The following is a 230,686-nucleotide window of genomic DNA, read 5'->3' as shown; positions in this document are numbered from 1 at the left end:
CCACACGTCCTTATGGTTTTATTGTGAAGCCTTTTAGGGAAAGAGACCTCCTGGTAACGCTACAGATAGCGGGTTACCACCAGCAGTATGGCATAGAATCGTCTATACGTAAGGAACAATTGTTTCAAAAACAAATTAGCCGGCTGATGGACGATTCCGGTACGTGGGACGAGCGGCTGTTTAAGATAGGCAAAGCCGTACAGCCACTGGTACCTTTTGACCTTATGGTGGCCATTTACCGTACCGCAAACGAAAGTGAAGACATTGTATTGGGCTTTTTGCGGGTGGGTTTTAGCGAGTATCAAAAAATTACCGTGGAAGACCTGCAAAACCTTTCTAACCTAAAGATAAGCGAAATCAAAAAGCTTCAGGTAAATACGGTGGTAGATGCAAGGGTATCGCTTTATGCCGGGGCAGATTTTCAAAAAGTAACTCAGGCGCCCACTATGAAAAAGCTTATTGCTGATTATCTTGGCATGCGTGCTAACCTTACCCTGCCCATACCGCTGTCAATAAATAAAAACGACCGCTATTTCTTTTCGTTTTTCAGCAGGAAGGCACAGGGTTTTAACGAGGCGCATTTTGAGGTATGCAAAAGGTTGCAGCAGCCCCTTATATATATGGTGGAAAACATCCTGATGAAGGATAAGAATTATGTACAAAAAATAATTCCCAAGCCGACACTTAAAACCACCTCTATGCCCGGTTTTGAGGGTATTATAGGGAAGAGCCCGTTGCTGGTGGAAATATTTGACCATATTGCCCAGGTAGCACCGGGAGATACTACAGTGCTGGTAACCGGTGAAAGCGGCACCGGCAAAGAGCGTATAGCAAGCAGTATACACAACCTCTCAGGCAAAAAAGGGCCGCTCATTAAGGTAAATTGTGCCTCGCTGCCCTCAAACCTTATTGAAACCGAATTGTTTGGGCATGAAAAAGGCGCTTTTACGGGGGCTACAGACCGCAGGGTGGGCCGTTTTGAGCTGGCCGATAAAGGCACGCTGTTCCTGGATGAGATTGGCGAAATGCCTTTAGACATGCAGGTGAAGCTGCTGCGAGTGCTACAGGAAAAAGAAATAGAACGCATTGGGGGCAGCAAACCCATAAAAGTAGATGTGCGTATTGTAGCTGCCACTAACCGCAACCTGGAAAAAGAAGTGGCAGAGGGCAGGTTCAGGCTGGATTTGTATTACAGGCTCAATGTATTCCCTATACACCTCCCCGCCCTTAGGGACAGAAAGGAGGACATAACATTGCTGGCAAAACACTTTATTGATGCGTGTAATGCCAGGACAGGCAAAAGTGTAACAGGACTCTCGACGGAGGCACGTAACAGTTTGTTAGCGTACAACTGGCCGGGAAACATCCGCGAACTTGAAAATTTTATTGAGCGTGGCGTATTGCTTGCCAAAGGGCCAGTTATAGAAACTATAGCTTTACCCCAGCACCATGAACCATTAGCAGGAGGTGAAAGCCAAAAATTAAAAACCATTGAAGAAAATGAAAGGACCCATATAGTTGCCGTATTAAAACAATGCGGTGGGCGCATAAGGGGGGCTAACGGTGCTGCGGTAATTTTGGGTGTACCTCCAACTACGCTGGCTTCTAAAATGCAAAAGCTTGGAATAAAAAGGAGACATATTTAATGTTGTGAAAAGGCAAACAATACTTTATCTGTGGTAAAAACCTTTTTTGTGAAGGACGGTTTTTAAATAGCTTGAATCAGAATTAATTATTTACTTTGGGTCATAAAGGATGCATACTCAGGATGGGCCTAGACATTACCCGACCTTATGCAGTTAAATTATCGGTATTTTAAAACCCTGCTAATGATAGCGGTTTATAATATTTGAGGTCAAAAATGCAGAAACTAAAAGGTAGTAATGAAGTAATTATTGACATAAGTGAACTTGCTTCAGGTATTTATTTTTTAAGGGCAGGGGCAAGGCAATTACATTTATAAAGAAATAGTTTTTTTTAGGGTATGGGGAGTGACAAGTTGACTAGTCTGACCAGTCATTGTAAATAATAATCATAAATTGAAAGACCGATAAGCTAACAGTAACTTATCGGTCTTATTTATTGCAGATCTAATTGATGTTTAAAACACTATTCTTTTGTTCACCGTGCCCTTTTCGGTATTTATTTCTACAATAAGAACCTGGTTTTCAGCTTGTAGGTCTTCTATGTCTGTTTTGACAGTATTAATGTTGTTTCTATGGTACAGCATTCTGCCACGTGTATCATAAATAACTACGTCGTTCATGCTAACCAATCCTGTATCGATATGTATTGAATTTTCAGTTCTATATACAATAACACTTTCACTATTAAGTTCAGTCTCTTGTATCTTAAGTGTTTGATTTGTATACTGGATTTCAAATCTTGAATTAAACGTACCACTCTCAGATGTAAAAGTATAGTCATCTTCTTTAAGGTCATAAACCTGATTTATGAAATTATCTTTAAGATAAATGCTCTGATCCTGATTAAACAATCCTTCAAAATGGTCTAAAGATATTGTATATTGTCCTGTTGCATTAGCAATATAACCCATAGAAACTACATCATTTATTGTAAATGACGGTCTTGCCTGTACTGCAAGATTTACTTCTGAAGCTATTGAATACAGAGTTGTTTCACTATTGCCGAATATCTGCCCGTCATAACCATAGTCAATTCCGGCAGTGGCTGAATTTAAATATGCCACAGCCGTTTGGCTAAATGCTCCACTTGAATTGGTAAGGTTTAGCCAAAAACGCGAAGGCTGAGATTGTGCCGACGTACGCAAGAAAGGCTGTAAACCATTTTGAGGAGCCGGGCGTCGCATAGAGTTTGTAAAAGTGATCTGTGTGTACTCTGCCAAATCATTAGTTTTTACAATAAAACCCTGTCCCTGAGATATTAGCCAGTTTTCGCTGTCTCCTGTATAAAACCCTGCCTGTTCTGAACCGCCATATAGAGAGCCATTGGCTGTAAAAGCTGCAAGGGTTAATGTAGCATAAGAGGATTGTATGGTATTATTGCGTTTTCTCCAAAAGTAGAGACCTGACTGAGTATCTATTACATAACTGTTATAATCGAAAAAGTCATTAAGGTTTAGAGGAGACGGATACGGATTACCTATTGCCGTGTAGCGATCTCCCTGTGTAGATGCAGGCGTTGTAATGTATCCATTATTGGCTACACCAGTAAAGTTACCGGTAAATGTTATAGGTGCAGTTCCTTCATTATAGCCGGGTGTATTGTTACTGTTAGGCATGCGTATAAGGTAGCTTTTTGCTGTTGCAAAATCTGTAGCTGTATCGGCATACCAGTATTGCTCTATATAAGCACCTTCTCCGTTATTAAGTGTTGGGTCAAAACCATAACCATATTGATAAAAACGTCCTGTAGCCGTTAGGGGAGAAAACTCAAGCAGGTTTTGCCCGGCAACAGGAGATGACCACAATGTATAATCAAGTCTGTACAGTGGATTGCTGTTTTTTTGAATGGTTATATTTCCGGAATTATCATTAAAATTGTCTGCTTGTAATAAAGCCGCATTGTCCTGAAAAACAAGAGAAGCCTCTTCTGCAACTGTTACACTGCCCTTTATAGAAAATGTATAACCGGGTGTTACAATAACATTACCACTGTTAACAGTTAAGGAGCACGCTGTTATTGTGCCATGTAAAGAGGTATTATAATTACCGTTAATTTCTACCGCATAGCTAACACAATCTGGTATTCCATTGCTCCATTCTGTTCCATTCCAGGAAGTTGTGGTAATGCATTCCTGTGGCCCTCTAACAAGCACTTCTCTTATTGTTGTGCACGAAGTGGTAACATCTGTAACGGTAACCCTATGGTATCCCGGTGACAGATTTGTGGCTGTAGCCTCTGTAATACCAGACGGTTGCCATAAATAAGTATATTCGCCCGTTCCGTTAATAACATTAGCTGTAACACTTGCCGGTTGTTGACAGGTGGCCGCTGTTTGAGTTATTTGAACTTGAGTTATAACAGGTTCATTAATAATAAAATCTTTCGTAATACTGCACAAATTCCTATCAGTAATAGTTACGGTGAATTCACCTGCATAAATACCTGTAACTGTAGCCTCATTACCGCCATAAGGATACCAGGAATAGGTATATGGGCCTGTGCCGCCCGAGGCTTCCACAGTGGCACTTCCTGAAAAACCATTACTACAGCTGGGATCTGTTTGAGATGTTGTAGCAGTTAAAGGTTCGGGGTTTGTCAGGGTGAAATATTTGGTTATGCTACAGCCGTTGCCATCTGTAATAATTACGCTATAATCTCCGGCTGTAAGACCATATGCTAAATAAGCATTACCTCCATAGGGCAGCCACTCATACCTGTACCCGCCAGATCCGCCACTTGGATTAACACTTAATACGCCCATACCATTATAACAGTTTATATTATATTGATCCTGAGTGGCTGTCAATGGTTCCGGTTCGGTAATAGTATAATGTTCTGTAATGTTACAGCCGTCAGTATTACTAATTGTAACACTATATGTGCCTGGGTATAATCCTGAAATTGATGAAGTGGTTTGCCCTGTAGACCACAAATAAGTATATGTATCATTGCTATCTACAGGTTCTAAACTTATACTGCCTGTTTCGCCATGGCAAAGAATATTAGAATGATTTACAGATACTTCTATTGCCGGTGGCTGCTCTATATAGAGGTAAACAACATGACTACAGTTTTTTAAATCTGTTACTGTAACGCTGTAATGCCCACCTGTCAGGTTATTTGCGGTAGGATCATTTCCTCCATAGGGCAGCCACGAATAAGTGTAAGGTGGTGTGCCACCAATTGGGGTTACTGTTGCACTACCTGTAGAATCGCCATGACATGTGGTAATATTGGTTTGTGTTGTAGTGGCTGTTAAAAGTTCAGGCTGTGTTATTCTTACAGTTATATTTCCGGTGCAATTGTTGGCATCGGTTATTATAACATTATAGGTTCCTGCTGCAAGGTTATATGCCCTGTCGCTATTACCTCCATAGGGTAACCAATTGTATGTATAAGGAGGTGTGCCGCCGGAGGGCCATAGAATAGCATTAGCATCGTCCCCTCCGTAGCAACTCACATTATTTTGACCAATAGCAGCTACTATTAAAGAAGATTGGGTAATTCTAAATGTTTTGACGATCGAACAGTTATTAGCATCCCGTATTGTAACGCTATAATTCCCAAATCTTAGATGGGTTGCTGTTGCAGTGTTGTGTCCTGAACTCCACTGATAGGTATAGGGAGCTGTCCCACCTGTTGGGGTTACTGTCGCACTACCGGTATTACCATCATAACAGTTAACATTTGTTTGTGATGTAGTTGCAGTTAAGGGTGCTAACGGCTGTGTTATGGTAACAATTTTAGTAACAGTGCAATTTTTAGCATCGGTTACAGTAACAGTATGATCTCCTGCTAAAAGGTTATTTGCTGTTGCGGTGCTGCTGCCTGTAGACAACCATGAGTAGGTATAAGGCGGGGTGCCCCCGGTTGGGGTTACTGTTGCACTGCCTGTATTGGAACCATAACAGTTTATGTTGGTTTGTGTAGTAGTTGCCGTCAAAGGCTCTGGTTGTGTAATGGTAAAAGTCTCAGTTAGTATACATCCTTTTGAATCGGTGATGTTAATAGTATAATTTCCGGCAGCTTTGTTGGTTATAGTTGTTCCTGTTTCTCCTGTAGACCAGGAATAACTGTAGGGAGGTGTGCCCCCGGATGTTGATACTACAATGCTACCTGTAGAATTTCCATTGCAATCAACATGTGTCTGATTGTTAGTTGCTGTTAAAGCATCAGGTTGCGTTAGATTAAAAGATCGTGTTAACACACATCCTTTTGAATCGGTGATGTTAATAGTATAGTTTCCGGCAGGTTTGTTACTTAGAGTTGTTCCTGTTTCTCCCGTAGACCACAAATAACTATAAGGAGGCGTGCCCCCGGATGCCGATACAACGATACTGCCTGTAGAATTGCCATTGCAATTAATATTTGTTTGGCTGTCAGTGGCTGTTAAAACATCGGGTTGTGTTATAATAAAGGTTGCAGTGTTTGAATTTCCGCAGGCATTGGTAACAGTGCAGGTCCATGTACCGGGTGTAAGCCCTGTGGCTGTAGGGGTGCCATCTCCGGCAGGATTGCCCGGTGCCCAGTTATAGCTCAGAGTGCCGTTAGCTGTCGGTCTAACAGTGGCGGAACCGTTATTTGCACCATTACATGTTACATTTGTTTGAGATGTGGCTGTAAAAGCTACAGGAGCACAGGTGTATGTTACAGCATCTACAGATAAATATCCAATGCCCATATCTGTAGATATTACATAACTGTCTATAACTTTATTGCTGTTATCCTGCCCGCCTAAATTAGACATATCAAAAAATGTGAAACCATTATTAAAACTGGCAGACGGGTTAAATGGATTGCTGCGTGATGCCGTAAATACAGTTTGCATACCCAGTTTACCCGTAATGGTAAGAGTACCTACCGGCGAAAGGTTTAAACCAGATGTAGATACATATATCCATAAACTCTTTAAATTAATAGCCGCACCGTTTGCAGCACTTATAGTGAATGTTACTCCTCTGGAACTGGATGTGTAATTAGAATTATCGAGATATTTATTATCTCTTGAAGTACCGGTCCAGCCTGTATGAGGGAAACTGCCCTGAACGTAAAAGTAACTTTGCTGCGATGTTACATTAAAAGTAATACCGCCCTCAGAAAATGTTGTACTATTATTAGGCTCGTTATCAAAGGTCTCGGTAATTGTCTGAGATTTAACAAACTGGCTGCCAAACAATAGCACCAGTAGTAAAAAGTAATGTTTTTTCATTTTGTTTCATTTAGTACTGTTGACAGCCAATAGTTATGCTTTAAAACCCTGCAAATTTTGTTTAACTGCTAATAGTATTAGACTGATTAGCGTATGGTCATTTTTTGCCCTGTTATCCGCGTGGCGGGAATAATCCTTCACAGCAAATAATATATCTCATACCTATAAAAGGCTGACGAAGGTCTATAGCTGTTGGAGTGGCTTCTCCTGCAGTATCAACAGATATCATTTTGGTATTCGTTACATCTGCTGCAGCTTTATTGTACAGACTTGAATTTGTTAATGTACGCCCGTCCATATATGTAGGCATACCAATAACAGAGTCGGCTTCCGGTTTCCCTGAATCTGCGTTGACGGAGCTAAGACTAATTTTTGCACCGTGGCTGTGAGATGGTATGTGTTTCATGCTAAGAGCTAAGGTTTCTGCGCCTCCCGCTACTCCTTGTACATAATTACTTCCGCCTGGCTGCGCACCAAGTCCAACAGGTATCCTTCCTCTTAGGTCGGGTAATGCAAAAGTGCTCATGCCATCGCCTCCGTAGGTATTTTGTATTACCATATATAATTTATCGGCAGTGTGTATTTGAAGGATCTGCCCATTACATTCTGCCCAGCCGTTAGGAATAAAAGGGCCTGCAAAAATTTTGATCATTCCAATGTATTCTTCCATGATATAAAAGGTTTTAATGGTTGTGAAGCAAAGCTATACTGCTGGTACTGTTTAAATACAGGTGTAAACACCTGATTTTTTTTATCATTCATTTAACAAATTTGCTACCTTTATAAACCATAAAACCAAACACGATTATGTCAGACTTAAATGCAGATTTTTCGATCAGCCTCACCACAGCGCGCGAGTATGCCACGAAGTGGAGAAAAGAAAACAGCGGCTATGACCGCCACAACAAACTACACGCATTTTTAATACCTAAAGACAACCTCGAAGCATTACTTAAAGAAGATATAGATGCAGTAAGGGCCTATTTAGGTGTGGATGAAAATGGGGTGGAAAAACTTATGATAGTTGGCACTAAATGGAGTCCGGCAACAGAAACACAGGATGATAAACTGCCGTTACTGGGTACTAAATTAGAAGGCAAAATTTATGATTTTACTTTGCCTTGTCCAAGATTTTGTGGTCATAAAAGCGCTCTTAACGAACTTGATATAGAGATCTAATACTTTTAAAATAGTATGGCTGCATGGACGAAGTCATAGTAATTATATCAAATATTGGTTTAGCAATACTTGTTGTAAATACTTTAGTCTATTTTACAGGCTTTACTCAAAACAGTAAAGCCTATAAATTTTTATGTCTGTATCTTTTGTGCAGCAGTATTGTTCAGATTATCATGTTTATAATGGCATATAGCGGTTATAACAACCTTTTTTTGTCAGGATATCATCTATTTACTCAGTTTATTTTACTTAGCTGTTTTTTTTACAGTCTGTTTAAACCGTTAAGTAAAATAAAAAGCATTACTGTAAAATATGTAAGCATAATAGTAACAACAGGGCTTATTGTTCAGTATTTTTTTGATCCGGAGTTGTATTATAATTTTAACCCGACAGGTTTTTTAATAACATCTTTACTGTTAATAACATATGCCGTTTTGTATATTTATGAACTGCTAACACAAAAGTTATTGTTCAATTTTGTAACTATAGGTGCCTTTATTTACCTTACAAGCAGCTGTGTTATTTTTACTTCTTCAACATCTATGGTATCACTAAGTCAGGAAATGTTTTCATTGATCTGGCAAATTAATGCTGTATTGTTTATAATCTATCAACTACTCATTTTTTGGGAATGGAAACAGCACTTTTTACCGAAGAAAATAAAATAGGGCTACTAATAGTTAGCGGTATTTTTATAATGTTCTTTATGGGCATTGTACTGTTGCTCTTTTTTTACTTTTCTAAAAAGAAGATCATAGAAAAAGAACTCGAAAAAAAAGAGGCGCAGTTGCAGCACAGTAAAGACCTTATTAATGCAACACTTACCACTCAGGAAAAGGAACGCAAACGCATAGCCCAGGATCTGCATGATGACATAAGCTCAAAACTTAACATAGTTGCTTTAAATTGCCATTTGCTTTCGATGAGAGATCTTACGAAAGAAAAAGAAGAAGAACTTACCGGAACTATTGTAAACCTTTCCGGAAAGGTATTAGAAAATTCAAGGCGCATTGCCCATAACCTTTTTCCTCCGGTGTTCGATAAATTTGGTCTAAATGCAGCTATCGAAGAACTTTGTAAAGAATATAATGTTTTGCAAAACGTAACCGTAAAATATCAGAATAATGCAACGTTCGATGGTCTACACAAAGAAAGTCAAATGCACATCTTCAGGATATTACAGGAACTAATCAATAACTCTGTACGGCATGGCAAAGCATCGCACATTTCTATTACATTTAATAACCAAAACGGGACTACCTGTTTTTATAAAGATAATGGGCATGGTTTTGACGTTGAACATGCAGAAAGTAAAAAGGGACTTGGAATGAAAAATATAGAAAGCCGCATTAATTTTATTAATGGCACTATAGCGGTGACTTCTAAAATTAATGAGGGTACAAGTATAATTTTTAGTTTTTAAAATGATGCCTGTAAGAATAATTTTAGCCGATGATGAGCACCTTTTCAGGAGTGGAATATCTTTCATACTTCAAAGGGAGCAGGACATTAACGTGGTTTTTGAAGCGTCAGATGGACAGGAAGTTATAGATTACATTAGAAAAAATCCTGATAGTGCAGATATTGTGATAATGGATTTAAAAATGCCCGGACTAAATGGGGTAGAAGCCACCAAAGTTATTTATGATGAGTTTCCTGAACTTAAAATTATAGCCCTGACAAGCTATGATACCAAACTTTTTATTGCAAACATGATCAATATTGGCGCAGCGGCTTATTTAGTAAAAACAACAACCCCTCAGGATTTGCTTTTTACTATACGTCAGGTGGCTGCAAAAGGATTTTATTATAGCGAAACTGTTTTAGGAACCATTAAAGAAAATATAGGGGTCATAAAAGAGTCTAAATTTAGTTTTGAAAGTGAGGACCTCACTAACAGAGAACGCGAAATAATAAGGCTTATATGCCTGCAGTATAATACTAAAGAAATTGCCGATATGCTTTTTATAAATTATCGTACTGTTGAAGGGCACCGAAATAACCTGATGCTAAAAACACAATCACGAAACATGGCCGGATTGGTACTATATTCGCTTAAAAAAGATATCATTACACTTAATGATCTGATGAAATAATTTTTATTATGATTTAATGAGGGCGAGGTAAGGCTTAATAAAAAAAGGCACAGTAAAAATACCATGCCTTATCATATCTAATATAAAGTCAATTATTTAGATAAACCGTATAATCCACTCAAAACAAGCAGTGTAATAAAAAATGCAACGCTTATTTGTATGTATTTTATAATTGTATCTTTTCTGTTAAAAGAATTGTAATGCATGTATCTTCTTTGATGTAATGCCACTAATTGAGAGTTGTCTGCGCCTGCTGTTCTTACCTTTTTCATAGTCTTTCTTATTTATTAGTGTAAATATAATAATGTGTTTTGCAAAGATCGATGCTCTTTAACAAAAGCTTAAACAAATATAATATTTTTGAATTTTAAAATCAATTAAAATGTTAAAAAAATAAAATAAAAATTTAAATTTTAACTTTTATGTTGATTTTTTATTTATCGTTGAAACCTTTGTGTTGAATTAAAACAGAATAATTGACTGTTTTTTAATGTTTGTGTTTTAAATTTGCATTTTTATTAAAATTTATGGAAAACACAGCCACAGCTGCAACCCAGCAAAACACAAACACTCAAAAAACAGTATATTCTATATTATTTTCTATTGCCTTTGCCCATTTACTTAACGATCTTTTACAGGCGGTAATTCCGGCGGCATATCCAATATTAAAAGACAATTATAATCTTACTTTTACTCAGGTAGGGCTTATAACTTTTTCTTATCAAATGGCGGCATCGCTTTTGCAGCCTTTTGTAGGTTTCTATACCGATAAAAATCCGAAGCCTTATTCGCAAATAATCGGTATGATATTTACTTTAGCCGGGATTGTGCTTTTGTCTTATGCCGGTAGTTTCCCTGTTATACTTTTATCGGTAATACTTGTAGGTATAGGTTCATCTATTTTCCATCCTGAGTCGTCGAGGGTATCGTTTTTAGCATCCGGGGGTAAGCGTGGTTTAGCGCAGTCTATTTTTCAGATAGGCGGAAACACCGGTACAGCCATTGGACCATTATTAATTGCCTGGATAGTTGTGCCGCATGGTCAGGAATACATAGTTTGGTTTGCCGCTATTGCAGTATTAGCCATGGCAGTATTGTGGCGCATAGCCCAATGGTATCAAAGCCATTTAAACCTTACTGCAAAAAAGAAACCTGTAATAGTAATGCCCGATCTTTCTCCGGCACGTGTGGTGGTTACAGTAATTATTTTACTAATATTAATTTTCTCAAAATACTTTTATATAGCCAGTTTATCCAGCTATTTTACTTTTTACCTCATCGAAAAGTTTAATGTAACAGTACAGGATGCACAGTTTTACCTGTTTATTTTTTTGGCATCGGTAGCCTTAGGAACACTCCTTGGAGGGCCGCTTGGCGATAAATTTGGACGTAAGTATGTAATATGGTTCTCGGTTCTTGGTGTAGCTCCGTTTGCATTGTTGTTGCCTTATTCAAACCTGTTCTGGACAAGCGTACTTTCTGTAATTATTGGGCTTTTATTAGCTTCCGCATTTCCTGCCATATTAGTATATGCACAGGAACTGTTGCCTAAAAAATTAGGTATGGTCTCAGGATTGTTCTACGGTTTCGCTTTTGGTATGGGTGGTTTGGGTTCTGCTGTCTTAGGAAATATTGCCGATGCCGAAGGTATAGTATATGTATATAATATTTGTGCCTACCTGCCGCTTATTGGCGTAATTGCTATGTTTTTGCCTAATTTAAAAAAGAATACGTCTAAATAAGTGTAAGGTTTTGTAATTTTTTTCTTTAAATTTACGGAACAATCAAACAACTATACTCTTATGTGGATCTTTGACAGTTCTATAAACAAAAAAATGAACAGCACCGCGCTGTTGCTTGTGCGCGTTGTTGCTGGGGCTTTTATGTTAACCCATGGTATTCAGAAATACCATTTATTAATGCAGGGAGGCCCTATAAAATTTGCCGATCCGGTTGGAATAGGGGAGGCACCATCTTTAGTTCTGGCCATATTTGCAGAGCTTGTATGTTCGGCATTACTTATAATTGGTTTTGCTACACGCTTAATTACCGTACCGCTTATCATAACAATGTTCGTTGCCGTTTTTGTAGTGCACACTGCCGACGGATTTGAGGCACAGGAACTGGGTGGTTTGTACTTGCTGATTTATGTTTTACTGTTTATAACAGGAAGCGGTAAATATTCTATTGATGGTATTATTACCAGAAAGAAAAGAAGAAGATATTAATCTTAGTTTTTAATAATTATATTGTTAAATACACTTCCGTCATTAGACGTGGCCTTTAAAACATAGCTTCCTTTTTGTTGCACCATTTCTAAATTAACTTTGGTCGTGCCATTATGTGTATAAAATGCAGGTTTGCCTATACTTCTTCCTGTCAGGTCATAAACTTCTACAGATGAAATTACTGATTGTGATAATGATGTAATGGTTACTGTACTTGTAAAAGGATTCGGATATAACTTTAAAGCCTTGTTTTTAATTGTATTTATATCCATCGTTGCAGGTTTCAATCTAATGAGAGCAAATCCGCTCGGGTAAAAAGTATCCCAGTAAATGCCGGTACTGTGCCCGCCTATTAATACCGTGCCGTCATTCTCTGTTATCAATGCCTGAGATACATCGTCAGAATACATATCTCCGGGAAAATCAAAAGTATATTCGGTATTATTATTAAAAGTTATATCGGCAAATCCTTCCTCTGTCATTTTTGACAGATTAAAGTCTCTTGGGCAGGAACTGTCGGAAGCACTTGGGCAGGCATGAGCACCTGTAACAAATATTCCATTATTGGTTACTTTAAAGTTGGCATTATAATAACTAACATTATTAAAGGCCAATTGATCCTCATCGATCCCGTATTTAGCAATCCTGCTGCCCTGATCGAATACCGATGCCGAATAAAAATAGTTTACATACAGGCTGTTGTTTATCAGGTCAACATTTTTAAGCGTATTGGTCATGCCTGTATTTAACTCGGTCAGCCTTATTCCATCAGTACCATAACTGTTTAGTGGCGTTCCATTTGCATCTATCAATACGGTCAACAGTTTTTGATGGCGAATATTGGTTATCGGCTCAAAATAAGTATCAGTACCTACAAGTAAAAAGTTATTGTTGCCGTAGGTTTTAATAAAACTGCCGTTGCTAAAATTGTTTATCGCAACTTCTTTAAACCCATTATTATCAAAAGTAGCATCCAATTGACCCGTAGCATCAATTTTAAAATAAATAAGTCTTATGCTGTTGGTTACTTCGCCATCATAGCGTGTGCCAATGCAAAATAAATTTCCGTTTTGGTCAGTAACAAAATCGTTAATAATTTCCTGAGCTTCAAAATTTGCTATGGCAAAATTGTTTGTCCCAAACGAGGTGTCGAAATTTCCGGTATGGTCTATTTTACAAATAAATCCATCCTCGCGGCCTTCTTCCCGATCTTGTCGTGTTCCAAAGACATAAAAGTAACTTTCAAAATGTTTAAATCCCGAAATGGTGTAATTATAAGCACTGTTATCTAAAGTAATAATGCCATTATTGCCAAACTCTGTAGCTAGGCTGCCATCATAATTTAGTTTTACCATATTATTGTCAGAAATAAAATAATAGCTGTTATCAACTAGCAGTGCATCGGTAGGATAAAAGGAAACATCGTTGTGAATTATGGATCCATCTATTCCAAAACTATCATCGGGTTCATAAATTTGGCAAAATGAGTTTGTTGTACAAAATAATACAAGCATAAGTAATGTTCTTTTCATAAGCTTATCAGATTATTTGTAGCTGTATTACAGTGTGTTTATTTTATCTTTTACAAACAATTGTATCTCTTCAAAAAAGGCTGTAAACTCTGATTCAAAAACATCGTAATATTCTTTCAGTTCTTTAACCGAATGCCGCATGTTAGATGCGTTTTTTGTTCGCTGATCCATTTGTGTCAGGGTTCGGGCAATCCCCTCGACCCCGGCATACGTAACCAGCCAGTTGTGTTGGGTCATGTGGGGTATCATGCCTTTGCTGCGTTCGGGCAAAATATCATAGTTATCATAAAGCAATTTATAAAATGCAGCAGCAAAGTCCTGTAGCGGTATATTTGAATAACGAGACCAATTTTTAGCCAAAAAATGATCGTAAAAAATATCCATTATAACCCCGGCATAATGGTGATAATTGGCATGCAATCTCTTTGTGCCCTGCCTGAATATAGGGTGGGCATCGGTATAACTGTCTATGGCGCGATGCAAGACAATGCCTTTTTGCACTCCAATAGGAAAATCGTGCGGTTTGCCATGAATGCCATCGGCAACGAAATTGCCTATTTTCAATTGGTCGTCATCTCCGGAAAGGTATATATGTGCTAAAAAATTCATGCCCTAAAATAAGCATTAGTTTTTAAAGTAGCAAAAACACACAAAAGCAAAAGCTGCATCCGGGGTACAGATGCAGCTTTACTAAATTTATATAAACAAATAGATTAAAGCAGGTTTAAAAACTTAAGGCCAAACACCACACCATGGGTTGCAAAACCGCTACCCTGATAAGCACGAACATAATCTACCCTAAAAAACCTGAACTTGCCGAAGCCCACATTGTCAAAACCTGCGCTAAATTCCTGATAAGGTTTGTTGTTGGGAGTACCCAAAGCATGGTAGCCCACAACAAGATTCCATTGCAAAAGATTTAGCACTGGTATTTTATTCATAATATAACCCTTGAAATTATGCTCTGCATGCAGTTCTAAATAAGAGTCGTTGGTACTATTGGTATAATAAGGCATAAGGTTAAACACATTTAGATAGGCATTACTGGTGCCCACATGGGTTTGGTTGCCATTAAAATGTTTATAGTCTACAAACGATATACCATCGGCATTAAAAAATTTGCCGCCTTTTAGGTTAATGCCAAAATCTCCTTTATTTCCAAGGGTTACATCATATGTGGCACGGGCAGCAATAAAGTCATATTCATAATTCTTTTCACTTCCGGCAAAAGCCTTTTCATATTGAAATGATAGTACTGGATAGCTACCGCTGCTAACATTCATTTTACCATCGGGGCGGGTAATATATTTCTGCCCGAATTTTATAGTGCCAATAATACCTCCTTTTGCAAGATTGTGGGTTGCAAAGGCAGGCAGTGCATCGCTCTCCGGCACCAGCGGATTGTTAGAAGTATAGGCATCTTTATCATCTTTTATGAATACCCAGTCGGCATTATTAAACAAGGCTTTTCTGCGGGAATATTCGGCATATCCTACCATGCTTAACCCTGTAAATACTTCCTGACCGTACTGTGCCCTAATAAATGTTTTATCATATAACTTCATGTAGTTGTCTTTAAAAAACAATGTGCTGACAGAGTTTATAAAGGGAGTTATAGGTTCGGCTGTATTAAACTGGCTAACTGCACTACCACCCGTTAAAAGTATGTAAGCATAATTTCTACGGTTAAAACGGTGGCTGATTGTGCCTGTAACCCTCAGGCGGTCTTCGGCTACACCATAGTTAAACTTTGAGCCTATATAAGTTGATTTTCCTGTTTCCTCATCATATTTGTTATACGATAGTCCTGTGTTTAAACTCCATCCCTGTACGGTATTATAACTTAAACCGATAATGTTTAATAGGCCATCATAAGTAAAAGACGACTTTTTAAATGAATTGCGGTAGCTGTATCCTGTTAAAACGTCTAGTATTTTAAATCGGTTATTCTTTTTATCTACAGAGTCTAAGTAGGTTTTAGAAGTATGCAGGGTTTGTATGCTGTCTTTTTTAATATAGTCGGCATTTTCCTCATTAGTCAGCGGAATAGGGCGCATAGTGTTCCAGTAAACAGTATCTTTTTTATTAGAACCCTCTTCTACAAAAACAACCTCTTTTCCAAAGGTTTTTTTATCAAAACGGTCATGAAAAATATAGTTACTGTACACGTGTGTAAATGTTCCGGTAAACCCAATGCCAAACATTCCTGCTTTAAAATCAAATATCTGCGAGTTCTTTGCCCATATCCTGCTTTCGCTGTTGTAGCTAAAGTTTTGTTTCAGGTTCATGTTTTCCATTACAGGCAACTGTACCCTATATCCTTTAATGTCAACATCTATGGCATATATTGCCCAACTGCCGTCTACAATATAAATATAACCCTCAAAAACAGGCTCTTTATCGCGACGCGGTATTAGCTTAATTTTGTTTATTTGGTTGTTGTTCTCATCAAAAAAAGTCCCCTCAAGTTTAAATTTGTAGTAATTAAAGGCATTGTTAGCCAGGGGCGATATCATATTGATGTTGTATTCTACATAGTTGTTGTAGAAATTATAAAAGGTACCCAATGCAGTGTTATAGCTAAAGCCCCTGTCGTTACCACTTATTTTAGAGGCAACAATGCGCTCTTTAATATTGTCGGGCTGCTCAAAAGTTATTTTACTCACTGTTTCGCTCAGGTATATAATCCCGCTTCCGGTACTGTCTACCATACCGTCGGGTATTTCTACCTTTACACCCATGATTTTTTTAGGAACGTCTTTAACCCTAAACAATCCTTTAGAATAAAAATCGGCTTCAAAACGGCCTATTTTTTCGGAGTTCTCTTTTTTATGTGCTATTGCCTGGCGTATAACTGCATAAGCGGGATCCTCGGCATTAGAGATAATCACTTCATTAAGCTCATAATTTTCGTCGTCAAGCTTTACATCAAGTAAATATGGAAATGAATTTACGGTTACAGGCACTTTTTTGGTCTTGAATCCAATAGATTGAAAGACAATAATATACTTTCCTGTGTTTTTTACATTAAGCTCATAATTGCCCTGCTCGTTCGCTGTGGTGTTATTATAAGTGTTCTCTATACTTATGCTTACAAAAGGAATTCCTTCGGCGGTGTCAGATGTTACTTTTCCTTTAATTTGTGCCTGTGTGGCAAGCCCTGAAAGAACAAAAAGAGCCATTAAAAATTTGTGCATGTACAATAGTTTTGGTGAATGTTGGTTATTGGGTTTTATATATGAGACGATTTATAATTTAAAATAGTTGCATGGACATGGACTTTTTTTAGATATGTTCAGCATTTTATAAAAATACATGTTAATTATATAGTTTGTAGCATATGGCTTGAAATTGTTACACTGATACCGTATTTTTGCGGAATGAAAAATAACCTCCATTTTTTAATATCAAATTATTAGCAAACAATAATGGAGAACCTGCAAACCACCACCAACGCACATTCTGCAGCATTAAAAACCACTCTTACAGGCATATTGGTTAGCCTGCTTCTTGCCGTTATTAAGGCATTGGGCGGTATTTTTGGAAATTCATATGCGCTTATTGCCGATGCCATAGAGAGCACTACTGATGTTGTAACTTCGGGCTTGCTGTATGTTGGGCTAAAATGGTCGTCTAAACCGGCCGATAAAGAGCACCCTTATGGGCATGGCAAAGCCGAAGCACTTATTGCACTGGGCATTGCTTTAGCATTGGTACTTGCTGCCATAATAATAGGGGTAGAGAGCATACACAACATCAGGACACCACATAAATCGCCCAAAGCATTTACCCTTATAATACTTGGAGGTGTAATTATAACCAAAGAACTTTTATACCGCTACGTTTTAAAAACTGGTAATGAAATAAACAGCGGTGCGGTAAAAGCAGATGCCTTTCATCATCGCAGTGATGCAATAACGTCTGCTGCTGCTTTTATTGGTATTAGTATTGGTCTTTGGGGTGGAGCCGGATATGAAGTAGCTGACGATTGGGCTGCACTGCTTGCAGGTGCCGTGATTATTATAAATGCTTATCTTATTGCAAGGCCTGCCATAGGTGAACTTCTTGATGAAGAGCTTGAACCACAGCTTAACGAACAGGTTAAAAAACTGGCTGCTGAAGTGCCTGGAGTGGAGTATATAGAAAAATGTTATATTAGAAAAATGGGACTGCAAAGCCACGCCGATATGCACGTGTGGGTTAATAAAAACCTAACGGTAGAGCAGGGGCACACAATAGCCCATGCGGTACAGGATCATATACAAGAACATTTGCCACAGTTTGCTTACGTGCACATACACGTAGAGCCCGCAGGAACTATTCATTAAACCTAAATTTTTACTGTTGTTAGTATAAATTTGAGTTTATCCCCTTTCTTTTTGTGTTTTACCCCCTCTAAAGTTTAAACTAAACTGCTTTTCTTTGCAAATCTGTATGTATTACTATATCGTTTAAGTAAGCGTAGAGAATAAAAAAGAAAATATCACACAAGTTTACTATTAATGGGTTATTCAAAATTTTTAGTGTTTTTAACCGCAATCATTTGCATTAAAGGTTTAACTGGCTGTTCATCACTTAAAGTCAACCAGTCTGAAGTAGGGCAGGGTTGGAGCGGAAATTCGGTCAATACAGTAATTTTTAGAAATAGTGCCATAACTACGCATAAAAATGTACAGTTTACGGCTTATTATGATAATGACGGTTATATGATTCTTGCCAAAAGGCAGCATGGTCAAAAAGTCTGGCAAGTTGCCAAAACCCAATATAAAGGCAATATTAAAGATGCACATAACGATATTAGTATTGCAGTAGATGTGTCAGGTTATCTCCACGTAAGTTGGGATCATCATGATACCCGTTTGCGTTATGCAAGAGGCACAGAACCTTTGGGCCTGATTTTAGATGATGAGCAAAGCATGGTTGGCGATAATGAGCTTAAAGTTACGTATCCGGAGTTTCATAACCTGCCCAGAGGAAGGCTTCTTTTTTGCTATCGCTCAGGGGCCTCAGGTAGAGGAAACATGGTTATAAACAGTTATGATGTGGCTACCCAAAAATGGACACGCCTGCAGGATAATCTGCTAAATGGAGAAAATGTAAGAAGTGCCTACTGGCAAATGTGTATAGATGCCAACAGTAACATTCATTTATCCTGGGTGTGGCGCGAAAGCTGGGATGTAGCAGATAATCACGATATATGCTATGCAATATCTAAAGATGGTGGGGTAAGCTGGGAAAGATCCAATGGAGATAAGTATAATTTACCCATAACTATGGCTACCGCCGAGATAGCCTGGGAGATACCTAAAAACAGCAGTCTTATAAACCAAACGTCCATGACGGTCGATGCAGATAATAACCCATACATAGCCAATTACTGGAACGATAGAGATAAACCACAATATAAGGTTGTGTATTTGAAAGAAGGCAAGTGGAATTTGAAGGATACTGATTTCAGGCAGGGTTCATTTTCACTTGGAGGTGGTGGTACTAAAAGTATTCCTATATCACGTCCTGAAATTCTGATCAATAAAAGCACATTGTATCTATTGTATCGCGACTCCGAAAGGGATAATAAAATTACACTTGCTTCTACCAACATTAATAAAAATAACTGGGAGCTCTTAGACCTCACAAACCAATCGGTAGGGCAATGGGAACCCAATTACGATAAAGAATGGTGGGCGCAACAAAAGCAATTGCATATTTTCTCCCAAAAAGTAACTCAGGTAGATGGCGAGGGTGTAAAAGATGTTTTGCCCGAACCTGTAACTGTTATTGAAGCTAAAAACCTGCCAAAGCAGTAAAATCAGTTCAATATTATTTTTGAGGGCGAAGTAACGTTCTTAAGCCCTTACGGTGTTTTTTAATACTTTTAATTGCATGAGCAGATGGATATTGCCTGTTCTTAGTGATGTTGTTGAATATTAAGGCAGCTATAAGCAAAATAACAGCACCGCTCAATACAGGCGATAGTACATACATATAGCCTAAAGCCTTTGTTTGTGCCGATCCGGTAACGGCAATAAGTGCCGTTGCACCTCCCGGAGGATGCAGTGTTTTGGTAATCTGCATAAAAATTATCGATAATGATACTGCCAATGGTGCAGCTACCCAAATCAGATCGGGTAATAATTTTTGAATGCTTACTCCAATGATTGCCGATAGTACATGTCCTCCAATTAAATTGCGTGGCTGTGCCAATGGGCTGTATATCACTCCGTAAACCAATACGCACGATGCCCCGAAAGATCCTATAAGCAATACATAATCTTCCGGAGGAAAAACTTTATATTGCAGGTATGCAATGGTTCCCAATCCAATAAATGAGCCAACAAACGCCCAAAAGTGTTCTTTAACATCGACTAAAGTCTCTTTATACAATACATATTTGGCGTGGCGGTAGCTTCGTTTTATTCTTTTAACAGGCATGGTCTATTTTTTTGCAAAGCTATATACTGTGTACGGAAAAACATACTGCGCAGTGTATTTAGCTACAAATGAAACAACGATTAACGGTACAAATAATGTATAATTATTTGTAAGTCCGCACACTAAAAACAGCGCAGTAAGCGGTGCATGTATGCTTGCGCTTAGCATAGCTGCCATTCCTGCCACCATAAAGTTTAGAGGTATTACACCTGCATCAAAAAAGGTGTTCAGTAAAATAGCTACAAACAACCCTAAAAAGGCACCTAAAAAAATGCCGGGGGCAAAAACGCCGCCATCGCCACCCGCACCTAAAGTAACCGATGTTATTATGGGTTTAAGCAGTAATATGCCTATAAGTGTAAAAGCAATATATGGTGTTAATACCATTTTATTGGCGCTGATAATACTTTCTTTAATAGCATGATAACCTTCGCCATACAGTTGTGGCAGCAATAAAACCATAATACTTATAGACACAGCACCCACAAGTATTTTATATTGGGCAGAAGTAAATTTTAAAAACTGTTTTTTAAAGAATAGCACACTCTTTGTAAGATATAAAGAATTTAAGCCTGCAATAATGCCCAATAAAACAAACCATGGTAGGGCATAAACATTCCAGTGTGTTATATTAACGCCAAACAAAGGAGCTTCATCAAGTATTAAAACAAAGCCAAACGCTATGCCTGCTGCTGTAAGGTTACAAATAATTTGCTCTTTATGAAGTTTTTTCGACACTACTTCATAAGCAAAAAACAATCCGGCAAGCGGTGTGTTAAACAATGCGGTGATTCCTCCAACAACTCCGGCACAAATAAGTTCGGTCCTGTATTTTTGAAGAAAGCTTTTTTCAGATGTTACAGACCCTATTGTTGCAGTAGCCACAACGGTAGAAACTTCTACACCGGTGCTTCCGCCAAAAATTACAGTAAGCAAGCCATTTATAAAGTGTGATGGCACTTTATATGCAGGTAGCCTGTTTCCGTTAGCATCAGTAGCATCAAAAACTTCTTTAATGCCTTTGTTTTCTTTCTTCTTAAAAAGATATTGACGTAAAATATAAATCAGCGATAAACCAAAAGCAGGGAAAACAATAATCCATACCGAATTAGCTATAGCCCTGCTGTATAGTATTTCTTCATAATGTTCTGTAAGGTGTTTTAGACTAATGCCAAGCAAGGCTGCTAAAAATCCAATTACTAAAGATGCAGCTATGAGTTTTGTATAATAAAGTTTAAAATATTGATTTATAGGGTAAGTAGACATTGTAAAGTGATATATCTACAAAATTAAGATATAGACATAAAAAATGAGCTATTAATAGATTGTTTAACTCAATTGCTGGAAGGTATTCACGATTCGTCTCTAAAATTCGTCAATTCAGTAACCTTTTTTATGAAACCATGGCTGTGTGCTGCAACTTTGCTTCAACAAAACCAATAAGCCATGAAAACTATTTTTACTTTCCTTATATTATTAACTGCTTTTTTTGCAAAGGCGCAAACTACTGTCAGTGGAGTTGTAACTGATGGTAAAGGACGCCCACTGCCCGCGGCAAATATTTACATAGATGGCACTTATGACGGGGCCACAACAGAGCCTGATGGCAGCTTTAGCTTTACAACAGCTACAACCGGAGCACAGGTATTAGTAATAACATTTCTTGGTTTTGATGATACAAGAGAAAACATAACCGTTGAGGACTATAAAGCCAAAACATTTAAGCTTCGCGAAAGTGTAAACACGCTCGACGCGGTTGTAATTTCTGCCGGAAGCTTTAATGCCGGAGACAATACTAAAGTTACGGCCCTAAAACCGCTCGACATTGTTACCACAGCAGGATCGGCAGGCAATATAATTGCTGCGCTGCAAACATTGCCGGGAACACAAACAGTGGGAGAGAGTGGTCGCTTATTTGTTCGGGGTGGAGAATCGGACGAGACACAAACTTTTGTAGATGGTATCCGTGTTGCTCAACCGTATAATGCCACGGCTAACAACATTCCTACACGTGGTCGGTTTTCGCCATTTTTGTTTAAAGGGATGACATTTTCTACAGGTGGATATTCGGCTGAGTTTGGCGAAGCCTTATCAAGTGTGTTGTTACTGAACACTATAGAAGAACCCGATCAGGAACAGACAGAAATAGCGTTGATGACGGTTGGCCTTGGCCTTGGAAACACCCAAAAATGGAATAAAAGTTCGCTTAGTGTTAATGCGGCTTATACTAACCTGCAGCCTTATCAGTGGCTTGTGCCACAAGACGTAAGCTGGAACAAACCCTATCAGTCTTTGGCAGGCGAAAGCGTGTACCGTTATAAGTTTACCAATGGTATGCTTAAAGTGTATGCCGCTTTTGACCATGCTGATTTTAGTATCAATCAAAAAGATATTAATGAACCGGAGCCAATGCGGGTTGATATTAAAAATGATAACTTGTATATAAATACTTCATACAAAGGCAATTTTGGTACACAATGGTATATACTTACAGGTATTGCTTACGGATACAGCCACAACAGTATTGCTCTTGGCCCGGACGATGTTAGCAATGGAGAACACAGCAGCCACCTTAAATTAAAACTTACCAAAGGTTTTAGCAGCAGGGTAAAGTTAAGCTTTGGAGCCGATTATTTTTTAACCGACTTTAATGAAGACTATAGCGAGCCAACAGGTTTTAATTACAACAGCGGTTATGTAAATAATATTGGTGCTGCTTATGCCGAAACAGATATTATGTTTTCTAAAAACCTTGCCTTTAAAGCCGGACTTAGAAGTTCATATTCTGAGATTGTAGGGAAAGCATCCATAGAGCCACGCGTGGCACTGGCCTATAAGGCAGGAAAAAAAGGACAATTCTCATTGGCATACGGCGATTTTTATCAAACACCGAAACAGGACTATCTAAAATATTTTAAAGAGTTTGATTTTGAAAAAAACACCCATTATATTTTTAACTATATGTACAACGGCGATGGCAAAACTTTTAGGGCTGAGCTGTATTACAAAGCCTATGACGATCTTGTAAAATACAACACACAGTTGCCGGAATACAACAGCCAGTATAATAACAAAGGCTATGGCTATGCTCAGGGTATCGACATTTTTTGGAGAGATAACAAAACGGTAAAAAATGTAGACTACTGGGTATCTTATTCTTATATAGACAGCCACAGAGATTACAAAAATTACGAAAAGTCGGTAACGCCAAGCTACATTGCCAACCACAATTTTTCTATAGTAACCAAGTACTGGATAAACGATTTGCGTTCTCAGCTTGGTGTAACTTACAGCTATAACTCAGGCCGCCCTTACGATAATCCTAATGAAAATGCTTTTATGGCGAGCCACACCAAAAGCTATAACAACCTTAGCCTTAGCTGGGCCTACCTGTTGTCTCAGCAAAAAATACTTTACTTCTCGGTTTCAAATGTAATTGGCAGCGATAATATTTTTGGATACACTTATGCTAACAACCCCGGTGCCGACGGACAATTTGCACGTCAGGCCATAACGCAGCCCGCAAGCCGTTTCTTTTTTGTTGGCTTCTTCTGGACCATTAGCGATGATAAAAAATCAAACCAATTGGAGAATTTGTAAAAGTTGTTTAGAGATGAAAAAGGCCGAAGATTACGGTAGAGACCTCCAGAGTTTAAATGTTTTAAAGTAAATTTATAGCAAGTAAAAACTGATTTTAGTTATTGATGGCAAGCCCATTTTAAAGATGACACTGAAAGAAACTTTTTTATCACTAATAAGTTATTACAATACCGATAATACATTGGCAGAAAAATTTTGACAGGAAATTGAAATGGCTTATAGCGCAAAAAAACGGCATTACCATAGCCTAATGCATCTACAAAACATGTGTTATGAGTTGCAAATTGTTAAACCCTTGATTGCTGACCACGATACTGTAATGTTTGCCTTGTTTTACCACGATATAGTTTATAAAGCCACAGCAAAAAACAATGAAGAAAAAAGTGCAGAGAAAGCAATTGAAGTATTAAATTTTTTGAATTATCCGGAAGAAAAAAAGCTTTTGTGTGCACAGCATATATTAGCTACAAAAAGCCATGACACCAGCAGCAATGCTGATACAAATTTTTTGCTTGATGCCGATATGTCTATACCGGGCAAACCATGGCCTGAATATGAGGCTTATTTTAAGGCAGTATGTAAAGAGTATGCTATTTATCCCGATTTCTTGTACAATCCGGGCAGGAGAAAAGTATTACATTATTTCTTAAGCATGGATGCAATTTATAAAACACCTGAATTTAAAGACAGGTATGAAAAAGTTGCCAGGACTAATATAGAAAAGGAGTTATTGCTATATCATTAAATAAAGCAGATGTCTGTATAAACAAAGGCCGAAGATTACTATAATCTTCGGCCTTTGTTATTTTTGTAAACAGACGTTTATTTAAGCTGGTTTACTGTTTTTCTTATAGCAGTAAGGTTTTCCATTAGCCCTTCAAAATATTTAAGATCAAGCATGTTGGCACCATCGCTCTTTGCATTGGCAGGATCAAAGTGGGTTTCAATAAAAATTCCGTCAACGCCTGTCGCAATTCCTGCGCGAGCAATGGTTTCTATCATATCCGGCCTTCCGCCTGTAACACCTGCCACCTGGTTTGGCTGCTGTAATGAGTGTGTAACATCTAACACAGTAGTGGCAAACTGTTTCATTGTAGGAATGCCCCTAAAATCTACTATCATATCCTGATAACCAAACATAGTTCCCCTGTCAGTAACCATTACATTCTCATTGTTGCTGTCAAGCACCTTCTGCACAGCATGTTTCATGCTTTCAGGGCTCATAAACTGGCCTTTTTTAAGGTTTACGGTTCTACCTGTTTGGGCAGCGGCCACAACAAGATCTGTTTGCCTAACAAGAAAAGCCGGTATTTGTAATACATCTACATATTGTGCGGCCATGGCAGCATCTTCGTTGGTATGTATATCGGTAACGGTAGGTATGCCAAAGGTTTCCGATACTTTTCTTAAAATCTTAAGCGCTTTTTCGTCGCCAATACCGCTAAAGCTGTCAATACGCGAGCGGTTAGCTTTTTTAAAAGAGCCTTTAAAAACATATGGAATCTGTAACCTGTCGGTAACCGAAACAATTTTTTCGGCAATTTTTAGTGCCATCTCTTCGCCTTCAATGGCGCATGGGCCAGACAGTAAAAAGAAGTTTCCACTGTCTGTATTTTTAATTTGGGGTATATTCTGTAAATTCATTGTTGTTGTTTAAAAATCTGTGCAAAGATACAGATAAAAAATGTATGGTTTATGTTTACGGTTTGGCAGTCAATAACACTACTTTGTAACTGGTGCCTATTTTCTGAACTACTACAATTCGATATAAAAGCTATATTTTACGTATTCCAAAACCTTTAGGGGCAAGTACCTGTCCTTTTTCGTATAGATTTATATAAATGCGTTTTGGTTCGGTTAAACCTTCCCATGTAATTTCATAGATATCTAACACACCGGCACCCATGTCATTCTTTTTAGAAGGAAAAGGGCAACAGGTGTCTACCTTATTATAGCTTAGTTTTTCTCCGTTAGGTCCGGATAATGCCCCAAAATACCGTTTTACATTAACTTCGGCACTTTGTATGGGTAAAAAGCCCAGGTTTACAGGATAATCCTGATCGTAACCATACTTTTTATCGTTACTTATCTCAGTAATTATAAATGTTTTTTCTTTAGATAAAGCAGGTATAACTGCCGTATCGTCGATGTTCTTTATAGTGTTTCGGGTACTTATGCAGGAAGTGGTCAGCAGGGCAATTATGCTGAAAGAAAGCAGTATCTTTTTCATTACAGGCAGTTGGTTTTTATACCAAAGTTAACCATTTTTTTATGAATTGTAAATGATTTGAAGGGAGTTTAGTTAATGTAATTAATAGCTTATAAATATATTTCAGATTTTTATCAAAAAACATATATTTGCGCACCATTTTAAAAGAAGTTCGGGATGTAGCGCAGCCTGGTAGCGTACTAGCATGGGGTGCTAGGGGTCGCTGGTTCGAATCCAGTCATCCCGACAACTTATAGAAAAACCACCTGAGAGATTTGGTGGTTTTTTGTTTTATACAGCTGTATCTATATTAAATATGTGAGAATACAGCAGTAGCTTTAATGCAAACTCAATAAAGTAGTTATCAGTTAAATGACTGCCTGAATTCTAAGGGTGAAAGCTTTGTCTTTGTCTTAAACAGTTTGCTGAAGGACTGCGAGTGCTCAAAGCCCAGTTCAAAGGCAATTTCGCTTACGGTTAGGTTGGTGGTAGACAATTTCTCTTTTGCTTTTTCTATTAGTTTTAAATGAATATACTGCTGTGCATTTTGCCCAATAAGGGAACGTAGCAAATCACTTAGGTAACCCGTCGATAAGTTGAGTTGTTCCGAAAGAAACTGCACGGTAGGCAGCCCTTGGTCCAGTGCTTTTCGGCTACTAAAGTATTCGTCTAAAATAGATTCCGTTTTTTGAAGCACATCACTATTTACTCCTTTTCGGGTTATGAACTGGCGCTTGTAGAAACGGTTAACATAACTTAGCAATAATTCAATTTGAGATATTATTACTTCCTGGCTAAACTCATCAACGCGGCTGTTGAGTTCTTGCTCCATAATTTTAAATACCGAAAGTATAATTTCCCTCTCTTGGCTTGATAGGTGTAAAGCCTCGTTGACCGAATATGAAAAATAATTGTACTGCCTTATTTTAGTTGCCAAAGGATGGCCCAACAAAAAATCAGGGTGGATAAGCAGTAGATACGCATACGTGTTTCTGTTATATTCTGTTGTGCCAACCAATTGATTTGGGGCTATAAACAGCATACTGCCATCATCATAATCGTAGTAATCCTGCCCATATTTTAGTCTTCCGCTATTTTGAGTAATAAAGGTTATCTTATAGAAATCCACCACATCATAAATTGGTGCCATATCTGTATTAAACGGATTGCTTTCGTGGAAATGAACTAAACTTATGAGCGGATGCTGGGGCTTAGGTAAACCAAAGGCCTCATGGCTTTCTGATATAGAACGGAACCGTACTAAGCTTCTCTTTTTCATTATTCAAAACTAATAAAAAACCATGGCGATATTTACATTTGCCATGGTTTTGTTGTTTTAGATTACCATGGAAGTATGTTGTCTGTTCCTGCAAAATCAGCAGGCCCGGTAAAGCTTCCATTAGGAAGATCTTCAGATAATGCTACGCGTATAGGTTCTAAAGAGCCATACTCAACGGTATCTGTCCCCTGAAAATTGTTAAGTGCTGTGGCGGTAAAGCCTGGGCTTACTAAGTGAACTTTAATGTTGCTATTTTCCAATTCTATTGCAAGTGACAGGAAAACCCCGTTAAGAGCTGTTTTTGATGCTCCATATACTGCATCAAATGCCACACGGTAGGGGTTATTCGGATTTGCATTAGCAGTAAGTGAACCCAAAGCACTTGAAACGGTTACTATACGTGCATCTGTAGTATTTCTCAACAGTGGTAAGAATGCCTGTGTTACGGCGAGTGTACCAAATACATTGGTATCCCAAACGGCACGCATTTCCTGTATTACGGCTACACTCGGTTTTTGGGCTCCTAATACCTCTTCCATTGTGCGTCCTGGCTTTCCGGCATTGGAAACAGCGGCATTATTGACCAACAACGTAAGGTATCCAAATTCTGTCTGGATTTTTGTAACTGCTGCTGCAATAGAATCGCTGTTTGTAATATCCAGTTGAATGGCTTTGGCGTTGCTGCCGATTTCAGAAACAGCAGTCTCTCCCCTTTTTAGGTCTCTTGAGCCTACATAAACTATATAATTATTTTCGGCAAGAGCCCTGGCAATTTGAAACCCTACACCTGTGTTAGCACCAGTGACAAGTGCTATTTTTGTTTGATTTGTGTGCATATTTTTTATCTTAAAGGAATTAATATGGCAAAATTCAGTCTTAAGAATATTGTTTTTGTAGTCAAATCGGGAATTAATGTAGCTTAAACGGGGGGATATTTGCCAATTCCTTTATATCCTTTATAAACATTTCATAAATAGTTCGGTAGGGGCGAATGCAATACTTAAAAATCCTTTAAATACTAGTAGTTTACGAGCTTTTATTTTAATTAACCCAACAATAAAAATTATTATTTATAGAAATTTTTTAAGTAAAACTTTTACTTAGGTTTCGGCTACTTTTTATGAAAGGATAGATATTGTTTTATAAGCCTTATGAGATAATGCCAAGCCTAAATCAGCCCAATATAGTTATACAATGGTTTAATTTTTTTATTTTCGCCTCACCTTCAACAAAAATTTTCCGGCTTTATGCGTTTATTAACCAAGGCTATACTATTTATTTTTTTTAGTTGTTTTCCCTGCTATGGGCAGCTCACCAACCTGAAATTTGAAAACTATGATACAGCCAACGGCATATCAAGCAGCACCTGCCTTGAAATTTTTCAGGATAAAGAAGGTTTTTTGTGGTTTGGTACTATAGACGGACTCAATAAATTTGACGGTTATGATTTTGAGATCTTCAGGCCATCCTTAACAGACCGCAATGCAATAAGCAACAACCGTATTAACGTTATTACCGAAGACAACCGCGGTCGTTTGTGGATTGGCACCGGTAGCGGACTTAATATTTATGATAAACAGCAGCAGCGGTTTTATAAGGTTAGTTTTTCTGCGGACAAAAGCTACAGGGAAATTATCAACTGCCTGCTTTTTAGCAAGCAGGATAATTCGTTGTATATAGGCACTAAAAACGGGCTCATAAAATTAAGGCTTAATGGTAGTTTGGCTGAAATTGCTCAGCACCCGGATTTCGAACGTTTCCGTAAATCTGCGAAAGACAAATCTACAGACAACGAGAACATTACAAATATTGTAAAAGACAATAGTGATAGTATATGGTTTGTTACCGATGGCGGTTATCTTAATTGCTTTGATATATCTAAAAAAAATATATCAAAATACGCAATCGATATAGAGGGAGGCGGTTTTTTAGGACATCTTCCAAAACAGCTTTTAATTGACGGGGAGGGTAACCTGCTTATTGGCAACGACCTTTCACGTATGTATGTATTTGATACTCAAAAACACATTTCAACAAAAATATCCTGTACCTCTAAGAGTATGCCGGTTTTCCATATTCTGAAAGATAAAAATGGTATTATATGGGCTTCTACCGATGGTTATGGTATTTATTTGCTGGACAGTAAGGGTAGTGTAATACAGCATATACAACATGATAACGACGACCCATTTTCGCTGCCTAACAATCAACCCAGTAAGATATTGCAGGACAAAGATGGGATTTACTGGATAGCAAGTTATAATAAAGGCGTTAATAAATTGGCCATTTCTAAATCGGTATTTGGCCATTACTATTATAAATATGGAGAATCCTCGGGCCTTAGCACAAAAATTGCACAGGCAGTAACCCAAACCCGCGACGGCAAAATATGGATAGGTACAGATGGTGGGGGGCTTAACCTTTTTGACGAAAAAAATAAGCGTTTTAGTTATTTCAGGGCAACACCGGGTAGCAGTACCTCGCTAAGTTCTGACAAGATTTTATATCTTAAAGAAGGACAAAATAATACACTTTACATTGGTACCTGGGACAGGGGCCTTACCGAGTTTAATACTGTTAGCCATATAAGCACTGCTTATAAGCACGACCCTAACAATCCATATTCGTTGGGGCAAAACACAGTTTGGTGTATTGAAAATGATAAGCAGGGCAGGGTTTGGCTGGGTACATCAAGTGCTGGTTTAAACCTGTTCGATCCTAAAACCAAACGCTTTTACAGCTATAAAAATATCCCCGGAAACTCTAACAGCCTTACCAATAATTTTGTCTTTTCGCTTTATGCCGATAGTAAAAACAGGCTCTTTATAGGTACAGCCCAAGGCATTTGCTATACCGTGTTGACTAAAGATACTGCTATGCCACCTAAGTTGGTGTTTAAACCTTTGGAGGTTAAAAATATTAGCGAGAACAGGGTTAATTTTATAACAGAAGACCAGCTGCATAATATATGGATAGGTACCGATGTGGGATTGTATGAACTATATCCGGATCTTAAGTTTAAAAAAGCTTTTTCTGTTGCTAACGGCCTGCCTAATAATTTTATAGTAGGTATACAGGAAGATAACCAGCACCGCATTTGGATTACCTCTAAAAGTGGCCTGTCTGTGCTGGAAGCTAATGGAAAAATTACCAATTTTAATATACATGATGGTTTACAGGGTACTGAATACCAAAGTAAATCTATTTTTAAAACCATCGACGGGCGTATTATTGCCGGGGGTATAAATGGTTTTAATATTTTTAATCCGGCAGATATAAAACAGGAAAGTATAAAGCTAAAACCTTATCTCACAGAACTAAGACTTTTTAATAAGAAAGTTAATGCAGGAGATACCATTAACAACCGGATAATATTGCAACAGGCTATATCTGCATTAAAAGCGATAGAGCTTAAATATAATGAAGGATACCTGAATATTGGGTTTGTAGCACTTAATTACAATAATCAGGAACGTGTACAGTATGCTTATAGAATGCTGGGACTTCATGAAAATTTTATTGAGCCGGGAAGTGAGCGTATGGCAACTTACAGCAGCCTGCCACCCGGCAATTATACTTTTGAAGTATTGGCGTCTGAAGATGGCAATTGGGCAAAGGCTGGCAAAACAGCATTGCAGCTTACAATATTGCCGCCACCCTGGAAAACATGGTGGGCATATACCCTTTACGGCATAATTGTAATAGCAGGTTTATGGTTTGGTATGCGTTATTATACGCGTAAGGTTCAGGAAGAAAAAGAACACGAACTGGACCAAATGAAACTCCGTTTTTTTATCAATGTATCTCATGAGTTTCGCACACCGCTAACACTCATACTTAACCCTGTAGATCGCATATTGTCCTCTTATAACGATCCTGAACAGGTAAAAAACGCCGCACAGCTCATACAACGAAGCAGCAGGCGCCTGCTTTATTTGGTTAACCAATTGTTGGATTTCAGGAAAGTAGACCTTGGGGAAGCTGCGTTAGAACTGCAACGTGTAAATGTTGAGAAATTTACCAAAGATATTTTTAAGCTTTTTGAAGACCTTGCTAAAACAAAGGGGCTTAACGTTGTATTTACCAGCACAATTAAAAATCGCGTAGGGTTATTAGATCCTGATAAACTCGAAAAAATACTTACTAATCTATTGTCTAATGCTATAAAGTTTACACCCTCCGGTGGTACGGTAACCGTAACTCTTGAGGTAGTTGAAGAAAACCGTAACAGCGTTGTATTGAAGGCTAAAGATGCAGGAGGCTTTGTAAAAATAACGGTGTCTGATACGGGTATTGGTTTTAAACAGGAACATCTTAAAGATGTGTTCAGGCGGTTTTTTCATGCAGACGCGGGCATGGCAGGAACGGGTATAGGTCTTAATTATACAAAAGCACTGGTAGAGCTGCATAAAGGAAAAATCAGTGTTAGTAGTACAGAAGGACTTGGCAGTACCTTTACAATATTGTTACCGCTTAACCTTAAACCATCTAAAAAGGCTGCAGGTGTAACTGATGTTTTGGATTATGCAATAGATACTAATCCAATAAAATCTGTTGAATATGAAATAGCGATATCTAATGAAGAAAAATCGCAGGCAGGTGATGATGAACTGCCAACATCTGAAACGAATAGGCCGGTGGTAGTTATAGTAGAAGACAATAAGGAGCTACGCACACACTTAAAGAACGAATTGGCCGGGCAGTTTAAGGTTAAGGAAGCCTCAAACGGATTGTTGGGGCTCGAAATGATAAAAAAATATTATCCTGATATTGTAATCAGCGATGTGATGATGCCGCAAATGGACGGCTTTGAAATGTGCAGGCAGCTAAAGAACACACTTGAAGTAAGTCATATCCCTGTAATTCTGCTTACAGCAAGAAGTCTGGAAGAAGACAGGATTGAAGGCTATGATACGGGAGCAGACGAGTATTTGCCAAAACCTTTTAATATAAACGTGCTAAAGGCAAGGATTAATAACCTGCTTGAAGCCCGCAAAAGGTCGAGGGAACGGTTTGTAAACCTTGGTGGTGTTATGCCTGCCACTAAAGTAAGCACTAATACTGTTGATGAGATTTTTCTGGACAAGGCCACAAAGGTAGTACTGGATAATATTACCAATGTAGATTTTAGCCTTGAAGATGTAATAGGCGAAATGGGAATGGGCAGGTCGCAATTTTACCGCAAGATAAATGCCATGACCGGGCAAAATCCAAGCAATTTTATACGTACCATAAAACTGAAGCACGCCGCCGAGCTCCTGCTTACAAAACAACACTCTGTAAAAGAAATAACCCACATGTGTGGTTTCAACTCGTCTGCTTATTTTACTAAAACGTTTAAGGAGCTTTTTGGTAAAACCCCAACGCAATATATTGACGAGGCTGGGGGCGAGAGCACCTAAACGTATTTACTTTGGATAAAATGTTATAAATACAGGTTAAAATGGGCTATAAATTATGGTTATTGGGCTATAATTTATAGCCGTTTTTTTTCAAAATTTATAACATTGTGTACTGATATTATGCGCATTAATAAAATTATCGGTGTTTTATTTTTAAATGTAAAAAAAATACAAAGTAAATATTGTAATAATACAATATGTGAGCTTAAAACGAACCTAATACCCTAACAACAACCCAAAAAAGATGTATAAATTTAGTTTTAACCCAAATTATAAACCCTACAATAAATGAAAGTAAACCTTTACTTAACTATTGGTAAAAAATCATATGCGCGTAAGGGCTATACCCTGGCAATGGTTTTTTTTATTTCCTGTTTCGCTAAAACGTTTGCGGAAATAAAAGGTAATACTAACCTGCATTTTTCTGTCCAGCAGCAAACAATTACAGGCACAGTTATATCGGCCGAAGATGGCCTGGGTATTCCCGGAATATCGGTATTGATAAAAGGCAGTAACATATCTGCGGTTACCGATATAGATGGTAAATATACCATCAGCATTCCCTCATCAGATGCTGTTTTAGTTTTTACAGGCATTGGCCTCCAAAATCAGGAAATTACAGTTGGAACCCAAACCTCTGTAAACGTTACTATGAAATCTGCCGACACTACACTGGAAGAAGTTGTAATTGTGGGCTATGGTCAGCAAAAGAAAGTAACCTCTACCGGTTCTATTGAAACGGTAACAGTAAAGGCATTTCAGGACAGGGCAGTAACAAATCCTGCACTTGCATTGCAGGGCCAAACACCCGGGCTTGTAGTAACCCGCACCTCTTCGAGACCCGGACGCGAAAACATAGCCATGCAGATACGCGGCGCAACATCCGTAAACGGAGGAACTCCATTATTAGTAATAGACGGTGTTCCTGCCATTAATTTTGAAGCGTTTTACAACATGAACCCGGACGATATACAGTCGGTAACTGTACTAAAAGACGGTTCGGCGGCTATATATGGTTCGCGTGCTGCAAACGGGGTTATACTTGTAATGACTAAAAAAGGCGCAGCAGGAAAAATGACGGTAGACCTTACCAGTACACTGCGCATTAATACCCTTGGTATAAAACCTCCTATGCCCAATATGCAACAATATGGCACAGTGTGGCTTGAGGCGGCTAACCAGGACCCGGTACCCAATTACTGGAACTGGCAAACAAGAGAGAATCTTGAGTTGATGCAATCCGGTTATCAGGGCATTTACACCACTGCAGCGTGGGGAGACCTTTATATAGGCAATGCATCGCGCTTTGACGAAATGTTTGGCACATCCTACAGCAACATGCAAACTGCAAGCCTTTCGGGCAGTTCGGAAAAGACGAACTACAGGCTGTCTTATGGTTTTTCTGAAGACGTGGGCGGCCTTAAAACCGCATACGACGGCAAAAAACAGCATAACATACGCCTAAACTACGATTTTAATGTAACCAACTGGCTAAAGCTGGAAACAAACATGTCTTACCTTAAGTATGATATTTCAAGCCCGTCTACGGGTCTCGATGCATCGTCTGTAGTGTTAGACCCGCCGTTCTTCCCATCGCGCAACCCATACGGGCAGTGGTATGCCAACTTTAATATTGCAGGAAACCGCAATGCCGTAGCCGCTACTGTTGATGGCGGGCGCGATGAAACTATGGTAGACCAGGTAAAAGTGTATATAGGAGCAACCCTTAATTTTACGAAAGACCTGAGTTTTAAAGTTACCAGTTCTTACAACAAAGACTTCAACAACTATCAGATGTACCAGATTACGGTACCGCAATATACCTGGTTTGGCGACCTGTCTCAGGAAAAGGTAAATGCGCAAAGCTCTATACGCGAGCAAAGCAGGTACATCATTTATCAAAACTATGGTGGTTTCCTAAACTATGTAAAATCATTTGGTAACCACAATGTAACCGGTATGGCAGGTTTAACGGCAGAACTTAGCCAGGATAAAAACCTGTATGGTTACCGCAGGGGCTTTCAGGACCTTGGTGTGTATGACTTAAATCTTGGCTCGGTGTCAGAGCTTGTAGAAGCTAAGGGTGGTGCAGGCAACTGGGGGCTTTATTCTTATGTAGGCCGTTTTACTTACGATTATAAAAACAAATACCTGTTTCAGGCAGCGGGCAGGCGCGATGGTTCGTCAAGATTCGACAAAGGTTATAAATGGTCAAACTTTGGCAGCCTTGAAGGCGGCTGGGTGGTAAGCAATGAAGAGTTTATGAAAAACATCAAGCCCATCAGCCTTTTAAAACTGCGCTACACCTATGGCGAAACCGGTAGCCAGGTGGGTATTGGGAATAATGAATACGTATCGCAAATTGGCAACGGCTCTGCATTATTTGGCACAACACCTGCTTTCCAGAATACAGTGTTTGTTAACGGTATTACTACTAACGAGCGTGTTTGGGAGCGTGTTGTTAAAAAAACCTACGGCTTTGATTTTGGATTATTTGACGGAAAGCTATATGGTTATTACGACTACTTTACCACAAGAAACACTAATATGTTTGTAAACGTGCAGTATCCGGATGTACTTGGAGGCACAGCCCCGCGCACAAATGCCGGCCAGTTAGACGTAAGGGGCTGGGAGGTAAGCATTGGCTATCGCGGCGAGGTAGGTAAGTTTAAATACAATGTTAGTGCAAACATGAGCGATACCCGAAACAAAATTACGTCTATGAAAAACTCTAACGCTTACCTTCCGGGGCTTAACAGTACTATAGAGCATTATCCTATTCGCTCTTATTTTATGTACGAAACCGCAGGTTTCTTTCAAAACCAGCAGCAGGTAGACGAATATTATGCGCTGTATGGCGGGCAGGGCGACCTTGCTGGGCTTACCACCGACCAAAACAGGCTGCGCCCCGGCGATGTAATTAAAGTAGACACTAATGGCGATGGCGTTATTAGCCCGTTAGACGTGGTTTATAAAGGCGATTCTGCACCACACTATGTGTACGGCCTTAACCTTAACGGGCAGTATGGCAATTTTGATGTTACCGCGTTCTTTCAGGGCGTATTGGAGCAGGATATACAGCGCACAGGCTACCTTGCTTATCCTTTTGCTACCCTTTATACAAACCAGACGGCAGCTTACATTGGCAAGACATGGACAGAAGAAAACCCTAATGCAAGCTATCCACGTATGACAGCTAACTTAGACAGGGCAAAATGGAACTGGGCCAACAACGATTTTGCATTGCAGGACAACCGCTACATAAGGCTTAAGTCGCTTGTGGTGGGTTACACCCTTACCGACCTGAAGGTGGCAGATTACTCGATACCTAAATTCAGGCTGTACTTCTCGGGCAACGACCTGTTTGAATTTACCAAAATCAAAGACGGCTACGACCCTGAGTTTGGCGAAAGCTCTAACACTATCTATCCGTTTACCAGAACCTGGTCTTTAGGCCTTAACGTTACCTTCTAATAAAAAGACTATGAAAAAAATATCGATATCAATTTTCCTTTCGGCATTTATGCTGGTGTCGTGCCAGGACGATTTTTTGGACCTGGACCCGCAGGATGCCATTACTGAGGCGGCCTACTTTAAAACGCCTGCGCATTTTGAGGCCGCATCTAACGACTTTTATAATAAAATGATAAGCTGGAGGCCGGTAAAGGGCAGTAGTATTTATGATTTTATGGACTTTGGTTCAGACCTTATTTCGCTTCCGCAGCCTTACGGCAGGGGAGTGGTTACCGTGCCAAGTACTGACATTTACTGGAGAAACGCTTACGAATACATACGTGCCAACAACATACTGCTGGAAAAAGCAGCAGAGTACAGCGGCAGCCAGGCCGAGATTGCAGAGTATGTTGCCGCAGCAAAGTTTTTCAGGGCGTGGCACCACTTTTTCCTGCTTAAGCGTTATGGCGGTGTTCCGGTAGTTACTACGGTTGTAGATATAAATTCGCAGGTACTGTATGGACCGCGAAACAGCAGGTATGAGGTTATGGCGCAGATACTTCAGGATTTGAATGAAGCAATACCAAATTTGCCTATTGAACAGAATATTGGAACTTCCGATAAAGGCCACGTTAGCAAATGGGCTGCAGAGGCGTTTAAGGCCCGTGTATTGCTTTATGAAGCTACCTGGGAAAAATATGTAGGCACCTCTACCGATGGCGATGGTACAACAGCGGGCGCAGGTACTGCGGGTGCAGGTAATAATATACAGGCCTACCTTCAGGAAGCCGTAACGCTTGCCAAAGATGTTATGGACAACGGCGGTTATGAACTGTGGAATTATAACAACGTGCTTAATAACAGGAGTATGTATTACCTGTTTAACCTTGAAGACAGCGGCTCTAACCCTGCAAGCCTTGATAAAAGCAGCAACAAAGAGTTTATACTTGCAAGCAAATACGATTACAACCTGTATCAGGGTGGGGTAAACCTGAGCCACACCGTTGGCACGCGTTTGGCACCCAGCAGGAAGTTTATGGATATGTTCCTTTCTATAGACGGGTTGCCCATAGCACAGTCGCCTTTATTTTTAGGATATGCCAACACGCCCGATGAATACCAGAACCGCGATTACAGGCTGCTGTCTTACTTTGCTAATACTGCTACAGATGCCGCACCTGCCAACGGTCAGGTTACACTAAGGGGATCCGGTGCCGACAGTGGTTCGGGCTACGGCAACAGGAAATTTGCCGCTTACCGCTACGGAAGCTACCGAGCAGCAAATACAGAGTCGGCCGATTACCCGCAGATAAGGCTTGCCGAGGTTTACCTTATTTATGCCGAGGCTTTATACGAGTTGAATAACGGCATTACCGATGCTCAACTGGCAGAATCTGTAAACAGGATAAAGGTAAGGGCAGGTCTTCCGGCTTTAACCAATGCATTTGCCACAACCAACAACCTCAATATACTTCAGGAAATAAGGCGCGAGCGTGCTGTAGAGCTTTTTGGCGAAAACACCCGCTTCGACGACCTTAAACGTTGGGGTATTGCCGAAACAGAATTGAATGCCCCGGTTTACGGTTCTGTAATAGAGGGCAGTGTATATCAAAACAACACCGCGCTTTACACGCCAGGAAATTATCCTTACGGGCAGGCACCCGTAGCCACAGGAGACGGCACGCTTAGTGCACTGCTGCTCGACCCTGCATCTAACAGAAACTTTGCGCGCCAGCATTACCTTATGCCTATTCCGCTTGCGCAGATACAGCTTAATAACAACCTTAGGCAAAATCCGGGTTACTAACTACTAACAGCGTTTATATGAAAAATACTAAACTATACAGCATATTGGCAGTTTGCCTGCTTATGCTTGCTGCGGCCTTACAATTTTCATGCAGCGATATGGAAACGGAATATGAGGGCGAACCCCTTGTAAAATATCCTGAAATTACGGTAACAGGTTTTAGCCCCCAGGCGGGGCCGCCAAGTGCAGCGGTTACCATTACAGGTACAAACTTTGGTCAATACAGTGCTGCCGCAAAAATATTTTTTAACGGCATACCTGCAACCGATATTGTGAGCTACAGCGATACGCAAATTGTGGTTAGGGCACCCGAGGGGGCAACCACCGGGCCAATAACGGTAAAGGTGTGGACGCATACTGTGGTTACTCCGGATAATTTTACCTACCTGCCCGGTGCAGCAATAACAGCCATAACTCCGGCAGAGGGTATGCCAGGCGACCATATTTTTATACAGGGTTCTAATTTTGGTACAGAGGTCAGCAACATAGCGGTACAATTCCCTGAAGGGGTGGCTGCCGAAGTGGTTAGCGTTACCGATACCGAGATTGAAGTAATAGTGCCGACAGGCGGTGTAACGGGCAACATTACAGCCGATATAGGCCTGCAAACCATTACCGGGCCACAGTTTTTGTATCTCGATGCGTATCCTCCGGGCAAATACCTGTTTGAGTTTGATGACCCGACAGATGTGCAGTGGATTACCGTACAAAACTCTGCCTATACAATTCGCGATGGAAAATTAGTAGTAACGTTTGATGCTGCCCAGTTTAACGGTACTGCCAAGCGCAGGGCTGATTTACAGTATATAATTAACGGCGCACTGCTTGGGCAGGCAAAAGACCCATGGGTGTACACCAGCGATTTTCCTATACTGGCCATTAAATTTACGAAGCCCGCTACCGGAAATATGATACTGGATATGAACGGTGGTGCATTCCCTACAAACAGCCAGAACAATACCTATGCTGCTCAAAACGTGTATTACTATGATATGAGCACACGAATTACCGACCCTACAGTATCTAAAACCACTTTTCAGTTCAAGATTGCCGATATAACCTCTCCCGAAACAGGATATGAAGTTGAATGGATAGGAACATTCAGGTCGGTAGCAGAAATGGAAGAATTTATGAATTAAGAGCATTATGAAAAAAAATAAAATATATACGCTTGTAGCGGCAGTTGTAACCCTGTCTATTAGCTGCACATTTGATTATGGCGAGCCCAAACAGGTACAAAATACGGGTAATGCAACAGTGGTGCCGGTTACAGTACCTGCTAATAAAGTATTTACACACCCGGGGCTGCTGCATACCGAGAGTGATTTCAGCAGGATGAAAACAAATGTGGAGGCCGGAAACCAGCCGTGGCTTTCGGGGTGGCAAAAACTTATAGATAACAGCCATTCTTCTGCAAATTATACCATGCAGGGGCCGGTGGTAAACCTTATCAGGGGAGGTAATTCTACCGAGGTGCCGTTGCCCGATAACTATTCAACCGCGTTTAACGATGCCGCTGGTGCCTACCAAAATGCCATTGTCTGGAAAGTTACGGGCAATGCAGCCAATGCCAACAAAGCCATACAGATATTAAATGCATGGGCGGCAACGTGTACATCAATCATTGGTAATTCTAACAAGGCACTGGGCGCAGGGCTGTATGGTTACCAGTTTGCCAATGCCGCCGAGATTATGAGAGGCTATTCCGGCTGGGCAGCTGCTGATTTTAATACGTTTAAGCAATGGATGAGAAATGTGTGGTATCCTGTAAGCAAAGATTTTATAGATACCCATTACAATACCTGCATATCGCACTACTGGGCTAACTGGGATTTGTGCAACATAGCCAGCATTATGTCTATAGCAGTACTTACAGATGATGTGCCTATGTACACCTTTGCCATAGACTATCTTATGACTGGCAATGGCAACGGGCAGCTGCTTAAAACGATAAACCATATCCATGCAAAATCAGGTAATGATGATATCGACCTTGGCCAGATACAGGAAAGCGGACGCGACCAGGGGCATGCATTGCTGTGTATGGGGCTTATGGGCACTATAGCACAAATGGCAGGAAACCAAGGCGAGGATATTTGGGGATATAACGACAATATGATTTTAAAAGGTGCCGAATATCTTGCAAAGTACAACTATGCCCGCCTGGATGTGCCTTTTACATCTTATACAAATTGTGCTAATGTTACACATGCCACAGTTGCAAATGATGCCTCAAGGGGCAATATAAGACCTATATGGGAACGTATCCGCAGCCACTATGTAACCAAACAAAGAAAGGCTGCACGCTATACTGTAATGGCTGCCGATATGCATAGTGCCGAGGGCGGTGGCGGAGACTATGGCCCCAACAGCGGCGGTTTTGACGACTTGGGCTTTGGTACTTTGCTGTACACACAGTAGTACCGGCAGTATTTATTGTATTAAACTAAAGTTGTGGCCCTTTAAAGCCTTTTTTGGACGATGATTTACATCAAATGGGTGTAAATTTATGCAGGGCCACAACTATTTTTTATAACATTGAAAACCTTTTCGTAAACAAAATTTAAAAAGTAATAATGAGATTAAGAATAAAGGCACTATTGCTGTTCTTCCTGTTTGTTTCAGGCATAAACAGTTTTGCCCAGCAGTTTAATGAGCATATAGTATCGCCCGATAAGAATATAACGTGCAACGTATACCGCAATGCCGGTGCGGGTATTTTTTATACCGTAAGCTATAAAGGCAAACCCGTTGTGGTAGCCTCAGAACTCAACATACAGTTAGATAACCACTGGAGCGAATGGACACTGGCAATAAAAAACAAACCGGGTAAAGACTGGATGCAGGACCTGCAGTTAAAAAATGCAGTGCGCACAACAAAAGATACCACCTGGGCACCGCTTTATGGCGAGCGCAAACTTATAAAAGACCACTACAACAATCTCACCCTGCAATTTGAACAGAAAGCCAGTTCGAACTACAGGATGAACATTGAAATAAGGGTTTATAATGAGGGTATTGCGCTGCGCTATTATTTTCCGGATAACCCCACGGGTATCTATTACAGGATAACGGCCGATAATACAGAATTTTCTTTTCCCGAAGGTACACAGGCATGGTTTGAGCCATGGGCACAGGGGGCTTTTACAAAGCTGCCTCTAAAAAACTGGCCATCGGAAAGTGAAGGCCCGCTTACGTTGGAGCTTCCTAACGGTTTATATGCCGCCGTTGCAGAAGCACAGCGTGTAGATTTTGTAAAAACGCGTTTTACGCTTGCATCAAAACCCAATACCATTAAAACGCTTTTGTATGAAAGTGTAGACAAAGTGCCTTATTTTGGAACACCATGGAGGGTAGTAATGATTGGCGAACAGCCGGGTAAACTGATAGAGAACAACTTTATCTTTCAGAACCTTAACGACCCCGCGAAGCTTACTGATGTTTCTTACATAAAACCCGGAAAGATTGTGCGCGACCTGACGCTGACCGAAAAAGGCGCTAAGGAGTGGATAGATTTTGCCGCAGCCCACAACCTGCAATACGTGCTTTTTGACTGGAAATGGTATGGCCCTGCCTTTACTTTTGACAGCGATGCCGGTAAGGTTGCCATAGACCTCGACTTGCCCGAAGTAATACGCTATGGTAAAGAAAAAGGCGTGGGCATTTGGCTGTATGTAAACCAGCAGGCACTGTTAAAACAGGATTTTGAGATATTCCCTATCTATAAAAAATGGGGCATAGCCGGTGTAAAATATGGGTTTGTAGAAGTGGGTTCGCACCGCTGGACTACGTGGCTACACGAATCGGTGCAGCGTGCCGCAAATAACGGGCTTATGGTAAATATACACGATGAGTTCAGGCTTACCGGCGAGGAGCGCACCTGGCCTAACATGCTTACAGTAGAGGGAATTCGCGGCAACGAAGAAATGCCCGATGCTACCCACAACGTTACACTGCCCTTTACACGCGGCCTTGCCGGAGCGGGTGACTATACCATTTGCTATTATACCAACCGCATAAAAACCACCCATACCCACCAGCTGGCGCTTGGCGTGGTTATGTACAGTCCGCTGCAAACGCTGTATTGGTACGACAAAGCATCGGACTATAAAAATGAACCTGAGATTGAATTTTTCGACAAGCTGCCTACCGTATGGGATGATACCAAAGTATTGCAGGGTAGAGCGGGCGAATATATTGTTACCGCCCGTAAAAAAGGTAACGACTGGTTTGTGGGCGTTATGACTAACAACAGCGCACGTGAAGTAGAAATTACATTCGACTTTTTAGACAAAGGAAAAACCTACAGCCTTTCGGCTTATGAGGATGATGATACTGTGGCAACCAAAACAAAGGTAAAAGTAACCCGTGATAAGGTGAAACAGGGTAAAAAACGCACTGTTAAGCTTAAAGCATCGGGTGGGGCTGCGTTTTGGATTAGCCCCACGAAATAAGTAATTATAAATTTGGTTAGTTTGATTAATCGGTAGCTGCCTGCGTTTGCCTTTTGGCAGCTGCCTTAATCAACAGAAGAAATTATGAAATTAAGAACACTACTGTACATACCACTATTTTTTATAAGCCTTTGCAGCTATGGGCAGCCTTTGCCCGTGCCACAAAACATAGGCACACAACACCCGCGCATTTTTGGTAAAGATATGTCGCTTCGGGAGGTAAAGCAGCTTTGCAGTACTGAACCGTGGGCTGCCGAAATTGTAGCTAAGACAAAAAAGAATACCGATAAATATCTGGAGTATTATAAAAAAGACAGTACTTGGCTGCTGTCGCGCCTGCAAATGTATTGGAAAACCAAATCTACAAAAGTATTTATAAACGGCGGTGTTTATGACCATGCCGAAGGCGAGGCTCCGGTGCCTACCGTGCGTTTTCCCGGTACTCGCGACCACCGAACCGACTATATTTTTCCGAAACTGGAAGATGTAAAACCCTATATGGACGACCCGCGTGGCCTCTTTGCAGAGCATCGTAACAACAAAGGACAGGGCGAATGGGTAAGCATTTCTAAAACAGGCAAAATTGTAGAATCGCTAAACAGGCAGATTATGGGCATTGCCCGCGATGCCGCTTTTATGTACTGGTACACCGGAGATGTAAAGTATGCCGAAATGGCTTATGGCGTGCTCGATACCTATCTTAAAGGGCTTTACTATCGCGAAGTGCCGCAGGACATTAGCCGTGGGCACAGCAATACCATTGCAGGCTACACCTCGTTTGAAGTAATACAGGAACATATTATTAACGATGTGACACAATGCTACGACTTTTTACACGGATATATCAGTAAAAACCATCAGGAGAGTTTAGGGCTGTATGCTGATACGTTCAGGAAATGGGCTGACCTTATTATAAAAAATGGCGTAAGCTTTAATAACTGGAATTTGTTAGAAGCTGCCCATATTTCTAAGATAGCACTGGTGCTTGAAAATAACTCGGCTTATAAAAACGACAGGGGGGCACAGTATTACCTTGACCGGATAATGAACCAAAATTCGGTAAGGCAATGGAGCATGCGCAAGCTTATGGATTATGGCTACGACCCTGATAACGCCATTTGGAACGAAAGCCCCGGCTATTCATTAAACGTACTGAACGATTTTATGGAGTTTGCAGCGTTTTACGACCATAATTTTAATATTGATTTGCTTAAAGACCTGCCGGTACTTACCAAAGCGGCGAAAGCTACGGCACAGTACCTTTATCCTAACAAATATATGGTGGCCTTTGGCGACGGGCATTACAGCAAACTGCGCCCCGAGCCTGTAAAATACCTTATTCACAACGCCCAAAAATACGGCAAAAAAGAGGATGAGGTTTATTTTACCAGAATGCTTAAAACATTGTATGATGTTGATGTGCAGTCCGGTTCAGTAAAAGGCACGACCCTTAAAGATTTGTTTGAGCATCAGGCATTGGTGTTGCAGGACACGGTTAAGCCTGCTGCGGTAGCCGATTTTACTTCGCCGTTGTTTTACTCGCCCCGTGTGAGCTGGCTGGTACAGCGCCGGGGTGACGAAAAAAACGGGCTGATGATAAGCCAAATAGGCTCTTACGGCAACCACATGCACAGCAACGGCATAGCTATGGAACTGTATGGCAAAGGGCTGCCTTTAGCCCCTGAAATGGGGCATGGGTCGAGTTATTTTTCTATAGAGTATGCCGAATATTATACCCAGTTTCCGGCGCATAATACCGTAGTTGTAAACGGAAAGTCGAAATATCCTGAAATGAAAAGCAACCATGCTTTTACAAAGGAGGCTGCCTATCCTGAGAGTGGGATGAACAGGGGCACAATGCCCGGCTATACGTTTTCTGACCTTACATTCCCGGAGCCGGAAACCAACTCAAACCAAAGGCGTGTAATGGGTATTGTGCAAACTGCGGGCGGTGGATATTATGTAGATGTTTTCCGTTCGGCACAAAACGATGGCAACAATTTCAAAAACGAATATTTTTACCACAACCTGGGGCAAAAGCTGGAGCTTTTCGACAAAGACAATACACCGCTAAAACTTACCGATACCGATGCGCTTGCCTTTGCCGATGGCGGCCTCTCGGCTTACGATTATATGTGGGATAAAAAATCGGTTGCATTTGGCAGCGATTTTAAAGGACGTTTCAGCCTCGACCTTAAAGAGAGGTCAGTCAACATGAATTTTTGGTTTAAGGGCGAAGAGGGGCGTGAATTGTTTTCCGTGCTTTCGCCAAAGTCTACCGCGTTCAGGCATGGCCCATTGCCGGAAGAACTTAATGAACTGCCCATACCTACCTTAATAGTACAGCAAACCGGTGAGGCATGGAAACGTCCGTTTGTGGCGGTTTATGAACCTGCCGAAAACGGTAAAAGCGATATTGCTACGGTAGATTATTTTGGTAAAGAAGAACAGGCAGGCATATACGTTACCGCTGCATCAGGCCGTGAGGATTTTATTTTTACAGCTACAACAGGGCAGGAGTTTAGTAACAAGGGTATGACAGTGACAGGCACTTATGGTATAATCACTAAAGAGGGTAATGCCACTACACTGTTTTTAGGGAACGGCACTGCAATTTCAAACGGAGTCTATACTATAACAATGGTTTCAAATGGCAGTGCAGGTTTAAAACTGTCCAGTAATGAAACCTTTTATACAGGCAGTGCGGCAGCAACCCTATTGGTAAAAGTACCGCAAAAGCCAAAGGCGGCAACACTTACCGATGCAGCAGGGACGGTGCACAAAGGTAAATACGACAGAAAGAAAAAAGAAGTGCAGTTTAACCTGCCTGCGCTAACCTACCAGCAGGTAAAAATATATATACAGTAAACATGAAATTATTATATGCTATTTGTGGGGCTGCTGCTTTCTGCCTTGCTTCGTGCGGCAGTAAAGAGACCGATACATTGACTGTTGAGGTAAAGAACAGCCTTGACTTTGACAGGACAGAGATTGTAACGCTAAAGCGAAACGACATTGCGGCTTTGCTTAAAACAGGCAGGGAAGAAGACATCCGAATAAAAAACAGTACATCAACAGCATACCTGCCACTACAGTGGATTGATTATGATAAGGACGGCAGGAGCGATGAGTTGCTTTTTCAGGCTACGGTAAAGGCCGGAAAAATAACTACATACAGCATTGTTACAGATGCTGAAACAGCACAGCCTAAAAGCAAAATCACAACCTACTCGCGCTTTGTGCCCGAACGTACTGACGATTACACCTGGGAGAACGATAAGGTTGCCTTTAGGGTATATGGCCCTACAGGTCAAAAGGAAGCCCTTGCCGGTGTGGCAGGCAGCACGCTTTCCAGCGGGGTAGACATCTGGCTTAAGCGAACCGATAAACCCATTATAAACAAGTGGTATGCAGAGCATGCAAAGGCTGCAGGATATTATCATACAGACCATGGTGAGGGATACGACCCATATCATGTGGGCAACAGCAGGGGCACAGGAGGCTCGGGCATTTGGGATAAGGACAGCCTGTATGTATCTGAAAATTATGTTAGTTATAAAACCATTGCTGAAGGTCCGTTGCGCACGGTGTTTGAACTGGAGTATGCCGCCTGGGGCCCTTATGGAACTACAGAGACCAAACGCGTATCGCTTGATTTGGGTTCTCATTTTTCAAAATTTGAAGTAACGGTTGGTTCAGAAAAACCATTGCCAAATTATACCGTTGGCATTACGCTGCAGGATAATAAAGGAATAGCCGAAGTAAATACAAAACAGGGGTGGTACCGCCATTGGGAGCAGATAGATGATGCTTTTGTGGGCGAGGGGCTGGTTATGGCACAATCGCAAACTGATAGCGCTTTTGTAAGGAAATCAGATGTTAAAGACCAGAGCAACCTGCTTGTAGTTAACAAGCCTGCTGATAAAATAGTGTATTACGCCGGTTTTGCATGGCAAAAAAGCGGTGCTGTAAAAACAGTAAGCGATTGGGACAAAATGCTGCAAAGGCAGGCACAAACAGTTGCCAACCCATTACAGGTAACCGTAAAATAACAGTGTGTGAATAAGTATTGTATTTATATATGGCTTTTGGTTGCGGGTTTCGTTCTCTGGGGATGTAAAACTTCACGGATTGATGAGAAGCCTGTTGCACAAAACTATATATCTGAGGTTTGGGTGGCAGATAATGGCAACGGTACCTATACCAACCCGGTGCTGTATGCTGATTATTCAGACCCGGATGTAATTCGCGTAGGCGAAGATTTTTATATGACGGCCAGCAGCTTTAACTGCACTCCCGGTTTGCCCATACTGCATTCTAAAGATTTGGTAAACTGGCAGATAATAAGCTACGCGCTCGACAGGCAGATGCCGGAAGAAGTGTTTGCCAAACCGCAACACAGCAAAGGCGTGTGGGCACCATCGTTACGATACCATAACAAGCGCTTTTATATTTATTGGGGCGACCCTGATTTTGGGGTGTATGTAATAACAGCCAATGCGATAACCGGCCCGTGGACTAAGCCATTGCTGATATTGGAAGGCAAAGGCATTATAGACCCAAGCCCTTTGTGGGATGGCGATAAGGCCTATCTTATACATGCCTGGGCAGGCAGCAGGGCGGGGGTAAACAGCCTGCTTACAATGCACACGATGAACCCTGAGGGAACAAAAATATTGGATGAAGGAAAAAATGTTTTTGACGGGCATGATGCCAATCACACCCTTGAAGGGCCTAAGCTGTATAAAAAAGATGGTTACTATTACATTTTTGCCCCTGCCGGAGGGGTAGAAACAGGCTGGCAGCTGGCTATGAGGTCTAAAAATATTTATGGGCCTTATGAGCATAAAGTGGTATTAGAGCAGGGCACTACAAAAATAAACGGCCCGCACCAAGGGGCTTGGGTAGACGCGCCTGACGGAAAAAATTGGTTCCTGCATTTTCAGGATCAGGGCGTCTATGGGCGTGTGCTGCACCTGCAACCTATGGAATGGCGCGATGGCTGGCCTGTAATGGGTAAAGATTTTGACGGCAATGGTATAGGCGAGCCTATAGCCTCATGGCAAAAACCTGTTGCTACAAATACTGTTTACACCCCACAGGAAAGTGATGATTTTAATAACGGGGTGCCCGGGCTGCAATGGCAGTGGTATGCCAACCCATCGGTAAAATGGAGTGCGCAAATACCGGGTACCGATTACCTGCGGCTGTTTGCCGTAAGCAAAAACGGACTGCCCAATCTTTGGGATGTACCCAATTTGCTGCTGCAAAAGCTGCCTGCACCTGATTTTACAGTAACAACTAAAGTGAAACTTGCAACCGAATGGGAAACGCCGGGCAAAACCGCAGGGCTAATTATGATGGGGCAGTCTTATGCTTATGTGGGTATAACCTATACTGATGGAAAGTATAAATTAAATCAGGTAGTGTGTGAAGATGCCATAAAAGGCAGCGCCGAAAAAGTATTGTTTGAAGAAACGCTGAATTCTAATGAGGTTTATTTGAGGATGCAGGTAAAATCGCCTGACGGTACATGCCTGTTTAGTTACAGTACCGATGGTGTACATTTTACACCTTCGGGCAAGGCTTTTAAAGCACAAAAAGACTTATGGATAAGCGCCAAGATGGGAATATTCTGCGTAAGCGAAAGTAATGTAAGATTAGGCGGCTATGCCGATTTTGACTGGTTTAAAGTAACAAAGTAATGAAGAAACTGCTATATATATTGCTGTTTGCAGCTCACGGATTGTGTGCGCAAAATGCGGTATGGCAGTGGAGCATACCCGTAACACCTGTAATTTCTACGGAAACCGGGGCAGCCCCACAGGCATTTTTATGGATACCTGAAAATTGCAGGCAGGTTAGGGGAGTGGTTATAGGGCAGCACAACATGAGCGAGGAAGGTATATTGGAGCATGCCTACTTCAGGAAAAAAATGGCTGAGGCAGGCCTTGCCGAAATTTGGGTTACGCCCGGTTTTGCCATGGTGTACAACCATGAAAAAGACAGTGCCGTGTTTGATTATATGCTAAAGGAATTTGCCAATGTTTCCGGTTATAAGGAGCTTGAGTACGCACCGATAGTACCCATAGGCCATTCGGCATATGCCAGCTATCCTTGGAATTTTGCTGCGTTTAACAACAGCCGCACACTGGCGATAATTTCGGTTCATGGCGATTCGCCCCAAACCAACCTTACCGGAAGCGGCAAACCTAACCCCGACTGGGAGCAGCGTGATATTGACGGCATACCTGCACTTTTTATTATGGGCGAGTATGAGTGGTGGGAAGACCGCATTGCACCCGGGTTTAATTATGTAAAAAAACATCCGGGAAGTGCCATTACTTTTTTTGCCGATGCCGGGCATGGGCATTTTGACAGCTCTGATATTCTTGTTAAATACATAGCTGATTATATAGTTAAGGCTGCAAAATGGAGGCTTACCGGAAAGAATGATAATGACGGGCGGCCTTTACTCAAAAAGATACTGCCACAGCAGGGCTGGCTTGGAGATCGTTGGCATAAAGACAGTTTGCCAAAAGCGATTCCGGCAAAATATAAAGATTATAAAGGCAACAGGGATGCAGCTTCCTGGTTTTTTGATAAAAACCATGCTGAAGAAACGGAAAAATATTATGCCGTGGCTGCGGGTAAACTCCCTCAATATATAGGGTTTACGCAACAGGGCAAAGTGCTGAAACCTGTAAAAACCCATGCCAACTATAAGTTAGACTTTAAGCCTTTAGGTGACGGTGTGAGCTTTGCGGTAAGTGCTTTTTTTTCGGATTCGACAAAAGTGCAGGCGGTAGAAAAACATGCAAAAACAAAGCTTGTAACAGACAGGATTTGCGGGCCGATAAAAAAGATTAACAATACCCTGTTCAGGATAGACTTTTACAGGATGGGGTTTAAGAACCCTAAGCGCAGCAATGATATATGGCTGCTGGCTCATAATGAAGGGGATGAAAATTACAAGAGTGCCGTGCAGCAGTTAAACCTGCAATTTCCGGTGCGCAATGTACAGGGAGAAGCACAGCAAATCAGCTTTCCTGAAATACATGATGTACAGGATACACATAAACCATTGAGCCTTACAGCTACGGCTTCATCGGGCTTGCCGGTTTATTATTACGTTAACGAAGGTCCGGCTTATGTAGAGGATAATATTTTACTTTTTAGTAAGGTTCCGCCGAAAGCTAAATACCCAATCAAGGTTACCGTGGTTGCCTGGCAGTATGGGGTGGCCGGAAAATGGCAGTCGGCAACACCTGTTCAACAAACTTTTACATTACAAAATAGATGAATATAAACACTACTATAAAAACACTTTTATTCGCTGCGCTTTTGCCTTTAGGCGTTGTTGCCCAATCGCATTATCCGGGGCAGCACAAAGGTCAGATAAAAATTGACGATACAAAAAAAGCAGCCGTTCTGGGTTTCGACCTGCAGGATGTAAAGCTGCTGGACAGCCCCTTTAGGGATAACATGATGAGGGAGAGCAAATGGATACTTTCTATAAAAACAGAAAGCCTGCTGCACAGTTTCCGTAATAATGCCGGGGTGTTTTCCGGTAAGGAGGGAGGCTATTTTGTTACCCCAAAACTGGGTGGCTGGGAATCACTGGATAGTGATGTGCGTGGGCATACTACCGGGCATGTGCTTTCGGGGCTTGCGTTGCTGTATGCCTCAACCGGAGATGAACGCTATAAAGTTAAAGCCGATTCGCTTGTAAACGGTCTTGCCGATGTGCAGAAAGCCCTTAACCAAAACGGATACCTGAGTGCCTTCCCCCAAAACCTTATCGACAGGGCTGTTGAAAGGCAAAGTGTGTGGGCGCCGTGGTACACGCTGCATAAATTGTATTCCGGCCTTACCGACCAGTATTTGTATTGCAACAATGCCAAAGCTCTGGAAATTGCAAACGGTATGGTAAATTGGGCTTACGATAAAATGAAAGCACTGACAACTCAGCAGCGGGAGAACATGCTGAAGAATGAGTTTGGCGGTATGAACGATTCGTTTTATACACTATATGAAATAACAGGAAACGAAAAGGCAAAATATCTGGCGGAGTTTTTTTACCATGCAGAGGTATTAAAACCACTTGCAGAAAAGCAGGATATACTAAAAGGTAAACACGCCAATACTTACATACCCAAGCTTATAGGCTTAGTGCGCGATTATGAAATTGGCGGGCAGGCAGAACACCTTGAAACTTCCGACTTTTTTTGGCAAACGGTTGTAAACCACCACAGTTTTGCTACGGGCAGCAACAGCGACAAGGAAAAGTTTTTTGGCCCCGATAATATTGCAGGACATTTAAGCGGCTACACGGCCGAGTCGTGCAATGTGTACAACATGCTTAAGCTTACCAGGCATTTATTTTCGATGAACCCTAAGGCGGCTTATGCTGATTATTATGAGCGTGCCCTTTACAACCACATATTGGGGCAGCAAAACCCTGAAGACGGCATGGTTGCTTATTTTTTACCCATGATGCCCGGGGCGCATAAGGTTTACAGCACACCTAACGATTCGTTTTGGTGCTGTGTGGGTACGGGTTTTGAAAATCAGGCTAAGTATAATGAGTTTATTTATGCGCATTCGCAAAACAGCCTGTATATAAACCTGTTTATCCCTTCGGTTTTGTCATGGAAAGAGAATGGTTTTGAATTTAAGCAGGAAACAACTTTCCCTAAAGAAAGTAATACAAAATTTACGGTTACAGCATCGGCAGGCAAAGAAATGACCATACATTTTCGCTATCCGGCATGGGCTACTGCAGGTGCAACACTCAGGGTAAACGGCAAAAAACAAAAGTTTGCTAATACTCCCGGAAGTTATATTGCTGTTAAACGGGTTTGGAAAAAAGGAGATGTAGCAGAGCTTGATTTGCCTATGCCGTTTAAAGTAACCCCAACGCCCGACAATAAAAATATAGTTGCTGTTACTTACGGGCCTGTTGTACTGGCAGGGCTGGCAGGCACTGAAGGCATGAATGCCCCGGCACCGTATAGCGACCCTAAGAAATATAACGATTATTATACTTACGATTATAATGTTCCGGCTGGTTTTAGCAATAAACTGGCTGTTGATGCAAAGGCACTTTTTAAAGCCCTAAAACGGGAACCCGGCACGCTGAATTTCAGCATTGATAATACAAACTGGAAACTAATGCCCATAAGCAGTGTGCACAGCCAGCGGTACACTATGTATTGGGAACTCACAAAATAATATAGTACAAATGAATACAAAGAAGAAAATTATTGCCGCAACACTTACAACGCTTGCATTGATAGGTTGTGGCAGGAAAGCTGTTGCCGATAATGTTTCGGGTTTTAATCCTGACACGCAGTTGGAATACTGTGAAAAGCAGGCTGACAAGACCCTTAAAGTAATTCCGGAAACTGACAGCCTGCCCCGTAGCATTATCCCCGGCACGGACAGGTGGAGGTACACCGATTATAAAGACTGGACCAGCGGTTTCTGGCCCGGTACATTATGGTATATGTATGAGTTTACAAAGGATAAGGAGTTTGAGACAGCTGCAGACCATTATACAAAATACCTTACGCCATTATCGCTTTCCCCAGCTACCGATCACGACCTTGGTTTTCAGGTAATGTGCAGTTTTGGCAATGGCTACAGGCTTACTAAGAACCCCGAATATAAAAAAGTATTGCTGCGCACTGCTGATACCCTTGCCACGCTTTTTAACCCAAAGGTGGGAACGATACTGAGCTGGCCGCGCGAAGTACCTAACATGGAGTGGCCCCAGCACAACACCATTATGGATAATATGATAAACCTTGAACTGCTGTTTTGGGCATCTAAAAACGGAGGGCGCAAAAACCTTTATGATATGGCGGTGAGCCATGCCGATGTAACGATGAAAAACCATTTTCGTCCTGATTATACATCCTATCATGTGGTAGTGTATGACAGGGAAACCGGAAAAAAGATTAAAGGGGTTACCCATCAGGGATATAACGACGGCAGCATGTGGGCGCGCGGTCAGGCATGGGCTATTTATGGCTATACCATGGTGTACCGCGAAACGCACGACCCTAAATTTCTGGACTTTGCGCACAAAGTAACCCGTGTGTATTTAGACAGGCTGCCCAAAGACAGCATACCTTACTGGGATTTTAATGCCCCCGATATTCCTAATGCGCCCCGAGATGCATCAGCAGCGGCTGTAGTGGCATCGGCATTGATAGAACTGGCCGATTTTACTACAGATGCCGCTCTATGCAAAGAATACCGCACCAAGGCAGAAGCCATGCTTAAAGAGCTTTCGGCACATTACCAGAGCCATGAGTCTAACTCGGCTTTTTTACTGCACTCCACAGGCCATAAACCTGCGGGTGGCGAAATAGATACAGCCATAAATTATGCCGATTATTATTATGCTGAAGCCTTGCTAAGGTTAAAAAAGCTTAAGGAAGAAACTTCAAACAAAATTGTACAACGATAGGCGATTACACATGAAAACAACATTATCTGAATATAAAAAATATGCTTTTACACTTTTATTGTGCTGTGTAACCCTTCTAGGCTTTGCCCAAAAAACTAAAGATGCGGTAGTGGCATACCCTGCTCCCGATGGGGTAACGCTTAATCCCGATTTTACTGTAAAAGTGCGCAGTAAGGGGCAGGAATGGAAAACAGTACCTGTTTATGCCATAAAATTAATGAAAGTAGAAGACCTTAGTTACAAGCCGCAGGTGGCCTCTATGGCATACTTTGATTTTTCGGGGGTGTGCGAGGTAGCGGTTACTGCAACAAAGAGTGTAGAAACAGCCAGGATACGCCCTCTTTCTTACAATATCCCTTTTACAAAAGAGGGAGACAATACTATTGTTTTTCAGCTTGATAAGCCCTCGAATTTATCGGTAGAGGTAAACGGGGATATTTTCCATAACCTGCATTTGTTTGCAAACCCTGTGCATGAAGTGCCAAAAAAGAAAAAGACCGATAAGAATTTTGTGTATTTCGGTCCCGGTGTACATGTACTGCCGGGCGGTAAGCTGGATGTTAAGAGTAACCAACAGGTATATATAGCCGGTGGTGCTTTTATAAAAGGACAGATAAATATAGACCATGCAGAAAATGTAAAGGTGTACGGCAGTGGTATTATAGACCAGGACGTAAGGCTTGGAATCAGGGTTGCCTTTTCTAAGACTGTTGAGATAGAAGGTGTGTTTGCCTCCCAATGCCTTGTAGGCGGCTCTGACGGGGTAAAAATAACCAACGTAAAAGCCATCAGTTATTTTAACTGGGGCGACGGCATGAACATAATGGCGGCCAACAACGTTACGTACGACAGGGTTTTCAACCGAAATTCAGATGACTGCACCACTGTTTATGCCACGCGCAAAGAGTTTAGCGGCGGCTGCAAAAACATACTTATGAAAAATTCTACACTTTGGGCCGATGTGGCACACCCTATAATGATAGGCGTTCATGGCAGTACACCTAACCAGGATGTGATTGAGAATGTTACTTACAGCAACCTTGATATTTTAGACCACCAGGAAGTACAGATAGACTATCAGGGATGCATGGCTATAGATGCCGGCGACAGCAACCTGATAAAGAATATAACTTTTGAAGACATACGGGTTGAAGATTTCAGGCGCGGGCAACTGGTTAATATCAGGGTTTTTTACAACCAAAAGTACTGTACATCGCCGGGCAAAGGGGTAGAAAACATCTTCTTTAAAAACATCAGCTATAATGGCAGCAATGCTAATATGTCGGTTATTGCCGGATATGACGAAAACAGGAAAGTAAAAAATGTGGTTTTTGAAAACCTTAAAATAAACGGGAAGCTTATTTATGATGATATGCCCGGCAAACCCAAGTGGTTTAAAACCGGAGATATTGCCAACATATTTGTGGGCGAACACACAGAAGGTATTGTATTTAAGAAAACCGAATAACAATCTAAACACTCCCGAAAGGGCTTAAAATAAATGAAAAGTAAATTATTATATTATTCGATAGTGGTAGCCATAGCCGGATTTTTATTTGGTTTTGATACCGTAGTGATTTCAGGCGCAAACCTGCCCATAAAAGAATTGTGGCACACCTCAGAGTGGTTTCATGGCACTTTTATTATGTCTATGGCGTTGTGGGGCACGGTAGCCGGGGCGCTTGTTGCGGGTTACCCTACCGATAAATACGGCCGTAAAAACACGCTTATATTTATTGGTTTCCTATACCTTATCTCGGCACTTGGCTGTGCCTTCGCGCCGGAGCCTTATACATTTTCATTCTTCAGGTTTGTAGGCGGGCTTGGCGTAGGCATCTCTTCTATAGCGGCGCCAACCTATATATCAGAAATATCCTCAGCCAAAAACAGGGGCACACTGGGCACGCTGTACCAGTTTAATATTGTTTTCGGCATTGTGGTGGCCTACCTTTCTAACTTTTTACTTAAAGGTGTGGGCGGTGCCGACGACTGGCGTTATATGATGGGAGCCGTAGCGGTACCGTCTGTGGCTTATATAGTGCTGATGTTTGGAGTGCCCGAAAGTCCGCGCTGGTTGTTTAGCCATAAAAAAGACGAACAAAAAGCCCTTGATGTATTAAAGAAAACGGCAACAGAACACGATGCCCTTGCTACCCTTGAAGACATCAAAACCGATTTTTTGGCAAACGTTCAAAATACCGACGGGCTTTTTTCAAAACGCTATAAATTTCCGCTTATACTGGCTTTTTTAATAGCTACATTCAACCAGCTTTCAGGTATTAACTTTATACTGTATTATGCCCCTGAGATATTGGAAAAAGCAGGTTTTGCTTCCTCAGAATCGTTACTAAGTTCTATAGCTATCGGTATTGTAAACCTGATTTTCACTTTCCTGGGTATGTATTTAATAGACAGGGCAGGGCGCAGGCAGTTAATGTATTGGGGTTCTTACGGATACATTGTAAGCCTTTTTATGGTTGCATACGGATTTTATTCGGGTGCTTCTGCGGCGTTTAACCTTTCGTTTATTTTGCTTTTTATAGCATCCCATGCCATAGGGCAGGGAGCAGTAATCTGGGTGTTTATTTCAGAGATATTCCCTAATAAGGTTCGTGCCGGTGGGCAGGCCTTTGGCAGCAGCGTGCACTGGGTTTTTGCGGCACTGGTTACGCTTTTTGGTGCGGTGCTTATTAATGCATTCGAGCCATGGCAGGTATTTGGGCTGTTTGGTTTCCTTATGATACTGCAATTGCTGTTTGTATTTAAAATGATGCCGGAAACCAAAGGCAAATCACTTGAAGAACTTGAGAACGAACTTACCCATAAAGGCTGAAACAATGGATTTATTTAACCTTAACGGGAAAACGGCTGTGCTTACGGGCGCAACACACGGACTGGGTATGGCAATGGCCGAAGGTCTGGCAAAGGCAGGTGCAGCTTTGATTATAACAAGCAGCAGCAAAAACAGCCTTGAACCTGCACTTGATTATTACACAAGCAAAGGATATAAAGCACACGGTTATGTATTTGATGTAACCGATGAGGCTGCCGCAGCACAAAATGTGGCACTTATGGAAGAGGAGCATGGCCCGATTGACATACTTGTAAACAATGCCGGAATTATAAAGCGTGTAAAAGCGCTGGATATGGAGGTAGAGGATTTCCGTAAGGTAATTGATGTAGACTTGGTTGGCGTATTTATAATGAGTAAGCTGCTTGGAAAGGGTATGGTACAAAGGCGTTGCGGCAAGATTATTAACATATGCTCTATGATGAGCGAACTGGGCCGCGATAATGTAAGCGCCTATGCGTCGGCAAAAGGGGGGCTGAAAATGCTTACCAAAAACCTGGCGACTGAATGGGGGCTATATAACGTACAGGTAAATGGCATAGGCCCGGGTTATTTTGCAACTTCGCAAACCGAACCAATCCGTGTAGACGGGCACCCGTTTAATGATTTTATAATAAGCCGTACCCCGGCAGGCAGGTGGGGTAATCCTGAAGACCTTGCAGGTGCCGCTGTATTTTTATCGTCTAAAGCAAGCGATTTTGTAAACGGGCAGATAATTTATGTAGATGGTGGCATTCTGGCTACCATTGGCAAACCTTCTGACGAGTAATGGAGAAAACAGTTTAAAATATACAGCCAAGGCTTCGACCGGCTTAGCCTGGCTGTATATGTTGCTTTTCTTTTTACGGCTTCAGGCTCATACTTTTTAAATACCGGTGGTTATATTATTTGCGTAAGGTCCTGTATCTGCCACTTGCGCAGAGCTTCGGGGTCAAAGCTGCTGTCGTTTCCGCTTTCGGTGTTTGGTGCTGTCCTGGGCAATAATTCATAGTCAAATATTTTAATTGTAATTAAATCCATAAAAAATCAGTAAATTTATGTAAATACCTTAAAATAAAGACAATATAAATCCTTTGTCTGGCAAATTATTTAGACTTCATATCTAATCGAATACCATCTTATTTCGTAGGATTGAGTATCATTGCTTCCTTAGCTTAAATATTAAATCACACTCTTCATAAATTTTATTTTTATCTTCAGAATTCAACCCACCATACATTTCACCTACGTAATAATATTTAAAGACTTTATTTTCGGCTTTAATTAGTATAAGATTATAATAACAATCATAACAATTACCACAATCTTTAATATATGACTTATTCCTTGCTATTTGAGGTGCAAAAAATACATCATTTACAATTATATTTTTGGGCCGGCTTTTGTTGGATAACTCAGTAAATCTATACCCATTATTTTTAAATTCATCCCATTTATATACAGTAAAATCACCCGTACCACTCTTACCGAATAAATAAATTATTTGATGTAAATCTTTATTAACTTCGAAATCAGATAGAATTGATTTGACTAACGTATTATTTGGAAAAATTTCCATTACAGAAAACTCAGCCTCCGTTAGTTTACATTGTTTAATGTTTATTTTATTTTGAAAATTAAAATCCTTACTGTCTGATATTTTGTAAGCAAAAAATAAAGAAATTAACAGTAAATGATTAATTCTTATATTAAGATTTCTTTTTTTTATAGTAATCATATCCTGGCCTTATTAAATCTATAGTTACATTTATTGGAGTGATTCCTTCTGTAAAAACCTCTTCTATATGTAGGAATATCTTTATATTGTTTTCTTAAAGGAATTTTAGTACCACTTGGATCAATTTCTGCTCGTATAATATTCTCGATATGGGATGCTTCAATTTCCTCAGTTACCCTTATTTGTCCTGCTTTAATTAGTTGCTTGTTAGAATCATCTGGATCTGACATATTAGGTTTGAGTTGTTCCTCAACTAAGCCTTGATCAAATCTATAAGCATGGCCTTCTTCATGTCCGATGCCTACAATATTTGCACCAAGATATTGCCCTTCAACGGTTTTGTCTGTCAATTTAATATAAATATCAGTACCTCCGCCACATTCTTTTGTATAACTGTGTTTGGGTACAGTGCTATAGATAATATTTCCGTTTTCATCCTTTTCGTTTAAATGTATTGTATGAACATTTTCTGAAGTTACTAATGCATTCCAATTTTTATTTGCCTCTTCCGAACGTCGATTCAATTTACGTTGTCGACGTTCAAATTGTCTCCTTAATCTTCTGTTTTCTCTTTCGCTTTTATTTGGATCGTTTACATATTCAACAATCATCCCCGTTGGATCCAAAAGATTAACTGGATTCTGTACACAATAAGCATATGGGTATGCTCTCGCCAAAGGGCAAGTTAATAAAAAACTGGTAGGGTTGCCCCGCTGCATCTGTTAAATAAGTGCATTCGGTTTAGTCATATGGTAATAATGTGGCAACATTATTATTCGGTTTCTAAAAATGTATATTGCTATTATTTTAAACTTTAAAATTCTTACCTGCGTTTGAGTACTTTGTAAGAATTAAACGGTTTCCAATTTAAAAAATGAACCCGTCCAGACTTTTTTGATTTAAGCGAAAAAGTGAGGCTGAGTTCAATAAAAAATCGCCCGGAAATTTCCCCCCTCCGGACGATTTTACAAAAATGGAAAAATACACTATCTTATATTAAAACAAGATCTTTTTAGATACCATTGTACCATTGGCAGTGGTTATTTGCACTATAAGCATTTGCTCTTGTACCTGTAAGTTGGATATAGCAGTCTTAACAGCGTTTATTGCATCTTTTCGGTACAGAAGCCTGCCACGTGTATCATAAATTGCAACACTTTTCATGATTTCATTTCCTGAATTTATGGCAATAGCATTTTTATCTTTATAAATAATCACGTTATTGGCTGTAAATTGAGGTTGGCCATTACTGAGTGTTTGTGTGGTATATACAACCTCAAACCTCTCATTAAAAGCACCTGCCTCACTGGTAAAGGTATAAGAGGTATCAAGGTTGTTAACAGTCCCTAAAAGGTTATCTTTTATGTAAATATCCTGTCCCTGTTCAAATAACCCTTCAACGCGATCCAAGGCAATAGTAAACGTACCTGCTGTTGTAGCGGTAAACCCTATAGGCACCACATCGCTAACCTCAAATGGTGGTCTTGCCTGTATGCTAAGGTTGGTTTGTGCAGCAAGAGAATATAATGACACACTGCTGCCATCGTTAAGCTGTAGCCCATCATATCCATAATCCAGATCTAAAGTGGCGTCATCCATATATACTATAGCGGCCTGGCTAAAACCATCCTGCTCATTAGCAATATTCAACCAAAACCTTGATGTGGTTGTTTGCGCTGTTCTAAAAAATCCAATATTAGCAGTAGCTGGCCTGCGCATGCTGTTTGAAAAGGTTATGTTCGTGGCTGTTGGGTTTTGTTTGGTCCTTACAATAAATCCTTGTGCCGGAGCTATAAGCCAGTTTGCATTACTACCGGTAAAATAGGAACTTAGGTCGATATTGCCGCCCCCGGCTATATTAGCTGTATAAGCAGCCAGCGTTAGTGAGGCGTAAGATGATACCAACGAATTATTTCTTTTCCTCCAAAAATAGATAGCTGAATTATTTTCGATAACTCCACTATTCTGATTGTAAAAATCTGCTACACTTATAGGAGAAGGGTAGGGGTTACCTACAGCAGTATAACGGTCAGCTTCTAAAGATGCTGCCCTCGCCACATTTCCATTATGCGCTACACCTGTAAAGATACCCTCATAACTGTAAGCTGCTGTGCCTGCATTATATCCCGGCACAGCCGTATTGCCGTTAGGCATTCGCACAAGGTAACCTTTTGCAATATCAAAGCTTGTCGTTTCGGGATTTACAATCCAATATTGTTCTAAACTTCTATTCAATGCAGGATCAAAGCCATAACCATACTCGTAAAAGCGACTGGTATTGGTTTGCGGAGAAAAAGCAAGAAGATTTTGGTTTGCAACCGGACTCGACCATAATGTATAATCCAGCCTGTAAAGCGGGTTGCTGTTTTTCTTATATATTATGTTACCGTTGTTTTGTACATTGTCTGTTTGAACCAATGCTGCGTTGTTGTTAAAAGTAAGGGTTGCATTATTATTTACCGTTACCGTACCTTTTATAGTGAATGTATGCCCTGAGTTTACAACTACATTACCACCGTTTACTGTAAGCGAGCATGCTGTGATGTTTCCTGTAGAGGTATAGTTGCCATTAATAACCGCTGTATATCGGTTAGAAGTTGGCGTGTCGTTGTTCCAGGAGCTGCCGTTCCATGTGGTGGTTATAGTACAATCTACGGATCCCTGATATTCATAAGCTCCCATGTCTATAATGCCTCCGGTGGCATATCCATATACCCGAGAGTTGCCTGCAAGATCTAATGTGGCAGAGCCAAGCCCTGCAAAATAATCGTTATTACCCGCATTAATGGCAGAGCTTGATGCCTGCAGCCTGTAATCTCCGCCTGCACTTAAACCCGGAGCAAGCGGTGCCACAAACATTGGATTTATATCGCCGCTGATGTTGCCGTTCTCGGTGCTGTTAACCCCCTGAACAAGACTGTTGTAATAAGTAGGTATGGAATTATCATTATAAATACCATAGTAATTATTAGATACAATAGAGTAATTAGTGTATATGATGCTATTTCTGATAACCGGTGCAGCGTTTGAATTGTGTATACCTGCGCTATTATTAGACCTGTTACCGCTTATAGTAACATTTATTAAAATAGGAGAAGAAGATGAATTGTAGATTGCGCCGCCATACCAACCAGAATTGCCACTTATGGTTACATTTACAAGTGTTGGAGAGGAATTATTATAATTACACATTCCACCTCCGTAACCACCACTGTCATTGCCAATAATTTTCACATTCGAAATCATGGGTGAAGAATAGTTGTCATTAAAAATGCCTGCACCGGAACCTGGACCGGATTCATTATGTGTAATGATTAAATTTTTAAGCATCGGTGACGAATAATTGTTATTTATTCCCGGCCCCCTGGAATAATTCTTGCCTGATGTGATTGTAAATCCATCTATTAGAGCTGTATTATTGAGAGGTGTTTCCACAGAGAAATCATTATTTATTACCCTACGATCGTTATTACCACTCAACACTGTAACGTTAGTGTTCCAGTTGCGTTGTGCTAATAATGTTTCCGTACCATTAAAACCGCCATATATAGCTACATTGTTTTTCATAACAAGTCCATTACCTGCGGTGTAGTGTGTGCCTGCCGCTACCCATACCTGCTCTACGCCAGTAGCATTTACCATAGCCTGTAAATCGCTGCTGGCATTTGCCCAACTGGTACCATCGCCGGTGCCTGTTGCTGTTGTTTTTACATAGTGTATAGGGTAAATTATAGTTACTGTTACCGCAATGCGGGCACTCTCGCAGCCATTTACCGTTTGAGTTGCATAATAAGTGCCAGTTGTAAGGGCAGCATTATTATCCAGTGGCGCACCACCGGACAATGAGTTATACCATTGTATGCCTTGCCCTGTAGCGCTAAGGTTATCTACACTTGCAGGTTCACTTAACGTTTGTGCCGAGGCCACCGGTGCTGCCGGTATCGGGTTTACGGTAATATTAACTGCCCTTCTGGTACTTTCGCAGCCGTTCACTGTTTGGCTTACAAACAATATAAAATTCCAAGGCTCAGCATTACCTGTAAAAACTGCATAAGGCCCTAATGGAGATCCTCCGGTAGCAGAAAAATACCATTTTAGATTGTTGCCATTTGCTGAAAGATCTACTGTCCTAAACCCATTGCAAAACGTTTGTGCCTCTGCCGTGGGGGCTTCCGGTATGGGGTTTATGGTAATACTTACTGCTGTCCTTGTGCTTTCGCAGTTATCTACGGTTTGCGAGGCATAATAAGTGCCTGTGGCAAGGGTAGCAGTTGTTGCAAGTACATTACCCCCTGTTGAGTGAGAGTACCATTTAATCTCAGTACCATTGGCAGTAAGATTAGCTACGATAGCACTGCCGCAAAATACCTGTGCTGTGGCAGTTGGCGATGTTACCGGCGTTGCCTGATATTCATAGGCACCAATGTCTACCGCACTTCCATAAATCCTTTGATTACCGTTAAGGTCTGTAGTTATATCTGTAACATAACTGTTATTTCCCATATTAATTAGTGGGCTGCAGGCGGTAAGCCTATAATCACCCCCGGTACTCACCCCCGGTGCAAGAGGAGCTACAAACATTGGGTCTGTATTACCGCTTATATTGCCGTTTTCTGTACTGGTAAGTCCTTGCACTAAGCTATGGCTGATAGCAATAGCAGCTAATGGACTGGCGTTATATAAACCGTCACTATTGTTATAAACAATGGTATTTCGGATTATAATGTTGGAAGTAAAATTAATCATTCCCCCGCCATGGGTCGCTGTGTTACCACTTATAGTTACATTACTAAATATTGGTGAAGAAGAAGACTGATTATTTATTCCGCCTCCCTCTCGTGCTGTATTCCCGCTTATGGTTACATTGGTAAGGACTGGCGAAGAATATCCCACGTTAAGCATACCACCACCTAATTGTGCTGTATTTCCGCTTATAGTTACATTGGTAAGGGTTGGAGATGCATAATTATTAAGTATCCCGCCGCCGCCGCTGCTGATATTTCCATTACTTAAGGTAAAACCATTCAGTACCGCAGTATTGTTAAGCGGGGAACTGCTAATAAAACTGTTATATACTACACCATGCTGGTTGTTGCCGCTCAATGTAGTAACATTAGTTACCCAGTTACGCTGTGCCAGTTGGTTTTCCGTACCCGCAAAGCCACCGTATATGGCTACATTGTTTTTCATCACAAGACCACTGCCTGTGGTGTAGTGTGTGCCTGCCGCTACCCATACCTGCTGTACGCCTGTTGCATTTACCATAGCCTGCAAATTGCTACTGGCATTAGCCCAACTGGTACCGTCGCCTGCACCGGTGGCCCTTGATTTTACATACCTTGTATTTATTAATGTTACCTGTACTGCTGTACTGGCGCTCTCGCATCCATTTACCGTTTGGGTGGCATAATAGACGCCCGCTGTAAGGGTAGTATTATTAGCCAAAGGAGTACCACCGGACGATGTGTTATACCACTGTATGTTTTGCCCTGTAGCACTAAGGGTGGCCACGGTTGCAGGTGTGTTTAAGGTTTGTATTGATGGTGCCGTTGGCGCTGCGGGTAATGGGTTTATGGTAACATTTATGGCTGTCCTGGCACTCTCACAGCCATCTGTTGTCTGGGTTGCATAATACGTGCCTGTAGCGAGGGCTGTGGTTGTTGCCAGCACTGCACCCCCTGTAGCCTGAGAGTACCATTTAATGTTGCTCCCGCCGGCAGCAAGGTTTACTACGGTAGCATTACCGCAAAATGCCTGTGGGCTGGCAGCTGTTGGCAGGGCCACCCCTGGCGTTGCCTGATATTCATAGGCGCCCATATCGGGTGTGGTGCCGTAATTGCGCGGGTTGCCTGCCAGGTCGGTAGCCACATTGGTAACATAGCTGCTGCTGCCCCTATTTATAACCGGGCTGCAGGGTGAAAGCCTGTAATCGCCACCAGTGTTTAAGCCGAAGGCCATTGCAGATACAAACATAGGGTTTACACTGCCGCTCAGGTTGCCGTTTGCAGTATCGGTAAGGCCCTGCACAAGACTGTTGGTCATGGTGTAGTTTCCGCCAATACCGTTTTGGTTGCCGTACACAATAGTGTTTTGCAGGGTCATGCCTGCTGTAGAGTCAGTGTTTTGTATGGCGAAGTTCCTGTTTCCTGCCAATGTAACATTTATAAGTGTGGAGGAAGAATCAACCCCATTACGGATACCACCACCTGTCGTAGCCGAATTTCCAGATATCAACACATTGGTAAGTACAGGGTTTGAATTGGAATTATTAAAAATGCCGCCGCCGCTTGAGCCGCTATTCCCTTTTATGATTACATTGGTTAATAATGGCGAAGAATAGCCGTTGTATATGGCACCCCCGCCGCCGGTAGCTGTATTACCACTAAAAATCAGGTTTCTTAATGTGGGGTGGGCAACATAGTTATACATACCTGCGCCATTGTCTGCACTGGCTGCGGTAATAGTAAAGCCGTCCAGCACGGCACTGTTTGTAAGCGGGTTCCCGGTACCAAAGGAATTGTAAAACACCCGGCGCTCGTTATTGCCGCTCAGTGTGGTAACGTTAGTGTTCCAGTTGCGCTGTGCCAAGGCTGTCTCGGTGCCTGCAAACCCGCCATAAATGGCAACGTTGTTCTTCATCACGAAGCCGTTGCCTGTACTGAGATACGTGCCTGCCGCTACCCATACCTGCTGTACTCCTGTAGCATTTACCATAACCTGTAGGTTGGCACTGGCATTGGCCCAGCTGCTGCCATCGGCAAGGCCGCTTGCCGTGGGCTTTACGAACCGTATGGAAGTGTCATAATACTCGTATGCACCTAAATCTACAGCCGTGTTAGATATCCTTGGGCTGTTGTCCAAATCTGTGTTAATGCCCGAAGGTATATGGCTATTGTTGCCTGCATTAATTGCCGGGCTTCCGGGCTGTAGCCTGTAGTTGCCACCGTTATTTATCCCAGGTGTTAGTGGAGCTACAAATATTGGGTTTATATTGCCGCTTATATTACCGTTTGCGGTATCGGTATATCCTTGAACTAAGCTATTACTGATAGTAGGCGTAGAGGTATTGTTTTCTACACCGTTACTGTTATTATATACAATTGTATTTCGGATTACAGGATTGGAAGCAACGTTATAAATCCCACCACCTAAATTGGCAGTGTTGCCGGCTATGGTTACATTAGTAAGGATTGGAGACGAATTATGAGTGTTATACATTCCGCCGCCAGATTGTGCAGTGTTTCCACTTATGGTTACATTGGTAATATTCGGGGAAGAGTTCATATAATTATACAATCCACCACCAACTTGGTGTGCTGTGTTTCCGGTTATTGTCAGATTACTTAGCGTAGGAGAGGCATATTCATTATAAATACCGCCTCCATAAGCTGTAGCTCCCCCAGTAATAGTAAAACCATCCAGCAGCGCAGTACTGTTTAGGGGAGAATCAGCATAAAAGCTGTTGTATATGGCACATCTCACGTTATTACCACTCAATATAGTTGCATTTGTTAACCAGTTGCGTTGTGCTAACTGGTTTTCCGTACCTGCGAAGCCCCCGTATATGGCGACATTGTTTTTCATCCGGAAATTGTTATGACCGCTAATGTAAGTACCTGCCGCTACCCATACCTGCTGTACGCCTGTGGCGTCTATCATTGCCTGAAGGTTACTGCTGGCATTTGCCCAGCTTGTACCGTTGCCTGTGCCGCTGGCAGTGGGTTTTACATAGCGTATGGTTTGTGCATTCATGCCGTAGGCAAACAGCATCAGCGCAAACCATAAAAGTTTCATCGTGCTTTTTTGTGCTTTTGTTGTCATTTTCGTTTTTGGTTTTGTATAGTGTATGAAGTGATTTTTAATAAAGAGATACTGCTTAATTTTTTGTTAATAAAACAGTACAATTTTAAAGGTTTGCGCGCTGTTGCTATGGTAAATTCCAGTCAAAAAATGGTAAAATCCGCGCATTTTAAAGTTTTTTTTGGGGATAGTACTAACTCAAAATGCATTGGTTTATAGTTTTTTACATTTTTTAAAATATTGTATCAAAAATTTTATGGTAATTTTTTTTGAACGTTATTTGCACTAATCAAATAATAAATAAAAGCAACTTGTACGTCGATCATTTTTATCTTCGGATGTGTTTTTTCAGTGCCATTAAACTACTGCTCTTTTTGGTCAGTGCTATTGCCGTGGCTCAGGAAAGCAATCTGAAGTTTAGAAAGCTGTCTATAAACGACGGGTTATCGCAAAGCTTTATATCAGATATTGTACAGGACAAAAATGGCTTCATATGGACAGGTACTAAAGATGGCCTTAATCGATATGACGGTTACATTTTTAAAGTATATAAAAATGTTCCTGCAGATAAGAATACCATTAGCGAAAACCACATTTCGTGCCTGCATACCGATGCTAATGGCAAACTGTGGGCAGGTACTGTGAACAATGGGCTTAATTTATATAATGAAACTACCGATGGTTTTATAAGGATACGTTTTGATAGCAACAACTTTAGCGGAAAAATAAGTTGCATAACCAGTAAAGATAATCGGCTTTGGGTGGGCTTTGCCGATGGTAAGATAGTTTGCTTTAACGCCACTGCTAACTTAAATACAGCAATAAAACCTGAAATAGTTATAAATAGCATACCTTCTAAAAATGGAATTTTGCCTGTGCCTGATGCTCTTATACAAGATAGCCGAAACCGACTATGGATTGCTACGGCTACCGGTATATGGCAGGCCAATCTTACCAATAAAATACCCCAAATTGCCCAGCCAAAATATCCGGTATATGTTACCACCTTTGCCGCAGGGCAAAAAAGGGCAACACTGCGCGATGAGAGCCTTAATCCTGTAAATATTCAGGCGATGGCTTTTGAGGCCGATAAAAATGGTGACATCTGGATCGTTACCGAATATGGACCGATACGTTTTGACGAAAAAAAGAATACGTTTAATTTATATAAGCTTTGGGAAAATAAAGACTCCTGGGAAAACCGCACCCATTCGCTTACCCTAAAAACTACCGGTAATAAAAAAGAGTTGTGGGTAGGACTGTCTAACGGTATTGGCATAATAGACCTTAAAACCGACAGGTTTAAAATATATGAAAGTAAAGACTATGCCGGGCTTGTAAAAGGAAAAGTTTACTCGGTTTTTGTAGAGAGAGGAGGGTCGGTATGGTTTGGCAGCAACGGCGATGGCATATCTGTATATTCACCTGCATTGTCGTTGTTTAACAATGCCCTTCCGGCATCTCCTGTGCTTGAAGAACTACCATCGTTAAGGAGCATACATTCGCTCGGCTTTGTCGAAGTAGATAAAACCACAAAACATTTATGGGCAAGTTCTTATATAAAATTCCTTACATCAACAGCTACACCAAAAAGTAAACGCAAAGGGGAGTGGCAAACGGCAGAAAACCTTTTAATATGCTACAATTTTTGCCAGGATTGGCAAGGTACTGTATGGATGACTGGCTATAAAGGTTTTGCTGGCTATAACCCAAGATCAGGACAACTCAAATACTTAAACCCAAACATAACTTATCCTGGTTTTGTGCTTGCCGATGCAGTGCGTAAAAAAATATGGTGTTCTACTAACCGGAGCCTTATTTTATTTGATCCGCAAACTAAAACGATTGATGAGTTTGTTTATCCATTTGCATCAAAGAGTAATACCGAAACCTACAAAAGACATTCCTACACCACAATATGTGAAGACCCGGACGGCACTTTATGGATAGGCACTCCCAAAGGACTGCTGCATTTTGATCCGCTAAAAAAAACATACACTAAACAGTTGGCACATAGCGAGCAAAATTCAAAGAGCTTAAATGCAAACGAAATAAAATGTTTGCTTAACGATCCTGCCGATACCAACATACTATGGATAGGTACTGCCGGTGGTGGCCTCAATAAATATGATAAAGCAAAGAACGCATTTGTAAATTATACTGAAAAAGACGGATTATCTAACAACACAGTTTACGGAATATTAGCTGACAAGGCTGGAAACCTTTGGATGAGTACTAACAAAGGTATTTCTGTATTTAATACCTTAAAAGGTAGTTTTCGTAATTATGATGTAGACAATGGTCTGCAGAGTAATGAATTTAATACAGGAGCTTATTACCAAAGCCCGGATGGAGAAATGTTTTTTGGCGGTATAAACGGTTTTAATCGTTTTTATCCGGAAGAAATATTTGCCCCGCATTACAGTCCGCCTGCAAATATAGTTTCTATTACTTCTTTAGCAGGAAATAATAGTTCAATATTGCCCAAGAATAATACCATAGAGTTACCCTACGATCAAAACAGTATAAGCATATCGCTGGCTGCACTGGATTATTCTAATCAGGATAAAAACCGATATGCCTATCGTATATTGGAGCTTAATGATAATTGGATCAGTACCGGAACTCAAAGAAATATTACTCTTACAGGTCTCGCCCCCGGAACTTATACTTTCCAGGCAAAAACTACTGATGCCTATGGCGAATGGGGCAATAATATTGCAAGTGTTGCCATACATATATTGCCGCCATGGTGGCAAACAGTTTGGGCGAAGCTTGTTTATCTATTGATCATTGCCGGTATTATATATTTTGCATGGAAAAGACAGATGTTGAGACAAAAGGAAAAAGAACGCCTGAAACAACAGCAGCGCGAAGCAGAAAACCTTGCCGAACTGGACGCTTTAAAAAACCGTTTCCTGACTAACATAACCCATGAGTTTCGTACGCCATTAACGCTTATTAAAGGACAGGTAGAAATGATGCGCGGCTCAGGTTTGGAAAACAACTATCGCAGGCTTGATGAGATAGAAAAAAGCAGTGTCAGGCTATTAGAACTCATTAACCAGTTACTCGATCTTTCTAAGCTTGAAAGTGGTGCTTATGAACTGGTGTACAAGCATGGCGACCTTTATGAAGAAATACTGCACCTGAGTAATATGTTTGAGGCTATAGCTTCCCAAAAAAACATAACACTTACAACGTATGTATCTGAAAATGCTAAAGCACTGCTGCCGTTAAGTAATTATGCTTATTCACAGGAAGCGGTAATTACAATTGTATCTAACCTGCTGTCTAATGCATGTAAATTTACTCCCATAGGAGGCAATATAAATGTGCAGGCAGATATTGATGAAGATGAGGTTATTATATCGGTAACAGATTCAGGACCTGGTATCGACAAAGACCACCTTCCAAAAATATTTGATCGTTTTTATCAGGTAGAAACCTCTTCAAAGCGCAGTTTTGAAGGTTCGGGTGTAGGGCTTGCACTTGTAAAAGAGCTTACCACCCTGCATAATGGTAAGATATCGGCACAAAGTACAGTAGGGGTGGGTACAACTTTTACTGCCTCTATTCGCCTTAGATATGATATTGAAAGCTTTACTACATCCAGAGAGGCAGCGAAAATCACAACGACTTCCGAAGAATATAATAGCATTATTGAAATCTCTGGCAGTAACGATCCTGATAATGATTTGCCATTGATATTGGTCGTTGAAGATAATCCTTCGCTGAGGTTGTTTATTTGTGAAAGCCTTGGCATTGGTTACCGTACTGTTCAGGCTGAAAACGGATGTGAAGGCCTTTTGCTTGCGGCTAAACTTATACCCGATCTTATTATAACAGATATAATGATGCCGGAAATGGATGGGTTTGAGTTTTGCGGAAAAATAAAAGATGATATTCTTACCTGCCATATACCTGTTGTTATGCTTACTGCAAAATCATCGGGAGACAGCAGAGTGACTGGCCTGGAAGCCGGTGCAGATGATTATCTGGTAAAGCCTTTTTCTGTTAAAGAGCTGCGTGCTCGGGTTCAGAACCTTATACGCCTGCGCAATATACTCAGGGAAAAATTCAGCACAGATATACTTAAAAAACCTGAAGTAGCAACACTGAACCAAAAAGATACGGCGTTTTTAAACCAATTGCTGGCGATTGTAGAGCATAACCTCTCTGATACTTCTTTTGGAGTAGAACAGCTTGCATTTCTTTCCGGTATGAGCGGTTCACAGCTAAACCGTAAGCTTAAAGCATTAAGCGGGCAAAGTACACTCAAGTTTATTAAAAATATCCGTTTGCAAAAGGCACTCGCACTACTTAGGGAGGGTTCGGATAATATTACAGGTGTAGCCTATTCAACAGGATTTGACTCGCCCGGATATTTTACAAAAGTATTTAAAGAACATTTTGGGGTGCTACCGTCTGAAAAGGAAAAAGTAGAATCTATTAAGATATTATAACACTGGTTAAGGCTCTGTTTCTAAACAAACACATTCCGAATTTAAAATAGCGTTACGATATAATATGTTGCAGGTATTGCTCTACGCTTTCGTAACCATTGGGCTGAAGTTTTTTCTTTAGCCTCATTTTGCAGGCTCTTACGCTTTGCGGTGAAATACCCAATATGCTTCCCATATCATTACCATTTAACTGTAGCCTCATAAGCACCAAAATGCGTACTTCTGCCTCGGTAACGGCAATTCCGCTGTGCTTGATCCTTCTGAAAAAATCCGGATAAATAGCCTTAAAACGACCTTTGAACTTGTCCCAGCCGTCATCGGTAAATATTTTTTGTTCAAGCAGTTCGTTTACATCATAATCCGTCTTGGCAGGATCTTTAACGGGCTCCTGCAATTTGTTTATTATGTTGTTTTTATGGGTAAGGTCTATAATATAAGTTTTAAGTTCTTCTTCTTTTACCTGTATGAGTTGCAACGAGTTTTGAAGTTGCATTTCCAATTGTTTTTTCCTGAACCTGATGATGGAAAGGTATCTGTAAATAAAGAATGCAGAAATAAGCAGTACAATTATAACGCTTACTGCGGTTAGCAATAAGCGGTTGTTGGCGATTTCTTTTTCATTCTGTAGATTTTTTATACGCAGGTTCTTGACCTCAATGCCCAGGTTAGCCTGGTATTGTGAGAGCAGATTGCTTTGGTTGGCCTCCATAACTTCTTTTTCTACATCATAATGCTTTTTAAAGTAATATAATGCAGAATCCTGTACATTAAAAAGATCATAATTACGGGAAAGTTCCCGCAGGCCCTCGCTTATGCGAACTTTGCTTTTTACCTTATAACTTAGTTTCAGGCATTTGTGTCCGGCTAATAAAGCTTTCTCTTTGTTGCCTTGTTTGGCATATACAGTACTCAGATTTTGGTAGGCCGTTGCCATTCCTTCGGTATAGTTTATTTTTTTGCACTCTTCCAAAGACAGCAGGTAATATTTTAAAGCCGGGTCAAATGCACCCGAAAATCGGTATATCTGCCCTTGGTTATTGTAAGCAATAGCGAGGTCGCGCGGTTCTCCAAGTTCCCTGAAAATATCAATAGCTTCGTTATTTTGTGCAAATGCTGCTTTAAAGTCGCGCTGTTCTTTAAGTATCAGTGCACGGTTTGTATGGGTCAGGCCTAAAAGCCTTTTCATACCGATTTTTTCAGCAATTGCAGCGGCTTCTGTATAGCACTCCATTGCGGCAGTATTGTTCTCCAAACGCCAGTGTACAAGCCCCAGATTATTGAGGAGTGTTGCGGTCTCTTTTTCATCACCAGATGCTTTTACCTTTTCATAGGCTCGGGTAAAATAGTTCAGGGCTTCCTGATAGTTACCCATGCGCCACTGTTCATTGCCCAGGTTGGTTAGGGTAGCCGAGTCGTCCCGTACAGGCGGATTTTTTTGCATAGCCGTATCATTACTGCTTTTATTGCAGGATACAACCAACAATAAAAAACACAGTATGATCAGCTCTCTTACTTTGTTTTTATTCAGCATGTCCAAATTTAAATTTTATAAGTCATAAAAATACAAAAAGGCTCCGCTTTTATGAACGGAGCCTTTGTTTGCCTGATTGAAGAGATTATTTTATTACCATTTTGCGGGCCTGTTTCAAACCGTTAGATTCTATTTGGTAAAAATATATGCCGGGTGCCAGGCCTTTAGATTCAAATGTTATGGTGTTTGTACCGGGAGCATAATTCTCATTAGCAATTTCCCTTATAAACCTGCCTTGTGTATTATACAGTTTTAGTACTGCTTTACCGCCGTTAATTAACGTAAAAGGTATTGTGGTATTTTCGCTTACTGGGTTAGGATAGTTTTGTCCCAATACATTTGTTGCTGTTCCAGGGTTTAGTATAACAGGAATTCCAAGTGTGCCGTCATGCTCGGTTTCAAAAAAATAAGTACCTTCATAAAAAGCCTGGTTTCCTGCACTGCCTGCCAGCAATAGCCTGTCGTCTGTGTGCGGAACCAATCTTTTTCCATAAAACTCTGCATATTCAGGGCCTACAAAAAATTCCTCACTACTGTCTGCACCATTTGCATCAACCGTTACAAGGGATGCAATAGGGAAGGGGCTATTGAAAATTTTGTGCGGGAATGGGTCAATAATTACCTGATCCATAATGTAGCACACATCAGATCCGTCAATATGGAAATCATTATAATAACGCATGCTTTCTGAAGCAAAGTCCCAAAGCAGGTTTCCATCTGCGCTGTATTTTACAAGCGCGTTGTGTATTTCACCGTCATCAGCAAGGCTATAACCTACAACGGCAATATCTCCGTTGCTAAAAGGCTTAACCGTATATGAGCGTTCATTTTTATTGTCCTGACCAAAGGTATTGCTCCACAGTGCCTCGCCTGATGCACTTATTTTTGCGGTTATAATGTCTTCATAATAAGTGTTGATGTTTTGTGTATAACCGTTTATATAAATGCTGTTGTCAGTTGCTATATAAAGGTCGGTACCCGAAGAAGATTCCCCTTCAACAATTACGGGCGTAATCCATCCGGGCGAACCATCTGCATTAAATTGTACCGCTGTTAGATTAACCTCCCTTGCCATGAAGTTGCCACTGCCGTGAGCACCGGTTAGTATTAAGCGGCCATTGCTGTCAACTTTTCCTGCACTTATCTGATAGATGTTATTGCCGCTTATGCCCGGCATATATGTTTTCCATGCTTCAGAGCCATCTGAATTAAGCTTAATGCCAAGGAAAGAAGCACTTTGACTATCTTCAGTCTCATAGGCAGTTCCACCAAGATATACAGAACCGTCTGCTTGTGGTTCCACAACATATACTGACGGGTTATAAAGTTGTGTTTCGACCGACCAAAGCTGGGTGCCTTCAGGAGAAAGTTTTATAACTTTTAATTGTGGCGGATACTCTTCAAAGCCGGGTAAAAGGCATACATAAGCATTACCATCGGCATCAGTACGGCCTATAATACCCTCAGCAGCATTACCATTTGCAGCATTATACACTACATTCCATGCAATGTTACCGTCAGCGTTATGTTTTACAATAAAGTAATTAGAAGTAAGCATTCCATTGCTAAACTGATAGTATGATCCGGTAGAAAACGTGTTGCCGTTACCATCGGCAAACGAATTTAGCATTGAAGCACTGGGTGAGCCAAGATTGCTGTATATAGCACTCCATTGAGTTGCGGGAGCGACATTGCCAAATGCTGATTTAACTGTTTCAAAAACAGCTCCGTTTGCACTATAAAAAGAGTTGACTGAGAAGTAAACATTACCTGTATTATCTATACCTGCTCCGGCCATATTGCCCATGCTTGCAGTACCATCGGCAGTAGATATTACAAAGGCGGCCTGACCTGAAAGGTTACCCTCCGGCGAATATTTATAGGCACGTGCGGCAACATCCTGCTGCCATTCTTCTGCACCCGGAGTCATACCGTTTGCCGATACTATAATGTTATCATCATTATCAAAAGATAGTGTAGCATTAGTCGTTTCAATAAGATTTGTTGTTTCTTCGACCCAGTTTTGTGTACCATCTGTATTATAAGATATCAATACCGTACCGTCATCGGCAAAACCGCCAAGATGGCTTCCTGCCACATACAATGTATTATTTCTAAGGGCAATTTTCCAACCTAAGGTTATTTCTGTTCCGCTTTTGTAGGTTTCCACCCATTGCTGCACACCTTCAGAATTGTATTTAATGGTACCTATACGGTTAAGGAAAGTGTCAAAAGTTCCGGTAACATAAATGTTGCCATCGGCATCTGTAATAATGGCGCGAGGCACAGAGTTGGTTACATCGGTAATGTTATCCGGATCATTACTTTCATAATTATAAGCCTGTTCCCATAATTTTGTACCCTCCGGGTTATATTTTACGGTGTGGTAGTTGAGCCAACCGTCTGCGTTAGGACTGTATCCGGTAACAATTACATTATCGGTAGCATCTACGGCAACGGCCATAGCCTCGCTCCAGGTTTCGCCTCCTGTCGGATTTTCAGTATGATGCCACTGCTCTACGCCATTGCTGTTGTATTTAAGCGTAAGATAGTCTACTGAGTTGCCCGACCATGCAATACCCGTAATGTAAACGCTGCCATCTGCACCTGTTACCATAGCATTAGGAATTTCAATACCTTCATTTCCATTATCAAATGTGTTGTCCCAGATCATGACGCCGCCTGGTGAATATTTGATAACACGGATATCCATATCGTTACCGTTCCATTTAAGTCCTGAAACTATGATATTGCCCGAATTATCAAAAGCTATTTGCATGCCATACTCAACTGCATATATGGTTGCCTGTTCGCGTTTTTGCCACAATATTTGCCCATTGGCGTCTACTTTCATGGTAAAAAAATCTCCCGAAGGCTGGCTTTCGTTAGTGCTGCCACCCGTAATGTAGGTGTTGCCCTCACCATCTGTAATAGAAGCATAGGGCACATTGTTGCCTTTATAGGCTTCTCCTCCGTAAAATTCATAATCATTAGAGAGGGTAGTATGTTGAGCATTGTGTTTAATGCCCATTTGATCCAGCATTTTTTGCTGCGGGTTGATGACTGGAGAATTGCTGTAATTGGGTTTAAAGACCTTCCATTTCATTAATGAAGAAACAGCCCCTGTGGTTTTAGAAACCTCATAGCCATTTTGAGCTGTTAGGGCAGGAGGTTGTGAATGGACTGCCATTGGTAATGCTGCAGCCAGTAAACCAAAGATGTGTTTGGTAATAAATTTCATATTAATACAATTTAATTGGTATACGTAAATTTACTATTGCACACTGTATTTACAGTATCTTTTGTGTTGACATTGGTGTAGACAAATATCATTTTAGAGTGTAATAATTAAAAAGTGTGTAGTATATATGTGCAGATATATGTATAGGTTGTAAGAATCTCAAAATGATGTCGATTTTTTCGATAAGGATTTATAGATGATGTTTTCATAAAGAAGCAATTCATTTGCATTGAAAAAATCTTAACATAATTTAATATCTTTTTGATTATTCTCAAAATGATTTTGCTTTGAGGTGTTTCTGTAAGATAAATTATAAAACAGCAGCCGTAATTTGTTTTATGTTAATAGGTTGCGGTATTTTTTTACTTTTATGATTGCAAACACTTCCCTTATGAAACTCTTTTTAAAATATCTGTTGCTATATATAATTGTTGGGAGCGGATGGCTCAATGCCGGAGAAATATCTTTTAAGGAAGGTATTAGTTCAGCAGGATCAGACAATGTTACTGAGCTTTTGAAAAAAGCTGAAGAATTTATGCAGAAACCAGGATTTTCGAAATCTGATATTGTTAAGGCGTTAAATAATATTCAGATGGCTGAATCCATTTCTGCTTCGACAAAAAATGATATCGATCTTGCCCGGTGTTATATACATTATATAGAAGCATATTGTAAGGCAGATAGGAAGAATTTGGCAATGGACTATTTTGATAAAGGATTGTCTATTTTAAAGACCCAAAAACCTAATGAGATTTTTGGCGATCTATACCTAACATTAGCATTTTACTATTATGACAACGAAACAGATTATGATAAAAAAGCAAGCAATATAAATAAAGGCATTGATGCATTTAAGAGGGCAAAAAAATGGGTTAGGGTTGGAGAAACCTATCATATGCTTGGTGCAGAGCATAGGTATATGAGTCGTTCTAAAGATGCCATAGAGGCACTTAAAAAGTCTATCTACTTTTATAAAAAAGCAGGATATAAGCAATTACAAAAAGTTTATGATGAGTTGGGAGACCAGTACACACACCTTCATAGAGATCATGAAGGACTGCAATATGGACTGGCAGCTGTAAAACTTGCCGAACAATTTAAAGACACCCTGCTTTTGCCTACTGTCTATACAAGTATGGGGCTAAAATATTTTAATATAAAAGAGCCTCAAACCGCTTTGTATTATTTTGAAAAGGGAATGCCTTATGCGATAAAGAATAGAGATACCATCAATATTTATTATTTACTGAGCAATTCAGCAGCTGCTCTTCAACAGCTTAAACAATATGACAAAGCATTGCAGAAACTTGATGAACTGGCAGAATATAAGGTGCCGGATGCCAATCTTAACCTTATAAACCGTTCTATGTATACATCGATTTATCTTGGAAAAAAAGAGAATAAACGTGCACTAAAAAACGCGAAAGAGATATTAAATGAAATGAACAGTATGGAAGGCCATATTGAAAACTATCGTTATGTGTATAAGGAATATATAGATGCCTGTTATGCCAATAAAATGTATACAGAAGCACGTAATTATGTAGAGAAATATAAAAAGGTGCCCGAAGAAATAACACTCAATGAACTTATTTTTATTTATCACTGGCAGTTTAAGTTAGATTCTATAGAGGGAAATCCTGTTGGTGCACTAAAAAATTATCAGGCATTTATTAAGGTTAAAGATGATATGTATAACGCCACAAAAAGCGGACAGTTTGCAGCCATGGCGGTTAAATATGAAAGTGAGAAAAAAGATAATGATATTAAACTACTTGCTAATGAAACCAAGCTTCAAAAGCAAAAAATAATACAGGCAGGCTTAGAAAGAAATTATGCCATAGCCGGAATAATTTTTATAATACTTATAGCCTCAGTTATTTTTATTGCATACCGAAATAAACTTATATTAACTAAGAAACTTCGTGTAAAACAGTTACAGATTACACACAAAAATAAAAAGCTTAGTAGGCTGGTAACCGAGAAAGAGTGGCTGCTAAAAGAAATTCATCACAGGGTAAAAAACAATTTGCAAATTGTAATGAGCCTTTTAAACAGTCAGAGCGTTTATCTTAAAGAAGAATCGGCTAGGGTTGCTATAGAAAGCAGTCAGAGGCGTGTTCACTCCATGGCGCTTATTCATCAAAAATTATATCAGGCCGATACACTCTCGGCAGTTGCTATGGATGGTTATATAAGAGAGCTGGTAATTTTTTTAAAAGACAGCTTTGATAACGGCTCCATACATTTTGAGATCGATGTGGATGATGCCGAATTTGAAGTTTCTCAGGCGGTTTCGGTAGGGCTCATACTCAATGAGGCTATTACTAATTGTATTAAGTATGCTTTTAATAAAAAAGATATGCCCGTAATAGACATATCTCTTAAAAAGGCTGATGATGAGTTTTATGAACTTATAATAAGAGATAACGGTAAAGGTTTACCGGAAAATTTCGATATTATGAAGGTTAATTCTCTGGGAATGAAATTAATCAAAGGCCTTTCAGGAGACCTGGGCGGTTCTTTTGAAATTTTTAATGATAATGGCACCGTTATAAAAGTATGTTTTACAAAAATATATCTTAACGCTTATGCGTAGATAATCAAAAATCCCTAAAATCAAAAATGATTTCAGGGATATAAAATTTAATTTAAAGATCAATGCGCGTGCCCGCCGCCGCCGGCATTTTTAATTAAGTGGCTCTGTATATAATATGCCCCTTTAAGCACAATTTTTGCATTTTTTTGCAAAGGTTCTACAACTGTTATTTGTGTGTATCCCAATTGCGATGTGCCCGTTTTTACTTCTATGCGCTTAAAATTATATATAGTGCCTTCATTTTCATGGCTATCAGTGTCGTTTTGAGAGTGTCCTTCGGTCTCATCATGGGCATCTTTGTGTTTATCATGCCCTTCATCCAAAATAAAAATATATTCTCTGCCGTCAGCTTTTACAACAGCTTCATTAGGTAATGCCTGCACAGCGTTGGCACCCACATCTATCAGTGCATTAACATACATGCCGGATATAAGACTGGAACCGGGATTCTCTATATCAGCATGTACGGCAACCGACTTAGTTTCGTTTTCGAATGACTGACTGATATTGAATACCTTTCCTTTAATTTCCTTGTTATCCTGATTGGTAAGCACAAAGCGTATGGTTTGTCCCGGTTTTACCTTACCCAGATCTTTCTCATAGACCAAAAGATCGACATGCAGCTTAGAATTATCCACTATGCTTAAAAGTGGTTTGCCAACTTCGGCATTGCTGCCAATTTTAATATTAACATTGGTTATATAGCCTGAGATCGGTGCAATAACAGGCATTGAAGCCGTAGCCGAACTACTGTTCAAATTCAGTAATGACAATTGCTTGCCTAACGATGCAAAACGGGCTTTTTCAGCTTCATAATCGGCCTTGGTGCGTTGGAAAACCTTTTTAGAATTTACGTTTTCCTCACTTAGTGTCTTTTGTCTTTCGTATTCCTGTTTCAGAAATTCGAGGTTGCTGTTGGATGTAGCATAAGCTTCCTGAAGTTTAGCAAATTCCGGGCTTTCTACTACTGCAAGCACCTGGCCTTTAGTAACACGTTGCCCCTCTATGACATTTATTTTTGACACAACCCCGGTTAAATGAACCGATACGTCTGCCTGATTTTGAGGAGGCAGTTCGGTATAGCCGTTTGCATTGATCACTTCGCTAAGGTTCTTTTTGGAAAATGTTCCCAGCTCAATAGCCGAAGCCTTAAATTGCGCTTCATTCAGTTCTACTTCTTTACTAATAGTGCTATGCTCATTTTTCTCACCGCCTGTTTTGTGTTCTGCACCATGATCATGAACTTCTTCCTTTTGCGTATTACTCAGTATATAATACTCCACCAAAATTACTGTTGCAAGGCCAAAGATGATATAAAATAAGGTTTTAAATTGTATGTTTTTCATTGCTGTATATTATTGATTAAGCAGGTATTGCAGGTTAATGGCAGCCTGATTGTAATTATTGATAGCATTGATATAATTGATACGAATGGCAAGCGAGGTTTCCAGTCCCTGTACATATTCTACGTAGCTAATATCTCCGTTTTGGTAGGCTTTTGTTGCATTACCCGAAATGGTATTGGCATTAGGCAATGCCGTATCGGTATAATATTGCAGCATGGCCGCATAGGTTTCCAACTGTTTTAGCTGTTGTTCATAGCTGCTATTAAGCTGTGCCTTGAGATAATCGGCGTTGGCCTTTTGCAGTTGGATATTGGTATTGGCAGCTTTTACCCTCGCAGCCGACGCATTCCAAAATAGTGGAATGTTGATACCGATTGAAAATCCCTGGAAGCGCAGTGCATTGTTGTAATAGGTACTTACACCATTCCATTCCTGGCTGCCTGTAAGCGATTGTATAAAATAGCCTGCTGATATATCCGGCAGTAATAATGAACGTTCGGTTTTCTTTTCAGCTACAGCCACATTGACTTGTTGTTGCGCCAATTGAAGCGTAGCATTTTGTGATACTTGTGTACTGTCCTGTTCGCTTATAAATGTATTTGGACTGAACTCCGTTTCGGCTGCAATAAAATCTCCGTCGAGTTTTAAAAGGGTTTTCAGTTTTGATTTCTCAACAATGATGAGTGCCTCGTTCTGTTTTATTTGCTGCTGTAGTTCCAACTGTTTAACTTTAGCTGTTACGTTTTCCAGCGATCCGGTTTCCCCGGTTTGAAATTTTAGCTCTGCCGCACGTACAAACTTTAGCATCAGGCTGTTTTGCTCGCCCAAAACTTTATTGAGCTGTGTATAATAAAGCATGGCATTCCAGCTTTGCCTGATCTCGAAGATGATATCCTGTTTTGTTTGCCCAAGGCGTAGTTCACCTACCTTTACATTTTCATTGAGCAGGCTTCTGCGTGCACCATACCGAAACGGGCTGAAGGTTTGCGATACACTGAAGTTCTTGTCCTGTGCATGGCTGTTTATTTGCCCAAACGTACCGTTGATTTCCGTTTTTGGGGAGTCAAATGCTGTACTGCGCAATTGTTGCTGTCGCGAAACTTCAAGGCCGGAAGCCTGTACAGCCCCGTTGTTTCTAAGCCCGGTTGCGATGGCTTCATGCAATGTAAGGGGAAGGGGCTGTTGTTGTGAGAAACCTGCAAATGGCAGCAGTAAAAGTAATATTACCGCCAGTTTTAAACCTTTTGTAGTATCGTTATTTCCTTTAAAGCCCTTCTCAAAAAAGTAATATAATATGGGTAACACCACAAGGGTTAAAAGTGTAGCCGTTACCAGCCCGCCTATAACCACAGTGGCAAGGGGCTTTTGTACCTCGGCACCTGCGCCACCACTTAATGCCATAGGCAAAAAGCCCAGTGACGCCACAGAGGCAGTCAGCAATACCGGCCTTAACCTTACTTTTGTTCCTTCCCTTATGCGTTCATAAATATCGGTTATACCTTCTGTTTTCAGTTCATTGAAGTAAGCAATCAGTACGATACCGTTCAGTACCGCCACACCAAAGAGCGCAATAAACCCAACACCCGCCGAGATGCTAAACGGCATGCCGCGCATCCAGAGGGCAAAAACCCCACCAATAGCCGAAAGCGGTATCGCGGTAAAAATCAGTACCGATTGTTTTATAGATTTAAATGTAAAGTACAACAGTATAAAAATTAACCCCAGCGCTACAGGTACTGCTACCATAAGCCGGCTGTTGGCCTGTTGCAGGTTTTCAAACTGGCCGCCATATGTAACATAATATCCCGCAGGGAGCTTGAGGTTTTTATCCAGTTTTGCCTGTATGTCTTTTACCACGCTTTGTACATCGCGCTCGCGTACGTTAAAGCCTACCACAATGCGGCGGTGCCCATCTTCTCGGCTAATCTGCATAGGCCCGTCTTCAAATTTTATATCGGCTACTTGCTCCAAAGGTATTTGGTTGCCTGAAGGCAGGGTAACATACAGCGATTTAAGATTATTGATATCCTGTCTTTTATCTTGTACAAGACGTACCACGAGGTCAAAACGTTTCTCGCCTTCATATACCGTCCCCGCGGCTTCACCGGCAAAACCCATACGCACCACACGGTTAAGATCTCCCACATTAAGGCCGTACAGGGCAAGCTTGTCTTTATCGTATTTCACGGTAATTTGCGGTAAACCGGCAACACGTTCGGGGCGTGCATCGGTAATGCCTTTAATGTCCTGTATTTGCTCCATTATCTCATCTCCGGCACTTACAAGCCTGTCAATATCCTCACCAAATATCTTAATGGCTACATCGCTGCGTATCCCTGTCATTAGTTCATTCATGCGCATTTGAACCGGTTGTGAAAACTCGGTAGTAGCACCCGGTATTTCTTCCAGTGCTTTTTCCATTTTAGCCATTAGCTCTTCCTTGGTTTTGGCTGAAGTCCACTCATTTCTGTTTTTCATAATAATGATCATATCACCCGCTTCCATGGGCATTGGGTCGGTAGGTATCTCGGCACTGCCAATTTTAGTTACGATCATCTTAATCTCAGGAAACCTGCTGCGCAGTATCTGCTCTGCCTTGGTGGTGGCCTCTATTTCCTGCGAAAGTGAACTTCCTGACGAAATGATAAGATGCGTGGCGATATCACCTTCATCAAGCGTAGGGATAAACTCCCCGCCAAGTGAATTGAACAGAATAAGTGCCACGGCAAATAATGTTACTGAAACGCCTATAATAATGCCTTTTACTTTTAGTGCACCGTCTAACAACGGCCTGTATACACGATATACCGTAGCAATAATTTTATCGCTGAAATTAGGCGTATGTCCGGTAGATTTACTCAGCACCAGCGAACTCATCATCGGTACGTAGGTAAGCGATAATATAAAAGCACCTAAAATGGCAAACGAAACGGTTTGTGCCATAGGGCCAAACATTTTGCCTTCGGTACCGGTAAGTGCTAATATGGGCAGGTACACGATAAGGATGATGATCTCGCCAAAAGCTGCGCTGCTTCTTATTTTTGAAGATGCCTCATAGACTTCCTCATTCATGTTATCCTTAGTAAGTTTACCCTTTTTCATGGTCTCAAGCCGATGAATGATTGCCTCAACAATAATTACAGCCCCGTCTACAATAATACCGAAGTCAATAGCCCCAAGGCTCATGAGATTACCGCTGACATTGAATAAATTCATCATACAGATAGCAAACAGTAACGCCAAGGGTATTACCGAAGCCACGACAAGACCCGCACGCCAATTGCCTAAAAGCAGCACCAGTATGAATACTACAATAAGCGCACCCTCTATCAGGTTTTTTTTAACCGTACCTATGGCATGATCCACTAATTTTGTACGATCGAGAAAGGGTTCTATGGATACACCCTCAGGCAGTGATTTTTTGATTTGTTCTATTTTTTCTTTTACACGGCCTACAACCTGCCCGCTATTTTCGCCTTTAAGCATCATTACCATTCCGGTAACTTCTTCGCCTTTGCCGTCTTTGGTTGTAGCACCATAACGGATGCTGCTGCCCAACTGTACTTTGGCAACATCACGAACCAATACGGGGATACCGTTCTGGTTTTTAATAACAATTTTATTAATATCCTCAATGCTGTTTACCATACCTATTCCCCTGATAAAATAAGCATAAGGCTTTTTATCGATATATGCGCCTCCGGTATTTTCATTATTAGTCTCAAGTGCGGCAAATATCTCGGCTGTAGTGGTATTCATACTCTTGAGCCTGTCCGGGTTTACTGCAATTTCATATTGTTTTAATGCACCACCCAGTGTATTAACTTCAGCTACGCCGCGAGTACCTACCAGTTGCGGCCTGATGATCCAGTCCTGTATGGTTCGGAGCTGCATGGCATCATATTTTTTTTCGTACCCTTTTTGAGGGTATACAACATATTGGTAAATTTCACCAAGCCCGGTGCTTATGGGGGCCATTTCGGGCGAACCAAGATTTTTTGGAATAACATTTTCCGCTTCTTTAAGACGTTCTGATATCTGTGCCCTTGCCCAGTATATATCGGCATCTTCTTCAAATACTACGGTTACAACGCTAAGTCCGAAACGGCTTACAGAACGCAGCTCTACAACTTTCGGGATGGGTTTTACCGCCATCTCAATAGGGTAGGTTATGAATTGCTCTACATCCTGTGTGGCAAGCGTTGGTGAAGTGGTAATGATCTGTACCTGATTGTTTGTAATATCTGGCAGCGCATCGATGGGGAGGTGGGAAAGCGAATAGCCTCCTGTTAGTATTAATGCCAAAGTGAACAGCCCAATAATAAACTTATTATTGATACTGAAATGAATTATTTTGTCTAACATTGATTATAAATTAATATAATGGATTGAATAATGCATGGATAAAGTATGCCCATGCAGGAACAGCCGGTTGCTAACCGGCGCAAATCATTATACTAATTGAGGGGGCTGCTAGATGGAGGCATGAAAATCGGATTGTACCGATTGGTAGAAGTTGGATATTTGTGTGTTATAATAATCCGGCACATACAAATTGTATTCTGTCAAAGGCTGTATTACCACTGCAGCAATACAACTTCCACATACACAAAAAGGAGTACAGACTTCAAAATCATCATGATGTTCTGTTGAACCCTGTGTAATTTCGGCAGATTGGTTTTTGTTATGTGTATTGTGCGCATCAGTACATGGCAATACCATTAATATCAGCAGGTATGCCGATATTAAAGTAGTGAGTATTTGCCTGATATTATGCATTGGTGTAAAAGTAATAAATTTACAGTAACTGTATATTGGAGAGGCAGGATATTTTATTTCATACTGACAAACTGGTAACCATTTTGCAATATGTATAGTTTTTGTTTTAATTTTAAGCCTTGATTAAGTATAGCAAATTTAAAATGCTTTTACTTTTACCACAACCAATTAAGTTAAACTAAAAAATATACAAATTATTATTTGATAATCAGTATTTTAAAAATAAGGAATGATTAGAGGCGTTAAAAGGAGGATGTTGTTTTATACTGTGGTTGTTTTGTTGGCATTCTGCATAAGAGTAGCTGCACAAAGCCAAAAAGACATAGACAGCCTACTGATAAAATCGGAGAGCCTTGTATATTATGAGCCTTCTAAAGCCTTAGTTTTAAACGATTTTATTTTTAAAGAGGCCAAATCTGTACCTACCCGTACAGATGCACTGTTGCTACAGGCAGAAGCATTTGAGACACAATTAAAATACTATGAGGCATTACAAAAAATAATTGAAGCTAAAGACTTTAATTATGAACTGGATTGCAATTATTGCGATGCAAATATTTACATTCACCTTAGTGATATTTTTCGGAATATTAACATGCCTGAGCAGGCTGACGAGGCTTTGCAACGTGCTTTAGATTTACAGTCTGAAGAAAATGTTGCCGGATCTGTGCGCCTCAAGATCTTGCTTTTGCTGGCACAGGCAGACAGGAGTAAAATAAGCAATACAGAAAAGCTCGTTTTTTTGAAACAGGCCCATGTGATTTTTGATAAAAATAAAAACAGCCTTCATCCGGGATTAAAACATAAAATAGATTATTTAATAGCATCAACTTACCTAAAGAATGGGCAGCCTGAGCTGGCCAAAGAACGATTTGAAAAATTAATAGCTGATGTATCTTTGTCCGGTTCTGTTGATATTTATACTGTTTTGTCGGAAAGGCAATTGGGTGAAATTTATTTTAAAGAGGGGGCACTTGATAAGGCAGTTGACCTGCTTACTAAAAATATTGATCATAAAAATTTTTCTCCAAACATTTTTTTAAGGAATTATGAAGTTTTAGCCGAAATATATTCTATCAAAAAAAATGTCCCACTTTTTGCCCACTACAGGGAACTTTACATTGCAAAATTAAATAACCAGACACAACAGGAGCAAACCGCAAAAGTTCTTGCCATAAGCTTTTATGAAAGCAGTAAACAAAAAGAAAGTACTGATGAGAAAGCGGCTTTTAAAATAAAATTTATGGTAATGACCTGTCTGTTTACAGCGATACTTTTAGGGCTTTATATATATTATCTGATCCTAAAGAAAAAGCAAAAAAGCCACAGCCAGTTTTTACACCAGAAAAAACAATTTGAAGAAACTATTGAGAGCATGAAAACGCATTATATGGAGGAAAATACTCCTGTGCCCTTTGCTATTTCTGAAAAAGCGGAGCTTGCAATACTTGATAAACTTACTGTCTTTGAAAAGTCTGAATTGTTTACAGATCAGGAACTTTCGTTAAAATCGCTTGCAAAACATTTAGATACAAACACCAAATATCTTTCGGAGATCATTAACAGTCAAAAAAATAAAAATTTTAAGACCTATATTAATGAATTGAGGATAAACTATATTGTAAATAAGTTGCAGCTATATCCTGAATACCGCCAGTACAAAACAAGTCATCTTGCCAATGTGGCCGGATTTACTTCAAGAAGCTCTTTTACGGTTGTTTTTAAATCGTTAACAGGTTCTTCGCCATCAGTTTTTATAGCTTCATTACAGGATAATCAACAATAGTAATTACAAATGAAAAAGTTATACTCTTGTTCCCCAGACTTTTTTAAACCATTTGTAATTATGGTTTTACTTTTTCCTGTCTTTACACTAAATGCTCAGGAAAGAAAAAAGATTGACAGCATACTCAATGCAGTAAACTTAGTAGCCTATGAAAACCCGGACAAAGCAATTAAAACGGTAACTGATCTACAGGCACATAACAATCTCAATACACACCAGCAAATATTATCGTTGCTAACTATTGGAGGTGCTTATTCTGTAAAAAATCATAACCAGAAAGCTATTGATTATGCATTGCAGGCTTACAGTTTGGCAAATGCTCAAAATGAGGATAATGAACGGGTACGTACCCTGGTATTTGTTGGCAATCAATACTACATTTTGAAAATGCATGATAAAGTTAACCATTACCTTGATATAGCTGAGCAAATTATAGGCAGTAAAATTGATAAAGATTCAATACATTTTATTAAAGGCAATGTTTATTTCATTAAAGCGGTTAATTATAAAGATAAATTAGATTGTGAGGTTGCGATAAATTATTTTGATAAATCTATTTCAGAATACACAAAAGCAATAAATAAGAATTCTAATAGTATTAATCTTACAATTGCCCTTATTCAAAAAGGACTATGTCTCACTGATCTATATCAATTGGATAAAGCAAGGGATGTGCTTAACACTGCACATGATCTATCCCTAAAAAATGGATATAAAGAAAATAGGTTTTATGCAGATATTGCCCTCGCAAAAACCCATTATTCTGAAAATAATTTTAAAGAGTCTAATGCTATATTATTCAATATAGAAAAAGAGGTAGAAGAATACCATAGTTTAACGTTACAAAATGAGTTCTATTCTGCCTTAGCAGATAATTTTCTGAAGTTAAAAGATTATGATAAATACGGTATTTATAGCACAATATTTTTAAAACAGAAAAGAGAGATTGATAGTTTAGAGGTTAATTCTTTTCGCCACCTTATCAACGAAATATCTACCGATATGAAAGATGCACGCGAAAATGAAACCCGAAACGAAAATATTTACTTTATAATTGCGATCGTTACATTTTTGTCCTTAGCTGCTTTTTTAGTTTTTAAACTTTTAAGAGTTACTAAATCTTTACGTAATAGTAAGATTTAGTATCGGTGAACAGGTTTACTTTTTCTGAATTTATCTAATACATTTGTTAAATACCTGAATAATAATGTTCGATAACAGTGAATTTCACGATTATCGAACAAGCTTTAGTTTTTTTGTTTGTTAAAAAAGTATAGGTTTGACCAATAGTATTTAGTGTAGCACAACACATAAATATCTATAGGATTAGTTTTTTTCACTTTCAAATAACTATTATGGTACACAATTACACACAATTTTTAACCGGCCTCCGTTCATGGCGAACAAAGCGTGATGGCAGTAATACCCCTGTGCGGAGTGCTACTGATTTTTACAGTAAGCCAATGGCATTAATGGCTTGGTTGATTATGTTAGGCATGCTGCCTGCTTTTTCTCAAACATGCACTGCCCCATCCGGAGTTGGGGCAACTTTAGTTACTACTACCTCAGCCAATATTAGCTGGACAGCTGTAGAAGGTTCATCAGGATATGAATATGCAATTACGGCTACGCAGGTACCTCCTGCCGAGGGTACGGCTACTACAGAGACGTCCGTAAGCAATATTATTACTACAGCAAATGCTACAAACTATTTGCATGTAAGGAATAACTGTTCCGGCACCTTTAGTTCATGGAGTTCTTATTCGTTTTTTTCAGGATACTGCGTGCCAACAAGGTCTTACACCGGATTTAATGTTAACAGCTTTGCTACTACAGAAGGATATACAAACATTACCAATAATACGGTTCAAAACATTGCTTATACAGATAACTCAGCTTCCATGTCGGTTAGCCAGTCTGCCGGAGGAAGCTTTTCCTATAGCATAAACGTTCCAAGCAATACGAGGGTAGAATTTTGGGTAGACTGGAACAACGACCTCGATTTTACAGATGCTGGAGAACAGGTAGCATCGCATACTGTTTATGGCAGCAGTGCAACTATCTATACTGGGGCTATAACTATACCAACTGGTACTGCAAACGGCACTTACAGGCTTAGACTACGCTCAAGATGGTATAATGAGGTTATAAGCCCATGTGCAAACTATACTTATGGAGGAGCACAGGATTATAGCTTAAATGTTACCGATCCTCCTGCCTGTATGGCACCGGCAGGGCTTACTGCAACAATGACAAGTTTAACGGCTGCAACAATTGGTTGGTCGGCTGTGGCTAATGCCGGTAATGGTTATGAATATTTTATAAGCACGCTGCCTACGCCTCCGGCAAATGGTACAGTAACTACTGACAGTACTGTTGCAGGTGTTGCCATTACTCCAGATACTGTAAATTATTTGCATGTAAGGGCAAATTGTGGTACCGATGGATACAGCACATGGGTAACAACATCATTTTACGGAGGTTATTGTTTACCTACCAGTACAGATGCTTATTATTACAATAATATAATCAGTTTTGGTACATCTGCCGGATACACCAATATATTAAATGTTCCTTCGCAAACCACTGCTTATGCCAATTATACCGCAGGTCCGGCTGTGAGTCAGTCGGCAGGTGAAAGTTTTTCTTATAGTCTTGTTGTTGCCGGATATACGCTTGCAGAAATTTGGGTAGACTGGAACAACGACATGGTTTTTGATGAGGTTACTGAGCGTGTTGCTGCACATACAACTTCGGGTACTGCAAACACAACTTTTACAGGTACTATAACAATACCCGAAGACACTCCGCTGGGTAGCTATAGGATAAGGGTTCGCTCGCGCGGTAGTTTTTATCCTACTGTAAATCCATGTGGCAATTATACTGCAGGTATGGCTCAGGATTATAATATAAACGTTACAACACCACCAACCTGCCGTGCTCCAGAAGATGCTACCGGCACAGCAGTGGCTGCAAATACGGCTAATCTTAGCTGGACGCTACCTACTACAGGAGCGCCTTCAAACGGTTATGAATATGCTGTTACAACCTCCGTAACGCCGCCTGCACAGGCAACCGGAACTACTACCGAAACATCTGTTACAGGTTATACAGGTATTGAAGATAATATTTTTTATTACCTTCACGTAAGAGCCAATTGTGGTACTGAGTACAGTACATGGACAACATCTCCGCGTTTTAGGTACATCCCCGGAGACACCTGCGATATTGCCATTAGCCTTGATGGAGCAACAAGTCCTGTAAGTGGTACAACAGTGGGGGCTACCAATAACTATACACCATCGTGCAATGCCACCGGTACAGGAGCAGATATATACTATTCTGTAACAGTAGGTAACGGTTATACTTTAGTGATTGGTCAAACCGTTAATGATTATGATTCTGTACATTCTGTATTTTACGGCAGTTGTGATGCGCCGATAGCTATAAACTGTACCAACGATCCTGATACGGCTCAATTGACGTGGATAAATAATACAGGAGCAACCCAAACTGTATATTGGGTACAGGACGGAGCGGGTACTGGTACAACAAATGCAGGTTCTTATACTATAGCATGGACATTGACTGAGCCGCCTGTATGTAATGTACCTTTGGCACTTACTGCTGTTTTAAATAATGACTCTTCGGTTAATGTAAGCTGGTCATTGCCCACTACAAGTGCACCAACTGGCTATGAGTATGCCGTAACAACATCGGCTACGCCACCGGAGACAGGTACATCAACAACTGAACTTTTTGTAAACGATGTTGTAAGTACTCCAAACCAGTATAATTATTTGCATGTAAGGTCTAATTGTGGTACCGATGGATATGGAGAGTGGGTAACACTTAGTTTTTATTCGGGTCACTGCATACCTGTATCAAGCTATCTTGGTTATGCTATATATGGTTTTAGTACAACTGTTGGCTTTACTAACATTGCAAATACAACGGCACAAACTACAGCCTATGTTAATAATTTTGATACTATGGCTGTAAGCCAGGAGCAAGGTGGCAGTTTCAATTATTCGGCTGTTGTACAATCTTACTCAGTATTGGATGTTTACGTAGACTGGAACAACGATCTTGATTTTGACGATGAAGGCGAGCTGATAAGAAGCCACACAAACATAGGAACCGTAAATACTACCTATACAGGAACCGTACAAATACCTGCCATAATTGCCCCCGGCAATTACAGGATGAGGCTGCGCACTCGTGGTACATCTAATGTGGTTAGTGCCTGTACACCAAACAGCAACGGTATGGCACAGGATTATAAAATTGAAATTACTACTACAACCCCTACATGCTATGTGCCAATAAATTTAAGAGGTGCAGGTGTAGCATCTCAAACAGTAAATCTTATTTGGGAAGCTCAAAACAGGGGTACAGCACCTGTGGGCTATGAATATTCTGTATCTACATCGGCAATACCACCGGCATCGGGTACCGCTACGACGGATACATTTGTTACCGGATACACTGATATTCTGGATAATACCTATTATTACCTGCATGTAAGGACCAATTGTGGCGATGGCGATTACAGCCAATGGTCTACTTCTTTGCCATTTAGATATTTTATGGCAGATAATTGCGATAGCGCTGTAGATCTTGCAACGCAGACAAGCCCATATACACACACCACTGTAGGTGCAAATGCTGATTATAATTTTAGCTGTGCAGGAGGAAATACTTCTCCGGACCTAATCTATTACATAGATGTTCCTAACGGTTATACGCTTAATATTGGACAATCATCTAACGACTATGATTCTGAAAATTATGTTGCTTACGGTAATATTTGTCCTGGTGAAAATTACATAAATTGTTTTGATGACGACCTTCAGCAGGTAGAATGGGAAAACCTTACAGGGAATACACAAAGGGTTTACTGGATACAGGATGGAAGTTATAATCAGGTAAACGTTGGTAACTTTACCCTGGTATGGACGTTAACACCTCCTGCGCTTTGTGATGTGCCAAGGGAATTAAATGTTAGCCTTACATCGCTAACCTCGGCAAACATTAGCTGGATAGCACCAAATACAGGTTTACCTTCTGGTTATGAATATGCTGTATCAACATCAGAAACAGCTCCTGAAAGCGGTACATTTACAGCTCTTCTTAATGCAGTAGACGTTGCCATAACTGCAAATGAAACCAATTATCTCTATGTGCGTTCAGCTTGCGAGGATGAAAATTACAGTACTTGGGTTAGCTATAGCTTTTATGCAGGCTACTGTGTACCAACAAATACAAATTCTCAAGACTACTACATAAGCAGTATAACCACTACAGGTGCAGATGTTAACTTTACTAATGAATCAGGCTTTAGTGAATATACAGATTATACAGAAGATTTTTCTGTAACAACATATCCAGGAGCTTCGTTTGCAATTAGTGCCACACATCCTGAAGGATCATATTCTTATGCGGTATGGATAGACTGGAACGGTAACTTTTATTTTGAAGACAGCGAAAGAATATTTGTAACATCTCTTTTGTCATCGCCGGCAAGTCTTGGCAGTATTAGTGTGCCTCTAACTGTGCAATTAGGTACATACAGAATGAGAATAAGAAATTCTGCTACTGCTTTTCCTGCAATAACGGCTTGTGGTAATATGAGTAATGGTGAAGCAGAAGATTATACAATAAATATTGTTGCTGCGCCTTCGTGTTTCCCTCCATATGCACCTTCAATTGAGCCGATAGATAATACTACTGCAGAGTTAAGATGGTCTCCACCCGTATTAGGAGGGTTGCCTCAGGGCTATGAATATGTATTTAGTACTTCTGCGACTGAGCCTACCGGAAACGGTACAGCAACTACAACATTCTTTATAGGTGATGCACCTTACAACGCTGCACAATCTCATTATCTTTTTGTTCGAACAGTATGTGGTGATGGTGATTATAGTGAATGGGTAAGTACTTCTGTCTTAGATATAAATTCTCCCGAAATCCTTGCTAAAAGCATAATTGTATACAAGCAGGATAACATTGTAAATATTACATCTTCCAATGCTTTAATTAGAGATGTAACCGTATATGACATTCGCGGAAGGAAGCTTTATAATGAATCGAATATCAATAACAGTAAAGCTGTTATTAATAGTATGCAATTGCAACAACAGGTACTCATTGTAGAAATAAATACCGAAAAAGGTAAAATAAGCAAAAGAATAGTTTACTAATTAAGTAGTGTTACTGTTTGTGTAAAGTTTCCGTTGCGCCTTTGTGCAACGGAAGCTTTTTAAATACTAAGAAAGATTGTAATAATTCTTAGCTTAAAAAAATCAACTATTTTATATAAAAAGTCCTGAAAATCAGTAATGATATTCAGGACTTTTATTTTGTTTAAGTTTTTGTATTATTCTTTTACTATTCGTTGCTGAATAACACCCTGATTGGTGGTCACTTTTATCAAATAAGTTCCGCTGCTCAGCAAACTTGTGTCAACACTGGTTTTGTTACCGTTAATGCTTTTTACCAATTGCCCCGCCAGGTTATAAATAGAAATATTTTGTAGCATGGCAGAATTTGTAAGAGATATATTCAATTCATTCTTTACAGGATTTGGATATAATGCAGATCTTGAATTGGTAATGTTTTGATTTGTATCTAACATCGACTGGTCATATTCTGTTTTTATGTAATAAAGGTTTGTAGTACTTCCTTTAGTAATGGTATTTATGCCTGCCGGAACTGAAGGTATTGTAACTATCCCTGCCGATGCTGTGTAAGAAACATTATTAAGCTTAATAGTTCCGCTAAAAGTTGGGTCCAATACCAAAGTTAAAGTAGATTCGGTTGTTGTTGTGTACCTTATATTTGTAGCACTTTCAATTTTTAAACGGGCAGTAAGGGTAAGGCCGTCATAGGTTGCCGATCCGGGATTAGAATTCATATTGGCAGACGTAAAGGTGTAAAAATTACTTGACAGACCTGATGCGGTAAAGTTGTGTATCTGGTTGCCTGTAGAAGTGCCTCCAATTGTTATAGTTCCCGTTCCTGTTGCTGGGTTTCCTGATGTTCCGGTAGTTGTAATTGTAAAACTAACATTTGCCGTTGGCGTGCCCGATACCGTTACGGTTTTTGCAGCGGTGTTTTTAACATAAGTTATTCCTGAAGCAGGAAGCCCGGTAACAGTTGCATCTGTCGCTGTGCCGCCCCATGTAAATACCATATTACTAATAGCGGTATTGGCAGCAACGGCCTGAGTGTTGTTGGTTGGAATAGTAAGGGTTTGTGAGCCTCCCGATGATCCTGATTCACCCTGTATAGAAACAATACCCGATGTATATGAAGATAGAAGAGACATCAATCCTGTATTTACAGCATAAGATGGATCGTCTACAGTATTATTAAAAGTCCAGCTTATATCGCCTCCCGAAACACGTCCTGAATATAATATGGCTTTATCTCTGCCTGCCTCGGGTGTATCTATTGCTAAACTGCTGATATATAATGCCGAATTAGTGTCGAAATTATTATATGCATTACCGCCCTGCCTTGATGTAATGCTGCTGCTAATGGTTTGGCTTCTTGTAGTGGTTACTATAGCATCAAACTGAACAGGATAATTTGTGGCATCATAGGCTACAAAACGGGTTTGGCCTATCATGTAGTTGTTAAAGGCTTTAATAGTACCTCCGTCTTCGCTCGAAAATGTTCCCTGCGCACCATTGTAAATGTCTGTTCCCTGCATTGAGGTAAGCATTGGATATTTACAGTTACGGAAATAGTTGCCTTCCATAAATACTGACGATCCTTCGGTAGAGCCTGCGCCATATTTAGAGTTACCGTCATAATAATTATTGTAAACGTGCGCCGAATAAAAGCGTACACGCGGATGGCGTGAATCAGAATGGTCATACCAGTTGTGGTGATAGGTTATGTAAAGCCCTGTTGTTGTATTTTCACTCAAACCTAAAAGGTTGCATTTTCCGCTGTCCCAAAAGTGATTGTATGAAAATGTTATATAGGTAGATTTTTTACAGTCTAAAGCACCGTCTCCTTTGGCCTGGTCGGCATCGCCACCCGGGGCTCCATAAAACATATCGCAGTTGTGTACCCATATGTGGTCGTTATCCTGTTGTAGGCCAACATTGTCTCCTTCACTGGCATTGGTTAACATAAAACCAAGATTACGTATTTCTATGTTAGTTCCCTTTTTTATACGGATTCCCCATCCGTTCACTACTGCATCAGATCCTATGCCTTCAACAGTTATAGTAGCAAGCGGGTTGTTGTCGTTTTCTATCACGGCATCACCATTTAACAGTGTAGAAGGATCTGTAACGTTTCCTATTAGCCTTATGGCCAATGGGCGGTTGTCGCGTCCTCTTTTGTAGCCGTCTAGAATGGCCTGTAAGCCTACACATGGGTTAGAGTTAGCACCTGTAACCGTTAACGAAACTGTATTTTTAGTGTTTTGGGTAACATATATTACCACTGCATTACTTTTTAAAGTACCGTCAAGGTTATAAGCTCCGGGAACATTTCCTCCCTCATGGGCAAAACCGTTTCTGTCGTGTGACAAAACTGTTACTGATCCCGATACAGTCGCAGTACCTTCAACGTTAGCAGTTACAGGCGCAACTTTAACGGTATAAGTTCCGGCTGCAAGCCCCGGAATATCGGCGCGATAATAGCTTCCATAGTTCCTGATAAGCTGGTTATCAATAAGGCGATCCGTAAATCCGCCACCAGTATAATAAACCCTGTAACTGTCGGCTCCCGAAACAGGATTCCATTTTACATAGGCAGATTCTAACCACCCCGTTGACTGGGTAATTGTTACAGTTTGCGCCCATAATTGCATGGAGACAAACATAAATGAAAGACAAAATAAGATTTTTTTCATTGTTAGTAATTTAAAGGTTATAAAATGTTAGGATAGGTATGTGTAACATGTAATCGATTACACAAAATTAAAATTATTTCTTTACAACCAAATTATTTTTTTAAAAAAATTACATTATACTAAAATATATAGCTTTAAAATTACACTTAGTATATTTTTATTGGTAATTATTTTTTAAATTGAAAATTATATATACATTTGTGTAATCGATTGCTTTGTTAAAATTTGTTAACTAATCCAAGATGCCTTATTTTATTGACAGATCAAGATACTTGTACATTAATTAGTTACAAAATGTTTTCCTTTTTCCCTTATTTTTTATTTCTGACCGAATCCTTACTAACCAAATAAAAATTTAATTTATGAAGAAAATTACATCGATCTTTAGTGAATTTTCGAATTCAGCAAAAAACGTTTCTTTATTGATTTTGCTTCTTGCGGGCTACTCAGGGCATGCTCAGGTAGCATTGCCACATTATGACGGACTTGATTATACTGTTGGAGAATCTTTACCTGCCCAAACTGCCGGAGGTTGGATACTAAATCAGTCGTCTTCATCTGATATGCTTATTACTGAAGGAAGTTTAAGCTATAGTGGTCTTGCTGCCTCTACCGGAAATAAGGTGGCTTTCTCGGGTGGAGGAGAAGATGCTATTAAAACATTTACTCAAACCACTTCGGGAACAGTTTATTATTCTTACATACTGAATGTTACCGATGTTTCGAGTGCAACGGGTTATTTTGCAGGTTTATTGCCAAATTCTGTGGCCACTGTAAGTGCTGCCCCTGGCTCAGGGTCTATAGCGGCGACGGTTTGGGTAAAGCCATCTGCCAATACAGGCTTTTTTAATATTGGCTTTTCTGCAAGGGCAAACCAGACAACCGTAGGTACATCTGCAACAAACCTGCAATACAGCAGTACAGATCTTCCGTTAAATACTCCGGTACTTATAGTAGTTTCTTACCAAATGGTTTCGGGTAGCGGTAATGATGTTTGTAACCTCTGGGTTAATCCTGTGCCCGGTATAGCTGAACCGACTTATACATTTACGGCAACACCAACTACTGATATTGCTGATGTTAGCGGCTTTTTTATTAAACAAAATGGTAACAGTTCTACACCGGGAGTTGAGATGGATGAACTAAGGTTTGGATTGACGTGGGATGACGTTACACCTGCAGCACCTGCGGGTGTGGTTACACCAACACTTGTAGCAGATATTACTGATAACAACGTTGATAATGATATTGATATAACATTTACTGATGATGCAGTATGGAGAGCAGCGGTTACCGAAGTTAAAATTGGTGCTGAGGTTCTTACAAGCGGTACGGATTATGATCTTACAGAGGGCAGCTTAAAACTGAAACCTTCCGGTTTGAATATTTTATTAACTGTTTCAGGATCTAAAGAAGTTACTGTTGTTGCTGCAGGATATGACGATGCTGTGTTAACCCAACAGATAAATGCAGGTGCACCTAACAGCAATTCATCGGTATCAATTAGCGCTCCTTTGGCTTTAGGAGCAACAAGTACTGTTACTTGTGTGGCAAGAGACCAGTACAACAACCTGGTTAGCGGATATACATTTAAGTATTTTATTATTGTGGTTAATGTAGGTTTGATTACAATTGAATCTTATCTTATAGACGGCACGGCGCAAACGGCAAATGCCAATAATATAGCCGTAACTGCTTTGACCGATGAGAATGGTATTGCTACATTTACTGTAACCCTGCCGGAAGTAATGGATGGAGGAGACGGTATTATATTACAGCCACAGTTAAATGATGGTGTTACAAACATAAGTGCAGCATTTATTTATTTTCAGTTATCATCCCAAACCATTACTTTTAATGCACTTGCTCCTGTAACCTATGGTGCTCCTGATTTTAGTCTCGAGGCAACAGCATCATCATTACTCCCGGTTACCTATACTAGCAGTGACCCATTGGTGGCCACGGTAGATGCAAATGGTTTGGTTACCATTGTTGGGGTAGGTACTACCACAATAACAGCTTCTCAGGGAGGTAACTTGCTGTTTAGCCCTGCTGTTAGCGTAAGTCAGGATCTGGTGGTTAACTGTGCTGCATCAGGTGCTGTAATTTCGGGGAGTACCACACTATGTTCAGGCGAAGGAGCTAATTTACAGATAGCTATATCTGCCTTACAAGAGCAAGCCTATACAGTAGTTTACAGCGATGGGACAGAAAATCATACTGTTACAAACTACACCAGCGGTACTGTTATTCCGGTAACGCCAACGGCAACAACCACCTATTCTTTAGTTTCTGTTGTAGGATCAAATCCAAATATATGTGAGGCTATACATGCTGGTTCGGCTATTGTAACGGTAAATGTTACTCCGGCTCCAACAGGTATTTCTCCACAGGTGTTCACCACCAACGACCCTGTTTTTATAAATAATATTGATGTTACCGGAACAGAAGTAATTTGGTATGCTTCTTTAGAAAACGCCCTGGCAGGAACAGGGGCGTTAGATCCTTTTTCTGAAGTGATTACCGAAAACACCTATTATGCAATGCAGACCGTAGACGGATGTAGAAGTTTAGAGCCCCTTGCAGTAACAGTGCAGGTGGTGTTGTCTAAAGACAAATACGCTATGAGTAATTTGAAATACTATCCTAATCCGGTTGCAGGTGTTTTAAATATTTCTTATTCTGAAATTATAACCAAAGTTGAGGTGTTCAATTCGTTAGGTCAGCAGGTTGTAGTTATGCAGCCAAATGCTCTAAATCCGGTAATAGACCTATCAAAACTTCCGTCTGCAAATTATTATGCAGTAGTGGAAAGTAATGGGACTAAGAAAATAATACAATTAGTTAAAATGTAATAGTGTAAGTTTTTTTGTGAATTTTGGGGAGAGAAAGCCGCGTCATTAATTTGAGGCGGCTTTTTTATGATTTATACATAACGTACTGTAATATTTACCCTCTCTTTTTGCGGAATTATAAATTAATATTTATGTTTGTGTAATCGATTGCGTAATTGGTATTCTGCAATAAATCTTAACATGAAAAAAATCTTTTTGCTTTATTTTCTTACTATAGCAATGGCCGTATTTTCACAGGTGCAGACAGATACTTCCTATACTGCTTATTCGGCCTATCAAAAAGATGTAAAAAAATATCCTTTTATTAAAATAGCTGTAAAGCCAAAAAGCCAACAAATTCAGCAACTTAATGATGCAGTTTATAAAAGTATTAATGGACGCCAACTCCATTATGATGCCTTTTTTAAACAATCCAAAAAAGCTTTACCTGCAATAATACTAATTCACGGTGGAGGATGGAAATCGGGTAATAAGACACAAATGCATTTGCTTGCCCAACAAATTGCTTTACAGGGATATGCCTGTTTTTGCGTAGGATACAGGTTGTCAGATGAAGCTAAATATCCGGCGGGTGTATTCGATATAAAGTCGGCAATTAAATATATAAAAGACAACGCATCTCAATATAATGCTGATCCCAATAAGGTGGCGGTTTTAGGTTGTTCCTCGGGCGGACAAATGGCGGCATTAGTAGGTACAACTAACGGTAATGTAAGCTTTGAAGATCAGGACGCTTCAAAACAGAATGCTAATGTTCAGGCTATTATAGATATGGATGGCATTTTGGCCTTCCATCATCCTGAATCCGAAGAAGCCAAGGCAGCGGGGTTGTGGCTTAACGGCTCGTATGAGGAAAATCCGGAGGCATGGCAGCAGGCTTCGGCATTAACACATACGGGTAAAAATACACCGCCCATTTTGTTTATAAATAGTAATAAACCGCGTTTTCATGCCGGGCGCGATGATATGATAGCTATACTGGACGAATACAAAATTTACAGCCAGGTTAAAACTTTTGATGATGCACCGCATTCGTTTTGGTTTTACGACCCATGGTTTGATGATATTGTAAATTATTCAGTAACATTTTTAGATAAAGTTTTTAATTACAACAAGAAATAATGAAGGTAAAAAATAAAGTAGTCAATACTATAATGGTCTGTCTGTTTTTTGTGACTGCAACCATGCAGGCACAGAAAGATGATGGCAAAGTAAATTCAAAATGGTCAGAGAAAAAGGCCGCTTCTATAATGAAACGCTATCCTCAAGCCTGGCAGATTGATGGGGTAGATAAACCTAAATGGGAATATAAACCCACATTTGTTCTCGTGGCATTTAACGATTTGTATAAGCAAACAAAAAATGTAAAATATTACAATTATATAAAAGAGTATTTAGACACTTTTGTAGACAGTACAGGTGCTATCTCCCAATACAATCTCAGCGATTATAATATAGATTACGTTAGTCCGGGCAGGTTACTTTTCGATCTGTATAAAAGCACCAAAGATGCCCGCTATTTAAAAGCCATGCAACTTTTAAAAAGCCAGATAGATGGGCAGCCAAGAACTCCATCGGGAGGATTTTGGCACAAAAAAATATATCCTGACCAAATGTGGCTTGACGGTATTTATATGCACGCGCCTTTTTACACAAAATATACCATAGCATTTGAGAATGGTAAAGGCCTGGACGATATAGCCAAACAATTTGAATTGCTGCACGATCACGCATTCGACCCTAAAACAGGTTTGCCCTATCATGCATGGGATGAAAGTAAACAAATTGGCTGGGCGAATAAAGAAACCGGAACATCTCCTACAATATGGGCAAGGGGCATAGGTTGGTATATACTGGCATTGACCGATGTTTTGGATGATTTCCCTAAAGACCATCCAAAATATAAACAATTGATAAGCTACTTAAATGAGGTTGCAACTGCTCTCGAAAAACAACAGGACAAATCAGGGTTGTGGTATCAGATAACCGATAAAGCTGCAACAGATGGCAACTACCTTGAAGCATCGGGCTCTGCAATGTTTAGCTATGCTTTAGCAAAAGGAGTAAATAATGGTTACCTGCCAAAGCGCTTTAAAAAAACGGCAAACAAGGCTTTTGATGGAATCCTCAAAAATTTAATTACTACCGATCCAAATGGCGAGGTACATTTAAGCGAGATAAGTGCCAGTATTGGCTTGGGAGGTAAACCTTTTAGAGATGGTTCAAATGCCTATTATGCCAACGCTAAAAAAAGCATTGATAACTCTATTGGGGTTGGTGCATTTATTATGGCGGCCATAGAGTTGAAAAGATAAAAAAATACAGGAATGGATATTTTTAAAAATATACTAAGCAGTTGTATTCTTTTTTTTGCGCTATGGAGTAGTGTAGCTGCCCAGGAAAAACCTAAAGATAGTTTTTATAAAACCGTGGCTCAGGATGGCACGGGAGATTATACCTCAATTCAGGATGCGGTTAATAACTCAAAAGCATTTCCATATGAGCGAATAACCATTTTTGTTAAGAATGGCGTGTACCATGAAAAAGTGAAAATTCATGAGTGGAACCCTAATATATCCTTAGTAGGCGAGAGTAAAGAAAAAACAGTTATAACCTTCGACGATTATTTTAAAAAAATAAATACAGGACCTAACAGCACATTTTATACTTCAACAATTTTAGTAGAAGGCGATGGATTTATTGCGCAAAACCTTACTGTAGAAAATGCCGCCGGAGAGGTGGGGCAGGCCATTGCCCTGTCTATACACGCCAACGAAGTGGCTATAATCAATTGCAATATTCTGGGCAATCAGGATACTTTGTATGCCAGTGGAAACGGATTTAAAAACTACCTGAAAGACTGCTTTATTCAGGGTACTACCGATTTTATTTTTGGCAGTGCCACGGTTTTTTTTGAGGGCTGTACGTTGCACAGTCTTAGAGACTCATATATTACAGCAGCATCTACACCTAAAGGAGTTAACCATGGTTTTGTGTTTAATAATTGCCGCCTTACTGCCGAAAAAAATGCTACTCAGGTTTACCTTGGCAGGCCTTGGCGTTTTTATGCTAAAACGGTATTTATTAATTGTGAAATGGGCAGCGACATAAAACCTGAAGGCTGGCACAACTGGTCTAAGCCTGAGGCTGAGAAAGAGAGCTTTTATGCCGAATATAATTGCTCGGGTGCAGGCTATCAGCCCAAAGCAAGGGTAGGGTGGTCGCATCAGTTAAAAGCATCTCAGGCTAAAAAATATACCCGCGAGAATTGTTTGGGGCAACCGTTCGCCACATTTGTAAAACAATTTGATTTGTCGGTTAAATAAATCGTATAAGCATGAAAAACATTATGTGTATTTTTCTTCTACTTTCGGTAAATTGTTTTGCACAAGATGCTTTATTTCCGGCAGATTCTGCTGAGGCAATTGTGAAAAGGATCAGGTTGCCGAAAATTCCTGACTTTAAAGTTAACGTAACCAAATTGGGTGCTAAAGGAGATTCTGTAAGCAATGCTAAGCCTGCTTTTGATAAGGCAATAGCACAATGTAAAAAGAAAAACGGCGGAACCATAATAGTGCCTAAAGGAGTTTATACGTTAAACGGCCCGCTTCTCTTTGCGAGTAATATAAACCTGCATTTAGAAAAAGGGGCAAAAATTCGGTTTGCCGATAACCCCGATTTTTATTTGCCTATGGTGTTAACCAGTTGGGAAGGCACTATGCTTTATAATTACAGCCCACTAATATATGCTAACAGCTGTACCAATATAGCTATTACAGGCGAAGGTATTATAGATGGTGAAGGTGGCAGGATATGGAACAGTTACAAAAGCAAAGAAGGCCCTGATAAAAAGCTGAGCCGCGAAATGAACCACAACAAAACCCCGATTGAAGACAGAAAATTTGGCAAAGGACATTTTTTAAGGCCGCAGCTCATACAGTTTTTAAACTGTAAAAATATTTTGATTGAAAATGTAACCATACAGGATTCCCCGTTTTGGTGCATACATTTATTAAAATCAGAAAGTATAACCGTAAGAGGACTAAAATATAGTGCTTTTAATGCCAATAATGATGGGGTAGACCCCGAGTATTGCAAAGATGTACTGATCGAGAATATAGACTTTAATAATGCCGACGATAATATTGCCATAAAAGCAGGCAGAGATCATGAGGGTAGGGCAAATGCTTCAACGCCAAGCCAGGATATTGTTATACAGAATTGCAGGTTTAAAGGGCTTCATGGTGTGGTGATGGGCAGCGAGATGTCGGCCGGGATAAAGAATGTGTATATTATTAATTGCAAAACTGTGGGTTATTTAAAACGCGGCATTTATTTTAAAACCAATGCTGATAGGGGAGGCTACATTAAAAATATTTATATCAACAATATACAGTTGGATGAGGTGGAAGATTGTATTTATATAACAGCCAATTATCAGGGCGAGGGTTCCAGTTTTCCATCTGATGTGCATGATATTGCAATATCTGATGTTAGCTGTAATACCGCCAAAGAAACAGCTATTATTATACAGGGATATGAGCAAAAAAAGGTTCGTAATATAAGTTTAAAGAATATCGAAGTAAAAACGGCTAAAAACGGCATGACGGTTTTAAATACAGAGAATGTAACCGTAGATAATGTAATTATTGGCCGTAAAGCTACGGTGCCGACTGCTGTTAGTAATTCGGTTAAGCATTAAATATGGTCAAAGTTTTGGTATCGTTATGTAAATTTTAATATCGTACCTGTACATATAAAATATTATAATATTGATACAGGTACGAGTTAAAGTATTAGTAATTTAAAATTATGGGTTTAACCATTCTCGGTCAGGACGAGTTATTAGGCGAGCATCAATATATGCTAAATCCATTGTGAGAATTGTAGTTGCTCTATAAATGTTCCTTTCAGTATCTTTATCTACTACTAAAGCTACATCTGCTTGATTATCGTCTGTAAGATTTAAAGGCAGAAGCAATTGCATTTTCCCTTCATACCAATGAGGTATTGCTACTTTGTAGTTTCTTTGGACTTTGGATTTTAGTGATTCTATAGAACCATTTAAAGCCGTCATAGCTAATCTTCTATTTGCTTGTAAAACGGCAGGTAGTCTATCTTTATTTTGATCTATAATATGCTCGGTATTAATTTCTATATTTAATTTTGTGTCGAAAACTAAATCTGATGGATTTGTAATGTAAGTTGCTAAATCAGGCAGAGGCTTATATGGATTTAGTTTGGTGGAATATGAATCAGCAAATGTATAGAGAGTCCATGTCGGTACTTTATATTTAGCAGCTTCTTTATTTTTAAAAAATAGCGCAAAGATATCTTTTTCATCTTTAGTTTGTAATCCGGTATTGAAGCATGCTTTGTCTCCATCCGCAGAATAAGATATAAGGTTTAATTCCTGAGTTCGTAAGAAAGTGTAATTTAAATAGTTTGTTAATATAGGAAACTGCTGTTTATACTTAGTTTTGAATTCAGGACGGTTGAAATGCCAATCTTCATCTTTTGTCAATCTTACTAAATGTTCATATGGAGATTCCCATGTTTCACCATTTGCTCCATCATAAGGAAAATGAGCAAAAATTTCTTTATGTGATTGATCCGGATACCTTTTAGTTAAGGAATTATATTTAGTCATATTTAAAATGGTTAAAATTTTCTATAAATCTAAAGTTATATTTCCTACAAAAAATAAGGTTTCCCTCATCTCAAATAAATTTTCTTAACATCGTTTTCGTGAAATGTTATTTTACTACATTTGAGTACTAAAGATTATTCAAAAATCACTATGGATTTCGATAGAAAACAATTAACAAACGGGCAATTACTCGATTTATATAGAAAATTATTAAAACCACGCCTTATTGAGGAAAAGATGCTTATTCTTATCCGTCAGGGCAAAGTTTCCAAATGGTTTAGTGGTATAGGGCAGGAGGCAATCTCGGTTGGGGTTACTGCCGTATTGCAACCCGACGAATATATTTTACCCATGCACCGCAACCTAGGGGTGTTTACTGGTAGGGATATTCCGTTGTATCGCCTGTTCAGTCAATGGCAGGGTAAAGCCAATGGTTTTACAAAGGGGCGCGACAGGTCGTTCCATTTTGGCACACAGGAGTTCAAAATCATAGGTATGATATCGCACCTTGGCCCGCAGCTTGGCGTTGCCGACGGTATTGCACTTGCCCATAAACTTCGTAATGAGGGTAAGGTAACAGCAGTTTTTACAGGAGAAGGGGCTACCAGTGAAGGGGATTTTCATGAGGCGCTTAATATTGCGGCTGTTTGGGAACTGCCTGTACTGTTTATTGTCGAGAATAACGGCTATGGACTGAGCACGCCAACAAACGAACAATACCGCTGCGAGAATATTGCCGATAAGGGCATAGGCTATGGTATGGAAGCGCATATTATAGACGGCAATAACATACTGGAAGTGTACACCAAACTGGACGAACTGGTGGCATCTATGCGTGAGAATCCGCGCCCGGTATTGTTGGAGTTTAAAACCTTCAGGATGAGGGGACATGAAGAGGCAAGTGGCACTAAATATGTTCCTCAGGAGCTTATGGATGCCTGGGCGGTTAAAGATCCCGTTGAGAACTACCGAAATTATCTTAAAGCCAATTTTGTACTTACAGATGATTATGATGATAAGCTTCGTGCCGAGCTTAAAAAAGAAATAGATGAACATTATCAACAGGCTTCTGCCGAGCCTGCAATTGTTGCCAGTCTTGGCGAAGAGCTAAACGACGTTTATAAGCCTTATGCGTTTGAAGAGGTTAAGCCTGATGGAGCAACCGAAAATATCAGGATGATTGATGCTATTGCTCAGGGACTTAAACAGTCTATGCAGCGTCATGAAAACCTTGTTATTATGGGGCAGGACATTGCCGAATATGGCGGCGCTTTTAAAATTACTGATGGTTTTGTGGCTGAATTTGGAAAAGGCCGAGTGAGGAATACACCAATATGTGAGTCGGCAGTAGTGTCGGCTGGTATGGGGCTTTCTATCAATGCTTATAAGTCGGTTATAGAAATGCAGTTTGCCGACTTTGTGTCGACCGGTTTTAATCCTATAGTGAATTATCTTGCTAAAGTGCATTACCGTTGGCAGGAAAATGCCGATGTTGTGGTGCGTATGCCTTGCGGGGCGGGGGTACAGGCGGGGCCTTTTCACAGCCAGACCAACGAAGCGTGGTTTACCAAAACTCCGGGACTTAAGGTAGTCTATCCTGCATTTCCGTATGATGCCAAAGGACTACTGGCAACGGCCATAAACGACCCGAACCCTGTTATGTTCTTTGAGCATAAGGCATTGTACAGGAGTGCCTATCAGGATGTACCTACAGATTATTACACACTGCCGTTTGGCAAAGCTTCATTACTTAAGGAAGGCAACGATGTTACAATAATATCGTTTGGTGCAGGGGTGCACTGGGCTTTAGAAACCTTGGATAAAAATCCTGACATTAAAGCCGACCTGCTTGATCTGCATACACTTCAGCCATTAGATACGGAGGCAATTTTTGAATCGGTTAAAAAAACGGGTAAAGCTATTATTTTACAGGAGGATACTTTATTTGGAGGAGTGGCCAGCGATATTGCAGCCATGATCATGGAGCAGTGTTTTGAATATCTTGATGGGCCGGTAAAACGTGTGGGAAGCCTTGAGAGTGCCATACCGTTTACTAAAGCACTCGAAGATCAGTATTTACCAAAACAGCGTTTTGAAACAGCCTTACGCGAACTGACAGCATATTAAAGCAACAAAAAACCGCATTGTTCAAACAATGCGGTTTTTTTATATGCTGTAAAGAAAGGTTTATTAACCTAAAACTTCTTTAACTTTTTTACCAATTTCAGCAGGAGAGTCTACAACGTGAACGCCATTCTCTCTCATGATGCGCTTTTTAGCTTCGGCTGTATCGTCAGCACCACCAACAATTGCACCTGCGTGACCCATTGTACGGCCTTTAGGAGCAGTTTCTCCAGCGATGAAGCCAATAACCGGCTTACGGTTACCGTCAGCTTTAATCCAACGTGCTGCATCAGCTTCAAGCTGACCACCTATTTCACCTATCATAATGATAGCTTCAGTTTCAGGATCGTTCATTAAAAGCTCTACCGCCTCTTTAGTAGTAGTACCAATAATTGGGTCACCACCAATACCAATAGCCGTAGTAATACCTAAACCTTGTTTTACAACCTGATCGGCAGCTTCATAAGTAAGAGTACCTGATTTAGAAACGATACCTACAGTACCTTTTTTGAAAACAAAGCCCGGCATGATGCCAACTTTAGCCTCGCCCGGAGTAATAACACCAGGACAGTTAGGGCCAACAAGACGACAGTCTTTACCTTTTATGTAATCATAAGCTTTAATCATATCTGCCACAGGAATACCTTCAGTAATAGCAATAATTACTTTAATACCTGCATCGGCAGCTTCCATAATTGCATCAGCAGCAAAGGCTGGCGGAACGAAAATGATAGAAGTATCGGCACCTGCAACATCAACAGCATCTTTAACTGTGTTAAATACAGGGCGGTCAAGGTGTGTAGAACCACCTTTACCAGGTGTAACACCACCTACAACGTTTGTACCATATTCGATCATTTGGGTAGCATGGAAAGTTCCTTCGCTTCCTGTGAAACCCTGCACAATTATTTTGGAATCTTTATTAACTAAAACACTCATGATATATTTTTTTATAAATTTTTTATTTGCGTTACAAAAATAGGGTTTTAAGTAATACCACTAACCCTTTTTTTCAATTTTGTATATCAATTTTGCAGAATTTTCTGCATAATAACAATAGCTTAATCTTCGTGGCTCACTACATACCCTTTGTACATAAGGCCGTCTTTTAATTCCCAAAATGCTACCGAATGGAACAATACTTTTTCTTCATACGGGCTTTCAGGAGTGGTAATATAATTGGTATACCTTACAGCTACCTGATTACCTTCTTCTATACAGTGGCTTATTTCTAACCTCAAGGAAAGATAATTTTTTTGGGACTGTTTTGCGAAAACAATGATTTCGTTACTGTCTATTTCGATAAAACCGCGCACGCTGTGCCACTGTATGTACATATCCCTATGTACATAGCGACTGATCTCTTCCGGATGGAGGAGTGCATTGTAATATGCAAGCACAGTTTCTTTAGGTGTCATACCCGCAGGATTTTATTTTAGTTTTTCGAACAGTTCCGGAATACGTTTTGTATTGGCCATTTGTTTTAATGCCTCTCTCGATTCCTGTGCAGGAGATCCAAAATATACTTTACCGCCTTCTAATGATTTTGATACGCCAGTTTGGGCTAGTATTACAGCTTTAGTACCAATGGTTATGGCACTTGTAACGCCTACCTGACCCCACATAGTAACTTCATCTTCAACAACTACGCATCCGGCAATACCGGTTTGAGAGGCAATAAGGCATTTTTTGCCAATAACAGTGTCATGGCCAATATGCACCTGATTATCTATCTTAGTGCCTTCGCCTATGGTTGTATCTCCGGTTACACCTTTGTCTATAGTACAGGCGGAACCTATTCCTACGTTATCTTTAATAATTACACGACCGCCCGATAAAAGCTGGTCGAAACCTTCGGGACGCTTTTTGTAATAAAAAGCATCGCCACCTATCACAGTACCCGAGTGTATAATTACGTTATTGCCTATAACAGTATTGTCATAAATAGCCACGTTGGCATGTATAAGGCAATTTGTGCCTATAGTAACATTATTGCCAACAAAAGTATTAGGTTGTATAACCGTGCCTTCTCCTACAACGGCTGTTGGCGCTACAGTTGCCCCGGCAGCCTGAAAAGGGCGGAAATGCTTGGTAAGTTTATTAAAATCCCTGAAAGGATCGTCTGATATCAAAAGGGCTTTGCCCTCCGGGCATTCAACCTCTTTGTTTATAAGTATTATGGTGGCAGCACTTTGAAGGGCTTTGTCATAATACTTTGGGTGGTCTACAAATACAATATCTCCGGATTCAACAACATGAATTTCGTTCATGCCATGTACAGGATAGTTGTCGTCGCCCACATAAGTACTCCCTATAATGGCGGCTATTTCTTTAAGCGGATAAACCTTTGGGAATTTCATCTGATAATGTGTAAATTATTTAATCTAAAAATGTAACAATTCTAAGCCGATGTATCTGTTGGTAAGAATTGTTACATTTTCAAATTAATCAATTGACTAATTAATTACTCTTTAACACGCTCAAGGTAAGAACCTGTTGCTGTATCAATTTTAATTTTATCGCCTTCGTTAATAAATAACGGAACGTTTACTGATGCTCCTGTTTCTACTTTTGCAGGTTTGGTTGCATTAGTAGCAGTGTTGCCTTTAACACCAGGCTCTGCATAAGTAACTTCAAGAACAACAGATGCAGGCATATCTACAGAAAGTGGAGCTTCAGTCTCTGCATTGATGATAACCATTACATTTTCGCCTTCTTTTAAAAGATCCGGAGCATCAAGAATATCTTTAGCAAGGGTAATTTGCTCATAGGTTTCTGCATGCATAAAGTTAAACTGGTCTCCCTCTGCATATAAAAACTGGAATTTATGTGTTTCAACACGAACATCGTCAATTTTATGACCTGCAGAAAAAGTATTATCAAGAACTTTACCTGTAGTAAGGCTTTTCAGTTTTGTACGAACAAACGCAGGTCCTTTACCAGGTTTAACGTGAAGGAACTCTATGATTTTATATATATCATGGTTAAATTTAATGCATAAACCATTTCTGATATCTGATGTACTTGCCATTTTAAGCTATTTTATTTTAATTGTTTTTCTTGTTTGTTTGATGATATGGAAATTTGGTTATTCGTTAAATGAAAATACTTAAAGGATTAACCAAATATTAGCCTGAATTATACGTTACCTCCGCTATAGCCTTTCATAACACCTCTCGAAGAGTTACGTATTGCCATAATAATTTCATCACGCTCCGGAGTGGCTTCCATTTCGGCCTCGACAATTTCAAGAGCTTGAGAAACGTTATAATTCTTTTGGTACAAAATTCGGTAAATGTTTTGTATTTCAGTAATTTTTTCTGAAGAAAAACCACGTCTTCTTAATCCTACAGAGTTGATACCCACGTAGCTAAGCGGCTCACGGGCTGCTTTTACATAAGGAGGAACGTCTTTTCTTACAAGCGATCCACCCGTAACAAACGCATGATTACCAATAGTAGAGAATTGGTGTACGGCAACCATACCTGCAAGCACTACATAATCACCTACAGTAATGTGGCCTGCAAGGTTTGTATTGTTACTAAATATGCAGTAGTTGCCCACAAAACAATCGTGTGCAATGTGAGAGTAAGCCATAACAAGACAGTTCCTGCCAATAACGGTTTTCATCCTGTCTGATGTACCACGGTTAATGGTAACACACTCCCTAATGGTAGTATTGTCGCCAATTTCGGCAGTAGTTTCTTCTCCCTGATATTTTAAGTCCTGTGGCGGAGCAGATATTACAGCTCCCGGAAATATATTACAGTTTTTACCTATGCGTGCTCCTTCCATAATTGTTACGTTAGAGCCTATCCATGTGCCTTCGCCAATAACCACATTGTTGTGGATGGTTGTAAAAGGTTCGATTACCACATTTTTGGCAATCTTGGCACCCGGATGTACATATGCTAAGGGTTGATTCATACCTTAAAGTATTCGTTTAGTTTGTAGATTTTGCAATTTGCGCCATTAGTTCGGCTTCTGCAACCAGTTTTCCGTTTGCATAGGCATTTGCCTGCATGTGGCATATACCGCGGCGTATAGGCGAAATAAGGTCGCATTTAAACACCAGCGTATCGCCTGGTAATACTTTATGTTTAAACTTAACATTGTCTATTTTCATAAAGTAAGTAAGATAGTTTTCAGGATCCGGTACGGTACTCAGAATAAGAATACCGCCCGTTTGTGCCATAGCTTCTACTATAAGAACACCCGGCATTACAGGAGCGCCCGGAAAGTGACCCACGAAAAAATTCTCGTTCATGGTAACGTTCTTAAGACCCACCACGTGGCTTTCGCTCATTTCAAGAATGCGGTCTACCAATAAAAATGGCGGACGGTGCGGCAGCATGCTCATAATTTTATGGATGTCCATCAATGGCTCCTTGTGCAGGTCATAAACCGGCACGGCATTGCGCTGCTCTATTTTTATTATTTTAGACAGTTTTTTAGCAAACTGTGTGTTTACAAAATGTCCGGGTTTGTTGGCTATAACTTTACCTTTAATGCGTGTACCTATAAGTGCAAGGTCGCCAATAACGTCAAGCAGTTTGTGGCGTGCTGCCTCATTAGGGTAGTGCAGCGTAAGGTTGTCTAATATACCGTTTGGTTTTACAGTAATACTGTCTTTTCCAAAGGCAACTTTTAGCCTTTCCATTGTTTCTTCAGATATTTCTTTATCTACATAAACAATAGCATTATTTAGGTCGCCGCCTTTTATAAGGCCATTTTCCAGCAAAGTTTCAAGTTCGTGTAAAAAGCTGAAAGTTCTTGAATCAGAAATCTCTGCTTTAAAATCTGCCATGCTTTTAAGGGTAGCATTTTGGGTGCCTAATACTTTAGTTCCAAAATCTACCATGGCTGTAACCTGATAATCATCTGCAGGCATTACAATAATTTCGCTGCCTGTAGACTCGTCCGTATAAGATATAACTTCTTTTACAACATATACTTTACGTTCGGCATCCTGTTCTTCGATACCTACGCTTTCAATTGCCTCAACAAAATATTTTGAAGAGCCATCCATAATTGGCGGTTCAGATGCATCAAGCTCAATAATAACATTGTCTACATCGCAGCCTACAAAAGCTGCAAGTACATGCTCTGATGTTTGAATTTTTACGCCTTTCTTTTCAAGGTTAGTGCCTCTTTGAGTATTTACTACATAAGTGGCATCGGCCTCTATAACGGGTTGGCCTTCTAAATCTACCCTTACAAAAGTGTATCCATTATTAACCGGTGCGGGCTTAAAAGTCATTGTTACTTCTTTCCCGGTGTGCAGCCCAACGCCCTTTAACGATATTTCGCTTTTGATGGTGGTTTGTTTAACCATTATATGTTGTTTTAATTTACTTCCTTATTACGTTTTTTAAGATCTTCAATATCTGATACTATTTTAGGCAGGTTCCTGAAATGAACATACGATTTGTTGAAATCAGAATAACCTAAAGCCGGGCTTCCCTGTATGGCTTCGCCATCAGGTATGTTTTTACCCACACCGCTTTGTGCCTGTATGCGCACATTGTTGCCAATGGTTATATGGCCAACAATGCCCACCTGACCACCAATAATACAGTTTTTGCCAATTTTTGTAGATCCGGCAACACCGGTTTGCGATGCTATAACTGTATTTTCGCCAATAACCACATTATGGGCAATTTGTATCTGGTTGTCAAGCTTAACGCCTTTTTTAATAATGGTAGAACCTAATGTAGCCCTGTCTATAGTAGTACATGAACCTATGTCTACATTATCTTCTATGATAACGTTGCCTATTTGCGGAACTTTATTATAAACGCCCTCTTCATTAGGAACATATCCAAATCCATCAGAACCTACAATAGCTCCTGAGTGAATGGTACATCCTGACCCAATTTCGGTTTCAGAATATATACGAACCCCAGCAAACAATATGGTATTGTCTCCAATGATTACATTATCTCCAACAAAGCTGTTAGGGTATATTTTTACGTTGCTGCCTATTTTTACATTCTTGCCGATGTAGCAAAAGCTGCCCAAATAAAGGTTATCACCATAGGTGGCACCTTCAGAAAGTACTGACGGTTGCTCTATGCCCGATTTCATTAACTTTACCTGATTGTAATATTCCAATAATTTGGAGAATGATTTATAGGCATCATCTACCTTTATAAGTGTGGTAGTAATACTTGCTTCAGGCTCAAAAGTTTTATTAACTATTGTAATACTTGCCTGGGTGCTGTATATGTATGAATTGTATTTTGGGTTAGCCAAAAAAGTAAGAGACCCATCGGTACCTTCTTCTATCTTGGCGAGCTTATAAACCTCTATTTGAGGGTTACCTACAACTTCGCCTTCAAGTATTCCCGCTATTTGTTCTGCTGTAAATTTCATCCCGACAAAAATATAAAATTAAATTAAATAGCTGCTTTTTCCAAAAGTACTTTTGGAAAGCAAAGGTAATACTTGGTTACTTCTTTAGATAATGCCTTTAAATTCAGTTGGTCAGATGCATCTACAACATCTTCTATAGTGCGGTCTTTTTTTAGTATATGTATGGGTTCGCCCTGCTTGTTGTAGGCTTGGTTCTTTATTTTACCTCTAAATACAAAATATTCTGCTTCTTTTTCCGTTATGCCCTGCTTTTGAATAATGTTACGCCTTAGTGCAGAAACCTCTTCTTTGGATACTTTTTCGGCCTGCATCCTTATTTTGGGCAAATCACGGTTTATGATCATTTTGCTGAGTTCGCTTAAAACGAAATCATCGTTAAATTGCCACGATTTTATAGCACTGATAATATCAAAATCATCAAGATAGGAAAAGGTTTTTAATACTTCATCATTAAAATCATCTGCCTCTATTTTATTTTTAAGAAAGAATTGTAGTGGCTCACTTGCCGGAAGTATTTTGTTATTGTGTGTAAGCTCTTTGGCTCTTTTTAATATGCGTGTAAGTACAAGTTCTGCGGCAACACTGGTTTTGTGTAGATAGGCCTGCCAATACATAAGTCTTCGGGCAACTAAAAATTTTTCTACTGAGTAGATGCCTTTTTCTTCTATTACCAGCATATCGTCTTTTACATTGAACATTTGTATCAAACGTTCACTGTTAATATTACCTTCGGCTACACCACTATAAAAGCTGTCGCGTTTAAGGTAGTCCATCCTGTCCATGTCAAGCTGGCTTGATATAAGCTGAAGCATAAACTTGCGGTGGTAATTACCTTTAAATATTTGTATAGCAAGCGAAAGCCTGCCGTCAAAAGTTTTATTGAGGCTATCCATAAACAGGATAGATATGTTTTCATGACTTATATTCTCGACTATACTGTGCTCCATGGCATGAGAAAATGGGCCATGCCCAATATCGTGTAACAGTATAGCGATGCAAAGCGCATTTTCTTCTTCTTCAGATATTTCTACACCTTTAAATTTAAGTACCTGTATGGTTTTCTGCATGATGTGCATACAACCCAAAGCATGATGAAAACGGGTATGGTGAGCACCCGGATATACCAAATAAGAAAGCCCCATTTGAGATATTCGCCTGAGCCTTTGGAAATAAGGGTGCTGAATAAGGTCGTAAACCAGCGGATTTGTTATAGAGATAAACCCATAAATAGGGTCGTTTAATATTTTAAGCTTATTGATTTCGCTCACAGTCTCGCAAATTTTTAACAAATATAGTAAAACCTGTGGGTTTGCACGGCACAAACGTTTTAATCAGGTCAATATTATGATTTCAATTAAACCTTTTCCTGCAAAACTTTAATCTCATCTCTTAGTTTAGCGGCTTGTATAAAGTCCAGTTCCTTGGCTGCTTTTTCCATAATCTTGCGCTTTTCACGAATAAGCTTCTCGATATCCCCTTTGGCCATATATGTAGTATCGGGTTCGGCAGCCATTTTAGGTGTATGTTCCAGTTTATAAGCGTTGCTTTTGCCCAGGGTATTTTTTTCAATTTTCTTGCTAAGCCCCATAGGCACTTTATTGTGCAGGGTGTTATATTCTATTTGTTTGGTGCGTCTGTAATTAGTTTCGTCTATGGTGCGTTGCATACTATCGGTAATTTTATCGGCATACATAATGGCCTTACCATTTACGTTACGGGCTGCACGGCCTACAGTTTGGGTAAGCGAGCGGTTGCTGCGCAAAAAGCCTTCTTTATCGGCATCAAGTATGGCTACAAGAGACACCTCCGGTAAATCTAAACCTTCCCTTAGCAGGTTAACACCAATCAGAACGTCAAATAAACCCTTGCGCAAGTCCTGCATTATTTCAACACGTTCCAGAGTATCTACTTCACTATGTATGTAACGGCAACGAATAGATACTTTGTCCAGATATTTTGCCAGTTCTTCAGCCATACGCTTGGTAAGAGTAGTAACAAGCACACGCTCGTCTACTTCTACACGCTGGTGAATTTCTTCAATAAGGTCGTCTATCTGGTTAAGGCTTGGGCGAATTTCTATAATAGGGTCAAGTAACCCTGTAGGTCGGATAATTTGCTCGGTATACACACCACCTGATTTTTGAAGCTCATAATCGGCAGGGGTTGCACTAACATATACCACCTGGTTTTGCATCGACTCAAATTCTTCAAATTTAAGCGGACGGTTATCCATTGCAGCCGGTAGTCTAAAGCCATACTCTACAAGATTTTCTTTTCTTGAACGGTCACCACCATACATGGCGTGTACCTGGCTTACGGTAACGTGGCTTTCATCTATTACCATTAAAAAATCTTCAGGAAAATAATCAATAAGGCAGAACGGACGTGTACCTGGCAGTCTGCGGTCTAGATAGCGCGAATAGTTTTCTATACCGCTGCAATAACCTAACTCCCTAATCATCTCGAGGTCAAAGTTGGTGCGCTCTTCAAGGCGTTTGGCTTCTAAATGCTTGCCTATTTCTTTAAAATAATCCACTTGTTTTACAAGATCCTGCTGTATTTCCCAAATAGCACCGTTAAGTACGTCCGGACTGGTAACGAACATGTTGGCAGGATAAATATTGAGCCTGTTATAACGCTCTATAACCTTAGAAGTTTTTTTGTCAAAAGCCTCAATTTCTTCAATTTCATCACCAAAGAAATGGATACGGAAAGGTTCGTCTCCATAGCTTGGGAAAATTTCTACCGTATCTCCTTTTATACGAAAATTGCCAGGATTAAAATCCATCTCAGTACGCGAGTATAGGCTTTGTACTAACTGATGCAACAGCTTGGTTCTTGATATTTGCTGCCCATTATGTAACGATACTACGTTTTTTTGAAACTCAACAGGGTTACCAATACCATAAAGACAGGATACAGATGCTACCACTATAATATCCCTTCGGCCTGATAGGAGGGAAGAGGTGGTATGTAAACGCATCTTTTCCAGTTCCTCGTTTATTGAGAGGTCTTTTTCAATATAAGTACCGCTTACGGGTATATAAGCTTCCGGCTGGTAATAGTCGTAGTATGATACAAAATATTCTACGGCATTTTCAGGAAAAAATTGCTTGAACTCGCTGTATAGCTGTGCGGCTAATGTTTTGTTATGTGCCAGTACAAGCGTAGGTTTTTCTACATTGGCAATAACATTAGCCATGGTAAATGTTTTACCCGAACCAGTTACACCCAAAAGGGTTTGAAAGGGCTCGCCGCTTTCAATACCTGCTGTTAACTGTTTTATGGCCTCGGGCTGATCGCCGGTAGGCTTATAATCCGATACTACCTTAAATTTCATTTTATCCTTCTTTCTTATCTGATTACTAAATCTTCGGGGTTTTGGCGGTTGTCTCTAAGTATATGTACAATTATATTCTCATTAGTAACTTCATAATATAATGTATAGTCATTAATTATTAGTGCTCTAATATTTATGAAGTTTGTTTTTATACCTATCTCAGGATTTTTATTGAGTGCAGATAACTGTTTCTGAAACCTGTTATACAATTTTAAAGAATAAGCTTTACTTTTATTACGCTCAGTAAAGTACTCAAGTATTGAAAAAAGTTTTCTCTCTGCAAATGGTGACCATATTATTTCTCTAACCATTGCCTTATTTCCTGATCCAGAACTAAATTAGTTTTAAATAAGCCCGCTTCAACTTCTTTTTGCGAAGCTTCAATCTCTCTTTTTTGTGCATCGCTCAAAATGATCGTAGGTGCAGCCTTAAGGTCAAGAATAGTCTTTAGAGCTGCAAGCAGCGACCTGTCTTCAATTTGAGAAACCTGTGCCATTACTATATTCCTGAGTTCTAGAGTATCCATAGCAAATAATTTTTACGAAGTTACAAAAAATAAAAATAAGAGGTTTAACAGGATCAATAACTATGCCCTGATTTAGCGTTATTAGTCTGATTTTTTTGAAGTATTCCGTTCTTTCAAAACAGCTTCAATATCTTCAAGTTTCATGCCTTTTGCCCTTAACAGTATTAAAAAGTGGTATAGCAAATCAGCTGCTTCGCCTTTAAACAAATCATCGTTATTGTCTTTGGCCTCTATAACCAGTTCCACGGCTTCTTCACCTACTTTCTGTGCCATTTTGTTTATGCCGCGCTTAAAGAGCTCGTTAGTGTACGATTTTTCGCTGTTGTTGCTAATGCGTTCATCAATAGTTTTTTCAAGCAGGTATAAAAAACCTTTGGCATTTTCTTCTTTAAAGCAGGTTTCGCTACCGGTGTGGCAGGTAGGCCCTGTGGGATTTACTTTTATAAGCAGCGTATCGTTATCGCAGTCTGCAAGTATTTCTTTTACATACAGATAATTGCCCGATGTTTCTCCTTTTGTCCATAGCTCATTGCGGCTGCGGCTGTAAAACGTAACCAGTCCATCGGCTTGGGTTTTGGCGAAAGCGTCTTCGTTCATATAGCCTAACATCAATACCTTAAGGCTTGTATGGTCCTGTATTACCACGGGCAGGAGCCCGTTGCCTTTATCAAAATCTAATTTCATCGCACTGCAATTTTTTCGTTCTTTAAATAGTCTTTTAGTTGTTGTATGCCTATTTCGCCATAGTGGAAAACACTCGCAGCCAGTGCCGCCGTAGCCTTGGTTTGTATAAAAACATCTTTAAAATGACCCATGCTGCCTGCACCGCCCGATGCTATTACCGGAATATTTACCGCATTAGAAACCTGTGATGTTATATCAAGAGCAAAGCCGTTTTTTGTACCGTCATTGTGCATAGAAGTAAGCAGTATTTCGCCCGCTCCAAGCGCTTCAGCCTGCTTAGCCCACGCAATGGTGTTGAGGCCTGTTGCCAAAGTACCACCGCTTATAAAAACTTCGGGGCTGCCATTTACCATTTTAGTATCTATAGCCACAACCACAGCCTGTGTACCCAACGTGTTGGCAATATCGGCAATCAGTTGTGGGTTGCGTACTGCCGATGAATTCAGGCTTACCTTGTCTGCACCGCAGCGTATAAGCCTTTCGGCATCTTCAACGGAGTTAATACCACCACCCACAGTAAAAGGGATGTTTATTTGTGATGCTATTTTTTCGACCAAATCAGCCAGTGTTTTCCTATTTTCCTGCGTGGCGGTAATATCAAGGAATACCAGTTCATCAGCTCCGGCAAGAGTATATTGTGCTGCCATTTCTACCGCATCTCCGGCATCCCTGAGTTCAACAAAGTTAATACCCTTTACAACCCGCCCGTTTTTTATATCAAAGCAGGGAATGATTCGTTTTTTTAGCATAATTCACTCAGTTGTTTTAAGGTTATACGTCCTTCATAAATGGCTTTGCCAATAATCACGCCCTCGCAGCCCAATTGCCGCACTTGCAAAACATCCTCAATATTTGATATCCCTCCGCTGGCAATCAGGTTTACATTTATCTTGCTCAAAATCTCTGAATACAATTCGTTGGATGTTCCCTCCAGCATACCATCTTTAGAAATATCAGTACAGATTACATTTGTAACACCCCTGTTTTTATATGCTGCAATAAAATCTATTATATCAATATTGGTATTGTCTGTCCATCCTTGTATTGCTATTTTATTATTCATACAATCAGCACCCAAAATAATCTTATCTGAACTATAAGTTTCAATCCATTTATAAACTGTTTCAGGATTTTTTACCGCTATGCTGCCTGCTGTAATTTGGCTGGCACCGCTATCAAAAGCCAGTTTTAAATCGTTGTCAGTTTTTACACCGCCTCCAAAATCTATCTTTAAATTGGTTTGCGCCGCTATGGCATTTAAAACTTTATGGTTTACAATGTGTCCTGATTTTGCGCCATCAAGGTCTACCACGTGCAGGTATTTAATCCCGGCATCTTCAAACTCTTTGGCCACCTCTACAGGGTTGCTGTTATATATTTTTTGGGTGCTGTAATCGCCTTTGGTAAGGCGCACGCACTTTCCGTCTATAATATCTATGGCAGGTATAATCCTCATAAGGCTAAAAAGTTTTTAAGTATCTGTTCGCCCACAGTACCCGATTTTTCGGTGTGGAACTGCACCGCATAAAAATTGTCTTTTTGCAAAGCAGCACTAAAAGGCAGTATATAATCGCATAGAGCAATAGTGTAAGGGCATTTTTCTGCATAATAGCTGTGCACAAAATACACATCATCTTTTATTGAAATACCATCAAATAACGGACTGTTTACAGTGCTAAAATTATTCCAACCCATGTGTGGCACAATACCCGTAGGCGGAAACTTTTTAACCAATACGTCAAAAATGCCAAGGCTCAGCGTTGCACCTTCTTCCGAGGAGGTGCACATTAACTGCAACCCAAGACAAATTCCTAAAACAGGCTGTTTGAGGTTTTTAATCACCCTATCTAACCCTTTTTGTTTAAGGTAGTGCATAGCCGAAGCCGCTTCGCCGACACCAGGGAAAATCACCTTATCTGCCTGTTGTAAAAAGAGTGCATCATCGGTTACCATACATTCATAGCCAAGCCGCTTTACAGCATTTTCAACCGATTTGGTGTTACCTGCATTGTATTTAAGTATCGCTATCATAGTGTTCCTTTTGTGCTGGGTATGGCGTAATTATCTGTTTGCTTTATCGCCATTTTTATGGCTTTGGCAAAGGCTTTAAATATGCTTTCTATTTTGTGGTGCTCGTTGGCGCCCTCTGCCTTTATATTCAGGTTGCATTTGGCGTTATCGCTAAATGATTTAAAAAAGTGCAGGAACATCTCAGTAGGCATTTCGCCAATTTTTTCGCGCTTAAACTCTGCATCCCAAACCAACCATGGCCTGCCGCCAAAATCTATGGCTACCTGCGCCAGGCAGTCGTCCATTGGCAGTAAAAAGCCGTAGCGCTCTATGCCTTTTTTGCTGCCTAAAGCTTTCAGGAAAGCATCGCCAAGGGCAAGGGCGGTGTCTTCTATGGTGTGATGCTCGTCTATTTCAAGGTCGCCCTGCACTTTGATTTCCAAATCAATATTTCCGTGGCGCGAAAGCTGGTCCAGCATGTGGTCAAAAAAGCCTAAGCCAGTGTTTATATTGCTTTTGCCGCTGCCGTTTAGATTTACAGTAACTTCAATATTGGTTTCATTCGTCTTGCGGATAACCGTCCCTGTTCTTGGCACAACTTTCAGGAACTTGTAAATTTCGTTCCAGTTTTGGGTAACTAAATCAGCTTCGGCACGGTCACTACCCATATAGACCGACTTAGCGCCCAGATTTTTAGCCAGTTGCACATCGGTAAGGCGGTCGCCGATGACATACGAGTTGGCCAAATCATAACCGCCTTTTAAATAATGGGTAAGCAGGTCAGTACCGGGCTTGCGGGTGGGCAGGTTTTCGTGTTCAAAGCTTTTATCGATTACAATTTCAGAAAAAGTAATACCCTCGTTTTTAAATGCCTGAAATATTTTATTTTGCGCAGGCCAAAAGGTATCTTCAGGAAAAGAATCAGTACCAAGCCCATCCTGGTTGGTTACCATAACCAACTCATAATCCAACTCGGTTACAATTTTATTCAGATTACTGAATACCCCCGGATAGAACTCCAGTTTTTCGAGACTGTCTAACTGAAGGTCAATGGGCGGCTCTATAACCAGTGTGCCGTCGCGGTCTATAAAAAGTACTTTTTTCATAATTGTATGTTTTTAAAAGCACTAAGCAAGGCTTCGTTTTCCTGTGGTGTGCCAATGGTTATGCGCAGGCAATCAGCCACTACTTTACTTCTGTTTCTTAGTATTATATTTTTGTTTATTAATTGATTGTAGGCTTTATCTGCATCTTTTACTTTAATTAAAATAAAATTGGCATCGGTAGGGTATACTTTTGTGATGATGCTTATATCCGCAAAAGCATTAAGCATTTTTTCTTTTTCTGAAAGTATGGTTGCAAGTTGATTTTGATAAATCTCAAGATCATCAAGTGCATTCAGGGCCGCTTGTTGGTTGGGGCTACTCATGTTATACGGCGGCTTTACTTTATTTAGGTAGATAATAATTTCTGTAGAGGCAAAGGCTATTCCCATGCGTGCTGCTGCCAGCCCCCAGGCTTTGCTGAGCGTTTGCAGGACTATCAGGTTAGGGTAGTTATCTAATTTGGCTGAAAGGGAGTTGCTGCCCGCAAAGTCTATATAAGCTTCATCAACCACCACTACGCCATTAAAGTTTTCGAGAATGTATTCTATGTTGTTGATAATGTTCCCTGTTGGGTTGTTGGGCGAACAGATAAAAATAAGCTTTACATCGGTATCTTTCAGATATGTTTTACAGCTTTTAGTATCAATCTGAAAATCGCTGTTAAGGGGCAGCTTAATCAACTCTACATTGTTTATGGCTGCCGAAACCTCATACATGCCATAGGTAGGCACAAACGTAAGTGCTTTGTCTTTACCCGGTTCACAGAAAATACGGTAGCAAAGGTCGATAATCTCATCGCTGCCGTTGCCCAAAAATATATTTTCGGCAGGAACGTTTTTAACCTCGCTAAGTTTTTGTTTTACAGACTTCTGTAATGGGTCGGGGTATCGGTTCAGGCTGCCAAAAGGGTTTTCATTGGCATCAAGAAATATGCCTTCGCTGCCCTTAAATTCATCTCTTGCGGAGGAGTATGGTTCAAGCGTAAGGATATTGGGACGGATAATTTTAGTGAGGTTAAACATTGGCAAGGCTTTTTAAACGTATGGTTACGGCATTTTTGTGGGCATCGAGCTGTTCGGCGTCTGCCATCAGTTCTATGGCGGGACCGATGTTTTGCAGGCCTTTTTCACTGATTTTCTGGAACGTTATTTTCTTTACAAAACTGTCTAACGATACCCCGCTGAAGTTCTTTGCGAAGCCGTTAGTTGGTAACGTATGGTTAGTACCGCTGGCATAATCGCCTGCGCTTTCGCAGCTGTAATTGCCTAAAAATACAGAGCCTGCATTGGTTATACTGTTAATGTAAGTCTCTGCTTTTTCAGATGCAATGATAAGGTGTTCAGGAGCATATGAATTGCTGAAATTAATACATCCGTCCGTATCTTTTAAAAGTATAGCCTTGCTGTTGGCAAGACATTCTTTTACAATATTCTTTCTACTAAGCTTTTCGGCTTGAATCGCTATCGCGTTACAAACTGAATTAATAACAGTCTCATTATCTGATAGTAAAACAACCTGACTGTCGGCACCATGTTCTGCCTGCGAAAGCAGGTCGGCAGCTACAAATTCAGGATTACAGGTAGCATCGGCAATAACCAGTACTTCGCTGGGGCCGGCAGGCAGGTCGGTTGCCACATTATAGTTTTGGGCATACTGCTTGGCAGCAGCCACATACTGGTTGCCCGGGCCGAATATTTTATACACTTTTGGTATAGTTACCGTGCCTATTGCCATAGCAGCCACTGATTGTATACCGCCAATTTTGTATATGGCTGTAACTCCCACCAAGTTTGCAGCACACAGTATGGCGGGGTTTACGTTGCCGTCAGCATCAGGTGGGGTACACATAATAATTTCTTTACAGCCTGCAATCTGCGCCGGTATGCCCAGCATCAAAACTGTTGAGAACAGCGGTGCCGAACCTCCGGGTATATATATCCCAATTTTTTCTATGGCACGGCTTTCGCGCCAGCATTCAACGCCTACGGTGGTTTCTATGACCTGCGGGTTTTCCTTTTGCGCAGCGTGAAATTTCTCTATGTTGCCTTTTGCGAGTTGTATGGCCTGTTTAAGTTCTTCAGGTACTAAGCCTATAGCGGTATTTATCTCGCTTTCCGAAACTTTAAAATTGTCAATAACGGCGCCATCAAACAGTGAGGTGTATTTTTTTATTGCAAAATCACCGTTAAGCTTTACATCGTCAAATATTTGCTTTACCAAGTCCATCAAATCAGGTGCGGGCAAAACAGGCCTTTGGCAAAGGCTTTCCCATGTTTCGGGCTGCGGATATTTTATTTTTTGTATCATGGCCTTACAGTATCATTTTTTCTACGTTAATAACGAGTATGCCTTCGGCACCCAGTTTTTTAAGCTGATCTATTATGTCCCAAAACTGGTCTTCTTTTACTACCGAGTGTATGCTGCTCCAGCCTGTTTCTTTCAAAGGCAATATGGTAGGGCTTTTCATGCCCGGCAGTATGGCAGCTATTTTATCTACAGATTCGTTTGGGGCATTTAGCAGTATGTACTTATTTTCGGCAGCATTACGAACCGACTGTATCCTGAACAGCAGGCGTTCTAAAATATCCTGTTTTTCGGCATCAAGGGCTTTGTTGCTTATTAACACCGCTTCGCTTTTAGTAACCACTTCGACTTCTTTAAGACCGTTGATTTGCAGGGTACTGCCGGTGCTCACAATATCAAAAATACCGTCAGCAAGTCCAATGCCCGGGGCAATTTCTACGCTTCCGCCTATGGTTTCAATTTCTACATTTAGGTTATTTTCTTTAAAGAATTTATCTAAAATAACCGGATAGCTTGTGGCAATTTTTTTGTTATTAAAGTAGTCAAGTCCTTTGTAGTCAACATCTTTGGGTATGGCAAGCGACAGCCTGCAATTGGCAAACCCCAGTTTGTTTACGGTAAGTACATCTTTGTCTTTTTCCCAAACTTCGTTCTCGCCCAGTATGCCAATATCGGCAACGCCCTGTTCTACGTATTGCGGAATATCATCATCCCTTAAAAAAAGTATTTCGATAGGAAAGTTAGACGATACCGTTTTTAGCTTGCGATCGCCGTTAGAGATCTTAATGCCGCATTCGCTTAAAAGCTGTAGTGATTTTTCGCTTAGCCGTCCGTTTTTTTGTACGGCAATCTTTAATTTATTCATTGTTTTAAGGTTAAAGCCTGAATAAAAAAAGTGGGGTAGTGGTGGCGCGCTATCAACAAAAAACCCGACTGATTTTACTCAGACGGGTTTCGAAAAATATTGTTTGGTTGCTACAAATCATTTCCTACTCGCGTGTGAGCCAGTGCGTGAAATGATGATGATGTAGCTGATTGAATGTCATTTTTATTAAATTGTATCGATTTGGATACAGGGCAAATATATAAAACAAAAAATAGAAACAGTACTATATTTTATTTTTTTTCGGTTTTTGCGATGAAATGAGTACCTTCATTTGGTATTTAATGACTAAATATTTTATTAAATGGGCACTGAATTATTACAGAAGTTAGGCTGTAACTATCCCGTAATACAAGCACCTATGTTTGGAGTTACTACACCTCAAATGGTTGCTGCTGCAGGCATGGCCGGATGTTTAGGATCGGCGGCATTGGGAGACATAGGGTATGAAAAAACAGTTCAGATACTGAGAGACTGTAAAAAAATATGCAGGGAACCTTTTGCAGCAAATATTTTTGTAAATCATATTCCTCCAATTACAGAAGACTTGAGAACTAGATATAATGTTACCAAAAATATTCTGTACAATTTGGCAGAAGAGCTCAAAATTGAAGTAGACCTACCCGAAATAGATAGCACAAAGCCAGCGGGATATACAGAACAGATAGATGCCGTAATTGCAGAGGGTATAAAAGTATTGAGCTTTACTTTTGGAAACCTCGACACGGTATCAGTAAATAAACTAAAAAGCAATCGTGTTGTTTTAATTGGTACCTGTACAAGTGAGCAGGAAGCACAACAGTTGTTAGATGCCGATATCGATATTATTTGTGTGCAAGGCATTGAAGCAGGTGGGCATCGAGGTTCGTTTACGGATGAAAACATGCCCAAAATAGGAGGGATCTCGTTGTTGCAGAACATCAGAGAAATGACAACCAGACCCGTTGTTTATGCCGGAGGTATTGCGAGCAGAAAAGCTATTGAAGCAGTTAAACTTTTGGGGGCCGACGGGTTTCAGGTGGGTACGGTACTTATATGCTCCGAAGAAAGTGCCCTGACCACAGCCGAAAAGCAATGGCTTGCCTCTATTGATGAGGCTGATATTATACTCACAAAAAGTTTTTCGGGGCGTTATGCAAGAGGGGTTAAAAACGCATTCATAGACCTTTTTGAGAATTCTGATTATATTTTGCCTTACCCGTACCAAAACAAACTTACGGGGCCATTTAGAAGTGCAGCAAGGAAAGCAGGCATTACAGAATATGTTAACCTATGGACGGGACAAACCTTTCGTAATCTCAGTTTTGAATCGACAGAGAAAATACTTAGAAACTTAGTTGGGTAATCAAGGATACAGATGAACTTTACAATATAAAGATGCGATCGTTATTCTTTAATAACCATTAAAGAGGCTTTAAAACCAGTGGCAAGATTCCATTGGTTGCCGGAAATCATGTTTTCCTTGTCGTCATATACCCTGAATTCAGCAGTGTTTGGTCCTGATGTTCCTTGATTTAATGCCTCAAAATCTAATTTATTAAAACCTTCGTCCAGTGTTATTTGTACACCTTTAAAACTGTTTGTCAGATAAATTTCGTCAACAATAATACGATCGTTCACCATTATTTTTATCCTGTCTCCGTCTTCTGCACCAAAATCACGTGCCATTACCTGCATAAATTTAGATTTCGTGCGTATCTCTCCAAAAGACTGGTTGCCCCTGTATGCCTTATTCGATTCTCCTTCAGGTTTTACCGTTGTCCGATCGGCATATTCGTTAGTCCGATTTACAAACTCACTGGTTTGGTTCATACTAAAATTAGGCTTTTTTTCTCCAATAGTAATAGGGGTATAATTAAAAGACTTTTTAGTATCAGGCTTAGGTGCAAAAGGGCTGTCCGGGCTTATAGAGGTCGACGATGGTTTAACCGTAGTGTCGGGTTTTACTGTGCTTGTCCTTGGTATTGCAATACCTCCCATTGAGCCATTATCTCCCTGTGCCCACAATGAGTTTGCGGCAAGTAGCAATAAGGTCAAAAAGAGTATGTTTTTCATAAAGCCTGTTTGGAGTAAACAAAGTAACAAAAATTTTGCCAATATTTTTTTAGATCGTAGCATTCGTGAGGTTAACAGGGAATCTTATAGGGTAAAAGCATCAATATTATGCTTAAAGTAGATATATAACATGGCTATAAACTATATTTGTAAAGCACATACCTAATTATTCCTGTTTTTTACAAATGAAAATTAATATCATACGCTTTTTAGCTTTTACATCGTTATTTTTTGTGGCAACTTCCTGCAAAGTAGGCCGATTTGTTTACTATAACTTCCCAAACATTACAGACCATAAAATATTTCCTGCCCGAACAGCTGAAGCTTCGGAAGAAAAACACCACTTTCTGACCACAGATAAGCCAAAAGTACCTAAAAGTTTTACTGTTGGAGGCAAAGAAACACAGTTTGAATACTATCTTGAAAAAAATAATTCGGTGGCGTTTATGATCATTAAAAATGATACCATACAGTATGAAAAATATTTTAATGGTTATAATGAAGAGTCTGTTGTTGCTTCGTTTTCAATGGCAAAATCGGTAACTTCATTACTTGTAGGATGTGCGCTCGATGATGGTATTATCCGGTCGGTAGAAGAACCGATAGTTAATTATGTACCTGAGTTTGCTGATAAGCCCGGTTTTGAAAAGATAACGATTAAAAACCTGCTGCAAATGACCAGCGGTATTAAATGCAGTGAAAATTATTACAGCCCTTTTAGCGATGCGGCAACTTACTATTATGGTACGGATGTACGCAAGTTTATATTTAAGCGAGAGCTTGAACATAAGCCAGGAACATATCATATTTACAGCAGTGGCGACACCCAAATACTGGGGCTTGTACTGGAAAGAGCACTGAAAGGAAAAAGTATAACTGCTTATCTTGAAGAAAAAGTGTGGAAACCTATGGGTATGGAGTATGATGCTACATGGAGCATAGATAATAAAGACAATGGGCTCGAAAAAACATTTTGCTGCCTTAATGCCCGTGCCCGTGATTTTGCCCGTTTAGGGAGTCTGTATCTTCATAAAGGAAACTGGAATGGCAGGCAGATTGTGAGTAAAGAATGGGTTGAAGTATCTACAACTCCTGATTTGATAGAGGGAGGCGTTATAAATTACAAATATCAGTGGTGGTTGCAGGCCGACGGCAGCTATTTGGCGAAAGGAACTTTGGGGCAATACATTTATGTGAACCCTGCAAAAAAACTTATTATAGTGCGCCTGGGTGAAAACTACGGAAATGCAGACTGGCTAAGAATATTTGAATCTTTGGCCGCTAATTATTAAATTATTTGTGTCGGCTTGAGCGGCTTCCTTCTGCATTCCAATCGGTGGTGCTGTCTCTACGGTCTCTGAAATCGGGGCGTACAACCTGTCCCAATTTGTTATAATGTACATTGTTGTTTACATTATCGTTAGTGCTTGTGGTAGCATGCGGTGTCTTTTTATCTGTGTTCATAACATTACATTTTGACTAAATTACTAATCGTTTAAGAATGTGATGTTAAATTTAGGATAAATATCTTTTAATAATATGCTTTTCAGGGTGTTTTTGTAAAGTAAAATCTTGAATTAGAGATTTATGATAAGATCTCTTCAATATTTTTCTTAATATTCTCAGCTATTTTTTCTAAAGGCAGGTCGTTAGCATCTGTTCCAAAAGGGTCTTCTATTTCCTCTGCAATAAGTTCTAAACTTGCCAGCACATAAAAAACAAATACTACTACAGGAATTACATAATAGCCCAGTTGAAACACATAACCAAAAGGCAGTGTCATTACATACATAAAAATAAACTTTTTTATGAAGGCACTATACGAGTAAGGTATAGGAGTATTTTTAATACGCTCGCAGGCACCGCATACCTCTGTAAAGCTCAATACTTCTGTATTAAGTATTATAAGTTGGTCACCTGTAATTTTGCCGTTTTTATAGAGGTCATTAAGGTTAGAGATCATAGACTTTGCTAAACGATTAGGTTGGTGTTTGTAATGCGGATGGGCAAGTAGGGTATCATCAAACAGTTCATGGCTAATATCGGCATCTTTAAGATGTTGGTTTAAAACAGATGCGTAAGCAGGAATGAGCTTTCTAAAAGCAGCTTTATCTTTTTCATCGGTAAGCATTGCCGATAGTTTCAGGGCAAAGTTGCGGCTGTTATTAACCAAAGAGCCCCACATACGGCGACCTTCCCACCAGCGGTCGTAAGCAGTGTTAGTTCTAAAAACCAACAGCATAGAAATAACAAAACCAAGCATAGTGTGCATTAAAGATATGTTTTTTACATAGCTGGTTTCCGGCAATTTAAAATATTCTTTTTCAAGATAGGCCACACCCCAGCAATAAATGGCAATTGCTGCCATTACAGGTAATAACTTGCGGAAAGTATCTCCTTTATGAAATTGAAAGATAAGCGAAAACCACTCTTTAGGGTTGTAAGACCTCATAAAACTGAATATAAATAGCAAATCAAAATTAATTTATTTTTCTTATCGTCATTAAGTAATAATCTTAATAATTATGTTGTTTGATTTTAGTATATTCGCCCGTATCTAATATAGTTATGTTAAAAAAGTTTATAGATCAGGAGTCGGGCAGGGTGGTAGAGCGCAGTGTGATGAACTCTATTACAATAGATTGTGTTGTTTTTGGCTTTGATAAAGGCAGCCTTGAAGTACTTTTAGTGCAACATGCCGATGGTATTAGCAAAGGACAATGGGGTCTGCCGGGAGGATGGATAAAAGAAACCGAAGGTATAGACGATGCAGCGCAAAGACTGCTTGCCAACCTTACAGGAGTAGATCATATTTTTTTGGAACAGCTTAAAGCCTTTGGACAGCCTAAACGTTTTCCGCTGGCAAGGGTAATCACTATTGGTTATTATGCTCTTGTTAAAAGAGAAGATTATAATGTAATTGCAGGTTTTACTGCATCTGATGCCAAGTGGTATAAAATTGCCGATGTACCTAAACTAATTTACGACCATAACGAAATATTAGACTATAGCCTGGAAACACTACGTAACAAGGTGCGCCAGGCACCTATTGGATTTAATCTTTTACCTCAAAAATTTACATTGTTAGAACTCATGCAACTTTACGAAGAAATTTTAGGTATAACCATGGACAAATCTAATTTTAGGCGTAAGTTTTTAAGAATGAAACTGCTTTTGCCTTTACAGGAAAAACAGACTGATGTTTGGCATCGCGCAGCGCAGCTGTATGAATTTGACCAGAATATTTATGAAAACCTGACAAAAAAAGGTTTTACATTTGAGTTTTAAAACACTTGGCTTAATTTAACTTTTTGAAAAATCACACTAAAGTGACTTTTCAAAATCATCGTCCAGCAAATTAGTAAAAGCATTTTTAATACTACCATTGCTGTTAAGAATAATAGTGCGCTTTATTTTGGTTATTACCCACTTTTCGCGAAGCTCATCAAAGTTAGTGCTACGAAGCTCTAATACATTTTCTGTTTTGTATTTAGTTAAAGTGCTTTTCCATTCGGCATCGCTGTCAACATTTATGGCAATAAAATCAACATTGGGATATTTTTGTTTTAGTTCGCTTATCTTTTCATAAGCATGCTCTGTATGGGCACGGGCACAGCTTGTCCAAAAAAATAGAACAGTTTCTTCTTTAATATCCTTTAAGTTAAAAGTTTTTCCCGTACTATCAACCAAGGGTATAGAAGGCAAGTCACTGCCGGGTTTGAGATTTTTTATGGCCTCACCGATTTTTCGGATTTCGTTATCGGCATTTTTATCGCTTGAAAGTTGCATGTAGCGATCCAAAAACTTTTGGTTGTTAGCCATGTTTTGGTCTTCTAAAAGATAGTTAAATGCAAGTGCATTAAGTACTTCGTTTTTAACGGCTTTGTTTTTAAATACAGAATCGGCAATGTCAAGTTTAGAAATATTATCCCTGAAAGAACTCTCCTCGGCCATACCGTCTTTATAATAACGTGTAATAGCCATGTTATTTATCATTGCAGTCAAATAGCGCAGGTAGGGCGAATATCCTACCAAATTATCATCATTGAGGTTTATGTCTCTCCTGAAACTGTAGAAATCTTTAGGTAGTTTTTCTGTCACATCTATACCGGAACGACGTCCGTGTATGTATGGGTAATATTCTTTTTTAGAAAAGTAGTTTAGCATTAACCTCAGTTTTGCATAGGCATCAAAACCATTACTCCACTGTATATCTTTTTTGTTCTTTTCATAAAATGCTTTACGTAAAGCATAAGACGAATCGATGGTTTTAATAAACTTTTCAGGATCATAATTATATATCCCATACGATTTTTCCCTGTCGGCATCATGAGCCATGAACAGCTCCATCATAAAGTTGTTCTTACGTTCGCCACGGCCTGTAAATACTATAGATCGGTCAAAATCATCAGTATTTATGGTAACCATCAGGCTGTCGTTTCGGTCAAAATAAACATACTGGTATTCGGGCTCGTGCTTAAAACTGTATAGTCCCGGGGTAAGCGAATCAAATTTTATAAAAAAACGGTTGTTTTTGTCAAGGGGCAAAGTGTCAATAACCTTATTGCCTTTACTAAACAGTACATACCTTACATGTGGGTTAGCTACCTGACCGCCAAAATAGGCACTATAATCTTCTTTTTTGCTGCATGAACACAGCATTAATAAAAGCGTAAGTGTAAAACCGGTTTTGAGTGAGTAATACATTAAGGTAATTTAAGGTGCAAAGGCAAAAATATTTTTATTCTTTGGTTGTTGTTGTTAAAACCGCGTTAAAATAAGCTTAACAATGCTAATATAAATGCAAACTAAATAACTCGTTTAATTTTTATACTTTTGCAAAAAACTTAACAATGCTATCAGTTTCAAATTTATCGGTGCAATTCGGTAAACGAATTTTATTCGACGAAGTTAATACTACTTTCACGCAGGGCAACTGCTATGGTATAATAGGTGCCAATGGTGCCGGAAAATCTACTTTCTTAAAAATTATTGCAGGAGATGTAGATCCTACATCAGGTCACGTACATCTGGAACCGGGTAAGCGTATGAGTGTTCTTAACCAGAACCATAATATGTTTGACGAAAATACAGTTCTTGAAACCGTAATGATGGGGAACAAAACCCTGTTTGCCGTTAAAAAAGAAATGGATGAGATATACCTTAAACCAGACTTTAGTGATAAAGATTCGGACAGGGTAGGTGAGTTGCAGGTTATTTTTGAAGAAATGAACGGCTGGAATGCCGACTCTGATGCGGCTGCGTTACTATCAAGCCTTGGTATTGGCGAAGAGCATCATTATACACTAATGGGAGACCTTGACGGTAAGCTAAAAGTAAGGGTGCTATTGGCACAGGCTTTATTTGGCAACCCGGATGTGCTTATTATGGATGAGCCTACCAACGACCTGGATTTTGAAACCATTAGTTGGTTAGAGAATTTCCTTGCAAATTATGAAAATACTGTAATTGTAGTATCGCACGACAGGCACTTTTTAGACGCGGTATGTACACATATATCAGATATCGATTTTGGTAAAGTAAACCAATACAGCGGTAACTATACATTTTGGTATGAGAGTAGCCAGCTTGCCGCAAGGCAGCGTGCCCAGCAAAACAAAAAGGCTGAGGAAAAGAAAAAAGAGCTACAGGAATTTATTATGCGTTTTAGTGCAAACGTGGCTAAGTCTAAACAGGCTACAAGCCGTAAAAAAATGCTTGAAAAACTTAAGGTTGACGATATTAAACCTTCAAGCCGCAGATATCCTGCCATTATTTTTGACCAGGAACGTGAGGCCGGAGACCAGATACTTAATGTAAAAGACCTAAGTGCATCTATAGATGGTGAAATACTGTTTAAAAATGTAGACCTTAACATGGCTAAGGGCGACAAGGTTGTTGTTTTCTCTAAAGACAGCCGTGCTACTACAGCTTTCTACCAAATTATAAACGGTAACCAAATGCAGGACAGTGGTACTTTTGAGTGGGGTATAACTACAATACAAAGCTACCTTCCGGCAGATAATCATGAGTTTTTTGAGAATGATCTTACGTTGGTAGACTGGCTTCGCCAATGGGCTACAACAGAAGAGGAGCGCGATGAAGTATATCTTCGTGGCTTTTTAGGCAAGATGATATTTAGTGGCGAAGAAGCGCTTAAAACCGGAAGAGTACTTTCGGGAGGTGAAAAAGTGCGTTGTATGCTTAGCCGCATGATGATGCTTCGCGCTAACGTGCTTATGCTTGATGAACCTACCAACCACCTTGACCTTGAAAGTATTACTGCTTTTAATAACTCGCTTAAAAACTTTAAAGGATCGGTATTATTTACAACGCACGACCACGAGTTTGCACAAACTGTTGCAAACCGTGTGCTTGAAATTACGCCAAAAGGTGTTATAGACCGCTACATGACGTTTGATGATTATCTTGACGACGAAAAAATACAGGAGCTTAGAAAGAAAATGTATGCTTAATAAAGTTGCATAGAAACTTAGCTGCTTAGATATTAAAGAAGTCCTGTGAGTATAATACTTACAGGATTTTTTGCATTATGTATCTTCAGGTATATTTGTTCATACATTTTTCAATGTATCTTTACCCTGTAATGGAAAACATTTTTACCGACGAATATTTTATGCGTAAAGCCCTGCAGGAGGCACAAGTTGCTTTTGATAAGGGCGAAATACCTGTGGGTGCACTTGTGGTGGTTAATGATAAAGTTATTGCACGTACCCACAACCTTACAGAATTACTGCACGATGTTACCGCACATGCCGAAATGCAGGCTATAACCAGTGCCGCTAACTTTTTGGGCGGAAAATATCTTACCGGGTGTACGCTCTATGTTACACTCGAGCCTTGCCAGATGTGCGCAGGCGCGTTGTATTGGAGTCAGGTAAGTAAAGTAGTTTTTGGAGCGTCTGATGAGCAGCGCGGCTATCGTGCTATGGGTGGAAAGCTACACCCTAAAACTACCGTGGTTACAGGTATTCTTGCCGATGAATGCTCTATTTTAGTAAAAGATTTTTTTAAGCAACGAAGGGGCTAATATTCAGCTATTAGCACTCTTAAAAAATGTCTGTAAATATTTATATATAACTTCACAATATTTGCAGCATATTGTTAGTTATAGCAAAAAATACAGCCTCTTTTTTAACATAAAAGACGTTGGATTACAGCTGAAATAGCGACTGTAATTCTGGTAAAATAAAATGTTAAAAAAAGTTTCAGGCCTGTACATTTTAAAAAACAAACCGTATTTTTAGAGTAACAAGCTGTTCTTAACCAATAACCAAACCTGCCACGGCCTTATGAAATCTACAAAACTGATACTGTTTTTAACAGCTATCACACTGCTGCTGCATTCCTGCAACAAAAAATCTGCAAAAGATTTTGATTCTAATCCTGAATTATATCGTGATTTTATTACCAGCTATTCATCCGGTTTTGTATCTGCTAAAGCCGATGTTATGGTTGGGCTTGCGTTCACAAAAAAAGAGTGGCAACCCAATCAGGAACTCGAAAGCAATTATTTCAGCATTTCGCCTTCGGCAGAAGGAAAAGTACTCTTTTTGCCCGATAATAAAATAGCATTCCGTCCTGCTAAAGGCGGACTTAAACAGGATACCGAATATCAGGTAACGCTGCATCTCTCTAAATTTATTAAAGTACCTGACAGCCTGAGCGATTTTAATTTTACCGTCAGGACTTTTAAACAGGATTTTACCATAGTAACACACGACTTACAGTCGTATAGCCGTGACTTGCAATATGTCAACGCATTATTGCGTGCCAGCGACGTTATGGATCTTGCCACGGCAAAAAAGCTGGTAACCGTTACTCACAACGGTAAAAAGCTTCCATTGCGCTTTGAAGGTAATAGTCCTGCATCAGGAGAGTTTCATTTTATAATAGACAGTATTCAGCGTCAGGTTCAGGATACTAAGCTGAGCATAAACTGGAATGGAAAACCATATGATATTGATACTGAGGGGGCAGATGAATACCTGATTCCCGGTAAGGATAACTTTAAGGTGCTTAGCGTTCAGCCTGCTGAGGGCGACAACCAGACACTGCTTATTAATTTTTCCGATCCTGTGCGTAAAGACCAGAATTTTAGTGGTTTGGTGTCGGTAGGCAACCTGCAAAATCTAAAATATACTGCTAACGGCAATCTTTTAAAAGTGTTTTTTGCCGATCCGCTTAATGGGAGTTATTTAACCGAAGTTTTTCAGGGTATTGAAAGCACTGAAGGTTTTAAGACAAGAGAAACCTATAGCGAAAACATATCTTTTGAGCAGCTAAAACCCGAGATACGTTTTATTAAAAGCGGTACGATACTGCCGGCATCAAGCAATCTTAAAATAAACTTTGAGGCCGTAAACCTTAGTGCTGTAGATGTAAAAGTGTATCGTATTTTTGAGAACAACGTTATGCAATTCCTTCAGGAAAACGAGCTAAGCAGCCGTTACGGACTTCGCAATGTTTCGCTGCCTGTGGCTAAAACCAAGCTGGTGCTTAACACCAACAAAATGACAAATTATGCCAAATGGAATGCTTTTGCACTCGATCTGTCTAAAATAATTAAGCCCGAACCGGGTGCTATTTATCATATTAAGCTTTCTATGCGCCCTTCATATTCTATCTATAAATGCGATGATAACGCAACTCTTAAAAAAGCAGACGAAAGCGAAGAGGAGGCAGAAGAAGAACCCGAATATGACTACAGCGAATATGATGAAGACTATGGCTACTATCATGACGATTATGATTGGCAGGAGCGCGAAAACCCATGCACTACTTCTTATTACTACAACCGTGAGGTACAAACCAATGTACTTGCCAGCGATTTAGGCGTTATTGCTAAAAAAGGCGAAGACAATAGCTTTTTATTTGCTGTTACCAGCATAACAACCACCCAGCCTATAGAAACTGCAACTGTGGAGTTGTACAATCTGCAAAGGCAAAAACTGGTATCAGGAACTACCAATGGTGAGGGTATAGTAACACTGTCGTCAGATAAAAAGCCGTTTTTTGCCATTGTTAAAAAAGGCAGTAACACTACTTATGTAAAACTTTATGAAGGCAATGCGCAATCAGTCAGTAATTTTGATGTAGATGGTGCCAAGCTGCAAAAAGGACTTAAGGGCTACATATATGGTGAACGAGGTGTTTGGCGTCCGGGTGATACGTTATATCTCGGTTTTATATTAAATGATAAAGCAGCTAAACTGCCGTCTTCGCATCCTATAAAACTACGTGTTAACGATCCGCAGGGCAAAACCGTTTTTACGGCCGTGCAAAGCTACAATCAAAAGAACCATTTTAAGTTTGTTGTATCTACACAGCAAAGTGCTGCTACAGGAAATTGGGAGGCGAGGATATCTATTGGAGGGGCACACTTTTATAAGAGCCTTAAAATAGAGACCATTAAACCCAATCGACTTAAAATAAAGAATGGTTTTGAGGGCAAAACGCTTTCGGCAAATGCCAAAACTACAGGTAATGTAAATGTTACCTGGCTGCATGGTGCTATTGCAAAGGGACTCAAGATAGAAATGCAGGCAAAGTTCATAAAACAAAAAACCGATTTTAAAGGCTACCTAAATTATATTTTTGACGATCCTGCCCAAAATTTCAGTACGGAAGAAGTTAATATTTTTAGTGGTGTTACCGATGATAACGGTAATGCAACCGTAACTTTAGAACCTAAACTAAAAAGCCGGGCACCAGGATTATTAAAGGCCGCCATTATTACTAAAGCTTATGAAAAAGGAGGCGATTTTAGTACCGATGTTATACAGGCAAACTATTCTCCTTATGATACTTATGTAGGGGTAAAATTGCCGCAGGGCAACCGCTATGGCATGCTCGAAACAGGCAAAAGCAACCGTATAGATGTAGCCACCGTAAATGAGGCAGGTAAACCTAAAGGCAATCGCAGGCTCGATGTAAAAGTATATACCGTTGAGTGGCGTTGGTGGTGGGATGCGAGCCACGATAATGTATCGTCTTACAGTAATGCGGTTTCCAATACGCCGTTTTACAGCCAGACTATTCTAACCGATGCCAATGGCAAGGCCAGTTTTAACTTTAGTACAGGTGAAGACCAGTGGGGCAACTACCTTATTCGCGTTACTGATACCGAAAGTGGACATTCAGCCGGATCTACCGTGCTGATAGACTACCCTTATTGGAGTGGACGCACCCGTAGCAATAATGGTGAAGAAGCAAAAATGCTGATGTTTAGTACTGATAAAGAAAAATATAATGTTGGCGAGAATGTACAGGTCGCCTTCCCGTCAAGCGAAGGGGGCAGGGCATTAATATCGTTAGAAAGCGGTAGTAAAGTAGTAAAATCGCTTTGGGCACCAACTACAAAAGGCGAAACAAAGGTAACCATACCTGTAACCGCCAATATGGCTCCCAATGTATATGTGCACATAACGTTGCTTCAACCGCATGCTAATACATTAAACGATTCGCCAATTCGTCTTTATGGTATAGTACCTATTGAGGTGGTAGACAAAAACACTATACTGCAACCACAAATAAGCATGCCTGCCACACTTAAGCCCGAACAAAAAGCAACCATAAAGGTTAGTGAAAAAACAGGCAAAGCCATGACTTACACGCTTGCTATTGTAGATGACGGTTTGCTTGACCTTACGCGTTTTAAAACCCCTAATGCATGGGATAGTTTTTATGCCAAAGAGGCGCTGGGTGTAAAAACATGGGATATATATGATGATGTTATAGGTGCCTATGGAGGACAAATAAATCAAATATTCAGCATTGGTGGTGATGCCGACCTTGGTGGCGGTCAGGCAAAAAAAGCTAACCGCTTTAAGCCAGTGGTAATGTATATGGGACCATACACTATTGGTAAAGGAGAAACGCGCATACATAACATTAAACTGCCACAGTATGTAGGTTCAGTGCGTACTATGGTTGTGGCAGCCAATGCAGATGCAAGTGCCTATGGCATGGCCGAGAAAACCACACCTGTGCGCAGCCCACTAATGCTTTTAGCATCACTGCCTCGAAAAGTTACGCCTAAAGAAAAGGTAACGCTGCCTGTAACGCTGTTTGCTATGGAAAACAGTATTAAAAATGTAACCCTGCAGGTAAAAACCAACAATGCCTTTAGGGTAATAGGTCCTTCTGTACAAACCGTAAGCTTTGCAAGACCGGAGGAAAAAGTGGCTTATTTTGACCTTGAAGTAAATGATCTTACCGGTATTGGTAAGGTAACTGTAACCGCTACAAGTGGTAAAGATAAAGCAAGCTACGATGTAGAGCTCGATGTGATGAACCCTAACCCTGTAACGCAAAACTATAAAGAAGTGGTATTGGAACCAAGTAAACAGACTACTATAAATTGGAGTTCATTTGGTGTAAAAGGTACAAATAAGGCAAGGCTTGAAGTATCATCATTGCCATCGATAGATTTTAACCGCAGGCTTGATTACCTTATACAATATCCGCATGGGTGTGTGGAACAAACTACCTCATCGGTGTTTCCGCAATTATACCTTGCAGATATTGCCGATGTAGATGCCGCGCGCAAAACCAAAATACAGCGCAATATTACTGCCGCCATACAAAGGTTGGGGCAGTTTCAGGTAGCGTCGGGCGGGTTTTCTTACTGGCCGGGTCAGCCTGAACCCGATGATTGGGGTTCAAGCTATGCAGGTCATTTTCTGATTGAGGCTGAGAAAAAGGGGTATGCGCTGCCGTCAAATGCTAAAAAACAGTGGTTAAGCTATCAGCAGAAAAATGCGCGCGCATGGCGATATTTTAAAGAGTATCGAAATGATTTTGCTCAGGCTTATCGTCTTTACACGTTGGCACTTGCCGGAAGCCCTGACCTTTCGTCGATGAACAGATTGCGCGAAACATCGGGTATAAGTAATGAGAGCAGGCTGCGCCTTGCTGCCGCCTATGCATTGGCAGGTCAGAAAGCAGTGGGGCAGGAGTTGTTAAGCCAAAGTACACTTGATGATATCGGCAATGGCTATGACTATTATTACTACGGCTCACCCGACCGTAACAGGGCTATGGCTTTGGAAACACTGGTTATACTTGGTCAAAAGGCAAAAGCATTTGCTGAGGCCACAAAGCTTGCTAAAGCAATGTCCTCTAACCAATGGATGAGTACCCAAACAACTGCTTACAGCCTGTATGCCATGAGTAAATTTGCAAAAGCAAACGGTAGCAAGGGTATTGATGTTAGCTATACTGAAAAGGGCAAAACGCAATCAGTTAAAACCAATAAAGCTTTTGCCGACAGGCCATTGCAGTCTGCTGGTAATAATTCGGTTATAATTAAGAATAATCAGCAGGGCACGTTATATATTAAAGTAGCTTACAGTGGTGTGTTACCTGTAGGGCAGGAACTGGCTGAAGAGCGAGGGCTTTCAACATCTATTGTATTTAAGGATAGGGGTGGTAAAATTATTGATGCATCGGCACTGGCGCAGGGCACTGAGTTTGTAGCTGAGGTTATGGTGAGTAATAGTGAAGGGGAGTATGTGGAGAATGTTGCACTCACGCAAATTATACCATCGGGTTGGGAAATTGTGAACACACGTTTTACTGACTTTGGCAGCTTTGCAGAGAACAATGTTGATTATACAGATATTCGTGATGACAGAACGAATTTTTATTTCTCACTAAAATCAAGGGAAACCAAGGTTTTCAGGATATTGCTGAATGCCAGTTATCCGGGTAGCTACTATTTACCCGGAGTACAGTGCGAGGCTATGTATGACAATTCGTTTTTGGCAAGAACCAAAGGCCAGTGGGTTAAAGTAGTGAGATAAGCTAACACTTTATCATATAAACAAAACCTCGTAAAAATATTTTTTACGAGGTTTCTTATTATAAGCGGTTAGTAACAATCAGTTAATACCTGACCGTTGTCTTTATAGTATGAAAGGCTTTTATTATTTTGTTCCTGGCAAATTGTATCGAGCGTAATTTCAACGTCCTGCTGCATTACTAATGAACCGCAAATCATAATAACCCCTCCTTTTTTTAGTATTGCCGCAAAAAAAGCAGCATCATTATAGATCAGGTCCATTACATAGCATAGGTTTGCCTCACGCGAAAAGGCAATATGAAAACTTTCAAGCTGTTTTTTTTGGGTTTGTTGTGCTGCAAATTCCCTGTGGTGCAGAGTTGTTTCTGTTTCCCGACGGAAACCACAATACAAATGTGTTTCAGTCTTTTTAGAGTTTTGTGCTATCATGCCTAAAAATGGTGCTACTCCCGTTCCGTTAGCGATCATTATGACTGCCGATGCCTTTTTAGGGAAATGGAATGCTTTATTCCGTATAATGCGTGCCTTAATGGTTAATCCTGCTGTAAGATTATATAAATATCCCGATCCTAAACCGCCTTCATATAATTTTACAACAAGTTGTATGTTTCCATTTACCTTGCCAATAGAATACAGACGTTCGCGATTATCGTTTGCCGGATATATAGCTAGTAGATCACCCGAGGTAAATTTGGTTCTTGCACCTGTGCGAATGGTAATAGTAAAAGTTTGGTCTGTGGCATTTACTAAGGTTTTATCTAAAACCATTATTTTTTCTAAATCAGCTGGTTTTTCCTTATACAATGCAGGAGTGGTGGCAAGAGATATCTGCGTTCTTTCTCCCCATTTTTTTGCCCAGTCTGCAAATTGAGTGGCTGATTTATCGTCTACCGTATGCAGGTTTAAAAAGTGTTTAGCCCAAGGCTGTGCAATTAGAAGCCTTTCGACTTCTTTGGCATACCCGCAAAAATCGGCATAAGCCTGAGATCCAAATCCAACTACTGATATATTTACAGTTTGCTCCTGTGGATATTTGGCTAACAGAGCTGCAAACTTAGTAGCATTGGAAGGTGCATCGCCTAAACCATGAGTAGAAGTAAGTACAATTATATGTTGTGCTTTTGGATAAATATTGTACTCATTAAGCTGCGTAATGTGGCTGGTTTCATTGTTAGATAATAGCTGCTTGTGTATGGCATTGGCGAAACCTAAAGTACTGCCGTTTTCTGATCCTACCAATAATATATATTTACTGTGTATGGCTTTATGCCTGTTCTTTAATTTTACTGCCCTGCGCTTTAAAGTCATTTTAAAGCCGGAATAAATAAAATACAGTATATTAACCGATGCTATTGCTAATATAATTGCCCATAAAATATTTGTGCGGCCTGTATGCAGATCGAGGCTTAAATTTGCAAGCAGTAGGGTAGAGGGATGCTTAACCTCACTAAGAATTTCTCCGTTAAACTGATTTACAACAATTTCACGTTCTTTTAGTTTTAAAGTATAGTATTCTTCCGGATCATCGGCAAACGGGAATTCAATTTTTTCGACATCAGTTAAAAACGTTTTTTGAAATATACTAAATCCTGCTATGTCTTTTTGAACAGGTGAATTCTCCAGATTTTCGGTATTTATTTTATGATTTACCTTGTGCTCAGGAAAAAGTTTAAACCTCTCTAAAGATAAATAGGTGCCGCTTACGGCGATGATAAGTATAGGGATAAGTAAAATCCTGCCTGCCACAACGTGGTAATACTGGGCAAAATAGTCTTTTATAACTTTAGAAAAAAACCGTTTAAGCCCACGCTGCCGTTGAATGACAAGTGCCATTCCTGATAAAGCTATCAGGATAAGTAAAAACGAATTGATGCCTATTATGATTCTTCCGGTTTCATGAAGAAATAGCGAACGATGCAACGACGTTATCCATTGTATAAATTCGCTTTTTTTTATAGGCTCACCCAGTATTTTGCCCGTTGCAGGGTCTATGTATGCATTAACATCGTTACCGTCGTTGTCAAGCCCCTGTAATGTAACAAACTGGTTTTGGTCTATGCTTATTTCAGTAATTTCAGGATATTGTTTGCGCAAAACAGGGAGTGTTTGTGCAAGTGTAATATCATCAAAATTATGCACCCGGTATGGCGGTATTTTTTGGTTTATTGCATCTATTGCAAGTATAGTACCTGTAGTTGATGCCAGTGCTAAAAATAAAAAAGAAAATACCGCCAGTGCCAAATGTGCATAGCGCCAAACAGAGAGCGTCATTTATTGTTTGCTATTGAATTTTGCTGAATCTTACGTATCTGATATAGCCTTTACCTTCGGCCTTTTCTGCAAGGGCTTCGGTTGTTAAAGGTATTTCTACGTCGTCAACATGATATTTCTGGTCTTCGACTGCAGTTTCAAAACGCAGTTTATAACCTTTATTTAGCTTATTGTCTTCTATTTCCATGGTGGTAACACTGCGGTCTCCACCTGTAACAGATGCGCCTGTTTTAGCACTTATGTTTGGCCTTTTAGAATATACTTTGTACCATTCTTTAAGAGTGTTGTACCATTTTTTATCATCGCCCATTACATAAAGCGTTTTTTCATATTCGCCTTTTGGGTTTATGATAGATACAACAACATAGGCACCTTCGCCCACATAGTTAGACATTTGCAGCATGCATTTGTATTTAGTCGATTGTGCAGATGCGCTGAAGGTAAAACAGCTTAAAAGCACTACTGCTAGACAAGATCTCAATAATAACTTCATAATGTTATTTTAAAAAATCAATAGATATATTATTTTTTGTAATAAACTCGTTTTCTTTAGCCAGCATGTAAGCTGTTTCGTCAAACTCAGTTTTAATATCTTTTTTTGCACCTATAGAAAGCAGGTATTTTAGTGTGGCATCATCTTTAGATACCATTGCAGCTTTGTGCAGGGCAGTTATGCCCTCTTTGTTTTTTGCATTAACATCTATATTAAGTGCAGCCAGTTTTTTTACAAGGTCAAGATCGCTCTTAACTATAGCCACATGATATAAGGTACTTCCATCTTTTTGTGCTGTGGCAAAGTTAAGTCCTTTCTCCTGTAGTAATTTTATTTTTGCGCCAAAGTCATCACCTGCTTGAGCTCCCGGCCTTGGAGCCCTGTAATTTTGTACTAAATGATAGGCAAGGTTGTAGCCATCTTTGTCTTTAACGTTAACGTCGGCACCATTTTTAATTAATAAGGCCACCACATCCGCAGAGCCGTTTTTTACAGCTGCCGTAAGAGCCGATTCTCCTTTTGCATTTACGGCATTGATGTTTTTTACTTTAGGCAACAATATTTCTAACGCTTCTGTATCCCTGCCACCTGAAGCATTAATTAATGCAGTATTACCATCGTTATCTGCCTTATTTACATCTACACCTTTATTTATAAAATAATTTATTATTTCAGATTGTTTTTGCTTGCGTACTAACGAGTGAAGTACGGTTTCTCCATCTTTACTTACTACAGTTGGTTTAATTTTAAGGTCGTCTACAAGATACTTAAATACCTCTATTGTATTAGCCCCGCGGCGTGTGCCCTGTGCCGCAAAAATTAAAGCATTGTCGTTATATTTTACACCTTTGGTAAGTAATGTTTTCAGTAATGCTACATTACCTGTTCTTGCAGCATAGTTAAACGCTGTATTTCCATCGTTGTCAACATCTTTAAGCGATAATCCTTTTGTTGCAAAGTAGTTTGCAAGAGTAAGGTCTTTATCATTAGGTATTGCTATAAGCAAAAGGTTTACTCCATCTTTATATTTCTTTTTAGGATCTAAACCTGCTTTAAAAAAAGTATCATATATAGCAGTATTGGTTTGCCCATTGTTTGCAGCAAAAACTGCCGGGGTAGTATCGTGGCTGTCGTTAAGGTTAATGTCAGCACCCTTAGCTATAAGATAATTTACAATCTCAACATTACCTTTATTTGCAGCCCAGTGTAAATATATACGTGCGTCGTGAGTAAGCTTTTTTACGCCATTGCCGGGAAGGTCTATAAGGTATTTTATTGTAGCTTCGGGAGCATCGTTGTTTATTGCCATTGTAGTGGCATCAAACATCATTGGGTTAAATTCGGTTGCGCTGTTGCCCTTTGCAACTTCTGCTTTAACAGCCGCCACATCCGGATTTGTTTTCCAGAATGACTGGTCTAACAAAGTGTTTTTTTGCTGTGCGATGGCAGAAAGACCAACAAATGCACAAACTGTAAACAAGATTTTTTTCATTGCTATGAGGTGTAGTTATTTTTAATAAGTTTAAATAAGGGTAAAATTACAGGTTTTGTTTTAATAATCTTCATTAGAATTGTCTAATAAACAAAAATCTCTATCTTTTGCTTTGATCATAAAACCTAAATGAATTTTTTAAGCAAAGCAATAAAGAATATTTACTGCTTTGCTTATTTATGGAATACTTAATAAGACAGCCTTGCCAGCGCAGATACTCCGTCGGCCTGAATAACCAATCCGGCTTTTGCTGTAGCTGTTACAGGATCTATAACGTATACTGTTGGTTGTGCGCTGTCTGTAGTTACAGGGAAATACATTTTGCCGTTGTAAGCAAATGGCCATCCTGTACCAACAATATTTGCTTTAGCCGGGAAACCTGTTGTAACCCATTTAAAATCTTTGCTTCCCATTTTTACAACAGCATATTGTGTTGCGGCACTGCTAACATTAATGGTTTCATATTGCTCGTTGTAAAACTCTATAAGGAATGAGTCATCTGCAATATGCCATACTTTGCGAAAACGGTATCCGCCTGATGCAGTTTCAAGATCCCAATAGTATGAATCGAAATCTGTGCCACCTGCAGGTATGCGAATAACACCTGCATTTTTTGTTGAAGTGTTATCATAAGCACCAGAGAAAACATATACATTATCGGAAGCGTCCCTGTCAATTTGCGAATAGTAAGCAGAGCGGTAACGTCCGGCAGAGTAGCTGATACGATCGTCCTGGAAAGAACGCACTACATTAAAATCACGGTCTAATTCAAAAACCCAGCATTCATCAGGATTACCTACAGTTGCAGTAGTACTGCCTCCTGTGCCCGATGTTACACCATGAGAGAAAACACCTGCGGTAAGAAATGTTCCGTTACCCCTGTCTACAATGCCAGAGATTGTTGCATTTTCCTGTACACCGTCATAAGTTATACCTCCGTTAAGCCCTTCTGTGTGCAGGTATTTTGTAGTTACAGCGTTGCCGTTTTCCTGATCTATTAAATATGCAATTACTCCTGTAGAATTGTCCTGCAGGGTTTGCCCGCTACGTGCAGCTACAATATAATTTCCAAAAGAGCCCCATGTGCCATAACCTTTTTCTAACTGAAATTCGTTCCCCGTTTTACTTAAAACGCCATCGGCATTTATATTATAAGACATTCCTATAGACGGGTCGCCCTGGCGGTACTGCATAGCTGTTACAGAGCGTGTACCGTTGCTTACAAATGCAGTAAAGGCGTAAGGTTCTTCTATAGCACCGGCATTACCCACAATAGAAGCTGTACCTGATTCCAGGTCTTCTACAGAGAGCATGTATGTAAAATCTCCCTGTGTGGCTGCAACAAAATAATTTCCTTTTGTAGATGCACCGCTGCTGTTGCTGTCATCACTGCATCCTGTTGCTGTTAAAAAGGCGATTGCCAATGCTAATACTACTGAGTATTTCTTTTTTCTCATTTTAAATTATAATTAAAGGTTATTGTTATTTTTTGTTTTGCTTGTACATAATGAAGTAGCGCAGCTTGACCGAAAAATTCCTGCCCGGTTTTTGAAGCGCATAGTTATCATACAGTAATTCGTTGGTAATATTCCTGGCTTCAAAAGCTATGTTGTATTTTCCGTTTGCGGCAGCAAAGGTTACATTAAGGTCATGCGATAGTTGTTGGTCTATACTTAACTTATTGTTTGCAGTTGCAAGGTTTTCCCAGTTGAGAAAAAATTCGCCTACAAAATTTAGAGAATATCCGGCGGTTAGCACATTGCCTTTACCCCATATATTGTGCAGATAGTAGGCAGCATCTGCATTGCCAAAAAAGTAAGGCACATTAGGGATCCTTATATTATAGGTAGGACTTTCGCGAATTCCTGATGTTGAGGCATAATAACGCTCTTTGTCACGCAGGTTTTGGTAGGTAACATTACCGCCTACAGTAAACCTGTTTTTATAATAATAGCGTAGTTCGGCATCAACACCAATATTACGCACCGTTCCGTGGTTCATAGAGCCGCCAGTACCGTTACGTTGTTCTACTACACGACGAATGTAGTCCTGTGTATCGCGGTAATAGGCATTTACATCGGCGTAAACCGAATGGTTTTGGTTAAGTTGTTTGTTAAGCGTGGCTCCTAAATTGTAGTTCATAGAATTTTCGGCCTTTATAGATGCATTTCCTGTTTCCAGTACTTCATCCCCAAAAAGCTCTGTATCTGTAGGCAATCGATAGGCTTTTTCTATTGATGCTTTTACCTGTACGTCTTTAAAGAAATATGTAGTGGCAAGACCATAACCTGTTGTACCATAGGTTTCTTTTATCTCTGTATAAGAAGGATGCCCTTCATCTCCGGTATTTATGGGACCAATCACTTTCTGATGGTAATTTTTAGCAAACAGGTCGAGATTCCATCTGTTATTATAGCGGTAGCAGTAGGAGATTCCCAATACATTTTTTTGACTTACCCGGCGCATATTATCATAAGTTGCACCCAGTTCGGCAGATGTTACTGCCATTTCATTTTTTCGTTCATAGCCACTTATCACATCATTTATGGATACCGAATGGCTATCGTTAATGCGATAATTTAAATTTGCAGTAGATGAATAGTTATTATTATAAAAATCTGATAATGTACCGTTAGCGCTTTCACCTGCTGAACCAGTTACCCTATAATCTCCAAACCAGTTGTACTGCCTGTTTATGGTATCGTTATTATGGTTTTTATTGCGATTGTAATTAGCTGTTAAACGAAAATTAAGCCCTTTGGTAAATATGTTTCTTTTCTCGTAGTTTAAAGAGGGCATTACTGTGGTGGAGGTCCTGAACTTTTTTCCATATACTATCATCATCATATTGGCAGTCTGGATATCGGCATATTCCTGTCCAAAAGTGGCTCCTATCAAAAAGCGGTCTGCCCACCATTTGTTTACGAATCCCATTTTTATTATAGAAGTCTCATTATGATAGGTGTCATGAAAACGCTCGGCCCATTTATTCCTAATACTGTAAGTACCATCGTTTACATTTAGAATACGGTCTACAAATACTTTATAATTGTTATCGGAATAATTTTGGAAAGCATTGAACTGAACTGTGAACCCTGATTTACCGGTATATCCGAAGTTAATATTGGTTTTATGGGTATTGAAAGAACCATAAGAATAAGACATGTCCAGATAGGTATTAGCACTTTGGTTTGTTACAATGTTTATTGCCCCACCCAGCGCATCTGCCCCAAACTCTACAGGCACCACACCTTTGTAGACTTCTATACGATCGGCAATACCTACGGGTATGTTATTAAGCTGAAAAGCAGAACCAAACCCCTGCATAGGCACACCGTCCATAAACAATTTAATGTGCCTGCCTGTAAAACCGTTTAGGGATATAGACATGTCAGATCCTACACCACCCGTTTCACGTATTTTTACACCAGATGCTTTATCGAGTAAATGCGCAAGGTCTAAAGTGGTATTATATTGCGATTTTGCATCTAAGGCTACCACATTATATGGTGTTTCGCGCACCTGTTGCAGTGCCGATTTTCCCTTTATTTCTAACTCATCTAATTCTGTGGCGGCCTTTAATGTAAGTGTTATGTTTAGTTCTTTGCGTTCGTTTTCTTTTATTGTAACCGTTTCGGCCTTTTTGTCAAAACCCATTCCGCTAAACTGTATTGTATGCTTTCCTGGCTTTACATTCAGGCGATACTTACCGTTAACATCCGTTTCAGTAATACTATTTGTATTGTCTACAGTTACTGTAATACCGGGTATAGTCTCTCCGTTGGCCGATTTTGCCATACCATATATTACTGTATTTTTATGTTGGGCATTAAAAGTTATGGTAAATAATAAAAGTAAAAAGGTGTAGCGTAATTGGTGTTTCATTGGGTTTAAAGGCTGTATTTACTGTATTTTACTCAAAGTGTAAAAATCAAGCAATGTTTTATTTAATTAGACTTATTATAAATAACTTTGCGCAAAAGTATTGTTGACTGCAGTAGCACAATAATGAAAATGGTATTAAAAGTAACAGTATTGGTATTATGTATATACGGTCTAAACTTAGAGAGGAGAACGAAACCTTATATGAAATATCTGTACCCGATGAGGGCAGGAATGAATCTGAAATAGATTTCAGGGAAATCTTCTATCATAAAAAGGACGGGATTTTATTAAAAGGGCGCATTTTTAGCACAGATGGTTTTATATTGATAGAGACATGTTTTAATAATCTGGACGATTATACTGAATTGTTAAGAAAAAGAGGCGAATATGTACAGATGTCTTTATTGCTTACGGGCAGTGTGGCAACTTTTAAAAAGCAATATAAAAAGGTAAGAGACTTACCCAAAGGCATTTTACAATTGGTTTTTAGGGGAGACACAGATGTTGCAATGGAGATGCCCCGCAGCAAAGAGCCCATGAGATATATAAGGATATTTTTAGCCAGGCCCTATTACTTATCGATCATGAAAACTGAAAAGTGGGCACCATCGTCATTATTTTATCAAAATGTAAGCGAAGGCAGCTATATACATTTTGGCAGGAACCTTATACCTATTAGCCATGCGCTGCTGCAAACCATTTTAGATATATTGGATAATAACTATCAGGGCATTTTAAAAAAATATTACACAGAGCTTAAACTTAGAGATCTGTTGCTGCAACTTTTCATTTGTAATACTTCGGGGACCAATATACCTGCCATAAACGACAAAACGAGTATTGGTTTGGAAACGGCAAAGGCCTACTTGGTTTTGCACTACAATAATCCTCCAACCATCAAACAGCTTTCCCGCATTGTATCTTTAAACGAACTGAAGCTCAAAACCGGTTTCAAAGAAAAATTTGGAAGCACCATACATGAGTTCATTATAGGTTTAAGAATGCAAAGCGCAAAAAAAATGCTGGCAAACAGCAACCCCGTTAACGAAGTATCGGCTCAGTTGGGCTACAAAAGCGTTTCTCATTTTATTACAAGCTTCAAGAAGTTTTATGGGGTAACGCCAAAACAGTTTATGGTAAAAGATGTTTTAAGCAAGCTACAGTCAAATATCCTATACTTTTTTCTGAGTTTTTACTTAAATACTTTAGATGAAAATATGATAATCCTACTGGAGTGGTAAACTCTCCGCACAAGGGCATATTATCTAAATGCATTAACATTGTTTTAACTTAATACAAATGTTATATATTTGGTATTGGTTAAAAACAATGGCGCTAAATGCACTTTTTTGATAATTTATATAAAAAGATTATTGTAACCTGCTTATTGCTGATAGGTACAACTTTCTATGCCCAGCAAGTAACTGTAAAACAGTGTGATTCTATAATAAGGCAAGGGGTTTTAAAAACAGAAGAAAAGAAGTATTTGCGGGCATTGGAACTCTTAACCGAGGCGCAGGCAATTGCATCTAAAAATAAATGGGGACACCAAATGTATGGTTCTACCGTAAATTTGGGTAATTGCTATGTAGCAATGATGGATTATGGCGAGGGTTTAAAATATTATTTGGAAGCCTACAATATTGCTATAAAATTTAAATATAAGAACCTTGAAATAGGTGCCATTAACAATATTGCTATTTTTTACAGCCGCGAAGGTGAATTTAAAAAGGCATACGATTACTTTAAAAGAGCCTATGACATAAGCAAAGAACAGAAAGATTCAACCAATATTGGCATTTATACGCTAAATCTTGGTATGATACTTGGCGAAATGAAAAAATATAAAGAGGCACACGCCTATTTTAAAGAAGCACTTAAATATGCCAATAATAACCCACGTCTTGTCTTAGGAGTCAATGCCGGTCTTGCCGAAACAGAAATGGATATGGGCTACACACAAAAGGCTAAAAATTTCTCCTTATCTCTTTTAGACCAGATACCCGATAAAGTCGGCAACGATGCTGCTATATCTTTACAACTTAATGTAGCCAAAGGTTTTTTACTCGAAAAAAACTATCCGCAGGCCGAAAAGTATGCTCTGATGGGACTTAAAAACAGTGCCGAACTTAGCAGGAAACAAAAAATATATACGTTCCTTTCAAAAATTTATGCGCAGAACAAAGATTTTGATAAGGCATTGCAATATAAAGATTCGGTTTTTGCTGTACAGCAGGAACTAAATAATATAAAGAACGGCCGTGTTTATGAGAACAACCGTGTAAAGTTCGAAATTCAGGATTATAAAAATCAGATAGCCATTAAAAATGCTACAATAGCAAAAGACCGCAAAGTATATTTTGCTGTTGTAATATGCATTACCCTTATATTGTTATTGATAATATTTATTTTCAGGACTATATCTATGAGGCATAAGCAAAAAAAGCTTATTGCCGAAAACAGTCAGCAGGTAATGGCATTAAGGTTGGCAAAGCAGGAAAGCGAAGCATTGCAACAGGAAAAGTTATTTCAGCAAAAGCAGCACGAAATAATTTTAGAAAAAGAACTGCTTAAAAATGAAATAGAGCATAAGAACAGGAAACTGTCGTCTCAGGCACTGTACACCTCGGGCAAATATCAAATGATAGAAGACGTTGTTAAATTGCTTAATGACATACCCGAAATTGCACAGCTTCCTGTCGTAAAAAAACACATTCGTTTTTTACGAAATTCGCTTAACAGCGATAACGAGTGGGAAGGATTCCTTACGCACTTTGAAGAAGTAAACCATGGCTTTTTAACCCGATTAAAAGCTGCGCACCCCGATCTTAACGCAAACGATATACGCTTTATATGCTATGTGTACATGAACCTCAACGCTAAAGAAATTGCTGCCATGCTCAACATTTCTTTAGATGCAGGACGCAAGCGAAAAGAGCGTATATCGCAAAAACTTGGACTAAAAGACAGCTCAATGCTTTTTAGCTATTTGTATGAAATATAAATAGTTAAAAAATAAATCCGGTTGATGTCACAAATTTTCCGTCACGTTTTTTTAATACTCAGGTAACATTACAGAATTTTATGCCAATACCACAAAGCAATTTATTTGTTTAGGGTATTAGCACTATTATCTGTTAAAAACCAAAAACTATCGCATGAGTATTACCTTTAAAAAACACTATGAAAAAGTACTATTTTAAATCAGTCATGAGCAATGCCGTATCTGGAGCACAACGGCGTTCGCTCTACATTAAAAAAGGTCTGTTTGCAGCAGCGGCATTGTTGCTGTTAAACGGAGGTGCAGCATTTGCACAGGAATATTGTGTGCCTGCGCCTACAGGCATAAGCGGCACAGGTATAACAAACTTTACCTTTGGCACTATTAACAACACCACTGGTGCAGAAACCGGAAATTATGGTGATTATACCAATCAGGTAGCAAATGTTGGTCAAACGGTAACCCAGCCTTTTACAATTACCATGGCAACAACCATTGGCTATGGTGTAAAAGTATGGGTAGACTGGAACAACGACTTTGATTTTGATGACGAAGGAGAACAGGTTTATTCTACCACAACATCATCAAACCCAGCAGTAACACTTAACGGAAGCCTTACAGTTCCGGCAAATGCTGCTATAGGGCCTCACCGTCTAAGGGTAGGTGGCGCACTTTTAGGACGTGGAGGATCGCAAACAACTCCTTGTTTTAATGGAACAAGCGGAGCTTATGAAGATTATACACTAAACGTTACCCCACCGCCAACATGTTTTGCACCTGTAAACCTGATAGTAACCAATGTGAGCAGCGGTCGCGTAAATATAAGCTGGGGAGCCCCGACTTTAGGAAATGCACCGCAGGGGTATGAATATGCTATTGTTGATTCGCCAGCACAGCCTGTAAGTGGTGTTTCTGTAAGTGGCACGTCGGCATCTAACTTAGAATGTCCTTTAAACGGATACCTGTATGTTAGAAGCAATTGTGGCAATGGCGATTACAGCCAATGGGCTTCTGTTTCATTTTATAATGGTTACTGTACTCCCCAGCCAACCTATATAGACGGGCAGGGAATAACCAACGTTACTATTGGCAGTATTAATAATACTACTGCTGCCGAAACAGGAAACTATGGTAACTATACAGCCCAGACTGTAAATGTGGGGCAGGGAGTAACCCAACCATTTAGCATTACACTAACTACAGGGCTTGCTTTTAATACAAGAATTTGGATAGACTGGAATAACGATCTTGATTTTGATGACGCGGGTGAACAGGTTTATGACGCTACATCGGCAGTAGCCGCAACAGCAACGCTTACGGGAACTTTTACCGTTCCTGCTAATGCTTTGCTGGGCAACCACCGTTTAAGGGTGGGCAGCGTTGTAACCTGGAGCGCCCCGGTCACTGCATGTACATCTCTTTATAATGCTTCTTATGAAGATTATACAATCAATGTTACCAATCCGCCAAGTTGTTTTACACCAACTGCGCCAACAGGTACATCAGTAGCGTCTGGAATAGCAAATATAAGCTGGACAGCTCCAACACTGGGTAACACACCTACAGGTTATGAGTATGCTGTAACTAATTCGGCTACGCCTCCGGCAACAGGAACTCCTAACGCAACCACTACTGTTAACAATGTTACTGTAACAGCAAATGCTGTAAACTATATACATGTAAGGGCAATTTGTGGTAATAATAACTATAGCGAATGGTTTACCGGAACTTATTTTAATGGTTACTGTACTCCAAGGCCTACATCAATAGAGGGCAATGGTATTACGAATGTTACTTTTGGCGGTATTAATAATACAACTACCACCGAAGATAATAACTATGGAGATTTTACAGCTCAAATAGCAAATATTGGTCAGGGTGTAACCACACCATTTAGCCTTACATTAAATGTTCCACAATCATATAATGTTAAAATATGGGTAGACTGGAATAACGACCTTGATTTTAATGATCCGGGGGAAGAACTTTACAGCGGAGCTTCGGCAGCAGGAGAAGAGACATCCACTATAACAGGATATTTAACTGTTCCTTTCGATACTGTTTTAGGCAATCATAGAGTAAGAGTAGGAGCTGTGGTTAACTGGCTTTCAAATATCTCTGCATGTTATACAGGAGAATATGGTTCTTATGAAGATTATACGCTTAATGTAACCACGCCACCAAGCTGTTTTACACCAACAAATGTTGCAGGCCAAATTACATCGGCCGGGGTAAACAGCCTTAGCTGGACTGCACCACAGCATGGTACTACTCCTGACGGATATCAGTATGCTGTTACAGAAACCTCTGCAACTCCTGCAACAGGTACAGATGTAACCGCTACAACAGTAAACGGAATAAACGTTCCTGTAAATGCAGTTAGTTATCTGCATGTCAGGACCAATTGTGGCAATGGCGATTTTAGTGAGTGGGTTACTATTCCGTTTTATAATGGAGTTTGTATTCCTACCCCAAACTATGTTAACGGACAGGGTATTACAAATGTTACAATAGGCTCTATAAACAATACTACCGTAAGGGAAGACGATGAATTTGGAGACTATACTGATCAGGTAGTAAATATTGGCCAAGGTGTTAGCCAGCCATTTAGTATTGGTCTTAATGTTTATGTAAGATACAATGTTAGAATATGGATCGATCTTAACGATGATCTTGATTTTACTGATGAAGGCGAACAGGTTTATGCAGGTATATCTGAGGCTACAGAAACTACAGTACTATCGGGTAATATAAACATACCGATAACTGCACCATTAGGAAACCACCGTTTAAGAATTGGTATTACTCCTATGGATAATGAAGTTCCTCAACCTTGTGGCTACATGACTAACGGTGCCTATGAAGACTATACTGTTAATGTAACCACACCACCAAGCTGTTTTACTCCATCTGCTCCTGCGGGTGTTGCAACAACGGCTAACACGGCTAACCTTAGCTGGACGGCTCCAACGTTGGGTAATACCCCGGCAGGTTATCAATATGCGGTTACAACGTCTAATACACCTCCGGATAGTGGTACAAATACAACAGGAACATCTGTAACCGGATTTACCGGTATTACCAATAATACTTACTATTACCTGCATGTTCGTACTGATTGCGGCGATGGCGATTACAGCCTGTGGGTAACCTCGCTAAGGTTTAGATATCTTGAGGGAGATACCTGTGCTACAGCAATAGACCTTACTAATCAAAGCAGTCCTTACAGTTTTAGTACACAAGGTGCTGAACATAATTTTTCACCTGAATGCTATAGCGATCATACCGCTCCGGATCTTTTTTATACTATAGATGTGCCTAACGGTTATACGCTTAGCATCAGAATGACCGAACCTGGTTATGATGCCGTACATTCAGTATTTTATGGAGGTTGTGCTGCTAATGAGCAAACTTTCCTGACCTGTACTGATGACGACTTTGAAGAAACCGTTTGGGAAAACCGTACGGGCAGCACGCAAACAGTATATTGGGTACAGGATGGATGGAGCACTGCCAGCGGAAACTTTACATTAGAATGGAGCTTTACGCCTCCACCTGCATGTGATGTTCCGAGGCTACTTGATGCAGATATAACTTCGCTTACCAGTACTAATGTTAGTTGGGCATTGCCTAATACAGGTACTCCTGTAGGATATGAATATGCTGTTACAAACTCACAGACACCGCCTGCAAGTGGTGAATATACTGCGGCATTTTCTGCATCAGGAATAGCAATAACACCAAATGTACTTACCTACCTGCACGTGCGTTCTGTTTGTGGTGAAGATGGATTTAGCGAATGGGCTACCTATGAGTTCTTTAGCGGATACTGTGTTCCTACAAATAACGAGTCTACAGAATTTTATATATCAGGAATAACTACAGAAGGTGGTGAAACCAATATATCTAATACAGGTACAGGTTTTAGCGGTTATACCGATTATACAGCAACTCACTCTGTAACTACTTATGCAGGAGGAGCATTTACAATAACTGCTACACATCCCGGGGAAGAATATCTGTATACAGTATGGATCGACTGGAACAATAATTTTGATTTTAGCGATGATGGAGAAAGGGTTATCAATTCGCCTTATTTAGCTTCTCCGGCTCAGGTTGGTACTGTTACTGTACCGGTTGGTGTTGCAGAAGGCACTTATAGAATGAGGATACGTAATGCGCGTTTAGGTTCGCCTATACCGGTATGTGGTGAGCAGGGTGCAGGTGAGGCAGAAGATTATACTGTAATTGTTACGGCTGCACCAAGTTGTTTTGCCCCATATGGTTTATCTATTGAGCCTGTAGATGCAAGCACAGCCAATCTTCGTTGGAGCCCGCCGGAATTGGGAACTTTTCCACAGGGATATGAATATGTGTTGAGTAATACATCTGCCGAGCCTACTGGTAGTGGTACTCCAACAACATCTATATTTATAGACAGTGCTCCATACAATCCTGCTGTAAGCAATTATCTTTTTGTTCGCAGTAATTGTGGCGACGGAGGTTTTAGCGAATGGGTAAGTACTTCGATACTGGATACTGACCACCCTTTGTCTTTAGAAAACAGTGTAACAGTGTTTAAAGAAGGCAGTTCTATAAATATTGCATCAGGAAATATTTTAATTACAGGTGTAAATGTTTACGACGTTCGCGGAAGCAAACTTTATACACAGTCTGATATTAATGATACAAAAGCAGCGATCAATGGTCTACAGATACAACAGCAGGTTGTAATTGTAGAGATTAATACTGCTAAAGGAAAAGTAAGCAAAAGAATTGTTTACTAAAAAAAGTAGACCAACACTACACACACACAAATGTTTTATTAAAAAGCCGCCTGAAGTTTAACTTTAGGCGGCTTTTGCTTTTATGTTCGCTATAAAGATTATTCTTTATCTTTTTTGTGAACCAATAGTTTATCTATAATTTTACGGGAAGCGTTTTCAGGAAATGCATCGTTACCAGTCACTAAAATTCCTTTATGTCCTAATTTTGACTGGATGCCATAAACAGTGGCTTTCTCATCTGGGTCGGTTTCCCCTTCATAAAAATAAATATGGGCAATTTCAAATTCATCTTCTCCAAACCTGCCTGAAGTACCTATAATTACATCGCCTTCTATATTAAAATCTTCGATAAACCCTTTTGTCTTAAGTTCGTCTATGGCTTTAAGCACGGGTGCATAGTGATACGTAATTTCCATGATGTGTGTTTTATGGTTATCTTCAAATTTAATTAAAAAACATATTAATTAGTATAATTCGATACATCTTTAAAAGGAACTTATTTTCTTAACATCACGGGTGATTGAAAGGAAAATGGGATAAAAAAAGCCGGAAGAAATCTCCCGGCTATTAATTATATTATCTCTGCGTTTAAACCTGCTTCAAGTAATGAAGAGCATTGTGGCTTCAGCTCTTTCATTTCGCCAGTTTTAACGGTGCATTTGCCATTGTAGTGCACAATAAGCGAACATTGTTCTGCCTGTTCGGGTGTGTGTTTGCATACCTTCATCAGAGTGTTAATCACATGGTCAAAAGTATTTACATCATCATTATACAGAACTATCTCATTGTTGTTAGATACCTGTTCTTCGGTAAGTACTTCTTCTAATACTTTAGTGCTCATATTCAAACATTTAAAAATGCTAATTTACGTATTTTAGCGCAACCCAGTTATTCTTTTGGTGTTTTTTTATTAACCTTAAACCTTTTTCGGTGCACGAAGCATCTATAAAAGGTATGTCTTCCTCATAAAAACCGCTAAGTAATAAAACGCCGTCTTTATTAAGACAATCTACATACTGCTGCATGTCGTTTAATAGTATATTACGGTTAATGTTTGCAATAATAACATCATAGTTTTTGCCGGCAAGCAGTGAGGCATCGCCCTCATAAACACTAATGTGTTTACAGTTGTTGCGTTCGGCATTTTCTATAGAATTAAGGTAGCACCAGTTGTCAATATCTATGGCATCTATAGGCTGTGCACCCTTCATTTCGGCAAGTATTGCAAGTATGGCAGTGCCACAACCCATATCGAGTGTTTTTTTACCCTCAACATCGGTTTCAAGTAAGTGCTGTATTACCATAAAGGTGGTTTCGTGATGGCCGGTACCAAAACTCATTTTAGGCTCTATGACAATATCATATTTAACCTCTTTATATTCATGAAAAGGGGCACGCACGCGGCAGGTATCATCTACCTCAATAGGCTCAAAATGCTTTTCCCATTCCTCATTCCAGTTTACCTGCTCAATTTCTTCAACAGTATATTCAATTTTAAATTCTTCCGAATCAAGAATTTGGATATCGTTGAGCACATCCTCTGTCCAAAATTGTTTTTGTATGTAGGCGCTAAGCCCATTCTCTGTTTCTTCAAAGCTTTCAAAAGGAGTGTACTCCAGTTCGGCCATCAGTATTTCTGCTCCCGGCTCTTTTGGCGATACGCTAAAATGGTATCCTATGTATTCTGGCATAACTTTAATTTTTCGCAAAGGTAATATTATGGTAACATTGAGTGGTAATAATTAATATTAAGTTTGCGCAAACTTTACAGTCGTGATTTATGGCTTGTTTAGCTTGCTGCTGCCCAATGTTATATGGCACTGTTACCTTTAAATTTTGCTGCAAATAAAACATAATTTTTGTAATAAACATTAAATGAAAAATATCCTTTCGTTATTCCTGCTCTTAACTGCAATCGCTGCCACTGCGCAGATTAACATAGAGCGAACTACTAAAGATAATGACCTTAAGCTTTCGGCACTGCCATATTATAACTATGGTAAAGGATTAGGAATAACGTCGCCCGATAGTATATTTCAGTTCAATATACGTTTCAGGATGCAAAACCGCGCAACCTATTTGCAAAATGAGGGTGAAGATGCGGCTATAGACGGACAGATCCGCCGTTTGCGCCTTCGTTTTGATGGCTATGTAGGTAACCCGAAGTTTATATATGCTCTACAATTATCTTTTGCCCCAGGTGATGTAGGTGAGGTTAAAGAGGGTGAGAATATCAACATTATTCGTGATGCGATATTGTTTTACCGCCCTAACAAGCACTGGAACTTTGGTTTTGGGCAAACAAAGCTGCCTGGTAACCGCCAAAGGGTAAATTCATCGGGAGGTTTACAGCTAACCGACAGGAGTATAAACAACGCCCGTTTTACGATAGACAGGGATTTTGGTTTCCAGGTGCACAACCAGCACGAAACGATTGATAAATTCTCATATAACCTTCGTGGAGCAATATCTACAGGGGAGGGGCGTAATTCTACCGATAAGCCCGATAATGGACTGGCATATACAGGCAAGGTAGAATTATACCCATTAGGTGCTTTCACTAAAGATGGGGCTTATTTTGAGGGCGACCTTATGCGTGAGACTAAACCAAAATTAATGCTGTCGGGTGCATACCAGTTTAACAACAAAGCAAGGCGAACAGGCGGGCAGCTTGGCAACGACCTTTTTGAAAAGCGCGATATGCAGTCGATACTTTTAGACGCTATGGTTAAATATAACGGCTGGGCGTTTATGAGTGCCTATATGCAACGCATTGCCGATAATCCTGTTACTGTTAATCCTGATGATACAACTGATATTCAATACATATTTACAGGTCATGGTTTTGATTATGAGGTTAGTTATCTTTTTCCGACAAATTATGAGATTATTGGGCGTTTTTCTACTCAGGAAGCGCATAAGGACATCCGGATTCTTGCACCAAACACAAAACAATACAGCCTGGGTGTTACCAAATACATATGGGAACATGCATTTAAAGCACAGGCCGAAGTAACGCTGGACGACCTGAGCTATTTTGACGGAAGCTCAAAGAAAAACTGGTATGTGCGTTTTCAGGTGGAAATTGGGATATAGTACATGACTATATCATCATTATTTTGCTAAATTTGCACTGCTAACACAACTACACTATGCTTCAGGCTGCTGATACATTGCTTACTACACAACTGGAAACTTATTTTAAAGCCTTCAGGCAAAATATTATAGGTATAGAACAGGAATTTGTTTCGCCCTTTGGCGCACAAAAAATTGTATATACCGACTGGACTGCCAGCGGACGTTTATATCAGCCTATTGAAGACAAAATGGTTAACCAGTTTGGGCCTTTTGTGGCTAACACGCATACTGAAACGACTGTTAGCGGTACTGCCATGACCATGGCCTATCATGAGGCACGCCATATTATAAAACATCATGTTAATGCCAGCCCAGACGATATACTTATTACGAACGGTACAGGCATGACGGGCGTTATAAACAAATTTCAAAGGATACTTGGGTTGAAAGTTCCGGAGAATTTACGTCCCTTTACAAAAGTACCCGATGAGAAAAAGCCTGTAGTGTTTATATCGCACATGGAGCACCATTCTAACCATACTTCGTGGTTGGAAACCATTGCTAATGTGGTTATTATTCCTGCCTGCCCTCTAGGACTTATTTGTCTTGACAGCTTTAAGAATTTGTTGGAACACTATAAAGACAGTCCGCTTAAAATAGCATCGGTAACAGCATGCTCTAATGTTACGGGCATTAAAACGCCCTATCATGAAATCGCAAAACTTATACACAGTTACAATGGGGTTTGCTTTGTAGATTTTGCCTGTTCTGCACCTTATGTAGCTATCGACATGCATCCTGCCGACGAAGAAGCAAGGCTTGATGCCGTGTTCTTTTCACCTCACAAATTTTTGGGAGGGCCCGGTACAGCAGGAGTACTGGTGTTTAATAAAAAGCTGTACAAAAACATGATACCCGACCAGCCGGGCGGTGGTACCGTGAGTTGGACAAACCCATGGGGCGAGCACAAATATCTTGATAATATTGAAGAGCGCGAAGATGGCGGCACTCCCGGATTTTTACAGGTTATAAAAACTGCCCTTGCCATTAGGCTTAAAGAAAAAATGGGAGTAGAAAACATACTAAAAAGAGAGGAAGAGCTTTTAGAATATGTTTTCAACAGTTTAGGCGCGGTCGAAAATATTAATATACTGGCCCCTCAGCACACTAACAGGCTTGGAGTAATTTCTTTTTACATAGATGGATTGCATTTTAACCTTGGTGTTAAATTGCTAAACGACAGGTTTGGTATACAAACCCGTGGCGGTTGCAGTTGTGCCGGTACCTATGGGCATTACCTGCTGCATGTAGACCAGGAGCAGTCGCATTATCTTACTGATAAAATATCGTTAGGGGATCTGATACAAAAACCGGGATGGATTCGTATGTCTATACACCCAACTACAACTAATGCTGAAATACAGTATGTGTGCGACAGTATAAAGGCATTGGCACTAAACCATGAAGAATGGGCAGCAGATTACCAGTACAACAAAAATACTAATGAGTTTACACACATTGCCGATAATGCAGAGGCATTAACCGCAGCAGTTAAGAATTGGTTGGAGGTATAAAACCCGGTGGGTCGTTGCGGCGGTGTTTAAAGCGTTTATGCGTCCAAAGATAATATTCTGGCTGCTCCCTGATTTGTTCTTCCATAAGGCGTAGAAAGATGTCGGTTATCTCATAATTGGCATATTCTTTTGGCTCTTTCTCTAAACTGATAAAAGTAGCTTTATAGTAACCTCTTTTTATTTTTGCCCCTTTTACCATCATAACATTAAGGTCCATCTTTTTGGCAAGCATTTCGGCACCTACGTGCACGGGCACTTCCATACCAAAAAGGTTTGTCCAGTATATGGCACTGTCCAGTTTAGGCGACTGGTCGCTTAAAAAGCCGTAGTAGGCCAATATACCTTTGCGCTTATGGTCTCTTATTGCCGGAATAACAGCACGGGTGTCTATAAGGTAAGCATCAAATTTGTTGCGTATTTTTTTTACGAGCGCATCAAAATATTTGTTGCGTATTGTTTTATAAATACCATATCCTTTGTGGGTAGATAAATACTTGTTCATAATAAGCAGCCATTCATAGCTGCCATAATGGGCACATATTAAAGCTATACTTTTACCCTTAGCCTCATATTCGTGTACCAGCTCTATATTTTCGAGTATAAAGCGCTTTTTCATTTCTTTTTCAGAAATATTTATGGTCTTTATCATTTCTACAAGGGTATCGCAGAAATGATGAAAAAACTTTCTTTCTATGTCCAACCGTTCTTTGGCACTGAGATGCGGTAGAGCAAGGGCTAAGTTAAGACGTACTGTTTTTTTACGATAACCAACTATTTTATAAGCAACAACATATAAAATATCCGATAAAAAATAAAGCACCCTGAAAGGGAGTATAGATATGAACCAAAATATGGGATATAGAACGATGTATCCTAATAAGTGCATCCTTTTTTTTACAAATATACTTTTATTTATTATAAAATTACATTTTTAGCAACAGTTGTAAGCTTTGATTTACAATGCATATTAACTAATTTTACATCTCAAAAATTGTGTATGGATATAAATATAGCACTATTAGCCATTATAGCGGCTAATGCACTGGTAAGTTTTAAGGGGTTTAATGATATATCATTTTTCAGGAAATATGAATTTTACATTGGAGGCATAAGGGCAGGAGAGCAGTACCGAATGCTTACAAGTGCGTTTTTACATGCCGATGTTATGCACTTGGTATTCAATATGCTTACACTTTATTTTTTTGCTCCTGTGGTAATAGCCTTTATGGGAACGTTTACTTTTTTACTGGTCTACATTGTAAGCCTTGTTGCAGGAAGTCTGCTTACTTTGTATTTCCATAAAAATGATTATTGGTACAGGGCTATTGGTGCATCGGGAGCAGTTACAGGAGTTTTGTACTCTTCTATATTATTAGCTCCTGATATGACGTTGAGTCTGTACTTTTTTCTTCCAATACCTGCCTATGTGTTTGGTATTGGCTATTTGTTATATTCTATTTATGGCATGAAAGCTAAAAGCGACAATATTGGCCATGTGGCACACTTTGGCGGGGCTATTGGCGGGTTTGCCATAACGCTTTCGAGACAACCAAATATGATATATGATAACACATTGATGGTTATATTGTTACTTATACCAATTATTGTATTGTTTATACTCGCTAAAATGAATAAAATATAAAGATTTTAAAACTGGCACGCAATTTGAATTTCTTACAGAAAATAAAAATAAACACCATGAAAAAGATCGCACTTTTAGTTTTAGTATTTGTTGGCTCAATTGCCCAAGCACAGGTACAACCCAACCAGCAGCCACAGATAAATGTATCGGGCGAAGGAAAAATTATTGTAGCACCCGATCAGGCCGATATTACTGTTGGCTTTAGTAACAAAGGCAAAGATGCCAACGAGGTAAAGAAAATTAATGATGCAGCTATAGATAAGGTTGTAAAGTACCTTAAAAGCCAAAAGCTGGCACAGGGCGATTATCAAACCCAAAGAGTTCGACTAAACCGCGAATACGATGCTTCTTCTAAAAAAGAGGTTTACGCTGCTTCTCAAACAATAGTAATACACCTAAAAGATATTACAAAATATGATGAGTTAATGATGGGGCTTAACGATGCGGGAATTAACAGTATAGAAGGAATAAGTTTTAAAACTTCTAAACAGGAGCAATATGAAAGCGAAGCAAGGGTTAAAGCCGTTGCCGATGCCAATAAAAAAGCAACAGATTATACCACAGCCCTTGGTCAAAAACTGGGTAAGGCAGTTATGGTTACAGATAATACGCAAACCTACTACCCACAGGTAATGCGCATGAGTATGATGGAAAAAAGTATGGCTGCAGATTCGCCAAGAGAAACACTTGCAATAGGAGAGATCACTATAACAGCCAACGTAAACATCAGCTATCTGTTAAATTAACGGTTGAATAAATATATGATTAGCCCTGAAAATTACAGTTAATTTTCAGGGCTTATTTATTAGATGAAATAGCTATTACAATCGTAAATAAGTACCTTTGTAATAATAAAGACAAAGTTGCCTCATGAAAAAGATCAATGCTCCGGAGAAGGTAATTTTTATTTGCGACGGTAAAAAATGCTGCCGTTACAGTAATGATATCCGTAAAGGCTTTAAAGAGCTTATAAAAGAAAACGGACTGAAGAAACAAATTGAATTACAGTATACAGACTGTACAGGCAACTGCAAGCATGCTCCGGTTATATGCCTTCAGCCTGAAAACATTTGGCTTGGAGAAGTCGAGCCTAAAAATATAAAATCGATTTTTAAAGAACATTTTTTATAACCCGATATAGACAACAAACTAAAATAAATACATGAGCCAGGAAATCAGAAACCTTGAGCCAAAAGCACTTTGGAATAAATTTGCCGATTTAAATGCGGTACCCCGTCCTTCTAAAAAAGAAGAGCGCGTTATAGCCTTTATGAAAGATTTTGGTGCTAAACTAAATCTTGAAACTATTGTAGACCAAGTAGGCAACGTTATCATTAAAAAGCCGGCCACTCCGGGGCAGGAAAACCGTAAAACTATTGTAATGCAGAGCCATCTTGATATGGTGCATCAAAAAAACAACGATACAGTTTTTGATTTTGAAACCCAAGGGATAGAAATGTATACAGATGGCGACTGGGTTCGTGCAAAAGGAACTACCCTTGGTGCTGATAACGGACTTGGAGTTGCCACAATCATGGCTATCTTAGAAAGTACAGATATTGTTCACCCTGCTATAGAAGCTCTGTTTACTATAGATGAGGAAACAGGAATGACCGGTGCAATGGGACTTAAAGGAGGCCTGCTTAAAGGAGAAATACTCCTTAATCTTGATACAGAAGAGGATGACGAAATAGACATAGGCTGTGCCGGGGGTATAGATGTTACTGCTGAACGTACTTATCATGAAGAAGAGGTGCCTGAAAATTCTGTTGCTTATACTATTACTGTAAAAGGCCTTAACGGAGGTCATAGCGGTATGGATATCAATAAAGGTTTGGGGAATGCCAATAAAATCATGAACCGTTTGCTGTTTGATAGTTTTGAAAATTTCGGTTTGCAGATAGCCGAGATAAATGGAGGCAGCCTGCGCAATGCTATTCCGCGTGAAAGTGTGGCAAAGGTTATCATTTCTGAAATTTTTGATGAAGCTTTTGTGTTTGATATGCAGGAGGTTATTGGAGATATTAAAACGGAATATAAAACTACAGAGCCTAATCTTGTTATAGCTATAGAGAAAGCAGAACTGCCTGCAAAGGTTATGGATCTTGGTGTACAGGAAGGTTTAGTGCGTGCGCTATATGCTGCACACAATGGTGTGTACAGAATGAGTGCCGATATGGAAGACCTGGTTGAAACATCAAACAACATTGCACGTGTGGTGGTTAAAGATGGTAAAATACATATTGGTTGCCTTACGCGTTCTTCTGTAGAGAGCTCTAAGATGGATCTGGCAAATGCATTGCGTGCCACTTTTGAGCTAATTGGCTGTGAGGTTTCACAAACAGGTTCTTACCCAGGATGGACACCCAATGTAAATTCGCCTATACTTGAAGTACTTAAAGAAATATATGAAAAACAAAACGGTGCCAAACCAAATGTTGTAGCTTGCCACGCCGGGCTTGAGTGTGGTATTTTGGGTACTAACTATCCTGATATGGATATGATTTCATTTGGTCCTACCATAAAAGGTGCTCACAGCCCCGATGAAAGGGCGAGTATATCGTCTGCTCAAAAATATTGGAAGTTTGTTTTAGAGATATTACAAAACATTCCTCTTAAAAACTAACTACAAAATTAAGCTTGTAAAAAAAGTCTTTCGTTTTAAAATGAAAGACTTTTTTGTATTCAAAATTTAACTTTTTAATAGTTCTTTCCTATTAAAGTAGTTGTAATATCTGCTATCTTTGCTATTATGCACGCCTAATACCAACTACAAATGCATTACTCTGTAAGGCTTTTACTACTATCTCTTTTTATTTTATTATTGCCAGTAGGCAAAATTTCGGCACAAAATTATAATGTAGATTCACTCAAACAAATTGTGGCCAGCGCAAAACATGACACAATCAAACTTGGGGCAATCAGTTATATACTAATAAATATTCCGGGCGAAGGAAAAGAATATAATTACTATCGTGATAAATTTAAAAGTATTGCCAACATAGGGCTGAAGTCTAATCCGGACCCTGAAACTAAGAAGCAATATTTTAGCGCCCTTGGAATGTACAATGTGTACAAGAGCTATGAAACAATGCAAACCGACATTGTTACCTCGATAAAATATATTGACAAGAGTATTGAATATTTTACAAAGGCAGATGATAAGCGAAATCTTTCGAGTGCTTATGTGGGCGTAGGTACCTTATATTACAAAATTGGTAACAGGGAAAAAGCTATTTCAAATTTTTTTAAGGGCTTAAAGCAATTTGAACTACTCAAAGATAATGAAGGTATTGCCTACGCAAGCCAGAATATTGCTAATGCCTATGGATCCGAAAGTAGCAGTAAAGCCGTTCCCTACTTTTTTAAAGCCCTTGAATACTATAAAGATGAGAGCGTTCTTAGCCTTCAGGATAAAGCGCAAAAAGCTTATTTATTAGCCTCACTGGGGGATTATTATATAAATGCAAAAGATTGCGGCAATGCAAACCTTTATTTTGAGAAAAGCCTTGCTGTTGCAAAGCAGGTAGAAGATGGTAACCTGCTCTCAGAACTTTATTGCAGGCAGGGAAAAGCCGAGGAGCGATGTAATAAAAATTATGCTAAAGCATTAGGTTTATATGACCAGGCCCTTAAAATTGGTACGCTTGATGAGAATCGTGCCCGTGCCCTTTTAAATAAAGGGCATGTACAATTGTTGCAAAAAAGTTATAAAGAAGCCGAAAAAAACCTTAACGAAGCTTTAGTATTAGAAAGAAAGGTAGGTTACCTTAACGCAAGAAAAGATGCTCTTGGTTATTTGTATGATCTTTATAAACAAACCGGGAATTATAAAAAAGCAGTAGATATTATAGACCGATATAACCGCGCTAAAGACAGCCTGGATGAAGAGAAGAGCCACGATGCGCTTACAAAACAACAGTTGACTTATGATTATGAAAAGAGGGAGCTTCAAAGCAAATTGGCGCAGGAGCGCAGGTTATCTGAAATTAAATTAGAGAACGAACGCCAAAATACCCGAAAAGATATTATGATAGCAGTAATTGCAATGATAGTTGTAATACTGATAATTAGTCTTGTTTATCTGTATAAATACTTTAAACAAAAAAATATTATTACTGCCAATAAAAATAATGAGCTGAGACAAAAACTCCTGCTTACGCAAATGAACCCACATTTTATATTTAACTCTGTAGACAATATTCAAAGCCTCATCTATGCCGATAAGAATGATGAAGCAGTAAACTATCTTACTAAGTTTTCTAAACTTACCCGTCAGATACTGGAACACTCTACCGAGGATTATATTACACTTGATGAGGAGTTAAGCATGACCAAAAACTACCTTGCCATACAACAACTTTTATATAATAATAATTTTACATATACCGTTGATGCTGATGATGACATTGACGCAGAGTTTATTCTTTTACCTCCAATGCTAACACAGCCATTTATAGAAAATGCAGTTAAGCATGGATTAAAAAATACGCAGGAGGGAGGAAAAATAAACGTACGATTCTATATGCACAATGATTCCCTGTTCTTTGAAGTTACAGACAATGGTACGGGCATTATAGCTAAAGAAGACGATAATAAGCACAGATCTCTTGCAACCCAAATAGTTACTGAAAGATTAAAAGGTAATGCCAATAGGAAAACTATTGATATTGAGATATCTAATATAGTAGATAATGAAAAAGTTCAAGGTGTAATAACAAGGTTTGAAATACCCTACATAAAGGATATTTAAAAGTTACATTCTATCGCAATAACCCAACAAATAGTATATTACTATAAATGCTATAATTGTACCTATACAACCGCCGCCAAGTTTTTTTGCACCCCATCCGGCAATAAGTGCGCGTATCAGTTTATTCATAAATGGTATTATTTTTTGTTTTAAATAAATCTACGCACTAAATGTGGCTTATTTAAATCATTTAACTTTTTATAGGGCCTATTATTAGTTTTATTTATTCAAGATATTGATAATTAAAATATTACAATGCTAAAAGTATGCTAATTTAAAATACATGCATCCTCATCTTTTGTAACTTTAAGTAAATAAACTACACTGCTATGAAAACTCTATACCTATTTTTAGTCTTCGCTGTGCTTAACCTCTATCAGGTTGCAGCGCAGGTATCCGGGTGTACAGATCCTCTTTCGCGTAATTATAACCCTAATGCTACCATTAACGACGGAAGCTGTGTGTATTCATCAGGATCTGTATCATTAGTCAATACTGTCGATTTGTCGGCTACAATAAATGAAACTTCCGGTCTTATACTTTGGGATAATAGAATCTATACCCATAATGATAATACTGATATAAACCTTTACGGACTTGATACAAACGGAACTATTGCTCAAACGCTACCCGTTGCAGGCACCAGTAATCAGGATTGGGAAGATATAGACCAGGACAGCAATTATATTTACATTGCAGAAACCGGAAATAATGTTAACGGCAACCGCACTAATTTGCGCATTATAAGGGTAGATAAAGCGGGGTTGTTAGCAGGTAACCCAACTGTAAATTCTATAAACTTCAGTTATTCCAATCAAACCAGTTTTACAGCTACAGGTAATAATAATACCGATTTTGATTGTGAAGCCATTATTGTAGGTACAGATAATATTTACCTTTTCACCAAGCAATGGGTTAGCAGACAAACAAGCGTTTACAGCCTTCCTAAAACACCGGGCACCTATACTGCGCAACTTTTAACTACCTATAATGTGAGTGGTTTAGTTACCGGGGCTACTTATTTAGAAGATAAGAACCTTATAGTACTTTGTGGTTATAGTACTACTTTACAGCCATTTTTATATTTGTTGTATGATTTTAATGAAGACAATTTTTTTGGTGCTAATAAAAGAAAGCTGAGTTTACCGCTTGCATTTCATCAGGTAGAAGGAATTTCTACAGATAATGGATTGGATTACTACATTAGTAATGAGCATTTTCAGCAATCAATTATAAATGTACCGCAAAGGCTTCATAGTTTAGACCTGTCTGCCTATCTTGAAGGATATCTGCAAACATTAAGCAATGCTAATATTCAGACATTGACAGATGCAGGTATTATTATTTTTCCTAATCCTGCATTTAGCAATATAACCATACAGTGTCCGGCTGATTTTGTAGGGAGGCAATACAGCATAATCGATCTTTCAGGGCGTGTAGTACTGGCAGGTACATTAAACGGCACAGAAAATGTTATTGATATAGTATCTCTTAGTGCATCTGTTTACACCATTATAATTAGTGGGTTTGAAAATGATGCTTTTAAGCTGGTGAAAAAATAGATCATCAACACTGTAGAGGGGCAGTTTTATAAAGCTTAACAATTATTTTTTTAAATATATTGCCGTATTAAAAAATACTTTATTAAGTTTGCATTGCTTAAATATTAATCAATGCAAAATATATTTACAATGTGTGCAATGTGTTGCTGCCCAAATAGGGGGGATGCTTTGCTGTTATATACATTTGGTAAATAACCTTATATAGCAAAACTCCCCTGGAAACATGGGAGTTTTTTTTATCCATTAATTTTTTTAATCATGTACACTAACCTTAATCTTTTTACAAATTCAATCCATAAACTCTATATACACTATAGGGTATATTGTTGTTGTATGTGTAAAACTAAGATGAGGCATGAGTATCATTATTAAACTGTAATAATAATTTTTACAAAAGCCTCTCTTTTTAAAGCAGAGGCTTTTTTTATAATTTAAAATTAGAACAACTACTTACAAACAATATATTTTATGAGTTCACTTCACAACGGCAGGGTAATACTTGCAGGCGCCGGTCCTGGCGACCCCGACCTGATTAGCGTTAAAGCGCTCAGGTATTTACAAAAAGCAGATGTAATTTTAACAGACAGGCTGGTGTCACCAGTGCTTATTGCAGAAAATGCACGCCACGATGCACAGATTATTTATGTGGGCAAACAGTGCAGCAGAGGCATACACACCCCACAGCAGGATATAAATGCTTTAATGACAGAACTTGCACAGCAAGGCAAACTGGTATTGAGGCTAAAAGGCGGAGATGCATCATTATTTTCTAATGTGTTGGATGAGCTCGAGGTTTTAAAAGCAAACAATATACCGTACGAAATTGTGCCGGGAATCTCGGCGGCGTTTGGTGCAGCGGCCTATACTGCTATACCGCTAACAGCTCGCGAGCATTCACGTGGAGTGAGGTTTTTGACATTATTCGACCTGAAATCAGTTACACTAAACCAGTGGCGTGATTGGGCTGAGACTGATGATACGCTTGTGTTTTATATGAGTGGCCAGAAATTACTGGCACTCGCCCAAAAGCTTGCTGCATTTGGCATAGACGATACTAAAAGTATCGCCATAGTACAGCAGGCAACCACGCCTAACCAAAAAACTACGGTGCTGAGTTTTCAGGAATTAAAAGATAGAGGTTTGCCAGCGTTTGAATATGTTCCTACGCTGATTATTGTGGGTAGTGTGGTAAACCTGCATAAGCAATATGCCTGGCTGAAAGAAAGTGGAAACTCCGATTCTTATTTTGATAACCATAAATCTACCTACCAAAATGCTATCTGAAGGAAAGAAAACACTATTGCAACAATTGGTGCTTAACGCCTCTAAAGACGAACTGATATGGATAAACGGTTATGTTTCAGGCCTGCTTGAAAGCAGTGGAACTACATTTGCCCCACAAACAGAAGTACCTCATGTAGTTGCTGTTAAACCAACCATTATATATGGTACTGAGACAGGAAATTCTAAAAAGGTAAGTTCGCAAATATTAACCGGATTTAAAAAGAACAAGATTCAGGCAAAATCTATAGATGTTTTTCAATATGATGTTGCCAAACTGGCAAAAGAGACTCATGTACTTTTTATTATGAGCACGCAGGGCGAGGGCGAGTTTCCTCAAAATGCTCAGGCTTTTTACGATAAGTTGTCTAATTCCGATATCAACCTGAGTCATCTAAAATATGCGGTTTTGGGCCTTGGAGATACATCATATCCTTTGTATTGCTATGCAGGGGAGCTTTTGGATGCCGCACTCGAAAAGCTAGGAGCGCAACGTCTATTACCATTAGTCAAAGCGGATGTGGATTATGCCGAAACCGTAGCCCAATGGGAGAGCCACCTCAAATCAGCTTTTGAGAGTGAGGGTAAAACACAGGCAACAAATACTAGTATTTCTAAGTCAACAGCACCAACATCCCACAAAACTTACTATAAAGGCAGTATTAGCCATAAAGTGATCTTAAACGACAGGGGGTCTAATAAAGAAACCTATCATATAGAAATACAGAGTGAGGATGTAGTGAGCTATGAACCAGGCGATGCTTTGGGGATAGTACCTTTTAATGATGAGTATACCATTCAAAAAATATTAAGTTATTTTAAGGAAGATGGCAGCAGGAAGATAACCTTGAAAGACAGGACAGAAACAATAAATCAATGGCTTGCGGAATGTAATGTTAAAGGGCTTAGTAAACGTAGTATAGGCCAAATAGCCTCATTGTTAGAAACGGTTTATGATGCTGAGAAAGCCGACCTGAACGATATACTTGCTGTCGTAGATATTCCCGCAAAAGTAACCATAGATAGCATTATAGAACTGTTGTTGCCAATTGCACCAAGATTGTATTCCATTTCTTCGTCTATAGATGCGCACGATGGCGAAGTGCATTTAACCGTTACCCTTGACACTTTTAAAGTTAAAGATGAACTTAGGGAAGGACTGGCTTCAAACTTTTTGGCACATTTCCCTTTAAACACGCCTTTTGATTTTTACATACATAAAAACAACAACTTCAGGTTGCCTGCCGACGATAAAGATATTATAATGATCGGTCCGGGAACAGGTATTGCTCCGTTCAGGAGTTTCATTTCGCACCGCGATGCTATAGGTGCCGAGGGTAAGAACTGGCTGTTTTTTGGGGAGCAACATTTTGTGCTCGACTTTTATTACCAAACCGAAATTCAGGAGTGGCTGACTACCGGGGTGCTCAACAAATTTGATGTGGCATTTTCGCGAGACCAACAGCACAAAATATATGTTCAGGACCGCATTAAGGAAAAAGCAGCCGAGTTTGACCAGTGGCTTCAAAATGGTGCAAGCCTGTATATATGCGGGCAAAAGCACCCCATGGGTACCGATGTTGAGAATACTATTACAGAAGTGATTTCGGCAGCACGCGGCATTAGTTTAGACGATGCCAGGCAGGTATTGGCGGAGCTGGAAGAACAGGGAAGGTACCAAAAGGATGTGTACTAAGAGGATTTAAGATTGAAAATTTAAAGATTGAAAAAATGAGTGAGAAATTATCACACGTAGAAGATATAAAAACAAAAAGCGACGGCCTTAGAGGTACGCTTAAAGAAAGCCTTAATGATAATCATACCGGAGGGTTAAGACCGGATGACGAAGTACTGGTTAAATTTCATGGCATGTATGTTCAGGACGACCGCGACCGCCGTGCCGAGCGTTTGGAAAAAAAACTTGATAAACTGTATTCCTTCATGCTGCGCCTGCGTATTCCGGGAGGCATTATTACGGCTGACCAATGGCTGGCAAGCCATGAAATATCTGAACAATATGGCACAGGAACCATAAAAATAACCACAAGACAAACTATTCAGCTTCATGGTTTGTTGAAACACCAGCTTCGTCCAACTATACAGGCATTTAATCTTGCCAAGCTTGACTCTATTGCTGCCTGTGGCGATGTAAACCGCAACGTTATTACAAGTGCGCATCCGCAGGTATCGCCATTGCATCAGGAAGTATATGAGTATGCCGATAAAATATCAGACCTGTTGCTGCCAAAGACCAATGCTTATTATGAAGTTTGGATAGACGGCGAAAAGATATACGAGCGTTCTCAGGAGGCCGATCCACTATATCAGGACCGTTACTTGCCACGTAAGTTTAAGATAGCGGTTGCTATTCCGCCTACAAATGATGTAGACGTTTTTGCTAACGACCTTGGTTTGATTGCCATTATAGAAAACAACGAGCTAAAAGGCTTTAATATAGTTGTGGGAGGCGGCATGGCAACTACACACGGTAACCCTGATACCTATTCGCGTTTAGGAAGCGTACTTGGCTTTACCGATACCGAAGAGAAAACCCTGAAAGCTGTGTATGAGGTGGCAACAATTCAGCGTGATTTTGGCAACAGGAGCGACCGTAAATTTTCCCGCTTAAGATACACCATCGATAAAATGACGGTGCCGGGCTTTAAAGCCGAACTGGAGAAGCGCATAGGCTTTGAGCTGTTGCCGGAACGGCCTTATGAATTTACAGAGCGAACCGACCGTTATGGCTGGCAGCAAAACTTTGAAAATAAATGGTACTATACACTGTTTGTAGAAAATGGTGTTATAAAACCCGACCAAAAGCAGTTTTTGTATGAGGTAGCGCAACTAAAAGTATCAAACTTTATATTTACCGGTAACCAAAACCTTATTTTAGGAGAGATAGATGAGGCCGGTAAAAATGCTGTAGAATCATTACTTATAAAATACAGTATTAATAAAGATGATAGTGCACTTCGCAAAAATTCTATGGCGTGTGTAGCATTGCCTACCTGCCCCCTTGCACTGGCAGAGGCACAACGCTACCTGCCGGAGCTGGTTACTAAAATAGAGCCGTTTTTAGAAAAATATAAGCTGCAGGACGAAGAAATCAGCATCAGGATGACGGGATGTCCTAACGGTTGTGGCCGTCCTTATGTATCTGAACTTGGTTTTATAGGAACAGCACCGGGGCAGTATAACTTTATGCTTGGTGGCGACCGTTTTGGCGAAAGACTTAATAAAGTCTATAAAGAAAAACTGAATGAAGCAGAGATTCTTACCGAGGTAGACACGCTTTTGGGGCTGTATATAAACGAACGCACTGAGGGAGAAACCCTGGGCGATTTTGGGCACAGAAAATTCTTTGCCGGTAATTAATTTTTAGCCATAATCTGAATTTAGTGGGACTGGTGAGACAATTAAACATATAAAATTTATACCTACAAGGTCTATAAGACCTTGCAGGATTTCAAAAGAATGTAATAGGGGCGAACCTGCAAGGTTTTTTTAAACCTTGTAGGTTTTAACTATACGTAGCATTTTTGCATAAATTATAAGTTTTTATCAGGCTGATATCCAACGAAAATTCGTGGCTTAATATCAAAGTAAATGAGCAATACTCTATTTCCTGTTTTTTTAAAGACCGAAACTGCCCGCTTTTTAATAGTAGGTGGTGGTAATGTAGGGCTTGAAAAAACAGAAACCCTGCTTAGGCAAAACCCCGATGTAAACATTACGGTGGTTGCCACGCAGATTTTTCCGGAGCTGGCGGAGGTTATTAGCAGGCATCCGCAGATACAGTACCACGAGCGCCCTTTTGAAGAGGCCGACCTCGAGGCTGCCGATTTTGTTATAGCAGCTACTAATAACCGCGCGGTTAATGCTGTAATTAAGCAGCAGGCAAACGCACGCCATATACTGGTAAACGCTGCCGACCAACCCGAGCTGTGCGATTTTTATTTAGGATCTATAGTTAATAAAGGCAGTTTAAAGATCGCAATATCTACCAATGGTAAATCGCCCGTACTGGCACGCAGAATGCGCGAGCACCTTGAAGAAGCAATACCCGATGACATAAACGTTAGCATTGATAACCTGAACGCTTTCAGAAATAAACACAAAGGTAGTTTTCAGGAAAAGGTAGCTGACCTCAATAAGATAACCCAAACGCTCAGCAGTAACAAATCGGTTAAAAAACCACGCAACTATCAAAAACTTGTTTTAGAAATTTCGCTGCTCTTTGCTGTATTTTTTATTGGATATGGCATATCTACTGTTTTATCTTTTAATGAGCTTAAAGAGCATGTAATTGCTATACCTAATGAGTTTTATGCCATGCTCTTAGTGGGTTTTATAGCACAGTTGGTAGATGGTGCCGTTGGGCTGGGGTATGGCGTTACCTGTGCTGTTAGCATGATGATGTTTGGGGTTAACCTTCCGTCTATCAGTGGAAGTATCCACACTGCCGAGATGTTTAGCAGCGGTGTGAGTGGTTATTCACATTACAAATTTGGTAACGTAAACAAAAAGCTGTTGTTCTGGCTTATTATCCCGGGAGTTATAGGGTCATTTTTAGGGGCAAGCCTGCTGATATATTTAGGCAATACTTATGAAATAGTTACTTATGCCATATTATCATCTTATACATTGATTATAGGCATACGTTTAATAATTATTGCTTTTAGAAAGAAACAACCTAAAGGTAAAGTAAAGCGCGCAGGTTTATTAGGGTTTTCAGGAGGTTTTTTAGATGCCTTCAGCGGAGGTGGCTGGGGGCCGATAGTTACATCATCATTATTGGCTAAAGGCAGAAAGTCGAGCTATGTGGTGGGTACGGTTAGCCTTGCCGAATTTTTTGTAACCTTAACCGCTGCAATTACATTTTTTGCATCGTTGGGTGTCAGTCATTGGTATATTGTGGTAGGGCTTATAGTTGGAGGGATAGCTGCCGCACCATTGGCAGCGAAACTGGCGGGTAAATTACCTCAAAAAGCTGCATTGCTGGCTGTTGCATTTTTAGTTATTGTTTTTAGTGTTCGTATATTTTTAAAAATGATTTAGGTTATTTGGATCTGAAATATATTTATATCGTTTTGGTACATTAAAAATTAAGAAATCATAATTAATGTAATAACTTTATTATTTTTGCATCCTTAACTACAAAACAACAAACTACAGGCACATGTCACAAAACAACACCATTACAGCTACTGATTTTAATTTTCCTGGTCAGGTATCTGTGTACCGCGGTAAGGTTAGGGAAGTCTACAATATAAATAATGAGTTATTGGTTATGGTAGCTACCGACAGGCTTTCGGCTTTTGATGTGGTTTTACCAAAAGGTATTCCGTACAAAGGACAAATATTAAACCAGATAGCTACAAAATTTATGCGTCTTACAGAGGATATTGTTCCTAACTGGCTTATAGATACTCCGGATCCTAATGTGGCAGTTGGACATTTATGCGAACCTTTTAAGGTAGAGATGGTAATCAGAGGTTACCTTAGTGGTCATTCTGCCCGCGAATATGCTGCCGGCAAAAGAGTGCTTTGCGGTGTTGAGCTTGCGGAAGGACTTAAGGAGAACGATAAATTTCCGGCACCTATCATTACCCCAACTACAAAAGCAGACTTTGGCGAGCACGATGTTGATATTTCCCGTGAAGAAATATTGACAAAAGGTATTGTATCTGAAGAAGATTATTTAGTACTTGAAAAATATACCCGTGCTTTGTTTCAGCGTGGCACAGAGATAGCCGCATCACGCGGACTCATACTTGTAGATACTAAATATGAGTTTGGAAAAACCAAAGACGGCAAGATCGTTTTGATCGATGAAATCCATACTCCCGATTCATCACGCTATTTTTATGCCGATGGGTATCAGCAACGCCAAAACAATGGGGAAGCTCAAAAGCAATTGAGTAAAGAATTTGTTAGGCAATGGCTCATTGCTAACAATTTTCAGGGCAAGGAAGGGCAGGAGATACCCGTTATGACGGAAGAATATGTAGACTCTGTATCTGAAAGGTATATCGAACTTTATGAAAATATCATTGGCGAGAAATTTGCAAAAGCAGATATTACAAATATTCAACAACGTATTGAACAAAATGTATTGAATTATTTAAAAAAATAATCTCAACTTTTTAATTCTTTAAACCGCCTTTAAACAGGCGGTTTTTGTTTTTTATATTATGTATGCATACAAAACTACAAATGTTAAAATTATGTTAAAATTAAATTTTACTGTAACCATTTCGGGGTTGTCGTCGTCTATTATTTTAAACGGGGCAATCATCAATTATTAATCAAATCATCAATCAATAGGTTTCTTTAGAAACAACAGATCAATCATCAATCAAAAAACAATTTTATTTTTAAATAATCAACAATTATTTATTTTTCAATCATCATCAATCAATCATAAATCACAATCATCATGAAAAAATCAATCATCACCCTAAGTTTAGTTTTAGCAACTTTTTTTGCTTCTAATGTAAATGCATCGGTTAATGTAAATGCTGTAAATTCATCAGTTGCTGCATATACAAATAAAATAACAGCAACACCGCTTACCCAAGCCATTGCTAAAGGCGACATAGAAGCTGTTAAGAAATTTATTGAGTATGGGTCAAATGTAAACGAGACTTCTAATGACATGACCCCACTTATGGTAGCTGCCCGCTACAACCAGGTGGAAATTATTAACCTGCTTTTAGCTAAAGGTGCTAATGCCGAAGTTAAAAACAGTAAAGGTTATAATGCCCTTAAATATGCGCAGCTTAGCAATGCCAACGCAGCAGAAACTGTTTTAGTACAGACTGCAAGAGCTTAAAAAATCTCTTTATATAAATATTTTAATAACCTGCTTCATGTAGTGGGGCAGGATTTCAATACTTTTTTTTAATCATCATCAATCATCATAAAATCAAAACAATCATGAAAAAATCAATCATTTATTCAGCACTTACCTTAGTAGCCTTTTGTAACATTACTACGGCATCTCCAATTAAAGTTTCATCAGTAGACTCTTCTATTACTGTTCCCTACAGCCGTGTTGAAAAAGCCACTCCATTGGCTCTTGCTATTGCAAAAGGAGATGTAACGGCTGTCAAAAAATTTATTGGGTACGGCTCTAATGTTCATGAAAAATCGAACGATATGACACCTTTAATGATCGCTGCCCGCTACAATGAGGTAGAAATTATTAAAGTTTTACTTGAAAACGGTGCCAACATTAACGACAAAAACTCTAAAGGCTATAATGCCCTTAAGTATGCACAGATTAGTAATGCTAACGAAGCAGCGGCTCTTTTAAGTCAACAATCTAACAAATAATAAATCTTACAAACAATCAATAAAAACCGATCATCATGAAAAAATCAATCATTTATTCAGCATTTGCTTTAGTAGCATTTTGTAACATTACTATGGCATCTACATCAGAAGTTAAAGCATCTGAAAAACAATACACCACAGTTTTCGAAGTTAAAATGAAAGCAACTCCGCTTGCTCAGGCAATAGCTAAAGGTGATGTGGAGGCCGTTAAAAAGTTTATTGAATATGGTGCCGATGTTAACGAAAAGTCTAACGATATGACTCCGTTAATGATCGCTGCCCGCTACAACCAGGTTGAAATAATAAACCTTTTAATTAAAAACGGTGCGGATATTAAAGCTACTAATGAAAAAGGATTTAATGCTCTTAAATATGCCGAGATGAGTAAAGCTAATGATGCTGTTACGGCAATTAAAAAAGCACTTGATGCTTAACAATTAATAAAAAATCAGAAATGAAAAAGGCAGCTGTTCAGGCTGCCTTTTCTGTTATATAAAATAGAGGAAATTATTACCTAAGCTGCGCTCCGGTTTGTTTTTCCAGATTTTGTCTTATTTTACTCATTACCTTGTCTATCTGATCGTCTGTAAGAGTTTTTGTGCTGTCCTGCAGCATAAAACTAACCGCATAAGACTTTTTGCCTTCCGGAAGATTAGCGCCCTGATATACATCAAATAGGCTAATGTCTTTAAGAAGCGCTTTCTCTGTTTGACGTGCAATGGCAAATATACTGTCAAAAGTAACAGTTTCGTCTACCAACAAAGCAAGGTCTCTGCGAACCTCAGGAAATTTAGCGATCTCAGTATATTTAACTTTACCGGTAACTAATTTGGTAATTGCCCCCCAGTTAAAATCGGCAAAAAATACTTCCTGTTTTATATCAAAATGCTTGTTTACCTGTTTTTTAACAGATCCAAATTCAACAATAACATCATGTCCAACAGCAAAAGCAATACCCTCTGCAAAAACATCATTTTGCAAAGGTTGAGACTGCCATTTGTTTAAGCCAAGCCTGTTTAAAATAGATGTTACATAACCTTTAAACATAAAAAAGTCGGTACCTTTTTGTGGCTGCAGCCAGTTTTCCTGTTGACGGTTCCCTGTAACAGTTAGGGTTAAATGCTTGTTCTCTTCATATCCGCCCGGCATTTTATGATAGCTTTTACCAAACTCGAAAAGTTTAAGGTCGGCACGACGACGATTTATATTAAACGATACAGCCTCAAGAGCACTAAACAGTAGTGACTGCCTCATGGCCGAAAGGTCGTTACTTAGTGGGTTTAACATTAATACATTAAACTCTTCTTTAAGATTCTCTGATAACTTAACATAATCAGGAGTGGTAAGAGAGTTAGCCATCATCTCGTTAAATCCAAGAGACGTAAGTTGTGCAGCCACCACATTTTGAAGTTTGTAATCTTCTGTGCGCGTAGAGTTTGAGATAGAAGCGTTAAATTTTTGTGTAAAGCTGATATTGTTATAGCCATATACCCTTAGGATCTCTTCTATAACATCAATTTCACGATCAACATCAACACGGTAAGACGGTATGATTAGCCCCAGTCCTTTTTCAGACATAGAGGTTATTTTAATGTCTAACGATACCAATATTTTCTTTATGGTTTCTTTAGGCAGTTCCTGGCCAATTACTTTTGTTACAGTATCAAAGTTTAGGAATACTGAAAAATCTTCTATTTTTTTAGGATAGATATCTTCAATATCCGATGTGATTTCTCCTCCTGCGGTTTCCTGAATTAGCAGTGCAGCTCTTTTCAGCGCATATTGTGCTATCGTTGGGTCTATACCTCTTTCAAAACGGAACGAAGCATCGCTGTTTATGCTATGACGTTTTGCAGTTTTTCTTACAGTTACGGGATTAAAGTAAGCACTCTCCAAAAATACTGTGGACGTACCTTCGCCAACACCCGATTTTTTTCCGCCAAGAACTCCGGCTAATGCCATTGGCCCGTTTTCGTCAGCAATAATAAGGTCTTCTTCATGAAGTATACGTTCTACATCGTCAAGAGTTACAAATTTTGTTCCTGCTTCAGCCGTTTTTATATATACTCTATTGCCTTTAATTTTTGCAGCATCAAAAGCATGTAGTGGCTGTCCAAGTTCGTGCATTACATAGTTAGTAACGTCTACAACATTATTTTTAGGACTAAGACCTATGGCCTTAAGCCTGTTTTGCAACCATGCCGGCGATGGCTGCACTGTAATGCCCGATATGGTTACACCACAGTAGCGTGGTGCACGCTTGGCATCTTCCAGTTTAATATCTATTTTAAGTGTGCGTTTATCTACCCTAAAGTTGCTAACTGAAGGTGTAATAAGCTCTGTATGCACATTTTTTTGATTTAATCCAGCCCTAAGATCGCGTGCAACCCCAAGATGGCTCATGGCATCGGCACGGTTAGGCGTAAGGCCAATTTCAAAAACTTCGTCTGTAACAATTTCAAAAACTTTGGCAGCAGGAGTTCCCGGTACAAGATCTTCGTGTAATACCATGATGCCGTCATGACTTTCGCCAAGACCCAGCTCATCTTCAGCACAGATCATACCATGGCTGTCTTCGCCACGAATTTTGCCTTTTTTTATTTGGAAAGCATTGCCCTCTTTGTCATATAATGTAGTTCCAATAGTTGCAACGGCAACTTTTTGCCCGGCAGCAACATTGGGTGCCCCACAAACTATTTGTACAGGATTTCCGTCGCCAAGATCTACGGTGGTAACGCTAAGTCTATCGGCATTAGGGTGTTGTATGCGTGTAAGTACATGCCCTATAACCACACCTTCAAGGCCTCCTTTAAGCGACTCATATTTTTCAACTCCTTCTACTTCAAGGCCCAGGTCTGTAAGCAGGGCAGCAGTTTCATCAGATTTCCAGTCGAGTTTAATAAATTGTTTTAACCAGTTGTAAGATATGCGCATGAGTGAGTCTTATTTTTTAAGCACGCAAAGATAACAATTGTAAACTAAAATAGTTTTATGATGCTAATTCTTATTTATTGTAAAATCAACATTTAATTTAATGCCTGTATAATTACTCGTGCTTTCGGGGCGGTTTAATAATTTTGGTAAATATCTTATATAAAAAATAAAAGGCTATAGTAAGTGCAATTAAAGACACTATATCCAGTATAATCGTTAGAAAATCAATCGCTTTCAAGGCTTCAGTGTCATAAAAAATAAGAGTCATATTCCTTGTTGCTTAAAGGGTATTATGATTAGCAAATTAATAATTACATTAATGTCGCGCCATCCCCATTAATGGGGATTTTTTAGCTCTTGCTGCATTTGGTTTGTTGTTGTTTTAATTGGGTACTTTTATAGCCATTTTCCTTATTTTTGTGTTCTAACTCTTTATACATGAAGTCTTTTTTTATAAGCCTTATTCTTCTTTTCTCTTTTGCGCTACAGGCACAACTAAAAAGCCCTGCACAATTTTTGCCCGGCTATGGCAGACAGGTAACCTATCATTATCAGGTAGAGAATTATTTTAATTACCTTGTTCAAAACTCTAACAGTATAGTTCATAAACCCTATGGTCAAACTAATGAAGAACGTGGGTTGAACGCCTATTATATATCTGCTCCCGAAAATTTAAGGAACATTGAAAATATCCGCCAAAATCATTTATACCAAATAGGCATGGCCTCAAAACCTGCTGTTGCTACAGATAAAGTAATTGTATGGCTAAGCTTTAATGTGCATGGCAATGAACCTGCGGGTACTGAGAGCGCCATGAATGTAGCCTATGAGTTGGTTAGTCCTGATAATGCGGAAACAAAAGAATGGCTACAAAACACAATTGTTATTTTAGATCCATGCCTCAATCCCGATGGATTTTCGCGCTATGGCAATTGGCTTCGTTCTATTAGTGGCAAAGATATTCACCCGGGGCTTAACGACAGGGAACACATGGAACCCTGGCCGGGTGGTCGTGAAAATCATTATTTGTATGACCTAAACCGTGATTGGGCCTGGCAGGTACAGGCTGAAACACAACAGCGCATGTTACTGTATAACGACTGGATGCCAATGGTTCATGTAGATGTACACGAAATGGGTTTTAATGAACCGTATTTTTTTCCGCCACCGGCAGAACCTATGCACGATTTTGTAACTCAGGCGCAAAAAGATTTTTATGCAGCCATTGGAGAAATGACTTCTAAGAAATTCGATTCTAAAGGCTGGAGTTATTATACCCGCGAAGTTTTTGACCTGTTTTATCCGAGTTATGGAGATACCTATCCAACTTTTAACGGTGCTGTTGGTATGACTTATGAGCAGGGAGGAATTGGTGCAGGCCGTGCTGTAACGCTAAAAAGTGGCGGTATACTTACATTACAGGACAGGATAGACCATCATACAGCGGCAGTACTTACGGCCATAGAAACTGCCGCCTGGAAAAGAAATAAGCTTATTGCTAATTTTAGGGCTTATTTTAAAGACAGTAGAGAGAATCCCAAAGGTAAATACAACACTTATATAGTTAAAAACCATGGTAAAACCGAAGAGCTGACTAAATTGCTTGGTCGAAACAAGATACAATATGCTTTTGCAGATGAGACTAAAAAGCTGTCAGGATATCATTATCAAACGGGTAAAGAAGATGATTTTATTTTAGAACCTAACGATTTGATAGTAAGTGTTAAGCAACCAAAGGCAGTGTTAACGCAGGTTTTATTTGAACCGGAGCAACGCCTGAGCGACAGTCTTTCATATGATATTACAGCATGGGCATTGCCGCTGGCTTATGGTGTAGATGGGTATGCTTTAAAAAGAGATCTTTCGGTTAAAACAAAAAAGGACATTAAATATAAAGGTAAGTTCGAGTACGAAAGGATTTATGCATATTATATTCCTTGGAATGGGAGGGCATCGGCTAAATTATTGGCTGAACTCCACAAGAATAAGATAAAAGTACGTTCTGCACATAAAGAATCACTTTTTAGAGGTATAAAAGTAAGCCTTGGTGATTTAGTGGTTTTAAAAGGCGACAATCCACAGCTTACACAGTTTGACTCGGCAATGAATGTAATGCTTGAAGGAAAAAAGGATTATGAAGTTATAGAAAGCGGCTTCTCTATCAGTGGGGCTGATCTTGGAGCGGAATCCTACCCATTGCTGGAAGCACCTAAAGTGCTTTTAGTTGCCGGAAAAGACATTAACAGTACTGATTTTGGACAGGTATGGTTTTACATGGATCAGATAATTAACTATCCTGTAAGCATTGTGGATATTCAGAATTTCGGTAATATTAATTTTAATGAATACAATACCCTTATTTTGCCTGATGGGTGGTATTCTTTTCAGGAAACTGATAAAACACGTATAGACACTTTTATTGCAAATGGCGGTAAAGTAATTGCTATGGCAGGGGCTTTAAACCTATTTGAAGACAGGCAGGGATACAGCCTTACCAAATTTGCTACAGATGAGGCTAAGAATGCAGAAAAGGATCACGAAGCTTCAGCTATGCTCAATGCACGCTACTATAATTACGAAAGTTTTTTAAGACGCGGAATATCATCATCGGTTTCGGGAGCCATTGTAGAGAATGTTATCGATAGAACGCATCCGTTGAATTATGGATTGGGAGATAAATATTTTAGCCTTAAAATTAGCGATAGCTGCTATCAGTTGCTAAAAGGGGCTGCTAATACTGCTTACATCCCGGAAGGTTATAAAAGTTTTGGTTTTATAGGCAGCGATCTTAAAAAGAAACTCGCTAACACTGTAACCTTTGCCGTGGAGCAAAAAGGAAGTGGACAAATAATTTATATGGTAGATAATCCGCTGTTTCGTGGTTTTTGGGAAAATGGTAACCTTCTGTTCAGTAACGCTTTATTTTTAGTGAATTGATATAATAAAAGTGCGGATTTTAGAGTTATCATAAAAATATCCGTTTATGAAAATCGCTATAGTGATGTTATTTGCATTGAGCCTGACAGGCTGCAGCAATAATGATGAAACTGGTAATCAAGATCCTGAAAGCAATCGTGATTTTAAGCAGGAAATGCGCAATTATGTTATCGGCATAAGCCGGTCGGGCAAGGCAGTTAATCCCAACTTTTTGATTATTCCGCAAAATGGCATAGAGCTGGTTACTGCAAATGGAGAAGAAGATGGCAATCCTGACACTGAATATCTTACTGCAATAGATGGCAACGGTCAGGAAGATTTGTTCTATGGCTATGATAATGATGATGTAGCTACCCCGGCCGATGCTACAGCATATCTTAAAAATTCTCTTGATATCTCTAAAAATGCAGGTAAAACAATTTTAGCAATTGACTACTGTTCTACACCATCAAAGATTACTGATTCTTATTCTAAAAATGCAACTGCAGGATATATATCTTATGCAGCAACACATCGCAATCTGGATATAATCCCGGATGCAGTGCCTAATAATGTAAATGCCGGGAATATTACCGCACTAAATCAGGTAAAAAATTTTCTGTATATTATAAATCCTGAAAACTTTACATCTAAAACAGCCTTTATAAATGCAGTTACCGCCACTAATTATGATGCAGTTATTATAGACCTGTTTTTAAACAATGAGCAATTTACTGCTGCCGAGGTGGCACAATTGCGAAACAAAGCTAATGGAGGCAAACGACTGGTTATTTGCTACATGTCTATTGGTGAGGCAGAAGATTATCGCTATTATTGGCAAAGCAGCTGGAGTAGCAATGCACCCGACTGGATAGCAGCTGAAAATCCTGACTGGCCCGGAAATTATAAAGTAAAGTACTGGGACGAAGAGTGGCAGGGAATTATTTATAAAAATCCGGATTCGTATCTCAGTAAGATTACCTCTGCCGGATTTGACGGTGTATATCTTGATATTATTGAAGCCTTTGAATACTTTGAAAATTAGAAATGCAAAGTATTATATGATGGGCTAAGTTTTTGAATTTTATGTTATTCCAAAAACTTAGCCTTCATTTGAGGTGTAGGCATCATGCAGGCATCTTTCTTTCCATACCATTTATAACGGTTTCTCGCTACGTAGTCATATACTAGGTTGTTTAAACTTTTGGGCAGAATGCTAAAAATATTGAGCACAGAATAGACACCGCCTAACTCTTTAGCTATTTTAATAGCTGCTTCTGCTTTGTAATAATAAGCCTGGCCGGGTTCATATAAAATTATAGAATCGGTTTTAGATGTGTCAATGCCAATATGCTTAATAATTTGTTGCCCAAGAGCAGATTGTATAGGTACAAACCTAAAAATGTCTTTCTTATCCCGTTTAATAAGAAACTGAACCGTACTGTCGCAAAGGTTGCAAACCCCATCGAACAAGACGATCTTTTTATCTTTTGGCAAGTTTTCCATAATTGCAGATCATTAACGTTTCATTGCCTCGACCAATTCCAACGATTCGAGATCTACTTTAGAGGTAAATAAGCCATAATTAACCGTGGCTTTCTTTTTTTCAATGGCATCAAGAGTTCCCACAGCTTTTCCATCTATCATTCGCACGCGGTCGCCAATTTTGAGGATGGCTTTAGGCTTTTCTACATTTTTTTCCTTTATCTTTTTCTCTTTCTTTTCTTTACGTATTTCCTCAACCTTTGCCTCAACCTCGGCCACAACTTTTTTCTGGATAACTTCGGCTACTTTCTTTTCCTTAACAGTGAGCTTTTTACGTTTAGAATTTTCTATCTCTACAGTTTTAAGAAACTCACCTATAAGTTCTTTTTTATTTTTGTTGTTAAAATATTTTTCGCTCATATCGTCCAGCTTTTGTCCCATGTAAATAAGGCGTTGGTTGGCATCATACAACTCCTGATAGCTTTCTAACTTTTGCTGGATACGGGTGTTTATGTTCTCCATTTTTTTACCCTCTTCACGTGCCCGTATTTCTTCTTCCTTAAGTGTTTGCGAAGTTTTTTCCAGCTTTGAGCGTTCTTTTTGAAGAGTGGCAATAGTTTTATCAAAGCGCACTTTGCTGCCTTCAATTTTCTTTTTAGCACGGTTTATAAGCCCGTACGGAATACCGTTTTTCTGTGCTACTTCGAAGGTAAACGAACTACCTGCCTGGCCTAATATTAGTTTGTACATAGGCTCCAGCGATTTCTCGTCAAAAAGCATGTTGGCATTCGTTGCAAAAGGCAGTTCGTTTGCCAGTATTTTAAGGTTGGTGTAGTGGGTGGTTATTATTCCAAAAGCTTCACGGTGATAAAACTCTTCAAGGAAAACTTCCGCCAAAGCACCACCCAGTTCAGGGTCTGACCCTGTACCGAACTCATCTATTAAAAAAAGTGTTTTATCATTACACTTTTTTAAAAAATAGTTCATGTTCTTCAATCGGTAACTATAAGTACTTAAATGATTTTCAATTGACTGATTGTCGCCAATATCGGTCATTATTCGGTCAAATAGACAGGTTTCGCTGCGTTCGTGTACAGGAATTAAGAGTCCGCACTGTAGCATTAATTGTAGTAATCCAATAGTTTTAAGTGTAATACTTTTACCCCCTGCATTGGGGCCTGATATTACAATAATACGGTTGTCGTGTCTAAGTTCAATTGTCTGTGGGTAGGTAACCTGATTTTTAACCCTGTTGTTTACATAAAGTATAGGGTGGTATGCCTCACGAAAATATATCCTGCGTTCTTCAGTTATATTAGGCAACAGGCCATTTACTCTTCGGGCATATTTAGCCTTGCCGGATACTACGTCAATATCGGTTAAGAATTCCTGGTAATCATAAAGCTGTGGTACGAAAGGCCTAATATGGCTGCTTAGCTGTAATAAAATGCGCTTGATCTCTTCTTTCTCTTCATACTCAAAGTTATTGAGTTCGCGAGAGAGGCGAAGGGTGGTTTCCGGCTCAATATAGGCAATACTACCTGTTTTAGAACTTCCTAATATAGATCCTTTAACTTTTTTACGATACATAGCCGATACTGCCAAGACCCTACGATTTTCCACCACGCTCTCTTTAATATCGTCAAGATAACCAAGGCTGTTGTAATGGCTTAGTGCAGCTGTAAAACTTTGGTTTATGCGCACCTTTACAAGGTTCATTTCGCGGCGTATTTCCTGAAGCTGCAAAGATGCATCGTCTTTTACTTCGCCATATTTGTCTACAACTTTATCAATCAGCTTGAGTATCTCTTTATTGTATTCCACCTGTTGTGCACGCGCATTTAAGGTTGGATAATAGTCGTTAAACTTTTCAAGAAATTTTATAAGTGTGTTTACGGTATCGGCAACCACGGCAATTTTTCTGAAAGCAGATGCATCCAGATAACTGTCTTCTATTGCCAGGAATTTTACCTCATTAGATATAGGTTCAAAGCCGTGGTTAGGCAATGCATTATTATTGTCGAACGAGGCAACATATTCTGATGTTTGTTGCAATGCCTGCATTAGTTGTTCCCTGTTTTTAAACGGGGCAATTTGCAGGGCTTTATCGTGTCCGGGCTCTGTAACACAGCCTGAGGCTACAGCTTCGAGTACCGTATAAAATTCTAAATCTTTTAATGTTTTGTCTGTAATGCTTACCATATTTTTATCAAAGCAAATTCTGTGCTAAAATACTACATAATCGGGCTGCCTGCACAAATGTCAGTCAAAGTTTAAGTAAGCTTTATCAGCACGTTGGTGTGTATATTTCTATATTTGTACAAAAACAGCCTGTAATGAATGTAAATATTGAAGCCTCGTGGAAACATGCGCTGGCCGGAGAGTTTGAAAAACCATATTTTGAAAGCCTTATACCTTTTGTAAAACAGCAATATACACAATATGCCTGTTATCCGCCGGGGAAACAAATATTCTCGGCTTTTGATCATTGCCCTTTTGATAAAGTAGAAGTTGTTATATTGGGTCAGGATCCTTACCATGGGCCCGGGCAGGCAAATGGGCTTTGCTTTTCGGTTAATGATGGCATACCAATGCCACCATCGTTGCAAAATATTTTTAGGGAAATACAGGCCGATCTAAACAAACCGTTTCCGCCAACGGGTAATCTTGAACGTTGGGCAGATCAGGGAGTACTTTTATTAAACGCAGTATTAACGGTAAGGCAGGGTGAAGCCAACAGCCATCAGGGTAAGGGCTGGGAGATATTTACCGATGCCGTTATACAAAAAATATCGGAAGAAAAAGAAAATGTGGTTTTCCTGTTGTGGGGTGGCCCCGCAAAAAAGAAAGGAGCTAAAGTAGACCGAAGCCGTCATCTTGTTTTAGAGTCCGGGCATCCATCGCCATTAAGTGCCAATAAAGGCCACTGGTTTGGCAACAGGCATTTTAGCAGGGCTAATGCATTTCTTGCAGAAAAAGGAAAGAAACAGATTGAATGGTAAGAACATATAAAGAAAAGAATAAGGACAGTGTAATTACTGTCCTTATTCTTTTTGAAATAGTATTCTCTTAATATTCGAATGTTCCGTATTCGCTTTGTATAGTTAGCTTCTTTGAAACGCTTTCGTTAGTATCTATAGCCGTAACCCTGCCTACAATTTGAGCATCTACATTGAATGACCTTGATATGGCAATAATGTCCTGTGCAATTTCTTCCGAAACATATATTTCCATACGGTGCCCACAGTTAAATACCTGATACATTTCTTTCCAGTTGGTATTGCTTTGTTCCTGTATTAGTTTAAATAGTGGAGGAACCGGAAAAAGGTTATCTTTTATTACATGAACGTTATCTACAAAGTGTAACACTTTAGTTTGTGCACCACCACTGCAATGCACCATTCCGTGAATTTGCTGTGCAGAATAGGTGTTAAGTATCTGTTTAATTATGGGGGCATAAGTTCTTGTAGGAGAAAGTACAAGCTTACCTGCATCTATAGGACTGCCTTCAACAGTATCTGTTAGTTTTATATTGCCTGAATAAACAAGCTCAGCAGGTACAGCGGCATCAAAACTTTCAGGATATTTAGCAGCAAGATAGTTGTTAAACACATCATGCCTTGCCGATGTTAGACCATTACTGCCCATACCACCGTTATAGCCTGTTTCATAACTTGCCTGCCCTGATGATGAAAGTCCTACAATAACATCGCCCGGTTGTATATTGGCATTATCTATAACGTCGCTTCGCTTCATTCTTGCGGTTACTGTACTGTCTACAATAATAGTGCGCACAAGGTCGCCTACATCGGCAGTTTCACCACCTGTAGAGTGTATGGTAACACCAAAGTTCTTTAGTTCTTCTATAAGCTCTTCGGTGCCATTTATAATAGCAGATAGTACTTCGCCAGGTATAAGGTTTTTATTTCGGCCAATGGTGCTGCTCAGCATAATATTGTCTACAGCACCAACACACAAAAGATCGTCGATGTTCATTATAAGTGCATCCTGGGCAATACCTTTCCAAACAGACAGGTCGCCTGTTTCTTTCCAGTACATATAAGCCAAAGACGATTTTGTACCTGCCCCATCGGCATGCATTATAAGGCAATAATCATTATCTCCGGTAAGGTAATCAGGCACAATTTTACAAAACGCTTTGGGAAACAACCCTTTGTCAATATTTTTTATTGCATTGTGTACATCTTCTTTTGAAGCCGAAACCCCTCTTTGATTATAGCGTTTGCTTGTATCCTGACTCATTTTTAAATTGTAGTTTGTGTTGTTGGGGCAAAGATAATTTTAATTTATTAATGTAGCAATCTTTCATTGCTCTATGCCTTTATATGAAATTTATGGTTACTAAATTTCCTGCATTTATAAGTATTGTCCTGCTCTCTTCGTTTAAGTTTATAAGATGCATTGTTTTACCGTTTTCAGAATATTTAGTACTCAGCTTATTGAGTATTTCTATGGCTGACATATCGGCAATGCGGCTATCATTAAAATCTAAATAAACAGTATTTGGGTCTTCTGTAACAGTAAAATTATCAGCAAATGTTGTGGTAGATCCAAAGAACAAAGCACCCTTAATAGTGTAGGTTTTAGAGCCGTCCGGAGCTAATTTTCCACTAACCTTAATATGTCGTGCGCTATCCCAGGCAAACACTAATGCCGATATTATTACGCCAACCAAAACAGCCAGGGCAAGATTGTGCATAAAAATGGTAATAACAGCTACCAATATTCCGGTAAAAATATCGTGTCTCGGCATTTTGTTAATCACTTTAAAGCTGGTCCATTCAAAAGTACCAATGGCAACCATCATCATGACACCAACAAGTGCCGCCATAGGTAATTTGCCTATAACGGGAGCACCTACTAAAATAATGAGCATTATGGTTACCGCAGCTATAATACCTGAAAGTCTTGATCTTGAACCTGCTTCAAGGTTTACAAGGGTTTGGGCTATCATTGGGCAGCCACCCATACCAAAAAAGAAACCATTGGCAATATTGGCGCTTCCCTGGGCAATACATTCACGGTTGCTGTTACCACGTGTGCCCGTAATTTCGTCTACAAGATTAAGGGTAAGCAGCCCTTCTGTTAGGCCCACAGCAGCCATTACAAGTGAATAAGGCAGGATGATATAAAGTATTTCGAGATTTATTGGAATGTTTGGTATGTGGAAAGGAGGGAAGCCACCCTGAACCGATGCTATATCTTCGACTGTCTTGGTTTCGATGCCAAAAAGCGTTACAAGTCCAAACACTACCATGATAGCAACCAAAGATGCAGGAACAGCCTTTGTAATTTTAGGGAATACCAACACTACACCAACAGTTAGTGCGACCAGCCCTGCCATGATATATAATGGCGCACCAGACAGCCAGGTTTCCTGGCCGTTTATTATGCTTTTAAACTGGTTGAGTTGCGACATAAATATTACCACAGCCAATCCGTTAACAAATCCATACATAACAGGCTGCGGCACAAGACGTATAAATTTGCCAAGTTTAAAAATACCAACCAATATCTGGAATACTCCTGCAAGAGCTACAGCGGCAAAAACATATTCTATGCCGTTAGATTGCATTAGGGCGATAAGTGTAATTACAGTTGCCCCAGCGCCGCCAGAAACCAAGCCCGGCCTTCCTCCAAAAATGGCCGTAATAATTCCCATAATAAATGCGGCATACAGTCCTACAAGTGGTGGAAAACCTGCAAGTATGGCAAATGATAACGATTCAGGTATCATTGTCATTGCTACAGTAAAGCCAGCCAGTATTTCGTTTTTATAATTTATTTTTTGAGAAAAATCAAAGAGTTTCATTTTTAAGGAGCTGAGTATCTAAGAAACTTAGATTGATTAAAATTTGATTTCGGAAAATAAGGCTCTTATAGGCTAATGTTTCTTTGATAAGTTCAAAGAATCCCGATACCCTCCCTTCCTAAAACCTATGAATAATAAAAATACACGGCCTGTTGTGCAGGTCGGGTTTTTCCTTTTTCCATTGGGCTACCGTTTTGGTTTTAATATACTCTGTTGGAAGGGTAATATCGGCAGCAATACATAAATGAGTATTGGGTTGTAGTATAGCTAAAAGATCGTCTACCAATTTATTGTTGCGGTAAGGAGTTTCTATAAATAATTGAGATTGACTTTTATCCTGAGAAAGTTTTTCAAAATTTTTAAGGGCAGTTTTTTTATCACTTTTATCTATAGGCAGGTAGCCATTAAAAGCAAAACTTTGTCCGTTCATCCCGCTTGCCATCATGGCTAACAGTATTGATGACGGCCCCACAAGCGGAACTACCTGTATGCCTTTTTCATGTGCTATTTTAACTATTGCGGCACCGGGATCGGCAACACCGGGACATCCGGCTTCGCTCATCAATCCCACATTTTTTCCTTCTATACAAGGCTGTAAAAACGAGTTATGATCTGCCGCGTCAGTATGTTTGTTCAGTAATGATAGTTTTAGGTCTGGCTGTTTTTTTGTGGGCAATATAGCCTTTATAAAACGGCGGGCTGTTTTTTCGTTCTCAACAATATAATGGTCAATAAACTCAATAGATTTTGCAACGGTTTCCGGAAGTACGGTTTTAGGATCGGCATCGTCACCAAGCGGCACAGGCAGTAAGTATAGTTTTCCTTTAGCAAGCATAAATGTGGTATTATAGCGCAAAAGTAATAATATTAAATTACCTTATAACTATAAAACTGTGATAGGCTAAGAATGCTGTTCGATAAGCTTTGTTGCCACGATATCGCAAACTTCATCGAGCATATCATATACCTGATCAAAATCTTTAGAAGTACCATAATAAGGGTCGGGTACATCTATTTTTTGTCCTGGAAATATCTCGTCCATCATCAGTACAACTTTGCTTTTGGCTTCGGGAGTAGGAGCAAGGCGTGTAACATCTTTAAAGTTAGAACTGTCCATAACATAAATATGGTCAAATTCCGTAAAGTCAGATTTTTTTATTTGCCTTGCTTTTTGTGTACTAATGTCAAGCCCGCGGTTTTTTGCCGCACGAATTGAACGATGATCAGGGCAATCGCCTGCATGCCAACCTCCGGTTCCGGCACTGTCTACTGTAAATTTATCAGCAGGCAACTTGCTTTGTAATATACCTTCTGCCAAAGGAGAACGGCATATATTACCCAAACAAACCATCAGTATTTTTACGGCCATTATACCGAAAGTTTTTTATTGATATCGTCAACAAATTTGCGGAATTGCTTATCAGTAGTAACAAGGTTGTCTACCGTTTTGCAGGCGTGTAAAACCGTCGCATGGTCGCGGTCGCCAATTTGCGAGCCTATGTTTGCCAAAGATGCTTTTGTAAACTTCTTGGCAAAGAACATAGCGAGCTGACGGGCCTGAACTACATGACGTTTTCTGGTTTTAGATTTTAAAGTATCTACGTCAAGCTGGAAATAATCGGAAACTACTTTTTGAATATAGTCTATAGATATTTCGCGCTTTACATTCTTTACAAATTTTTCTACCACTTGTTTGGCAAGGTCTATAGTAACCTCGCGGTGGTTGAATGATGATTGGGCGATAAGCGAAATTATAGCACCTTCAAGCTCACGCACATTGCTTTTAATGTTGCGTGCCACATATTCTACTATTTCCTGTGGCATCTCTACGCCATCACGATACAATATATTGTTTAGTATTGATATGCGGGTCTCATAATCAGGCTGGTGCAACTCAGCAGAAAGCCCCCACTTAAAACGAGATAAAAGCCTTTGCTCAATATCCTGCATATCTACAGGAGCCTTATCTGATGTTAAGATAACCTGTTTGCCGTTTTGGTGCAGGTGGTTAAAGATGTGGAAAAACACATCCTGAGTTCCGGTTTTACCTGACAGGAACTGAACGTCGTCTATAATAAGCACATCTATCAATTGATAGAAGTGAATAAAATCGTTGCGTGTATTGCGCTTTACCGAGTCGATATACTGCTGTGTAAAGATCTCGGCAGAAATATACAATACGGTCTTATCTGGGTATTTATCTTTTATTTCAATGCCAATAGCGTGCGCAAGGTGTGTTTTACCTAAGCCTACACCACCAAAAATAAGCAATGGATTAAAAGATGTTCCTCCAGGTTTATTAGCTACAGCCAAACCTGCCGAACGGGCAAGGCGGTTAGCATCGCCTTCAAAAAAGTTGTCGAAGCTGTAATTTGCATTAAGCTGCGATTCGATTTTAAGGTTACGGATGCCTGGAATTACAAACGGATTTTTAAGCTCAGGGTTTTTGTTTTGCAATGGTACGTCTACTTCCTGTGGTTTAACAGGAGCGCGGTGGGCGCTTGGCAACTGCTCTGTAAAAGGCTGTTTGTTGCCGTAAGTGTTTTCCATTTTAATTTTATAAAGTAACTTTGCGCTGTTGCCAAGTTCTTTAGTAAGGGCTACTTTTAATAGTTTTACATAGTGTTCTTCCAGCCATTCATAAAAAAATTTGCTGGGCACCTGTATATACAACGCGTTATCAGTTAGTTCAACTGCCCTAATGGGTTCAAACCAGGTTTTGTAGGCCTGATCCTGAATATTGTCTTTTATGAATAGTAGACAGTTTTCCCATACCGATTGCGCAGTTTTAGTCATATACCCTGAAACTTAGTTGTTTATTAATTGTTGTCTTACAAAAAGGAAAATCAAAGATTTCACTCCTTTTAGGGAGAACAAATATGTACACAAAATTCCTCAAAAAAAAACTTTAGGTGTATTGATTTTATTAAAAAAAAATTGTAAGCAACATAATGAAAAATTAATAAATAATTAACGTTTTTGATATATGAATTTTCATGAATTTAAAGTAAGAGTTCGTTATGCCGAAACCGACCAGATGGGAGTTGTCTATCATGGCAATTATGCCCAGTATTTTGAGATGGGAAGGGTGGAATGGCTTAGAAATCTTGGAGTTAGCTATAGTGATATGGAGAAGCAGGGGGTAATGCTGCCTGTTGTTTCCTTAATGTTAAATTACAAAAAGCCTGCCCGTTATGACGATCTTCTGACTGTAAGAACTATCCTTAAAAAACAGGAAGGTGTTAAGATAGAATTTGACTATGAGATATACAATGAGGTGGCTCAGTTATTAACAACCGGCAACTCAGTTTTAGTGTTTGTAGACATGAAAACCGGTCGCCCTACAACACCTCCGGAATATGTAAAAAAGGCATTAAATTTTGATTAATTTGGTTTTCGAACAGTAAATTGTAATTAAGAATTGAATAGGATTTTTGTTCAATAATGATAACACAAAATGCTATTTAATCGAAACCTCATACAAATTTTCAAATGCCTCTAATACCATTGAGGCATTTTTTTTTCGGGTAGCAACTACAATTTCACAATCCATTTCCATTTTTTGGGATATGATATCGAGATTTTTCTCTTTTATAACCCGCATTACTTTGTTCATAACAGCATAACCAAATTTTATAGTATAATGAACGTTTATGGTTTTTTCGATAATATCTGAGGCTTCGAGTGCCATTTGTGCCGAAGTTCGGTAGGCAGAGATCAGTCCGCCAACCCCAAGTTTTACTCCTCCAAAATACCTAACCACTACAACAAGTACATTCGTCAGTCCAAAACTTTGTATTTGCCCATAAATAGGCATTCCGGCTGTATTGTTTGGTTCGCCATCATCGTTAGCCCGATAGTATATTTTATCTATACCCAACTGAAAAGCGTAACACCAATGGCGTGCCGAATGGTGTTGCTTTTTAACTTCGTCAAGAAGTGTTTTTACATCTTCTTCATTGTTTACAGGGAAGGCATAACCAAAAAATTTGCTGTTTTTTTCTTTAAACAGTGTTTCTTTAGATGGGGCAGAGAGGGTTTTGTATGTGTCGTTTTCCAAAATATTTTTTTCGTATTGCAAAGGTAAGTAAGATAATATAAACAGGAAATTGTTTATACTTGTGTTATAAATTTCCTTCTAATGAAAAAAATATTAACAACACTTGTTTTCGTGTTTGTTGTGACATCGTTATCTGCTACTACTTGGGATGAACCTTGGCAAGATGAGATCATTAAAAAATCACAGCATTTTATTTATGCAAAGGTTATTTCTGCAACTGACTCACTGGTGGTTGTTGAAGTGCAAAAGTCATTCGGTAAGTCTATTAAAGGTAAAATAATTATAGATTCTTTTTTTCTTCTTAATTTATGTAGTTCAAGCGGTGGACATTCTCCTGAATTTATGTTTGAAAAGGGGCAAGAGGGATACTTTTTTCTTAAGCAAACGGAAAAAGGTTCATATGCTATCCCTACACCCACTTCAGGATTTGATTTGTTATCTGACGATAAAGTTCATGCAACCTACAGGCATACTTACCATAAGGCAGCTGTTGATAAGGAAATATACGAGCTAACATATACTGCAATATGGAATTATTTTCATGATATAAAAATAGACAAAGTTCCGTTGATGAAGTTAATAGATGAATATTTAGCTAAACCCCCTGCGGGTTTTGAAGAAGATGAAGTAAATATTTTCTACAAACAGCATGTTGTTCTTGAAACAGTATTTTTACTTGATATAGAACTTAATATAAATGTGTTGAAAAAATTTATAGAATGTGATAATTATCATTCTCAAATATCTGCTGCGCGCGCTTTAAGTATATTAAAAACCAAGGAGGCAAAAAATTATATGATTTATTACCTTAAAAAAAAAGAGGGCAATATTTTTGCGCAGACCATGATAGTTTGGGGATTATGGGAAGTTGATCCAAAAATATTGCTTGATATTAAAGATGAGCTTTCTAAAGATGAAACTGGATTTGGTGGAAATATTATGGATCCGCGTGTTTGTACTTATGTGCCATCGCCTTTTGAAGCAATAGTTGCTCTTCAGGATAGAAAATAAATAGTTTTAAATTTGATTATATTCTATAACTCCAGCGTTAACACTTTTTTATCAAATAAGTCTACAACATCCTCTTCGCCTTTTTGGAGATTCCAGACCACAAAGCCAAGTTGTTCTGCTGCATCGGTATTAAACTTTTTATCGTCTACAACAAGGGTGCGTTTGGGTTGTATATCCTGATGATTGTTCAGTACATAATTAAAAGCTTCAGCATCGGGTTTACGCACACCAATTTCGTGTGAAAAATATACCTTTTCAAAACACTGGTAAAAATCACTGTAAAAAGATGCTCCGGCATCTTCTTCAAATTTTTCTATATGTATTGGGTCGGTATTGCTAAGCAGGAAGAGACGGTAAGTATTTTTAAGTTTTTGTAAAAACTCTAAGCGATATAACGGAAAATCGGCAATGCCTGCATTCCATGCGTCTTTAACTGCTTCTAAAGAGGCATTATTACTATGTTTTTGAACTCCCAGCAGATATTCTTCACTATTAATTTTTCCGGTTTCAAACTTCTTTTCAAGCTTCTCAAGGTCTTCGCCCCATTCAAAAATGCCTATATTTTTTAGCGCGGCTACTTTTGCCTCTTTGTCTTTGTTTAAAAAAACATCGCCCATATCAAATATTATCGTGTTCACCATAATTTTTGTATATTAAAAGTTTATCCTGCTGTATACTATGCCTGTCAATTAAAGCACCTGTAATTTCAGGTGCTTTTGTGCCGTTGTTAAAAATAGTTTCTCCTTTAAAAATTCTTGCTTCGTCCCACAACCCGGCATCTATAAAAGTTTGCAGGGTTTGTCGGCCACCTTCTATAATTACAGATAGCAGGTTGTGCTTATATAACACGCCCGCAATTGCATTAGGCAGATTTTCGTCAAAAGCTATTGTTTCATACGTCAGGTTATCTAAGTTAGTCAAATTGCTTTGTGCTGTCAATACAATTGTCTTAATTTTTAGATTTTTAACGAAATAAGAGCTATCAATACGGTTAAATTGATCAAGAATTATGCGAACAGGATTTGGTCCTGTCCAACTGCGCACATCAAGTTGCGGATTATCGTCTATTACTGTTTGCGTGCCTACTAAAATAGCATGTTCCTCACTGCGCCATTTGTGCACAAGCTGTCGCGAGTAGCTATTGGTAATCCAAATAGGTTTTTTTTCTGTAATGTTATTTTCTAATAAGACGCTAACCGAATTGTTTGAATATCTGCTGTCTGGACTTAAAAATCCATCGGCACTTTCTGCCCATTTTAAGATAATATAGGAGCGTTTTTTTTCGTGAAAAGTAAAAAAGCGTTGGTTGCTCTCGCGGCATTGTTTTTCTAAAACACCTACGGTTACTGTTTTTCCTGCTTGCTGTAATTTCTTTATGCCATTACCCGAAACTTTTTCGTGCGGATCCAGAGTGCCTACCACAATATTTTTGATTTGATGCTGTAGTATCAAATCGCAGCAGGGTGGTGTTTTTCCATAATGGCTGCAGGGCTCTAAACTTACATATAAAGTTGAATCAGGTATGAGATGCCTGTGTTCCTGTTTTACCGAATTTATACAGTTTACCTCCCCATGTGGCCCACCAAAAGGGGAGGTGTGTCCTTCGCCAATAATCTTGCCTTTGTGCACAAGTACAGCTCCAACCGATGGATTGGGCATAGCGGCACGCATGCCGTTTTGCGCAAGTTCCAGGCAGCGTTGCATGTATTTTTCGTGACTCATTTTTGGGTTTTTGCAAACCTCAAAGTTACGAAGTTTATATGGTTTATTGAATACTGCTGTATTTGAGACTTTTTAAAAAGCTGATTGTTTTAAAATCAATAGCTATATAATAATATCCCGATATAAATATTTTTGAAAACAGTTTCTGTTAATCCCTATTTGCTATTGTTTGTTATAAACAGCCAATGCATCTTTTAGTATAGCTACCGACCTGATAAGGTCTTCTTTTTTAAGAACATAAGCAATACGGATCTCATTAAGACCTACACCCGGTGTAGAATAAAACCCGGCTGCCGGTGCTACCATTACCGTTTCTCCATTGTTGTCATAGCTTTCCAATAACCATTGTGCAAAATTATCGGCATTATCAACAGGCAGGCGTGCTATACAATAAAAAGCACCTTTAGGATAGGCAACTGTAACGCCCTCAATTTCGTTTAAGGCTTTTACAAGAGTATCCCTGCGTTCTCTGTATTCGTTAATAACTTCGTCAAAATAGCTTTGAGGAGTGTCCAGTGCCGCCTCACTTGCAATTTGCTCAAAAGTTGGCGGACTAAGCCTTGCCTGGGCAAATTTCATTGCAGTGGCAATTACTTCTTTGTTTTTAGAAACCAAACAGCCAATACGCGCCCCACACATACTGTAACGCTTAGAAACTGAGTCTATCATTATGGCGTGTTGCTCAATGCCCAGAACATTCATTACGCTGTAATGTTTATCTCCGTCATAAGTAAACTCCCTGTAAACCTCATCTGCAATAAGGAAAAGGTCGTGTTTTTTTACAAGCTCTGCTAGCTGGTTTATTTCTTCCTGCGTGTAAAGGTATCCGGTTGGGTTGCCAGGATTGCATATCAAAATGGCTTTAGTGCGCGGAGTTATAAGTTTTTCAAAATCGGCAATAGGTGGTAGGGCAAAGCCTTCATCTATTGTAGATATTACAGGAACTACTGTTACACCCGATGCTACCGAAAAACCATTATAATTGGCATAAAACGGCTCCGGTATAATAATCTCATCTCCTGCGTCTAAAGTGCTTCCTAAGGCAAACAGCAATGCTTCAGATCCTCCTGTGGTTACAATAATATTTTCTGTAGCAACATCAACACCGTTTTTGCGATACGATTCGGCAAGTTTTACCCTGTAGCTTTCAAAACCGGCCGAGTGGCTGTATTCGAGTATGCTGATATGGTTGTTTTTTATAGCCTCAAGAGCTACTTCCGGAGTTTTAATGTCGGGTTGTCCTATGTTAAGGTGGTATACTTTATTGCCTTTTTTCTTGGCAGTTTCTGCATAAGGAACAAGTTTCCTTATAGGGCTTTCGGGCATTTGAGTGCCTTTATTAGATACTTTTGGCATTATTAAAAGTTGTATATTGTTTGTTGGGCAAATTTGCAACATTTATTGGCTACTGCAAAATTAGCCTTATAAAACATTTTTATATCATTACAAAAATGATGATACTTATTAAAGTATTACATTATGTAATATGTATCAGTACTAAGAGGTTTAGGTACATCAGTTTCTTTTAAAAGCTGTTTAATATTTATTTCTATTGTTCTTGCAATTTGTGTTACCGATGTATCGCTTGGGCGGTTTCTAAACGGATCTTGCAAGTGGTAGGCCGTTTTTTCGAGTAAAAAAAATACCATAGAAATTATAATTAATAAAGGTATCTCGTAAGTCAGCATTACACCCTTTAAACCAATAGAAAGTATAATGACGAAAAGATAAATAGTAAAATGAAGTATAAGACGATATGTTGTAGGGAAGACCGTGTTTTTTATGCGTTCGGCCATTCCCATGCTGTCAGAAAATTTTACAAATGTGGTGTTTATTTGTACGTGTATGTAATCGCTTATTATTCCTTTTTGATGTATATCGCTTATTTGTAAAACATTGAGCTGTAAAATTCCCAAAGGTTTATTGTTATTAATTTTAAGGGAATCAATGTCGTCTTTACTCAGAAACGCATCGCAATTAGCTAAAGGCTCCAAATCTCTTAATGATTGCCCAAGCGAGTAGCACCAGGCAATTTGCCTGTAAGCCATGGTCTTAATGTCCTCGGTTGCATTGCCTGATTTTATAAAAGCCTGCATTTGTAAAACAAAGGTGCGGGAGTCGTTTACAATGGCACCCCATACTTTTCGGGCTTCCCACCAACGGTCGTAACTTTGGCTCATTTTAAAAGACAATAAAACCGATATTGCCGTACCTAAAAAGGTAGCAATGGTTAAAGGCATGGCGGGTAAGTAATTGTAAAAGTGTTCGGTTAAATAATGTATGGTAACGCCAATTACAAACACAAAGAGCATTTCGTATTTTACCTTAGAGAATATATAGGAGAGCGGAAGTTTTTTATCTACCAGCATACACAGTGAGTAATAATTACTAATGATTTAATACTTAAAATTAAACATTAAATAGTTTTGTTACAATAGGCATGATGTTGATTGGTAGTTTTTTATAATAAATTTCACACAATTGATAATGTATGATTTATTTATTGTGAATATTGTATTATTATACTTAATTGCAATATTTGGCATTTATTTAATATGTCGTTGTGTAATATTAAGAATATATTGAGCTAACTTAGGAAAACCTAAAAACGCAAAAAAAACTTAATAAATATCGTCATGGAATATTCAGTTAAACCCTCTGTACAAGCCGATGCCCTTAACGCAATGTCTTATGAAAAAGCAGCTGCAAATTTTGAAAATGAAGTTAAAGAAGAGCAGGAACTGTCTTGCTCATTGCAGCTTAAAAATTTATTAATGACTAATTTGAAGTTACTTAAGCTTAATGAAATAAGCGCAATTCTTCTTTTTTAAGTTAAACTACGGGATTTATAATGATGTAACTCTACTTTTCGAATAACTAAAACTACTGTTATGAATAAGGAATTTGATAAAGATAAAGAGGCTTCGGCTGATATTGAAAATCTAAAAAACAAATCTAATATTGACAGGGTTGATTTAGATGATACAGATAAATACCTGTCATTGGAACAACCAGGAGTACAATACACCCATGATACTGATCCTACACGAAATTCTGACCAGGCAGATTACAGCAATGCTGACAATAATGACGAGTGGAGCGATGTTGGCGGCAACAGCAAAAACTCTGATGCTTTCAATCAGGATGATTATATACTTGACGACAATTTAGACCTTGACGAAGATCAAAATCAATCAATTTCGAGCGATGACGATGATTTTGAAGAAAGTAATGAACGTTACACTAATTAAGTATTCTGTTATAGATCTATTGTAATACAAATGATGCAATAGATTCATGATGTAGTTAGTCGATAAATGTAAAATATTATAACAAAGCGAATTATATTATTGTTATATTTGATTTAATATTTTATGTTTTATTTAACTTTTAGCTGCATGAATCATGAAAACTACAGGTGATATAGTGGTTATTGAAGATGATCCGGATGATTATGAAATATTATTGGGCATTTTCGAAGAAGTAATGAAAGAGAAAAACTATGACAACCGTGTTATAGTTTTTGAAGACAGTGTCATGGCTTTAGAATATTTGCAGGATTGCACATCTGAAGTTTTTATGATAATATCGGATATTAACATGCCTCTTTTAGATGGTTTAGAACTGTACCAAACCGTTTCTGCCAATCCTAAATTTATGCACAAAGGCATTCCCTATGTTTTTTTAACTACAGGAGCGGCTCATAAAGAGCATGTATATAAAGCGAGAGATCTGAGTGTGCATGGTTTTTTTGAGAAGCCGTCGAGCCTCAGAGAATATAAGTCACTCATATCTGACATTATGGGCTATTGGCAAAAAACACTGGTTCCCTTTGCCTAAAATATTCTCAATAACATTTATATATGCTCCATTTTTATGGGGCTTTTTTTATGCGTAAAAATACGCAATTGCAAAATTCAGGTAATTGTACTCTAATTTTTTTGACGCTATTGTTGAATCTTTACATCGGTAAAAAATCGACAAATAATGGCAAAATTCACTACTGCTCTTTTAAGACATTCCAGCATTTGGAACATTCCTGAATCTGAGACCAAAGAAATAAACGGTTTTCCTGAGAATGTAATATTTAAATGGAATCAGGGTTATGAAATACTTCATTTTATTAACCGCTATATGGAGCATAGGGGGTGGCATGCACCGGTTACGTTTCAAAAAATAGAATCGGCAATAAAAACACGTCTGCCATTTTCTGCTAAAACACACCACGATGTAAAACTTTGGCTGGATGCCAATGTAAAACCTTAAAACTTATTACTATGTATATGTCCAGATTTGACAAAAAGGCACTGCAATACCAGTATCAGTGGCCTGGAAGAAAAACAATACTTTCGCCAACTTTTCTTGACGAAGATCTTATTGATGTTACAAACGGAAATGACGTGCTTAATTTTATAAACCGTTTTTTTGCGGTTCATGGCCTTATCAGCGATTCATCTTTTACAAGACTTGAATATCTTTTGCGTCATCATTTGCCAATAAATGTAAATTCAAGAAAAGATATTACTGCCTGGATAAAGAAAAACTGGGACAGGAAGTTTTACAATAATTAAATTATCCCAACACCAACCAACCAACCAATATTTTTTTGAGGCCTGTATTATACAAGTTCCCCTATCTTGTATAGTGCAGGCTTTTTCTTTACTATTATTGATGATGATAGGGCTCGTTTCTTAAAATAGTAAATGCCCTGTAAACCTGTTCTGTAAAAAAGAGGCGAACCATTTGATGCGAGAACGTCATGGCTGAAAGCGATACTTTGCCCTGTGCTTTTGCATAGACTTCTTTACTGAAGCCATAAGGCCCTCCAATAACAAATACGAGTGTTTTAATGCCGGAGTTCATCTTTTTTTGAAGCTCTTCACTAAAACTTACACTACTGAAATTTTTTCCGTTCTCGTCAAGCAATATAAGCTGGTCAGTAGGGGAGAGCTTGCTTAAAATAAGTTCGCCTTCTTTATCCTTTTGCTGCGCCTCGCTTAGGTTCTTTACGTTTTTGATATCAGGAATTATCTCCATTTCAAATTTTATATAGAACGACAACCGTTTTTGATAATCGTCTATAAGTGTTTGCAATGCCTTATTATCTGTCTTGCCTATGGCAATAAGTTTGATATTCATTTTTTTGGGTTTCTTAGGAACTTAGATACAGTGGGATTAAGCTAAACCAAAAGTTACAAATTTATTTATATGCTTTGTTGAGTTAAAGATTAAAGTAGCTAAATTTCTTAGTTACTAACTAAAGAAATAAACTCATCTTCACTAATAATTTTCACGCCCAATTGATTAGCTTTTTCAAGTTTAGCAGGCCCCATATTATCTCCGGCAACAACATAATGTGTTTTAGATGAGATAGAACTGCCTACTTTACCGCCGTTATCTTCAATAGCTTTTTTAAGTTCATCGCGCGAAAATTTCTCAAATACACCCGATACCACTAAGGTTTGCCCGGCAAGTTTGTTGCTCACGGTAGTATCAGGCACTGCCATAGCTTCAAGCTGAACTCCGTAACCTTTAAGACGTTCGATAATTTTTCTGTTCTCTTCGTTATAGAAAAAGTCCATTACACTCTGTGCAATGCGCTCGCCAATTTCGTCTACCAAAACAAGATCCAGTAAAGTGGCATGAGCCAAATTATCGATGCTTTTATAATGCTTTGCCAGTTTTTTAGCTACAGTTTCGCCAACATAACGTATACCAAGTGCGTATAGTACACGTTCAAACGGAACCTGTTTGGAGTTTTCAATACCGTTGATAAGATTATCGGCCGATTTATCTGCCATGCGTTCCAAAGGCACTACCTGTTCTTTTTTCAGTTCATACAGGTCGGCATAATTATGTACAAGGTCAGAGTTGTAAAGCAAGGCAACAGTCTCTCCTCCAAGTCCTTCAATATCCATGGCTTTGCGCGATATGTAGTGTTGAATGCGACCAATTATTTGTGGTGGGCAACCGTAAAAATTAGGGCAGTAGTGCTGTGCCTCACCGGGTTTGCGTTCAAGATCGGTAAAACATTCTGGACATTTGGTTATGTATATGGTTTCTTCCGAATCTTCAGGGCGTTTAGTAAAATCTACCGAAATAATTTTCGGGATGATCTCTCCGCCTTTTTCTACAAAAACCTCGTCTCCAACCCTTACATCAAGTTTGGCTATCTGATCTGCATTGTGCAATGAAGCGCGTTTAACTACAGTGCCGGCAAGTTGTACAGGTTCAAGGTTGGCAACGGGCGTAATAGCACCTGTGCGCCCTACCTGATAAGATATAGAGTTTAGTCGTGTAGCAACCCTTTCGGCCTTAAACTTGTATGCCACCGCCCATCGTGGCGATTTGGCGGTATAGCCCAACTCTTCCTGCTGGTGCAGGTCGTTAACCTTAATTACCACGCCATCGGTTTCATAGGGCAGGTCATGGCGGTGGGTGTCCCAATGGTCTATAAATGCAATAACCTCGTCCATAGACTTTGCAAGAGCAGCCTGTTTAGGTACTTTAAAGCCCCATTGGCGTGCTTTGTCAAGTCCTTCGAACTGAGTTTTAAAATTTAGATTGTTTCCAACAATCGAATACAGTAAACAGTCTAGCGGGCGTTTGGCAACTTCGGCACTGTCCTGCAGTTTCAGGCTGCCCGAAGCAGTGTTTCGCGGATTGGAATAAGGAGTTTCTCCTATCTCAACCAATTCTTTATTCATCCTTGCAAAGCCTTCAAAAGGAAGTATTATTTCGCCGCGGATGTCAAATTTAGCAGGATAATCTCCTTTAAGTTTTACCGGTACAGACCGTATGGTTTTTATATTGGTGGTAACTTCATCTCCCTGAAAACCATCGCCACGTGTAACAGCCTTGGCAAGTCTTCCATTTTCATAAGTAATGCTTATAGACGCTCCGTCATACTTAAGTTCGCAGGTATATTCTACATCAGTAGTACCTAAGCCTTTGTGTACACGTTTTTCCCATTCGAGCAGTTCTTCTTTTGAGTAAGAATTATCCAGCGAGTACATGCGTGTTTCATGTACAACAGTATTGAAATTTTTGGTAATGGCACCTCCTACACGCTGTGTGGGAGAATTTTCGTCAAAATATTCAGGATGTTTTGCTTCAAGTTCCTGCAGCTCTTTCAGTTTGATGTCAAACTCGAAATCGGTAATAGTTGCATTATCAAGAACATAATAGTTGTAATTGTGCTGATTAAGTTCTTCACGAAGTGCCTGAATCTTTTGTAAGATGTCCATTTAATACATGTTAGTTTTGTTTTGCTAATTTAACCAACTTTTAAAAAATGGGAAATGTTTTGTTAGTAAAGTTGCTAAGTCTCTTAGATCATGAGAGACTTAGCAGCTAAAAAATTATAACCTAAATACCCCACCAACAGATATCATTCTCTGAAAATAAGTAAAGTGCTGAGAAGCCCTGTCTGCACCGTTATACGTAGTGCGAATATCATTCATATCAATATAGCCCGTTTTTAATGCGGTATGTATAAAGTAATGTTTTAAAAACGTAATATTTATACCTGCTTCTGCCGATATACCAAATCCGGAAATATGGAAATTATCGTGACGTTCTTTACCCAAAACCATAGCATTGGTTTTAGGATATAATATACCTCCATATATCCCCTCTGTAAGGTTAATCTGTATAATGTCGGTATTTGTTATTCCTAAATATTTAGAAAAATCATCTATACGAGATATTCCTGTGTTAATAAAATTGAGACCATCGGTATGTTCAAAAGTCAAAAAGTCTTCAGTCAGTACAACAGGCACATTATTATAGTTGCCGTTATGTGCCGCCCCTGCCTGATCTGCCGGAAGGTTAATGTACCCGTTTGCACGTACGGGCACAAATTGAGTCATTACATATTTCATGTGGTCTAAGCCTATACCAATACTGTAATGATCGTTAATGTAATAACCTATTCTTAAGTTGGTTTGCGGAATGGTCATTCGCGCGGGGTTAACATAATCTATACTCCAGCCTTTGGGCTTGTCATGAGCACCTACATCATAAAGTGTAAAATTGTAATCGTCGCCTTTAAAATTAATGTCTGACCTTGAGTAGCTTTCGCGATTTCCGCCCCAGTAAATAAAAAATTTCCCTTTGTTGTGTGCTGTATATCTTTCGGGGGCATTTACAGTATTTTCCTGAGAAAAGATAGAATGGGAGAAGATACTAAAGATAAACATTGTCTTTAGTAATAGTTGTTTAGAAACCTGCATTGTGATTGATTGATGTGAGAGAAATAAAAATATTAAACCTAAAATTTGATTAACAAAACCCTCTCCGGTTATGCTAATTAAAAAATCTGTGCAAAGATAAGAGATAAAAATCTTTTGTAAGATTTTATTTAATCAAACTTCATTTAAATCAACGTTTTAATTGATACCTTTTTAAATTCATTTTGCAGTCATCAAACTCTTAAAAACTAACTTATAAATAAATAACAAATAACGTTTTGCCGAAAATTTCCCTCTTTGCAAATAATTAACTATTTTCGTACGCGAATAAAAACAGCAAATAATTTTACCATGAAATACGATATTATTGTTTTAGGTAGTGGTCCCGGCGGTTATGTAACAGCTATAAGGGCTTCTCAGTTAGGCTTTAAAGTAGCTATTGTAGAAAAAGAGAACCTTGGTGGCATTTGCCTTAACTGGGGGTGTATACCTACAAAAGCATTACTTAAAAGTGCTCAGGTGTTTGATTACCTTAAACATGCTGCCGATTATGGCCTTACTGTAAACGAATTTGATAAGGATTTTGGCGCTGTTGTAGCCCGTAGCCGCGGTGTAGCCGAAGGTATGAGCAAAGGTGTTCAGTTCCTTATGAAAAAGAACAAGATCGAAGTTATTTTTGGTACCGGAAAAGTTAAACCGGGCAAAAAAATAGATGTTACTGATAAAGATGGCAATGTTACAGAACTTAGTGCCGACCATATTATTATTGCTACAGGCGCACGCAGCCGCGAATTGCCTAACCTTCCGCAGGATGGTAAAAAAGTTATAGGCTACCGTCAGGCAATGGTATTGCCGGAGCAGCCTAAAAGCATGATCGTTGTTGGATCTGGTGCTATAGGCGTAGAGTTTGCTCATTTTTACAACTCTATGGGTACAAAAGTTACCATTGTAGAGTTTATGCCAAATATTGTTCCTGTTGAAGATGAAGAGGTGTCTAAGCAATTTGAACGCTCAATCAAAAAGGCGGGCATTGAGGTTATGACCAACGCTTCTGTAGAAAAAGTAGATACAAGCGGCGAAGGTGTTAAAGCAACAGTAAAAACTGCTAATGGCGAAATAACGCTTGAGGCTGATATCTTACTATCTGCTGTAGGTATTAAATCGAACATAGAGAACATTGGTCTTGAAGAAGTAGGTATTGCTACTGATAGGGATAAGGTTCTTGTAAACGCATACTATCAAACTAACATACCGGGTTATTACGCTATTGGAGATATCGTTCCCGGTCAGGCGCTTGCTCACGTTGCATCTGCGGAAGGTATTACCTGTGTTGAAAAAATCGCAGGGCTTCACGTAGATCCAATCGACTACGGAAACATACCGGGCTGTACTTATGCTACTCCTGAAATTGCTTCAGTAGGTTTAACAGAGAAAGCGGCTAAAGAAAAAGGTTACGACATTAAAGTAGGTAAATTCCCATTCAGTGCTTCTGGTAAAGCTAAGGCTTCAGGAGCGGCCGACGGTTTTGTAAAAGTTATCTTTGATGCTAAATATGGCGAATGGTTAGGATGCCATATGATAGGTGCCGGCGTTACCGATATGATTGCGGAAGCTGTTGTAGCCCGTAAGCTTGAAACTACAGGTCACGAAATTATTAAATCGGTTCACCCACACCCTACAATGAGTGAGGCAATTATGGAAGCTGCCGCTGCTGCCTATGGCGAGGTGATACACATCTAATCTAATACAAGATTGCAGATTTAAGTTTCTGCTTAATTATATAAAGATCCGTCCTTAAAGTTTTTTAAGGACGGATTTTGTATTTTTATAGTATGAATTATTTATCCTTACTTTCCTTTTTACTTTTTTTTACAGCCTACTTTGGGCTGATGTATTTTTTAGTTCTAAAGAGGCAAAACGAAAATAAAAATATTTCTGATTATCTATTGTCACAACTTGATAACAAAATAATATATTCAAGAAAAAATATAAAAGCAGATGTTTACGGTTCTGGTAAAAAAAATCAGAATCTATATTTTAGCTATTGTGATCTTTATGTAATTCCCGATGCTATATTTCTTATAACTTATTCTAAATTCATTAATAAGCCAATGCAATCTATGCCACTAATGATTACAAATAACTCTGATTTATATAATGCCTTTAATACGAATGGAATAGTTCCAGAAATAAAAAAAATAAATCCAGATTCTTTTTCTAATGAGGTTTATATTGACTATGGAGAATCAACGCTTGACAGTACAAATATAACCATCCATCTAAAAAATCTTAGTGAACAGGAAAGAAATTATTTCAGGTTTTAAAGCAATCAATTAATAAATGTTTTTATTGGAACTAAGGTTAATAAATTTTATGAACTTTGTAACCAATCTATAATATCAGTTCCATATTAACAATTTATCCAAAGCGATTAAAAAGGTAATTATAAGAGCTACTACTTTTTACGCAATAGTTTCTACATTAGACTTGATATTTATTTAAAATTTCTATTCTTCCTCTGAAGTATGCGATTTAGAATACACGCGCCATTTTTCAATACATTCCTGCATATCGGCAGGCAATTTTGAATCAAAGCGCATAAATTCATGTGTTGTAGGGTGTTCAAAGCCCAAAGTCTTAGCATGCAGTGCCTGCCTTGGCAATACTTTAAAACAGTTGTCTACAAACTGTTTATATTTCGTAAAAGTAGTACCTTTAAGTATCTTATCACCGCCATATCGCTCATCATTAAAGAGTGTGTGCCCAATGTGTTTCATATGTACGCGTATTTGGTGCGTACGTCCGGTTTCGAGCTTACACGAAACTAGCGTTACATATCCCAAACGTTCTAAAACTTTATAGTGCGTAACGGCATATTTGCCCTGTTCATCATTATCAAAAACAGCCATTTGCATGCGGTCTTTTACATGGCGGCCTACATAATTTTCTACGGTACCTTCTTCTTCTTCAATATTACCCCAAACAAGGGCAATATATTCGCGTTCAGATGTTTTGTCTGCAAACTGCTGCGCTAAAAAACTCATGGCATGCTCTGTTTTGGCAATTACCAAAAGCCCCGATGTATCTTTATCAATGCGGTGCACAAGTCCGGGTCTTTCGCTGCTGTTCATGGGCAGGTTCTCAAAATGATAAGCTAAAGCATTTACCAATGTACCTGAGTAATTGCCATGCCCCGGATGCACCACCATGCCCGGCTCTTTATTTATAACCAGCAGTTGGTCGTCTTCATAAACAATATCAAGCGGTATGTTCTCCGGAGTAAGTAAATATTCATAAGGCGGATGCTCCAAAAGCATACGCACAATATCATTCGCCTTAACTTTATAGTTAGATTTTACAGCAACATCATTTACATAAATATTTCCCGCATCGGCCGCCTTTTGTATTTTGCTTCGCGTAGCATTTTCAATTAGGTTCATTAAAAACTTATCTACACGCAACGGCTGCTGCCCTTTGCCCGCCTCAAAGCGGTGATGCTCATATAGTTCATCTTCATCAGCATTCTGCTCTACTATAGGCTTGCTATTCATCATCTTTATTATTTGCCGGAAGTTCGGTATTTTCGTTTACAACAGTTACAGTGTCAGTATCCTGAAAGCCAATTTTTCCGTCTCCCAAAATAAGGTCTATTTTAGAGGCTTTCATAACCTTATCGCCAGGCTTAAGGGTTTTACCGTTTTGCTTCATTTCAAGAACTACATCTTTTGCCAGATAAGGAATATAGGTTTTAGTACCCTCTTCAAGTCCGATGGCTTTAAGTGTAGGTATGGCCTGCCTGTATGTTTTTTGTATAAGGTCGGGTAGGGTAATAGCGGCATAACCGCCCGCATTTACCTTAATATATATTTTTCGGTTCTCTTTTACATTGGTATTTGGCAGTGGATCCTGCTCAACAATGGTATATGGAGGATATTCTGACCTGAAATCTACGGTATCAAGCACTACGTATTCCAAATCTATGCCCTCAAGCTTTTCTCCTGCCTTAGTCAAAGTAAGTTTACGCAAATCCGGCACAGGTATTTTGTTTCCGTGGTTGGTAGTAATGGTAAGCCATTGCAGCAACAAAAACACCACTACAACAATGATGACTACTGCAATACCTATCTGTTTAAAAAAAACTTTGCTTGTCAAAAAAATCTTCAGGCTCATGTAAATCAGTTTTCGCAAAGATATAAATAATACTAAACTTTATGAGTTTAAGCAAATAATGATATTTTTGTGTGGGCAAAAAGCCTCTATTAAACCACTATTTAAATGAACATAGCAGTAGTAATGGGCGGATATTCAGATGAATCCGTTATATCTATACGCAGCGGCCAGCTGATACTTAACAACCTTGACCGTACAAAATATACACCTTATGAGGTACATATACTGCCTGAAGGATGGAATGTGGTTATTGATAATGAAAAAACAGCCATAGACAAAAGCGATTTTTCGTTCACAAAAGACAGCAAAAAGATAACTTTTGACGTTGTTGTAAATACCATACACGGTACTCCGGGCGAAGACGGCCATATGCAGGCCTATTGGGAGCTACTCAACCTGCCATATACAGGCTGTGGTTTTTATCAAAGTGCGCTTACGTTTAATAAACGTGATACTTTAAGTGTGCTTTCTAAATTTAATATACCGCGTGCAAAATCTATATACCTTACTAAAGGCGATGTGATAACTTCACAGGAAATTGTAGATACTCTTGGTTTGCCTTTTATGGTGAAGCCTAATCAGAGTGGTAGCAGTCTTGGCGTAAGTAAAGTAAATGACATTAGCGAACTTGACAAAGCGCTTGAATTTGCTTTTGCCCAAGACAGCGATATACTTATAGAATCATACCTTAAGGGTACAGAGGTATCGGTTGGTGTACTTAATTATAAAGACAAGACCACTGTATTGGGATTGACCGAAATAGTGTCTCATAACGACTTTTTTGATTATGAAGCCAAATACCTCGGAAAATCAGAAGAGATTACACCTGCACGCCTGGATGAAGCGACTGAGCAAAGAGTGCGCGAAACGGCTGCCAAAGCTTATGAGGCTTTAGGTATGAGTGGTTTTAGCCGTACTGATTTTATTGTTATGGATGGAGAGCCTCATTTTATAGAAATTAATACCAATCCGGGACTGTCTCCGCAAAGTATATTTCCGCAGCAGGCACAGCATGCCGGAATAGCCATGAGCGATTTGTTTGACAACGAAATAAAACTGGCTTTAAACAGGAAACGTTTGCTGAAATAATTTTTTTACGATAGTCAACATAAATATATAAGGCCGAAAGCATTGCTTTCGGCCTTATATGTTTATGCTAATTTTCGTTTATAAAAGCAACACTGTGTCCTGCTACAATTGCAGCGGTTTCTGTACGCAAACGGGTGTTTCCTAACGACACCGGAACGTAGTTTAAACTCAAAGCCTGTGTAATTTCTTTATTAGAGAAATCGCCCTCCGGGCCTATCAGTATTGTAACCTGCTGTTGTGGCTGCAGGACATGTTTTAATAGTTTTTTATCAGTCTCCTCGCAGTGTGCAATAAAAAGCTGTCCTGTTTTTTGATTGCTGACAAAAGTGCTGAATGGCGTAGGCTCATGCAACACCGGCATATAATATTGTAAAGACTGTTTCATGGCACTTTGCAATATTTTTTCAAAACGGTCGGCTTTAAAAACAGTACGTTCGCTGTGGTCGCAAATAATGGGTGTGATCTCTGTAATGCCAATTTCAACAGCCTTTTCTAAAAACCATTCATAACGGTCGTTAAGCTTGGTAGGGGCAACCGCAAGATGAAGAGAGTAGGGTATAGCTTCAAAGAATTGCTCATCAGTTATTTTTACCTCACATTTTTTTTCGTTGGCAAAAATAATTTCAGAGCTAAATAAATATCCTTTGCCGTTTGTAATATGTACACTGTCGCCTTCTTTTTTACGCAGTACTTTTACAATATGTCGGCTTTCTTCTTTATCAAATAAAAAAGATGCAGCGCCGGGATTAATATCGGGGTTATAAAATAGTTGCATTACAGTTCTATTCTTGCTTTAGATGTTGTAGCAGCATCGCTAAACTGCTGCTCTAAATATTTGTGGTAGCCTACAATGCCTATCATGGCAGCGTTGTCGGTAGTATATTCAAATTTAGGAACAAAGGTTTTCCATCCGTATTTTTTTTGTGCATCGGTCAGCGCCTTACGGATACCGCTATTTGCCGAAACCCCTCCGCCAATGGCTACCTGTTTAATACCTGTTTCTTTTACAGCCAGTTTCAGCTTGTCCATTAAAATATTAATGATGGTGTGCTGTATAGAAGCACAAATATCATTTATGTTTTCGGCTATAAAATTAGGATTGGCGGCAATATTTTTTTGTACAAAATAAAGTATCTGGGTTTTTAATCCGCTAAAGCTAAAATCGAGCCCCGGCACTTTAGGTTTGGTAAAAGCAAAGGCCTTTGGGTTGCCAAGCTGGGCATATTTATCTACCAATGGCCCACCGGGATAGGGAAGGCCAAGAATTTTGGCACTTTTATCAAAAGCTTCGCCAACGGCATCATCGGTCGTTTCGCCAATAACCTGCATGTCAAAAAAGCTGTTTACCTTAACAATTTGTGTGTGTCCGCCACTAATGGTCATGGCCAGGAACGGAAAAACAGGTTTATCAAAACCCTCTTCGTCTATAAAATGGGCAAGTATGTGCGCCTGCATGTGGTTAACCGCTATCAGTGGTACATTCAGAGCCTGCGCCATAGATTTTGCAAACGAGCTGCCCACTAATAAAGATCCCATTAGCCCAGGCCCCTGTGTAAAGGCAACCGCACTAAGCTGCGATTTTTGTATGCCGGCCCTTTCCAGCGCAACATCTATAACCGGAACTATGTTTTGCTGGTGTGCACGTGAGGCAAGTTCGGGCACTACGCCTCCATATTGCTCGTGTATTTTTTGTCCTGCCACAACATTGCTAAGCACTTTGTCGTTGCACATTACAGCGGCCGCAGTATCATCGCATGAGCTTTCTATAGATAGTATGTATGTTGGGTTTTCTGCCATATTTTGAGGCACAGATTTTGAGTTACTAAAAAACGGTTAAAGGCTTATTAACGATTGTAAAATTATCTACTTTTGTTGTTTGGCTTTCAACCCCAAAAAACAGTACAAATTTAAAACAAATAGCAGTATCAAAAAATTTAAAAAAATAGTTATACGCACCCTGGTAGGGTTGTTGCTTTTTTTGCTGTTTGTAGCCATAGCCCTGTCGCTGCCTTTTGTACAAACAGGTATAGCGCATTATGCGGGTAATTATTTAAATAAAGAGTTTGGTACTCATATATATATAGATAAAGTTGCCATATCTATATTTGGCGGTGTAAAATTAAAAGGGGTGCTTATTATGGACCATCATAATGATACTCTTGCATCTGCCAACAGGCTTCAAACCAATGTTCTTAATTTTAGGGCTATTGCCCAAAGCAACTTAAAGTTTGGAACCATACGTGCAGAAAAACTTAATTTTCATATGAAAACCTACAAGGGAGAAAATAGTTCTAACCTTGATGTTTTTGTAAAAAGTTTTGATAATGGCAAACCCGGCAGCGGCAAGTTCAGGCTTCGTTCCGGCAGGTTGTTTGTAACTAACGGCAGGTACAGGCTTACTAACGAAAATGCGGTAACACCGCGTGTGCTTGACTTTAAAAAGCTTAACGGCGAGCTTAAAGACTTTTATATTAAAGGTGGTGATGTTAGTGCCGATATTAAAAAGCTTTCGCTGTTAGACCATCGTGGCCTTTTCGTAAAGAACCTTAAGGCAGGGTTTTCTTATACCAAGACCAATATTAAATTAAAAGACTTGGAATTGGTAACGGCTGAGTCGGTATTAAAAGGCCATGTTACGCTTACTTATACACGTGAGCAAATGAAAGACTTTATAAATAAAGTAAAGTTTGATTTTGCAGTAAACAGGGCAACAATATCCAGTAACGAACTTAACTATTTTTATAATGAGTTTGGTAAAAACCAAAAGTATTACCTGTCTACAACGCTTAAAGGGCCATTAAACAATTTTGTATTGTATAATCTTAAATTGCTGGATGGCAACGATTCTGAAATTATAGGTTCGGTAAACTTCAGGCATCTGTTTGACAAAAAAGGCCCGGGTTTTTACATGAATGGCGATTTTGACAGGATAACTTCTAATTACGAAAATCTTAAAGCCATAATGCCACGCATTTTAGGAAATAGTCTCCCAGTATTATTGGGCAAATTTGGTCGCGTAGATATGGTTGGTCATGCTACACTTACCAAACAGGATATAGATACGAGGATGTATATCATGTCCGGGTTGGGTGAGGCTAATGCTAATTTTTCGGTTAAGGATTACAATAAACCTTCGGAAGCAGCTTATACCGGCACCATAGACCTAACTGATTTTAACCTGGGGGCAATTGCCGATGTTAAAACCATAGGTAACACAACCCTGCATTTAGATATAGACGGTCGCGGTTTTAATAAGGAATCTTTAAATACTACTGTTAGTGGAGATATAACCGGGTTTACCTATAATAAATATGTTTACAAAAATATTACGGTAGATGGCAGGTTTAAATGGCCTTATTTTAAAGGTAAGGTAAACAGCAACGACCCTAACCTTCTCATGAGCTTTGATGGCCTTGTAGATATGGGTAAAAAGAAAAAAGAGTTTGATTTTCATGCCCAGGTAGACTATGCCGACCTCGTAGCCTTAAAACTGATGAAAAAAGATACACTCTCTATTTTTAAGGGAGATCTTATATTTGATGCCAAAGGCAATAATATAAATGATATAGCTGGTAAACTTCAAATTTCGAGACTGTCTTATCAAAACAGTAAAGACAGTTATTATTTTGAAGACTTTTTTGTCGCTTCATCTTTTGATGAGAACAATGTGCGCGCACTAACTGTGAATTCTACTGATATTATTGATGGCAGGGTTACAGGAAAGTTTGATGTTGGACAGTTGCCCAAGCTTATGGAAAATGCCGTAGGCAGCCTTTACACAAATTATTCTCCGCATAAACTCAAGAAAGGTCAGTATCTCGATTTTGACCTGACGATATACAATAAGGTAGTTGAAATTGTGTTGCCGGAAGTAACTGTTGGGCAAAACACGCGCCTGCGCGGAAAAGTTAATAGCGACAGGGGAGAATTTAAACTCGCATTTAATTCGCCCGAGATCACTGCTTATAATAACTATTTTAATAACATAAGTATAGATGTTGATAATAAAAATCCGCTTTATAATGCCTATGTCAGTATAGACAGTGCACGCACTAAAGGTTACAAAGTGACTGATTTTAGCCTTATCAATATTACCCGTAACGACACACTGTATGTTCGTACAGAATTTAAAGGAGGCAAAAAAGCGGCCGACCTTTTTAAGCTTAACCTTTTCCATACAATAGATAAAGACAGGAACTCTGTAGTTGGGTTTAAAAAATCAGAGATCAATTTTAAAGATTTCCAATGGTTTATAAATGAGAACGACACCAAGGATAACAAGATAATATTCAATAAAAAGCTTACTAACTTTTCGGTAGACAAAATATCGATGTCTCATAATGACCAAAGAGTAGAGGTTAGTGGGATACTTCGGGATTCTACCTATAAAGACGTGAGGCTTTCATTTAATGATGTAGACCTCAGGAAAATAACACCAACCTTAGACAGCCTCAATTTTGGAGGTCGATTAAACGGCGAAGTAAGCTTAAAACAAAACAGAAATGAATTTACGCCTGCATCGTCGTTAACTATAGATACGCTTCGCATCAACCAACATAATTTGGGCGATATGAGTTTGCAGGTTACCGGAGACCGTTCGTTAAGGAAATTCAATATCAACACAACGCTTACTAAAGATGATAAAGAAACCTTCGCAACAAGCGGTAATATAGAAATTGTAGACAAACAAACACTACTGTCGCTCGATGCTACGTTTTCTGATTTCGATCTGAGTCCGTTGGAGGTTTTCTTAAAAACAATATTCCCCGAAATAAGGGGTAAAGCTTCCGGTAGGGCTGCTATTGTGGGGAATGCCAAAAAGCCTGAAATAGACGGGCGTTTGTATATTAAAGGAGGTGGGCTCAGGGTAGGTTACCTGAACACTGACTTTAATTTTGAAGAGAATGCAACTGTAGACCTTACCGAAGAGCTGATCTTTTTCAGGAATATAGAGCTAACCGATTCAAAATACAAAACCAAAGGCAGGCTTAACGGAAGTTTAAAACACGATTTCTTTAAGAATTGGGGGCTTGACCTTAAAATAACATCGGATAGGTTACTGGTGCTTGATACTAAAGATTCTGATGACGCTCTGTATTACGGAACAGCTTTTATTAAGGGAGAGGCTACATTAACCGGGCCTACAACGGCACTTGTTATAGATGTAAATGCTGAGTCGGCAAAAGATACCGATATTAAACTTAATATCAATAATACCGGAGCTACGGGTACTAATAATGCCGCATTTATACATTTTTTAAGTCCGCAGGAAAAACTAAACAAAGGTAAAGGTGTTGTTGCCAAAGACGCTAAAGTGTATAAAGGCCTTGAACTTAATTTTGAGCTTAACATTACACCCGACGCCAAGCTGGAGGTGGTGATCGATAAAAACACAGGGCACAGTCTTACAGCAACCGGAGATGGTTTGATGCTTTTAAATATCAATACCCTCGGTAAGTTTAATATGTGGGGAGACTATTCGGTTAGGCAGGGACAGTATAATTTTAAGTATGGTGGACTGTTCGATAAAAAGTTTGTGGTAAAAGAGGGGGGAAGTATTGTATGGGAGGGCGACCCTACCAAGGCTAAACTTAATCTTGAGGCGGTTTATAAAACACAGGCAAACCCATCGGTACTGTTGGAATCTGCATCGTTTAGCAGGAGCATTCCGGTAGAGGTTGCCATTACGCTTAACGGAAACATTACGGCACCTGAGCCTGATTTTAATATTAACTTCCCTGGTGTGAGTTCTACGCTTAAATCAGATCTTGATTATAAGCTAAGTGATATGGACACGCGACAAACCCAAGCATTATCACTATTGTCTACCGGTAGTTTTATAAGCCAGACTAATGCCAGTACGGCTGTTTACGGAAGTTTGTTTGAGCGTGCCAGCAGCATGTTTAACGACCTGTTTACTGATGAGCAGAGCAAAGTAAAAGTAGGTGTTAATTATGTTCAGGCAGACCGTAATCCGTATGTAGAAACCAATTCACAATTTGGGCTTACACTCTCGTCTCAAATAAACGACAGGATAACCGTTAACGGTGTGCTGGGTGTGCCTGTGGGCGGTGTAAACCAATCGGCAGTAGTAGGAAATGTAGAGGTTCAGTTAAGGCTTAACGACGACGGCACATTTAAGGCAAGAGTTTTTAACCGCGAAAATGATATTAACTTTTTAGGAGAGGGTATAGGTTATACTCAGGGAGTTGGACTTACATGGGATGTTGATTTTGATACTTTTAGTGAGTTGATATGGAAAGTATTTAAAAAGGCAAAAAACGACGAACCTGATAATAACAACAGGGGTACCGATATTCCCGATTCTGAACTTGCTCCTGATTATATACAATTTGGAGATTCGCGAAATAAGAAGAAGGGAACTGACGAAGATAAAGAACCGGAGCGTATACCTGAAACCGATTAAATATCTGATTAGGATTTCTAAAATTTTATAAAATGAAAAAAAGCAGGCTTATTTTTAAAGATAAGCTTGCTTTTTTGGTTATAATTAACATTACTTTCAAAAAAACTTATTAACGAAAACGATTGAAAATCTGCGTTTTTTATATTATAACCTAAAAACAAATATATTAATCATATTAAATTATTAATTTTACAATCAAATACTAAAAAATGTCAGTTAATATTAAAAAAATAGGCGTTCTCACTTCAGGAGGAGATTCACCAGGTATGAATGCCGCAATCAGAGCTGTTGTTCGTACCTGTGCTTATCATAAAATAGAATGTACAGGAATCTACAGGGGCTATCAGGGAATGATAGAAGGCGACTTTAAAGATATGGGTCCCCGTAGTGTAAATAATATCATTAATAAAGGGGGGACGGTTCTTAAATCGGCAAGATCTAAAGAATTTATGACTCCAGAAGGGCGCAAAAAGGCTCATGCCAATTTGGTTAAAGAAGGTATAGATGCTCTTGTGGTTATTGGAGGTAATGGTAGTTTTACCGGAGGTCTTATATTTAATGCAGAATATGGTTTCCCTGTAATAGGAATTCCGGGTACAATAGATAATGATATTTATGGTACCAGCTTTACACTTGGCTACGATACTGCCCTAAATACAGTAGTAGAGGTTATAGATAAAATCCGCGATACAGCTAGTTCACACAACAGGCTTTTCTTTGTAGAGGTAATGGGGCGCGATGCAGGCCACATTGCACTTAATGCAGGTATTGGCGCAGGTGCTGAAGAAATACTTATTCCTGAAGAAGATATGGGACTTGACAGGCTTGTAGAGTCGCTTAAAAAGAGTAAAGCTTCAGGTAAATCATCAAGCATAGTAGTTATTGCCGAGGGCGACAGAAGCGGTAAAAGTGCTTTTGAGCTTAAAGAATATTTTGATACAAACATGCCGGAATATGATGTGCGTGTATCTATACTTGGCCATATGCAGCGTGGCGGTTCGCCATCTTGTTTTGACAGGGTGCTTGCCAGCAGGCTTGGTGTTAAAGCTGTAGAAACTCTTTTAGAAGGCAACAGCAACTATATGGTTGGTCTTATTAAAGACGAAGTTGTGCTTACACCTCTTGAACTTGCAGTAAAAGGCAAGTCGCAAATAAATCAGGAACTTATAAAAGTATCCGACATCGTTTCAATTTAAGAATCTCACACGATTAGTATTAAACAAATAAAAACAAATTTAAAAGAATGGCAACAGTTAAATTAGGGATAAACGGTTTCGGTAGGATTGGCCGTATCGTTTTCCGCGAAACTTTCAACAGAGATAATGTTGAGGTAGTGGCTATTAACGACCTGCTTGATGTAGATCATTTGGCTTATTTATTAAAATATGATTCAGTTCACGGCCGTTTTAACGGTACTGTAGAAGTTAAAGACAACCAACTTTATGTTAACGGCAAACACATTAGGGTTACTGCCGAGAAAGATCCTAAAAACCTTAAATGGGATGAAGTTGGTGTAGACGTAGTTGCAGAGTCTACAGGTATTTTTACAACTCTTGAAACTGCACAGCAACACATTACAGGTGGTGCTAAAAAAGTTATTATTTCTGCTCCATCGGCCGATGCGCCAATGTTTGTAATGGGTGTTAACCATGACAAAGCTACCGCTGCAGATACTATCGTATCTAACGCATCTTGTACTACAAACTGTCTTGCTCCGCTTGCTAAAGTAATCAACGATAACTTTGGTATAGTAGAAGGTTTAATGACAACTGTTCACGCTACAACTTCAACTCAAATGACTGCTGACGGTCCTTCAAGAAAAGACTGGAGAGGCGGACGTGCTGCAAGCGTAAACATCATTCCTTCATCTACAGGTGCTGCAAAAGCAGTAGGAAAAGTAATTCCTGAGCTAAACGGAAAACTAACAGGTATGTCTTTCCGCGTTCCTACAGTAGACGTTTCTGTAGTAGACCTTACTGTAAAAGTAGCTAAAGAAACTTCTTATGATGAGATCATGGCAGTTCTTAAAGCAGCTTCTGAAGGTGAGCTTAAAGGTATCCTTGGCTTTACAGAAGATGATGTAGTATCTCAGGATTTCGTTTCAGATAAAAGAACAAGTATAATAGATGCTAAAGCCGGTATCGGTCTTAACTCTACTTTCTTTAAGCTTGTATCTTGGTATGATAATGAGTATGGCTATTCAAGCAAACTTATTGACCTAGCCGCGCACATTGCGTCTCTATAATATTTATATAAAGTCCCGTCTTTTGCATAAAGGCGGGGCTTTATTTTTTTATGCAAACGGCTTAACCCTATCGTAAGCATATAGTAATAAAATAATAAAATTAAGTACCCAAACTTAATCCCATACTAACCCAAACAAAAATCCCTGACACATGAAACTTTTAGTGGACAGCGGTGCAACGAAAGCAGACTGGATTGCACTTGATGATAATGGCAACAGGCTATTTACTACCCAAACCCTTGGCCTTAGCCCCGAAGTTATAAACAAGCAGGAAGCTCTTGAAAGGCTTGAAGCACGTTTTGATATTTACAACAACCGTAAAGAAGTAACCAACCTGTTTTTTTATGGAGCAGGATGCGGTACTGACAGGATGAAAAAATACATGACAGGTGTATTTAAAGAATTTTTCCCGAATGCCGATGTTAGTGTAAGGGAAGATACTTATGCAGCTGCCTATGCTACAAACCCAAACAACGAAAAAGCTATTATATGTATTTTGGGTACAGGTTCTAACTGTAGTTATTTTAACGGAGAAGAACTGGAACAAAAAGTACAGTCTCTTGGATATATAGCTATGGATGATTGTAGTGGTAACCGTTTTGGCCGCGATCTTGTACGTGCTTATTATTTCAATAAAATGCCACAACATCTGGCTGAAAAATTTGAGTCGGAATATAACCTTGATCCGGACATCATTAAACACAACCTTTACAAAGAGCCAAATCCTAATGCTTACCTGGCTACATTTGCCAAGTTTTTAATTCAGAATAAAGACGAGGAGTTTATCCAGAAAATTATCAAAGAAGCCATGCGGGTGTTTGTTGATAACTATATTAAACAATACGACAATGCTGCCGATGTAAAAGTGCACTTTGTTGGTTCTATTGCATTTTACCTTAAAGCAGAGCTTGCCGAGGTGTTGGGTGCCAATGGTCTTACACTTGGTAATGTTTTAAGAAGGCCAATAGACAACCTTATAGAATACCACCAACTTAACTAATTTTTTTTTAAAAATATATGGAGATCGCTATCATTGCCCACGACGGTATGAAAGACAAAATGGTTGTTTTTTTAAACGCCCATAAAGATATTTTATTAAACGAAAATATTAAACTTATTGCAACAGGCACTACAGGCGGCAAAGCCGAAGAGGCTGGGTTTACAGTGAGAAAAATGCTTTCAGGTCCATTAGGGGGCGATGCACAGATAGCGGGCAGGGTAGCCGAAGGAAAAACACAAATGGTTCTTTTCTTTAAAGATCCATTGGCGAGCCACGCTCATGATGCCGATATTAATATGCTGATAAGGGTTTGTGACGTGCACAATGTGCCGCTAGCCACAAACCCTGCATCAGCAGAATTATTTGTAAGTACTATTACTGTACCGCAATCATAGAGATCTCTACATTTACGTTTTTAGGCAGTTTTGCCACCTGAACCGTTTCTCTTGCAGGAGCGGTTTCTTCGTTAAAATAGCTGCCATATACGGCGTTTATTTTAGCAAAGTCGTTCATATCTATAATAAAAATACTGGTCTTTACTACATTGCTAAAATCCATACCTGCGGCTTCAAGAACGGCTTTCATGTTCTCCATAACCTGTTTAGTTTCGGCTTCAATGCTTTCGCCCACGATTTCACCAGTACTAGGATCTAAAGGTATTTGACCACTTGTGTAAAGTGTGTTGCCTATAAGAACTGCCTGGCTGTATGGCCCAATAGGAGCAGGGGCTTTGTCTGTAAAAATGATTTTTTTCATGGTTGTATTGTTTAATTTAAAGTTCGTCTCTTACTTTGATATTTCGTCCCACTAAGCATCTTTTCAACTCCTTCCAATCATTATCATCAAGAGTTTGAGCTATGCAAAATTCTGAGCGGTAGTTTTTGGTTATAATTCTCAGTCCCTTACGATATTTGTGTCGTGGTTCATGCACCACTTCGCGAATAAAACTTAAAGGATAAACATCTTTTTTCCAAAATTGTACGTAGTTACGTATTATGAAATATTTTTCGCTAATACCAAAATAATACATTTCGCCGCAAAGGAAAGGAGTAATAATAACGAAAGTAGCTAAAGGGACAAATAATATATATGCAGATATAGTTGTTGTGAACATTAAAAATAATGATAATGTGCAACTGATTAAGATAATTACAAATAGCTTTATATTTGAAAAAATACCTTGCGTGAAATATTTGATATTTTCATTTGCAATATTATATGTATTAATAGGTATATTTATAATTATCCGATTATTAATTACAGAATCTAAGAATACTTTTAAAGAGGCAGCATTTGCATAAAATTCATCATAAATGTATATACTTGTTCCATCATATAAAGTGATTTCTGCACCTTCCTTATAATTATATATGAAAGGCTGTTTGCCGGTGTAAACTATATGTTTAATATTATTTATGCGATAAATTTCGTTTTTAATCCGTATGCTTTTTTTGTCGATAGTTATTGTGGGAACAGTCTGTAAATAACATTTAACTAAATATATAAGGAAGAAAAATAAAATAAGAAAAAGTATTGGTTGTATATAATCTGATAAAACTATTGTGTATCCATTTTGTATTTTCTGAATGAATTTAAATTCTAAGATTAGAGAGATACAAGCAAAAAATAAAAAAGAAATATTACATGTATAAAAATACAGACTCCTCTTAGACGTAATACTCTCCATAAAACTACCTGATAACCCTATCTGGAACCTGGCGTTTATCATATTTGATATCGCTAAGTATAGACGATTTTATACCAATAAAAAAGCCCCAGTAGGTATTGGTTCCAAACGGTACCCAGTTAAAGTCCATACGCCAGCTAAGCAGGTCGCGTTCAAAGCGCAGCTGTGTAAATGTAACACCTTTTTGTACAAAGTCATAACCCGACGAAAAGCCCATTTTCCAGCGCGGTGTAATATCAACGTTACCCGAAACCATTAAGGAGCTACCGCTAACTTTTCGTTCACGGTTATTATTGTTGTAAGTTAGTGAATAAGCAAGGTTTAGGTTCCATGGCAATTTGGCATTAAAAAAGGTACCTTCACTTTTATCTTTCTTTTTAGAGTCGTCTTCCTCTTCATCGCCAAACATACTCTTTCCGTTATTCATATCGTTGCCTACGCCAAAAAGGTCATCAGTACGTCCGCCGTTTCGTGCTGTCTGGCTGTCTTCGTTTTTCTTGTTTCCTGAAGCTTCATCGCTGCTAATAGAGTAGTTTAGCGTAACATTAGCACTTGTTAACCTGAAAAGGCTACCACCGTTGTCTATATTATAAGTGTCAATCCTTTGTCCTGAGTTGCTTAATGCATACGGGTCGAGGGTAGCACCAAAGTTAATGTTCATTTTATCTTTAAAAAGAGCTGTACCTGCTGTTACACGCAGCGGAGACCATGCCAACGAGTCGGCAGCCATGTTGTAGCTCGTAGTAAAGTTAAGGTTGTTTAGCAGCATTACTTTTTTAGACTTATCTTCCTCCGTGGCATTCTCGTCGTCATTACGCACCTTGGCTTCAAATGTGTTGTTTACGGCAATACCAATATTGTTAGAATAACTGTTGCCCGGAGCTCCAAACAAACCTCCTTCAAAACGGGTATAATCCCTGTATTGTGTTCCGGTGTTGTCTAGTTGGTAGGTGTCATAATACTGGTCAAAACTTGGTGTGTAGCTGTAAGATATCGACGGGCGTATTACTTGGCGAATGGCCTGTATTTTTTTATCATCGCCAAAATTAAACATACCATAAACGGTTGTACCAATGCTTGACGAAAAATTGTAAGTTCTGTAAGAGTCGAACCCTTTAACATCGCGGGTTACAATGGTGTCGTTTACAAGGCTTCTGTTTATGGTATTCATTACCCATGTTTCCTGATAGTTTGTACCTGCCGAAACGCTAAAGTGCTTGAATATTTTAAAGTTGGTGCTGATAGGAATACTATGTTGCATGCCCGACTTTGCATCTCTGAACATTTCGGGTTTAAAAAATAAAGAATCGGTCGTAGCAATACGGTTTTCACCGCGCAGGTTGTATTGAAGGTTCAGGTTTTTTATAATACCTTTTTTTGGGGCATCGCCCGGAGCAAAAGGGAATATCCTGTCTACACTGGCCTGTAGCGTTGGCAGGGTCATGTTTATAACCTGTGTATTGGTGTTTTGGCTGTGTGTGGCACTAAGCGAAAAGTTTACCTGCGGCACAGTTTGAAACGTTTTTGAATAGGATACCGATGACTGCAATGTGTTATTTAAACTGGAGCCTATATTTGCAGTGTTCATTGATTGCCTGAAGTAGCGGCTGGAACCAAGGTTAACACTTGCAGCAAACCTTGAGTTAGGGCTTGCCTTGCTGTCCTGGCTATGGCTCCACTGTATGTTGTAGTTATTGGCGCGTGCATAGTCTGGCAAACCTCTTTCGCTGGTTACAAGGTTTTCAAAACGAATGTTTAAGTTACCGCTGTAATGGTAGCGGTTTGCATAGTTAGACTGAAAACGGAAACCATAACTGCCGTTAGTATAATAGTCTCCTGTAACGGCAAGGTCATAATAATCGCTCAGCGCAAGATAATAACCTCCATCCTGTAGGTAATAACCACGGGCGTTACTGTCTCCATAACTCGGAATAATAAAACCAGATTCGGCTTTTGTGGTCATCGGGAAGAAAGCAAAAGGAATACCCAACGGGGTAGGCACATCGGCAATATACATGTTGGTAGGGCCTACAACAACTTTTTCGCCCGGAACCAATTTTATTTTACGTGCTAAAAAGTAATATTCGGGGTTCTTTTTGTTTTTAGAGGTCGTAAACTTTGCATTTTTCATGAAATAAACAGAGTCATTCTCCTTTTTTGTAACTTCACCAAAAACGGTAAACTCTCCCTGGTCTGACCTCGAATTCCAAACCCTTGCTTTTTTACTTACTGTATTAAAGTGTATAGAGTCGGCCTCAACAATATTGCTGCCCTGTTTAAAATAAGGAAGCTGCGAGTAGTTGCCTAACGAGTCTTTAAGCCTTCCGGCAAAAACCTCGTCTTTTTCATAATTCATAATAATTACGCCTGCTTTGAGTTCTATATCTTTATAATATAGTTCGGCTTCGTTATATAAAGTAAGTTCCTTTTTTTTCTGGTCTACTTTTTCATAGTCCTTGGCAGACCTTTTTATAATGGCATCAATACCTTTTTTCTTTACGGTGTCGGCTACAGGTTTTGCTATTGCTACTTCGGTAGTGTCGGGTATAGCAGTATTGTCCGGTGCGGCAACGGCATCGGGCTGTTTTTCTGTTTTGGTGCTACTGTTTTGTTTTTCAGCGGGCACCGCAGGCTTTTTAGATTTAATTTCCTGGGCAAAGGCAGTACTGCCGCCAACTGTTAGGAAAATTGCTAATAAAACGATATGAAATAAGTTTGTACGCAATGGTTTTAATACTATTTTTGTAACAGTGTGGCTTATTTTTTTGAAGTGTCAAACATACAATATTTTTGGCAAACTAACCACTAAATGTAATTATAACATAAGCAGCATATTAACTGATTTATAATGAAGGAGAACACGAAATCAAAACTGTTTTTTTTACTTTTTATTATGTTCTGCACTACAACTTTTGGGCAGGATAACGCAAAATTCAAGGTGGTATTAGACCCCGGACATGGCGGAAAAGACTTTGGAGCAATATATCATGGCTTTGTTGAAAAGAACATTGCCCTTAATGTTGCCCTGAAAGTTGGCAAGCTTTTGGAACAGGATGATAATGTGCAGGTAATTTTTACCCGCAAGACCGATGTTTTTATAGAGCTTACAGAAAGACCTAATATAGCCAATAAAAATGATGCAGATGTTTTTGTGTCGATACACTGTAATGGCGAAGCTAAAAAAGCAGCTTTTGGAACGGAGACCTTTATAATGGGTCCTACAAAAAATGCCAGTAACCTTGAGGTGGCTAGGGCAGAGAACAGTGTTATTACCCTTGAAAAAGACTATAAGGTTAAATATGCCGGGTTTGATGTAAACTCTCCTGAAACTATTATTGGAATAGGCATACAACAGGAGGCTAACATAAACCAAAGTATAGACCTTGCGAGCAAAGTTCAGGATGGGTTTACAAACGGGCTTAAAAGAAAGAACAGGGGCGTTAAATATGCCCCGTTTTGGGTGTTGCACAAAACTGCAATGCCAAGCATTCTTATAGAACTTGGATTCCTGTCATACCAGCAGGAAGGAGCTTTCCTGAATACTGACGAAGGTCAGGACGATATGGCTAAAATGATAGCTAAAGCTATCTTGTCTTATAAAAAGGAATTCTTTGCAGGAGGCGGCTCTAACGATACGAAAGAGCCTGTTGCTGCGGCTGTAACCCCGCGTCAGCAACCTGTAGAGGTAAAACAGCCTGTTGAAACTCCTGTTGCAGCAGCAACTGCTTCTAACGAAGGTGTTGTTTTTAAAGTACAGATATCTGCAAGTGGCAGGTCTTTAGATACAACTCCGGCTAACTTTAAAGGGTTGAATAATATTACTAAGGATGCTTCTACATCGGTTATAAAATATTTTTACGGAGCTACATCACAATACAGCGAGGCTAAAGAGCTTTTAGAGCAGGCAAAAGCCAAAGGTTTTACATCGGCTTTTGTTGTGGCGTTTAGAGACGGAAAAAAAATAACTGTACAGGAGGCTTTAAGTAAAAATTAAACCCATGTTGGGGTAATATTTTATGAGAGGTAATTTTAGTTTTAAAATAGTTCTTTTTTTCTTTTTATTTTTTGCCGGTGCAGGATTTGCGCAGGGCAAAAAGTTTAAGGTGGTTATTGATGCAGGGCATGGAGGTCACGACTCAGGCACAAAGCATAATAGTTATGCCGAAAAAAAGATCGTTTTAAACACAGCTTTGAAGTTAGGTAAGATACTCGAAAACGAACCGGGCTTTAAAGTTATCTATACCCGTAAGACAGATGTGTTTGTTGAGCTTAGAGAGCGTGCTAACATTGCCAACCGTGCCGATGCCGACCTTTTTATTTCTATACACTGCAATGGGGTTAATAACAGAGAGCCACAAGGCACAGAAACGTTTGTAATGGGACTTACCCGAAGCAAAGTAAATATGGAGGTTGCACGTAAAGAGAACAGTGTTATTACCCTCGAAAAAGATTATAAGCTAAAATACAAAGGTTTTGATCCTAACTCTCAGGAAACAGGTATAGGCATCACACTTGCGCAGGAGCAATATTTAAAGCAAAGCATTACGCTGGCTGCAAAAATCCAGGATGGTTTTTCTAAAGGGTTAAAAAGATACAGCAGGGGTGTGAAACAAACACCGTTGTGGGTGCTCGATGCTACAGCAATGCCGGGCGTGCTTATAGAGCTCGGGTTTGTATCTAATGCCAAAGAAGGTAAATATTTAAATTCGGCAGCAGGGCAGCAGGAGCTGGCAAACACCATTGCAAAAGCGGTAATTAGCTATAAAAAGCAATACTATACGCATACAGGTGACGCAGATAAAACTGCTGCTTCGGTTACAAAAGGCACTGATGCTAAAGTTAAGAAAACCGTTGCAAAAGATGTTGTGTTTAAAATACAGATTGCAGCAAGTTCTAATAACATAGCAACAAAATCCTCAAACTTTAAAGGTTTGAAGTTAATATCGAAAGAAAAGAACGGTAAGCTGATACAGTATTATTATGGTAAGACCGCCGAATATGAAACTGCTGAAAAGCTCTTAGATAAAGCAAAAGCCAAAGGATATAAGTCGGCATTTATTGTTGCTTTTAAGGGCGGAAAAAAAATTACGGTTAAAGAAGCTTTAAAATAATATTCACATATTAATAATTATTTTATCCTACATTTGTTAAAAAAATAAACCTGTTTTGAAAATTACAAGAGAAGCAAAGACGGCTGTACTGATACTGGTAGCCATATTATTATTTATTTGGGGTTATAGCTTTTTAAAGGGCAGAGATCTTTTTAATTCTTATACAACCTATTATGTTGTTTATAATGATGTTGAGGGGCTTTCGCCTTCGGCTCCCGTTACCCTAAACGGGCTTGTTATAGGCAAAGTAAACTCTATAACATTTAAAGATCTTGTAAAAGGAGATCTTATCGTAGAATTACAGGTAAGTACTGATTTTCCTATTTCTACAACCAGCCATGCAACTTTATATGAGCCGGGTTTTGGCCTTTCAGGCAAACAGGTTGCTCTTATTCCCGATACTAAAAATACTACACCGGCCGAAGATGGTGCTTATTTGTTAAGCGGCTTAAAGCCAGGGATGTTATCAGTAGTAGGAGAGAAGCTTTCTCCGTTGCAAACAAAGGTTGAAGCTACTGTGGTTACTGCCGACAGTCTTTTACATAACATAAATAATGTGTTTGACAAGCGCACTCAACAAAACCTACAGGCTGCCATTGCAGATCTTAGCAAGACCATGAAACAGTTTGATGCTGCTGCGCAGTCTTTAAACGGAGCGATTTCGGGTAACAAAAAAAATATTGATGTTACTTTTAGCAATCTTAACCGCATGAGCGGTAATTTTGCCAAGATATCAGATTCGCTTGAGGCAGCTAACCTTGGCGAAGCGGTTAAAAAGCTTGAATACACATTGGCTAATGTAGATAAGATTGTTAACGATGTACAGGGTGGTAAAGGAACATTGGGTAAGCTTCTTAAAGACGAGGCTATGTATAAAAACCTTAATGAAGCTTCTAAGCAATTAAAAGAACTTATAGAAGACCTTAAGCTGAACCCTAAACGATATGTGAGTATTTCGGTATTCGGAAAAAAACAACAGCCTTATACAGCTCCTAAAGAAGACGATACTAAAGAGGAGGGAACCAAAACTGAATAACAGTTTTTAAGGTCTAAAGCCTTTACTATATATGAGTTACATAGATAACATTCTTTTTATACTATTGCTCACTGCCGGTTTTGGCTATTTTGCCATGAACGTAAAAAAACTTGTGCGCAATATAAAACTGGGCAGAGATGTAAACCGTTTTGACAATTCGGGCGAGCGCTGGAAAAATATGGCGCTCATAGCCCTGGGACAACGAAAAATGGTGCGTCGCCCTGTGTCTGGAATACTGCACATTGTTGTGTATGTTGGCTTTGTGATCATTAATATTGAGCTTTTAGAAATCATCATCGATGGTATATTTGGAACCCACAGGATATTTTCATTTCTTGGTGGGTTTTACAGTTTCCTGATAGGCTTTTTTGAAATACTTGCCTTTGGCGTTATTGTATCGGTAACAGTATTCTGGATTCGTCGTAATATTATAAAGCTATGGCGTTTTGCCCATGGCGATCTTAAAGGCTGGCCTAAAAACGATGCTAACATAATCCTGTATTTTGAAACGGTATTAATGCTGTTGTTTCTCACCATGAATGCTGCCGACCATTACCTGCAGGGATTGGGTTCTCATCATTATATCCAGGCCGGGGCATTCCCAATTTCAGGGTTTATTTCTCCGTTGTTTAACGGTATGAGCGAAAGTACTGCCATTATAATAGAAAGAGCTGCCTGGTGGCTGCACATTACAGGTATATTGGCTTTTATGAACTACCTGTATTTTTCTAAACACCTGCATATACTTTTAGCATTCCCTAACACTTATTTTGCAAGACTTGATCCGAAAGGCAAATTTGAGAATCTTGACTCGGTTACAGCCGAGGTTAAGTTAATGATGGATCCCAATGCCGATCCGTTTGCCGCACAGCCTGCACCTGCAGAAGGCGAATTACCTGCAAAATTTGGTGCCAGCGATGTTCAGGATCTCAATTGGGTACAGTTGCTTAATGCCTATACGTGTACTGAATGTGGACGCTGTACATCTTCGTGTCCTGCAAATCTTACAGGTAAAAAGCTTTCGCCAAGAAAGATAATGATGGACACTCGTGACAGGCTGGAAGAAGTTGGTCGCAACATCGACAAAAATAAAGGCACATTTGTTGATGATGGAAAGTCATTACTGAACGATTATATTACACCTGAAGAGCTTTGGGCGTGCACTACCTGCAATGGTTGTGTAGAAGCCTGCCCGGTAAATATAGACCCTTTATCTATTATTATGGACATGAGGCGTTATTTGGTTATGGAGCAAAGTGCTGCTCCTACAGAGTTAAACGGCATGATGACCAATATAGAGAACAATGGTGCACCATGGCAGTACAGCCAGATGGACAGGCTTAACTGGAAAGACGAACTCAATTAAAACACACACAATAAAATTAACAGGCACAATAATGAAACAAGAGGATATTGAAAAGAATCTTCAGCAGATTACAGAGAACGGAGAGCATTTAAGCCCTATTTTACCAGAGGGTATTAAAAATTACCTGATAGATATAGACGGCACCATTTGCGATGATATACCTAATGAGGAGCCTGAGAGGATGGTTACGGCTGCCGTATATCCTGATGCGCTTGTTACATTAAACAAATGGTATGATGAAGGACATATTATTTTCTTCTTTACATCGCGCACCGAAGCACACAGGGAAATTACTGAAACGTGGCTTAAAGAGCATGGCTTTAAATATCATGGCATGCTTATGGGCAAACCACGTGGAGGTAACTACCACTGGATAGATAATCACCTGGTAAAAGCTACCCGATACAGGGGTAAATTTACCGATCTTATAGAAAAGGCCGTTACCATACAGGTTTTTGACGACGGCAAGCACGACGAACTTTAATTGTTAATTATGCAGGAAAATTTGACCGTACCTACAATGGCCGATATGATGGCTACTGGGCAACAGCCGGAAGTTTTATTTTGGGTGGGCTGTTCGGGTAGTTTTGATGACAGAGCCAAAAAGATCACTAAGGCATTTGTAAAGCTTTTACACAGTGCAGGTGTATCTTTTGCTGTTTTAGGAACGGAAGAAAGCTGTACAGGCGATCCTGCCAAGAGGGCAGGTAATGAGTTTTTATTTCAAATGCAGGCTATGGCAAACATAGAGGTACTTAATGCCTATGAGGTAAAAAAGATAGTAACCGCCTGTCCGCATTGTTTCAATACTATTAAAAATGAATATCCGGGTCTTGGCGGCACTTATGAAGTAGTACACCATACCCAGTTTTTAAAATCGCTGCTGGATGATGGCAGGCTAACCATACAGGGAGGACAGTTTAAAGGTAAGAAAATTACTTTTCACGATCCGTGCTATTTAGGCAGGGCTAACAATATTTATGAGGCTCCGCGTGACCTTATGGAAAAGCTTGATGCCGAACTGGTAGAGATGAAGCGTTCTAAGCTAAATGGCTTATGCTGTGGTGCCGGAGGCGCGCAAATGTTTAAAGAACCTGAACCGGGCAATAAGGATGTGAATGTTGAGAGGACAGAAGATGCTCTTGAAACACAACCTGAGATTATAGCTGCCGGATGCCCTTTTTGCAACACTATGCTAACGGATGGTGTAAAAGCAAAGAATAGGGAACATGATATTAAAGTGATGGATGTGGCAGAACTAATTGCCAATGCTAAGGATTTATAAGAAAAGAAATTATGTACGTTCCGTTTGATACAATGCCTGAAGAGGCGAGAATATGGATTTACCAGAGCAACAGGAAATTTTCTGATGAAGAGGTTGCCGCATTAGAAGAGGAAGTTAAAAACTTTGTTGAAGGCTGGGCTGCACACGGCACAGGGTTAGAGGCTTCTTTCCTGATAAAATATAACAGGTTTATTATACTGGCTGTAAATCAGGAAGGGCAGCATGCAACCGGTTGCTCTATAGATGCGTCGGTACATTTTATACAGCAGTTAGAACAAAAATATAATGTTGAACTGCTTGATAAAATGAATGTTACCTTTAAGCAGGGTGAGTTTATTACACACAAACCGTTGATAGAATTTAAAAAACTTGCAAAAGATAAGTCGGTATCGGCTAATACTATTGTTTTCAATAATTTGGTGAATACAGTAGGCGAGTGGCAGGATTTTTGGGAAGTACCTGCAGGCGAAAGCTGGCACAGCAGGTTCTTTTAAAGAGTTAAACCAACATAATAAAATTTAAAAATCATCATTATAAAAACTGTAATGATGATTTATTATTTAAAAACATACAGCATTAATGAGGTTTTTTGCCCTACTATTTATACTCGCACTACAGGCAGCTTCGGCACAGGTTAAAACCTATTCAGGTTACAAATCTGTACAGGAGCAACGCTGGACGGACAGCATCTATAACCAGTTTACTTTTGAAGAAAAAGTAGGCCAGTTGTTTATGGTGGCTGCTTATTCCAACAAAGATTCATCGCACGTAAAAGGCATCGATAAGCTAATCACCGATTACAAAATTGGAGGTGTTATTTTCTTTCAGGGTGGTCCCGTGCGTCAGGCAAGGTTAACCAACCGCTATCAGAAGAAATCCAAACTTCCGCTGTTTGTGGGTATCGATGCAGAGTGGGGGTTGAGTATGAGATTAGACTCTACATACCGTTATCCATGGAATATGACGCTTGGGGCAGTTCAGGATATGACATTGCTCGAAAAGATGGGTGGACAAATGGCTAAGCAGGCACAGCGTATGGGAATACATTTCAATTTTGCGCCTGTAGTCGATATCAATATTAATCCTCTGAACCCTATTATTGGTAACCGTTCTTTTGGCGAAGAAAAAAATAATGTAACCAACAGGGCTTCTGCTTTGATGAAAGGCATACAGAATGGTGGCATCTATGCTACTGGTAAACACTTTCCGGGGCATGGCGATGTTGGTACTGATTCGCACCTTGCGCTGCCATTCCTGCCATACGACCTTAAAAGGTTAAATGATATTGAGTTATATCCATATCAAAAGCTGTTTAAAGAAGATATGGCAAGCATCATGGTGGCACACCTTAATGTTCCGGCACTAGAACCAACACCAAGTCTGCCAACATCATTATCTTATAATGTGGTCACGCGATTGGTTCAGCAGCAAATGGGTTTTAACGGTCTTATTTTTACTGATGCATTGAACATGAAAGGTGCAAGTGGCTACATGCAGCCGGGAGATATTGATCTTGAAGCATTTTTAGCTGGCAATGATGTGCTGCTGTTTGCCGAGAATGTTCCGTTGGCTATAGAGAAATTCCGTCAGGCTTATTCTAATAATGTACTTACAGAGGAAAGACTGGCTATTTCGGTTAAAAAGATACTTGCCCATAAGTATCGCATTGGGTTAAATAAATATACAGCTATAGACCTTAAAAATCTTTATGCCGATCTTAATGGGCATGAGTATGATGATCTTAACTATCAGCTTTATGAACAGGCAGAGACCGTTCTTAAAAATGAGAAAGAGATATTGCCTGTAATGGAGTTGGAAAATGAAAAAATAGCATATGTAAAAATGGGCGACGATGATGGATCCGGTTATGTAAGAATGTTACAAAAATATGCTGATGTAACCGAGGTTAAACAGGATACACTGGCAAACATGACGGCTGCACTTAAAGAATATAGTACTGTTATTATAGGTTACCACAAAGCAGACGGAGCCTGGAAAAAACATGATTTTTCTGCTAAGGAACTTACTTGGTTAGACACCATTGCAAAAAATAAAAAGGTAATACTTACAGCGTTTTGTAAACCATATGCACTGAGTGCAATTAAGAATTTTAAAAATATTGAAGGCCTTATTTTAGCTTATCAAAATAACGAAATAGCTCAAACAGTGGCAGCTGAGATTGTTTTTGGGGCATTAGGCTCTAAAGGTAAGCTTCCTGTTTCTATAGGAACAGCATTTAAGGTTAACGATGGCTTGCACACTAAATCAACCAATAGGCTTGGCTTTACAACTCCCGAGAATGTGGGTATGAGTTCGGTTGAACTTAAGCAAATAGATAAAATTGCGCAGAAAGCAATAGACCAGAAAATGACACCCGGATTGCAGGTTTTGGTAGCCCGAAAGGGTAAGGTAATTTACCAAAAATCTTATGGTTACCATACTTATACTAATGATGTTAAAGTAAAAGACAGCGATATATATGATGTGGCATCGCTAACAAAAATACTGGCTACGTTGCCTAACGTAATGCAGCAATATGATAAAGGACGTATTAAGCTTGATGAAAATTTGGGGGAGATGATCCCATTATTTAAGCATACTGATAAAAAGGATATAACGCTTAGAGATATGTTGCTGCATCAGTCACGTTTTCAGGCATGGCAACCTTTTTATCAGGAGACCTTGGACAGCCTAAAAAAGCCGGACACATTATATTATCGTAAGGCTTACAGTGCAGAGTTTCCACATCAGGTAACAGATAATTTATTTTTAAGAGAGGATTATCCGGGAATAATTATTCAAAAAATTGCCGACAGTAAGTTACTGTCCAAAAAAGAGTATAAGTACAGCGACTTTAACTTTATACTGCTTAAAGAGTTTTTGGAAGTTGAAACAGGCAAAGCAATTGATGTGCTTAGTGATAACAACTTTTATAAACCTTTGGGGGCTAACATGACTACTTACAATCCGTTGCGTAAATTTGATATGAGTATTATTCCACCAACCGAGGTTGATAATTATTTTAGATATCAAACCATTCAGGGCTATGTACACGATATGGGTGCGGCCATGATGGATGGTGTAGCCGGACATGCAGGGTTGTTTAGTAACAGTATGGATGTAGCCAAGATAATGCAAATGTATTTGCAAAAGGGTAGTTATGGTGGCAAGCAATATTTTTCGGCTAAAACATTCGACACTTTTAATACCTGCTACCATTGTAA

167 protein-coding genes and 1 tRNA gene (2 of these 168 cut by a window edge) are annotated in these 230,686 nt (G+C 39.3%); 89 read left to right on the top strand and 79 right to left on the bottom strand.

Going from position 1 to position 230,686, the window contains the following annotated elements; all coding sequences use genetic code 11:
- On the top strand, positions 1 to 1,646 hold the 3' portion of the coding sequence (locus GR160_RS06085) for a sigma 54-interacting response regulator (RefSeq protein WP_202390720.1). It extends 286 nt beyond the left edge of the window; 1,646 of the gene's 1,932 nt are visible here — the last part of the coding sequence; the start codon falls outside the window, past its left edge; it ends in the stop codon at positions 1,644 to 1,646.
- 455 nt (positions 1,647 to 2,101) lie between these two features.
- Here GR160_RS06085 and GR160_RS06080 read toward each other — a convergent pair whose 3' ends face one another.
- Positions 2,102 to 6,856 carry a T9SS sorting signal type C domain-containing protein gene (locus GR160_RS06080; RefSeq protein WP_160748929.1) on the bottom strand — a complete coding sequence of 1,585 codons (4,755 nt, stop codon included), beginning with the start codon at positions 6,854 to 6,856 and terminating at the stop codon, positions 2,102 to 2,104.
- A gap of 112 nt (positions 6,857 to 6,968) precedes the next feature.
- Positions 6,969 to 7,526, bottom strand: coding sequence for a phage tail protein (locus tag GR160_RS06075; RefSeq protein ID WP_160748928.1), 558 nt, complete (start codon positions 7,524 to 7,526; stop codon positions 6,969 to 6,971).
- 137 nt (positions 7,527 to 7,663) lie between these two features.
- On the opposite strand from GR160_RS06075, the gene GR160_RS06070 reads away from it, so the two are divergent.
- Genes GR160_RS06070 through GR160_RS06055 form a run of 4 tightly spaced genes read left to right on the top strand, consistent with a single transcriptional unit; the run spans position 7,664 to position 10,131 of the window.
- The gene (locus GR160_RS06070; RefSeq protein WP_160748927.1) at positions 7,664 to 8,035 is read left to right on the top strand and encodes a hypothetical protein; all 372 of its coding nucleotides are present in this window, start codon (positions 7,664 to 7,666) and stop codon (positions 8,033 to 8,035) included.
- A 23-nt stretch (positions 8,036 to 8,058) separates the two neighbouring features.
- Complete coding sequence (locus tag GR160_RS06065; RefSeq protein ID WP_160748926.1) at positions 8,059 to 8,703, top strand: hypothetical protein; 645 nt, start codon at positions 8,059 to 8,061, stop codon at positions 8,701 to 8,703.
- Positions 8,667 to 9,458, top strand: coding sequence for a sensor histidine kinase (locus GR160_RS06060; RefSeq protein ID WP_160748925.1), 792 nt, complete (start codon positions 8,667 to 8,669; stop codon positions 9,456 to 9,458). The genes GR160_RS06065 and GR160_RS06060 overlap by 37 nt, the downstream gene beginning before the upstream one ends.
- Before the next feature lies 1 nt (position 9,459).
- The gene (locus tag GR160_RS06055; RefSeq protein WP_160748924.1) at positions 9,460 to 10,131 is read left to right on the top strand and encodes a response regulator transcription factor; all 672 of its coding nucleotides are present in this window, start codon (positions 9,460 to 9,462) and stop codon (positions 10,129 to 10,131) included.
- A 92-nt stretch (positions 10,132 to 10,223) separates the two neighbouring features.
- Here GR160_RS06055 and GR160_RS06050 read toward each other — a convergent pair whose 3' ends face one another.
- Positions 10,224 to 10,403, bottom strand: coding sequence for a hypothetical protein (locus GR160_RS06050; RefSeq protein WP_160748923.1), 180 nt, complete (start codon positions 10,401 to 10,403; stop codon positions 10,224 to 10,226).
- A 255-nt stretch (positions 10,404 to 10,658) separates the two neighbouring features.
- Here GR160_RS06050 and GR160_RS06045 point away from each other — a divergent pair, with 255 nt between their 5' ends.
- On the top strand, positions 10,659 to 11,873 hold the full coding sequence (locus GR160_RS06045; protein WP_160748922.1) for an MFS transporter: 1,215 nt from the start codon (positions 10,659 to 10,661) through the stop codon (positions 11,871 to 11,873).
- A 60-nt stretch (positions 11,874 to 11,933) separates the two neighbouring features.
- The gene (locus GR160_RS06040) at positions 11,934 to 12,359 is read left to right on the top strand and encodes a DoxX family protein (protein WP_160748921.1); all 426 of its coding nucleotides are present in this window, start codon (positions 11,934 to 11,936) and stop codon (positions 12,357 to 12,359) included.
- Between the two features lie 2 nt (positions 12,360 to 12,361).
- Here the strand turns inward: GR160_RS06040 and GR160_RS06035 are convergent, their stop codons facing one another.
- The 3 genes from GR160_RS06035 to GR160_RS06025 all read right to left on the bottom strand — a co-directional run bounded on the left by GR160_RS06035 (position 12,362) and on the right by GR160_RS06025 (position 17,088).
- Entirely contained in the window at positions 12,362 to 13,891 is a 1,530-nt protein-coding gene (locus GR160_RS06035) for a T9SS type A sorting domain-containing protein (RefSeq protein WP_160748920.1), read from the bottom strand.
- A 27-nt stretch (positions 13,892 to 13,918) separates the two neighbouring features.
- On the bottom strand, positions 13,919 to 14,500 hold the full coding sequence (locus tag GR160_RS06030; protein WP_160748919.1) for an ACP phosphodiesterase: 582 nt from the start codon (positions 14,498 to 14,500) through the stop codon (positions 13,919 to 13,921).
- 104 nt (positions 14,501 to 14,604) lie between these two features.
- On the bottom strand, positions 14,605 to 17,088 hold the full coding sequence (locus tag GR160_RS06025; protein ID WP_160748918.1) for a DUF5686 and carboxypeptidase regulatory-like domain-containing protein: 2,484 nt from the start codon (positions 17,086 to 17,088) through the stop codon (positions 14,605 to 14,607).
- Between the two features lie 231 nt (positions 17,089 to 17,319).
- On the opposite strand from GR160_RS06025, the gene GR160_RS06020 reads away from it, so the two are divergent.
- Both GR160_RS06020 and GR160_RS06015 read left to right on the top strand, forming a co-directional pair.
- Complete coding sequence (locus GR160_RS06020; protein WP_160748917.1) at positions 17,320 to 18,219, top strand: cation diffusion facilitator family transporter; 900 nt, start codon at positions 17,320 to 17,322, stop codon at positions 18,217 to 18,219.
- A 174-nt stretch (positions 18,220 to 18,393) separates the two neighbouring features.
- Positions 18,394 to 19,698: a BNR repeat-containing protein gene (locus tag GR160_RS06015; protein ID WP_160748916.1), complete on the top strand. Its 1,305-nt coding sequence runs from the start codon at positions 18,394 to 18,396 to the stop codon at positions 19,696 to 19,698.
- A 13-nt stretch (positions 19,699 to 19,711) separates the two neighbouring features.
- Here GR160_RS06015 and GR160_RS06010 read toward each other — a convergent pair whose 3' ends face one another.
- Together GR160_RS06010 and GR160_RS06005 are read right to left on the bottom strand one after the other, a co-directional pair.
- Positions 19,712 to 20,323 carry an HPP family protein gene (locus GR160_RS06010; RefSeq protein WP_160748915.1) on the bottom strand — a complete coding sequence of 204 codons (612 nt, stop codon included), beginning with the start codon at positions 20,321 to 20,323 and terminating at the stop codon, positions 19,712 to 19,714.
- Positions 20,324 to 20,326: 3 nt separating this feature from the next.
- The gene (locus GR160_RS06005; RefSeq protein ID WP_160748914.1) at positions 20,327 to 21,589 is read right to left on the bottom strand and encodes a chloride channel protein; all 1,263 of its coding nucleotides are present in this window, start codon (positions 21,587 to 21,589) and stop codon (positions 20,327 to 20,329) included.
- Between the two features lie 180 nt (positions 21,590 to 21,769).
- Between GR160_RS06005 and GR160_RS06000 the strand changes: the two genes are divergently transcribed.
- Together GR160_RS06000 and GR160_RS05995 are read left to right on the top strand one after the other, a co-directional pair.
- Positions 21,770 to 23,923, top strand: a complete 2,154-nt coding sequence (locus GR160_RS06000; protein WP_160748913.1) for a TonB-dependent receptor — start codon at positions 21,770 to 21,772, stop codon at positions 23,921 to 23,923.
- A 250-nt stretch (positions 23,924 to 24,173) separates the two neighbouring features.
- Positions 24,174 to 24,668, top strand: a complete 495-nt coding sequence (locus GR160_RS05995; RefSeq protein ID WP_160748912.1) for a hypothetical protein — start codon at positions 24,174 to 24,176, stop codon at positions 24,666 to 24,668.
- A 77-nt stretch (positions 24,669 to 24,745) separates the two neighbouring features.
- On the opposite strand, the gene kdsA is transcribed toward GR160_RS05995, so the two are convergent.
- Together kdsA and GR160_RS05985 are read right to left on the bottom strand one after the other, a co-directional pair.
- Positions 24,746 to 25,567 (bottom strand): 3-deoxy-8-phosphooctulonate synthase, encoded by an 822-nt coding sequence (kdsA, locus tag GR160_RS05990; RefSeq protein ID WP_160748911.1) that lies wholly within the window; start codon positions 25,565 to 25,567, stop codon positions 24,746 to 24,748.
- A 130-nt stretch (positions 25,568 to 25,697) separates the two neighbouring features.
- Complete coding sequence (locus GR160_RS05985) at positions 25,698 to 26,153, bottom strand: 2-dehydro-3-deoxyphosphooctonate aldolase (protein WP_160748910.1); 456 nt, start codon at positions 26,151 to 26,153, stop codon at positions 25,698 to 25,700.
- A 152-nt stretch (positions 26,154 to 26,305) separates the two neighbouring features.
- On the opposite strand from GR160_RS05985, the gene GR160_RS05980 reads away from it, so the two are divergent.
- Positions 26,306 to 26,379: transfer RNA gene (locus GR160_RS05980), tRNA-Pro, on the top strand.
- Between the two features lie 117 nt (positions 26,380 to 26,496).
- Here GR160_RS05980 and GR160_RS05975 read toward each other — a convergent pair.
- Together GR160_RS05975 and GR160_RS05970 are read right to left on the bottom strand one after the other, a co-directional pair.
- Positions 26,497 to 27,411 carry an AraC family transcriptional regulator gene (locus GR160_RS05975; RefSeq protein WP_160748909.1) on the bottom strand — a complete coding sequence of 305 codons (915 nt, stop codon included), beginning with the start codon at positions 27,409 to 27,411 and terminating at the stop codon, positions 26,497 to 26,499.
- A gap of 62 nt (positions 27,412 to 27,473) precedes the next feature.
- Entirely contained in the window at positions 27,474 to 28,247 is a 774-nt protein-coding gene (locus GR160_RS05970) for an SDR family NAD(P)-dependent oxidoreductase (protein WP_160748908.1), read from the bottom strand.
- Between the two features lie 411 nt (positions 28,248 to 28,658).
- Here GR160_RS05970 and GR160_RS05965 point away from each other — a divergent pair, with 411 nt between their 5' ends.
- The 15 genes from GR160_RS05965 to GR160_RS05895 all read left to right on the top strand — a co-directional run bounded on the left by GR160_RS05965 (position 28,659) and on the right by GR160_RS05895 (position 56,624).
- Entirely contained in the window at positions 28,659 to 32,813 is a 4,155-nt protein-coding gene (locus tag GR160_RS05965) for a two-component regulator propeller domain-containing protein (RefSeq protein WP_160748907.1), read from the top strand.
- A 288-nt stretch (positions 32,814 to 33,101) separates the two neighbouring features.
- The gene (locus GR160_RS05960) at positions 33,102 to 36,287 is read left to right on the top strand and encodes a TonB-dependent receptor (RefSeq protein ID WP_160748906.1); all 3,186 of its coding nucleotides are present in this window, start codon (positions 33,102 to 33,104) and stop codon (positions 36,285 to 36,287) included.
- Positions 36,288 to 36,297: 10 nt separating this feature from the next.
- On the top strand, positions 36,298 to 38,073 hold the full coding sequence (locus GR160_RS05955; RefSeq protein ID WP_160748905.1) for a RagB/SusD family nutrient uptake outer membrane protein: 1,776 nt from the start codon (positions 36,298 to 36,300) through the stop codon (positions 38,071 to 38,073).
- Positions 38,074 to 38,090: 17 nt separating this feature from the next.
- Positions 38,091 to 39,212 carry a DUF4979 domain-containing protein gene (locus GR160_RS05950; protein WP_160748904.1) on the top strand — a complete coding sequence of 374 codons (1,122 nt, stop codon included), beginning with the start codon at positions 38,091 to 38,093 and terminating at the stop codon, positions 39,210 to 39,212.
- A gap of 7 nt (positions 39,213 to 39,219) precedes the next feature.
- Positions 39,220 to 40,494 carry an alginate lyase family protein gene (locus GR160_RS05945; protein ID WP_160748903.1) on the top strand — a complete coding sequence of 425 codons (1,275 nt, stop codon included), beginning with the start codon at positions 39,220 to 39,222 and terminating at the stop codon, positions 40,492 to 40,494.
- Between the two features lie 155 nt (positions 40,495 to 40,649).
- The gene (locus GR160_RS05940; RefSeq protein WP_160748902.1) at positions 40,650 to 42,527 is read left to right on the top strand and encodes a glycoside hydrolase family 97 protein; all 1,878 of its coding nucleotides are present in this window, start codon (positions 40,650 to 40,652) and stop codon (positions 42,525 to 42,527) included.
- A gap of 84 nt (positions 42,528 to 42,611) precedes the next feature.
- Positions 42,612 to 45,395, top strand: a complete 2,784-nt coding sequence (locus tag GR160_RS05935) for a heparinase II/III family protein (RefSeq protein WP_160748901.1) — start codon at positions 42,612 to 42,614, stop codon at positions 45,393 to 45,395.
- Positions 45,396 to 45,397: 2 nt separating this feature from the next.
- A complete protein-coding gene (locus tag GR160_RS05930; RefSeq protein WP_160748900.1) occupies positions 45,398 to 46,579 on the top strand; it encodes a DUF4861 family protein in 1,182 nt (393 codons plus the stop codon).
- A 6-nt stretch (positions 46,580 to 46,585) separates the two neighbouring features.
- On the top strand, positions 46,586 to 48,232 hold the full coding sequence (locus GR160_RS05925; RefSeq protein WP_160748899.1) for a glycoside hydrolase 43 family protein: 1,647 nt from the start codon (positions 46,586 to 46,588) through the stop codon (positions 48,230 to 48,232).
- Entirely contained in the window at positions 48,232 to 49,830 is a 1,599-nt protein-coding gene (locus GR160_RS05920) for a hypothetical protein (protein WP_160748898.1), read from the top strand. The genes GR160_RS05925 and GR160_RS05920 overlap by 1 nt, the downstream gene beginning before the upstream one ends.
- Positions 49,827 to 51,761 carry a glycoside hydrolase family 127 protein gene (locus tag GR160_RS05915; RefSeq protein WP_160748897.1) on the top strand — a complete coding sequence of 645 codons (1,935 nt, stop codon included), beginning with the start codon at positions 49,827 to 49,829 and terminating at the stop codon, positions 51,759 to 51,761. Before GR160_RS05920 ends, GR160_RS05915 begins: the two co-directional genes overlap by 4 nt.
- A gap of 10 nt (positions 51,762 to 51,771) precedes the next feature.
- Positions 51,772 to 53,004 carry a glycoside hydrolase family 88 protein gene (locus GR160_RS05910; protein WP_160748896.1) on the top strand — a complete coding sequence of 411 codons (1,233 nt, stop codon included), beginning with the start codon at positions 51,772 to 51,774 and terminating at the stop codon, positions 53,002 to 53,004.
- A 10-nt stretch (positions 53,005 to 53,014) separates the two neighbouring features.
- Positions 53,015 to 54,472 carry an endo-polygalacturonase gene (locus GR160_RS05905; RefSeq protein ID WP_202390719.1) on the top strand — a complete coding sequence of 486 codons (1,458 nt, stop codon included), beginning with the start codon at positions 53,015 to 53,017 and terminating at the stop codon, positions 54,470 to 54,472.
- 33 nt (positions 54,473 to 54,505) lie between these two features.
- Complete coding sequence (locus tag GR160_RS05900; RefSeq protein ID WP_160748895.1) at positions 54,506 to 55,837, top strand: sugar porter family MFS transporter; 1,332 nt, start codon at positions 54,506 to 54,508, stop codon at positions 55,835 to 55,837.
- Positions 55,838 to 55,841: 4 nt separating this feature from the next.
- Positions 55,842 to 56,624, top strand: a complete 783-nt coding sequence (locus GR160_RS05895; RefSeq protein WP_160748894.1) for a gluconate 5-dehydrogenase — start codon at positions 55,842 to 55,844, stop codon at positions 56,622 to 56,624.
- A gap of 110 nt (positions 56,625 to 56,734) precedes the next feature.
- Here the strand turns inward: GR160_RS05895 and GR160_RS05890 are convergent, their stop codons facing one another.
- The 4 genes from GR160_RS05890 to GR160_RS05875 form a co-directional block, all read right to left on the bottom strand.
- The gene (locus tag GR160_RS05890; protein ID WP_160748893.1) at positions 56,735 to 56,875 is read right to left on the bottom strand and encodes a hypothetical protein; all 141 of its coding nucleotides are present in this window, start codon (positions 56,873 to 56,875) and stop codon (positions 56,735 to 56,737) included.
- A 118-nt stretch (positions 56,876 to 56,993) separates the two neighbouring features.
- Complete coding sequence (locus tag GR160_RS05885) at positions 56,994 to 57,572, bottom strand: hypothetical protein (RefSeq protein WP_160748892.1); 579 nt, start codon at positions 57,570 to 57,572, stop codon at positions 56,994 to 56,996.
- On the bottom strand, positions 57,569 to 58,249 hold the full coding sequence (locus GR160_RS05880; RefSeq protein WP_160748891.1) for a hypothetical protein: 681 nt from the start codon (positions 58,247 to 58,249) through the stop codon (positions 57,569 to 57,571). The genes GR160_RS05885 and GR160_RS05880 overlap by 4 nt, the downstream gene beginning before the upstream one ends.
- Positions 58,250 to 58,568: 319 nt before the next feature.
- Complete coding sequence (locus tag GR160_RS05875; RefSeq protein ID WP_160748890.1) at positions 58,569 to 65,393, bottom strand: choice-of-anchor Q domain-containing protein; 6,825 nt, start codon at positions 65,391 to 65,393, stop codon at positions 58,569 to 58,571.
- A 317-nt stretch (positions 65,394 to 65,710) separates the two neighbouring features.
- Here GR160_RS05875 and GR160_RS05870 point away from each other — a divergent pair, with 317 nt between their 5' ends.
- Positions 65,711 to 69,838, top strand: a complete 4,128-nt coding sequence (locus GR160_RS05870) for an ATP-binding protein (RefSeq protein WP_160748889.1) — start codon at positions 65,711 to 65,713, stop codon at positions 69,836 to 69,838.
- Positions 69,839 to 69,890: 52 nt separating this feature from the next.
- Here the strand turns inward: GR160_RS05870 and GR160_RS05865 are convergent, their stop codons facing one another.
- A complete protein-coding gene (locus GR160_RS05865; protein WP_160748888.1) occupies positions 69,891 to 71,369 on the bottom strand; it encodes a tetratricopeptide repeat protein in 1,479 nt (492 codons plus the stop codon).
- 85 nt (positions 71,370 to 71,454) lie between these two features.
- Positions 71,455 to 74,610, bottom strand: a complete 3,156-nt coding sequence (locus GR160_RS05860; RefSeq protein ID WP_160748887.1) for a T9SS type A sorting domain-containing protein — start codon at positions 74,608 to 74,610, stop codon at positions 71,455 to 71,457.
- 391 nt (positions 74,611 to 75,001) lie between these two features.
- Here GR160_RS05860 and GR160_RS05855 point away from each other — a divergent pair, with 391 nt between their 5' ends.
- The gene (locus GR160_RS05855) at positions 75,002 to 77,209 is read left to right on the top strand and encodes a histidine kinase dimerization/phosphoacceptor domain -containing protein (RefSeq protein ID WP_160748886.1); all 2,208 of its coding nucleotides are present in this window, start codon (positions 75,002 to 75,004) and stop codon (positions 77,207 to 77,209) included.
- 59 nt (positions 77,210 to 77,268) lie between these two features.
- Here the strand turns inward: GR160_RS05855 and GR160_RS05850 are convergent, their stop codons facing one another.
- The 3 genes from GR160_RS05850 to GR160_RS05840 form a co-directional block, all read right to left on the bottom strand.
- Positions 77,269 to 78,555, bottom strand: a complete 1,287-nt coding sequence (locus GR160_RS05850) for an efflux RND transporter periplasmic adaptor subunit (RefSeq protein WP_160748885.1) — start codon at positions 78,553 to 78,555, stop codon at positions 77,269 to 77,271.
- Between the two features lie 9 nt (positions 78,556 to 78,564).
- Positions 78,565 to 82,920, bottom strand: coding sequence for a CusA/CzcA family heavy metal efflux RND transporter (locus GR160_RS05845; RefSeq protein WP_160748884.1), 4,356 nt, complete (start codon positions 82,918 to 82,920; stop codon positions 78,565 to 78,567).
- A gap of 108 nt (positions 82,921 to 83,028) precedes the next feature.
- Complete coding sequence (locus tag GR160_RS05840; protein ID WP_160748883.1) at positions 83,029 to 83,334, bottom strand: DUF6660 family protein; 306 nt, start codon at positions 83,332 to 83,334, stop codon at positions 83,029 to 83,031.
- Between the two features lie 229 nt (positions 83,335 to 83,563).
- On the opposite strand from GR160_RS05840, the gene GR160_RS05835 reads away from it, so the two are divergent.
- The 3 genes from GR160_RS05835 to GR160_RS05825 all read left to right on the top strand — a co-directional run bounded on the left by GR160_RS05835 (position 83,564) and on the right by GR160_RS05825 (position 91,323).
- Positions 83,564 to 85,120, top strand: coding sequence for a helix-turn-helix domain-containing protein (locus GR160_RS05835; RefSeq protein ID WP_160748882.1), 1,557 nt, complete (start codon positions 83,564 to 83,566; stop codon positions 85,118 to 85,120).
- 9 nt (positions 85,121 to 85,129) lie between these two features.
- The gene (locus tag GR160_RS05830; RefSeq protein WP_160748881.1) at positions 85,130 to 86,263 is read left to right on the top strand and encodes a lipopolysaccharide assembly protein LapB; all 1,134 of its coding nucleotides are present in this window, start codon (positions 85,130 to 85,132) and stop codon (positions 86,261 to 86,263) included.
- A gap of 212 nt (positions 86,264 to 86,475) precedes the next feature.
- On the top strand, positions 86,476 to 91,323 hold the full coding sequence (locus GR160_RS05825; RefSeq protein ID WP_160748880.1) for a GEVED domain-containing protein: 4,848 nt from the start codon (positions 86,476 to 86,478) through the stop codon (positions 91,321 to 91,323).
- Positions 91,324 to 91,499: 176 nt separating this feature from the next.
- Here the strand turns inward: GR160_RS05825 and GR160_RS05820 are convergent, their stop codons facing one another.
- The gene (locus GR160_RS05820; protein WP_160748879.1) at positions 91,500 to 93,995 is read right to left on the bottom strand and encodes a T9SS type A sorting domain-containing protein; all 2,496 of its coding nucleotides are present in this window, start codon (positions 93,993 to 93,995) and stop codon (positions 91,500 to 91,502) included.
- A gap of 362 nt (positions 93,996 to 94,357) precedes the next feature.
- Here GR160_RS05820 and GR160_RS05815 point away from each other — a divergent pair, with 362 nt between their 5' ends.
- From GR160_RS05815 to GR160_RS05795, 5 genes are all read left to right on the top strand, one after another.
- Positions 94,358 to 96,850 (top strand): T9SS type A sorting domain-containing protein, encoded by a 2,493-nt coding sequence (locus GR160_RS05815; RefSeq protein WP_160748878.1) that lies wholly within the window; start codon positions 94,358 to 94,360, stop codon positions 96,848 to 96,850.
- Positions 96,851 to 97,030: 180 nt separating this feature from the next.
- Positions 97,031 to 97,972, top strand: a complete 942-nt coding sequence (locus GR160_RS05810) for an alpha/beta hydrolase (protein WP_202390718.1) — start codon at positions 97,031 to 97,033, stop codon at positions 97,970 to 97,972.
- Complete coding sequence (locus tag GR160_RS05805; RefSeq protein ID WP_160748877.1) at positions 97,972 to 99,165, top strand: glycoside hydrolase family 105 protein; 1,194 nt, start codon at positions 97,972 to 97,974, stop codon at positions 99,163 to 99,165. Before GR160_RS05810 ends, GR160_RS05805 begins: the two co-directional genes overlap by 1 nt.
- Positions 99,166 to 99,177: 12 nt before the next feature.
- Positions 99,178 to 100,176: a pectinesterase family protein gene (locus GR160_RS05800; RefSeq protein ID WP_160748876.1), complete on the top strand. Its 999-nt coding sequence runs from the start codon at positions 99,178 to 99,180 to the stop codon at positions 100,174 to 100,176.
- Positions 100,177 to 100,187: 11 nt separating this feature from the next.
- Positions 100,188 to 101,552, top strand: a complete 1,365-nt coding sequence (locus tag GR160_RS05795; RefSeq protein WP_160748875.1) for a glycoside hydrolase family 28 protein — start codon at positions 100,188 to 100,190, stop codon at positions 101,550 to 101,552.
- Between the two features lie 108 nt (positions 101,553 to 101,660).
- On the opposite strand, the gene GR160_RS05790 is transcribed toward GR160_RS05795, so the two are convergent.
- A complete protein-coding gene (locus GR160_RS05790; protein ID WP_160748874.1) occupies positions 101,661 to 102,500 on the bottom strand; it encodes a DUF3825 domain-containing protein in 840 nt (279 codons plus the stop codon).
- A gap of 150 nt (positions 102,501 to 102,650) precedes the next feature.
- On the opposite strand from GR160_RS05790, the gene GR160_RS05785 reads away from it, so the two are divergent.
- Complete coding sequence (locus GR160_RS05785; RefSeq protein WP_160748873.1) at positions 102,651 to 104,627, top strand: thiamine pyrophosphate-dependent enzyme; 1,977 nt, start codon at positions 102,651 to 102,653, stop codon at positions 104,625 to 104,627.
- 63 nt (positions 104,628 to 104,690) lie between these two features.
- Here GR160_RS05785 and sucD read toward each other — a convergent pair whose 3' ends face one another.
- The 19 genes from sucD to hisG all read right to left on the bottom strand — a co-directional run bounded on the left by sucD (position 104,691) and on the right by hisG (position 121,834).
- A complete protein-coding gene (gene sucD / locus GR160_RS05780) occupies positions 104,691 to 105,563 on the bottom strand; it encodes a succinate--CoA ligase subunit alpha (protein WP_160748872.1) in 873 nt (290 codons plus the stop codon).
- 122 nt (positions 105,564 to 105,685) lie between these two features.
- Positions 105,686 to 106,042: a nuclear transport factor 2 family protein gene (locus GR160_RS05775; RefSeq protein ID WP_160748871.1), complete on the bottom strand. Its 357-nt coding sequence runs from the start codon at positions 106,040 to 106,042 to the stop codon at positions 105,686 to 105,688.
- 12 nt (positions 106,043 to 106,054) lie between these two features.
- Entirely contained in the window at positions 106,055 to 106,984 is a 930-nt protein-coding gene (locus GR160_RS05770; protein ID WP_160748870.1) for a UDP-3-O-(3-hydroxymyristoyl)glucosamine N-acyltransferase, read from the bottom strand.
- Between the two features lie 104 nt (positions 106,985 to 107,088).
- Positions 107,089 to 107,655 (bottom strand): elongation factor P, encoded by a 567-nt coding sequence (gene efp, locus GR160_RS05765; RefSeq protein ID WP_160748869.1) that lies wholly within the window; start codon positions 107,653 to 107,655, stop codon positions 107,089 to 107,091.
- Between the two features lie 107 nt (positions 107,656 to 107,762).
- A complete protein-coding gene (gene lpxA / locus GR160_RS05760; RefSeq protein WP_160748868.1) occupies positions 107,763 to 108,551 on the bottom strand; it encodes an acyl-ACP--UDP-N-acetylglucosamine O-acyltransferase in 789 nt (262 codons plus the stop codon).
- Positions 108,552 to 108,567: 16 nt separating this feature from the next.
- Positions 108,568 to 109,959 (bottom strand): bifunctional UDP-3-O-[3-hydroxymyristoyl] N-acetylglucosamine deacetylase/3-hydroxyacyl-ACP dehydratase, encoded by a 1,392-nt coding sequence (locus GR160_RS05755; protein WP_160748867.1) that lies wholly within the window; start codon positions 109,957 to 109,959, stop codon positions 108,568 to 108,570.
- An 11-nt stretch (positions 109,960 to 109,970) separates the two neighbouring features.
- Entirely contained in the window at positions 109,971 to 110,999 is a 1,029-nt protein-coding gene (gene lpxD / locus GR160_RS05750; RefSeq protein ID WP_160748866.1) for a UDP-3-O-(3-hydroxymyristoyl)glucosamine N-acyltransferase, read from the bottom strand.
- Positions 111,000 to 111,022: 23 nt separating this feature from the next.
- Complete coding sequence (locus GR160_RS05745; protein WP_160748865.1) at positions 111,023 to 112,267, bottom strand: HD domain-containing protein; 1,245 nt, start codon at positions 112,265 to 112,267, stop codon at positions 111,023 to 111,025.
- 86 nt (positions 112,268 to 112,353) lie between these two features.
- Positions 112,354 to 114,339, bottom strand: a complete 1,986-nt coding sequence (uvrB, locus tag GR160_RS05740) for an excinuclease ABC subunit UvrB (RefSeq protein ID WP_160748864.1) — start codon at positions 114,337 to 114,339, stop codon at positions 112,354 to 112,356.
- Between the two features lie 14 nt (positions 114,340 to 114,353).
- On the bottom strand, positions 114,354 to 114,650 hold the full coding sequence (locus GR160_RS19545; RefSeq protein ID WP_160748863.1) for a type II toxin-antitoxin system RelE/ParE family toxin: 297 nt from the start codon (positions 114,648 to 114,650) through the stop codon (positions 114,354 to 114,356).
- On the bottom strand, positions 114,635 to 114,865 hold the full coding sequence (locus GR160_RS05730) for a hypothetical protein (RefSeq protein WP_160748862.1): 231 nt from the start codon (positions 114,863 to 114,865) through the stop codon (positions 114,635 to 114,637). Before GR160_RS05730 ends, GR160_RS19545 begins: the two co-directional genes overlap by 16 nt.
- 81 nt (positions 114,866 to 114,946) lie before the next feature.
- The gene (gene hisIE, locus GR160_RS05725) at positions 114,947 to 115,549 is read right to left on the bottom strand and encodes a bifunctional phosphoribosyl-AMP cyclohydrolase/phosphoribosyl-ATP diphosphatase HisIE (RefSeq protein ID WP_160748861.1); all 603 of its coding nucleotides are present in this window, start codon (positions 115,547 to 115,549) and stop codon (positions 114,947 to 114,949) included.
- On the bottom strand, positions 115,546 to 116,298 hold the full coding sequence (gene hisF, locus GR160_RS05720; RefSeq protein WP_160748860.1) for an imidazole glycerol phosphate synthase subunit HisF: 753 nt from the start codon (positions 116,296 to 116,298) through the stop codon (positions 115,546 to 115,548). Before hisF ends, hisIE begins: the two co-directional genes overlap by 4 nt.
- Positions 116,292 to 117,005: a 1-(5-phosphoribosyl)-5-[(5-phosphoribosylamino)methylideneamino]imidazole-4-carboxamide isomerase gene (hisA, locus tag GR160_RS05715; protein ID WP_160748859.1), complete on the bottom strand. Its 714-nt coding sequence runs from the start codon at positions 117,003 to 117,005 to the stop codon at positions 116,292 to 116,294. Before hisA ends, hisF begins: the two co-directional genes overlap by 7 nt.
- The gene (hisH, locus tag GR160_RS05710) at positions 117,002 to 117,580 is read right to left on the bottom strand and encodes an imidazole glycerol phosphate synthase subunit HisH (protein ID WP_160748858.1); all 579 of its coding nucleotides are present in this window, start codon (positions 117,578 to 117,580) and stop codon (positions 117,002 to 117,004) included. Before hisH ends, hisA begins: the two co-directional genes overlap by 4 nt.
- Positions 117,577 to 118,665 (bottom strand): bifunctional histidinol-phosphatase/imidazoleglycerol-phosphate dehydratase HisB, encoded by a 1,089-nt coding sequence (gene hisB, locus GR160_RS05705; RefSeq protein WP_160748857.1) that lies wholly within the window; start codon positions 118,663 to 118,665, stop codon positions 117,577 to 117,579. Before hisB ends, hisH begins: the two co-directional genes overlap by 4 nt.
- Positions 118,662 to 119,687, bottom strand: coding sequence for a histidinol-phosphate transaminase (hisC, locus tag GR160_RS05700; RefSeq protein ID WP_202390716.1), 1,026 nt, complete (start codon positions 119,685 to 119,687; stop codon positions 118,662 to 118,664). Before hisC ends, hisB begins: the two co-directional genes overlap by 4 nt.
- Positions 119,680 to 120,969, bottom strand: a complete 1,290-nt coding sequence (hisD, locus tag GR160_RS05695; RefSeq protein ID WP_370519208.1) for a histidinol dehydrogenase — start codon at positions 120,967 to 120,969, stop codon at positions 119,680 to 119,682. The genes hisC and hisD overlap by 8 nt, the downstream gene beginning before the upstream one ends.
- A gap of 7 nt (positions 120,970 to 120,976) precedes the next feature.
- Complete coding sequence (gene hisG / locus GR160_RS05690; RefSeq protein WP_160748854.1) at positions 120,977 to 121,834, bottom strand: ATP phosphoribosyltransferase; 858 nt, start codon at positions 121,832 to 121,834, stop codon at positions 120,977 to 120,979.
- Between the two features lie 322 nt (positions 121,835 to 122,156).
- On the opposite strand from hisG, the gene GR160_RS05685 reads away from it, so the two are divergent.
- On the top strand, positions 122,157 to 123,197 hold the full coding sequence (locus GR160_RS05685; protein WP_160748853.1) for a nitronate monooxygenase family protein: 1,041 nt from the start codon (positions 122,157 to 122,159) through the stop codon (positions 123,195 to 123,197).
- Between the two features lie 41 nt (positions 123,198 to 123,238).
- On the opposite strand, the gene GR160_RS05680 is transcribed toward GR160_RS05685, so the two are convergent.
- The gene (locus GR160_RS05680) at positions 123,239 to 123,907 is read right to left on the bottom strand and encodes a hypothetical protein (protein WP_160748852.1); all 669 of its coding nucleotides are present in this window, start codon (positions 123,905 to 123,907) and stop codon (positions 123,239 to 123,241) included.
- 185 nt (positions 123,908 to 124,092) lie between these two features.
- On the opposite strand from GR160_RS05680, the gene GR160_RS05675 reads away from it, so the two are divergent.
- Complete coding sequence (locus tag GR160_RS05675; protein WP_160748851.1) at positions 124,093 to 125,199, top strand: serine hydrolase; 1,107 nt, start codon at positions 124,093 to 124,095, stop codon at positions 125,197 to 125,199.
- Between the two features lies 1 nt (position 125,200).
- Here the strand turns inward: GR160_RS05675 and GR160_RS05670 are convergent, their stop codons facing one another.
- Positions 125,201 to 125,371, bottom strand: a complete 171-nt coding sequence (locus tag GR160_RS05670; protein ID WP_160748850.1) for a hypothetical protein — start codon at positions 125,369 to 125,371, stop codon at positions 125,201 to 125,203.
- A gap of 121 nt (positions 125,372 to 125,492) precedes the next feature.
- Positions 125,493 to 126,359 (bottom strand): bestrophin family protein, encoded by an 867-nt coding sequence (locus tag GR160_RS05665; RefSeq protein ID WP_160748849.1) that lies wholly within the window; start codon positions 126,357 to 126,359, stop codon positions 125,493 to 125,495.
- Between the two features lie 116 nt (positions 126,360 to 126,475).
- Between GR160_RS05665 and GR160_RS05660 the strand changes: the two genes are divergently transcribed.
- Positions 126,476 to 127,195, top strand: a complete 720-nt coding sequence (locus tag GR160_RS05660; RefSeq protein WP_160748848.1) for an NUDIX domain-containing protein — start codon at positions 126,476 to 126,478, stop codon at positions 127,193 to 127,195.
- Between the two features lie 36 nt (positions 127,196 to 127,231).
- Here the strand turns inward: GR160_RS05660 and GR160_RS05655 are convergent, their stop codons facing one another.
- Positions 127,232 to 128,614 (bottom strand): thioredoxin-like domain-containing protein, encoded by a 1,383-nt coding sequence (locus tag GR160_RS05655; RefSeq protein ID WP_160748847.1) that lies wholly within the window; start codon positions 128,612 to 128,614, stop codon positions 127,232 to 127,234.
- Positions 128,615 to 128,760: 146 nt separating this feature from the next.
- Between GR160_RS05655 and GR160_RS05650 the strand changes: the two genes are divergently transcribed.
- The 3 genes from GR160_RS05650 to GR160_RS05640 all read left to right on the top strand — a co-directional run bounded on the left by GR160_RS05650 (position 128,761) and on the right by GR160_RS05640 (position 136,734).
- On the top strand, positions 128,761 to 130,383 hold the full coding sequence (locus GR160_RS05650) for an ABC-F family ATP-binding cassette domain-containing protein (protein WP_160748846.1): 1,623 nt from the start codon (positions 128,761 to 128,763) through the stop codon (positions 130,381 to 130,383).
- Positions 130,384 to 130,514: 131 nt separating this feature from the next.
- Positions 130,515 to 130,958, top strand: a complete 444-nt coding sequence (locus GR160_RS05645) for a nucleoside deaminase (protein ID WP_160748845.1) — start codon at positions 130,515 to 130,517, stop codon at positions 130,956 to 130,958.
- A 262-nt stretch (positions 130,959 to 131,220) separates the two neighbouring features.
- On the top strand, positions 131,221 to 136,734 hold the full coding sequence (locus GR160_RS05640; protein ID WP_160748844.1) for an alpha-2-macroglobulin: 5,514 nt from the start codon (positions 131,221 to 131,223) through the stop codon (positions 136,732 to 136,734).
- A 68-nt stretch (positions 136,735 to 136,802) separates the two neighbouring features.
- Here GR160_RS05640 and GR160_RS05635 read toward each other — a convergent pair whose 3' ends face one another.
- From GR160_RS05635 to GR160_RS05615, 5 genes are all read right to left on the bottom strand, one after another.
- Entirely contained in the window at positions 136,803 to 139,004 is a 2,202-nt protein-coding gene (locus GR160_RS05635) for a PepSY domain-containing protein (protein ID WP_160748843.1), read from the bottom strand.
- A gap of 10 nt (positions 139,005 to 139,014) precedes the next feature.
- Positions 139,015 to 139,497 carry a DUF2271 domain-containing protein gene (locus GR160_RS05630; protein WP_160748842.1) on the bottom strand — a complete coding sequence of 161 codons (483 nt, stop codon included), beginning with the start codon at positions 139,495 to 139,497 and terminating at the stop codon, positions 139,015 to 139,017.
- Positions 139,498 to 139,501: 4 nt separating this feature from the next.
- Entirely contained in the window at positions 139,502 to 140,989 is a 1,488-nt protein-coding gene (locus GR160_RS05625) for an ankyrin repeat domain-containing protein (protein ID WP_160748841.1), read from the bottom strand.
- 188 nt (positions 140,990 to 141,177) lie between these two features.
- Positions 141,178 to 142,446 (bottom strand): DUF4374 domain-containing protein, encoded by a 1,269-nt coding sequence (locus tag GR160_RS05620; RefSeq protein ID WP_160748840.1) that lies wholly within the window; start codon positions 142,444 to 142,446, stop codon positions 141,178 to 141,180.
- Positions 142,447 to 142,471: 25 nt separating this feature from the next.
- Positions 142,472 to 144,874: a TonB-dependent receptor gene (locus GR160_RS05615; protein ID WP_160748839.1), complete on the bottom strand. Its 2,403-nt coding sequence runs from the start codon at positions 144,872 to 144,874 to the stop codon at positions 142,472 to 142,474.
- Between the two features lie 158 nt (positions 144,875 to 145,032).
- Here GR160_RS05615 and GR160_RS05610 point away from each other — a divergent pair, with 158 nt between their 5' ends.
- The 3 genes from GR160_RS05610 to GR160_RS05600 all read left to right on the top strand — a co-directional run bounded on the left by GR160_RS05610 (position 145,033) and on the right by GR160_RS05600 (position 152,662).
- Positions 145,033 to 146,115 carry a helix-turn-helix transcriptional regulator gene (locus GR160_RS05610; protein ID WP_160748838.1) on the top strand — a complete coding sequence of 361 codons (1,083 nt, stop codon included), beginning with the start codon at positions 145,033 to 145,035 and terminating at the stop codon, positions 146,113 to 146,115.
- A gap of 98 nt (positions 146,116 to 146,213) precedes the next feature.
- Entirely contained in the window at positions 146,214 to 147,878 is a 1,665-nt protein-coding gene (locus GR160_RS05605) for a tetratricopeptide repeat protein (RefSeq protein WP_160748837.1), read from the top strand.
- Between the two features lie 179 nt (positions 147,879 to 148,057).
- On the top strand, positions 148,058 to 152,662 hold the full coding sequence (locus tag GR160_RS05600) for a GEVED domain-containing protein (protein ID WP_160748836.1): 4,605 nt from the start codon (positions 148,058 to 148,060) through the stop codon (positions 152,660 to 152,662).
- 98 nt (positions 152,663 to 152,760) lie between these two features.
- Here GR160_RS05600 and GR160_RS05595 read toward each other — a convergent pair whose 3' ends face one another.
- The 3 genes from GR160_RS05595 to prmA all read right to left on the bottom strand — a co-directional run bounded on the left by GR160_RS05595 (position 152,761) and on the right by prmA (position 154,353).
- Complete coding sequence (locus GR160_RS05595; RefSeq protein WP_160748835.1) at positions 152,761 to 153,078, bottom strand: hypothetical protein; 318 nt, start codon at positions 153,076 to 153,078, stop codon at positions 152,761 to 152,763.
- Positions 153,079 to 153,233: 155 nt separating this feature from the next.
- The gene (locus GR160_RS05590; protein WP_160748834.1) at positions 153,234 to 153,503 is read right to left on the bottom strand and encodes an ATP-dependent Clp protease adaptor ClpS; all 270 of its coding nucleotides are present in this window, start codon (positions 153,501 to 153,503) and stop codon (positions 153,234 to 153,236) included.
- 19 nt (positions 153,504 to 153,522) lie between these two features.
- Positions 153,523 to 154,353, bottom strand: a complete 831-nt coding sequence (gene prmA, locus GR160_RS05585) for a 50S ribosomal protein L11 methyltransferase (protein WP_160748833.1) — start codon at positions 154,351 to 154,353, stop codon at positions 153,523 to 153,525.
- A gap of 184 nt (positions 154,354 to 154,537) precedes the next feature.
- Here prmA and GR160_RS05580 point away from each other — a divergent pair, with 184 nt between their 5' ends.
- The gene (locus GR160_RS05580; RefSeq protein WP_160748832.1) at positions 154,538 to 155,758 is read left to right on the top strand and encodes a porin; all 1,221 of its coding nucleotides are present in this window, start codon (positions 154,538 to 154,540) and stop codon (positions 155,756 to 155,758) included.
- 56 nt (positions 155,759 to 155,814) lie between these two features.
- Positions 155,815 to 157,314 (top strand): aminotransferase class V-fold PLP-dependent enzyme, encoded by a 1,500-nt coding sequence (locus GR160_RS05575; RefSeq protein WP_160748831.1) that lies wholly within the window; start codon positions 155,815 to 155,817, stop codon positions 157,312 to 157,314.
- Here GR160_RS05575 and GR160_RS05570 read toward each other — a convergent pair.
- Positions 157,292 to 158,200 (bottom strand): lysophospholipid acyltransferase family protein, encoded by a 909-nt coding sequence (locus GR160_RS05570; protein ID WP_160748830.1) that lies wholly within the window; start codon positions 158,198 to 158,200, stop codon positions 157,292 to 157,294. The genes GR160_RS05575 and GR160_RS05570 overlap by 23 nt on opposite strands.
- Before the next feature lie 111 nt (positions 158,201 to 158,311).
- Here GR160_RS05570 and GR160_RS05565 point away from each other — a divergent pair, with 111 nt between their 5' ends.
- From GR160_RS05565 to GR160_RS05545, 5 genes are all read left to right on the top strand, one after another.
- Complete coding sequence (locus GR160_RS05565; RefSeq protein WP_202390715.1) at positions 158,312 to 158,956, top strand: rhomboid family intramembrane serine protease; 645 nt, start codon at positions 158,312 to 158,314, stop codon at positions 158,954 to 158,956.
- 56 nt (positions 158,957 to 159,012) lie between these two features.
- Positions 159,013 to 159,702, top strand: a complete 690-nt coding sequence (locus GR160_RS05560; RefSeq protein WP_160748829.1) for an SIMPL domain-containing protein — start codon at positions 159,013 to 159,015, stop codon at positions 159,700 to 159,702.
- Between the two features lie 124 nt (positions 159,703 to 159,826).
- Positions 159,827 to 160,087: a ferredoxin gene (locus GR160_RS05555; RefSeq protein WP_160748828.1), complete on the top strand. Its 261-nt coding sequence runs from the start codon at positions 159,827 to 159,829 to the stop codon at positions 160,085 to 160,087.
- Positions 160,088 to 160,118: 31 nt separating this feature from the next.
- Positions 160,119 to 161,582 (top strand): aminoacyl-histidine dipeptidase, encoded by a 1,464-nt coding sequence (locus tag GR160_RS05550; RefSeq protein ID WP_160748827.1) that lies wholly within the window; start codon positions 160,119 to 160,121, stop codon positions 161,580 to 161,582.
- 150 nt (positions 161,583 to 161,732) lie between these two features.
- Entirely contained in the window at positions 161,733 to 163,709 is a 1,977-nt protein-coding gene (locus GR160_RS05545) for a histidine kinase (protein ID WP_160748826.1), read from the top strand.
- Positions 163,710 to 163,712: 3 nt separating this feature from the next.
- Here GR160_RS05545 and GR160_RS19485 read toward each other — a convergent pair whose 3' ends face one another.
- Entirely contained in the window at positions 163,713 to 163,838 is a 126-nt protein-coding gene (locus tag GR160_RS19485) for a hypothetical protein (RefSeq protein ID WP_255478506.1), read from the bottom strand.
- Between the two features lie 200 nt (positions 163,839 to 164,038).
- On the opposite strand from GR160_RS19485, the gene GR160_RS05540 reads away from it, so the two are divergent.
- The 9 genes from GR160_RS05540 (at position 164,039) to GR160_RS05500 (ending at position 174,327) form a co-directional block, all read left to right on the top strand.
- Positions 164,039 to 165,271 carry a T9SS type A sorting domain-containing protein gene (locus tag GR160_RS05540; RefSeq protein ID WP_160748825.1) on the top strand — a complete coding sequence of 411 codons (1,233 nt, stop codon included), beginning with the start codon at positions 164,039 to 164,041 and terminating at the stop codon, positions 165,269 to 165,271.
- Positions 165,272 to 165,739: 468 nt separating this feature from the next.
- Entirely contained in the window at positions 165,740 to 166,555 is an 816-nt protein-coding gene (gene cobA / locus GR160_RS05535; protein WP_160748824.1) for a uroporphyrinogen-III C-methyltransferase, read from the top strand.
- Positions 166,545 to 168,248 (top strand): sulfite reductase flavoprotein subunit alpha, encoded by a 1,704-nt coding sequence (locus GR160_RS05530; RefSeq protein WP_160748823.1) that lies wholly within the window; start codon positions 166,545 to 166,547, stop codon positions 168,246 to 168,248. Before cobA ends, GR160_RS05530 begins: the two co-directional genes overlap by 11 nt.
- Positions 168,249 to 168,283: 35 nt before the next feature.
- Entirely contained in the window at positions 168,284 to 169,930 is a 1,647-nt protein-coding gene (locus tag GR160_RS05525; protein WP_160748822.1) for an NADPH-dependent assimilatory sulfite reductase hemoprotein subunit, read from the top strand.
- Between the two features lie 231 nt (positions 169,931 to 170,161).
- Positions 170,162 to 171,613 (top strand): TSUP family transporter, encoded by a 1,452-nt coding sequence (locus tag GR160_RS05520; protein WP_160748821.1) that lies wholly within the window; start codon positions 170,162 to 170,164, stop codon positions 171,611 to 171,613.
- Between the two features lie 121 nt (positions 171,614 to 171,734).
- On the top strand, positions 171,735 to 172,691 hold the full coding sequence (locus GR160_RS05515; protein ID WP_160748820.1) for a phosphoribosylaminoimidazolesuccinocarboxamide synthase: 957 nt from the start codon (positions 171,735 to 171,737) through the stop codon (positions 172,689 to 172,691).
- 303 nt (positions 172,692 to 172,994) lie between these two features.
- Positions 172,995 to 173,390, top strand: a complete 396-nt coding sequence (locus GR160_RS05510) for an ankyrin repeat domain-containing protein (protein WP_160748819.1) — start codon at positions 172,995 to 172,997, stop codon at positions 173,388 to 173,390.
- A gap of 104 nt (positions 173,391 to 173,494) precedes the next feature.
- Positions 173,495 to 173,893, top strand: coding sequence for an ankyrin repeat domain-containing protein (locus GR160_RS05505; RefSeq protein ID WP_160748818.1), 399 nt, complete (start codon positions 173,495 to 173,497; stop codon positions 173,891 to 173,893).
- A gap of 35 nt (positions 173,894 to 173,928) precedes the next feature.
- Positions 173,929 to 174,327: an ankyrin repeat domain-containing protein gene (locus tag GR160_RS05500; protein WP_160748817.1), complete on the top strand. Its 399-nt coding sequence runs from the start codon at positions 173,929 to 173,931 to the stop codon at positions 174,325 to 174,327.
- A 76-nt stretch (positions 174,328 to 174,403) separates the two neighbouring features.
- On the opposite strand, the gene pheT is transcribed toward GR160_RS05500, so the two are convergent.
- Complete coding sequence (gene pheT / locus GR160_RS05495) at positions 174,404 to 176,827, bottom strand: phenylalanine--tRNA ligase subunit beta (protein WP_160748816.1); 2,424 nt, start codon at positions 176,825 to 176,827, stop codon at positions 174,404 to 174,406.
- 438 nt (positions 176,828 to 177,265) lie between these two features.
- Between pheT and GR160_RS05490 the strand changes: the two genes are divergently transcribed.
- Both GR160_RS05490 and GR160_RS05485 read left to right on the top strand, forming a co-directional pair.
- Positions 177,266 to 179,764 carry a M14 family metallopeptidase gene (locus tag GR160_RS05490; RefSeq protein ID WP_160748815.1) on the top strand — a complete coding sequence of 833 codons (2,499 nt, stop codon included), beginning with the start codon at positions 177,266 to 177,268 and terminating at the stop codon, positions 179,762 to 179,764.
- Positions 179,765 to 179,810: 46 nt separating this feature from the next.
- The gene (locus GR160_RS05485; protein WP_160748814.1) at positions 179,811 to 180,788 is read left to right on the top strand and encodes an endo alpha-1,4 polygalactosaminidase; all 978 of its coding nucleotides are present in this window, start codon (positions 179,811 to 179,813) and stop codon (positions 180,786 to 180,788) included.
- 44 nt (positions 180,789 to 180,832) lie between these two features.
- Here GR160_RS05485 and GR160_RS05480 read toward each other — a convergent pair whose 3' ends face one another.
- Both GR160_RS05480 and GR160_RS05475 read right to left on the bottom strand, forming a co-directional pair.
- Positions 180,833 to 181,249, bottom strand: a complete 417-nt coding sequence (locus GR160_RS05480) for a thiol-disulfide oxidoreductase DCC family protein (protein WP_160748813.1) — start codon at positions 181,247 to 181,249, stop codon at positions 180,833 to 180,835.
- Positions 181,250 to 181,261: 12 nt separating this feature from the next.
- Positions 181,262 to 183,430, bottom strand: a complete 2,169-nt coding sequence (locus tag GR160_RS05475) for a DNA mismatch repair protein MutS (protein ID WP_160748812.1) — start codon at positions 183,428 to 183,430, stop codon at positions 181,262 to 181,264.
- Positions 183,431 to 183,564: 134 nt separating this feature from the next.
- On the opposite strand from GR160_RS05475, the gene ung reads away from it, so the two are divergent.
- A complete protein-coding gene (ung, locus tag GR160_RS05470) occupies positions 183,565 to 184,230 on the top strand; it encodes a uracil-DNA glycosylase (protein WP_160748811.1) in 666 nt (221 codons plus the stop codon).
- A 67-nt stretch (positions 184,231 to 184,297) separates the two neighbouring features.
- Here the strand turns inward: ung and GR160_RS05465 are convergent, their stop codons facing one another.
- The 5 genes from GR160_RS05465 to dnaA all read right to left on the bottom strand — a co-directional run bounded on the left by GR160_RS05465 (position 184,298) and on the right by dnaA (position 189,857).
- Entirely contained in the window at positions 184,298 to 185,491 is a 1,194-nt protein-coding gene (locus tag GR160_RS05465) for an AIR synthase related protein (RefSeq protein WP_160748810.1), read from the bottom strand.
- A 79-nt stretch (positions 185,492 to 185,570) separates the two neighbouring features.
- Complete coding sequence (locus GR160_RS05460) at positions 185,571 to 187,061, bottom strand: SulP family inorganic anion transporter (protein WP_160748809.1); 1,491 nt, start codon at positions 187,059 to 187,061, stop codon at positions 185,571 to 185,573.
- A gap of 118 nt (positions 187,062 to 187,179) precedes the next feature.
- Complete coding sequence (locus tag GR160_RS05455) at positions 187,180 to 187,896, bottom strand: SAM-dependent methyltransferase (RefSeq protein ID WP_160748808.1); 717 nt, start codon at positions 187,894 to 187,896, stop codon at positions 187,180 to 187,182.
- A gap of 66 nt (positions 187,897 to 187,962) precedes the next feature.
- Entirely contained in the window at positions 187,963 to 188,430 is a 468-nt protein-coding gene (locus GR160_RS05450; protein ID WP_160748807.1) for a low molecular weight protein-tyrosine-phosphatase, read from the bottom strand.
- Positions 188,430 to 189,857 carry a chromosomal replication initiator protein DnaA gene (gene dnaA, locus GR160_RS05445; protein ID WP_160748806.1) on the bottom strand — a complete coding sequence of 476 codons (1,428 nt, stop codon included), beginning with the start codon at positions 189,855 to 189,857 and terminating at the stop codon, positions 188,430 to 188,432. The genes GR160_RS05450 and dnaA overlap by 1 nt, the downstream gene beginning before the upstream one ends.
- A gap of 190 nt (positions 189,858 to 190,047) precedes the next feature.
- Here dnaA and GR160_RS05440 point away from each other — a divergent pair, with 190 nt between their 5' ends.
- Positions 190,048 to 190,449, top strand: a complete 402-nt coding sequence (locus tag GR160_RS05440) for a thioesterase family protein (RefSeq protein WP_160748805.1) — start codon at positions 190,048 to 190,050, stop codon at positions 190,447 to 190,449.
- Positions 190,450 to 190,521: 72 nt separating this feature from the next.
- Here the strand turns inward: GR160_RS05440 and GR160_RS05435 are convergent, their stop codons facing one another.
- Complete coding sequence (locus tag GR160_RS05435) at positions 190,522 to 191,121, bottom strand: YigZ family protein (protein ID WP_160748804.1); 600 nt, start codon at positions 191,119 to 191,121, stop codon at positions 190,522 to 190,524.
- A gap of 81 nt (positions 191,122 to 191,202) precedes the next feature.
- On the opposite strand from GR160_RS05435, the gene GR160_RS05430 reads away from it, so the two are divergent.
- A complete protein-coding gene (locus tag GR160_RS05430) occupies positions 191,203 to 192,132 on the top strand; it encodes a hypothetical protein (protein ID WP_160748803.1) in 930 nt (309 codons plus the stop codon).
- 23 nt (positions 192,133 to 192,155) lie between these two features.
- Here the strand turns inward: GR160_RS05430 and GR160_RS05425 are convergent, their stop codons facing one another.
- From GR160_RS05425 to GR160_RS05410, 4 genes are all read right to left on the bottom strand, one after another.
- Positions 192,156 to 192,773 carry an HAD-IA family hydrolase gene (locus tag GR160_RS05425; protein WP_160748802.1) on the bottom strand — a complete coding sequence of 206 codons (618 nt, stop codon included), beginning with the start codon at positions 192,771 to 192,773 and terminating at the stop codon, positions 192,156 to 192,158.
- The gene (gene ribD, locus GR160_RS05420) at positions 192,751 to 193,854 is read right to left on the bottom strand and encodes a bifunctional diaminohydroxyphosphoribosylaminopyrimidine deaminase/5-amino-6-(5-phosphoribosylamino)uracil reductase RibD (RefSeq protein WP_160748801.1); all 1,104 of its coding nucleotides are present in this window, start codon (positions 193,852 to 193,854) and stop codon (positions 192,751 to 192,753) included. Before ribD ends, GR160_RS05425 begins: the two co-directional genes overlap by 23 nt.
- A 162-nt stretch (positions 193,855 to 194,016) precedes the next feature.
- Positions 194,017 to 195,210, bottom strand: coding sequence for a pyridoxal phosphate-dependent aminotransferase (locus GR160_RS05415; protein ID WP_160748800.1), 1,194 nt, complete (start codon positions 195,208 to 195,210; stop codon positions 194,017 to 194,019).
- A gap of 116 nt (positions 195,211 to 195,326) precedes the next feature.
- Positions 195,327 to 196,223, bottom strand: a complete 897-nt coding sequence (locus GR160_RS05410; protein ID WP_160748799.1) for a bestrophin family protein — start codon at positions 196,221 to 196,223, stop codon at positions 195,327 to 195,329.
- 267 nt (positions 196,224 to 196,490) lie between these two features.
- On the opposite strand from GR160_RS05410, the gene GR160_RS05405 reads away from it, so the two are divergent.
- The 5 genes from GR160_RS05405 (at position 196,491) to GR160_RS05385 (ending at position 198,425) form a co-directional block, all read left to right on the top strand.
- Entirely contained in the window at positions 196,491 to 196,685 is a 195-nt protein-coding gene (locus tag GR160_RS05405; protein WP_160748798.1) for a hypothetical protein, read from the top strand.
- Positions 196,686 to 196,745: 60 nt separating this feature from the next.
- Complete coding sequence (locus GR160_RS05400; protein WP_160748797.1) at positions 196,746 to 197,105, top strand: hypothetical protein; 360 nt, start codon at positions 196,746 to 196,748, stop codon at positions 197,103 to 197,105.
- A gap of 154 nt (positions 197,106 to 197,259) precedes the next feature.
- Positions 197,260 to 197,694 (top strand): response regulator, encoded by a 435-nt coding sequence (locus GR160_RS05395; RefSeq protein ID WP_160748796.1) that lies wholly within the window; start codon positions 197,260 to 197,262, stop codon positions 197,692 to 197,694.
- Positions 197,695 to 197,841: 147 nt separating this feature from the next.
- The gene (locus tag GR160_RS05390) at positions 197,842 to 198,120 is read left to right on the top strand and encodes a hypothetical protein (protein WP_160748795.1); all 279 of its coding nucleotides are present in this window, start codon (positions 197,842 to 197,844) and stop codon (positions 198,118 to 198,120) included.
- An 11-nt stretch (positions 198,121 to 198,131) separates the two neighbouring features.
- Positions 198,132 to 198,425 carry a hypothetical protein gene (locus tag GR160_RS05385; RefSeq protein WP_160748794.1) on the top strand — a complete coding sequence of 98 codons (294 nt, stop codon included), beginning with the start codon at positions 198,132 to 198,134 and terminating at the stop codon, positions 198,423 to 198,425.
- Positions 198,426 to 198,519: 94 nt separating this feature from the next.
- Here the strand turns inward: GR160_RS05385 and rlmH are convergent, their stop codons facing one another.
- The 3 genes from rlmH to GR160_RS05370 form a co-directional block, all read right to left on the bottom strand.
- A complete protein-coding gene (gene rlmH, locus GR160_RS05380; RefSeq protein WP_160748793.1) occupies positions 198,520 to 198,993 on the bottom strand; it encodes a 23S rRNA (pseudouridine(1915)-N(3))-methyltransferase RlmH in 474 nt (157 codons plus the stop codon).
- A gap of 107 nt (positions 198,994 to 199,100) precedes the next feature.
- Entirely contained in the window at positions 199,101 to 201,101 is a 2,001-nt protein-coding gene (ligA, locus tag GR160_RS05375; RefSeq protein WP_160748792.1) for an NAD-dependent DNA ligase LigA, read from the bottom strand.
- A gap of 114 nt (positions 201,102 to 201,215) precedes the next feature.
- Positions 201,216 to 202,055 (bottom strand): hypothetical protein, encoded by an 840-nt coding sequence (locus GR160_RS05370; protein WP_160748791.1) that lies wholly within the window; start codon positions 202,053 to 202,055, stop codon positions 201,216 to 201,218.
- A 342-nt stretch (positions 202,056 to 202,397) separates the two neighbouring features.
- Between GR160_RS05370 and lpdA the strand changes: the two genes are divergently transcribed.
- Together lpdA and GR160_RS05360 are read left to right on the top strand one after the other, a co-directional pair.
- On the top strand, positions 202,398 to 203,786 hold the full coding sequence (lpdA, locus tag GR160_RS05365; RefSeq protein WP_160748790.1) for a dihydrolipoyl dehydrogenase: 1,389 nt from the start codon (positions 202,398 to 202,400) through the stop codon (positions 203,784 to 203,786).
- A 92-nt stretch (positions 203,787 to 203,878) separates the two neighbouring features.
- The gene (locus GR160_RS05360; protein WP_160748789.1) at positions 203,879 to 204,370 is read left to right on the top strand and encodes a hypothetical protein; all 492 of its coding nucleotides are present in this window, start codon (positions 203,879 to 203,881) and stop codon (positions 204,368 to 204,370) included.
- A gap of 183 nt (positions 204,371 to 204,553) precedes the next feature.
- On the opposite strand, the gene GR160_RS05355 is transcribed toward GR160_RS05360, so the two are convergent.
- Positions 204,554 to 205,597 carry an RluA family pseudouridine synthase gene (locus tag GR160_RS05355; protein WP_160748995.1) on the bottom strand — a complete coding sequence of 348 codons (1,044 nt, stop codon included), beginning with the start codon at positions 205,595 to 205,597 and terminating at the stop codon, positions 204,554 to 204,556.
- Positions 205,590 to 206,216, bottom strand: coding sequence for a PASTA domain-containing protein (locus tag GR160_RS05350; RefSeq protein WP_160748788.1), 627 nt, complete (start codon positions 206,214 to 206,216; stop codon positions 205,590 to 205,592). Before GR160_RS05350 ends, GR160_RS05355 begins: the two co-directional genes overlap by 8 nt.
- Before the next feature lie 105 nt (positions 206,217 to 206,321).
- Between GR160_RS05350 and GR160_RS05345 the strand changes: the two genes are divergently transcribed.
- A complete protein-coding gene (locus GR160_RS05345; protein ID WP_160748787.1) occupies positions 206,322 to 207,305 on the top strand; it encodes a D-alanine--D-alanine ligase in 984 nt (327 codons plus the stop codon).
- A gap of 67 nt (positions 207,306 to 207,372) precedes the next feature.
- Here the strand turns inward: GR160_RS05345 and GR160_RS05340 are convergent, their stop codons facing one another.
- On the bottom strand, positions 207,373 to 208,080 hold the full coding sequence (locus GR160_RS05340; RefSeq protein ID WP_160748786.1) for a 16S rRNA (uracil(1498)-N(3))-methyltransferase: 708 nt from the start codon (positions 208,078 to 208,080) through the stop codon (positions 207,373 to 207,375).
- Positions 208,080 to 209,102: a tRNA (adenosine(37)-N6)-threonylcarbamoyltransferase complex transferase subunit TsaD gene (tsaD, locus tag GR160_RS05335; RefSeq protein ID WP_160748785.1), complete on the bottom strand. Its 1,023-nt coding sequence runs from the start codon at positions 209,100 to 209,102 to the stop codon at positions 208,080 to 208,082. Before tsaD ends, GR160_RS05340 begins: the two co-directional genes overlap by 1 nt.
- Positions 209,103 to 209,271: 169 nt before the next feature.
- Between tsaD and GR160_RS05330 the strand changes: the two genes are divergently transcribed.
- The 5 genes from GR160_RS05330 to GR160_RS05310 all read left to right on the top strand — a co-directional run bounded on the left by GR160_RS05330 (position 209,272) and on the right by GR160_RS05310 (position 217,372).
- A complete protein-coding gene (locus tag GR160_RS05330; RefSeq protein ID WP_237421166.1) occupies positions 209,272 to 213,732 on the top strand; it encodes a translocation/assembly module TamB domain-containing protein in 4,461 nt (1,486 codons plus the stop codon).
- A 209-nt stretch (positions 213,733 to 213,941) separates the two neighbouring features.
- On the top strand, positions 213,942 to 214,928 hold the full coding sequence (gene pfkA / locus GR160_RS05325; RefSeq protein WP_160748783.1) for a 6-phosphofructokinase: 987 nt from the start codon (positions 213,942 to 213,944) through the stop codon (positions 214,926 to 214,928).
- Between the two features lie 47 nt (positions 214,929 to 214,975).
- A complete protein-coding gene (gene gap, locus GR160_RS05320; protein WP_160748782.1) occupies positions 214,976 to 215,977 on the top strand; it encodes a type I glyceraldehyde-3-phosphate dehydrogenase in 1,002 nt (333 codons plus the stop codon).
- A gap of 151 nt (positions 215,978 to 216,128) precedes the next feature.
- Positions 216,129 to 216,977, top strand: a complete 849-nt coding sequence (locus GR160_RS05315; RefSeq protein WP_160748781.1) for an N-acetylglucosamine kinase — start codon at positions 216,129 to 216,131, stop codon at positions 216,975 to 216,977.
- Between the two features lie 17 nt (positions 216,978 to 216,994).
- Positions 216,995 to 217,372, top strand: a complete 378-nt coding sequence (locus GR160_RS05310) for a methylglyoxal synthase (protein ID WP_160748780.1) — start codon at positions 216,995 to 216,997, stop codon at positions 217,370 to 217,372.
- Here the strand turns inward: GR160_RS05310 and GR160_RS05305 are convergent.
- Genes GR160_RS05305 through GR160_RS05295 form a run of 3 tightly spaced genes read right to left on the bottom strand, consistent with a single transcriptional unit; the run spans position 217,353 to position 221,389 of the window.
- Entirely contained in the window at positions 217,353 to 217,733 is a 381-nt protein-coding gene (locus tag GR160_RS05305) for a RidA family protein (RefSeq protein ID WP_160748779.1), read from the bottom strand. The two genes, GR160_RS05310 and GR160_RS05305, sit on opposite strands and share 20 nt — an antisense overlap.
- A gap of 16 nt (positions 217,734 to 217,749) precedes the next feature.
- On the bottom strand, positions 217,750 to 218,664 hold the full coding sequence (locus tag GR160_RS05300) for a hypothetical protein (protein WP_160748778.1): 915 nt from the start codon (positions 218,662 to 218,664) through the stop codon (positions 217,750 to 217,752).
- Between the two features lie 4 nt (positions 218,665 to 218,668).
- The gene (locus GR160_RS05295) at positions 218,669 to 221,389 is read right to left on the bottom strand and encodes a putative LPS assembly protein LptD (RefSeq protein WP_160748777.1); all 2,721 of its coding nucleotides are present in this window, start codon (positions 221,387 to 221,389) and stop codon (positions 218,669 to 218,671) included.
- A 123-nt stretch (positions 221,390 to 221,512) separates the two neighbouring features.
- Between GR160_RS05295 and GR160_RS05290 the strand changes: the two genes are divergently transcribed.
- From GR160_RS05290 to GR160_RS05255, 8 genes are all read left to right on the top strand, one after another.
- The gene (locus tag GR160_RS05290; RefSeq protein ID WP_160748776.1) at positions 221,513 to 222,658 is read left to right on the top strand and encodes an N-acetylmuramoyl-L-alanine amidase; all 1,146 of its coding nucleotides are present in this window, start codon (positions 221,513 to 221,515) and stop codon (positions 222,656 to 222,658) included.
- A 22-nt stretch (positions 222,659 to 222,680) separates the two neighbouring features.
- Positions 222,681 to 223,775, top strand: coding sequence for an N-acetylmuramoyl-L-alanine amidase (locus GR160_RS05285; protein WP_160748775.1), 1,095 nt, complete (start codon positions 222,681 to 222,683; stop codon positions 223,773 to 223,775).
- A 55-nt stretch (positions 223,776 to 223,830) separates the two neighbouring features.
- On the top strand, positions 223,831 to 224,811 hold the full coding sequence (locus tag GR160_RS05280) for an MlaD family protein (RefSeq protein ID WP_160748774.1): 981 nt from the start codon (positions 223,831 to 223,833) through the stop codon (positions 224,809 to 224,811).
- Positions 224,812 to 224,842: 31 nt separating this feature from the next.
- Complete coding sequence (locus tag GR160_RS05275) at positions 224,843 to 226,177, top strand: (Fe-S)-binding protein (RefSeq protein ID WP_160748773.1); 1,335 nt, start codon at positions 224,843 to 224,845, stop codon at positions 226,175 to 226,177.
- A gap of 31 nt (positions 226,178 to 226,208) precedes the next feature.
- On the top strand, positions 226,209 to 226,661 hold the full coding sequence (locus tag GR160_RS05270) for a phosphoheptose isomerase (RefSeq protein ID WP_160748772.1): 453 nt from the start codon (positions 226,209 to 226,211) through the stop codon (positions 226,659 to 226,661).
- A 9-nt stretch (positions 226,662 to 226,670) separates the two neighbouring features.
- The gene (locus GR160_RS05265) at positions 226,671 to 227,462 is read left to right on the top strand and encodes a (Fe-S)-binding protein (protein WP_160748771.1); all 792 of its coding nucleotides are present in this window, start codon (positions 226,671 to 226,673) and stop codon (positions 227,460 to 227,462) included.
- 11 nt (positions 227,463 to 227,473) lie between these two features.
- On the top strand, positions 227,474 to 227,956 hold the full coding sequence (locus tag GR160_RS05260; RefSeq protein WP_160748770.1) for an ABC transporter ATPase: 483 nt from the start codon (positions 227,474 to 227,476) through the stop codon (positions 227,954 to 227,956).
- A gap of 85 nt (positions 227,957 to 228,041) precedes the next feature.
- Positions 228,042 to 230,686, top strand: partial view of a glycoside hydrolase family 3 N-terminal domain-containing protein gene (locus GR160_RS05255; protein ID WP_160748769.1) — the 5' portion only. The gene runs 256 nt beyond the window's last position; only the first 2,645 of its 2,901 coding nucleotides appear in the window; it begins with the start codon at positions 228,042 to 228,044; the stop codon falls past the right edge of the window.

Origin of the sequence: Flavobacterium sp. Sd200 (assembly GCF_009826935.1) — a bacterium.
Classification (GTDB): domain Bacteria; phylum Bacteroidota; class Bacteroidia; order Flavobacteriales; family Flavobacteriaceae; genus Flavobacterium.
Note: the sequence above shows the minus strand (reverse complement) of the source record. Positions and strands in the feature narration are given on the sequence as shown.

Excerpts from the sequence above, each read along its gene's own strand:
- GR160_RS06080 (WP_160748929.1), bottom strand. The coding sequence starts at position 6,856 with ATGAAAAAACATTACTTTTTACTACTGGTGCTATTGTTTGGCAGCCAG.
- GR160_RS06075 (WP_160748928.1), bottom strand. The coding sequence starts at position 7,526 with ATGGAAGAATACATTGGAATGATCAAAATTTTTGCAGGCCCTTTTATT.
- GR160_RS06070 (WP_160748927.1), top strand. The coding sequence starts at position 7,664 with ATGTCAGACTTAAATGCAGATTTTTCGATCAGCCTCACCACAGCGCGC.
- GR160_RS06065 (WP_160748926.1), top strand. The coding sequence starts at position 8,059 with ATGGACGAAGTCATAGTAATTATATCAAATATTGGTTTAGCAATACTT.
- GR160_RS06060 (WP_160748925.1), top strand. The coding sequence starts at position 8,667 with ATGGAAACAGCACTTTTTACCGAAGAAAATAAAATAGGGCTACTAATA.
- GR160_RS06055 (WP_160748924.1), top strand. The coding sequence starts at position 9,460 with ATGATGCCTGTAAGAATAATTTTAGCCGATGATGAGCACCTTTTCAGG.
- GR160_RS06050 (WP_160748923.1), bottom strand. The coding sequence starts at position 10,403 with ATGAAAAAGGTAAGAACAGCAGGCGCAGACAACTCTCAATTAGTGGCA.
- GR160_RS06045 (WP_160748922.1), top strand. The coding sequence starts at position 10,659 with ATGGAAAACACAGCCACAGCTGCAACCCAGCAAAACACAAACACTCAA.
- GR160_RS06040 (WP_160748921.1), top strand. The coding sequence starts at position 11,934 with ATGTGGATCTTTGACAGTTCTATAAACAAAAAAATGAACAGCACCGCG.
- GR160_RS06035 (WP_160748920.1), bottom strand. The coding sequence starts at position 13,891 with ATGAAAAGAACATTACTTATGCTTGTATTATTTTGTACAACAAACTCA.
- GR160_RS06030 (WP_160748919.1), bottom strand. The coding sequence starts at position 14,500 with ATGAATTTTTTAGCACATATATACCTTTCCGGAGATGACGACCAATTG.
- GR160_RS06025 (WP_160748918.1), bottom strand. The coding sequence starts at position 17,088 with ATGCACAAATTTTTAATGGCTCTTTTTGTTCTTTCAGGGCTTGCCACA.
- GR160_RS06020 (WP_160748917.1), top strand. The coding sequence starts at position 17,320 with ATGGAGAACCTGCAAACCACCACCAACGCACATTCTGCAGCATTAAAA.
- GR160_RS06015 (WP_160748916.1), top strand. The coding sequence starts at position 18,394 with ATGGGTTATTCAAAATTTTTAGTGTTTTTAACCGCAATCATTTGCATT.
- GR160_RS06010 (WP_160748915.1), bottom strand. The coding sequence starts at position 20,323 with ATGCCTGTTAAAAGAATAAAACGAAGCTACCGCCACGCCAAATATGTA.
- GR160_RS06005 (WP_160748914.1), bottom strand. The coding sequence starts at position 21,589 with ATGTCTACTTACCCTATAAATCAATATTTTAAACTTTATTATACAAAA.
- GR160_RS06000 (WP_160748913.1), top strand. The coding sequence starts at position 21,770 with ATGAAAACTATTTTTACTTTCCTTATATTATTAACTGCTTTTTTTGCA.
- GR160_RS05995 (WP_160748912.1), top strand. The coding sequence starts at position 24,174 with ATGCATCTACAAAACATGTGTTATGAGTTGCAAATTGTTAAACCCTTG.
- kdsA (WP_160748911.1), bottom strand. The coding sequence starts at position 25,567 with ATGAATTTACAGAATATACCCCAAATTAAAAATACAGACAGTGGAAAC.
- GR160_RS05985 (WP_160748910.1), bottom strand. The coding sequence starts at position 26,153 with ATGAAAAAGATACTGCTTTCTTTCAGCATAATTGCCCTGCTGACCACT.
- GR160_RS05975 (WP_160748909.1), bottom strand. The coding sequence starts at position 27,411 with ATGAAAAAGAGAAGCTTAGTACGGTTCCGTTCTATATCAGAAAGCCAT.
- GR160_RS05970 (WP_160748908.1), bottom strand. The coding sequence starts at position 28,247 with ATGCACACAAATCAAACAAAAATAGCACTTGTCACTGGTGCTAACACA.
- GR160_RS05965 (WP_160748907.1), top strand. The coding sequence starts at position 28,659 with ATGCGTTTATTAACCAAGGCTATACTATTTATTTTTTTTAGTTGTTTT.
- GR160_RS05960 (WP_160748906.1), top strand. The coding sequence starts at position 33,102 with ATGAAAGTAAACCTTTACTTAACTATTGGTAAAAAATCATATGCGCGT.
- GR160_RS05955 (WP_160748905.1), top strand. The coding sequence starts at position 36,298 with ATGAAAAAAATATCGATATCAATTTTCCTTTCGGCATTTATGCTGGTG.
- GR160_RS05950 (WP_160748904.1), top strand. The coding sequence starts at position 38,091 with ATGAAAAATACTAAACTATACAGCATATTGGCAGTTTGCCTGCTTATG.
- GR160_RS05945 (WP_160748903.1), top strand. The coding sequence starts at position 39,220 with ATGAAAAAAAATAAAATATATACGCTTGTAGCGGCAGTTGTAACCCTG.
- GR160_RS05940 (WP_160748902.1), top strand. The coding sequence starts at position 40,650 with ATGAGATTAAGAATAAAGGCACTATTGCTGTTCTTCCTGTTTGTTTCA.
- GR160_RS05935 (WP_160748901.1), top strand. The coding sequence starts at position 42,612 with ATGAAATTAAGAACACTACTGTACATACCACTATTTTTTATAAGCCTT.
- GR160_RS05930 (WP_160748900.1), top strand. The coding sequence starts at position 45,398 with ATGAAATTATTATATGCTATTTGTGGGGCTGCTGCTTTCTGCCTTGCT.
- GR160_RS05920 (WP_160748898.1), top strand. The coding sequence starts at position 48,232 with ATGAAGAAACTGCTATATATATTGCTGTTTGCAGCTCACGGATTGTGT.
- GR160_RS05915 (WP_160748897.1), top strand. The coding sequence starts at position 49,827 with ATGAATATAAACACTACTATAAAAACACTTTTATTCGCTGCGCTTTTG.
- GR160_RS05910 (WP_160748896.1), top strand. The coding sequence starts at position 51,772 with ATGAATACAAAGAAGAAAATTATTGCCGCAACACTTACAACGCTTGCA.
- GR160_RS05905 (WP_202390719.1), top strand. The coding sequence starts at position 53,015 with ATGAAAACAACATTATCTGAATATAAAAAATATGCTTTTACACTTTTA.
- GR160_RS05900 (WP_160748895.1), top strand. The coding sequence starts at position 54,506 with ATGAAAAGTAAATTATTATATTATTCGATAGTGGTAGCCATAGCCGGA.
- GR160_RS05895 (WP_160748894.1), top strand. The coding sequence starts at position 55,842 with ATGGATTTATTTAACCTTAACGGGAAAACGGCTGTGCTTACGGGCGCA.
- GR160_RS05890 (WP_160748893.1), bottom strand. The coding sequence starts at position 56,875 with ATGGATTTAATTACAATTAAAATATTTGACTATGAATTATTGCCCAGG.
- GR160_RS05885 (WP_160748892.1), bottom strand. The coding sequence starts at position 57,572 with ATGATTACTATAAAAAAAAGAAATCTTAATATAAGAATTAATCATTTA.
- GR160_RS05875 (WP_160748890.1), bottom strand. The coding sequence starts at position 65,393 with ATGACAACAAAAGCACAAAAAAGCACGATGAAACTTTTATGGTTTGCG.
- GR160_RS05870 (WP_160748889.1), top strand. The coding sequence starts at position 65,711 with ATGTGTTTTTTCAGTGCCATTAAACTACTGCTCTTTTTGGTCAGTGCT.
- GR160_RS05865 (WP_160748888.1), bottom strand. The coding sequence starts at position 71,369 with ATGCTGAATAAAAACAAAGTAAGAGAGCTGATCATACTGTGTTTTTTA.
- GR160_RS05860 (WP_160748887.1), bottom strand. The coding sequence starts at position 74,610 with ATGAAATTTATTACCAAACACATCTTTGGTTTACTGGCTGCAGCATTA.
- GR160_RS05855 (WP_160748886.1), top strand. The coding sequence starts at position 75,002 with ATGAAACTCTTTTTAAAATATCTGTTGCTATATATAATTGTTGGGAGC.
- GR160_RS05850 (WP_160748885.1), bottom strand. The coding sequence starts at position 78,555 with ATGAAAAACATACAATTTAAAACCTTATTTTATATCATCTTTGGCCTT.
- GR160_RS05845 (WP_160748884.1), bottom strand. The coding sequence starts at position 82,920 with ATGTTAGACAAAATAATTCATTTCAGTATCAATAATAAGTTTATTATT.
- GR160_RS05840 (WP_160748883.1), bottom strand. The coding sequence starts at position 83,334 with ATGCATAATATCAGGCAAATACTCACTACTTTAATATCGGCATACCTG.
- GR160_RS05835 (WP_160748882.1), top strand. The coding sequence starts at position 83,564 with ATGATTAGAGGCGTTAAAAGGAGGATGTTGTTTTATACTGTGGTTGTT.
- GR160_RS05830 (WP_160748881.1), top strand. The coding sequence starts at position 85,130 with ATGAAAAAGTTATACTCTTGTTCCCCAGACTTTTTTAAACCATTTGTA.
- GR160_RS05825 (WP_160748880.1), top strand. The coding sequence starts at position 86,476 with ATGGTACACAATTACACACAATTTTTAACCGGCCTCCGTTCATGGCGA.
- GR160_RS05820 (WP_160748879.1), bottom strand. The coding sequence starts at position 93,995 with ATGAAAAAAATCTTATTTTGTCTTTCATTTATGTTTGTCTCCATGCAA.
- GR160_RS05815 (WP_160748878.1), top strand. The coding sequence starts at position 94,358 with ATGAAGAAAATTACATCGATCTTTAGTGAATTTTCGAATTCAGCAAAA.
- GR160_RS05810 (WP_202390718.1), top strand. The coding sequence starts at position 97,031 with ATGAAAAAAATCTTTTTGCTTTATTTTCTTACTATAGCAATGGCCGTA.
- GR160_RS05805 (WP_160748877.1), top strand. The coding sequence starts at position 97,972 with ATGAAGGTAAAAAATAAAGTAGTCAATACTATAATGGTCTGTCTGTTT.
- GR160_RS05800 (WP_160748876.1), top strand. The coding sequence starts at position 99,178 with ATGGATATTTTTAAAAATATACTAAGCAGTTGTATTCTTTTTTTTGCG.
- GR160_RS05795 (WP_160748875.1), top strand. The coding sequence starts at position 100,188 with ATGAAAAACATTATGTGTATTTTTCTTCTACTTTCGGTAAATTGTTTT.
- GR160_RS05790 (WP_160748874.1), bottom strand. The coding sequence starts at position 102,500 with ATGACTAAATATAATTCCTTAACTAAAAGGTATCCGGATCAATCACAT.
- GR160_RS05785 (WP_160748873.1), top strand. The coding sequence starts at position 102,651 with ATGGATTTCGATAGAAAACAATTAACAAACGGGCAATTACTCGATTTA.
- sucD (WP_160748872.1), bottom strand. The coding sequence starts at position 105,563 with ATGAGTGTTTTAGTTAATAAAGATTCCAAAATAATTGTGCAGGGTTTC.
- GR160_RS05775 (WP_160748871.1), bottom strand. The coding sequence starts at position 106,042 with ATGACACCTAAAGAAACTGTGCTTGCATATTACAATGCACTCCTCCAT.
- GR160_RS05770 (WP_160748870.1), bottom strand. The coding sequence starts at position 106,984 with ATGAAATTCCCAAAGGTTTATCCGCTTAAAGAAATAGCCGCCATTATA.
- efp (WP_160748869.1), bottom strand. The coding sequence starts at position 107,655 with ATGGCAAGTACATCAGATATCAGAAATGGTTTATGCATTAAATTTAAC.
- lpxA (WP_160748868.1), bottom strand. The coding sequence starts at position 108,551 with ATGAATCAACCCTTAGCATATGTACATCCGGGTGCCAAGATTGCCAAA.
- GR160_RS05755 (WP_160748867.1), bottom strand. The coding sequence starts at position 109,959 with ATGGTTAAACAAACCACCATCAAAAGCGAAATATCGTTAAAGGGCGTT.
- lpxD (WP_160748866.1), bottom strand. The coding sequence starts at position 110,999 with ATGAAATTTACAGCAGAACAAATAGCGGGAATACTTGAAGGCGAAGTT.
- uvrB (WP_160748864.1), bottom strand. The coding sequence starts at position 114,339 with ATGAAATTTAAGGTAGTATCGGATTATAAGCCTACCGGCGATCAGCCC.
- GR160_RS19545 (WP_160748863.1), bottom strand. The coding sequence starts at position 114,650 with ATGGTTAGAGAAATAATATGGTCACCATTTGCAGAGAGAAAACTTTTT.
- GR160_RS05730 (WP_160748862.1), bottom strand. The coding sequence starts at position 114,865 with ATGGATACTCTAGAACTCAGGAATATAGTAATGGCACAGGTTTCTCAA.
- hisIE (WP_160748861.1), bottom strand. The coding sequence starts at position 115,549 with ATGAAATTAGATTTTGATAAAGGCAACGGGCTCCTGCCCGTGGTAATA.
- hisF (WP_160748860.1), bottom strand. The coding sequence starts at position 116,298 with ATGCTAAAAAAACGAATCATTCCCTGCTTTGATATAAAAAACGGGCGG.
- hisA (WP_160748859.1), bottom strand. The coding sequence starts at position 117,005 with ATGAGGATTATACCTGCCATAGATATTATAGACGGAAAGTGCGTGCGC.
- hisH (WP_160748858.1), bottom strand. The coding sequence starts at position 117,580 with ATGATAGCGATACTTAAATACAATGCAGGTAACACCAAATCGGTTGAA.
- hisB (WP_160748857.1), bottom strand. The coding sequence starts at position 118,665 with ATGAAAAAAGTACTTTTTATAGACCGCGACGGCACACTGGTTATAGAG.
- hisC (WP_202390716.1), bottom strand. The coding sequence starts at position 119,687 with ATGTTTAACCTCACTAAAATTATCCGTCCCAATATCCTTACGCTTGAA.
- hisG (WP_160748854.1), bottom strand. The coding sequence starts at position 121,834 with ATGAATAAATTAAAGATTGCCGTACAAAAAAACGGACGGCTAAGCGAA.
- GR160_RS05685 (WP_160748853.1), top strand. The coding sequence starts at position 122,157 with ATGGGCACTGAATTATTACAGAAGTTAGGCTGTAACTATCCCGTAATA.
- GR160_RS05680 (WP_160748852.1), bottom strand. The coding sequence starts at position 123,907 with ATGAAAAACATACTCTTTTTGACCTTATTGCTACTTGCCGCAAACTCA.
- GR160_RS05675 (WP_160748851.1), top strand. The coding sequence starts at position 124,093 with ATGAAAATTAATATCATACGCTTTTTAGCTTTTACATCGTTATTTTTT.
- GR160_RS05670 (WP_160748850.1), bottom strand. The coding sequence starts at position 125,371 with ATGAACACAGATAAAAAGACACCGCATGCTACCACAAGCACTAACGAT.
- GR160_RS05665 (WP_160748849.1), bottom strand. The coding sequence starts at position 126,359 with ATGAGGTCTTACAACCCTAAAGAGTGGTTTTCGCTTATCTTTCAATTT.
- GR160_RS05660 (WP_160748848.1), top strand. The coding sequence starts at position 126,476 with ATGTTAAAAAAGTTTATAGATCAGGAGTCGGGCAGGGTGGTAGAGCGC.
- GR160_RS05655 (WP_160748847.1), bottom strand. The coding sequence starts at position 128,614 with ATGTATTACTCACTCAAAACCGGTTTTACACTTACGCTTTTATTAATG.
- GR160_RS05650 (WP_160748846.1), top strand. The coding sequence starts at position 128,761 with ATGCTATCAGTTTCAAATTTATCGGTGCAATTCGGTAAACGAATTTTA.
- GR160_RS05645 (WP_160748845.1), top strand. The coding sequence starts at position 130,515 with ATGGAAAACATTTTTACCGACGAATATTTTATGCGTAAAGCCCTGCAG.
- GR160_RS05640 (WP_160748844.1), top strand. The coding sequence starts at position 131,221 with ATGAAATCTACAAAACTGATACTGTTTTTAACAGCTATCACACTGCTG.
- GR160_RS05635 (WP_160748843.1), bottom strand. The coding sequence starts at position 139,004 with ATGACGCTCTCTGTTTGGCGCTATGCACATTTGGCACTGGCGGTATTT.
- GR160_RS05630 (WP_160748842.1), bottom strand. The coding sequence starts at position 139,497 with ATGAAGTTATTATTGAGATCTTGTCTAGCAGTAGTGCTTTTAAGCTGT.
- GR160_RS05625 (WP_160748841.1), bottom strand. The coding sequence starts at position 140,989 with ATGAAAAAAATCTTGTTTACAGTTTGTGCATTTGTTGGTCTTTCTGCC.
- GR160_RS05620 (WP_160748840.1), bottom strand. The coding sequence starts at position 142,446 with ATGAGAAAAAAGAAATACTCAGTAGTATTAGCATTGGCAATCGCCTTT.
- GR160_RS05615 (WP_160748839.1), bottom strand. The coding sequence starts at position 144,874 with ATGAAACACCAATTACGCTACACCTTTTTACTTTTATTATTTACCATA.
- GR160_RS05610 (WP_160748838.1), top strand. The coding sequence starts at position 145,033 with ATGTATATACGGTCTAAACTTAGAGAGGAGAACGAAACCTTATATGAA.
- GR160_RS05605 (WP_160748837.1), top strand. The coding sequence starts at position 146,214 with ATGCACTTTTTTGATAATTTATATAAAAAGATTATTGTAACCTGCTTA.
- GR160_RS05600 (WP_160748836.1), top strand. The coding sequence starts at position 148,058 with ATGAAAAAGTACTATTTTAAATCAGTCATGAGCAATGCCGTATCTGGA.
- GR160_RS05595 (WP_160748835.1), bottom strand. The coding sequence starts at position 153,078 with ATGGAAATTACGTATCACTATGCACCCGTGCTTAAAGCCATAGACGAA.
- GR160_RS05590 (WP_160748834.1), bottom strand. The coding sequence starts at position 153,503 with ATGAGCACTAAAGTATTAGAAGAAGTACTTACCGAAGAACAGGTATCT.
- prmA (WP_160748833.1), bottom strand. The coding sequence starts at position 154,353 with ATGCCAGAATACATAGGATACCATTTTAGCGTATCGCCAAAAGAGCCG.
- GR160_RS05580 (WP_160748832.1), top strand. The coding sequence starts at position 154,538 with ATGAAAAATATCCTTTCGTTATTCCTGCTCTTAACTGCAATCGCTGCC.
- GR160_RS05575 (WP_160748831.1), top strand. The coding sequence starts at position 155,815 with ATGCTTCAGGCTGCTGATACATTGCTTACTACACAACTGGAAACTTAT.
- GR160_RS05570 (WP_160748830.1), bottom strand. The coding sequence starts at position 158,200 with ATGCACTTATTAGGATACATCGTTCTATATCCCATATTTTGGTTCATA.
- GR160_RS05565 (WP_202390715.1), top strand. The coding sequence starts at position 158,312 with ATGGATATAAATATAGCACTATTAGCCATTATAGCGGCTAATGCACTG.
- GR160_RS05560 (WP_160748829.1), top strand. The coding sequence starts at position 159,013 with ATGAAAAAGATCGCACTTTTAGTTTTAGTATTTGTTGGCTCAATTGCC.
- GR160_RS05555 (WP_160748828.1), top strand. The coding sequence starts at position 159,827 with ATGAAAAAGATCAATGCTCCGGAGAAGGTAATTTTTATTTGCGACGGT.
- GR160_RS05550 (WP_160748827.1), top strand. The coding sequence starts at position 160,119 with ATGAGCCAGGAAATCAGAAACCTTGAGCCAAAAGCACTTTGGAATAAA.
- GR160_RS05545 (WP_160748826.1), top strand. The coding sequence starts at position 161,733 with ATGCATTACTCTGTAAGGCTTTTACTACTATCTCTTTTTATTTTATTA.
- GR160_RS19485 (WP_255478506.1), bottom strand. The coding sequence starts at position 163,838 with ATGAATAAACTGATACGCGCACTTATTGCCGGATGGGGTGCAAAAAAA.
- GR160_RS05540 (WP_160748825.1), top strand. The coding sequence starts at position 164,039 with ATGAAAACTCTATACCTATTTTTAGTCTTCGCTGTGCTTAACCTCTAT.
- cobA (WP_160748824.1), top strand. The coding sequence starts at position 165,740 with ATGAGTTCACTTCACAACGGCAGGGTAATACTTGCAGGCGCCGGTCCT.
- GR160_RS05530 (WP_160748823.1), top strand. The coding sequence starts at position 166,545 with ATGCTATCTGAAGGAAAGAAAACACTATTGCAACAATTGGTGCTTAAC.
- GR160_RS05525 (WP_160748822.1), top strand. The coding sequence starts at position 168,284 with ATGAGTGAGAAATTATCACACGTAGAAGATATAAAAACAAAAAGCGAC.
- GR160_RS05520 (WP_160748821.1), top strand. The coding sequence starts at position 170,162 with ATGAGCAATACTCTATTTCCTGTTTTTTTAAAGACCGAAACTGCCCGC.
- GR160_RS05515 (WP_160748820.1), top strand. The coding sequence starts at position 171,735 with ATGTCACAAAACAACACCATTACAGCTACTGATTTTAATTTTCCTGGT.
- GR160_RS05510 (WP_160748819.1), top strand. The coding sequence starts at position 172,995 with ATGAAAAAATCAATCATCACCCTAAGTTTAGTTTTAGCAACTTTTTTT.
- GR160_RS05505 (WP_160748818.1), top strand. The coding sequence starts at position 173,495 with ATGAAAAAATCAATCATTTATTCAGCACTTACCTTAGTAGCCTTTTGT.
- GR160_RS05500 (WP_160748817.1), top strand. The coding sequence starts at position 173,929 with ATGAAAAAATCAATCATTTATTCAGCATTTGCTTTAGTAGCATTTTGT.
- pheT (WP_160748816.1), bottom strand. The coding sequence starts at position 176,827 with ATGCGCATATCTTACAACTGGTTAAAACAATTTATTAAACTCGACTGG.
- GR160_RS05490 (WP_160748815.1), top strand. The coding sequence starts at position 177,266 with ATGAAGTCTTTTTTTATAAGCCTTATTCTTCTTTTCTCTTTTGCGCTA.
- GR160_RS05485 (WP_160748814.1), top strand. The coding sequence starts at position 179,811 with ATGAAAATCGCTATAGTGATGTTATTTGCATTGAGCCTGACAGGCTGC.
- GR160_RS05480 (WP_160748813.1), bottom strand. The coding sequence starts at position 181,249 with ATGGAAAACTTGCCAAAAGATAAAAAGATCGTCTTGTTCGATGGGGTT.
- GR160_RS05475 (WP_160748812.1), bottom strand. The coding sequence starts at position 183,430 with ATGGTAAGCATTACAGACAAAACATTAAAAGATTTAGAATTTTATACG.
- ung (WP_160748811.1), top strand. The coding sequence starts at position 183,565 with ATGAATGTAAATATTGAAGCCTCGTGGAAACATGCGCTGGCCGGAGAG.
- GR160_RS05465 (WP_160748810.1), bottom strand. The coding sequence starts at position 185,491 with ATGAGTCAGGATACAAGCAAACGCTATAATCAAAGAGGGGTTTCGGCT.
- GR160_RS05460 (WP_160748809.1), bottom strand. The coding sequence starts at position 187,061 with ATGAAACTCTTTGATTTTTCTCAAAAAATAAATTATAAAAACGAAATA.
- GR160_RS05455 (WP_160748808.1), bottom strand. The coding sequence starts at position 187,896 with ATGCTTGCTAAAGGAAAACTATACTTACTGCCTGTGCCGCTTGGTGAC.
- GR160_RS05450 (WP_160748807.1), bottom strand. The coding sequence starts at position 188,430 with ATGGCCGTAAAAATACTGATGGTTTGTTTGGGTAATATATGCCGTTCT.
- dnaA (WP_160748806.1), bottom strand. The coding sequence starts at position 189,857 with ATGACTAAAACTGCGCAATCGGTATGGGAAAACTGTCTACTATTCATA.
- GR160_RS05440 (WP_160748805.1), top strand. The coding sequence starts at position 190,048 with ATGAATTTTCATGAATTTAAAGTAAGAGTTCGTTATGCCGAAACCGAC.
- GR160_RS05430 (WP_160748803.1), top strand. The coding sequence starts at position 191,203 with ATGAAAAAAATATTAACAACACTTGTTTTCGTGTTTGTTGTGACATCG.
- GR160_RS05425 (WP_160748802.1), bottom strand. The coding sequence starts at position 192,773 with ATGGTGAACACGATAATATTTGATATGGGCGATGTTTTTTTAAACAAA.
- ribD (WP_160748801.1), bottom strand. The coding sequence starts at position 193,854 with ATGAGTCACGAAAAATACATGCAACGCTGCCTGGAACTTGCGCAAAAC.
- GR160_RS05415 (WP_160748800.1), bottom strand. The coding sequence starts at position 195,210 with ATGCCAAAAGTATCTAATAAAGGCACTCAAATGCCCGAAAGCCCTATA.
- GR160_RS05410 (WP_160748799.1), bottom strand. The coding sequence starts at position 196,223 with ATGCTGGTAGATAAAAAACTTCCGCTCTCCTATATATTCTCTAAGGTA.
- GR160_RS05405 (WP_160748798.1), top strand. The coding sequence starts at position 196,491 with ATGGAATATTCAGTTAAACCCTCTGTACAAGCCGATGCCCTTAACGCA.
- GR160_RS05400 (WP_160748797.1), top strand. The coding sequence starts at position 196,746 with ATGAATAAGGAATTTGATAAAGATAAAGAGGCTTCGGCTGATATTGAA.
- GR160_RS05395 (WP_160748796.1), top strand. The coding sequence starts at position 197,260 with ATGAAAACTACAGGTGATATAGTGGTTATTGAAGATGATCCGGATGAT.
- GR160_RS05390 (WP_160748795.1), top strand. The coding sequence starts at position 197,842 with ATGGCAAAATTCACTACTGCTCTTTTAAGACATTCCAGCATTTGGAAC.
- GR160_RS05385 (WP_160748794.1), top strand. The coding sequence starts at position 198,132 with ATGTATATGTCCAGATTTGACAAAAAGGCACTGCAATACCAGTATCAG.
- rlmH (WP_160748793.1), bottom strand. The coding sequence starts at position 198,993 with ATGAATATCAAACTTATTGCCATAGGCAAGACAGATAATAAGGCATTG.
- ligA (WP_160748792.1), bottom strand. The coding sequence starts at position 201,101 with ATGGACATCTTACAAAAGATTCAGGCACTTCGTGAAGAACTTAATCAG.
- GR160_RS05370 (WP_160748791.1), bottom strand. The coding sequence starts at position 202,055 with ATGTTTATCTTTAGTATCTTCTCCCATTCTATCTTTTCTCAGGAAAAT.
- lpdA (WP_160748790.1), top strand. The coding sequence starts at position 202,398 with ATGAAATACGATATTATTGTTTTAGGTAGTGGTCCCGGCGGTTATGTA.
- GR160_RS05360 (WP_160748789.1), top strand. The coding sequence starts at position 203,879 with ATGAATTATTTATCCTTACTTTCCTTTTTACTTTTTTTTACAGCCTAC.
- GR160_RS05355 (WP_160748995.1), bottom strand. The coding sequence starts at position 205,597 with ATGAATAGCAAGCCTATAGTAGAGCAGAATGCTGATGAAGATGAACTA.
- GR160_RS05350 (WP_160748788.1), bottom strand. The coding sequence starts at position 206,216 with ATGAGCCTGAAGATTTTTTTGACAAGCAAAGTTTTTTTTAAACAGATA.
- GR160_RS05345 (WP_160748787.1), top strand. The coding sequence starts at position 206,322 with ATGAACATAGCAGTAGTAATGGGCGGATATTCAGATGAATCCGTTATA.
- GR160_RS05340 (WP_160748786.1), bottom strand. The coding sequence starts at position 208,080 with ATGCAACTATTTTATAACCCCGATATTAATCCCGGCGCTGCATCTTTT.
- tsaD (WP_160748785.1), bottom strand. The coding sequence starts at position 209,102 with ATGGCAGAAAACCCAACATACATACTATCTATAGAAAGCTCATGCGAT.
- pfkA (WP_160748783.1), top strand. The coding sequence starts at position 213,942 with ATGTCAGTTAATATTAAAAAAATAGGCGTTCTCACTTCAGGAGGAGAT.
- gap (WP_160748782.1), top strand. The coding sequence starts at position 214,976 with ATGGCAACAGTTAAATTAGGGATAAACGGTTTCGGTAGGATTGGCCGT.
- GR160_RS05315 (WP_160748781.1), top strand. The coding sequence starts at position 216,129 with ATGAAACTTTTAGTGGACAGCGGTGCAACGAAAGCAGACTGGATTGCA.
- GR160_RS05310 (WP_160748780.1), top strand. The coding sequence starts at position 216,995 with ATGGAGATCGCTATCATTGCCCACGACGGTATGAAAGACAAAATGGTT.
- GR160_RS05305 (WP_160748779.1), bottom strand. The coding sequence starts at position 217,733 with ATGAAAAAAATCATTTTTACAGACAAAGCCCCTGCTCCTATTGGGCCA.
- GR160_RS05300 (WP_160748778.1), bottom strand. The coding sequence starts at position 218,664 with ATGGAGAGTATTACGTCTAAGAGGAGTCTGTATTTTTATACATGTAAT.
- GR160_RS05290 (WP_160748776.1), top strand. The coding sequence starts at position 221,513 with ATGAAGGAGAACACGAAATCAAAACTGTTTTTTTTACTTTTTATTATG.
- GR160_RS05285 (WP_160748775.1), top strand. The coding sequence starts at position 222,681 with ATGAGAGGTAATTTTAGTTTTAAAATAGTTCTTTTTTTCTTTTTATTT.
- GR160_RS05275 (WP_160748773.1), top strand. The coding sequence starts at position 224,843 with ATGAGTTACATAGATAACATTCTTTTTATACTATTGCTCACTGCCGGT.
- GR160_RS05270 (WP_160748772.1), top strand. The coding sequence starts at position 226,209 with ATGAAACAAGAGGATATTGAAAAGAATCTTCAGCAGATTACAGAGAAC.
- GR160_RS05265 (WP_160748771.1), top strand. The coding sequence starts at position 226,671 with ATGCAGGAAAATTTGACCGTACCTACAATGGCCGATATGATGGCTACT.
- GR160_RS05260 (WP_160748770.1), top strand. The coding sequence starts at position 227,474 with ATGTACGTTCCGTTTGATACAATGCCTGAAGAGGCGAGAATATGGATT.